This window comes from Leptospira levettii, assembly GCF_002812085.1.
In the GTDB taxonomy this organism is placed as follows: domain Bacteria; phylum Spirochaetota; class Leptospiria; order Leptospirales; family Leptospiraceae; genus Leptospira_A; species Leptospira_A levettii.
Map to the genome: position 1 here is coordinate 865,073 of NZ_NPDM01000001.1, position 230,686 is coordinate 1,095,758.

General features: G+C 37.1%; 228 protein-coding genes, 1 tRNA gene and 1 other RNA gene (2 of these 230 cut by a window edge). 127 read left to right on the plus strand and 103 right to left on the minus strand.

What is annotated here, in order from left to right; all coding sequences use genetic code 11:
• Positions 1-146 carry the start of a phosphoribosylamine--glycine ligase gene (purD, locus tag CH354_RS03945; protein WP_100725471.1) on the minus strand. It extends 1,132 nt beyond the left edge of the window, so only the first 146 of its 1,278 coding nucleotides appear in the window; it begins with the start codon at positions 144-146; its stop codon lies off the left edge, out of view.
• Complete coding sequence (locus CH354_RS03950) at positions 136-2,820, minus strand: valine--tRNA ligase (RefSeq protein WP_100725472.1); 2,685 nt, start codon at positions 2,818-2,820, stop codon at positions 136-138. The genes purD and CH354_RS03950 overlap by 11 nt, the downstream gene beginning before the upstream one ends.
• Positions 2,821-2,938: 118 nt before the next feature.
• Here CH354_RS03950 and CH354_RS18320 point away from each other — a divergent pair, with 118 nt between their 5' ends.
• From CH354_RS18320 to CH354_RS03970, 5 genes are all read left to right on the plus strand, one after another.
• A complete protein-coding gene (locus tag CH354_RS18320) occupies positions 2,939-3,088 on the plus strand; it encodes a hypothetical protein (RefSeq protein WP_012387282.1) in 150 nt (49 codons plus the stop codon).
• A 30-nt stretch (positions 3,089-3,118) separates the two neighbouring features.
• Positions 3,119-3,565 (plus strand): thioredoxin family protein, encoded by a 447-nt coding sequence (locus CH354_RS03955; RefSeq protein WP_100725473.1) that lies wholly within the window; start codon positions 3,119-3,121, stop codon positions 3,563-3,565.
• A gap of 12 nt (positions 3,566-3,577) precedes the next feature.
• Positions 3,578-4,105 (plus strand): hypothetical protein, encoded by a 528-nt coding sequence (locus CH354_RS03960; protein WP_409036386.1) that lies wholly within the window; start codon positions 3,578-3,580, stop codon positions 4,103-4,105.
• Between the two features lie 321 nt (positions 4,106-4,426).
• Complete coding sequence (locus CH354_RS03965; RefSeq protein ID WP_100725475.1) at positions 4,427-5,845, plus strand: flavin-containing monooxygenase; 1,419 nt, start codon at positions 4,427-4,429, stop codon at positions 5,843-5,845.
• A complete protein-coding gene (locus tag CH354_RS03970) occupies positions 5,802-6,587 on the plus strand; it encodes a M23 family metallopeptidase (RefSeq protein WP_100719230.1) in 786 nt (261 codons plus the stop codon). The genes CH354_RS03965 and CH354_RS03970 overlap by 44 nt, the downstream gene beginning before the upstream one ends.
• A gap of 47 nt (positions 6,588-6,634) precedes the next feature.
• Here the strand turns inward: CH354_RS03970 and CH354_RS03975 are convergent, their stop codons facing one another.
• Both CH354_RS03975 and CH354_RS03980 read right to left on the minus strand, forming a co-directional pair.
• Entirely contained in the window at positions 6,635-6,946 is a 312-nt protein-coding gene (locus CH354_RS03975) for a hypothetical protein (RefSeq protein WP_100719250.1), read from the minus strand.
• Between the two features lie 80 nt (positions 6,947-7,026).
• Positions 7,027-8,619 carry a sodium:solute symporter family protein gene (locus tag CH354_RS03980; RefSeq protein ID WP_100725931.1) on the minus strand — a complete coding sequence of 531 codons (1,593 nt, stop codon included), beginning with the start codon at positions 8,617-8,619 and terminating at the stop codon, positions 7,027-7,029.
• A gap of 179 nt (positions 8,620-8,798) precedes the next feature.
• Here CH354_RS03980 and CH354_RS18325 point away from each other — a divergent pair, with 179 nt between their 5' ends.
• The 11 genes from CH354_RS18325 (at position 8,799) to CH354_RS04030 (ending at position 17,598) form a co-directional block, all read left to right on the plus strand.
• Positions 8,799-8,942, plus strand: a complete 144-nt coding sequence (locus CH354_RS18325; RefSeq protein WP_015677411.1) for a hypothetical protein — start codon at positions 8,799-8,801, stop codon at positions 8,940-8,942.
• Positions 8,943-9,060: 118 nt separating this feature from the next.
• Positions 9,061-10,233, plus strand: a complete 1,173-nt coding sequence (locus CH354_RS03985) for an ACP S-malonyltransferase (protein ID WP_100725476.1) — start codon at positions 9,061-9,063, stop codon at positions 10,231-10,233.
• On the plus strand, positions 10,233-11,189 hold the full coding sequence (locus CH354_RS03990) for a helix-turn-helix transcriptional regulator (protein ID WP_100725477.1): 957 nt from the start codon (positions 10,233-10,235) through the stop codon (positions 11,187-11,189). The genes CH354_RS03985 and CH354_RS03990 overlap by 1 nt, the downstream gene beginning before the upstream one ends.
• A 10-nt stretch (positions 11,190-11,199) precedes the next feature.
• Complete coding sequence (locus tag CH354_RS03995) at positions 11,200-12,111, plus strand: 4-(cytidine 5'-diphospho)-2-C-methyl-D-erythritol kinase (protein WP_100725478.1); 912 nt, start codon at positions 11,200-11,202, stop codon at positions 12,109-12,111.
• 4 nt (positions 12,112-12,115) lie between these two features.
• Positions 12,116-12,191, plus strand: a tRNA-Gln gene (locus CH354_RS04000).
• 27 nt (positions 12,192-12,218) lie between these two features.
• Positions 12,219-12,980: a sugar phosphate nucleotidyltransferase gene (locus tag CH354_RS04005; RefSeq protein WP_100725479.1), complete on the plus strand. Its 762-nt coding sequence runs from the start codon at positions 12,219-12,221 to the stop codon at positions 12,978-12,980.
• Positions 12,977-13,918, plus strand: a complete 942-nt coding sequence (locus tag CH354_RS04010; protein WP_100719235.1) for a ribose-phosphate diphosphokinase — start codon at positions 12,977-12,979, stop codon at positions 13,916-13,918. Before CH354_RS04005 ends, CH354_RS04010 begins: the two co-directional genes overlap by 4 nt.
• A 17-nt stretch (positions 13,919-13,935) precedes the next feature.
• Positions 13,936-14,568 carry a 50S ribosomal protein L25/general stress protein Ctc gene (locus CH354_RS04015; protein ID WP_100719236.1) on the plus strand — a complete coding sequence of 211 codons (633 nt, stop codon included), beginning with the start codon at positions 13,936-13,938 and terminating at the stop codon, positions 14,566-14,568.
• A 19-nt stretch (positions 14,569-14,587) separates the two neighbouring features.
• A complete protein-coding gene (gene pth, locus CH354_RS04020; protein ID WP_100719237.1) occupies positions 14,588-15,151 on the plus strand; it encodes an aminoacyl-tRNA hydrolase in 564 nt (187 codons plus the stop codon).
• Between the two features lie 27 nt (positions 15,152-15,178).
• Positions 15,179-17,131 carry an ATP-dependent zinc metalloprotease FtsH gene (gene ftsH, locus CH354_RS04025; protein WP_100719238.1) on the plus strand — a complete coding sequence of 651 codons (1,953 nt, stop codon included), beginning with the start codon at positions 15,179-15,181 and terminating at the stop codon, positions 17,129-17,131.
• Positions 17,131-17,598, plus strand: coding sequence for an EVE domain-containing protein (locus tag CH354_RS04030; protein ID WP_100719239.1), 468 nt, complete (start codon positions 17,131-17,133; stop codon positions 17,596-17,598). The genes ftsH and CH354_RS04030 overlap by 1 nt, the downstream gene beginning before the upstream one ends.
• A 37-nt stretch (positions 17,599-17,635) precedes the next feature.
• Here CH354_RS04030 and CH354_RS04035 read toward each other — a convergent pair whose 3' ends face one another.
• From CH354_RS04035 to CH354_RS04045, 3 genes are read right to left on the minus strand one after another with little or no spacing between them, the layout of a single operon-like run.
• Complete coding sequence (locus CH354_RS04035; protein WP_100719240.1) at positions 17,636-18,484, minus strand: CAP domain-containing protein; 849 nt, start codon at positions 18,482-18,484, stop codon at positions 17,636-17,638.
• A gap of 8 nt (positions 18,485-18,492) precedes the next feature.
• Positions 18,493-19,065, minus strand: coding sequence for a hypothetical protein (locus CH354_RS04040; RefSeq protein ID WP_207762624.1), 573 nt, complete (start codon positions 19,063-19,065; stop codon positions 18,493-18,495).
• Positions 19,066-19,113: 48 nt separating this feature from the next.
• Complete coding sequence (locus tag CH354_RS04045) at positions 19,114-20,499, minus strand: SLC13 family permease (RefSeq protein WP_100725480.1); 1,386 nt, start codon at positions 20,497-20,499, stop codon at positions 19,114-19,116.
• A gap of 108 nt (positions 20,500-20,607) precedes the next feature.
• On the opposite strand from CH354_RS04045, the gene CH354_RS04050 reads away from it, so the two are divergent.
• Entirely contained in the window at positions 20,608-23,028 is a 2,421-nt protein-coding gene (locus CH354_RS04050; protein ID WP_100725481.1) for a 1-acyl-sn-glycerol-3-phosphate acyltransferase, read from the plus strand.
• A 55-nt stretch (positions 23,029-23,083) separates the two neighbouring features.
• On the opposite strand, the gene CH354_RS04055 is transcribed toward CH354_RS04050, so the two are convergent.
• The 4 genes from CH354_RS04055 to CH354_RS04070 are packed head-to-tail and all read right to left on the minus strand — an operon-like array spanning position 23,084 to position 27,083.
• Positions 23,084-23,554 carry a DUF4442 domain-containing protein gene (locus CH354_RS04055; protein WP_409036414.1) on the minus strand — a complete coding sequence of 157 codons (471 nt, stop codon included), beginning with the start codon at positions 23,552-23,554 and terminating at the stop codon, positions 23,084-23,086.
• Between the two features lie 5 nt (positions 23,555-23,559).
• On the minus strand, positions 23,560-24,456 hold the full coding sequence (locus CH354_RS04060) for a DMT family transporter (RefSeq protein ID WP_100725483.1): 897 nt from the start codon (positions 24,454-24,456) through the stop codon (positions 23,560-23,562).
• Entirely contained in the window at positions 24,453-25,361 is a 909-nt protein-coding gene (locus CH354_RS04065) for an AEC family transporter (protein WP_100725484.1), read from the minus strand. Before CH354_RS04065 ends, CH354_RS04060 begins: the two co-directional genes overlap by 4 nt.
• Positions 25,362-25,367: 6 nt before the next feature.
• Positions 25,368-27,083 (minus strand): acyl-CoA dehydrogenase family protein, encoded by a 1,716-nt coding sequence (locus tag CH354_RS04070; RefSeq protein ID WP_100725485.1) that lies wholly within the window; start codon positions 27,081-27,083, stop codon positions 25,368-25,370.
• A gap of 79 nt (positions 27,084-27,162) precedes the next feature.
• Here CH354_RS04070 and CH354_RS04075 point away from each other — a divergent pair, with 79 nt between their 5' ends.
• On the plus strand, positions 27,163-28,038 hold the full coding sequence (locus CH354_RS04075) for a molecular chaperone DnaJ (protein WP_100725486.1): 876 nt from the start codon (positions 27,163-27,165) through the stop codon (positions 28,036-28,038).
• Between the two features lie 29 nt (positions 28,039-28,067).
• On the opposite strand, the gene CH354_RS04080 is transcribed toward CH354_RS04075, so the two are convergent.
• The 4 genes from CH354_RS04080 to CH354_RS04095 are packed head-to-tail and all read right to left on the minus strand — an operon-like array spanning position 28,068 to position 31,171.
• The gene (locus CH354_RS04080) at positions 28,068-28,613 is read right to left on the minus strand and encodes a YceI family protein (protein ID WP_100728777.1); all 546 of its coding nucleotides are present in this window, start codon (positions 28,611-28,613) and stop codon (positions 28,068-28,070) included.
• 22 nt (positions 28,614-28,635) lie between these two features.
• Complete coding sequence (locus CH354_RS04085; RefSeq protein WP_243395952.1) at positions 28,636-29,364, minus strand: hypothetical protein; 729 nt, start codon at positions 29,362-29,364, stop codon at positions 28,636-28,638.
• A gap of 26 nt (positions 29,365-29,390) precedes the next feature.
• Positions 29,391-30,437: a hypothetical protein gene (locus tag CH354_RS04090; protein ID WP_243395953.1), complete on the minus strand. Its 1,047-nt coding sequence runs from the start codon at positions 30,435-30,437 to the stop codon at positions 29,391-29,393.
• On the minus strand, positions 30,434-31,171 hold the full coding sequence (locus tag CH354_RS04095) for a SanA/YdcF family protein (RefSeq protein WP_100725488.1): 738 nt from the start codon (positions 31,169-31,171) through the stop codon (positions 30,434-30,436). Before CH354_RS04095 ends, CH354_RS04090 begins: the two co-directional genes overlap by 4 nt.
• Here CH354_RS04095 and CH354_RS04100 point away from each other — a divergent pair.
• The 7 genes from CH354_RS04100 to CH354_RS04130 all read left to right on the plus strand — a co-directional run bounded on the left by CH354_RS04100 (position 31,170) and on the right by CH354_RS04130 (position 37,687).
• Complete coding sequence (locus CH354_RS04100; protein ID WP_100721671.1) at positions 31,170-32,183, plus strand: M23 family metallopeptidase; 1,014 nt, start codon at positions 31,170-31,172, stop codon at positions 32,181-32,183. The genes CH354_RS04095 and CH354_RS04100 overlap by 2 nt on opposite strands.
• Entirely contained in the window at positions 32,184-34,196 is a 2,013-nt protein-coding gene (gene ligA, locus CH354_RS04105; protein ID WP_100728779.1) for an NAD-dependent DNA ligase LigA, read from the plus strand.
• 91 nt (positions 34,197-34,287) lie between these two features.
• Positions 34,288-35,130, plus strand: a complete 843-nt coding sequence (locus tag CH354_RS04110; RefSeq protein WP_100725491.1) for a cyclic nucleotide-binding domain-containing protein — start codon at positions 34,288-34,290, stop codon at positions 35,128-35,130.
• Between the two features lie 181 nt (positions 35,131-35,311).
• Positions 35,312-35,656, plus strand: coding sequence for an ArsR/SmtB family transcription factor (locus tag CH354_RS04115; RefSeq protein ID WP_100725493.1), 345 nt, complete (start codon positions 35,312-35,314; stop codon positions 35,654-35,656).
• Positions 35,643-36,119 (plus strand): SRPBCC family protein, encoded by a 477-nt coding sequence (locus CH354_RS04120; RefSeq protein WP_100725494.1) that lies wholly within the window; start codon positions 35,643-35,645, stop codon positions 36,117-36,119. The genes CH354_RS04115 and CH354_RS04120 overlap by 14 nt, the downstream gene beginning before the upstream one ends.
• A gap of 66 nt (positions 36,120-36,185) precedes the next feature.
• A complete protein-coding gene (locus tag CH354_RS04125) occupies positions 36,186-36,947 on the plus strand; it encodes a hypothetical protein (RefSeq protein ID WP_100725496.1) in 762 nt (253 codons plus the stop codon).
• A gap of 173 nt (positions 36,948-37,120) precedes the next feature.
• Positions 37,121-37,687, plus strand: a complete 567-nt coding sequence (locus CH354_RS04130; RefSeq protein WP_243395954.1) for a CAP domain-containing protein — start codon at positions 37,121-37,123, stop codon at positions 37,685-37,687.
• Between the two features lie 95 nt (positions 37,688-37,782).
• Here the strand turns inward: CH354_RS04130 and CH354_RS04135 are convergent, their stop codons facing one another.
• Positions 37,783-38,550, minus strand: coding sequence for an SDR family NAD(P)-dependent oxidoreductase (locus CH354_RS04135; protein ID WP_100725499.1), 768 nt, complete (start codon positions 38,548-38,550; stop codon positions 37,783-37,785).
• Positions 38,551-38,813: 263 nt separating this feature from the next.
• On the opposite strand from CH354_RS04135, the gene CH354_RS04140 reads away from it, so the two are divergent.
• Positions 38,814-39,449, plus strand: a complete 636-nt coding sequence (locus tag CH354_RS04140; RefSeq protein ID WP_100766288.1) for a TetR/AcrR family transcriptional regulator — start codon at positions 38,814-38,816, stop codon at positions 39,447-39,449.
• Positions 39,450-39,728: 279 nt separating this feature from the next.
• Here the strand turns inward: CH354_RS04140 and CH354_RS04145 are convergent, their stop codons facing one another.
• The 5 genes from CH354_RS04145 to CH354_RS04165 form a co-directional block, all read right to left on the minus strand.
• Positions 39,729-40,160, minus strand: coding sequence for a hypothetical protein (locus CH354_RS04145; RefSeq protein ID WP_100766289.1), 432 nt, complete (start codon positions 40,158-40,160; stop codon positions 39,729-39,731).
• 70 nt (positions 40,161-40,230) lie between these two features.
• Positions 40,231-40,644 carry a hypothetical protein gene (locus CH354_RS04150; RefSeq protein WP_125172362.1) on the minus strand — a complete coding sequence of 138 codons (414 nt, stop codon included), beginning with the start codon at positions 40,642-40,644 and terminating at the stop codon, positions 40,231-40,233.
• Between the two features lie 42 nt (positions 40,645-40,686).
• Entirely contained in the window at positions 40,687-41,136 is a 450-nt protein-coding gene (locus CH354_RS04155; protein WP_100725503.1) for a GNAT family N-acetyltransferase, read from the minus strand.
• Between the two features lie 97 nt (positions 41,137-41,233).
• Entirely contained in the window at positions 41,234-41,623 is a 390-nt protein-coding gene (locus CH354_RS04160; protein WP_100766291.1) for a DUF1801 domain-containing protein, read from the minus strand.
• A 46-nt stretch (positions 41,624-41,669) separates the two neighbouring features.
• Positions 41,670-42,275 (minus strand): YceI family protein, encoded by a 606-nt coding sequence (locus tag CH354_RS04165; protein ID WP_100766292.1) that lies wholly within the window; start codon positions 42,273-42,275, stop codon positions 41,670-41,672.
• A 77-nt stretch (positions 42,276-42,352) separates the two neighbouring features.
• Here CH354_RS04165 and CH354_RS04170 point away from each other — a divergent pair, with 77 nt between their 5' ends.
• The 4 genes from CH354_RS04170 (at position 42,353) to CH354_RS04185 (ending at position 49,208) form a co-directional block, all read left to right on the plus strand.
• Positions 42,353-44,581: an ABC transporter transmembrane domain-containing protein gene (locus CH354_RS04170; RefSeq protein WP_100766293.1), complete on the plus strand. Its 2,229-nt coding sequence runs from the start codon at positions 42,353-42,355 to the stop codon at positions 44,579-44,581.
• A gap of 18 nt (positions 44,582-44,599) precedes the next feature.
• The gene (locus CH354_RS04175) at positions 44,600-45,937 is read left to right on the plus strand and encodes an HlyD family secretion protein (protein ID WP_207764235.1); all 1,338 of its coding nucleotides are present in this window, start codon (positions 44,600-44,602) and stop codon (positions 45,935-45,937) included.
• Entirely contained in the window at positions 45,934-47,430 is a 1,497-nt protein-coding gene (locus CH354_RS04180; protein ID WP_100725510.1) for a TolC family protein, read from the plus strand. Before CH354_RS04175 ends, CH354_RS04180 begins: the two co-directional genes overlap by 4 nt.
• A gap of 77 nt (positions 47,431-47,507) precedes the next feature.
• Positions 47,508-49,208: a cation:proton antiporter gene (locus CH354_RS04185; protein WP_100720583.1), complete on the plus strand. Its 1,701-nt coding sequence runs from the start codon at positions 47,508-47,510 to the stop codon at positions 49,206-49,208.
• A gap of 33 nt (positions 49,209-49,241) precedes the next feature.
• Here the strand turns inward: CH354_RS04185 and CH354_RS04190 are convergent, their stop codons facing one another.
• From CH354_RS04190 to CH354_RS04225, 8 genes are read right to left on the minus strand one after another with little or no spacing between them, the layout of a single operon-like run.
• Complete coding sequence (locus CH354_RS04190) at positions 49,242-49,910, minus strand: DUF1003 domain-containing protein (protein WP_243395955.1); 669 nt, start codon at positions 49,908-49,910, stop codon at positions 49,242-49,244.
• Between the two features lie 24 nt (positions 49,911-49,934).
• On the minus strand, positions 49,935-50,675 hold the full coding sequence (gene kdsB, locus CH354_RS04195) for a 3-deoxy-manno-octulosonate cytidylyltransferase (protein ID WP_100728663.1): 741 nt from the start codon (positions 50,673-50,675) through the stop codon (positions 49,935-49,937).
• A gap of 4 nt (positions 50,676-50,679) precedes the next feature.
• Positions 50,680-51,207 (minus strand): flagellar basal body-associated FliL family protein, encoded by a 528-nt coding sequence (locus CH354_RS04200; protein WP_002972703.1) that lies wholly within the window; start codon positions 51,205-51,207, stop codon positions 50,680-50,682.
• Between the two features lies 1 nt (position 51,208).
• Positions 51,209-52,042, minus strand: coding sequence for a flagellar motor protein MotB (gene motB / locus CH354_RS04205; protein ID WP_012387231.1), 834 nt, complete (start codon positions 52,040-52,042; stop codon positions 51,209-51,211).
• Between the two features lie 9 nt (positions 52,043-52,051).
• The gene (locus CH354_RS04210; RefSeq protein ID WP_100725513.1) at positions 52,052-52,834 is read right to left on the minus strand and encodes a motility protein A; all 783 of its coding nucleotides are present in this window, start codon (positions 52,832-52,834) and stop codon (positions 52,052-52,054) included.
• Positions 52,835-52,837: 3 nt separating this feature from the next.
• Positions 52,838-53,056, minus strand: a complete 219-nt coding sequence (locus CH354_RS04215) for a flagellar FlbD family protein (protein ID WP_100719985.1) — start codon at positions 53,054-53,056, stop codon at positions 52,838-52,840.
• A 21-nt stretch (positions 53,057-53,077) separates the two neighbouring features.
• On the minus strand, positions 53,078-54,157 hold the full coding sequence (locus CH354_RS04220; protein WP_100719984.1) for a glycosyltransferase: 1,080 nt from the start codon (positions 54,155-54,157) through the stop codon (positions 53,078-53,080).
• Complete coding sequence (locus CH354_RS04225) at positions 54,157-54,951, minus strand: MlaD family protein (protein ID WP_100725935.1); 795 nt, start codon at positions 54,949-54,951, stop codon at positions 54,157-54,159. Before CH354_RS04225 ends, CH354_RS04220 begins: the two co-directional genes overlap by 1 nt.
• 35 nt (positions 54,952-54,986) lie before the next feature.
• Between CH354_RS04225 and CH354_RS04230 the strand changes: the two genes are divergently transcribed.
• From CH354_RS04230 to CH354_RS04245, 4 genes are read left to right on the plus strand one after another with little or no spacing between them, the layout of a single operon-like run.
• On the plus strand, positions 54,987-56,003 hold the full coding sequence (locus CH354_RS04230; protein ID WP_239671429.1) for a zinc-binding dehydrogenase: 1,017 nt from the start codon (positions 54,987-54,989) through the stop codon (positions 56,001-56,003).
• The gene (locus CH354_RS04235) at positions 55,993-56,529 is read left to right on the plus strand and encodes an LEA type 2 family protein (protein WP_100725515.1); all 537 of its coding nucleotides are present in this window, start codon (positions 55,993-55,995) and stop codon (positions 56,527-56,529) included. The genes CH354_RS04230 and CH354_RS04235 overlap by 11 nt, the downstream gene beginning before the upstream one ends.
• Positions 56,526-56,834: an LIC13255 family lipoprotein gene (locus CH354_RS04240; RefSeq protein WP_100725516.1), complete on the plus strand. Its 309-nt coding sequence runs from the start codon at positions 56,526-56,528 to the stop codon at positions 56,832-56,834. Before CH354_RS04235 ends, CH354_RS04240 begins: the two co-directional genes overlap by 4 nt.
• 2 nt (positions 56,835-56,836) lie before the next feature.
• Positions 56,837-57,346, plus strand: coding sequence for a hypothetical protein (locus CH354_RS04245; protein ID WP_100719980.1), 510 nt, complete (start codon positions 56,837-56,839; stop codon positions 57,344-57,346).
• A 7-nt stretch (positions 57,347-57,353) separates the two neighbouring features.
• On the opposite strand, the gene CH354_RS04250 is transcribed toward CH354_RS04245, so the two are convergent.
• Positions 57,354-58,289, minus strand: coding sequence for an acyl-CoA desaturase (locus tag CH354_RS04250; protein ID WP_100719979.1), 936 nt, complete (start codon positions 58,287-58,289; stop codon positions 57,354-57,356).
• Between the two features lie 102 nt (positions 58,290-58,391).
• On the opposite strand from CH354_RS04250, the gene CH354_RS04255 reads away from it, so the two are divergent.
• From CH354_RS04255 to CH354_RS04275, 5 genes are read left to right on the plus strand one after another with little or no spacing between them, the layout of a single operon-like run.
• Positions 58,392-59,606 carry an aspartate kinase gene (locus CH354_RS04255; protein WP_100719978.1) on the plus strand — a complete coding sequence of 405 codons (1,215 nt, stop codon included), beginning with the start codon at positions 58,392-58,394 and terminating at the stop codon, positions 59,604-59,606.
• Between the two features lie 12 nt (positions 59,607-59,618).
• Complete coding sequence (locus tag CH354_RS04260; protein WP_100725517.1) at positions 59,619-60,668, plus strand: putative peptidyl-prolyl cis-trans isomerase; 1,050 nt, start codon at positions 59,619-59,621, stop codon at positions 60,666-60,668.
• Entirely contained in the window at positions 60,668-62,218 is a 1,551-nt protein-coding gene (locus CH354_RS04265; protein ID WP_100766295.1) for a spiro-SPASM protein, read from the plus strand. The genes CH354_RS04260 and CH354_RS04265 overlap by 1 nt, the downstream gene beginning before the upstream one ends.
• A complete protein-coding gene (locus tag CH354_RS04270; protein WP_100766296.1) occupies positions 62,193-63,812 on the plus strand; it encodes a cytidylyltransferase domain-containing protein in 1,620 nt (539 codons plus the stop codon). The genes CH354_RS04265 and CH354_RS04270 overlap by 26 nt, the downstream gene beginning before the upstream one ends.
• Positions 63,813-63,819: 7 nt before the next feature.
• A complete protein-coding gene (locus CH354_RS04275; RefSeq protein ID WP_100725936.1) occupies positions 63,820-64,833 on the plus strand; it encodes a tetratricopeptide repeat protein in 1,014 nt (337 codons plus the stop codon).
• Between the two features lie 2 nt (positions 64,834-64,835).
• On the opposite strand, the gene CH354_RS04280 is transcribed toward CH354_RS04275, so the two are convergent.
• Genes CH354_RS04280 through CH354_RS04290 form a run of 3 tightly spaced genes read right to left on the minus strand, consistent with a single transcriptional unit; the run spans position 64,836 to position 67,206 of the window.
• A complete protein-coding gene (locus CH354_RS04280) occupies positions 64,836-65,507 on the minus strand; it encodes a response regulator transcription factor (RefSeq protein ID WP_100719974.1) in 672 nt (223 codons plus the stop codon).
• An 11-nt stretch (positions 65,508-65,518) separates the two neighbouring features.
• Positions 65,519-66,916, minus strand: a complete 1,398-nt coding sequence (locus tag CH354_RS04285) for an NAD(P)(+) transhydrogenase (Re/Si-specific) subunit beta (RefSeq protein WP_100728664.1) — start codon at positions 66,914-66,916, stop codon at positions 65,519-65,521.
• Positions 66,916-67,206: an NAD(P) transhydrogenase subunit alpha part 2 gene (locus CH354_RS04290; protein ID WP_035983036.1), complete on the minus strand. Its 291-nt coding sequence runs from the start codon at positions 67,204-67,206 to the stop codon at positions 66,916-66,918. Before CH354_RS04290 ends, CH354_RS04285 begins: the two co-directional genes overlap by 1 nt.
• Positions 67,207-67,284: 78 nt before the next feature.
• Here CH354_RS04290 and CH354_RS04295 point away from each other — a divergent pair, with 78 nt between their 5' ends.
• Both CH354_RS04295 and CH354_RS04300 read left to right on the plus strand, forming a co-directional pair.
• Positions 67,285-67,485, plus strand: a complete 201-nt coding sequence (locus CH354_RS04295; RefSeq protein ID WP_100766297.1) for a hypothetical protein — start codon at positions 67,285-67,287, stop codon at positions 67,483-67,485.
• A 144-nt stretch (positions 67,486-67,629) separates the two neighbouring features.
• Positions 67,630-69,333: a hypothetical protein gene (locus CH354_RS04300; protein WP_100766298.1), complete on the plus strand. Its 1,704-nt coding sequence runs from the start codon at positions 67,630-67,632 to the stop codon at positions 69,331-69,333.
• A 110-nt stretch (positions 69,334-69,443) separates the two neighbouring features.
• Here the strand turns inward: CH354_RS04300 and queC are convergent, their stop codons facing one another.
• From queC to purF, 3 genes are read right to left on the minus strand one after another with little or no spacing between them, the layout of a single operon-like run.
• Complete coding sequence (gene queC / locus CH354_RS04305) at positions 69,444-70,196, minus strand: 7-cyano-7-deazaguanine synthase QueC (RefSeq protein WP_100725522.1); 753 nt, start codon at positions 70,194-70,196, stop codon at positions 69,444-69,446.
• On the minus strand, positions 70,197-70,571 hold the full coding sequence (queD, locus tag CH354_RS04310; RefSeq protein WP_012387208.1) for a 6-carboxytetrahydropterin synthase QueD: 375 nt from the start codon (positions 70,569-70,571) through the stop codon (positions 70,197-70,199).
• Positions 70,571-71,998, minus strand: a complete 1,428-nt coding sequence (gene purF, locus CH354_RS04315; protein WP_100719967.1) for an amidophosphoribosyltransferase — start codon at positions 71,996-71,998, stop codon at positions 70,571-70,573. Before purF ends, queD begins: the two co-directional genes overlap by 1 nt.
• A gap of 41 nt (positions 71,999-72,039) precedes the next feature.
• Between purF and CH354_RS04320 the strand changes: the two genes are divergently transcribed.
• From CH354_RS04320 to CH354_RS04350, 7 genes are all read left to right on the plus strand, one after another.
• Positions 72,040-73,260: a ribonuclease D gene (locus CH354_RS04320; RefSeq protein WP_100719966.1), complete on the plus strand. Its 1,221-nt coding sequence runs from the start codon at positions 72,040-72,042 to the stop codon at positions 73,258-73,260.
• Entirely contained in the window at positions 73,260-73,886 is a 627-nt protein-coding gene (locus tag CH354_RS04325; protein ID WP_100719965.1) for an NUDIX hydrolase, read from the plus strand. The genes CH354_RS04320 and CH354_RS04325 overlap by 1 nt, the downstream gene beginning before the upstream one ends.
• Before the next feature lie 194 nt (positions 73,887-74,080).
• The gene (locus CH354_RS04330; RefSeq protein WP_420843819.1) at positions 74,081-75,052 is read left to right on the plus strand and encodes a vWA domain-containing protein; all 972 of its coding nucleotides are present in this window, start codon (positions 74,081-74,083) and stop codon (positions 75,050-75,052) included.
• The gene (locus CH354_RS04335; protein ID WP_100766299.1) at positions 75,052-75,582 is read left to right on the plus strand and encodes a tetratricopeptide repeat protein; all 531 of its coding nucleotides are present in this window, start codon (positions 75,052-75,054) and stop codon (positions 75,580-75,582) included. Before CH354_RS04330 ends, CH354_RS04335 begins: the two co-directional genes overlap by 1 nt.
• Before the next feature lie 78 nt (positions 75,583-75,660).
• Positions 75,661-76,872, plus strand: a complete 1,212-nt coding sequence (locus CH354_RS04340; RefSeq protein WP_100725524.1) for a Crp/Fnr family transcriptional regulator — start codon at positions 75,661-75,663, stop codon at positions 76,870-76,872.
• A 48-nt stretch (positions 76,873-76,920) separates the two neighbouring features.
• Positions 76,921-77,226 carry an STAS domain-containing protein gene (locus CH354_RS04345; protein ID WP_012387201.1) on the plus strand — a complete coding sequence of 102 codons (306 nt, stop codon included), beginning with the start codon at positions 76,921-76,923 and terminating at the stop codon, positions 77,224-77,226.
• Between the two features lie 165 nt (positions 77,227-77,391).
• Positions 77,392-78,732, plus strand: a complete 1,341-nt coding sequence (locus CH354_RS04350; RefSeq protein ID WP_100766300.1) for an adenylate/guanylate cyclase domain-containing protein — start codon at positions 77,392-77,394, stop codon at positions 78,730-78,732.
• Positions 78,733-78,774: 42 nt separating this feature from the next.
• Here the strand turns inward: CH354_RS04350 and gmd are convergent, their stop codons facing one another.
• The 3 genes from gmd to CH354_RS04365 all read right to left on the minus strand — a co-directional run bounded on the left by gmd (position 78,775) and on the right by CH354_RS04365 (position 83,134).
• Positions 78,775-79,791 (minus strand): GDP-mannose 4,6-dehydratase, encoded by a 1,017-nt coding sequence (gene gmd, locus CH354_RS04355; RefSeq protein ID WP_100725525.1) that lies wholly within the window; start codon positions 79,789-79,791, stop codon positions 78,775-78,777.
• A 202-nt stretch (positions 79,792-79,993) separates the two neighbouring features.
• Complete coding sequence (locus CH354_RS04360) at positions 79,994-81,289, minus strand: DUF1501 domain-containing protein (protein WP_100725526.1); 1,296 nt, start codon at positions 81,287-81,289, stop codon at positions 79,994-79,996.
• Positions 81,290-81,298: 9 nt separating this feature from the next.
• Complete coding sequence (locus CH354_RS04365) at positions 81,299-83,134, minus strand: DUF1553 domain-containing protein (protein ID WP_100725527.1); 1,836 nt, start codon at positions 83,132-83,134, stop codon at positions 81,299-81,301.
• 76 nt (positions 83,135-83,210) lie between these two features.
• Here CH354_RS04365 and CH354_RS04370 point away from each other — a divergent pair, with 76 nt between their 5' ends.
• The 3 genes from CH354_RS04370 to CH354_RS04380 are packed head-to-tail and all read left to right on the plus strand — an operon-like array spanning position 83,211 to position 85,827.
• The gene (locus CH354_RS04370) at positions 83,211-84,281 is read left to right on the plus strand and encodes a zinc ribbon domain-containing protein (protein WP_100725528.1); all 1,071 of its coding nucleotides are present in this window, start codon (positions 83,211-83,213) and stop codon (positions 84,279-84,281) included.
• 1 nt (position 84,282) lies between these two features.
• The gene (locus CH354_RS04375) at positions 84,283-84,813 is read left to right on the plus strand and encodes an LIMLP_15305 family protein (RefSeq protein ID WP_100725529.1); all 531 of its coding nucleotides are present in this window, start codon (positions 84,283-84,285) and stop codon (positions 84,811-84,813) included.
• A gap of 15 nt (positions 84,814-84,828) precedes the next feature.
• Positions 84,829-85,827 (plus strand): SPFH domain-containing protein, encoded by a 999-nt coding sequence (locus CH354_RS04380; protein WP_100716247.1) that lies wholly within the window; start codon positions 84,829-84,831, stop codon positions 85,825-85,827.
• Positions 85,828-85,916: 89 nt separating this feature from the next.
• Here CH354_RS04380 and CH354_RS04385 read toward each other — a convergent pair whose 3' ends face one another.
• Positions 85,917-87,668: a patatin-like phospholipase family protein gene (locus CH354_RS04385; protein ID WP_100716246.1), complete on the minus strand. Its 1,752-nt coding sequence runs from the start codon at positions 87,666-87,668 to the stop codon at positions 85,917-85,919.
• 15 nt (positions 87,669-87,683) lie between these two features.
• Positions 87,684-89,015: an MATE family efflux transporter gene (locus CH354_RS04390; protein ID WP_243395957.1), complete on the minus strand. Its 1,332-nt coding sequence runs from the start codon at positions 89,013-89,015 to the stop codon at positions 87,684-87,686.
• A 41-nt stretch (positions 89,016-89,056) separates the two neighbouring features.
• Between CH354_RS04390 and CH354_RS04395 the strand changes: the two genes are divergently transcribed.
• The 9 genes from CH354_RS04395 (at position 89,057) to CH354_RS04435 (ending at position 96,769) form a co-directional block, all read left to right on the plus strand.
• Complete coding sequence (locus CH354_RS04395; protein WP_100725531.1) at positions 89,057-90,367, plus strand: amidohydrolase family protein; 1,311 nt, start codon at positions 89,057-89,059, stop codon at positions 90,365-90,367.
• A gap of 30 nt (positions 90,368-90,397) precedes the next feature.
• Complete coding sequence (locus CH354_RS04400) at positions 90,398-91,084, plus strand: hypothetical protein (RefSeq protein ID WP_100725532.1); 687 nt, start codon at positions 90,398-90,400, stop codon at positions 91,082-91,084.
• Entirely contained in the window at positions 91,081-92,898 is a 1,818-nt protein-coding gene (locus tag CH354_RS04405) for a TrkH family potassium uptake protein (protein ID WP_243395958.1), read from the plus strand. The genes CH354_RS04400 and CH354_RS04405 overlap by 4 nt, the downstream gene beginning before the upstream one ends.
• A gap of 4 nt (positions 92,899-92,902) precedes the next feature.
• Positions 92,903-93,598, plus strand: a complete 696-nt coding sequence (locus CH354_RS04410) for a potassium channel family protein (protein ID WP_100725533.1) — start codon at positions 92,903-92,905, stop codon at positions 93,596-93,598.
• 7 nt (positions 93,599-93,605) lie between these two features.
• The gene (locus CH354_RS04415; RefSeq protein WP_100725534.1) at positions 93,606-94,382 is read left to right on the plus strand and encodes a cobalamin-binding protein; all 777 of its coding nucleotides are present in this window, start codon (positions 93,606-93,608) and stop codon (positions 94,380-94,382) included.
• A gap of 85 nt (positions 94,383-94,467) precedes the next feature.
• Positions 94,468-95,307, plus strand: coding sequence for a MotA/TolQ/ExbB proton channel family protein (locus CH354_RS04420; protein ID WP_100716240.1), 840 nt, complete (start codon positions 94,468-94,470; stop codon positions 95,305-95,307).
• Between the two features lie 20 nt (positions 95,308-95,327).
• Positions 95,328-95,747 (plus strand): ExbD/TolR family protein, encoded by a 420-nt coding sequence (locus CH354_RS04425; protein ID WP_100716239.1) that lies wholly within the window; start codon positions 95,328-95,330, stop codon positions 95,745-95,747.
• A gap of 1 nt (position 95,748) precedes the next feature.
• Positions 95,749-96,171 carry an ExbD/TolR family protein gene (locus CH354_RS04430; RefSeq protein ID WP_100716238.1) on the plus strand — a complete coding sequence of 141 codons (423 nt, stop codon included), beginning with the start codon at positions 95,749-95,751 and terminating at the stop codon, positions 96,169-96,171.
• A 1-nt stretch (position 96,172) separates the two neighbouring features.
• Positions 96,173-96,769, plus strand: a complete 597-nt coding sequence (locus CH354_RS04435; protein ID WP_100716237.1) for an energy transducer TonB — start codon at positions 96,173-96,175, stop codon at positions 96,767-96,769.
• A gap of 128 nt (positions 96,770-96,897) precedes the next feature.
• Here the strand turns inward: CH354_RS04435 and CH354_RS04440 are convergent, their stop codons facing one another.
• The 5 genes from CH354_RS04440 to CH354_RS04460 form a co-directional block, all read right to left on the minus strand.
• On the minus strand, positions 96,898-97,293 hold the full coding sequence (locus CH354_RS04440; RefSeq protein WP_100725535.1) for a type II toxin-antitoxin system death-on-curing family toxin: 396 nt from the start codon (positions 97,291-97,293) through the stop codon (positions 96,898-96,900).
• Positions 97,290-97,529: an AbrB/MazE/SpoVT family DNA-binding domain-containing protein gene (locus CH354_RS04445; RefSeq protein WP_100725536.1), complete on the minus strand. Its 240-nt coding sequence runs from the start codon at positions 97,527-97,529 to the stop codon at positions 97,290-97,292. Before CH354_RS04445 ends, CH354_RS04440 begins: the two co-directional genes overlap by 4 nt.
• Positions 97,530-97,598: 69 nt before the next feature.
• Positions 97,599-98,444: an LBF_0142 family lipoprotein gene (locus CH354_RS04450; protein ID WP_100725940.1), complete on the minus strand. Its 846-nt coding sequence runs from the start codon at positions 98,442-98,444 to the stop codon at positions 97,599-97,601.
• 210 nt (positions 98,445-98,654) lie between these two features.
• On the minus strand, positions 98,655-99,026 hold the full coding sequence (locus tag CH354_RS04455) for a phasin-related domain-containing protein (protein WP_015677288.1): 372 nt from the start codon (positions 99,024-99,026) through the stop codon (positions 98,655-98,657).
• Between the two features lie 156 nt (positions 99,027-99,182).
• Entirely contained in the window at positions 99,183-100,475 is a 1,293-nt protein-coding gene (locus CH354_RS04460) for a malic enzyme-like NAD(P)-binding protein (RefSeq protein ID WP_100716235.1), read from the minus strand.
• A 278-nt stretch (positions 100,476-100,753) separates the two neighbouring features.
• Between CH354_RS04460 and CH354_RS04465 the strand changes: the two genes are divergently transcribed.
• From CH354_RS04465 to CH354_RS04490, 6 genes are all read left to right on the plus strand, one after another.
• Positions 100,754-104,413: a PAS domain-containing protein gene (locus CH354_RS04465; protein ID WP_100766301.1), complete on the plus strand. Its 3,660-nt coding sequence runs from the start codon at positions 100,754-100,756 to the stop codon at positions 104,411-104,413.
• Between the two features lie 82 nt (positions 104,414-104,495).
• Positions 104,496-105,209 (plus strand): MIP/aquaporin family protein, encoded by a 714-nt coding sequence (locus tag CH354_RS04470; protein WP_100725941.1) that lies wholly within the window; start codon positions 104,496-104,498, stop codon positions 105,207-105,209.
• Between the two features lie 210 nt (positions 105,210-105,419).
• Positions 105,420-106,283 (plus strand): DUF2167 domain-containing protein, encoded by an 864-nt coding sequence (locus CH354_RS04475; protein ID WP_100725538.1) that lies wholly within the window; start codon positions 105,420-105,422, stop codon positions 106,281-106,283.
• A 140-nt stretch (positions 106,284-106,423) separates the two neighbouring features.
• The gene (locus CH354_RS04480; RefSeq protein WP_100725539.1) at positions 106,424-106,897 is read left to right on the plus strand and encodes a hypothetical protein; all 474 of its coding nucleotides are present in this window, start codon (positions 106,424-106,426) and stop codon (positions 106,895-106,897) included.
• A gap of 3 nt (positions 106,898-106,900) precedes the next feature.
• On the plus strand, positions 106,901-107,653 hold the full coding sequence (locus CH354_RS04485) for a tetratricopeptide repeat protein (RefSeq protein WP_100725540.1): 753 nt from the start codon (positions 106,901-106,903) through the stop codon (positions 107,651-107,653).
• A 161-nt stretch (positions 107,654-107,814) separates the two neighbouring features.
• Complete coding sequence (locus tag CH354_RS04490) at positions 107,815-109,155, plus strand: PAS domain S-box protein (RefSeq protein WP_100766302.1); 1,341 nt, start codon at positions 107,815-107,817, stop codon at positions 109,153-109,155.
• 4 nt (positions 109,156-109,159) lie between these two features.
• Here the strand turns inward: CH354_RS04490 and CH354_RS04495 are convergent, their stop codons facing one another.
• The 4 genes from CH354_RS04495 to CH354_RS04510 all read right to left on the minus strand — a co-directional run bounded on the left by CH354_RS04495 (position 109,160) and on the right by CH354_RS04510 (position 112,247).
• Entirely contained in the window at positions 109,160-109,600 is a 441-nt protein-coding gene (locus CH354_RS04495; protein WP_243395960.1) for an LA_2478/LA_2722/LA_4182 family protein, read from the minus strand.
• A 102-nt stretch (positions 109,601-109,702) separates the two neighbouring features.
• The gene (locus CH354_RS04500) at positions 109,703-110,440 is read right to left on the minus strand and encodes a flagellar motor protein MotB (protein WP_100725542.1); all 738 of its coding nucleotides are present in this window, start codon (positions 110,438-110,440) and stop codon (positions 109,703-109,705) included.
• Entirely contained in the window at positions 110,437-111,093 is a 657-nt protein-coding gene (locus CH354_RS04505) for an FFLEELY motif protein (protein ID WP_100725543.1), read from the minus strand. Before CH354_RS04505 ends, CH354_RS04500 begins: the two co-directional genes overlap by 4 nt.
• Positions 111,094-111,101: 8 nt before the next feature.
• Complete coding sequence (locus tag CH354_RS04510; protein WP_100716274.1) at positions 111,102-112,247, minus strand: LIC13341 family surface-exposed protein; 1,146 nt, start codon at positions 112,245-112,247, stop codon at positions 111,102-111,104.
• A gap of 97 nt (positions 112,248-112,344) precedes the next feature.
• Here CH354_RS04510 and ssrA point away from each other — a divergent pair.
• Positions 112,345-112,696, plus strand: a transfer-messenger RNA (tmRNA) gene (gene ssrA / locus CH354_RS04515).
• Between the two features lie 453 nt (positions 112,697-113,149).
• Positions 113,150-114,292 carry a hypothetical protein gene (locus tag CH354_RS04520; protein WP_100725943.1) on the plus strand — a complete coding sequence of 381 codons (1,143 nt, stop codon included), beginning with the start codon at positions 113,150-113,152 and terminating at the stop codon, positions 114,290-114,292.
• Between the two features lie 29 nt (positions 114,293-114,321).
• Here the strand turns inward: CH354_RS04520 and CH354_RS04525 are convergent, their stop codons facing one another.
• Positions 114,322-114,990 carry a DUF1554 domain-containing protein gene (locus CH354_RS04525; RefSeq protein ID WP_100725544.1) on the minus strand — a complete coding sequence of 223 codons (669 nt, stop codon included), beginning with the start codon at positions 114,988-114,990 and terminating at the stop codon, positions 114,322-114,324.
• Positions 114,991-115,284: 294 nt separating this feature from the next.
• On the opposite strand from CH354_RS04525, the gene CH354_RS04535 reads away from it, so the two are divergent.
• Complete coding sequence (locus CH354_RS04535) at positions 115,285-115,863, plus strand: hypothetical protein (RefSeq protein WP_125172364.1); 579 nt, start codon at positions 115,285-115,287, stop codon at positions 115,861-115,863.
• Between the two features lie 165 nt (positions 115,864-116,028).
• Here the strand turns inward: CH354_RS04535 and CH354_RS04540 are convergent, their stop codons facing one another.
• The gene (locus CH354_RS04540) at positions 116,029-119,085 is read right to left on the minus strand and encodes a chitobiase/beta-hexosaminidase C-terminal domain-containing protein (RefSeq protein WP_100725547.1); all 3,057 of its coding nucleotides are present in this window, start codon (positions 119,083-119,085) and stop codon (positions 116,029-116,031) included.
• Between the two features lie 215 nt (positions 119,086-119,300).
• Positions 119,301-119,504, minus strand: a complete 204-nt coding sequence (locus CH354_RS04545) for a GyrI-like domain-containing protein (protein ID WP_100725548.1) — start codon at positions 119,502-119,504, stop codon at positions 119,301-119,303.
• Between the two features lie 235 nt (positions 119,505-119,739).
• Here CH354_RS04545 and CH354_RS04550 point away from each other — a divergent pair, with 235 nt between their 5' ends.
• On the plus strand, positions 119,740-120,303 hold the full coding sequence (locus CH354_RS04550) for a dihydrofolate reductase family protein (RefSeq protein WP_100725549.1): 564 nt from the start codon (positions 119,740-119,742) through the stop codon (positions 120,301-120,303).
• A 35-nt stretch (positions 120,304-120,338) separates the two neighbouring features.
• Positions 120,339-120,842: a DUF1579 domain-containing protein gene (locus CH354_RS04555; RefSeq protein ID WP_100725550.1), complete on the plus strand. Its 504-nt coding sequence runs from the start codon at positions 120,339-120,341 to the stop codon at positions 120,840-120,842.
• Between the two features lie 28 nt (positions 120,843-120,870).
• Here CH354_RS04555 and CH354_RS04560 read toward each other — a convergent pair whose 3' ends face one another.
• The gene (locus CH354_RS04560) at positions 120,871-121,896 is read right to left on the minus strand and encodes a ParA family protein (RefSeq protein ID WP_338092375.1); all 1,026 of its coding nucleotides are present in this window, start codon (positions 121,894-121,896) and stop codon (positions 120,871-120,873) included.
• A 560-nt stretch (positions 121,897-122,456) separates the two neighbouring features.
• Between CH354_RS04560 and CH354_RS04565 the strand changes: the two genes are divergently transcribed.
• Both CH354_RS04565 and CH354_RS04570 read left to right on the plus strand, forming a co-directional pair.
• Positions 122,457-123,047: a TetR/AcrR family transcriptional regulator gene (locus CH354_RS04565; protein WP_100716220.1), complete on the plus strand. Its 591-nt coding sequence runs from the start codon at positions 122,457-122,459 to the stop codon at positions 123,045-123,047.
• Between the two features lie 47 nt (positions 123,048-123,094).
• Positions 123,095-123,964 (plus strand): alpha/beta hydrolase, encoded by an 870-nt coding sequence (locus CH354_RS04570; RefSeq protein ID WP_100725552.1) that lies wholly within the window; start codon positions 123,095-123,097, stop codon positions 123,962-123,964.
• A 23-nt stretch (positions 123,965-123,987) separates the two neighbouring features.
• Here the strand turns inward: CH354_RS04570 and CH354_RS04575 are convergent, their stop codons facing one another.
• On the minus strand, positions 123,988-125,553 hold the full coding sequence (locus CH354_RS04575) for a methyl-accepting chemotaxis protein (protein WP_100716218.1): 1,566 nt from the start codon (positions 125,551-125,553) through the stop codon (positions 123,988-123,990).
• 176 nt (positions 125,554-125,729) lie between these two features.
• Between CH354_RS04575 and CH354_RS04580 the strand changes: the two genes are divergently transcribed.
• The 8 genes from CH354_RS04580 to CH354_RS04615 all read left to right on the plus strand — a co-directional run bounded on the left by CH354_RS04580 (position 125,730) and on the right by CH354_RS04615 (position 135,925).
• Entirely contained in the window at positions 125,730-126,146 is a 417-nt protein-coding gene (locus CH354_RS04580; protein ID WP_100725553.1) for a DUF3052 family protein, read from the plus strand.
• Positions 126,147-126,294: 148 nt separating this feature from the next.
• The gene (locus CH354_RS04585) at positions 126,295-128,298 is read left to right on the plus strand and encodes a methyl-accepting chemotaxis protein (RefSeq protein ID WP_100766304.1); all 2,004 of its coding nucleotides are present in this window, start codon (positions 126,295-126,297) and stop codon (positions 128,296-128,298) included.
• Positions 128,299-128,654: 356 nt separating this feature from the next.
• Positions 128,655-130,328, plus strand: coding sequence for a hypothetical protein (locus CH354_RS04590; protein WP_100725554.1), 1,674 nt, complete (start codon positions 128,655-128,657; stop codon positions 130,326-130,328).
• An 11-nt stretch (positions 130,329-130,339) separates the two neighbouring features.
• Complete coding sequence (locus CH354_RS04595; protein ID WP_100716214.1) at positions 130,340-130,819, plus strand: LA_3150 family lipoprotein; 480 nt, start codon at positions 130,340-130,342, stop codon at positions 130,817-130,819.
• 278 nt (positions 130,820-131,097) lie between these two features.
• The gene (locus tag CH354_RS04600; protein ID WP_100725555.1) at positions 131,098-131,991 is read left to right on the plus strand and encodes a bile acid:sodium symporter family protein; all 894 of its coding nucleotides are present in this window, start codon (positions 131,098-131,100) and stop codon (positions 131,989-131,991) included.
• A 1-nt stretch (position 131,992) separates the two neighbouring features.
• The gene (locus tag CH354_RS04605) at positions 131,993-132,958 is read left to right on the plus strand and encodes an NAD-dependent epimerase/dehydratase family protein (protein ID WP_100725556.1); all 966 of its coding nucleotides are present in this window, start codon (positions 131,993-131,995) and stop codon (positions 132,956-132,958) included.
• Positions 132,948-134,729 (plus strand): Vgb family protein, encoded by a 1,782-nt coding sequence (locus CH354_RS04610; RefSeq protein ID WP_100725557.1) that lies wholly within the window; start codon positions 132,948-132,950, stop codon positions 134,727-134,729. The genes CH354_RS04605 and CH354_RS04610 overlap by 11 nt, the downstream gene beginning before the upstream one ends.
• Positions 134,726-135,925, plus strand: a complete 1,200-nt coding sequence (locus CH354_RS04615) for an MFS transporter (protein ID WP_100725558.1) — start codon at positions 134,726-134,728, stop codon at positions 135,923-135,925. The genes CH354_RS04610 and CH354_RS04615 overlap by 4 nt, the downstream gene beginning before the upstream one ends.
• A gap of 1 nt (position 135,926) precedes the next feature.
• Here CH354_RS04615 and CH354_RS04620 read toward each other — a convergent pair whose 3' ends face one another.
• The 11 genes from CH354_RS04620 to CH354_RS04665 form a co-directional block, all read right to left on the minus strand.
• Complete coding sequence (locus tag CH354_RS04620; protein ID WP_100725559.1) at positions 135,927-137,156, minus strand: DUF2804 domain-containing protein; 1,230 nt, start codon at positions 137,154-137,156, stop codon at positions 135,927-135,929.
• A gap of 28 nt (positions 137,157-137,184) precedes the next feature.
• Positions 137,185-137,964 carry a methyl-accepting chemotaxis protein gene (locus CH354_RS18425; protein WP_243395961.1) on the minus strand — a complete coding sequence of 260 codons (780 nt, stop codon included), beginning with the start codon at positions 137,962-137,964 and terminating at the stop codon, positions 137,185-137,187.
• Positions 137,965-138,153: 189 nt separating this feature from the next.
• Positions 138,154-138,747 carry a hypothetical protein gene (locus CH354_RS18430; RefSeq protein WP_243395962.1) on the minus strand — a complete coding sequence of 198 codons (594 nt, stop codon included), beginning with the start codon at positions 138,745-138,747 and terminating at the stop codon, positions 138,154-138,156.
• Positions 138,748-138,749: 2 nt separating this feature from the next.
• Positions 138,750-139,535 (minus strand): enoyl-CoA hydratase/isomerase family protein, encoded by a 786-nt coding sequence (locus tag CH354_RS04630; protein ID WP_100766305.1) that lies wholly within the window; start codon positions 139,533-139,535, stop codon positions 138,750-138,752.
• A gap of 11 nt (positions 139,536-139,546) precedes the next feature.
• Positions 139,547-141,472, minus strand: a complete 1,926-nt coding sequence (locus CH354_RS04635; protein WP_100766306.1) for an AMP-dependent synthetase/ligase — start codon at positions 141,470-141,472, stop codon at positions 139,547-139,549.
• Between the two features lie 8 nt (positions 141,473-141,480).
• Complete coding sequence (locus CH354_RS04640) at positions 141,481-142,311, minus strand: SDR family NAD(P)-dependent oxidoreductase (RefSeq protein ID WP_100766307.1); 831 nt, start codon at positions 142,309-142,311, stop codon at positions 141,481-141,483.
• A gap of 10 nt (positions 142,312-142,321) precedes the next feature.
• The gene (locus CH354_RS04645) at positions 142,322-143,290 is read right to left on the minus strand and encodes an NAD-dependent epimerase/dehydratase family protein (RefSeq protein WP_100766308.1); all 969 of its coding nucleotides are present in this window, start codon (positions 143,288-143,290) and stop codon (positions 142,322-142,324) included.
• A gap of 1 nt (position 143,291) precedes the next feature.
• Complete coding sequence (locus tag CH354_RS04650; protein ID WP_100766309.1) at positions 143,292-144,419, minus strand: acyl-CoA dehydrogenase family protein; 1,128 nt, start codon at positions 144,417-144,419, stop codon at positions 143,292-143,294.
• The gene (locus CH354_RS04655) at positions 144,420-145,298 is read right to left on the minus strand and encodes a bile acid:sodium symporter (protein ID WP_100716202.1); all 879 of its coding nucleotides are present in this window, start codon (positions 145,296-145,298) and stop codon (positions 144,420-144,422) included.
• Positions 145,288-146,841, minus strand: coding sequence for a GMC family oxidoreductase N-terminal domain-containing protein (locus CH354_RS04660; protein WP_100728333.1), 1,554 nt, complete (start codon positions 146,839-146,841; stop codon positions 145,288-145,290). The genes CH354_RS04655 and CH354_RS04660 overlap by 11 nt, the downstream gene beginning before the upstream one ends.
• Entirely contained in the window at positions 146,834-147,400 is a 567-nt protein-coding gene (locus tag CH354_RS04665) for a hypothetical protein (RefSeq protein WP_238760247.1), read from the minus strand. Before CH354_RS04665 ends, CH354_RS04660 begins: the two co-directional genes overlap by 8 nt.
• Positions 147,401-147,569: 169 nt before the next feature.
• Here CH354_RS04665 and CH354_RS04670 point away from each other — a divergent pair, with 169 nt between their 5' ends.
• Complete coding sequence (locus tag CH354_RS04670; protein WP_100716199.1) at positions 147,570-148,148, plus strand: TetR/AcrR family transcriptional regulator; 579 nt, start codon at positions 147,570-147,572, stop codon at positions 148,146-148,148.
• Between the two features lie 20 nt (positions 148,149-148,168).
• On the opposite strand, the gene CH354_RS04675 is transcribed toward CH354_RS04670, so the two are convergent.
• The gene (locus tag CH354_RS04675) at positions 148,169-149,365 is read right to left on the minus strand and encodes an EAL domain-containing protein (RefSeq protein ID WP_238760246.1); all 1,197 of its coding nucleotides are present in this window, start codon (positions 149,363-149,365) and stop codon (positions 148,169-148,171) included.
• 154 nt (positions 149,366-149,519) lie between these two features.
• On the opposite strand from CH354_RS04675, the gene CH354_RS04680 reads away from it, so the two are divergent.
• Genes CH354_RS04680 through CH354_RS04695 form a run of 4 tightly spaced genes read left to right on the plus strand, consistent with a single transcriptional unit; the run spans position 149,520 to position 153,358 of the window.
• Positions 149,520-150,848, plus strand: coding sequence for a hypothetical protein (locus CH354_RS04680; protein ID WP_100725566.1), 1,329 nt, complete (start codon positions 149,520-149,522; stop codon positions 150,846-150,848).
• Positions 150,842-152,017, plus strand: a complete 1,176-nt coding sequence (locus CH354_RS04685) for an ankyrin repeat domain-containing protein (RefSeq protein ID WP_100725567.1) — start codon at positions 150,842-150,844, stop codon at positions 152,015-152,017. Before CH354_RS04680 ends, CH354_RS04685 begins: the two co-directional genes overlap by 7 nt.
• Positions 152,014-152,727, plus strand: coding sequence for an RluA family pseudouridine synthase (locus CH354_RS04690; RefSeq protein ID WP_100716195.1), 714 nt, complete (start codon positions 152,014-152,016; stop codon positions 152,725-152,727). Before CH354_RS04685 ends, CH354_RS04690 begins: the two co-directional genes overlap by 4 nt.
• Positions 152,717-153,358, plus strand: coding sequence for an HAD family hydrolase (locus CH354_RS04695; protein WP_100725568.1), 642 nt, complete (start codon positions 152,717-152,719; stop codon positions 153,356-153,358). Before CH354_RS04690 ends, CH354_RS04695 begins: the two co-directional genes overlap by 11 nt.
• A gap of 2 nt (positions 153,359-153,360) precedes the next feature.
• On the opposite strand, the gene CH354_RS04700 is transcribed toward CH354_RS04695, so the two are convergent.
• On the minus strand, positions 153,361-154,290 hold the full coding sequence (locus CH354_RS04700) for a response regulator (RefSeq protein WP_100725569.1): 930 nt from the start codon (positions 154,288-154,290) through the stop codon (positions 153,361-153,363).
• Positions 154,287-155,903 (minus strand): sensor histidine kinase, encoded by a 1,617-nt coding sequence (locus tag CH354_RS04705; RefSeq protein WP_100725570.1) that lies wholly within the window; start codon positions 155,901-155,903, stop codon positions 154,287-154,289. The genes CH354_RS04700 and CH354_RS04705 overlap by 4 nt, the downstream gene beginning before the upstream one ends.
• A 100-nt stretch (positions 155,904-156,003) precedes the next feature.
• Here CH354_RS04705 and CH354_RS04710 point away from each other — a divergent pair, with 100 nt between their 5' ends.
• On the plus strand, positions 156,004-157,077 hold the full coding sequence (locus CH354_RS04710) for a quinone-dependent dihydroorotate dehydrogenase (protein WP_100716191.1): 1,074 nt from the start codon (positions 156,004-156,006) through the stop codon (positions 157,075-157,077).
• Positions 157,074-158,273, plus strand: coding sequence for a 23S rRNA (uracil(1939)-C(5))-methyltransferase RlmD (rlmD, locus tag CH354_RS04715; RefSeq protein WP_100725571.1), 1,200 nt, complete (start codon positions 157,074-157,076; stop codon positions 158,271-158,273). Before CH354_RS04710 ends, rlmD begins: the two co-directional genes overlap by 4 nt.
• On the opposite strand, the gene CH354_RS04720 is transcribed toward rlmD, so the two are convergent.
• From CH354_RS04720 to CH354_RS04730, 3 genes are read right to left on the minus strand one after another with little or no spacing between them, the layout of a single operon-like run.
• Positions 158,266-159,822: an FAD-dependent oxidoreductase gene (locus CH354_RS04720; protein WP_100725572.1), complete on the minus strand. Its 1,557-nt coding sequence runs from the start codon at positions 159,820-159,822 to the stop codon at positions 158,266-158,268. The genes rlmD and CH354_RS04720 overlap by 8 nt on opposite strands.
• 8 nt (positions 159,823-159,830) lie before the next feature.
• Complete coding sequence (locus CH354_RS04725) at positions 159,831-160,352, minus strand: hypothetical protein (protein WP_100725573.1); 522 nt, start codon at positions 160,350-160,352, stop codon at positions 159,831-159,833.
• Positions 160,336-161,484: a nitrilase-related carbon-nitrogen hydrolase gene (locus tag CH354_RS04730; protein ID WP_100725574.1), complete on the minus strand. Its 1,149-nt coding sequence runs from the start codon at positions 161,482-161,484 to the stop codon at positions 160,336-160,338. Before CH354_RS04730 ends, CH354_RS04725 begins: the two co-directional genes overlap by 17 nt.
• A gap of 81 nt (positions 161,485-161,565) precedes the next feature.
• On the opposite strand from CH354_RS04730, the gene CH354_RS04735 reads away from it, so the two are divergent.
• The 6 genes from CH354_RS04735 to CH354_RS04760 are packed head-to-tail and all read left to right on the plus strand — an operon-like array spanning position 161,566 to position 167,569.
• Positions 161,566-162,774 carry an argininosuccinate synthase gene (locus tag CH354_RS04735; protein WP_100725575.1) on the plus strand — a complete coding sequence of 403 codons (1,209 nt, stop codon included), beginning with the start codon at positions 161,566-161,568 and terminating at the stop codon, positions 162,772-162,774.
• Position 162,775: 1 nt separating this feature from the next.
• Positions 162,776-163,258, plus strand: a complete 483-nt coding sequence (gene coaD, locus CH354_RS04740) for a pantetheine-phosphate adenylyltransferase (protein ID WP_015677103.1) — start codon at positions 162,776-162,778, stop codon at positions 163,256-163,258.
• Positions 163,259-163,276: 18 nt separating this feature from the next.
• Positions 163,277-165,385: a cation:proton antiporter domain-containing protein gene (locus CH354_RS04745; RefSeq protein WP_100725576.1), complete on the plus strand. Its 2,109-nt coding sequence runs from the start codon at positions 163,277-163,279 to the stop codon at positions 165,383-165,385.
• Positions 165,386-165,427: 42 nt separating this feature from the next.
• Positions 165,428-165,841, plus strand: coding sequence for a nucleoside-diphosphate kinase (locus CH354_RS04750; protein ID WP_012387121.1), 414 nt, complete (start codon positions 165,428-165,430; stop codon positions 165,839-165,841).
• Between the two features lie 50 nt (positions 165,842-165,891).
• Positions 165,892-166,815, plus strand: a complete 924-nt coding sequence (locus tag CH354_RS04755; RefSeq protein WP_420843822.1) for a polyprenyl synthetase family protein — start codon at positions 165,892-165,894, stop codon at positions 166,813-166,815.
• Positions 166,796-167,569 (plus strand): TlyA family RNA methyltransferase, encoded by a 774-nt coding sequence (locus CH354_RS04760; RefSeq protein ID WP_100725578.1) that lies wholly within the window; start codon positions 166,796-166,798, stop codon positions 167,567-167,569. The genes CH354_RS04755 and CH354_RS04760 overlap by 20 nt, the downstream gene beginning before the upstream one ends.
• On the opposite strand, the gene CH354_RS04765 is transcribed toward CH354_RS04760, so the two are convergent.
• Complete coding sequence (locus CH354_RS04765; protein ID WP_100716181.1) at positions 167,566-167,931, minus strand: response regulator; 366 nt, start codon at positions 167,929-167,931, stop codon at positions 167,566-167,568. The two genes, CH354_RS04760 and CH354_RS04765, sit on opposite strands and share 4 nt — an antisense overlap.
• A 49-nt stretch (positions 167,932-167,980) precedes the next feature.
• Here CH354_RS04765 and CH354_RS04770 point away from each other — a divergent pair, with 49 nt between their 5' ends.
• On the plus strand, positions 167,981-168,214 hold the full coding sequence (locus CH354_RS04770) for a ferredoxin (RefSeq protein ID WP_100716180.1): 234 nt from the start codon (positions 167,981-167,983) through the stop codon (positions 168,212-168,214).
• On the opposite strand, the gene CH354_RS04775 is transcribed toward CH354_RS04770, so the two are convergent.
• Positions 168,215-169,024: an alpha/beta fold hydrolase gene (locus CH354_RS04775; protein WP_100716179.1), complete on the minus strand. Its 810-nt coding sequence runs from the start codon at positions 169,022-169,024 to the stop codon at positions 168,215-168,217.
• A 61-nt stretch (positions 169,025-169,085) separates the two neighbouring features.
• On the opposite strand from CH354_RS04775, the gene CH354_RS04780 reads away from it, so the two are divergent.
• The 4 genes from CH354_RS04780 to CH354_RS04795 are packed head-to-tail and all read left to right on the plus strand — an operon-like array spanning position 169,086 to position 174,094.
• A complete protein-coding gene (locus CH354_RS04780) occupies positions 169,086-170,879 on the plus strand; it encodes an ATP-binding protein (RefSeq protein WP_100725579.1) in 1,794 nt (597 codons plus the stop codon).
• Positions 170,872-172,383: a hybrid sensor histidine kinase/response regulator gene (locus tag CH354_RS04785; RefSeq protein ID WP_100725944.1), complete on the plus strand. Its 1,512-nt coding sequence runs from the start codon at positions 170,872-170,874 to the stop codon at positions 172,381-172,383. Before CH354_RS04780 ends, CH354_RS04785 begins: the two co-directional genes overlap by 8 nt.
• Before the next feature lie 8 nt (positions 172,384-172,391).
• Positions 172,392-173,375, plus strand: coding sequence for a phosphotransferase (locus tag CH354_RS04790; RefSeq protein WP_100725580.1), 984 nt, complete (start codon positions 172,392-172,394; stop codon positions 173,373-173,375).
• Positions 173,372-174,094: a nucleotidyltransferase family protein gene (locus CH354_RS04795; protein ID WP_100725581.1), complete on the plus strand. Its 723-nt coding sequence runs from the start codon at positions 173,372-173,374 to the stop codon at positions 174,092-174,094. Before CH354_RS04790 ends, CH354_RS04795 begins: the two co-directional genes overlap by 4 nt.
• On the opposite strand, the gene CH354_RS04800 is transcribed toward CH354_RS04795, so the two are convergent.
• On the minus strand, positions 174,071-175,423 hold the full coding sequence (locus CH354_RS04800; protein ID WP_100725945.1) for a glucose-6-phosphate isomerase: 1,353 nt from the start codon (positions 175,421-175,423) through the stop codon (positions 174,071-174,073). The two genes, CH354_RS04795 and CH354_RS04800, sit on opposite strands and share 24 nt — an antisense overlap.
• A 44-nt stretch (positions 175,424-175,467) precedes the next feature.
• Between CH354_RS04800 and galK the strand changes: the two genes are divergently transcribed.
• Positions 175,468-176,637: a galactokinase gene (gene galK / locus CH354_RS04805; RefSeq protein ID WP_100766310.1), complete on the plus strand. Its 1,170-nt coding sequence runs from the start codon at positions 175,468-175,470 to the stop codon at positions 176,635-176,637.
• Positions 176,634-177,026, plus strand: coding sequence for an STAS domain-containing protein (locus CH354_RS04810; RefSeq protein ID WP_100716174.1), 393 nt, complete (start codon positions 176,634-176,636; stop codon positions 177,024-177,026). Before galK ends, CH354_RS04810 begins: the two co-directional genes overlap by 4 nt.
• Here the strand turns inward: CH354_RS04810 and mtnP are convergent.
• On the minus strand, positions 177,023-177,886 hold the full coding sequence (gene mtnP / locus CH354_RS04815; protein WP_100716173.1) for an S-methyl-5'-thioadenosine phosphorylase: 864 nt from the start codon (positions 177,884-177,886) through the stop codon (positions 177,023-177,025). The genes CH354_RS04810 and mtnP overlap by 4 nt on opposite strands.
• Before the next feature lie 92 nt (positions 177,887-177,978).
• Between mtnP and CH354_RS04820 the strand changes: the two genes are divergently transcribed.
• Genes CH354_RS04820 through CH354_RS04830 form a run of 3 tightly spaced genes read left to right on the plus strand, consistent with a single transcriptional unit; the run spans position 177,979 to position 181,500 of the window.
• Positions 177,979-179,412, plus strand: a complete 1,434-nt coding sequence (locus CH354_RS04820; RefSeq protein WP_100766366.1) for a DUF4139 domain-containing protein — start codon at positions 177,979-177,981, stop codon at positions 179,410-179,412.
• Between the two features lie 2 nt (positions 179,413-179,414).
• On the plus strand, positions 179,415-181,001 hold the full coding sequence (locus tag CH354_RS04825; protein WP_100766311.1) for a phytoene desaturase family protein: 1,587 nt from the start codon (positions 179,415-179,417) through the stop codon (positions 180,999-181,001).
• Between the two features lie 37 nt (positions 181,002-181,038).
• Positions 181,039-181,500, plus strand: a complete 462-nt coding sequence (locus CH354_RS04830) for a MarR family winged helix-turn-helix transcriptional regulator (protein WP_100716170.1) — start codon at positions 181,039-181,041, stop codon at positions 181,498-181,500.
• A 1-nt stretch (position 181,501) separates the two neighbouring features.
• Here the strand turns inward: CH354_RS04830 and CH354_RS04835 are convergent, their stop codons facing one another.
• Entirely contained in the window at positions 181,502-182,770 is a 1,269-nt protein-coding gene (locus CH354_RS04835; RefSeq protein WP_100766312.1) for a formylglycine-generating enzyme family protein, read from the minus strand.
• A gap of 94 nt (positions 182,771-182,864) precedes the next feature.
• Here CH354_RS04835 and CH354_RS04840 point away from each other — a divergent pair, with 94 nt between their 5' ends.
• Positions 182,865-183,476 carry a hypothetical protein gene (locus tag CH354_RS04840; RefSeq protein ID WP_100725946.1) on the plus strand — a complete coding sequence of 204 codons (612 nt, stop codon included), beginning with the start codon at positions 182,865-182,867 and terminating at the stop codon, positions 183,474-183,476.
• Positions 183,477-183,479: 3 nt separating this feature from the next.
• On the opposite strand, the gene CH354_RS04845 is transcribed toward CH354_RS04840, so the two are convergent.
• A complete protein-coding gene (locus tag CH354_RS04845) occupies positions 183,480-184,136 on the minus strand; it encodes a hypothetical protein (protein WP_100725585.1) in 657 nt (218 codons plus the stop codon).
• A 144-nt stretch (positions 184,137-184,280) separates the two neighbouring features.
• Here CH354_RS04845 and CH354_RS04850 point away from each other — a divergent pair, with 144 nt between their 5' ends.
• Positions 184,281-185,564 (plus strand): homoserine dehydrogenase, encoded by a 1,284-nt coding sequence (locus CH354_RS04850; RefSeq protein WP_100766313.1) that lies wholly within the window; start codon positions 184,281-184,283, stop codon positions 185,562-185,564.
• A gap of 4 nt (positions 185,565-185,568) precedes the next feature.
• Positions 185,569-185,940: an STAS domain-containing protein gene (locus tag CH354_RS04855; RefSeq protein WP_100716167.1), complete on the plus strand. Its 372-nt coding sequence runs from the start codon at positions 185,569-185,571 to the stop codon at positions 185,938-185,940.
• Here the strand turns inward: CH354_RS04855 and hflX are convergent.
• The gene (hflX, locus tag CH354_RS04860) at positions 185,927-187,483 is read right to left on the minus strand and encodes a GTPase HflX (protein ID WP_100725587.1); all 1,557 of its coding nucleotides are present in this window, start codon (positions 187,481-187,483) and stop codon (positions 185,927-185,929) included. The genes CH354_RS04855 and hflX overlap by 14 nt on opposite strands.
• A 143-nt stretch (positions 187,484-187,626) precedes the next feature.
• Between hflX and CH354_RS04865 the strand changes: the two genes are divergently transcribed.
• Positions 187,627-189,501, plus strand: a complete 1,875-nt coding sequence (locus tag CH354_RS04865; protein WP_100725588.1) for a HEAT repeat domain-containing protein — start codon at positions 187,627-187,629, stop codon at positions 189,499-189,501.
• Here CH354_RS04865 and CH354_RS04870 read toward each other — a convergent pair.
• From CH354_RS04870 to CH354_RS04885, 4 genes are read right to left on the minus strand one after another with little or no spacing between them, the layout of a single operon-like run.
• Complete coding sequence (locus tag CH354_RS04870) at positions 189,488-189,889, minus strand: response regulator (protein WP_100725589.1); 402 nt, start codon at positions 189,887-189,889, stop codon at positions 189,488-189,490. The two genes, CH354_RS04865 and CH354_RS04870, sit on opposite strands and share 14 nt — an antisense overlap.
• Positions 189,886-191,781, minus strand: coding sequence for an ABC transporter ATP-binding protein (locus CH354_RS04875; protein ID WP_100725590.1), 1,896 nt, complete (start codon positions 191,779-191,781; stop codon positions 189,886-189,888). The genes CH354_RS04870 and CH354_RS04875 overlap by 4 nt, the downstream gene beginning before the upstream one ends.
• Positions 191,778-192,347, minus strand: coding sequence for an anthranilate synthase component II (locus CH354_RS04880; protein WP_100716162.1), 570 nt, complete (start codon positions 192,345-192,347; stop codon positions 191,778-191,780). The genes CH354_RS04875 and CH354_RS04880 overlap by 4 nt, the downstream gene beginning before the upstream one ends.
• Positions 192,348-192,403: 56 nt before the next feature.
• A complete protein-coding gene (locus tag CH354_RS04885; RefSeq protein ID WP_100716161.1) occupies positions 192,404-193,570 on the minus strand; it encodes an acyl-CoA dehydrogenase family protein in 1,167 nt (388 codons plus the stop codon).
• 123 nt (positions 193,571-193,693) lie between these two features.
• Between CH354_RS04885 and CH354_RS04890 the strand changes: the two genes are divergently transcribed.
• A complete protein-coding gene (locus CH354_RS04890; RefSeq protein WP_100716160.1) occupies positions 193,694-194,437 on the plus strand; it encodes a YebC/PmpR family DNA-binding transcriptional regulator in 744 nt (247 codons plus the stop codon).
• An 85-nt stretch (positions 194,438-194,522) separates the two neighbouring features.
• On the opposite strand, the gene CH354_RS04895 is transcribed toward CH354_RS04890, so the two are convergent.
• A complete protein-coding gene (locus tag CH354_RS04895) occupies positions 194,523-194,768 on the minus strand; it encodes a GlsB/YeaQ/YmgE family stress response membrane protein (RefSeq protein WP_100716159.1) in 246 nt (81 codons plus the stop codon).
• Between the two features lie 88 nt (positions 194,769-194,856).
• Here CH354_RS04895 and CH354_RS04900 point away from each other — a divergent pair, with 88 nt between their 5' ends.
• The 4 genes from CH354_RS04900 (at position 194,857) to CH354_RS04915 (ending at position 200,089) form a co-directional block, all read left to right on the plus strand.
• Complete coding sequence (locus tag CH354_RS04900) at positions 194,857-196,206, plus strand: EAL domain-containing protein (protein ID WP_100716158.1); 1,350 nt, start codon at positions 194,857-194,859, stop codon at positions 196,204-196,206.
• 7 nt (positions 196,207-196,213) lie between these two features.
• The gene (locus tag CH354_RS04905; protein WP_207762626.1) at positions 196,214-197,212 is read left to right on the plus strand and encodes a response regulator; all 999 of its coding nucleotides are present in this window, start codon (positions 196,214-196,216) and stop codon (positions 197,210-197,212) included.
• Positions 197,213-197,248: 36 nt separating this feature from the next.
• Positions 197,249-198,031 (plus strand): enoyl-CoA hydratase/isomerase family protein, encoded by a 783-nt coding sequence (locus CH354_RS04910; RefSeq protein WP_100716157.1) that lies wholly within the window; start codon positions 197,249-197,251, stop codon positions 198,029-198,031.
• Positions 198,032-198,124: 93 nt separating this feature from the next.
• Positions 198,125-200,089, plus strand: a complete 1,965-nt coding sequence (locus CH354_RS04915; protein WP_100725591.1) for a M23 family metallopeptidase — start codon at positions 198,125-198,127, stop codon at positions 200,087-200,089.
• On the opposite strand, the gene CH354_RS04920 is transcribed toward CH354_RS04915, so the two are convergent.
• Entirely contained in the window at positions 200,076-200,843 is a 768-nt protein-coding gene (locus tag CH354_RS04920; RefSeq protein WP_004786786.1) for a glucose 1-dehydrogenase, read from the minus strand. The two genes, CH354_RS04915 and CH354_RS04920, sit on opposite strands and share 14 nt — an antisense overlap.
• A 108-nt stretch (positions 200,844-200,951) precedes the next feature.
• On the opposite strand from CH354_RS04920, the gene purB reads away from it, so the two are divergent.
• A complete protein-coding gene (gene purB, locus CH354_RS04925) occupies positions 200,952-202,256 on the plus strand; it encodes an adenylosuccinate lyase (protein WP_100716155.1) in 1,305 nt (434 codons plus the stop codon).
• 6 nt (positions 202,257-202,262) lie between these two features.
• Here the strand turns inward: purB and CH354_RS04930 are convergent, their stop codons facing one another.
• The gene (locus CH354_RS04930; protein ID WP_243395963.1) at positions 202,263-202,913 is read right to left on the minus strand and encodes an alpha/beta hydrolase; all 651 of its coding nucleotides are present in this window, start codon (positions 202,911-202,913) and stop codon (positions 202,263-202,265) included.
• A gap of 14 nt (positions 202,914-202,927) precedes the next feature.
• Positions 202,928-203,749, minus strand: coding sequence for a 4,5-DOPA-extradiol-dioxygenase (gene ygiD, locus CH354_RS04935; protein WP_243395964.1), 822 nt, complete (start codon positions 203,747-203,749; stop codon positions 202,928-202,930).
• 177 nt (positions 203,750-203,926) lie between these two features.
• Between ygiD and CH354_RS04940 the strand changes: the two genes are divergently transcribed.
• Positions 203,927-204,388: an ester cyclase gene (locus tag CH354_RS04940; RefSeq protein ID WP_239671111.1), complete on the plus strand. Its 462-nt coding sequence runs from the start codon at positions 203,927-203,929 to the stop codon at positions 204,386-204,388.
• 69 nt (positions 204,389-204,457) lie between these two features.
• Positions 204,458-204,985 (plus strand): VOC family protein, encoded by a 528-nt coding sequence (locus CH354_RS04945; RefSeq protein WP_100725948.1) that lies wholly within the window; start codon positions 204,458-204,460, stop codon positions 204,983-204,985.
• A gap of 123 nt (positions 204,986-205,108) precedes the next feature.
• Here the strand turns inward: CH354_RS04945 and add are convergent, their stop codons facing one another.
• The gene (add, locus tag CH354_RS04950; RefSeq protein WP_100716153.1) at positions 205,109-206,461 is read right to left on the minus strand and encodes an adenosine deaminase; all 1,353 of its coding nucleotides are present in this window, start codon (positions 206,459-206,461) and stop codon (positions 205,109-205,111) included.
• A 156-nt stretch (positions 206,462-206,617) separates the two neighbouring features.
• Between add and CH354_RS04955 the strand changes: the two genes are divergently transcribed.
• Positions 206,618-207,811: a DegT/DnrJ/EryC1/StrS family aminotransferase gene (locus CH354_RS04955; protein ID WP_100725593.1), complete on the plus strand. Its 1,194-nt coding sequence runs from the start codon at positions 206,618-206,620 to the stop codon at positions 207,809-207,811.
• A 3-nt stretch (positions 207,812-207,814) separates the two neighbouring features.
• Here CH354_RS04955 and CH354_RS04960 read toward each other — a convergent pair whose 3' ends face one another.
• The 3 genes from CH354_RS04960 to CH354_RS04970 form a co-directional block, all read right to left on the minus strand.
• Complete coding sequence (locus CH354_RS04960; protein ID WP_243395965.1) at positions 207,815-208,462, minus strand: hypothetical protein; 648 nt, start codon at positions 208,460-208,462, stop codon at positions 207,815-207,817.
• Positions 208,463-208,601: 139 nt separating this feature from the next.
• The gene (locus CH354_RS04965; protein ID WP_100716150.1) at positions 208,602-209,999 is read right to left on the minus strand and encodes an NHL repeat-containing protein; all 1,398 of its coding nucleotides are present in this window, start codon (positions 209,997-209,999) and stop codon (positions 208,602-208,604) included.
• Positions 209,996-210,925, minus strand: a complete 930-nt coding sequence (locus CH354_RS04970) for a site-2 protease family protein (protein ID WP_100725595.1) — start codon at positions 210,923-210,925, stop codon at positions 209,996-209,998. Before CH354_RS04970 ends, CH354_RS04965 begins: the two co-directional genes overlap by 4 nt.
• Before the next feature lie 187 nt (positions 210,926-211,112).
• Between CH354_RS04970 and cysE the strand changes: the two genes are divergently transcribed.
• Positions 211,113-211,829 (plus strand): serine O-acetyltransferase, encoded by a 717-nt coding sequence (cysE, locus tag CH354_RS04975; RefSeq protein ID WP_100725596.1) that lies wholly within the window; start codon positions 211,113-211,115, stop codon positions 211,827-211,829.
• Here cysE and CH354_RS04980 read toward each other — a convergent pair.
• Positions 211,826-212,617, minus strand: coding sequence for an SHOCT domain-containing protein (locus CH354_RS04980; RefSeq protein WP_207762627.1), 792 nt, complete (start codon positions 212,615-212,617; stop codon positions 211,826-211,828). The genes cysE and CH354_RS04980 overlap by 4 nt on opposite strands.
• Between CH354_RS04980 and CH354_RS04985 the strand changes: the two genes are divergently transcribed.
• Both CH354_RS04985 and CH354_RS04990 read left to right on the plus strand, forming a co-directional pair.
• Positions 212,595-213,164, plus strand: a complete 570-nt coding sequence (locus CH354_RS04985; RefSeq protein ID WP_239671108.1) for a TlpA family protein disulfide reductase — start codon at positions 212,595-212,597, stop codon at positions 213,162-213,164. The genes CH354_RS04980 and CH354_RS04985 overlap by 23 nt on opposite strands.
• Positions 213,139-214,362 (plus strand): LIC10025 family lipoprotein, encoded by a 1,224-nt coding sequence (locus CH354_RS04990; RefSeq protein ID WP_100728335.1) that lies wholly within the window; start codon positions 213,139-213,141, stop codon positions 214,360-214,362. Before CH354_RS04985 ends, CH354_RS04990 begins: the two co-directional genes overlap by 26 nt.
• 39 nt (positions 214,363-214,401) lie before the next feature.
• On the opposite strand, the gene CH354_RS04995 is transcribed toward CH354_RS04990, so the two are convergent.
• The 6 genes from CH354_RS04995 to CH354_RS05020 all read right to left on the minus strand — a co-directional run bounded on the left by CH354_RS04995 (position 214,402) and on the right by CH354_RS05020 (position 220,972).
• Positions 214,402-215,010, minus strand: coding sequence for an anthranilate synthase component II (locus tag CH354_RS04995; protein WP_100725950.1), 609 nt, complete (start codon positions 215,008-215,010; stop codon positions 214,402-214,404).
• Between the two features lie 10 nt (positions 215,011-215,020).
• Positions 215,021-216,430 carry an anthranilate synthase component I family protein gene (locus tag CH354_RS05000; RefSeq protein WP_100725598.1) on the minus strand — a complete coding sequence of 470 codons (1,410 nt, stop codon included), beginning with the start codon at positions 216,428-216,430 and terminating at the stop codon, positions 215,021-215,023.
• A gap of 113 nt (positions 216,431-216,543) precedes the next feature.
• Positions 216,544-217,116 (minus strand): superoxide dismutase, encoded by a 573-nt coding sequence (locus CH354_RS05005; RefSeq protein WP_100716145.1) that lies wholly within the window; start codon positions 217,114-217,116, stop codon positions 216,544-216,546.
• A gap of 106 nt (positions 217,117-217,222) precedes the next feature.
• Positions 217,223-218,065 carry an inositol monophosphatase family protein gene (locus tag CH354_RS05010; RefSeq protein WP_100716144.1) on the minus strand — a complete coding sequence of 281 codons (843 nt, stop codon included), beginning with the start codon at positions 218,063-218,065 and terminating at the stop codon, positions 217,223-217,225.
• 9 nt (positions 218,066-218,074) lie between these two features.
• Positions 218,075-218,968, minus strand: coding sequence for an LIC_10030 family protein (locus CH354_RS05015; protein ID WP_100716143.1), 894 nt, complete (start codon positions 218,966-218,968; stop codon positions 218,075-218,077).
• Positions 218,969-218,989: 21 nt separating this feature from the next.
• Positions 218,990-220,972, minus strand: coding sequence for a beta-galactosidase (locus CH354_RS05020; RefSeq protein WP_100716142.1), 1,983 nt, complete (start codon positions 220,970-220,972; stop codon positions 218,990-218,992).
• Between the two features lie 75 nt (positions 220,973-221,047).
• Here CH354_RS05020 and hslO point away from each other — a divergent pair, with 75 nt between their 5' ends.
• The 4 genes from hslO to CH354_RS05040 are packed head-to-tail and all read left to right on the plus strand — an operon-like array spanning position 221,048 to position 225,252.
• A complete protein-coding gene (gene hslO, locus CH354_RS05025; RefSeq protein ID WP_100716141.1) occupies positions 221,048-221,902 on the plus strand; it encodes an Hsp33 family molecular chaperone HslO in 855 nt (284 codons plus the stop codon).
• The gene (tsaE, locus tag CH354_RS05030) at positions 221,899-222,357 is read left to right on the plus strand and encodes a tRNA (adenosine(37)-N6)-threonylcarbamoyltransferase complex ATPase subunit type 1 TsaE (protein ID WP_100716140.1); all 459 of its coding nucleotides are present in this window, start codon (positions 221,899-221,901) and stop codon (positions 222,355-222,357) included. The genes hslO and tsaE overlap by 4 nt, the downstream gene beginning before the upstream one ends.
• Positions 222,354-223,055 (plus strand): tRNA (adenosine(37)-N6)-threonylcarbamoyltransferase complex dimerization subunit type 1 TsaB, encoded by a 702-nt coding sequence (tsaB, locus tag CH354_RS05035; protein ID WP_100725599.1) that lies wholly within the window; start codon positions 222,354-222,356, stop codon positions 223,053-223,055. Before tsaE ends, tsaB begins: the two co-directional genes overlap by 4 nt.
• A 4-nt stretch (positions 223,056-223,059) precedes the next feature.
• Complete coding sequence (locus CH354_RS05040; protein WP_100725600.1) at positions 223,060-225,252, plus strand: ribonuclease R family protein; 2,193 nt, start codon at positions 223,060-223,062, stop codon at positions 225,250-225,252.
• A gap of 19 nt (positions 225,253-225,271) precedes the next feature.
• Here CH354_RS05040 and CH354_RS05045 read toward each other — a convergent pair whose 3' ends face one another.
• A complete protein-coding gene (locus CH354_RS05045; RefSeq protein WP_100725601.1) occupies positions 225,272-226,978 on the minus strand; it encodes an alkaline phosphatase family protein in 1,707 nt (568 codons plus the stop codon).
• Here CH354_RS05045 and CH354_RS05050 point away from each other — a divergent pair.
• Positions 226,935-228,035 (plus strand): CapA family protein, encoded by a 1,101-nt coding sequence (locus CH354_RS05050; protein ID WP_100725602.1) that lies wholly within the window; start codon positions 226,935-226,937, stop codon positions 228,033-228,035. The genes CH354_RS05045 and CH354_RS05050 overlap by 44 nt on opposite strands.
• On the opposite strand, the gene CH354_RS05055 is transcribed toward CH354_RS05050, so the two are convergent.
• Genes CH354_RS05055 through CH354_RS05065 form a run of 3 tightly spaced genes read right to left on the minus strand, consistent with a single transcriptional unit; the run spans position 228,027 to position 229,647 of the window.
• Positions 228,027-228,659, minus strand: coding sequence for an L-threonylcarbamoyladenylate synthase (locus CH354_RS05055; RefSeq protein WP_100716135.1), 633 nt, complete (start codon positions 228,657-228,659; stop codon positions 228,027-228,029). The genes CH354_RS05050 and CH354_RS05055 overlap by 9 nt on opposite strands.
• Positions 228,660-228,670: 11 nt before the next feature.
• Entirely contained in the window at positions 228,671-229,408 is a 738-nt protein-coding gene (locus CH354_RS05060) for an SDR family NAD(P)-dependent oxidoreductase (protein WP_100725603.1), read from the minus strand.
• Entirely contained in the window at positions 229,405-229,647 is a 243-nt protein-coding gene (locus CH354_RS05065) for a hypothetical protein (protein WP_100716133.1), read from the minus strand. Before CH354_RS05065 ends, CH354_RS05060 begins: the two co-directional genes overlap by 4 nt.
• 39 nt (positions 229,648-229,686) lie before the next feature.
• Between CH354_RS05065 and CH354_RS05070 the strand changes: the two genes are divergently transcribed.
• Positions 229,687-230,262: a Maf family protein gene (locus CH354_RS05070; protein ID WP_100725604.1), complete on the plus strand. Its 576-nt coding sequence runs from the start codon at positions 229,687-229,689 to the stop codon at positions 230,260-230,262.
• Here CH354_RS05070 and CH354_RS05075 read toward each other — a convergent pair.
• The gene (locus tag CH354_RS05075; RefSeq protein WP_100725605.1) at positions 230,246-230,476 is read right to left on the minus strand and encodes a hypothetical protein; all 231 of its coding nucleotides are present in this window, start codon (positions 230,474-230,476) and stop codon (positions 230,246-230,248) included. The two genes, CH354_RS05070 and CH354_RS05075, sit on opposite strands and share 17 nt — an antisense overlap.
• Before the next feature lie 51 nt (positions 230,477-230,527).
• Between CH354_RS05075 and holA the strand changes: the two genes are divergently transcribed.
• Positions 230,528-230,686, plus strand: the 5' portion of a protein-coding gene (holA, locus tag CH354_RS05080; RefSeq protein WP_100725606.1) for a DNA polymerase III subunit delta. The gene runs 951 nt beyond the window's last position; only the first 159 of its 1,110 coding nucleotides appear in the window; its start codon is at positions 230,528-230,530; its stop codon lies beyond the right edge, outside the window.

The window sequence follows — 230,686 nt, forward strand, 5'->3', positions numbered from 1 at the left end:
GCTCCTAGTAGGAGCTCCGTTGCAAATCCACCATTCCCGGGAAATACTTTCAAAGATTCCAAAGAATTAGATTTTGAGATCACGTCCGCTAACGCGTGTTCTCTACCACCACTTCCAAGAAGTAAAACTTTATATTTATGTTCCAATTTTTTCTAACGCCCTAATCGTACTTTCTAATTTCTCTTTCCAAGTATTATACTTTTCTCTTTCTTTTTCTACCACATCTGGTTTTGCTTTTTCCAAAAAGGAAGGATTGTTGATTTTATTTTCTAATTTTTCCATTTCTGATTGGATTTGTTTTTTCTCTTTTTCCAATCTTTGTTTTTCCTTTTCAAAATCAAAAATCCCTTCGAGAGGAAGGATGATTTCTCCAATCGAGAAGGCACCTACCGAGTCTGTGTTTTTTAATTCATACGAATCTAAGAATTCCAAACTCTCTGCTTTGGAAAGTTGAAGGATGGATTTACTTTCTCGGTCCATCATTTCTTTTAATTCTTTGTTTGCACATTTGAGGATGACCTTACATTTTTTCTCAGGTTTCACTCCAAGCTCTGCGCGCATGTTTCGAATTTTGGTAATGATCTCACGAACAAGTTCCATCCGAACCACAGCAGGGGAAGTTGCTGATACTCCATAGGCTTTTGGAAATTCTGTTTTTGCAAGTTCCTTTGGCTCTAAGAGCGAATGGATTTCCTCAGTGATGAATGGCATAAACGGATGAAGGAGACCCAGTGATTTTTTTAAAACACTCACAAGTACCTGTCTTGCTTTTTCAGCTGACTCAGGAGTCACATTTCCATACACCCGAGCTTTTGTTAATTCCAAATACCAATCACAAAACGAACCCCATACGAAATCATAAATCGCATTCGCCATTTCAAAGAATAGGTAACCAGAATATGCTTTTTCATACCGCCCAAGCATTGAATCAAACTCATGTAAAATCCAAAGGTCTGTATCTTCCAATGAGTTTAGGTCAAGTTCTTTAGGAGAAAAGTCTTCTGGCAAATTCATAAAGATGAATCGACTCGAATTCCAAATTTTGTTACAGAAAGAACGATAACCATCTAACCTAGATTCGTCGAAAAGAATATCTTTTCCTTCTGGTAACACTGCTGCTAAAAAGAATCGGAAAGAATCCGTTCCGTATTTTGACATCATGTCCAAAGGATCCACTACGTTACCGAGTGACTTACTAAACTTCTTTCCGTCTTTATCACGAACAAGACCATGGATGAGCACCTTATGAAATGGAACATCACCCATAAACTTGAGACCGTTCATAATCATACGTGCGACCCAAAAGAAGATGATATCAAAACCAGTGACGAGAACTGAAGTGGGGTAATGTTGTTTGAGTTCTTCTGTTCTTTCTGGCCAACCAAATACGGAAAATGGCCAAAGCCCAGAAGAGAACCATGTATCTAATACGTCTTCGTCTTGTTTGATGGTATCAGCGGAAACAGAGATTCCTTTTTTCTGGAATAGTGTAATTGCTTCTTCCAAAGATTCAGCTACCACCATATCACCGTTTGGTGCATAGTAAGCAGGAATTCGATGACCCCACCACAATTGTCTTGAGATACACCAATCGCGAATGTTTTCCATCCATTCAAAGTAGGTTTTTTCCCACATCTTTGGTTGGAATTGCACCTTTCCTGATTTTACAACCTCAATTGCTGGTTTTGCTAGGGATTCAATTTTGACAAACCATTGTGTCGATAACAATGGTTCGATGACAGCTCCCCCTCTTTGGTTGTGGCCAACACTGTGGATATGTGTTTCAATTTTTTCAATGTAACCTTTGGATTCTAATTCTTCTACCACACGTTTACGTGCTTCAAAACGATCCAAACCATTGTACTTACCTGTATGTTCATTGAGTGTTCCATCCAGATTCATGATGTTGATTGGAGTGAGTTTTAAACGCTGGCCGGCTTCATAGTCATTAGGGTCATGTGCTGGTGTGATTTTCACAAGACCTGATCCAAACTCTTGGTCTACAAAAGAATCAAAGAGAACAGGAATTTCTTTTTCCGCAATTGGCAAAAAGACAAACTTATCTTTTAAAGCCGAATAACGTTTGTCATCTGGGTGAGCGCAAACCGCAACGTCACCAAACATTGTTTCTGGTCTCGTTGTTGCTACAACAATGTATTCCCCTGCACCTAATGTTTTTGGGTCTTTGGATTTGAATTCTGCTTTGGGATATCTGATATGATAAAGTTTGCCTTGTTTTTCCTTGTATTCGACTTCAATGTCTGAAATGGCAGTTTTGGTAACTGGGCACCAATTGATGATTCGTTCCCCACGGTAAATCAATCCTTCATCAAATAAGGTGCGGAAAACTTTGATAACTGCTTTGGATAATCCTTCATCAAATGTAAATCGTTCTTTGGACCAATCCACAGACTCACCGAGTAACCGTTGTTGTTTGGCAATCATTCCACCGGAATGAGCTTTCCATTCCCAAACTTTTTCTATAAATTCTTCGCGAGTAAAATCAGTTCTGGATTTTCCTTCTTTAGCTAACTCACGTTCTACTACGACTTGGGTGGCAATTCCAGCATGGTCCATACCAGGAACCCAAACCACGTTTTTCCCTTTTTTCCGTTCAATGCGTATGATGATGTCTTGGATGGTATGATTGAGTGCGTGCCCAATGTGCAAATTCCCAGTGACATTTGGTGGTGGGATGACAATGGAAAATGTTTCTTTGCGTGATGTATCAGGAGCAAAGGTTTTTTTTTCTTCCCAGATTTGGTTCCACTTTGGTTCTACAGATTCAGGATCGTAACGGTCAGGTAGATGTGATTTCATAAGGTCGATCGATTTCTTGGACTTTACTATGTTTCGCAGTGAGTATTGGGGTCAAGGATGAAACAAAGTCCTTTAGGTTCGCATTGACAGAAAGCTGGACTAAAAGAATCTGGTCGGCATGAACGCAAAAACAGCAAAAATCCTCGGCAAATATGCAACCTTCAAAGGTGTTTCAGAGAAACAATTGAAACGTGATTGGTTGAGTCTTTCGCACATTGAGAAAGACAAAAAAAGACAAGAAATCTTAAAAGAAATCGCGAAAAAATAATCGAAGCGGAAGGATTCTTCCGCATTTTTTATGGAACACCGATTCCAAACGATTTTCTCATTCCTCTTTTTTAGTACCACACTCCTCCTTCCTACTCACTGCTCGAAACAAAGAGACATAATTCTAACTCAGTATGAATCTTCGTTAGCAAAAGCAAAATCAGAAAATCGGAAACTGATCATCGTTTTTGGTGCGGATTGGTGCCCCGACTGTAGGGCATTAGATGGAATTTTTGCCGACCCAGAAACCAAAACTTTACTCGATTCAGAATTTGTGGTGATGAAGGTTGATGTTGGTCGATTTGATAAAAACCTTAGTCTCAATGAACAACTAGGAAATCCAATTCAAAATGGAATTCCTTCACTTGTTGTTGTCTCACCAAAAGGGGAATTCATTACTTCGACAAAAGGTGGTGAATTCTCTAACGCAAGTAAGATGACAAAAGAACAAGTACTCGCATATTTGTATAAACTTTAAAAAGGTAACACCATGAAACTAAATACTTCAATGTATCTAACACGTTCCCTCTCAATTGGATTCAAACTATTTTTCCTTTTTAGTATTTTGGTTGTTAGTTCTCTTTTTGCCGAGGATCAAGCAACACAAACGTTGAAAGTTGGTGACCCACTCCCTGAAATTCCATATACCAACCAATGGGAAGAACCAAGTCCCATCCCTAAGGAAACCACAAAAGTATTCTTCATTTCGGATATGGATGCGAGTAAAATCATCCATCCAATCGTAGAGAAAGAAAATAAAGGGTATTTGGAATCAAAACAAGCAGTTCTAATTTCCGACATCCATAGAATGCCAAGCCTCATCACAAGATTTGTGGCACTGCCTAAAATGAAATCCTATCCATATACCCTTCGTTTGGTGAGAGAAGAAAAATTAGCAGATCCGTTCCCAAGGACAAAAGGTTCGGTGACAATGATCCAATTGAAAGACGGCAAAATTTTAAAAATTGAAATTACGAATGGGGAAGAAGAAGTAAAAAAGTTTTTAAATGGGAAGTAAATATTAAGATTTCAATAGAAGAATTTTATTCATAAGCGAAATATAACTCCGCTTCCACGATTTGGAGTTTACCAAGGATACCTTTGAAAGAATATTTAAGTGAAAATGTATCCAAGACCAAGGAAAACTCCATTGCACTCGATTCGATACAATCCACCAAAATCACTTTCCATCAAATGAAATTACCTTCCTTCTTCCCAAAAAAAGTTAGATATCATACTTTTTTTCAAAATTGCCCCAAAATCTTCTTGATAACGATGTTCTTGATTCTAACCATTTGTCCCTAAAGTAAATCTGTAACAAGAGTAAGAGAGATCCCTTATGGCACTTCCTAAAGTCTGTGTAATTGGAGCTGGTTCTTCTGGAATCACCGTCATCAAATCCTTAAAAGAACACGGCATTCCGTTTGATTGTTATGAAAAGGGAAGTGATGTAGGTGGCAACTGGCGTTACAAAAATGATAATGGCCTGAGTAATATTTATAAATCCTTACACATCAATACTCATCGGGACAGAATGGAATACCGTGATTTCCCCATGCCAACTAACTACCCTGATTATCCCAATCACGAGCCCATCCAACAATACTTTTTATCCTATGTAGACCACTTTGGGCTTCGTAAACACATCCAATTCAAAAATGGAGTGAAAAAAGCAGAACGAACAGAAGATGGACTTTGGAGGATCACTCCAGAAAAGGGACCCACACAAATCTATGATGTGTTAGTTGTTGCGAATGGCCACCATTGGAGTGAACGTTGGCCCGACCCAGCTTTCCCAGGTAAATTTTCTGGTCAAACCATCCATTCGCATTCTTATGTAGACCCAAAAACACCTGTTAACTGCGAAGGGAAAAACGTTGTGGTACTCGGTATGGGAAACAGTGCCATGGATATCTCTGTGGAATTATCAAGACCAGGTGTTGCCAAAAAAGTATTTTTGTCTGCAAGAAGAGGAGCTTACGTCATCCCCAATTATCTCTTTGGAAAACCATTGGACAAATTAACCGAATACACGCCGCACTGGGTTCCTTTTTTCATCCAACAAACACTCGCTCACCTTCTGATTCGTTTTGGAGTGGGGAAAATGGAAGACTTTGGTTTACCAAAACCAGATCATAAATTTGGGTCTGCTCATCCTACCATTTCCCAAGACTTACTCGTGAGACTCGGCCGCGGTGATATCAAACCGAAACCAGTCATCACCGAACTCCGAGGCAAAAAAATTGCCTTTGCGGATGGAACCGAGGAAGAAGCGGATGTTCTCATTTACTGCACAGGGTATAATATCAAATTTCCTTTTTTTGAAGAAGATTTTCTCTCTGCGCCAAACAATTATATCCCACTTTATTACAAAATGATCAAACCCGGAATTAACAATTTGTTTTTTGTGGGCCTCATGCAACCGTTAGGTGCCATTATGCCACTAGCCGAATGCCAAGGGAAATGGATCTCCCAGTACTTGACTGGAAACTATCTTTTGCCATCTAAAGAAGAAATGGAAAAAAGCATTCTAAAAGATGAGAAGGCGATGAAAAAACGGTATGTGAATAGTACAAGGCATACCATCCAAGTGGATTACGATAGTTTTCTGTACGATATGAAAAAGGAAATGGAACAAGGCAAAAAAAGAGCAGCCAAAGAAGGAAACCATTTGCCAATCGAAGCACGTGCCATGTACCATTCTGAGAAGAGCCATGTTCTTTCTTCCCGCAAACAAAAACAGTTGGTATCCAAGTAAAACAATCCATTTGTCACGTTTGTACGAACACACAATCTGTTTCCTAACACTACTCATGTTAGGTACAGGTTGTGCCTCCAAAGGGTATTCTTACCAAGGAAACCCACTTTTTGGTTGGATGGAAGCTTCTGGGGAAGTGCGAACCACTGACCCATTTCCAATCCTCAAACGGTATCCAACATTCCATGCAATTGATTTTGAATTCCCTGTCGGGGGAAAGTATGCAGATGGGTATTACCTTGCACAAAAGTTTGGTGCCGAAAATGCAAAGTTTGGTGGGAGAAAACATTTAGGTGAGGATTGGAATGCACTCACTGGTGGTGACTCTGATTATGCAGCCCCGGTCTACGCTTTTGGAAATGGGGTCGTTTCCGAAATTGCAGATTATGGTGGTGGTTGGGGAAAGGTGATTCGAATCGTCCACCAGCAGAATTTGCCAAATGGAAAATTCTATTATTTAGAAACAGTCTATGCCCATCTCCACACCATCGATGTGGAACCAGGGCAACTTGTGAAAAAAACAGAATGGATAGGGACCATTGGTGATGCGGGGGGAAGTTATCCTGCCCACCTCCACTTCGAGTTACGATCTAAAATTGGTGCCCCGTTAGGTGGGGGTTATGGACTGAGTACCGATGGATTTTTACCACCAACTCGGTGGCTTATGCAATATGGTCCCAAAGAAAAGTCATTTAGCGAAGAAACCTTCCAGTGGATGGGAGAAAAAAACGGAACCCTTTAATGGTGTCGTTAGAGTTAACGTTTCAAACAAGAAACCGAATTTAAGGTTTAAAAGCTTCTGATAAACTCCAACACTTCGTCTTCTTTTTCAGCATTTGTGTCATAAAAATTACAATGGATTTCGTAAAGGTCTTCCTGATCCACCTTCTCTGACTTTAAGGTTTTCACAAGAAAGTCAATGGATCCTGTCATCGAAATCATTTTTAAAGATATTTTTAAAATCGAAGGCACTTCAATGTCATAAGGATGGAAAAATTTGATTCCCCGGGCACTGATATGTTTTTTCGAATCGTAATCCTTTAAAGATTCCAATTGAACTTCAAAAGTTGAGGGTATTTCGGTATAATGATTTGGTTTCATAGTCTTGGTGTATACTGCAACAAACATAGGAATCAGAATACTCGCATTCAATTACTATTTTATTACGGATGTATAAATCTTTATGCAAAAACGACATTAAACCCAGCAAGTAGGACAAGTAAGATCACACCCCAAGCCAAAATCCGTGGATCCCAAAAGACATTGGTTTTGTCTCTATCGGCATACACTAACCCATGTAAGTCTCGTTTTGGATCCTCATTTTCGATGAGGCTAACAACAACCATCACCAGAAAACAAAACACTCCCGAATAAATAGCACCATAAAAATTAGATACCATTTCTGATTTGTAATATAACATATCGTTAACATAGAAAAAATAATGCAAGAGCCCACTTGCCGTCCCCACTAACATCCCATAAAAGGCACTCCATTTTGAGGCTTTTTTCCAAAACATCCCTAGTAAAAAAATGGAGATGAGAGGAGCATTAAAAAAGGAAAACAACAACTGTATGTAATTCATGATGTTTTCAAATTGCATCGCAATGTAAGAAGTAAATATGGCAAACACAACAGCAACCATTGTACTTTGTTTTCCAATTATTAAATAGGTATTGTCATCCTTATCTTTATTAATATAGGTTTGGTAAATATCATATGTAAAAATGGTATTCATTGCTGTGACAGAACTAGACATGCCAGCCATAAAGGCAGCGAGTAGTGCAGTGGTGCCAAGCCCGAGCATACCCGATGGATAAAAGTTCTTTAATAAAATGAGAAAACTTTTATTGTACTCTCCATTCATCTCAGTGGAGTATTCTGCAAGGGCAATGAGTCCTGGAATGACAGTGAGAAATGGTAAAAACAATTTAAACATCGCACCAATCAGGGGAGTCCTTCTCGCCGCTCGGTAATCTTTTGCAGCCATAGCCCTTTGCACTTCCGCAAACCCACAAGTCCAATAGGAAAAAGATAAAACAAATCCAAGTCCTACCGTGACACTGAGAACATCCCAACCAAGTTCATTTTGTCCGCCAGGCAAACCTACCCACATATGTTTGTGAGACTCTGGGATTTTTTGCATAAGGCCGTCCCAACCACCTAACCTTGTCAATCCGACAATGACCAATGGAAACAGTCCAAGAACCGTAAGAAAAAACTGCATCACTTCTGTATAAATGGAAGAACTGAGTCCACCGAAGTATGTATAAATCAGAACAATGAATGCACTAAATAAAATCGAAAGGTGTGGGTTCCAACCAAACAAGGTTTCAAACACTAGGGATAAGGAATAAAGGTAAATTCCAGAACCTAAAGCAAGGGATAACAATGTGATGAGTGAATTCACAAGATGGGCAGGTCTGTTAAAACGGTATCGTAAGTATTCGGGAACACTGCGTATCTTAGTGGAATAATAAAACGGCATCATAAAGATCCCAAGAAAGATCATTCCAGGAATGGCACCTAAGTAATAAAAATGGAAGGTCAAAAACCCGTATTCTGCCCCACTCGCACTCATTCCTAACAATTCTAAGGCGGATATATTGGCTGAAATGAAGGCAATCCCTGTGATCCAACTAGGGATTTTCCTGCCTGCTAATAAAAAATCCGTAGAATGGTTCATGGATCGTTTCAAAAGCATCCCAATCACCACCATAAAACTTACAAATACAAGGATGATCGTGTAATCGATGGGCTTCAGGGCAACAAACATAGGTTTGAAAGGGAATCCGAGAAAAAGACTTTGTAAAGTGGAAATCCCAAACAGGAGACTTCCTCCCATATTTTACTTAAAAATTTTCACAAGTCGCCGACAAACCTAGTAACATTATCTTTGAAAAAGACTTTCCGAATTATGTCACATTGATAGATTCGGAACCACCAGGAGGATTTATGTTCTACCTTCTCTTAGCCCTTCTCCATGAAGATTATGCTTCTGGGAGAATTGATTTTGCTACCTATTTTGAAAATACGGTTCTCCTTGCCCTCGACCACGAACGCATCAAATCCAATTTAGAACAAAGCAAAGCCGCCTAAATCGAATTCTCCTATCCAAATCCTGGGGCTGTACAACCAGTCCTTCCAGGAATTTTCTCCTTGTTCTGGGAAGTCCTCTCTGTACGGTAACAGAAAAATCATTTCTCAGGAAGATCCAATGACTTCGGCAAAACTCCTTACCGGTACCCTCCAAAATTCGCAAAAATTTTTCCTTCAATTCGGAGGACAGGGTTCCCCTTACCTCAAAGAACTCGTAAAATTGTATGCAGAACCAGAATTAAAAGAATTTTTCGAAACTAGTTTCAAAACTCTTGGTGAAATTGCGGCTCGAGATGGAAAAAACCCTCTCTTAAACGAAGGACTCGATTTTAAATCATGGATTGAAAATCCAGATGGAGCACCAAACGAAGATTATTTGGCACGTGCACCTATTTCTGTTCCTGGGATTTTTATGACCCAAATTGCAAACTATGTTTTGGTTTCTAAACGTGGTTACCCTACAGCTGAACTGATGAAAGCAACGGGTGCTGCAAGTGGACATAGCCAAGGTGTGATTGCATCTGCACTCATTGGTCTTGGGAAAGAAGGGACAGATTTCTTAAAGGCTTACTCTGACTTTTTAAAATTTGTTTTTTATCTTGGATTCAACGGACAAAAAGTTTATCCTAACTTCCAAGTTTCCGAAGACATCGTCAAAGAAAACGAGACAAATGGTGATAAAAACCCAGCTCCAATGGTGGCTGTGATTGGTTATACAAAAGATGAACTCGAAGACCGAGTGAAAAAAACAAACGAATCTCTTGGACTCAAAGGACAAGACACAGTGTTTATCTCTCTTTATAACACTCCTGATTCTATGATCCTTTCTGCACTTCCATCTTCTTTACTTGCCTTCCGTAAACAATGGAAAGCAGAGATGGACGAAAAGAAATTTAAGTTTGTCTACTTAAAAACAACTGCACCTTTCCACTGCCCATTTATGGAATCTTCTCTTGATAAATTCAATGCAGAAGATGCATCAGTGGTTCCTTTCCCATACACTGGAGCGGATTTAAAAGTTCCTGTATACAGTATCTATGATGGTCACAATTTACAAAAAGATGGAAACCTTCGTGATATCCTATTCAAAATGGTACTCATTGAACCACTTTACTGGGATTTGGCGATCGCACCTATCTTTAATGACAGTGCAATTACTACCATCATTGACTTTGGACCAAGTGTTGTGAGCCAAAGACTTACAGGTGGACACCTCAAAGCAAAAAATATCGAAAAACAATCTTTATGTGCTTCTAACGCAAAAGAATTAAAGGTGATTCTCGAAGTTTAATGAACCCTTCTACAGCTCGGGCCGCTTCTAAATTAAACCTAATTCGCCTTCTGGCTTCACACCCAGAAGGATTGTCTTTAGAAGAAATCCAAGGAGTGACAGGACACAAATCCATATCCTCTCTCAAAAAAGATTTGGGAGAGTTGTATATGATTGAGATGTATCCTTATTCGCCAACAGACGCTGTGGATTTAGACTTTGATGGGGATAAGGTAAAAATCAGACTCCCCATTGCCGTTGACTCTGCCCTTCCCCTTTCCCCTAAAGAATGGGCAAACCTTCGCTCTTTACTTGTTTCTGATAAAGGACAAGAAAATCCTTCAACCAAACAATCCATCTTACAAAAAATAGATTCTGTTTTGCCATCGGGAGAATGGTCTCCACATCAAAAAACAAAAGAGATCATCCAAGATGCCATTCGTTCCAAAAAAACCCTAACAATCGTTTATTGGAAACGAATTACCAAAGAAAAAGAAACAAGAACACTTGCTCCTTGGTTATTACTGGAAGAAAATGAATCTTACTTACTCGCTTATGATTTGAAAAAGGAAGGATTTCGTTCCTTCCGATTGGATTATATTTTAGATGTAAATCACACCGATTTAGAATTTCCAAACATACCAGATACTGCTGGTGAGTTTTTAGTAGGTTTCCAACAAAAGTTCCAGAAAGAAGTAAGTGCCGAAACAAATGTAACCCTTTGGGTGACGGACTCTGCTTCGTATCACCTAGGACTCAAACTCCCTTTACAAGAAACAGGAAATACAAAACAAATTGGAAACACAATGTATCGAGAGTTTCAAACTCCGATGCGAGATGAAAATTGGCTCATCCAAACCATCCTTGGGTATGGACCTTCCGTTTTAGTAGCGGAACCAAAAGAAATCAAAGACTCCATCAAACTCCATTTACAATCCATTTCCCTTTCCAAACAAAACGAGTCCGTCTCACACTAGAGGATCTGCTTTGTTAACCACCACCCATGCAAAAATTAACATTGGTTTGGTGATTCCTTACAAAAGGGAAGATGGTCTACACGAAATCAGAAGTGTGTTTGTTCCCATTGACTTGGGTGATCCTATGGACATCCAAATCCAATCCTTACCCAGTGGAAATGAATCCACATTTGAATTCCATTCCGTGAACCATTTACAAGGGTATCGGCATGATTTGTTTGAAGCAGTTTCGGAACGAGGAGACCTTTCTCGGAATATCCTCACAAAATCCTTCGTAAAACTAAAACCGCATTTCAAAACACCTGTCAAAATCACCATCCACTTAGAAAAATTTCTGCCTCCTGAGGGAGGAATTGGTGGTGGGAGTAGCAATGCTGGTGTGTTTTTGCGTGAACTTTTCCCTTTCACAAATTTAAACCCGGTAGAACAGATTAGTTTTGCCAAATCCATTGGGGCGGATGTGCCTTTTTTCCTTCAATCCTCTCCTTGTTTTGTGAGTGGGATTGGGGAGGTCTTAGAACCCATCTCTGTTGCCAAGGGGTATGGCATTTTGGCCATCCCTCCTTTTGGATTATCTACAGGTTCTATGTACGCAGGCCTTCAAAAAAGTTTACAAAAACCCTATGGTTCCGAAGTATGGAAATCTCTGGCAGAGGATTTAATTCGAAGTCTTCACGTCGGGGATTGGGCTTACCTGCAAAACAGGCTAGAGAACGAGTTTGAAAAAATCGCTTTCCAGACCCAACCCTTACTAAAGGAATTGAAATTAGGGTTCTTTGAGTCGGGAGCAGATTTTGCTTCTCTTTCAGGTTCTGGTTCTTGTCTTTATGGCATTTACAAGGCTGAGGAGAAACGAAACGAGGCCCTTCCCAATGTTTCCCATCGATTCCCCGAAATGGAATTTCGAACGTTCTCTTTTTAGAAACTGGCCTGTAGCCAAGCGGTAAGGCAGCGGTTTTTGGTATCGCCATTCCCTAGGTTCGAATCCTAGCAGGCCAGCCAGTTTTAAAAGATCCGATAGAACGAACGATGAACCTACATAATACTGTAACTGCTGTTATTTTGGCGGCGGGGAAAGGAACTCGAATGAAGAGTGAGCTTCCCAAGGTTGCGGTTGTACTGAACGAATCTCCACTTTTACTCCACGTTCTTCGTAATATCGAATCCGCCGGCATCAATCGAAAGGTTGTGGTTGTCGGTTACCGCAAAGACATTGTCACAGACATTGCAAAATCCTTCCCAGGTGTTGAGTTTGCTGAACAAACAGAACAACTCGGCACAGGACATGCAGTGATTTCAGCAGAGAAGTCACTCGCACCATACTCTGGTTATACGATAGTTGCTTGTGGTGATGCACCTCTCATTTCAGCATCCTCGTTTTCGAATCTGATCGAACACCATAAAACAAATGGTTATGTAGCAACAGTATTGTCTGCAAAAATGGAAAACCCAACTGGTTACGGCCGTATCATTCGTTCTGCTGATGATGGAAGTTTACTTCGCATTGTAGAAGAAAAAGATGCAAACCCAGAAGAAAAAGCCGTAAACGAAGTGAATACAGGCACTTATTGTTTTAATACTGAAGATCTTTTTGGTGCACTCAAACAAATTGGAAACAATAACGCACAAAAAGAATATTACCTCACTGATGTGATCAAAATTTTCCGAAACGAAGGGAAAAAGGTTGGAGCACAAACTTTAACCAATGCTTTAGAAAGTCATGGAATCAATTCCCCTGATGATCTGGAACTTGCGAAACAATATATAGATAATGGGTTGGTTGGAGTATGAATCCTAGTGAAGTCGTAGTATTTTCTGGTAATGCAAATAGACCTTTAGCAGAAGAAATCTGCAAAAACTTAGGCATTCCAAATGGTCAAATCTCAGTGAAACGATTTTCTGACGGAGAAAGTTCTGTTAAAATCGAAGAAAACGTACGTGGCCGTGATGTATTTGTGGTTCAATCCATTAGTTACCCAGCAAACGACAGTTTGATGGAACTTTTACTCATCATAGATGCAGCAAGAAGAGCTTCCGCTCGTCGTATTACTGCTGTCATTCCTTATTATGGTTATGGACGCCAAGACAGAAAGGTAGAACCACGGGTTCCGATTTCTGCTCGTATGGTTGCTGATTTAATTGAAACTGTTGGACCTGATCGTGTTCTCACGATGGACCTGCATGCGGACCAAATCCAAGGATTCTTTCGTATTCCGGTAGACCATCTGTATTTTTCACCAGTACTCGCAGAATACATCAACTCACTGGGGATGGATGATTTAGTCATTGTATCTCCCGATTCTGGTGGAGCAGAACGTGCCCGTAATTTTGGTAAAAAAGTAAACGGATCTCTTGCCATCATCGACAAACGTAGACCAAAAGCAAACGAGTCGGTTGTCATGCATGTAATCGGTGACATCAAAGACAAAAACTGTTTGTTACTCGACGACATGATCGATACTGGTGGAACCATTGCGAAAGCGGCAATCGCACTCTATGAAAATGGTGCAAAGTCAGTATTATGTTGTGCATCCCACGGAGTATTGTCTGGTGAAGCACCAACAAAGCTCAATGAGGCCAATTTTAAACAAATTGTTCTCTCCAATTCCATAGCCATTCCCGAGAGCAAAAAAATAAATCACTTGAAAACGCTCTCTATCGCCCCACTCTTTGCAAAAGCCATCGAGCGGATTCATAACGAAGAATCAATCTCTAGTCTGTTTTCATAACTTTAAGGAACATAATCATGGAAAAAATCACTATCAAAGCACAACCAAGAACTTCAACAGGAAAAGGTCCTGCTAGAAGAATGCGTGTGGAAGGTTTAGTACCGGCTAACATCATCGGAAACGGTGAGGCAAAATCGGCAAGTGTTGTCGAAAAAGAAATCCAAAGACTTATCGACTCCGGAATTCGTAAGGCAACTCTCATTGACCTTGAACTCGACGGAAAATCGGAACGAGTATTCGTAAAAGAAATCCAAAGATTTCCTCACACAGGACAAATTCGTCATATTGACTTTTACAAAGTGACTCCAGGTAAAAAAATCCAAACAACTGTAGCGATCAAAACTTCAGGTGTTGCAAAAGGATCAAAAGCTGGTGGTCAGTTCGAACACTTAGTTCACGAAATCAAAGTAAAATCCACTCCAGAAGATTTGACTGACGTGATTACTGTTGATGTAAGTGGTCTTGATGTTGGAATGATGATTAAAGTTTCTGAACTTCCACACCCAAAATCATGGGAAATCTTAGTGAATGGTGATCCGATTGTTGCATCATGTAACAAAACGAAAGCGATCCTAGCAGCAGAACGAGCTGAAAAAGCAGAAGCTGATGCAAAAGGCAAACCAGCAGCTAAAAAAGCGGCTAAGAAGTAAGAACTACTTTTAAGAACCAATGAAGTTAATTGTAGGGCTGGGAAATCCTGGCGATAAGTATAACAACAATCGATCTAACATTGGTTTTAAGATTCTTGATGTCATTGCGAACAACATTGGCATCGAAATCAAAACTAAAAAGAAAAAATCACTCATCGGACGAGGTGACTTTGAAGGGGACGAAGTGGTTTTACTCAAACCACAAACCTTCAGTGAACTCTCTGGTGAGTCTGTCCTCTACATTGCCTCCTTTCTCAAAATCCAAGTCAAAGACATCGTCGTAATCCACGAAGATGTAGGACTGGAACTGGGCCAAATCGTAGTCACAAAAGGTGGCGAAAATGACACAAATCCTGGGGTAAACTCGATTTCTGTCTCATTACGTTCTCCTAACTTCATCCGCATTCGGATCGGCGTTCTTAATTCCAGCTACAATCCGAAAAAAAGAGAAGATTTTTTACGTGAAGATTTTGAGCCTTTAGAGAACCTGAGTTTGATACAGATCATCAATGACGCCGAAGCGGCGATTCGTTCGATTTCCATGGGGGATATCGACGAAGTGATTCAGAAATATCACCTTTGATTGTAGTCTAATCTTCGGAAGTCTTACATGAATAAAAACATCAAAACCGTATTCCTATTTTTACTCGTATTCCTTGTCATTTTGGCAACGGTTTACAAAGGCCAAGACTTTGCCGGTAAACCCGACGAAATCAGTTATTCCGATTTTTTGAATATGGTAGAACCCATTGAAGGGAAAAAACCCATAGGGAAAATCACTTCTAAAGATGGGAAAGACATTTCATCAAAACAACAAATCATCATTGATAAAGAACTCATCGAAGGTTGGTACATTCCTGAAAATAGTAAGGATAATAAACCAAAACCTTTCAAAACCAATGTAGCACAAGTGAACGATGATTTGGTGACAAAACTTCGTAAGTCACGCCTTAGTTTCACAGCAAAGTCAACTGAAGAAAATAAGTTTTGGAGTGTTGTATCAGGCATCATACCTTGGTTATTCGCTCTTGGGATCATTTGGTTCATCATGATGCGCCAACTCCAAGCATCTGGCAACAAAGCATTTACCTTTGGTAAGTCTCGTGCCAAGATGAATGTGGATCCAAAAGTAAAAGTCACATTTAATGATGTGGCTGGTTGTGAAGAAGCAAAAGTAGAACTTCTCGAAATCATTGAATTTTTGAAAGACCCAAAAAAATTCCAAGCCATTGGTGCAAGAATTCCTAAAGGAGTTCTTCTCGTTGGTCCTCCAGGTACAGGAAAAACCTTACTTGCCAAAGCAGTTGCAGGGGAAGCAGGAGTTCCTTTTTTCTCCATCTCTGGATCTGACTTTGTGGAAATGTTTGTGGGTGTGGGTGCCTCTCGTGTGCGTGATCTTTTTGACCAAGGGAAAAAGAATGCACCTTGTATCATCTTTATCGATGAGATTGATGCGGTCGGTCGCCTTCGTGGAGCAGGACTTGGTGGTGGACACGACGAAAGAGAACAGACCCTCAATCAGATGTTAGTTGAGATGGACGGATTTGAAATGAATGAAGGTGTGATTGTCATGGCAGCAACAAACCGTGCTGATGTACTTGACCCAGCTCTTCTTCGTCCAGGTCGTTTTGACAGACAAGTGATCGTTGACCTTCCAGACCTAAAAGGCCGAGAAGAGATTTTAGCGGTTCACGCCAAAAAAGTTCCTTTAGTATCTGATATTTCTTTAAACTCCATTGCTCGCGGAACTCCTGGTTTTACAGGTGCTGATCTTGCGAACCTCATCAACGAAGCAGCCCTCCTTGCGGCACGACGTAATAAAAAACGTGTGACCCAAGAAGAACTGGAAGAAGCTCGTGATAAGGTGATGATGGGACCAGAACGTAAGTCTATGTTCATCTCTGACAAAGAGAAAGAAATGACAGCTTACCATGAAGCGGGTCACGCCCTCCTCGGCACCTTACTACCGTATACCGAACCAGTTCATAAAGTTACCATCATCCCAAGAGGAAGAGCGCTTGGTTTAACACAATCGCTTCCTGTGGAAGATAGACATTCGTATCGTAAAAACTATTGTTTGGATCGAATTGTGATGTCTATGGGTGGATACATTGCCGAAGAACTGATCTTTGGTGACCCATCAAACGGTTCTTCCAATGACATCCAACAAGCAACCAACATTGCTCGACGTATGGTTTGTGAATGGGGTATGTCTGAAAAACTAGGAACCATCCACTATGGATCTGGAGAGTCTTCTCCGTTTATGGGAAGGGACTATGGACATACAAGCAAACCTTACTCAGAAGAATTTGCTGCTATGATTGACCAAGAAGTGAAACGTATCATCCAAACTTGTCTCGACAAAGGTCGTGATTTGGTGAAGAAAAACCAAAAGAAATTGGATGCGATTGCAAAGGCACTTCTCGCAAAAGAGACCATTGATGCACAAGAATTAACAGATATCGTACAACCTTCTTTTGATAAATTCTCTGATTCCAAATCAGGAGTTGGATCCAAAAAAGGAAAAGGATCATCTGCTACAAAACCAGCTTATTCGGCTTAATGAAATATTGGCTCTTTAAAACAGAACCAGATGTTTTTTCCATCGATGACCTAATACGAGAAAAACTCTCGTATTGGGAGGGAGTCAGAAATTACCAAGCACGGAATTACCTTCGCGATGAAGTGAAGTTAGGTGACTTGGTTTTATTTTACCACAGTCGCTTAGAACCACCAGGCGTTGTAGGCATTGCAGAAATCGCAAAAGAAGCAAGTCCTGACCCCTACCAATTTGACCCGAACCACAAATATTTTGATCCCAAACTGAAAGGTACGGAACCAAGGTGGTTTGGTGTCCATCTCAAACCTCATACAAAATTTGATGAACTGATTCCTCTTGACCTTTTGAAAAAAACGAAGGGATTAGAAAAGATGGTAGTGACTCAGAAAGGATCGAGACTCTCGATCCAACCGGTCACCAAAAAAGAATTTGAGATTGTTACAAAGCTAGCAGGCGTTACTGTAAAGTAACCAATTCAGGTTTCCATATAATAACCTGCTATGATATTTACGGTTTTCCTGTGAAAACCTGCACTGCTTTGACTTTATCTACATCAAAGAATTTTTTATCCTTATAAAAGTAAGCCCCTGCTCCCATATAATTAAACTCTGGATTGAGAATGTTCTTTCTGTGCCCTGGAGAATTGAACCATACTTCCACCACAGCTTTTGCTAAACTTAAGTAAGTATGGTTTGGGATAGGTGTTCCTGCCTTTGTGTAGCTGAAAAATGGACCACCATTTTGTGCAGGTGTGAAAACAGGTCGTCCACTTTGGTATTGGATTCCAAATGCATTGATGATATTTTCAGCGGAATAAGTTTCTGAAACACCTACCAAATCCAACCGATCCTTTAGTGTTTCTTTACCATTCACTGTGCTTGTATGTGAATAAAAATCATATGTTACCATGTCCTGTGCATGTCCAAAGGCAGCTTGTTCGCAACGTTCTGAATACTTAAATGGTCGTAATCCCAATTGTTTTCTTTCTTTCGATGTTACATAAAAGATAGCAGCATTTAACAAAGGATAGTCTACTTTTGCAAAATCGATTGTGGCATTTGCAGGGCCATAGGAAGGAAATGTATCCTCATTAAAAGACTCATACTGTTCTACTTTCCATTTGTCTGAATCGGGAAGTTCCCTTCCATCTTCGATACTTTCTAAAAATGCTAAGTTAGGATCTTGTTTTTCAATCACTTGTTCTACTTTTTTAGGTTGTTCCACCACTACAACAGGAGCCTTTTTAACTTCCGGAGTTTTGCACAAAGTGAAAACAAAGAGAACTAAAAAACTAATTCCTAAAAGAGAATGTTTTTTTTGTTTTGGTGTTTGGTGTTTGATTGTGTGTAATTTCATGGCAACTCCTATAAGTAACGGTTATAATCTTGTACGACATTGTGGATGAGATTTTTTTCTTTATTGTATTGGATGGTTTTTGCTTCTTTGATTCCTGTTTCCCAAATAAACATAAATGGAATTCCAAATAATGTAGAATGTTTTTGCCTATATTTTTCTCGGCCAATCAGTTTATCGTTTAAGTAAAAATCTGCATGTAACACACGTTCTTTCGAGTAAATTGAAGGTAATAATCCCGCAGTTCCGATCATAAAGATTGTTGAAATTGAAGAAACCCAGAAATGTTCGTATTCATTCACTTCACTTGTATAAATGTCAATGTGATGGTTTGCTCTCACACCATCAGATAATACCCTTCCAAAATATCCAGTTTCTGAGAGATACTTTGTATACAGTGCTGTGATTTCCCTTTTGTTTTTATTGTTTTCGGGAGTGGAAACTTTGATGGATAAAAGTGGGATTTGTTGTTTAAAATCGGGCCTTGTGACAATGGGCACATCTTCACTCATATAATTATAACAAGATGAGAGAAAAAAAAGGGAACATAAGACAAGAAGTGCGAATTTTCGAAATCGAATCATAATCCGTGAGAAGGCTAACGGATGAGAAACCAAGGAAAAGTCTTTTTTTTAAAACTTAGAAAAATCCACAATGTGTAATTGGTGCAAAAGGAATCCGCCCACAACGGTAAAAAAGACCCATGCTACGATAGAAATGGACCCACCAATTTTTACCATTTCGAAGCTCCGAATGCCACCATAACTGAAAGCTAATGCATTGGGAGGTGTTGAGACAGGCAGTGGCATCGCTAGAGAGGCACCGATGGTTGCGCCAATGGCCGCAGGTAAAATGAGATCTGTAGGAAGACCCATGGAAATGGGTAGGATCAAATTGGCAACACTTGTGTTACTGAGAAAACAAGAGAGAAACAAAGACAAAATCGAAAAAAATAAAAACAATCCTAACTGACTCGAGTCACCTAACATTAACAAGGTAACAAAATGTTTGGCAAGTCCAGTTTCTTCAAATGCTTTCCCAAGGGCAATTCCACCTCCCATTAAGATTAGAACATCCCAGGATAAATTTCGAAATTCCTTTAGATCCAAAAGGGAAAATCCAAAAAAAACAATCACTGGAAATAAGGCGACAGTTCCATTCGAAATTCCGTGCCAATCAGAACTAATCCATCCGAAGATTGTGATGAGAATGATCAATATCGAGATATATTTTCTCTGGGAAGAAACAGATGTGTTCTCCTCTCTTACTTGGATCAACCGAATTGATTGGATGGATTTTTCTTTTTTTAAGTACACAATGTACAAAATTCCAGCAAGAGCCAAAACAGAAAGTATGAAGACCGGAAACGCAAACGCCATCCAATCCAAAAATCCAATCTGAAATCCTTTTTCTTGTAAATAGGCAATTCCAATCACATTGGGAAGGGTACCAACAGGAGTTCCAATCCCTCCTAAATTTGCGGAAAAAGGAACAATAAACAAAATTGATTTTCGTAAAGGGCTAGTATCCTCTAACGATTTCATCATGGAAGAGACAAGTCCTAACATCATGGCAGCTGTTGCCGTATTATTCATGAAGCAGGACAAAAAGGCAGTGGCAAAACCTAATGATAAAACTAATAAAAATGCTGAACCTTTCGTATTTTTGATCACAAATTTGGCAATGTCCACATCAAGACCATAAAAACTAATCGCACTTGAGATCACAAATCCACCTAAGAAAAGTAAGATGGTCTCTGAAAAATAACAAGATAAAAAAGTAATCGTTTTTGGAGCACCTGGACCCCAACCAGGAATTAACCAGACCAACTCTAAAAAAAGAACCAAAAATCCTGTGACATATAATGGGATGAGTTCTGTGACCCAAAGAAAGGATACGACGAGGGCAATCGCTAAATTGATTTCTTGGGCGGGGGTAAGACCAAGCCAAGTTTGGTATAAGCCAAAGATGGCTGGAAAAACGGAAAGAGTCGAAAATAGAAGGCCTGCTCGAATCATTGTGACTTGACGATTTATACTCACCTGATACTTTTTCGATAGACTCAATTCGTTTCAAGCAAACAAATACAATGAGACTTTCCCGAAATTTTTAAATGTTAATTTTTTATGCAAATAACCTATAACGACTTAAAACAAGCAGTTTTGGGTAGTGGCCCAATGGGTATCATTATCGCTTCCCTACTGGCTGAAAAGTATGATTCTATCACTTTATGGATTCCTGACAAAGAATTTGTGGAACTCCTAAAGAAACGCCGCCAAACAGAAATTATGGGAAAGACAATTGAACTTCCCGATCACATTGACATCGTGTCAAGTTTAGATGCATTTGGGCGAGACGATTGGGCATTTCATATAGCAGTTCCTTCCCGGTCATTTTTGGACAGTGTCCACAGCCTCATTGAAGTTTTGGAACCATTTAATAATTATGTATTTTCCTTTTTGACAAAAGGAATTTTAGATTCTAAAAATCGTAAAAAAACTGGATTCATCACCTACTCTCAATATTTACAAAACTACCTAAGCGAAAGGAATTTTAATAATGCTTCTGTGGCTGTCGTTAACGGCCCTTCTCTTTTAGGAGAAATCTTAGAAGAAAAATTCAGTTTTTTCAATATAGGTTCATCTGATAAATACACAGCTGAATACTTATCTGAGGTTTATACATCCCATTTCATCAACACTTCTATCACTGATGATGTGATTGGTATGGAAATTGTGGGTGTTGCTAAAAACCCAATGGCGATTGCCAGTGGGATTGTATCCTTACTGCCTCGTTATGGATCGAATTTACTTGGAGAAATACTTTCTGTAGGTTTCCAAGAAGTGAGAGACCTTGCTATGCGTTATGGTGCAAGACCTGACACTGTGATGGGTAGATCTGGACTCGCAGATTTTATCACAACTGCAACAAGTAACAAAAGTCGAAATAGAGGGTTTGGTCAAAAGATTGTCGGTGAACTTCTGTCAGGTGGAGAAAAATTAAGCATCAAAGATCGAATTGAAATCTTTTTTGCTCCTCGTTCCTTCATTGAGAGAGAATCCACAAAATGGCATGATAACGTAGAAGGAACCTACGCACTCAGCATTCTCATCGAACTTGCCAATGAAATTCGCCTACCCTTTACCCTGCACAGAACTTTATTTGATGTATTAACGCGTAAACAACCACCTGGATCACTTATCGATTTAATCTGTGGTAAAAAAACAGAAGCAAAAAACATTCCACTTGTAGTTCAAAAAAAAGTGGGGCTCAATCTTACTTCTGGAATTGATTTTCATAATCTATTAGTAGATCGAATTATGAAACAAATCAGCAATGTTCCAGGAACCATTAGCAGAGTGAAAAAACAATCTTCTGCAGTCATTGAATCCACACAAAAACGACTCACAAAAGCAAAACGTAAAAAACAAAAATTAGAAGAAGTAAAGTTTGAATCAGAAATCGAAATTTGGCAACGGTTCCAAAATTGCCAGAAAGATGAAGAACTCACATCCATCAAAGAGTTGGTTCGTTTTTATGTAAGCGAAATCGCTGATAATTACAGCCCAACTGTACGTGAATCTGTTTTACGATTTGTTGCACCAATTCGATTGTTTTCTGGTGGTTTTCTCAAAGGTTCAATGATCCCACATATCGGTGGTAAAACGGAAGTTGTAAAAGCTCTCTCTTCCAAATATAATTTGTTATATGCACCAACTCACAGATCTCATTTAGATTCAGTTGAAGTTGCCTATTCGCTTTTTCATTTAGGATTACCTGTTCCTCGTTATGCGGCTGGCATCAATTTAATGTCCAACCCATTTTGGGAATGGATGTTAAAATCGTTGGGTGCATATGCAGTGGATCGAGAACGAACTAGGAATAGTTTGTATCTTGAATGTTTGACATTATATTCACAAGTGATGCTTGAACAAGGGATTCCGTCTCTAGTATATCCTGAAGGAACCAGATCAAGAACAGGTGCAATTGTCCCAGTAAAAACTGGACTCCTAACTACAGCAGTGAATGCATTCAGAAGTTCTGGGACAGAGATTGTGATCGTACCAATTTCTGTCTCATATGAAACTGTTCCTGAAGATAACCAGTTCTGCAATATGCCAGAAGAACTTGGGATGGCAGGATTTTTAGCAAAACGATCCAATGTATACGTTGAATTTTGTGACCCGATCCCGATTTCGGAATATGCTCATACAGAAGATCCTACCATTGAATTAAGTTATCGTATCACAAAGGGTTGGAAACAATACCATAAGATTTTACCAAATCAAATTGTTGCAAAGATCTTAGTGGAGAATGATTATTCGGTAGAAGTTTCTCAGAGTACGATGTTAATTGAAGACTTTATTTCAAGACATGAAGGTAATTATTTGATCCGGGATCCTGAGGAAATTTGGGAGAAAGGTAAAAAGATATTAGAAAAACGTAAAATGATAGAAGAGGCTAACCGTATGGTTCATTCCAAAAATGACGCTCTTTTATTGTATTACGCAAGTATGATTCCAGAAGATGAAGACAAAAAATACTAACCAACTTTAATTTGATAATGTAACTGAATGAAAACTTAAGATCACAGAATCCAAATTATACATTCTGAATCGGAAGTTTTCCTCGTTTCCGAATGTAAATTGTTTTATCTAGTGTAGCAACTATGTGATTCGATTCATCCAATACATTTGTGGTAAAATGAAATTCTCCTTTTCGTTTTGCCTCAATTTCAGTTTTGATCCTTTGGATTTCTTCTTCTGGGATAAAAAATCTGGCTTTTACTTTTCCTTTACCTGGTTTGATAAAGCTCATCGATCCAATTTTATCCCAAACTATATAATCAGGACCTAAAGTTTCCAATAGAATTAACATAAAAAATGGATCACACATTGAGTACAAAGAACCACCAAAATGTACACCAACGTAATTTTGATTGTAAAAACTTAACTTCATTTCCACTTCGAATGAAGTTAAATCCTTTGCTATTTTTTTAATCCGTATCCCCGCACCTATGTAAGGTGGGTAAAAATTATACAACCAAATCTTAAATCTTTTTTTCCAAGAGATTGTTCTCATGAAATGATTGTTTCCTTCTTTTTGTGTTTGGAGTTGATCAGATAAACTGCCAACATTGCCAACGCACCACCAATGATAACAGGGATTTGTACCACTTCATCCAAAATCAAATAACTACTCAAATAAGCAGAAAGAGGAACGATAAAAATGAAACTACTCGCAATTTCGGATCCAAGTCTTGTGGCTGCATAAAAATAAACAGTTGTTCCAAAGGTAGTTGAGATCACAGTCAGATAAAAAATTGCAAACCAAAAGGTATAACCAAAATCCCAGACCTTCCAAAAGTGAGGGTCATTCCAACAGAACAAAAGTTCTAAAATTGATCCAACACCATAGACATAAAAACTATAAGTAATTGGAGACATTGATTTCCCTGTTTTTTGACTATTCAGTGAAAGTATTGCCCAGACAAAGGAACATAACAAAAAGAATAAATTACCAGATAACAAAAGATAATCGATACTGATTTTCCATACTTGTAGAATCACCAGACCACCAATAAATCCAAAAAATAGACCTAATACTTGTCGTTTGCTTATTGATTTTTTTTGAACTAGAAAAACGATAAAAAACGTTACAATTGGATTTAAAGTTGTAACAAGAACACCACCAGCTCCTGGTAATCCATTCTTTAAACCCAAAAAGAAAAATTGATTGTATAACGTATAAATGATTCCTCCGATGAGGACATTCCAATAATCCGTTCCTGATTTTAAACGTATTGGCAATCGCATAACAAACAAAATTGGTATCACAGATAAAAAAGTAGCAAGAAACCTCCAAAACACTAATACTGGGACTGGAACAGAACCTGCAATCATCTTGGCAATAGGCCAAGAGAATCCCCAAGAAACCATCGCAAGAATCAGAAGTAATAAAAATTTAATGTTCAAATGAAGTTTCCTTTAATTAAAAAATTCAAACAATATGTCGTAAGAAAAGACAATGGTATTCCAATTCCTAACATAAGACTCGCTAAATGTGGTGATATGTTTTTTTCAATTGTTATGACAGTTGATGTGACCATTGGTGCCATAGCCGATTCCAATAGTATGGTTTGGAATAATAATTGGTCGTTTTGGATTGGTCTATAAACGTAATATACTAGAATAGGAGCTAAGACCAATTTAAATCCTAATCCGATTAGTAAATACTTTCCATGTCCTGCACTTGTTCGCAGATCTAACATAAATCCTACAGATACCAAAGCAAGAGGTGTCAAAGTATCACCTAGTCGTAGCAATACGATCTTTAATGAATTTGGATACTCAATCTGTCTGGTTAATATTGCAAAAACCAAAGCATAAATAGGAGCAAAACCAAGGACTCGTTTGACCAAGGTTACAATATCCCATTTACCATCCATTGCAATCGAGGCAAGTATGATCCCAGGAAAACTGAGCACCATAAAGGTACCAAGTTGGTCTGCAAGAATTCCATATCCCAACGATTCCTTACCAAGATAAGTTTCTAATAATGGAAATCCTACAAAGGAAGTATTTCCAAGACCTGCTGTTAATACCAAACAAACAGTGGTTGGAAATGTCATAATTTTAAGTTTATACAAAATCAAAAAAAACACCAATGCAAATCCAAATACCAACCAGGGCATTGATGTTGGCATGAGTGCAGAAATATTGATTTTTAATTCATGTACATGGTACAAGACGAGTGAAGGTAAAGAAACAAAAAGGATAAATCCATTCAGAACTTTAGGAGTGTTTTCGGGAAACTGTGGCAGTCTTCGAAAGAGTAATCCAAGACCAAAACAAATTCCCAATAATAAAAAATTCTCCATTTTAGTTTAAAAAGAAAGAAACGTCTCAAGCGCTTTAGGTTCAAAAAACACACCATCTTTTTTCCTTGGTGCTTCCATTCCATCACGAACCATTTCCGCATATCCTTTCGCAAAATATAAATACTTTGTAGGTAATTTTGCCTTAACATCGTGGACAGTTTGTTCTATCAATTCTGCCAAAACAAATACTTGGTACGTTAAATCTGCGATGTATACACGATTCATGTCTTTCCAATCTTTGGACTCTTCTTTCAAACAATGAGTTAACTCTTTACGTTTTTCTTGGAAGATTGTATTGACAGTATTTAATTCTGAAATTTCTCCAACGTGGGCCGTTAATTCATCAAGTAGAGATTGGAATGCAAGATATACTTTTGGTTTTTGTAACGCATGCAAACAATGATCAGTAATGATCAAATGTGTTCCTTCCCAAGTTTCATTGATAATGGAATCATTATGTAATCTTGGTAATGGAGAAAAATCTCCAATAATACCATTTCCACCCAATGTTAATATTGCTTTTTGTGTGATATAACTTGCTTGTGATGATGATTTGTATTTTAGAAGTGGAACTGTGATTTCTGCTGCATCATGAGAAATTTCGGTTAGGTGAACTGAGCGAAAATTTACAAAACTATTTGTCGTTTGTAGAATTTGCATCTCAGCAAGTGTTTTCACAAAGGATGGAAATTCTAAGATTTTTTTCCCATAAGCTGTTCGAAACTTTGCATATTCCGATGCTTCCATTACAGATCGCCTAGCATTTCCACAGGAACCAAGACCAACATGAAGACGGGATGTTTTGATGATATATCGAATTAAATTGACAAGACCATGGCCAGGACGACCAAATTCTTCAGCTTCCACACGATCATAAATGATCTCCACAGTAATTTTTCCACGAGAACCAATGATGTCTTTTTTGCGAAGGATATGATGGCCATTCAGTTCTCCATTCTCTTTGATTCGTGGAACCAAAAACATTCCAACTGTATTCGTTCCTTCGATTTTTGCAGTTGTTACCCACAAATCACCTGGATTGGAACAAAACCATTTTTCTCCCGTTAACTCCCATTTGCCGTTAGGAAGTTTTTTCGCTAACGTCCGGTTGGCAGACACATTACTTCCACCCACTCGTTCAGTCACATATTGACCCGCCATAAAATGAGACTCGCTTCCTTTGCCGGCAACAAGAGGTAAGTATTTTTTCTTTTGTTCTTCTGTTCCTATTTTTTTTAAAGCAAGGATCATTCCATCCGTCATTGCCAACGGACACGCGACTCCACCTTCTCCATTTAAATTCATTAAATACGTTAGCGCATAACGATGAATATGTGTGAATTCGTATTTCCATTCTGGGTGGAAATCTAAATTGACAACACCATGGTCATAGGATATTTTCCGTGCTAATTTTTGTTCCTCAGAGTATTTTACAAAATCAATTCGTTTTCCAGTTCGATCATATTTGATCACTTCCCCATACTTTCCTTCTTTATGGCACTCTTCGGTGAGTTCATCTAATATCCCACCTACCAACTCCCCGTATTTCCGGATGTGATCTACCATCGCTTGTTTGTGAGATGGATCGTATGTTTCAGAATATCTTTCTACCATCCTTTGTAAGGCTGGATCCATATCGTAAAAATTCTTACCACGTAGTCCTTTGTACTCGGAAATATCAAAAGGTTGTAAAGATGGATGTTCAGAAATATGGTGACTCATATCTCCAGTTCAGAAAATGGAATAGGATTCACTAGCAAAAAAGTCACCCCGATATGGAATTGGTTTAAGAGACAAATTTATGGTCCAAAAAACGGAAACAAAAAAGTCCAAACAGATTTTGCACGATGTCATTTTTGAACTGCAAAACGTTTCCGAAGCCATGCAGTGGTTTTTGTCATATGACCGACTTTCCGAACTCTTAGAAATCCGAAAGGAAGAATGCCTACGCAAAGTTTACCAATTTAAAGCAAACAAACCGCAAATGACACTTTCTGGTGGATTCCATGAAGTTGATGGTGACCTACTAGTCGATTTTTTAGCTTGGAATTTAGAATTAGATGAAGTCGCCGAAGAATTTTTAAAGGGTGGTATTTTTTTTAGCGAACGACCGTTATATGAACTCCGAGAATCCTATAAATCTCTCATCCAAAAAACAATCGCTAACCACAAGTTGGACCAAGAACTTTTGCTTCTACTGACTGCTGCAACTATCGATTTTGATGATGCAGTGGATTCTTATCTCATGGATAAGTTTGAGATTGATTTTTTTGTACGTAGGTCTATCCATCAGTTTTTAGAAAAATTTGAAATCCATCCTGAATTTGGTGCCGAAGAATTTTTGTATGAATATTTAAAAAGTCTGATCCCTACAAAAATATTAAATTTTCGTGATATCACTCGAGAATTCCGAGATCGCACCTATTATGAATTATATGGTAGATTTAGAGAAACCAAAAAGAAAAAGAAGAAAAAAGCCGTTCAATCTGTATCTACAGAAGTAAAAGATCTTCTCACTTTTTTTGATTTAGAACCTGGTGCAACGATCGTTGATGTAAAAAAGAAATTCAAAGAATTATTAAAAAAATACCATCCAGATATCAACAAAAAGGGAGAAGAGATGACCAAACGAATTATATTAAAATACAATCGTTTGGTAGAGTTGATAGGAACTTAGTTGGTTCCAATTGAATGTAAAAAACTGTTTTATTTGAATTCGAAATGATATCTCACTTGGATTTCATCTTTTGCTTTCATAAAGAGTAAGGATGGATTTTCCAATTCAAATTCAGAAAATTTTACAACCACAATACCGTCTACTTGGAACTCACCTGATTCCAAAACTTTTACATTTGCATCAGTCGAAAAATCCCTCGTATTTCCATGGATCATCAATTTACCTTTGATGGTATAGTTTTGTTCGTTTGTTTTCGAAGGTAAAATCGATTCTATTTTGACTTGGACAAAAGGTGTATCGGGGTAACCTAAAATTTCTTGCATATGGGAATCACGATTGGAATCACCGGTTGAAATTTTTAAAATTGGAATTTTGATTTCAAACGGACTCTTTAAATTGTATTTTCCATTTGAGCCTTGTAAGTTAGGGTTTCCCATTTGGATTTCATTGCAAACACCTGTTACATTTTTAGTTGTATGTTCGACAAAAAATTCAATTTTCTTTTTTGAAACTTCAATTGCATGCAATTGCATTCCAGACAATAAAATGATGAATGTTATGATTAACTTTTTCATTCTAAAAACCTTTTCCTTCCTTTTAAAACGTAATCACAAGCAGTGCAATTGACATGGCACCAAATCCCGCCCAACCAACTTGTTCCATTTGGTGTGCAGCTCTCGGGCCTTCTTTTTCGATTCTTGCTCCTAGTCCAGGTAAGAGTAACATGGAAGCTAAATGAATCGGAATCATTGCTTTGTGCGCAAAGATTGGACTATAAATTCTTGGCCCATCGGTTTCGTTTTCAACATCCGTGTCAATTTTTGAAGGAGAAAAAAATGCCAACCCTGCCGTAATGGCATACATACTAAACGTTGCCATCGCTAAGTTTTTATGAAGATCACCGGAACGTTTTGCCTCCCATTCTTCATTTGCTTTTAAGGCAAAATACAATCCGGCATTGTTGGTTGGGTCTTTGAGTAAAAAATAATCTGCTGCAATACTATGCCGATTGAGAGGACTCAACGCGACCAAGTACATGGGATCATTTGTTGCGTATTGTGGGTTTGCAAGGAGAAGGCCCTGTGCATATTGGTCTGATTTTCGATACAGAGATTCAGACGCTTTATCACCTTCCAAATTGGTAGCTAACCAAAGGGCTAACGTTGTTAGACCTGCAATTTGGTGCCATTCTAAAAGATTCCTTCTTCGTTTCAGTGACTCTTTTGTGACACTTGGTTTTGGGTCGTTTTGTAAGTATGGTATAGACTGGGCAAATACTGTTGAAGTATAAAACATACAAACCAACATAACAAAGTATACTCTCATGATTTGAATTTTAGAAAACGAACTCTTTATTGTAAATAGGTAATCTTTCCATCCCATTTATAAAATAATGGATATAATTTGCAGATGATGATGGAACCAATTGAGAAAAGAATCGAATTTCTTTTTTCGAAGAAGTTTGCTGTTTGCCAATTTTGAATGGAAAAGAGTAAAAGAATCGGAGTGGATAGGATTGCAAACACTCGCCCAGTATCATAAGTCATCATGGAAAGCAGATAACAAAAAACAAATCCTAAGATAGAGATTGGCATTCGATACATGATATAAACCACGAAGGGCCATAGTCCATGGAATAATCCAACGGTACCAAGTAAAAATTCCGATTGGTTCATGCGGATAAATTCATTACCCCACATTTTTGAAAAAACAGAAACACGTGTTTGGTTCCAACCAATTGGCGTACATTGCAAAATATAAAAAAGGAACAAAACATACATAACAAATGCAAAGACATAAGCACCGAATAAAATCTTGGTTTTATCTTTGTGGTATACCAGATAAAATACATTCACAAGTAATACAAGTGCCAACATTTGAAATAGATGATTGGTCATTCCTAAAAATAGAACGAAAGACAAATATAGGATTTTTAACTTCGGTAAAAATTCTGAATACAAAAGAATCAAATACAAAGTTATCAGTAAAAATGTAATAGGATCAGAAAAACCAATCCAAGTTTGAAAGATTAAATAAAGAGGGGAAGAGGATAGGATGAAACATAAGGAGATAGCCAACAACCAATCCAATCGATGTGCAATAAATCCTACAAAAATGACCCCTGAAAGGATTGTGAACCAATTTAAAATGAAAACAAGATCCTCTGGTTTTGAAATGAGTCCAGAGACCCATAAAATCCAAGGTGTAAAAAATTGATCCCATTGTGTATTTTCTGTCCAAGGATTCAGAATCAATTGATAAATACCAAAGTTAAAAACCTTAGCTGCCATCTTCGCATCAAACAATACAGGTGGTAACTTCAGTAAGATAACGAAAGAAATAATACTCACTAAAAATGTTTTAACGAATGGAAAAGAGAGTTTTAAGTTCAATTTCATTTCGGAATCGAGATTGGTATTGATCCTTTCCAAGTGCTCATCCCACTCCCTTCAATAGGATACGGTTTTCCTAAATACTTGGGAGGTGTGTCCCATTGGATGTCCCACCAAGCAAGCATCCTCGCCGAAAATTCTCGAAACAAATAATAGGTTTCTTTTTTATAGGTTCGTAAATTGCATTCGTAACCGTATAACTCTAGTTCTAACTCTTTTCCAAGATACATCGCTCTCGGTAAAAAAAAGGACTGGCTTACAAAAATAGCTTTAGTAACCAGAAACACTTCTTTTGCTCGGATGAGTGTATCCAATGTCCGAAAACCAGCATGGTCCACAAAAATATCATCGGGTTTCACGTGGTGGGACAACATGTACTCGAGCATTGGTCGAAGTTCGTTATAATCTGTTTTCCCATTATCACCAGAGAGTAAGATTTTTTTGACCTTACCTGCTTTGTAGAGTTCCAATCCGCAAGCCAAACGGTCCATGAGGATAGGAGATGGTGTTTTTCCATACACGGCAGCACCAGGAACAATGGCAACATCTGCCTCAGGGATTTCCGAAGGATGATTGGTGTGAACAGAGTTTTCATATAGAAGCCAAAATCCTAAATTGGATGCCAATGTGACAAAACTAAGAATTCCAAAAATAACCAACAATCGCAGAAACAGGGATTTCCACTTGACCCGTGAAAGGAATCGGAGCGTCTTATTTATGTAGGAATCGCGGTTCGTCATGAAGAAAAAAATTAAAGAGATTACGTCTGTTTTTTCACAAGACAATCCGAAAATCAAGAAACAGATTGATAAGGTGAAAGAAAAAGGTCACCAGCGGATGACCATTCTTGTCATTCCCCATGGCTATGATAGTTCCTTTCACTTCCAGATTTCACACTTTACCATCCTATTTTTTTTAGGCCTCACTTTAGGTCTATTGAGTTTAGCAATTTATGGAATTGTTGGTTCCAATAATACACAAACTCAAATCAACCAACTTTCCAAAATTTATGGAACCTATTTTGATACTTACATCACTCATGCAAATCAATTAGAAGAAATGAAAGAAGAGTATTCCAAACTCAACGAAAACATGTTGGAACTTTTTACTCTGATTGATGGGAATGATGATGAACTTTTAAAAATTCCAGCAGAGGATTGGATTGAATCATCAGCTATTGAATCCTTACAAAAAGAAGAAAAAGAAGACAAACAATTGGATGTAGGTCGTAAGTATCTGAGTGAAATTTACGAATTGCGACAATTAAAACACCGAATGGATAATTACCAACGATTGGTAGAAGCAAATTTTCAATTTTTGTACCAAAGATCTGATATCTTATCTCGTTCTCCATTGTTTAATCCTATGTATTCCTATAATTTAACCTCCCCATTTGGAATGCGTAAATCACCTACTACTGGTTATTGGGAATACCACGACGGTTTGGATATGGCAAATGCTGTTGGAACACCTATCTATGCGTCTGCACCAGGGAGAGTTGTTCGAGTCACTTACTCAAACGTAGGTTACGGACATCATATCATCATCCAACATGATTTCGGCTTTAGTACGTTATACGGACATTGTTCGAGAATTTATGTTCGTTCTGGACAAGAAGTAAAAGCGGGAGAACAAATTGCAGAAGTTGGAGCAACAGGAAATGTCACTGGACCTCACCTTCATTATGAAATCTTTATTTCGGAAGAAGGAAAAACGGATCCAGAACAATACATGCAAGCGGGAGTATACTGATTGCCTAAAAAAACAAAAACCGAAGATCCAAAAAAAAGAATTTTGGAACTTCGTAAAGAAATCAATCGTCACAATGACTTATATTATAAAAACAATGCTCCGATCATTTCTGACAAAGAATTTGATCTTCTTGTTAAAGAACTCCAAAAATTAGAAAAAGAAAATCCCCAATTCGCAGATTCCTCTTCGCCAACATCACAAGTAGGTTCAGACCTTAGCCCTCAATTTAGTAAATTCAAACACAAAGTTCCTGTATTATCTTTAGAAAATACTTATAATGAATCTGAACTTTCCGATTGGCTAGATAAAACCGGTATAGAAGAAAATTATTCCTTAGAATGGAAAATTGATGGCGCCTCCATTTTGTTATACTATGAAAATGGAAAACTGACTCATTGTGTGACAAGAGGAACTGGTGGAATTGGTGATATCGTCACAGAAAATGTGAAAACCATTTCTTCCATTCCACAAAACTTATCTGAACCGATGAACCTCACAGTTCGTGGCGAAATATTTATGACCTTCGCTGATTTTGAAGAATTTAATGAAGAGTATGGTGGAAAATTTGCGAATCCTAGAAATTTAGCCGCAGGTTCTATCAAACAAAAAGATCCACTTGAAGTCGCAAAACGACCGTTACGAATTTTTGTTTATGATGTTTATTTTTCTAGTTCAAGAAAAGGAATCAACTCTCATAAAGATATTTTAAATGTATTAAAAAAAGAAAAATTCCCTCTCGCTCCTGACACAACTATACTTTCAGGAACCAAGTTAATTAAAGAAATTGAATCATTCCGAAAGAAAAAGGACAAAATGCCATTCCCCGTGGATGGACTTGTCATCAAACTCGATTCCTTAAACTTACGGGAAAATCTTGGAGAAACAAGCCATTCTCCACGATGGGCAAGGGCTTTTAAATTTGATGCCCTTCTAAAAGAGACAACGATAGAAGAAATTGATTTTGCGATTGGGCGCACCGGTAAAGTCACACCACGAGCAAGAGTGACTCCCATTTCCCTCGCTGGAACCACTGTTACTTACGCCACCTTACACAACCAAGATTATATTGACCAACTTGGTGCTGGAATTGGAGCAAAAGTACTCATCTCCAAACGAGGAGAAATCATTCCCGCTGTCGAAAAAGTAACTTTTCCCCCAAAGAAAGTTTTTGTTTTACCAGAAGAATGCCCATCGTGTAACACAAAATTAACGAAAGTAGACGATTCTGTTGATTTGTTTTGTACAAATCGTCATTGCCCAGAAAGGAAACTCAACCAACTCATTTTTTTCTGTAGCAAAAAACAAATGAACATCGAAGGTCTTGGTGAAAGGCAAATTCAGATTTTTTTTGAAAAAGGTTGGGTAAAAGACATTCCTGACCTATATACATTAGAAAAATACAAAACATCCATACTAGAGTTAGATGGCTTTGGCGAAAAATCAGTCAAAATCATATTTGATGCCATAAACAAATCCAAGGAAAAGGATTTTCGTTTCACTCTTCCATCCATTGGATTAAATGAAGTTGGCCCGAAGGTAACAGAAATCCTCATCGAAAATGGATATGATTCCTGGGATAAACTGCTCACATTAGCGAAATCAAAATCAGCAACCGAAGAACTTACGGCCATCCATGGAATTGGGCCACGAACCATTGATGCCCTTCTCAACCATTTAAAAGACAAAGAAACATTAAAACTGGTAAACACCCTCATCAAATTTGGCCTTAAATTCCAAGCAGACCAAACCGAAAAAAGCGAATTACAACCGTTTGTTGGCCAAAGTTGGTGTGTCACTGGAAGTTTTGAAAATTTCCAACCTCGTGACCTAGCCATGGATCTCATCACAAAACATGGTGGTAAAAAAGTAACAGGTGTTTCCTCCAAAACAACTCACTTACTTTATGGACCAGGTGCTGGATCCAAACTCGACAAAGCAAAGGAACTTGGTGTGACTTTGGTATCGGAATCAGAGTTCTTAAACCTTTTGAAAAAAGAAGGGATTTCGATATAAGCCATTTATATTATTGGATTGATCTGATTCATTTCATTCCATTAATAGATCCCAACTTCAACGATCCAGATACACGAAAGGATAAAAACAAATGATGTTCTTAGATATTTTACCTAAAGATTCTCTTTTAATTAAATCTTACCATTCAGGTGAATTTGTTTATCAAAAAGGAGAATCTTCATCTGAAGGCATCTGTTTTGTTTTAAATGGAAAGGTGGAAACGGATCATATAGACCAAGAGAATCATATTGTCAAATTAGTGATTAATCAGTTTAAATTCTTTGGATTATCTGCGTTTGTTAGTAATATTAGAATGGATACTGTTAAAGCGATGGAAGACGGAACAAAAGTATTATTCATTTCCGAATCCGATTTTAGTTTTTGTATGAATGCAGATTCTCAATTTATCATTAGAGCAATTCAATACATGATGAATTACATTCAAACAATTAATATTGATACAAATCATGACTTAATGCGTTCCTTCAAGCTCAATACTATTTTAGACCAAGTTGATCAAAATCGTTTGGCTAAAATGAAAGAACAGAATTTACGGATTCATTCTCAAATCTATCATTCTAGATTTCGTTTAGTAAACCCTGGCCAATTTGTTTATTCGGAAGAGAACTTAGTTGATTCTGATTTATACTTAATTCTTGAAGGAGAAGTTGTTCATTATGTTAACGACCCAAAGGATCCAACAAAAGAAATCCCTATCTTACGATTAGAACCAGGATATATATTCGGTTTCATCAAAAAAGATGCAAATAAAGGACATGTCTTAAATGTAAGAGCAGGATCAAATGGAGCATTAACAATTCACCTTGATTCAAACTTACTGAGACAAGTGGCAAAAAATGATGAAATGGTCGCTTACTCTATATTCCAAACCTTATGTTTGCTTATGGCAATGATCGAAAATTTATGCATTTGATAATCTAGAATTTTTACATTCTCATCTAACAAACATAATATATAATTTGGTAAACCCCTTCGGCGTTTGTAAGAGGTAAGTCAATTTACATCCATTCCTCCGCTATTAGAACCAACAAAAAATCCCAATTCATCTCATTAATTTCTTGACATGCAGGTAATTACCTGCATGATGAATTTACGTGCAAAAAGAAGGAAAAGGGACGGACCTTATATTCAAGGCAATGGCAGATCCGAACCGGAGAAAGGTTCTAGACCTTCTGTTCTCTAAAAATGGACAAACTCTGACCCAACTCTGCGAACAACTCGACATGCAAAGGCAATCGGCAACCCAACACATTGAGATTTTGGTCAAGGCAAACCTGGTAACAGTGGTTTGGAAAGGAAGAGAGAAACTTCATTTCCTAAACCCCGTCCCAATTTACGAGGTGTATGCGCGATGGGTGCGCAAATTTGAAGAGAATCGTTTAGGATTTTTACACGAATTAAAAACACAATTGGAAGGAGAGAATCATGGAACCACTTAACTTTGTTTATGTGACTTATATTCTTAGCACACCCGAGAAGGTATGGAATGCAATCGTCGATCCCGAGGTGACAAAAAAATATTGGTCCGATCCTTTGTCCAAAAATCCTGCTCATATTAATGTATCAGAATGGAAAGTTGGTTCTTTTTGGAAACATGTGAGAATGGATGAAAATAAGACCGTTGATCTTGTTGGTAAAGTATTGGAAGTCAATCCTCCAACTAAATTGGTTATTTCTTGGGCAAGACCAGATGAAATGAATGATGAATCCATACATTCACGAGTTACTTTTGAAATTTCCCATTATGCAGATGGTCTTGTCCGATTGGCAGTTAATCATGAAGGTTTAGACTCACAAATGTTTAATGGCATATCAAATGGTTGGCCTAGTGTTCTATCCAATTTAAAAACATACTTGGAATCTGGATTACCTCTCGCAGGTCATATCAATGAGAAAAAATGAAATTATTTTCTGAAAACAATCAGAAGTAAGTTGATCACCTAACTAGAAATGATAGGTTCTATCGATATGAATCAATTCAGATTTCTAAAATTGAATCGACGATACCCTATCATTTTATTATTCTTTTTTAATTGTATGTTATCTAAATACCTAGGAGAGATTCCTCGCCTTGATGAAAAATCCGAATCGCATTCCATTCACATTGTAAAAATCTCTGATCATTTACCATTTAGCCACTACCAAACGGTTGCTGGTGAAGAACGAATGGTTTATACCCAAGAAGATTTAATCAAGGGAATGCAAATCTACAAAGAGAAGTATTCAAATTCAAAACCAAAATGGGAATATGCAAATCTCGAAGAATACCTTTTCGAAAAAAAGAAAATGGATCCTATCAAATTAGATGGGGTCATCCATTTTTTAAAAAAAGAAAAGGATCCATATGTTTTTATCAGTCATCGTAAAATACAATATGATTGGGGAACGGTTGATTGGAAGGACAACAATGAAAACTTGATTCTTACAGACTTTTATGGACAATATTTCGAGGATGATTGGAGTCCTTATGCCTTAGTACTAAATCTAATTCCAAATCAAATTGTTGGTACAGGAATATTTCGTTTTCTAATCAACGAGGAAGTAGTAGAATTTCAAGCAAACGCACGTAAAACGATCTGGCGACTACCAATTCGTTATTGGGCCCATACACATATATTCACCACGCAAAATGGAAAAAACAAATCTCCGATGTTGATCCAAATCAGTGATCCCAATGATCGTACAAAATCACAAAATGGACTGTATTTCATTTATCAAGTGACAAATTGAAGTCATTACATATTGAAATCAATTTCCATTTTCAATTTTTGAATCCATTGTGAGGTGACTTTTAAGTTTCCATTTTTTAAACTACAATCATGAAACAATTTTTATACCTCATCAGATATTTGATTTTGTTTTTTCTTTTCAGCAATTGCATCCAAAATCTAGCGGAATGTCCTGTGGATACTTTAACGTTAAAAACGGAATGCGAAAGCCAAAAAAAGGAAACACAAAATAAACGAACAAACCTGCTAGGAATCGCGAGCCTTGCTTTGAGTTCACAGGGAACATTATCTGGAAAAGCGTTAGAGTTTTACAATATTTTGGAAACCTACAGAAGGAATGGTTCTTATACACTTTCCAATGGAACCACTCGAACGTTTTTAAATGCCTCCCAATGCGCTGGTTCCACATCCCAACACAGGGCATTGAACATTGCCGCACAAAAACACAATGACAACATGGTTCGTTTCAATTTCTTTTCCCATACTGGCCAAGATGGTTCCACTCCAACCACACGAGTGAAAGCAGAAGGTTTGGATATTGGGGCAGGAGAAAATATTGCTGCAGGTGTATCTTCGGCCGAAGGAACATTCGACCAGTGGTGGAATTCCTCTGGCCACCGTGCCAATATGGAGAATTGTAACTACACTCATGTCGGGATCGGCTATACAGCCCGGGAAAGTATCAATGCAAACGCTAGTTATTCGTATTACTGGACCAATGTGTTTGCTACGATCCGTTAGAAGTAAAAAATTCTGCTCATTTCAATCTTTCATATTCTATATAACTAACACCAAGATTAGCAGGCGTTAGTTATACCTAAAAATCTCAGCTATTCCTACCAGGGAACAGCCTCATTGTTCCAAGTCGTAAACGTTCCTGTTGGATCTTCAGGTCCATACATCGCAACCCTCACAACTTCACGAGCACCATCTTCTAGGCTTTCGAAACCTTCGAAGTTGGTCAGTGCTGACTTCGTAAAACCAGGAGATACTAAATTCACTTTAATCTTAGAATCTTTTAATTCTAACATCATCGACAAGGTAATCCCATTCAAGGCAGTTTTAGAAACTGCATAAACAGGATTATAAAACGAACGATAACCTGAGTTAGGGTCTGAGTTTAAGGTGAGAGAACCAAGTGTGCTCGATACATTTACAATACGCGCGTCACTTGATTTACGAAGAAGTGGTAACATGGTTTGGTACACTGCTAATACACCAAAAACATTGGTATCCCAAACCGTACGTATCTCATCAATGGAAGCGATACTTGCTTTTGCAGATTCCATATATTCGACCATGGATAATCCAAGCCTTTGCATTCTCGTATTAGAAATTCCTGCATTATTGACGAGTAAATCAAGCCGTCCCAATTCTTTTTGAATTTTCTCCGCTGCATCTGATATTGATTTACGATCGGTAACATCCAATTGGATGGCCATACTTCCAAAACCAATTTCCTGCGCAGCTTTTTCACCTCGTTTTAAATCACGTGATCCAACGAGCACCAGCATCCCATTTTTAGCCAAATCTTTTGCCACTTGGAAACCGATCCCCTGGTTTGCTCCCGTAACGAGAGCGATTCGTTTATCGTTTTTTTCCATTATTTTAATCCTCTTTTTAAAACTTTTCTGTATTTGCCCTAAAAGGTTGTATCCTTGGGTATATACGGTACCGATTAGTTTCGGAACTAACGAGTACCGTATTCTGACATTGAAAATTTGAGATTTCTCGGTCAAGAAAAAAAGATAGATTCTCTATACAGAAATCATTTGCCAAACTAATCGAATTTCGATTCGTTTTATATGAGTTGCAAATCCTGAGGAAATTCGATTTCTGAGATTTGTACTGGTATAATTGGATTCCAATGGTTAAGAAAAAGAAAGTATCCGATCCAAAAGTTGTCTCACCACCTCCGCCTACCCTTGGCCGGAAAAGAGACCCATCGCTTGATATTTCGATCATGAACGCTGCGCTTGAGATTTTAGCCGAAGAAGGTTTTGATGGAATGACAATGGATCAAATTGCTACCAAGGTGGGAACAGGTAAGGCTGCGTGTTACCGCCGTTGGCCTTCCAAACTCAAACTCGTCAAAGATGCATTGATTTGGATGAATCGAAATCAATTGGAGCTTGAAAAAATCCCTGACACAGGATCTCTCAGAAATGATTTTTTAGCCTTACTAAAACCCCATTCCATGGAAGAAGCCAATGCAAAACTTAGAATCCTTGGTGGTCTCGGTACGTTTTGGTTAGATGAAGAAATCGAAACAAAAGGAATCACTGAAATCTTTGGACCGTGGATGGAAGTGAACCGAACCTTGATGCAACGGGCCATGGAACGTGGTGAAATATCCAAAAAAGCAAACGTAGAACTTGTTTGTAAAGTGATGAATTCTATGGCTACTTACCGAGCTCTCATCGAAAGAAAACCACCCGACAAATCTCTGTTTATTGCCCTCATTGACCAAGTGGTGATGCCAGCCTTAAAATACCCTGGTTAACCCTTTTGGGCGCCTCGATTTGGTTAGTTGGCAATTATTTGTTTCAAAACCGACCGCGCTATTCGCTCCAATCTTTCCAATCCTATAAAATCATCAAATTCAATCGAAGATGGAAAGGATTTCCGCTTCTATCGCTGACGCAAGGGCAAATTTTGTTTTTTCACTTTGTATCATTTTATGGTTCTAGAATGATTTTGGAACCAACGCTTTCTGGTTCAAAACCAAATAGAATCAAACCTATCTGTGACCTCAGAATGTTTTACGGAAACATAGAAAACACTAGATACCTAAAATTGATAATGGGAAGTTTTGTTTTTTTAACCCTTGGATCCATACAATAAAACCTTCTAAAACTTCAATTGCTCCTTTTTTATTTGCTGAAATTTCCTTTATGATCAAATCCTTTTTCACTGCTGAATACAATGTTGGAGTTATGGTATATAAACATTCATTACAAATCTCGATCAACCTTTGTTCCAATAAAGTTTGAAGGATTGGAATTTTTGTTTCCGGGAGTTCATTAAATGCATAATGATCATACCCCTCTAAAATTGATTCGATGACATCTTCAAAAATGGAAAACGTAGTTTCGTCCATAAAAATCGAATTCTCATTCCAACACTTACCATTGTATCTCCCTGGTAAAAATTCAATGTATGCAGTGCCTTCTAATTGTTTTGGATCATTGTAAATATTAAATTCTAATGGCATCGTGAATAGATAAACGAATGATTTAGTTAATGAATGTAAAAAGATTTTAAGTACAAAACATACATTGGTATCAATTAAATTGATAAATCAAATACAAAACCAATGTGATTGGAACAAGGAGAGTCCATTGATTATGATTTGAAATCCATGAACTTTCTTTTACTAACTTAATTGAGTTCAACTTATATAAAGTATAGATGATGCCTTCAGTGGTGAGAAAAATGAATCCAATGATCAGTAAATAGGCGGTAGTATCATCTAAATCTTGGATCCAAACAATTTGTTTAAAGAATTTCAATCCCAAATAAAGGAAAAAACTCATACAATAAGAAAGTAAAACTGCGAAAGTAACAACAGGTTTATTTTCAACCTGCATTCTTTGATCACATTCTTTACATTTGATCGTGAACGGAGGTGGATACGACATCACTCGTATAAAATTAACATTTGTTTGGCAATGAGGGCAAGTATACTTGTAATTCATATTGTTTCTAAGTTCCATTATTCCTTTTTATCTGAAATCGTTTCAATTCAGTGGGTAATAAAAATGTACCACATCTTCTGCACGCCCCCCAGTCGACTTGTAAAAATCCAAGGCGTAGTCATCAGCTAAATCTGCTTGTACAAATACCTCTTCCATTCCTTTCTCTTTGCAATAAGAATTGATGGAAGCGATGAGCGATTTACCAATGCCTTTCCTTTGTAAATGTGTCTGCACCGCTAAATCGTAAATGTAAACAAGTGGTTTTTCCGAGTAGTATTGTCTCAACAGATAAGCTGTGAGTCCTGCAACTACCTTTCCTTCGATCACCGAAACAAATACAAAAAAATCATCACGTTCTAAAAGGGATTGGAGGTAAGCTTGATTCGGCATTTGAAACTCTTTCATTTCAAATACATCTTCAAATACGAGAATGAGTTCGATAAATTCCTTTAACTCATTTGCCGATAGTTTTTTTGTTTCTACAGGTAACATGAACAAATGAATCCTTTTGCATATTTGATTTTAAAAGTTGCATTGAAAACGATTTAATCTATCAGTTTAAAACATTTGATTGGACCATGATACCAATTCATTTGATTCTCTCTAATTTCCCCTTTCGTTTTACAATATTTTTATAATCCCATTGGATTTTTTTAGCTTGGGATAACCAAAGTTTTAGTTCTTTTTTTTTGATTTGTTTTACATCCGTATAGCGAACCTCGGATGCTTTAAAACTCCCTTCTGGTGTGAGGCCTTCTATCTCAAAACTTTGGCCACTCCAAAAAAGAAGTCGGATACATGACTTTAACTTACTATAACCAACGATTGGATTTCCTTCTAAAAACCAAACTGGATGAGCGTGCCAAATTTTTTTCTCAGCTTTTGGAAGGTTTGTGTTGATCACTTCATACAAGAGATTACAAATTTCTTGATCTGTTTGGGATAAAGATTGGTGATAGTTTTGAATTTCTTTGTCCATCTAAAATCTCACCGTCCTTACCCAAACATCAGTTAACAGAACGATATTACTTACAAACCTTCTTCACTGTAGAAACTACTTTCACATCAACTGTTGGCCAAAGTTTACTCACACCATCAGAACCTTTATGTAAATCATTACACTCTGCATTTAATTTTGATAAACCTTGTGTTAGACCGAGTGTTGCCACATCCACTGTTCCCACAACTTCTACTGTTTCATCCTTCCATACAAAGTTTACGGGAACGGATGTTTTGAATTTTCCAAATTGTAAGTGTAATTTTGCAGTGCCAATTTCTCCTGATGTGAGGTCAGAAAAATGACCAGTTAACTTTTGATTTCCTTTTACAGATCCAAAGAAAAACTTTTTGATTTTGGCATCTCGGTCTGGATTAGATGAGTTTACGGACAAACTGTCAATTTGGAATCGAATTTTTTCTGCGACACCAAACTTTGATTTGTCTTTCGTTTTTCCCGTGACTCGAATGTTGTCGAATTTACCTTTAACACCTGTTTTTTCAGTAAACTTGAACGCTGTCCATTCTAAGTTGGTTTTGTTAGGATCATACTCATATTCACAATTTTCTTCTGCAACAATTGGCCCGAAAATGCCGACAATGAATAAAGCTAAAATAGAATAAAAAATTTTCATAGAATCCTCTATTCAAAAATAGAAAATCAAAAACTAAGTTTTGTCAAGAGGAGTCTAAAGCACGAATTGAAATTCACATGTTAAAATTAATAAAATCGTTGCTTCGCCATTTTCGAAGCCAACTCTTCAAAACAAAGGAAATCGAACTTCCCATACGACTTTCGACTGGTGAGTCTCTCGCTCAGTCCATTTTAGATTTTTTATCTGATTCTTTAAGTATCCAATCCGTCCCTAGCCAAATCTTGGAAGGATTCCGATCACTTCGTAGCAAATTCCCACACGAAGCGAAATTGGAATTTCTCGACTATTTAATTGCAGCTTCTCACCAATACCAAATCAAACTCAACTTTGTCCAAAAATCTATTTTAGAGATTCGAAGTTATATCACAAAAGAAGCACCTTTTTTATTTCAAATTAAAAATAAGGAACTTGGTCTTCCTGAATTTTATGCGATTTTGGGATACCATGCATCCTCATACCTCATTCGACCACTACACAATCACATTGGTGAAGAAGAATGGGTTTCAGAAAAAGAGTTTTTAAAACTCTTCGAAATCAAATCAACAAAGGATGTTGTGGATTGGATTGTCGCAGAACCAATATTTCCTTTTTCATCTCAAAAGGAAATTCATTCCACATCGTCTGCAGTCAAAAATGCAATCAAACAAATCTATCACCTCATACGCATTGAGTCAAAAGATGTTTGGATTGTTTTTATATATGGAATTGGAATTGGAATTTTATCTTTAGTAGTTCCAGTTGCTACCTCTTCCTTAGTGAATATTGTTGCCTTCGGGGTTTTGTTACAACCTGTCATCATCCTCACTTTCTTAGTTGTATTCTTTTTGGGTTTTGCAGGGGCAATGCAAACCATTCAGATTTATGTGGTAGAAATTTTACAACGAAGAGTATTTGTTAGAATTGCCACTGAGTTTGCTGTTCGTTTTCCAAGAATCAAACAAGATGCCTTAGACAAACACCATAATCCTGAACTAGTGAATCGATTTTTTGATACAATGACGATTCAAAAATCAATTCATTCATTATTGGTTGATGGATTGGCCGTTGTATTAACAACCGTTATAGGATTCGTACTCATATCATTTTACCATCCTATTTTTATAGTTTTTTCTTTGTTTATATTGGTTGTTGGTGGTTACGTTGTCATCTACCAATTAGGCAAACCTGCTTCCGAAAACTACATTAAAATTTCGAAAGAAAAGTATAAGGTAGCTGCATGGCTCGAGGAAATTTCAAGGCATTCCGCTTTATTTCATTCCACGTTTGGATCTCATTTTGCGATTGAAAGAGCAGATTCTATCATCCGCGATTATCTTTTTGCTCGCAAAAAATACTTTTCTATTTACATCAAACAAATCATTGGACTTGTCGGCATACAAGCGTTAGCAAGTGCGATCGTACTCGGAATTGGTGGGTATTTGGTCATTCATAGACAATTGACAATTGGTCAATTAGTTGCAGCAGAGTTAGTGATTGCAAAAGTTCTTAATGATATATCCAAGTTTGGAAAACAATTGGATAGTTTTTATAGTTTGATAGCAGCAGTAGATAAAATTAATTCCGTTTTTCATTTACCGACATTAACTGCGAAAACAGTTCCATTTGAAATCCCGAAAGGACCAATCCAAGTACAATTATCAGGTGTGGATTATTCTCTGGCCAATGGACATAAAATTTTCAATCAATTCAATTTGAAAGTCCAAGCAGGAAAAACAATTGGTGTCACTTCCAATACACCTTACGATGCTCATATCTTACTTGATTTACTCAGTGGTCTAAGAGAACCAAACTCCGGAATCGTTGAATACAACCACCAAAATATCCATGAAGTTTCCAAAGAACAGATCCAAACGTATACAGTTCTCATCCGAGGGAATGAAATATTTGAAGGAACCATTTTGGAAAATATCCGTGTGGGACGAGAAGAAATTTCTCTCATTACTATACGAGATCTTTTAGAAGATTTAGGTCTCTGGAAAACAATTCAATCATTACCGCAAGGAATCCACACACAACTGTTAACCTTTGGGCATCCATTTGACAATGTCCAATCTGCATTGTTAATCCTAACGAGAGCAATCATTGGCAATCCGAAACTGATCCTGATTGATGGAATTCTTGACCAATTACCACCACCAATGTTAAGTTCTTGTTTGAAAGTTTTGTTCCAAAAAAATCGGGAATGGACAGTATTCATTGTATCCAAATCACCAACCATTCTGGGACAAACAGACCAAATCCTACGCTTGGAAGATGATTCTCATTCCTTAAAGGTTAATTCATAAATCACTATGAAAACGAATATGTCACCCAAATGGAAACTTCGCAAAAACCTACCATCCTATCGTTTGGTACAAACTGCACTTCCGGCACAAAGTTTAGCCTATATCTTAACGGTTATTTTTTTTCTCAGTGTTCTCATCTTACTTTATGTTCCATGGCAACAAACCACTATGGGGTTTGGTAGAGTGGTGGCGTATGCTCCACTGGATCGCCAACAAGTAATTGAATCTCCAATCAGCGGTAGAGTTGTAAAGTGGCATGTCCACGAAGGGACTCGTGTGAAAAAAGGAGATCCTATCATTGATATTTCAGACAATGATCCCAATTTTATCACTAGGATCAGAGAAGAAAGAAATGCACTTTTACAAAGACTCGAAGCGGCTCGTTCTAGAGAAGATAACATCCGTTCTAGGATCTTAAGTTTACGTTCTTCGATGGGAAGTGCAGTGAGTGCGGCAGACTCACGTAGGATGATGGCAAAGGACAGAGTGCGTGCCAGCGAACAAGCCGTAGATGCAGCTAAAGCAGCCTTAAAAACAGCGAATCTCAATTTAGACCGTCAAAAACAATTATGGGAAAAAGGTCTAACCTCCAAACGTACTTTAGAACTAGCAGAACTTGACCATACAAATGCGGAAACTGGCCTCGATCGTGCAAGAGCAGCTTATGATGCTGCTGTCAAAGAAGAACGTGCGTTAAATAGTGATACAGGCAAAGTCCAACAAGATGCAGAAGCTTCCATCAATGATGCCAAAGCATCACTTGCATCTGCACAATCTGAAGTTGCTAGAGTCTTAGAAGACCTCCCTAAATTAGAAGCAAGATTATCAAGGCAAGAAAACCAAGAAGTGTTTGCACCAAGAGATGGAACCATCATGAGAATCCTTGTAAATCCAGACACACAACAAGTGAAAGAAGGTGATGGAGTTGCCATCCTTGTTCCCGATGCGGAAGACAAAGCTGTAGAATTATTTATCTCAGGGAATGATATTCCGTTAGTTGGTGAAGGAAGGAAAGTAAGATTACAATTCCAAGGGTATCCAGTTTTACAAATCAGTGGTTGGCCAGAAACCGCTGTTGGTACTTTTGGTGGAGTGGTTAAACTTGTGGACATCACAGACAATGGTTCTGGAAATTTCCGTGTCCTTGTGGTCCCTGATAGTGAAGATCGCCAGTGGCCATCAAGTCGTTACCTAAGACAAGGGGTAAGAGCAAAAGGATGGATTTTTCTCAATCGAGTTAGCGTTGGTTATGAATTGTGGAGAAGGTTCAATGATTTCCCTCCAAATTTACCAATGGATGATCCTGAAATGAAATCGTTGTTAGATGAGAATGGAGGAGGAGAAAAATCAAAATGAAAACGCTTTTAAATCGATTTTTATTGGCGTTGTTATGCCCATTTGGGATGTTATTTTCTTTTTTATTGGAAGCAGATCCAACAAAAGATCCATTTGAATCCTTACATGGACCAAATATTTATACACAAGATTATATCAACCAACAACCGGGAGTATTAACACTTACTGAACTTTTAAGGTCTGTTGAGAAATCCTACCCCCTTGTACTTGCTGCTGAAAAACTATTAACGGAAACAGAATACAATTATTTAGCAGCCGAAGGTGCTTTTGATTTACAATTCAAAGCGATGGGTACAACCAAACCAATTGGTTATTACACTAATAATGGCGCGGACACTGTGTTCGAAAAACCAACTCCACTTGGTGGGACATCTTTTTTTGCTGGTTACCGCATCGGCCGTGGAAAATTTCCAGTTTATGACGGACGAAGAGAAACAAATGATTATGGAGAAGTAAGAGCAGGTGCTGTTGTTCCACTCATGCGAAACCGTGAGATTGATAAAAACAGAGCTGACCTCAGGAAAGCAGACATTGATCGTAAACTAGCTGAGTTATCTATCCAAAAGTTAAAAATTGAAGTCATTAAAGAAGCTACCAAACGTTATTGGAAATGGGTTGCGAGTGGCCAAGAGTATTTGGTCAACAAAGACTTGTTAGAGATTGCAAAGAACAGACAACAACAAATTAGCCAGAGAATTAAGTTAGGTGATATTCCCAAAATGGAAGGAACAGAAAATGACCGTGCCATTTTACAAAGGGAATCACAATTTGTTTCTGCTGAACGTGAGATGCAAAAAGCAGCAATTGATTTGTCTTTATTCTTACGTGCTGCGGATGGAAATTTGATTTTACCATCCACAGACAGGTTGCCCATAGGATTTCCAAAACCGATTGATTACAAAGGGCTTGAATTAGACAAAAGCATCAAACTCGCATGGAAGTTCCGACCAGAAATCCAAGACTATGAATTCAAACGAGAGAAAGCACGAGTGGACCAGGACATGGGTTATAACTCACTCAAACCACAAGTGGACTTGGTGGTAGCAGGATCACAGGACTTAGGGCCAGGTTCAGTCACAAGGTCTAAACCGGAACTAGAAGCTTCACTCGTGTTGAATGTTCCCATCCAAACAAGAAGGCCACGGGGGATGATTGGAGCAGCAGAAGCAAAAATTGCCCAACTTGACCAAGAATTACAATTTTCAAAAGACAAAATCAAAACCGAAGTCCAAGACGCAATCTCAGAAGTCATTGCTTCAGCCAAACGAGTGAACGTCACACAAAGTGAAGTCGAACTTGCAAGAAAATTGGAAGAGATGGAACGAGAACGTTTTGCCTTGGGAGATTCTACTCTTTTATTTGTGAATATTCGCGAACAGACAAGTGCGGAAGCAGCTGTGCGTGAAATTAAGGCATTGTACGATCATCATGTCGCAGTTGCCAACTTCCAAGCGTCAACAGCAACTTTTTTGCAAAATTCTCCTTCTCCTTAGTCGTATTTCTTTTGTAGAAAAAAAAACGACTTTCACATCTCAAGGAATTCCTAAAATTTTCCCTAAAGAAGGTATCTATGCACGGGGAAGAGTCACTTTTACAAGACATTGGTCTCAGTATTATATTTGCTACAGTTTTAAGTCATATTGCTCGTATTCTCAAACAGCCGTTAATCTTAGGATATATCATCGGTGGTGCTATGCTTGGGAAAGAGATGGGATTTGAACTTGTTACCAACGAAGCAAGTATCGAACTCATTTCCGAAATCGGACTCATCTTACTTCTTTTCATCATTGGTCTTGAGATCAATCTTGCGGAACTCGCCAAAATGGGAAAGGCGATGTTCACACTCGGTATCTTACAATTTACTTTATCTGTTGCTTTTGTGTATTCTGTATTTCCATTTTTCGGGCTTTCCATTGGTTCTGAAAAATTTGACCTTCTATACATTGCAGTTGCCCTCTCCCTTAGTTCCACATTAATCGTTGTTAAATTATTACAAGACAAGGTAGAGATCAACACTCTCTCTGGTAAATTAACCGTTGGGGTTTTGGTTTTCCAAGACATATGGGCCATTTTGTTTATGGGTGTACAACCCAACCTAAACAATCCAGAGATATTAAAAATTCTAACCTCAGTTGGAATTATTGTACTCCTGATTGCTTTTAGCTTTAGTGTTAGCCGTTACGTATTGGCCAAATTATACAAAGCATGTGCTAGTAGCCCTGAACTGATTCTCTTGACCTCCATTATGTGGTGTTTTTTGGTTTGTGGGATCGCTGGAGAAGCGGGTCTTTCCAAAGAGATGGGTGCACTTGTTGCAGGTATGAGTATTGCTGCTTTTCCTTACGGTGCCGATGTTATCTCTAAACTGATTGGTATCCGAGATTTTTTTGTGACCCTCTTTTTTGTGGCACTTGGTCTAAAAGTACCTCTTCCTAGTTTAGAGGTGATTGGGCTCTCTGCTGCGATTATCACTCTTATGTTATTTGTAAGGATGATTACCATTGCCCCTGTTATCATCAAACTCAACAAAGGGGTTCGAAACGGTTTTTTAACTGCACTCAACCTTGCTCAAATTTCCGAATTTTCGCTCGTAATCTTAGCGTTAGGTGCTGGTTTCGAACACATCACTCCGAAATTACAAGCAGTCATTTTAACTTCAACCATCATTGCATCTGTTCTATCTACTTATATCATTATGTTTAACCATAATATTGCCGCAACTTTCGAACGTTTACTCGCTCGAGTGGGAATCTCTGACCAAACCGAAGACGCAAGTAAAGAAGAGAAAGCCGGTCATGGTGGACACGGTGGTCATGGAGACGGAATGGTGCGAGACATCATAGTCCTTGGATACTTTCGGATTGCACGTGCCTTCGTGGAATACTTAGAGGACTTATCACCTTCCCTCATCAAACGGATCATCATCGCAGATTACAATCCAGCTTTCAAAGACGAACTCACAAACAAAGGGTTCCAATGGGCATATGCAGACCTTGCTCATCCCGATTCCTTATCCCATATCGGGCTTCATGATGCTTCGATGGTCATTTGTACCATCTCTGATTCATTTCTCAAAGGAACAAATAACAACCGTTTGCTTTCCACTCTTAGCAAATTAGCACCAAATGCAAAAATCATTTTGACAAGTGATGAACCTGGTGAAGCTAAAAAATTAGTCGCTGATGGTGCACAAAAAGTCATCATCCCAGGTGTGATCACTGGTGAATTTTTATATGAATACATTTCGCGAGGGATGCGAAATAACAACTAAGAGAATTGGATGATAAAATGTTGTTTCAGAACCTTATCTGATTTTACTTCGAATTTCGCTGAGAATTTCGATTTGAATCGCTTGGATTTTCATCATTTTAGACCATTGGTCCAGTAAAAGATGATCCACTTTTTCATGTAAGGTTCTGATTTCAATTTCAGATTTTAGATTAATTTTGTAATCGTTCTCTGAACGAATTCTATCTTTAACTTCTTGTCTGTTTTGACTCATCATAATGATGGGTGCTTGTATGGCTGCAACGCAAGATAATATTAAATTTAAAAGTATAAATGGATATGGGTCAAAGGCATTGAAATAAAGATAAAAACTATTTCCCAAAATCCAAAGGATTAAGACAGAAAAAAAAGCGATAATAAATTTCCAACTTCCGCCAAAGGATGCAACTTTGTCTGAAATTTTTTCACCCAATGTGATTGCTTCCGTTTTTAACGAGGTATCTATAGTCAAAATTTCGTTATCATTAATACTTTTGATAACTTCTCTTTCTAGATTTTCAATATTACCTTTTTCTTCTTCAACCAAATTGGTAATATACTTCATTCGAAATAGATTAAAATCATTTTTACAAATTTTACTTTGTTCATTCCAACCTGGAAAATCAGAATGAATCAATTCTACTATTTCGTGACCAATTCCAATGGCGCTGATCAATTGATTTTCTCGGAATGATTTTTGACACACATAACAAATGTTACTTTCCATCAGCTAAATCAGACCTTTTTCTTGGAACTCTCTAATCACTACTTCCAAGTCAGAAGGAGAATCCACACCCAAATTTGCTTTCTCTGCAAGAAACACCCCAATGGTTCCACCATTTTGTAAGGCTCGGAGTTGTTCCAAGGATTCAAACATTTCCCAATCAGAAGAAGGTAATTGGTTATAGGACATTAGAAAATCACGTTCATAGGCATAGATGCCTAGATGACGATGGTATTTGGCTTCAACTTTAAAGGAAGCAGGGATGGGAGAACGGGAAAAATAATTGGCTCTTGCATTTTTGTCGAAAACCACCTTCACCTTATTAGGGTCTTTAGGATCTTCTGAAGGAGAAAAAGGAACAGCGGCAGTAGTCATTTCCCAATTGCGGTGTTTGGATTTTAAATCCACCACACCATCAATGAGGTCTGTTTCCATCGCAGGTTCATCCCCTTGGATATTTACGATGATTCCATAATTGGGGTATTTAGTTGCGACTTCAATGATACGATCAGTTCCTGTCGGATGGTCTGGGCTTGTGAGAACAGACTCACCTCCAAATCCTATCACAACATCATGGATTCTTTTGTCATCTGTTGCTACCACCAAACGGTGGAAAGACTTTGACTTTGATGCATGGGTATAAGTCCACTGGATCATTGGTTTTGTACCAATGAGGGCCAGTGGTTTGCCAGGAAATCGTGTGCTCGCGTAACGCGCGGGGATCACACCAAGGATTTGGTCGGACATAGTCCTAGTTTACCAAGAACTCGGTAAAGTAAACCTCTTTGATTTTTCCATTCGTCAAAATGTGATTTAAGTGGGCTTTGATTTCCTCACGTAAATCCAATTGATTCGTTATGGATTTTAGATCATCTTTTGTTTTACGAGCAATCACCAAGTTGATGATGTTCTGCATTTGAGCCACACGTGCCGCAAGTTCTGCAGATAGTGCTGGTTGGCCTGATTCAAATCCAAGAGACATTTTCAACTTCACAAAGTGTGACTCTCCAACATCAGAAGTATTCACTCGGAACTCTTCCTGAAATGTGTAAACTTCCAAAGGAGGTGGAGCTTTCACAAGTGAGATATTCTTTTGTTGTTTGAACACACTTGTTGCTGTTTTTTGAGCAACAAACATCGATATTACGGTTACAATGATAATTCCAAAAATGGCCGCGGCGATGTACAATAACCATTTGACAATGGGGGACATCCCAGCAGAGGCGGAACTACCTTCGGCTAACCCACCTTCTTCTTCATCTACTTCACGGTCACCCATGTTAAAATTCTCCTTCTACATTTGTTTCAGTGTTTGGCAAACGAGTGTCAGGTAGTCCGTATTTACTTTCCCCTGGTCCTCGTTTTGTAGACTTCTCAGTTAAAATGATGATATCCACTCTTCTGTTAAAAGCCTTTGCTTCTGGTGTACCTTCATTTTCCAACACAAGAGGTCTGTAGGATCCAAAGCTCACTGCTTGGAACCAACTAGGCTCAATTTCTTCAGCATTGATCATAAAGACAGTAGCGTTCACAGCTCTCGCTCCCGCCAAATCCCAGTTATTGATATATTCTCTTTCTTCACGGCCAGGACGACTTACTGGATTCACAGCATCATCATCACTATGCCCTTCCACACGCACAAATCGTTCGAGTCCTTTGATAAGGCCCGCTGCTTTTCTTAAAGTCTCTCGAATAGCAGGTGTTAGAATCGCTGAACCTGGATAAAAATAATCAGCACCCACGAGAGAAATCACAAGGCCTCTCTCGTTTTCCGAAATCCGCACCTTTCCAGCTTCTACCTCTGGTTTGAATACTTCTTGTGCATCTTTTTTAGATTTGGATAGGTTACGACCAACCACTTGAGAAGGAAGAGACTCAATTTGCATTCCCATCTCTTCCAATGAACCTTTTGATAATGTTTGTCCACCTGTGAAAAATCCTGTGGTGGATTTAAATGCCGAGAGAATGATTTGCATTTCCTTTGCATCCGTTTTCCCTGTTGTATACAAAAGAATAAAGAAACAAAGGAGAAGTGTCACCATGTCCCCGTAAGTTGCCATGAACTCGGGAACTTTTTGGATACACTCAGGGCATTTTTCTTTTTTGGAAGCCATGGCTAAGGATTAATCTCCATCATCTTTTAAGGCAACACGTTCAGCTGGTGTTAAGAAACTCGCAAGTTTCTCTTTTACAATCCTTGGGTTATCACCTGATTGGATTGATAGTGTACCTTCTACCATTACTTGTTTGATCACAAGTTCATCTTCTGATCTACGTGTTAACTTTCTCACGACTGGCGCTGCAAATAAGTTCTGTGCAAGAGATCCGTATAATGTTGTAATAAGAGCTGTCGCCATACCTTGTCCAATGGCACTCGCATCCCCACCACCTAAGTTCTTTAACATCCCCACAAGACCCACAAGGGTCCCAAGCATTCCGAACCCTGGCGCAAAACCAGCGTAAGCATCCCACCAACCACGACCATACGCATGGCGTGATGCAGTGTTTCCAATTTCGGTTTCCATAATGTTTCGGACAAGTTCGGGATCCGTTCCATCCACAACAAGTTGGATTCCTTTCTTTAAAAATTCTTCCGGTAATTCGTTGATATCATCTTCTAAGGCAAGTAAACCTTCGCGACGTGCTTTTTCAGAGAAACTAACGAGTGTCGTGATGAGACCAGGTAAATCTGAAGGTGGATTTTGGAAGGCTTTTTTGGTCACCGCACCCACACCAATGGTGGATGTCCAAGGAAATGAAATGATCGTGGCAGCAGCAGCTCCACCAAATGTAATCATTACCGAGGGAATATCGATAAGGTCTGTTAATGCAAGACCCCCTGAAACCACCCCTAATAACATCAAGGCCGCTCCTAGGGCCAAACCAATGACTGTAGCTATATCCATTTCTTATGTTTCCTCAGGCCTTCTATCACTCACTCGAGGTAAGTTGTGGATTCTTGTTTGGTAAGTGATTACCTTTTCCACAACGTCCGCAACAGACTCCTGTACAATGAATTTCTTTTCATTCACAAGAGTGATGATCGTATCTGGATTGGCTTCAATTGTCTCAATCAAATCTGCATTGAGAACAAATTCAGCCCCTTTGAGTCGGTGTAAAATGACCAAGAGATCCCCCTTCAGAGATTTCTATTTATGTCTATCGACTACCTTTCGAATTTCGCTTACGAATTTTTCTTCCGTGAATCGATTGATGGAATTTTGGAAATCCCATCGTTTGAATTGGATTTTTTCTGCCCGTTTGATGGCGTCGTTTAAGGATTTTACGGTCTGTTCTTCAAAAAAGACACCTGTTTTGCCATCTTTTACCGACTCGAGAGCCCCACCTTTGCCATAGGCGATGACGGGTGTGGCATAGGCTTGGGATTCCACAGGTGTGATCCCAAAGTCTTCCATCCCTGGAAAAATAAACCCTCGTGCCTTTTTGTAAAGTTCAACCACTTCCTGGCGAGGTAACCCTTTTTTCCAAAGGATGTTTTTAGGAAGATTTTTTGTGAGTTTCCCTTCTTCTTGGCCCCCACCCACAAGGATGAGTGGTTTTCCATTTTCTCGGAAAGCTTCAATGGCTAAGTCAATTTTTTTATAAGGAGCAAAGGCCGAAACCATCAGATAATAATCATCTTTAGAATTATCATGCACTCGAAAGTCTTGGGGCAAACATGGAGGATAAATGATTTTATAATCTCGTCGGTAATACTTTTGAATCCTTCTTCCCACAAAATGCGAGTTACATGTAAAATAATCCACACGATTGGCAGAGGCAGCATCCCAAGTTCGTAGGTAATTGGCTATGGATTGTAAGAGGAAAAATTTAAAACCCTTCCTTGCCGGGAAATAATCATAATACATATCCCAAACATAACGCATAGGACTATGAACATAACTCAAATGAAACGTGTCGGGGTGAGGGATGACCCCTTTGGCAACACAGTGAGAAGAACTGATCACAACATCATACCCTTTTAGGTCCAATGTTTCAATCGCAGTTGGAAATAATGGCAAATAGTATCGATAGTACTTTTCTTTGAAAGGTAAATTGTTGGTGAAGGCTGTTGTGATCTTTCGATTTTCAATTCTTGCATTGAGTTTGCCTTTTGAGTAAAAAAGACTAAACAAATCTGCTTCTGGATAGGCCTTTAACATACTGTCGAGGACAACTTCTCCTCCTCGCATTCCAGTGAGCCAGTCATGTATAATTGCAACTTTCATTATTCTTGTGGTCCAATCCTTCTTCCCGTAATTGGCGTTGTACGGCCGTAATACGAAGCTGTTATTAAAAATGGTATCGGCATGGTGTTCTCCAAATTTCGAGAACTCTCCATGTACCTTCTTCCTTCTTTGCCGATGGCTTCTGCGTCTTTAATCGTCGCAAGAAGTTCATCATACATCTCAGTACTCCCAATGATTTTGGGAATTGTACCTTCTGTTTGGTTTAATTTATCGGTGATGGACCGAAAATCCAATGTGATTTGTCTTAGGTCAGAACGATTTTCTTCCATCGTGGCAGAAGTTGCTTTGAAAAAATCATCGAAATACCTGGCAGATGGTAAGTAATCAGGAGATTTTTCCCCTTCACGAAATGTGGGTTTAAAAAAGGCACGTTTCCCATCGGAACTACCTGGGTTGATATTGATGATCCTTCCTGAAAATAATGTCACTGTTTGGAAATCCACTTCATAATTATCCCAAAGGGTAAGTGGGTCCTCGAGTGCAATGTGTAATTCGATCGCATGATCCATGTTATGGTCAAGGAACCGTCTATCAGGAACATCCATGAGTGGCCTTGAGTCAATATGAGCAACATACCCTTTTTGGATCCCGAGAATTCTTACTTCTGTCCCTTCTTTGATCCCATCGATACGTGAATAAAATAACGAAAGTCGGTAAGGGTATTTTTTAGTGGGTCTGTCTGGCTCTATGACAGTCGTAAAAAATGCAAAAACTAAAATCGAAAAAAAAATGATACCAGTGATGGTTTCGTTATTTAATTTTTTTGATTTCACGGGGGACTCAAAGTACTTTCCCTCAAAAGAAAGAGTTGGCAAGCAGATTTTCCGTGAGTGAATGGGATGAGATGAAAGCAGTTACCATCCTCAAATACGATGAAATCGAACCACAATTGGAACTCCGTGAAAAAGAAATTCCAACACCGAAAGAAAACGAAGTCAGGATCAAAATCCACCTTTCTCCCATCAATCCATCGGATTTGATGTTCATTCGTGGTTTGTATGGATTCAAAAAAAAAGCTCCTGTCTCAGCAGGATTTGAAGCCAGTGGAACCGTCGATGCGGTCGGAAGTGCCATCAAAACATTAAAAGTGGGAATGGCAGTATCCTGCGTGGCTCCTCAAAATGATGGATCTTGGGCTGAGTATATGATCACAACGGAAGACAACTGTTTACCGTTAGTGGATGGTGTCACTCTCGATGAAGGATCTAGTTTTTTTGTAAACCCAATGACAGCTTGGGCGATGGTATCGCGATGCCAAAAAGAAGGACACCAAGCAATGATCCAAACTGCTGCTGCAAGTGCCCTTGGTAAAATGGTAGTTCGCCTTTGCAAAGAGAAAGGAATTCCACTCATCAATATTGTGCGAAAAAAAGAACAAGAAGATACCTTAACTGAAATTGGTGCAGAACATATTTTAAATTCCAGTTCACCTAATTACCAAAAAGACTTATTCAAACTTTCTAAAAAACTCAATGCAACGTATGCCATCGATGCAGTCGCTGGGGAAACAGCACAATCCTTAGTAGAATGTATGCCTTATGGTGCAAAAATAGTTTGTTATGGTGCTTTGTCTGAAAAACCTTTTTCGGTGAACTCAGGGATCATCCTTTTCCAAAACAAAAAAATTGAAGGTTTTTGGCTGTCTTCATGGATTTATGAAATTGGTTTGGAAGAGTTTCAAAAACAAGCAAAAGAAGCTCAAAAATACTTAAAGACTGTTTTCCAAACCAAAATCAACAAACGATTTAAGTTTGAAGAATACAAAGAAGGTTTAGAATTTTATAAACAACATATGACCGAAGGGAAGGTAGTGTTTGGTCCGTAACGTTGTAAAACAATTTGGAATCTGTTTTTTTATATCATTGGTATTCATCAATTGTATCAGTGATACCAAAAAAAATTTAGAAAGTCTAAAGGCGTGTAAGTTTGATTTGGTGGACGTTCGTGTCGAATTGAAACCAAATCCTAGTTTTCCTTTGTTACCACTTCTTGATTTGTACCCCCAAGTTTCTGTTACCAATCCAAATCCAACTAAAGTCAACATTTACGAATTTGATTTGGATATCGAACTCGTAACAAACCAAGGCAAAGAATACATTGGAAAACTACAAAACCAAACTCCTGTGGAAGTAGAACCAAATTCGGAAACACTTGTCGTTTTAAAACTTGTTCCCGAACAAAAAGGTTCTCTCCTTCCCAAATTACTTTTGTTAGCAAAACAATTGGGAGAGGCTGCAAAAAAAGGGGAAGAAGCAGAGTTTGAAATTTATGGAACCGTACAAATTGATAGTGTATTTGGAAAATTACCAGTCCCTGTTCGGGAAGTATCTCGGATCAAACTGAAACGATGAACCAAAAACTTCTCTCTATTTTTCTCTTCGCTAACATCACTTGTGTATTCTCTGGTTGTATCCAACATCGAGATGATTTGTTTTATTCTGCGCAAGAAGGGAACCAAAAGATTTTTGAAAAGTATACTTTAAAAAACTCGGCATGTGGTTCGAATAAATTACCTGGTGCACTGGCTTTAGGCAGAGTCAAAATCGACGATGCAAATCTTTGTTTTCGGGCCATCGAACTCACAACTTGCCCTGCTTGGAATACCGAAGGGTACACACCAGATTCTTGTAAGGCGATTGGAACCAGTTTTCGTTAACTATGTGGCGATATTTATTTGATTTATCAACTGCAGAAATGTTTCTTTTCGCGGCACTTGGACTTGCCGGTGTATTTTTATTATTATTTGGTAAACTCAGAAAAAAAGAATCATCCACGAACCTAAAATCTAAATCAAATTCCAATTCTGATGACAATACCAAGAATGTAGATGGTAAATCCAAAAAGGATTCCAAATCACCAAAAGATAACAACTTAAAAGTGATGGAAATTTTTGATTATAATGGAACAAAAATACTCCACCAAGATGGGGCTTACACTGTCAATGACCAAGGTGTTGTTACCAATTATATGAACTGGAATCTCCTGCCATCAAAATACCAAAAGATGGTAAAGGAACTCGATAATCGTTCGTTAGGGGAAAAAGGACAGGATTATTTTTTGGAAATGATCAATGGTTTTTATTATGTATCCCTGCCAGGAGGAAAAAAGAAGAGATACGACTCGATCCAAAGTATCCCGGCAGACATACGCAAACGATTGGGGGTATGACTTTATTTTATGTTGAAAGTACCTCTACTTTCTTTTTGCTTTTGATTTCTTGTTTTTGTTTCCGAACATTTGCCATTTCTTCTTTTTTAAGACGGTCTCTTTGAATGCCTTCTTCAATCACTTTTTTAGGTGGCTTTTTTAAGTCCCAAACAATCCCAAACCAACTTAATACTTTTAGAATGTAATAAGTGATATCAATTTCATACCAATAAAAACCTTGGTTCACCGACGAACAGTAGTAATGGTGGTTGTTGTGCCAACCTTCACCCATTGTGAGTAGTGCTAACCAAACATTGTTTTTACTTGTGTCTCTAGAATCATAACGAACCGACCCATACACATGAGAAAGGGAATTGATAGTCCATGTGGCATGGCCAAGGATAAAAGTGGATACAGCATAACCATACACAAGCCAAGCCCAACCACCAACCGCATACAATAGAATTGCATAGGAAAGAGGAGGGATCCAGTGGTTCCGATCAAGCCAACGTAATTCTGGGTATTTATAAAAATCAGGAATTAATTTCGCTTCATAATCATTATAATCATCTCTTAGAAACCAGAACATATGAGAATACCAAAACCCCTTTCGGCTTGGGGAATGGATGTCTTTTTCCGTATCAGAATATTTATGGTGGTTTCTGTGGTGAGCTGCCCACCATAGAGCACCTTTTTGCATTGCCATGGATCCGATCCAAGCAAGGACAAATTGGAAAACCCGCGAAGTCTTAAATGATGCATGGGAAAAGTAACGATGGTAAGCACCTGTGATTCCAAACATACGAAGGAAATAAGAACCAACCGCAACCCAAACCAGAGTCCAGGAAAAGGGGACGGTAAATACCGTTAAGACAGTCGCTTGGACAAGAAAAAATAAAACGAGGAAAAGTAAAGGTGCCTGTTCTTTGACAACAGGTTCCACCGAAGAAGATGCAGAATTCATTCAATAACCTATACTTATTGGAGTCTTTCCAAAGGGTTTGGTTGCAAAAAAATTCATTCTACTTGATTCCCGATTTGCCTCTCCTACCCTGTCCATAAACCCATGTCATCGAAAATCGTTGTCCAAAAATACGGTGGAACCTCAGTTGGTGACACCACCAAAATACAAAATGTGGCCAAACGCATCAAACGTTACCACGACGAAGGCCAAAAGGTTGCTGTTGTTGTTTCTGCAATGGGACATACTACAGACGAACTGGTAGACCTTGCTGATCAAATTTCGAAAAACCCGCCAAAACGGGAAATGGATATGTTACTTTCTACCGGGGAACAAGTATCCATTGCCTTACTTGCCATTGCTCTCAATGAATTAGGAGTTCCTGCACAATCGTTTACAGGTTCTCAATTAAAAATTTTAACAGATGGAAACTTTTCCAATGGTAAAATTGAAATGATCGATCGCTCCAGAATCGACGAAGCCTTTAACAAAGGAAAGGTGGTAATCGTTGCTGGTTTCCAAGGGATTGATAAAGACGAAAACATTGTCACCTTAGGACGAGGTGGAAGTGATACTTCAGCTGTGGCTCTCGCGGCAGCCCTTGGTGCAGATGAATGTGAAATTTATACTGACGTAGATGGGGTTTATACAGCTGACCCAAGAAAAATCCCAACTGCCAAAATGCACAAACAAATCACTTATGAAGAAATGTTGGAACTAGCAAGTTTAGGAGCTGGTGTCCTACATTCACGAAGTGTTGAATTAGGAATGAACTATAACGTGGTAATCCACGTTCGATCTAGTTTCCATGACAAACCGGGAACGTTAGTAATGAGTGAGGATAAAATTATGGAAAAAATGAAAGTTAGCGGAGTCACTGCAAAAGGGGACCAAGCACGTGTTACCATTGCTGATGTAAAAGACAAACCAGGCATCGCAGCAGACCTTTTCACTCAACTTGCCAACAAAGATGTGATCGTTGATGTGATCGTTCAATCCTCTCCAAGAGACGGAATTAATACAATTTCCTTTACAATTGCAAAAAAAGACATTGTCGCAGCAAAACCAATCATTGAGACCTATGCAAAAGACCATGGAAATGGAAAGGCAGAAATTGACGAAAATATCTCGATTGTTTCTGCTGTTGGAGTTGGAATGAAATCCCACGTTGGAGTGGCTGCAAAAATGTTCCAATCCCTTGCAGAAAAAAACATCAACATCGAAATGATTTCTACATCTGAGATTAAAATCTCTTGTGTCATCAAACAAAACCAAGCGGAAGACGCAGTAAAAGCTTTACACACTACCTTTATTGGGTAGTTTTATGACCGTATGCAAAAAAGAATTCGAATCTCGCGTAACTTCGTTTTAGTTTTTGCAGCGGTTGTTTGTTTTACTCTCGCTGTTCCCACAAAACCTCTCAACTCCTATGAATCACTCAATGCTGTGCTCGCCATTGTGGGTCCAAAATCTATATCGACTTTAGATTACGAAGAAGGTGTAGAACGTTATAAAAACCTTTCTCGATTTTTCCCAAATTACCGCAAAAAAGGTTCTCTCCATTCACAGGTGATCGACTTTCTCATTGATCGGGCAGTTGTTGATATTGTTGCAGAAGAAGAATCAATCCAAGTCAATGAAAAACGGATCGAAGCTGAAATTCAAAAAAGAATGGATGCCCAAGGTATCAGTGACTTAGAGCAGTTTAAAAAATCGGTTCAAAACCAATTTAACTTACCCTATGATATTTGGTTGGATGACCTCCCTTACCAAATCAAAAAAGGACAACTTTTACAAATTAAAGTAAGTCCCCCACTTCCTTCAGAACAAGAAGTACAATCATGGTATAACAAAAACAAGTCGAAGGTTGGAAATGAATTTAAGTTTCGTGAGCTTGTTTTTTCACCAGCCAATGGTTCCATAGAAGAAGAATCTCGTTTGTTTAACGAACTCACTGAAATTCGAAACAAATCGTTAAATGACCCTTCCTTTTTTAAACTTGTGGCATCTGGCCCAAGGAATGAATCTCGTTACCGGTTGAACGGTGGACTTGTCAACTGGGTGCCTACATTTGAATTGTACAAAACCCAACCATCAACTGCTTCTGTGTTAGCACAAGTAGGTGGCCAAGGAAAATTCTCTGAAGTATTCCGTGACGATCGAAAACGATATTGTTTGGTTTATATTGAAGGTATGAGGCCAACTCCTCTCGATGCTGTTAGAAAAGGGATCCAGGGATTTTTATTTCGTGAAAAGGAACAAACTTCTTTTGAAGAATGGGTTGTTGTTACTCGCAAAAATATGGCAATTACAATCTTCGATCCAATTTACATCAAAGAACATAATATAAATAATCCCGAAGAAAAGTATAATTCAGATTAATGATCAATCGCAAAGAATACAATCCTAGTTTTGCTGTTGTTTATTTAGACACCCAAACACTTTCGTTTTTAGAATCTAATTTTGATCTAAAATTATTTGAAACATTTGTTTTCAAACTTCACAAAGTATTTCCAAATTTAAATCTCCACATCAATGTGAATGATTCCGTTAAAACAAATTTATCTAAATCAAAATTCTCGAATTCATTTGTTTTTTATGAACCAAACATAACCGAAATTGAATTCTTCAAACAATTTGGAAATTTATTACCTGAATCAATTTTTAAAGATCCAGAATGGGACGAAGTTTGTTTTTTATATTTTACTGGAATTTCACCCCTACTCAATACATCGTTAACAGAAAAAATTTGGAATCGTCATAAAAACTTTTTTTCTCAGTATTCTTATTCAGAGAATATTCCACCTGGCCTAATTCCAACTGTCATCACAAGAGAATTTTTGAGTTCCTTGCCAGACCATCTAACAACCGATATTCATTCATTTTTTCTAAAGAATATCAATCAATATGATGTAGATATTTTTTTCCAATCTCCTGATTTACGACAATTACGTCTGGATTTTCGTTATCATTCACTAAGATCCAATACTCTTATCAACGGTTTACTTGCTATAGCAGAAGAAATTCCATACGAGGATTTACTCTCCACTTTAAAACAAAATCCTGAATTGTATCGAAGTTCTCCATCTTATATGGAATGGGAAATTTACAAAGGATGTGAACTCTCCTGTGTATTTTGCCCACGCGAATTTATTGATAAATCAAATGATGGAAGTTTTGTTCCACTTGCTACTGTAAAATCATTGGTTTCAAAATTCCAAAAAGAATTAACTTCTCCTATCACCATCAGTTTATCGGGAAATGGAGAACCACTGTTACACCCTGAGTTTACCTCAATTATAAAAGAAATCCTGACTCTTTCCCAACTCAAAGAACTTATCATTGAAACAGCTTTATACAAAAATGTAGACCATTTGGTTTCCCTCATCCAGGAACTGGATCAAACTAATAAAGAAAAACTTTGTATCATCACCAATCTTAGTACTTTAAAAGAAAAAACATACCAAACATTATATGGCAAAAAAGGACTCACTACTGTTTTAGAATCGGTGGATACTCTTTCCAAACTTTTACCTAAAAATTCCTTCTATGTACAAATGATCAAAATGAAAGAAGTAGAAGATGAAATCGATCCTTACTTTACTTCATTTGAAAAAAAGGGAATCAATATCATTCTACAAAAATACAATCGTTTTGCCAATCAACTACCGGAACGAAGAGTAAGTGACCTAACACCAATCCATAGAGACTTTTGTTGGCATTTGACACGTGATTTATATGTAAATGTGACAGGTGATGTTTCAATTTGTAAACAAAACCAACCTAAAATCATTGGAAATCTTTTTACGGAATCCTTATCTGATGTTTGGAAAAAAGGCCAAGAGTCTTTTCGTCATAGTTTTAACGGTGAACATGACAAAATCTCTGCTCCTTGTTTGAATTGTGATGAGTGGTATACATTCAACGCATGATAGTTTTGCCTTCATTCAGGCAAGACTAGGCTCTACTCGATTTCCAAAAAAAATATTAAAATCAATACCTGAGGATTCAGGAATCACATTTTTAGATCATATCCATCGCCGATTATCAACTGTATTTGAACATAACCAAATTATTTTTCTCATCCCAGAGTCAGATGAAGAATCCATTCAATTTCTAAACACTAGAGGATATCTTTATTTCTGTGGATCTGAATTAGATGTCAGAGACCGATTCCGTAAAGCGGCAATCCATTTTGGTGCAAAACATATTTTTCGACTAACGGCCGATAACCCTTTTATAGATATTGATTCAATTCGTTATTTATATGAAGCAATTCTAGAAATCAAGGAAACTTATTATAGTTTGTCAATGAATGGTTTGCCCCTCGGAATGGGAGTGGAATGTTTTTCAACCGCTTCATTGTGTTATGACACAGAAGAAACTCAATTAGAACGACATAAAGAACATGTATCCCTACACATCAAAGAATTCCCTGAAGTTCATAAACAATATCGACTTTCACCACCCCATTTACAACCGCTAGACATATATAGAAAATTTCAAAACGGAGAGTTATCTCATCTCAGAATCACTGTTGATGAGAAAAAAGATTTTGAATTGATTTGCAAAATTTGGAATCAATTGGGAGAAACGAATCCTTTTTTTGGAGCAAAAGAAGTATTAGAGTTATATGATATTAATCCAAATTTTTTTAATTTGAATGCAAACGTAGAACAGGTTGTATTCACACTACCCAAAACGGAAAAAAACAAAAAAAGGATAAATGTTTTGTATGGAAACCCACTTCAATTTGGGTACGGACACTTTGAACGATGTAAATCCTTATCAATTTATTTGCAACTAAATGAATATGATGTTCAACTTAAAGATACATTTTTAGAAGAAGAATCAAACATTCCCCATATTTTTGATACAAGGGAAATCGAATATCCAGTTCAAAATGCTTTTTATATCGATAACTTGAATCATCCACCAAACACTACCAATGCTACTTTTTTTCTACCACATCCTTCAATTCCGAGTTCGAATGAAAATTCACTTTCCTACTATAGTTCACCCTTATCTGAACTCAAATCAACAAATCCAGAATCATCTGGAAAATTATTGGTTTATGCAGGACAATTGGATGAAACCGAATCACAACAGATTGATGAGTTTTTATTACAGTTCCACCAATCCAAAAATCAAGTGAATCCACACTTCCATTCCATCCTACGCATTGGTGGTCAAAAACCAAAGGATTCACACATTGAATACCAACCAAGAATTTCGTATTCTGAATTCCTCAGAGAAATTGATTCTTCCGAATGGGTCTGCACGTATTTTGGTCAAACGATGATCGAAGGAATGGCAAAATCCAAAAAGGTTTCTTTAATTGGAATTTCTGAAATCCATGAAACTCTTGGATTGTTTGCCGAAAAAGAACTAGGAATTCCATATCTTGGTCCGTTATCTAAATTGAATCAAATCAATCATTTTCCTAACAAAACGAACTCAAAGAAAATCAAATTGGTTCGCGATGCTCATACAAAAATTTTAAATTGGTTAAATTCCATTGTTTAAACACGATATGAAAATAAAATATAAGTTCATCTTAACCCTACTCTTTTTTGTAACATTTCAATATAACTTAATTGCTGATGCAGAAGATCAGGAATCGATCGAAATCAATGCAAAAATTGAAATCGAAAAGGTAAGTCGAAATATCATCAATGCATTACGTTATGGTAAATTCGGTTTAGCAGATGCTGAATGGAAAAAAATTCAGTCTGATGTTTACAAATCATTTGCTGAGTATGATTACTTGAATGGAAGTTTGTTATACTCGAGAATGGAATGGCAAGAAGCCAAAGAAAGTTTAAATCGAACTCTAAAAAAAGAACCAAACCATGAAGCAGCTAGTTTCCTACTAGGTATGATTTATGCGCAAGAGGACAGTTGGTCTGAAGCGAAGGAAACTTGGTTAGAAACAAACCAAATTTCTCCCTATAATCCTTTTTATCATTATAACTTAGGATTAGCGTATTACATTTTAAAAGACTATAATAATGCCATTACTTCTTTAAGCAAATCTTTGGAATACAAAGCGAACTATAATGAAGCAAAACTCATTTTAGCAAAAACCTATTTGGAACTCAACCAAGTAGAAAAAGCAAAGTCTGAACTAACCACTATTTTAGAACAAGATCCAAAACATATGTTAGCATCTCATCTAATGGGACGAGTGGTGTATTTACTCGAAAAAGATCCAAAAAAATCTCTTTCCTTTTTAAAAAACCCAAGGGCATTGGGTTGGAGAGAAAAAAAAGTATATGCACGTTGTTTTTTTGAAATGAGAAAATGGAGAGAAGCGGAGAATTTGCTCAGGCCGATCGCATATTCTCCGTTTGCTGATGAATACGACCAAAGTTTTTACTTAAACTTACTTCTCAATTTAGGATTTGATGAAAGGGCCAATGACTTTTTTCATTTCATCCAAAAACAATCTCAAAACGAGTCAAAAATTGCCGAAGCGTACAGAATGTTACTCTCTTCCCGCGAAGGAAAAGATTTACTTTATCATTACTTTAAATTGAGATATTAAGACTACGAAACAACGATATCCGTTTTGGCTTGGGTGTATTTCCACTCCACTGCCACACGAATCAATTTTTCGTTTTCTGTGATGCTTAGTTTGGATTTGATGCGAGAACGTAAGGTTTCAATAGTGGATGGTGCAAGTCCCATATTGGCAGCAATTTCCTTCACAGGCATTCCTTCTCCAATCATAAGAAATACTTCCAACTCTCGATTGGACAATCGATCTATTGGATCTTTTTCGTCTTTTTGAGAAGCACGGTACAAATGTCCAAGTAGTCTTGTCGCTTGTGAAGAACTTACAAAATAATCGCCCTTCAGTACGGTGTGAATCGCTTCTACAATTTGTGTGGTTGTGTCTTCTTTGAACACGTAACCCATTGCGCCTAATTTGAAGGCACGATCCACAAAAGTATCGTCCGTCAACATACTGATGATGATGACGGCAATATTTGGAAAAGTTGTTCTAAGCTTTTTCAGAAGTTGTAAACCGTTTTGGTTTTGTTTGAGTTGGATATCAATCAAAACAAGTGTAGGTTGCATTTGTTCTATATCGTTAAAGGCTTTTTCAATATTATCTGCACTTCCAATACACTCTAAATCATCAGATTTAGCGATTAGATTTTGTAATGCATCCACTACAAGAGGATGGTCATCAACGATATAGACTTGTTTTTTCATAACTTCCGGCTCTAAGATTCTTTTAACGCTGCAATCATCTCTTGCGTAGCTTTTTTACCATCACCAAACAACATCAAACAGTTGTCAGCAATGAAGAGTGGATTGGGAACTCCCGCAAATCCAGCACTCAAACTTCTTTTGATCACAACTACCGTTTTTGCATTTCCAACATCCAAGATCGGCATACCAGCAATTGGTGATTTTGGATCTGTTTTTGCAAGTGGGTTCGTTACGTCATTAGCGCCATTAACGATTACAACATCAACATTTTCGAAAGTACTATTGATCTCGTCCATCTCTTTCAAGCGATCATAAGGAATATCTGCTTCAGCTAGTAATACGTTCATATGACCAGGCATACGACCAGCTACTGGATGGATTGCAAAAGTAACATCGATTCCACGAGCAGTTAAAAGTTGGTATAAATCTCTTACTGTATGTTGTGCTTGTGCCACAGCCATACCATAACCAGGAACGATTACAACACTTCTTGCAACATCAAGTAACATTGCCACTTCTTCTGCACTCGTTGATTTGACTTTACCAGAGTAAAAATCGCCATCATCTTTCATTTCTGTAGCGACAGCCCCGAATCCACCAAAGAGAACATTCGTCAAACTTCGGTTCATTGCTTTACACATGATTTGTGTTAGAATGATTCCAGATGCTCCTACGAGTGATCCTGAAATGATAAGAACATTATTATTGAGTACGAATCCTGTAGCAGATGCCGCGATCCCTGAGTATGAGTTGAGAAGGGAAATCACAACTGGCATATCAGCTCCCCCAATTGGGATCACAAGGAAGATCCCAAGAAGTAAACTCACACCACTTAAGATCCAATAAATAGACTCATCTGTTGGTTCCATACAACCATAGACACCGAGACCAACTGCAGTAAGTCCAACTAAGATTTTAACAAGTTGGTCACCTGGGTAACGAACTGCTTTTTCAGTAATAAAACCTTGTAACTTTCCGAATGCGATAAAACTTCCAGAGAAAGTAATCCCACCCACGATGGCAGAGAAAACAATCGAAACGATTTCCTGGTAATTCACTGCTGTCGCATATTTTGGAATCGACAATTGTAATGCAGCACCAGCTACAAATACAGACGCAATACCACCAAATCCATTCAGAACGGCAACAAGTTGAGGCATCGCTGTCATTTGGATTTTGATTGCGAGAATGATTCCGATCACAGATCCGATGAGAACACCAACAGCGATCCATTCATAAGAAAGTATTTCCCTGTCGAAGAGTGTTGCGACAACTGCGATGAGCATCCCCAGTGCACCGAGTAGATTTCCCCGAGTGGCTGTCTTTGGATGTGCTAATTGTTTGATACCAATGATGAAAAGGATGGAAGCGATCAGGTAGGATAAATTTAAAATGCTAATGAGTTCCATTATTTCGGTGCATCCTTTTTCTTGAACATGCCAAGCATTCTATGTGTAACGAGAAATCCGCCCACTACGTTGATGGTAGCAAAAATAACAGAGAGTAAGCCCAAAATTTTGGTGATATTGCTCTCTTGGATTCCAGCAGCATACAATGCACCGATGAGGGTGATGCCGGAAATGGCGTTCGAACCCGACATAAGTGGGGTGTGGAGGATGGGAGGGATTTTTGTGATGATTTCAAATCCCACGAAGATCGCTAAAACGAAAATCGTGACGGCTGTAACAAATATTTCCATAAACTAGTAGTAGTTATGGAAAAAATGGCCATTTTGGAAACAATATTTTCGGGAATTTTACGTAAGTAGTGTCCTGAAATGACAAAAGAATGGGGATTCCTTGGGCATTCTTACCTAGTTTTCCGCATCAAATCAGGTTTTCCTCGAAGACTTGGACCACTTTCCATTGAAATCCGAACAGCTTGTGCAAACATAATTCGATTCTTTCCGTTTCGTACAAATGATTCTCTTTTTTTAGGATTAAAATATGGAATGGAAAAGGAATCGGAACCTAGTTAGATCATGTAACAAACCATATGTGATTTAAGTTTCAAAGTCAAAACTGAATCTACACATTTTATCAATGGGAATCAATTCCCATCTTCCTATGCGATTTGTTTTGACAAATCTTATGGAAGAGTTACCTTCTTTTTCATTCCCAAAATGAAATCGTTTTTCCTTCTCATTGTCTTTCTTCTCAACTGCCAAATTAGTTGGTATCATACCCGAGTTTCAATCAACCACGGGGATGAAATCCCAATTTCCCAAGCAGGTCCAGTTTTCAATGAAAGCGGAACAACTTGTTTTATCTCAAGTATCCCTTTTGCCATGGAAGGCGAAAATCCAAAGACAACACTTCCAACAAGGCCGATCATCGATCGACAATTCATCGAAAACTTACGCACAAATTTAAATTTGAAAGGGATTCCGACCAAACATATTAAGGAAGTATTTGGTATTCCCAAAAACTGGCCCCATTTCGAATTAATGCAATCTTTCAGAACATCTCCAAACTTTAATCGATTCAAACAAATTGAATCTATGACAATTGATGAATCGGAAAAAACGAAATTACATAAGTTTGCTGAGATTACAGATGAAAATACGTATTTTCTTAAAGTGGATGATGTCACAAGTTTATTTAACGATTATGAAGACTGTTCCTACTATTATCACATCGTTTATCAAAAAAAGGAAAAAGATAATTATAATCTCCTAACATTCTTTTTGACCTTGGGAATCTTACCCACAGTAAATTATGAGAATCACTATTACGCAGTGTATTCAAGAAAACCGTTAGAAAAAAAACTGAATCTTGTAACCTATAAATATGGTTACAGAAGACTCATTAGCCTACTACTGTTACCTACTTTTAATTTTTTTAATGAAGTCAGATTATATAACCAAGACTATCGATTTTTTGATCATTCCAAAGATCAATTTCTAAGTTCCCTAGAAAACAAAAATAGCGAACCACTACCAATCAAATACCTAAATCCTGTTTATGGAGATGTTAAGGATAATCTTTATATCTCTGATTCAGGTTTATTTGATACCAAAATTCCAGTGGATGCTCGGTATGCTGTGATTCGCGATGGAAAAGTAAATGTCAGTTTTTATGATCCGATTCACGGGTTATACAAAATCCAAGCCATCAATGTAAATCAGAAGATCAACTCTGATATCATTACAAATGGAATCGAACCAACCCTTAAAGATTTCATCAAAACAAAGTTAGTTGAAAAAATTCAAAAAAAATTTCCAAAATCAACTATTGTTCACGAATCTTTTACTCCCGAATATCGAGATGGAACTTATACTTTTATTTTGGAAATTAACAAACCTGAAGCAAATTTAGAAACATTTAAAAAAGAATATTTTGTTTTTTCCTGTTTTAAATCGCAAAGTCAGATTTTCATTCTTTCCAAAACTTTTCTAAAAGAATACAACGAACTCATTTCTCCTCAAATGGCCGAAGCAGAAATTATCGATTTTTATTCCAAAGTCAATTTCCGTTCCAAGTACATCGAACCAAAACCATTGGATTTAGAAGTCAGTATGAATGAATCCAAATCCAAGTCGGAGAAGCAAGAGGACGAAGAAGACGACGATGATGACGAAGAAGGGGAAGAGGGAGAAGAAGAAGTCGCAGCTGGGTTTAGTTCAGGTGGTGAAATCGATTTAGGTGGTCTATTTTCGATCTTAAAAGAAAGAACTTACATCCCAAAAGGAAAATTGGATCTCAAACCTGGTCGATTTAAATTCAATTCGGCACGCTTTAATGCACCAAAAGTAACTCGTTCCAAATTCCATTTCAAACCAGGACGAAGTAAAAATTTTTCTAGGCCAGCAAAATGGAGACGATAAGATGATGAATCGATCGTCCATTGTTTGCTCCATTGGTTGTCTTGCGGAATCTCTATACAATAAAAATCATCCAGAATGGATTTGAGAAATTCTGTTTCCAAAAATACCTTTCAATCAACACCTGCTGGATCCCGTAGTCCAAGTTCCAAAAATCCCTTTGCTCTTAAAATGCAAGAATCACATTTCCCACAAGGTTTTCCTAGGACAGGATCATAACATGAATGGGTTAGGTGGAGTGGCGCATTTACGTGCAATCCAAGTTCTATGATTTCTTTTTTGCCCAGATGCAGAAGAGGAGTTTTGATCTGAATCGAATCTCCTAACCCACTGACTCCTTTTTTTGTGCCGAGATTTGCCATCTTTTGAAAAGACTCAATAAACTCAGGCCGACAATCGGGATACCCAGAATAATCCAATGCATTCACTCCAATGTAAATGGAATCATAACCATGACCTTCTGCGAGGGACAAAGCAAATGAAAGGAATAGTATATTACGTCCAGGTACATAAGTATTTGGAATCTCTTTATCATTACCACTAAACAATGATTTGGCGTTTTTTCTCACTTTGATTTTTTTTTCGGTAAGAGAACTTCCTAAAAAAAATCCTGGATCCAATTTTTGGATCACATGTTTGACTCCGAGTTCTTTCGCTATTTTTTTACTTTTGATGAGTTCAATTTTATGTTTTTGGGAATAATCGAACGAAAGTGCGAGAATTGGTAATTTTTTGTTTTTGGGATATCCAAATTCTTTTGCGGCAACATAGAGACAAGTAGTCGAATCTAGTCCACCTGACAAAAGTACTACGGCACCTTTTTTTCCAAATTGGGATTTGTTTGTGGAATCCGAAACGGAAACCATTTATTTTTTTGGTCCTCTATACACACAGGAACTTGTACAAGTTTCGTAAAGAGTGATTTTATCGAGAAGTGGAAGTTTTGGTTTCAATTGGTTCCAAAGCCATACAGCAATGTTTTCGCTTGTTGGATTTTCTAATCCTGGTACATCATTTAATACATAATGATCCAAATGTTCATCTAATATCGGTTTAACGATAGATTTTAATTCACCAAAATCCATAATCCAACCTGTATGTGGATCGATTTCACCCTTTAGATACACAGCAAAACGAAAACTATGTCCATGCATTCGTTTGCATTTGTGTCCTTCTGGGACATTTGGTAAAAAATGGGCAGCTTCAAAACCAAAGGTTTTGGAAAGTTCGATCTCTTCCATCACTCTTCCGTTGCGTATTCCGTAAATAGTGACTTTTGGTTTCCTGCATGGTCTTGGAATTCGACTGGGTAATTGGATGTAAAACACGCATCACAAAATCCACCACCTTTATGTCCTTCCACTGCTTTATGCATTGTATCCAATGTTAAATAAGCAAGTGAATCTACACGAAGGTACTTTTGAATTTCTTCAATTGTATGTGTAGAAGCGATGAGTTCTTTGTGAGTTGGAATATCAATTCCATAATAACATGGGGCAACGGTTGGTGGTGCGGAAACGCGGAAATGGATTTCTTTAGCTCCAGCATTCCGGATCATTTTGATGATCTTTCGGCTAGTGGTTCCTCTCATTACCGAGTCGTCAATGATGACAACACGTTTACCATTCACCACTTCCTTTACCACATTGTATTTAATTTTGGCACCGAAATCGCGGATCTTTTGGTCAGGTTCAATGAAGGTTCGACCAATATAATGCGAACGCACAAGACCACTTTGGTACGGAATTCCTGACTCTTCACTGTATCCAAGAGCTGCAATGTTTGCGGAATCCGGAACAGGGATGATCACATCTGCTTCCACTGGCATAACACGTGCAAGTTGGCGTCCTAAGGATTTTCTCACTTTATAAACAGATTCTTCAAAGATATAAGAATCAGGTCTTGCAAAGTAGATGTATTCAAAAATACAAAGGCTTGGTTTTGCTTTTGGGAATGGATAAAGAGATCGCATTCCCGTATGGTCAATCACAACCATCTCACCAGGTTCCACATCCCTTACATATTCAGTTTCGGTAATGTCGAAAGCGCAGGTTTCAGAAGCAAAAACAATGGCTCCGTCGGATCGTTTCCCCATCACAAGTGGGCGAAATCCATTTGGATCCCGAACAGCAATGAGGTATCTTGGAGTTAACACTAACAAAGAATAGGCCCCTCGCACTTGAGCGAGAGATTCACAAAGAGCTTCGAGAAGGTCTGTTTTATGGCTTTTGGCCATTAAGTGGACAATGACTTCGGAATCGATGGTGGTTTGGAAGATGGAACCATCACGTTCTAACTTATTGCGGATGTCCCAAGAGTTCACAAGGTTTCCATTATGGGCTAGAGCCACAGGTCCCAAGTGAGATTCCACGCGGATGGGCTGGGCATTCCTTAGAAAACTCGCTCCCGTTGTGGAATACCGGTTATGGCCAATGGCCGAATCCCCAATGAGCTCTTTGATCTTCGGCTGGGTGAAGATATTTGCCACGAGGCCCATGTTGGCATACCGGTATAAGTGTGATCCATCGGTTGAGACGATCCCACTGGACTCCTGGCCTCGGTGTTGCATCGAGTACAAACCTAGGTAGGTAAAATTAGCAGCTTCCTTGCTATTGTAGATGCCGAATATGGCACATTCTTCTTTTGGTTTGTCAGATTGGAGAATCATTGTTAGAATGACAATTGCAGTATTTCCAAAATCCCAATTAGATGCAAATCAATTCCAACTATATTCTCGTCGATACAGCAAAAGCTTTAGATTTGGCTCTGATCAATCTAAGACAGTCGAAAATCATGTCGATTGACACAGAGTCCTCGGGTTATTACACATATTACCCCAAAGTTTGTCTCATTCAGATCAATTCCAATGGCAAAAACTACCTAATTGACCCACTTAAGATCACAAATTTGTCAGCTTTAGGTCCTTTGTTTGAAGATCCCAATATTCTGAAAATCTTCCATTCGGCACAAGATGACATCAAAGCCCTCAAACGCGACTTTGGATTCAAATTTGTGAACACAGCAGACACAATGATCAGTTCTCGTTTGTTGTCATTAGAACAAAGTTCGTTATCATTTGTCGTGGAACATTACCACAAAGTGACTCTTTCCAAAGTGGAACAAAAGTCCAATTGGGAAATCCGACCTCTTCAAAAACAACAACTCAAATACGCTGCACTCGACACAGCATATCTTGAATCCATTTGGTTAAAAATGGAAGAGGAACTGAAACGCAGAACTCTATACGAAGAAGCAAAGTCAGAATTTGAATTCATCGCTTCCGAAGATTACGTAGCAAAAGAAGGAGAAGGATTTTCTCTTGGAAAATTTCCAGACATCCTCAATTTCACACCACTCGAACGTAGGAAAATATTAGAACTCCTTCGATACCGAGATGAAAAAGCAAAACGAATCAATAAAGCAAGTTTTCGAGTGTTTAATAATGACCGATTGTCACAAGCGGTTAAGGGACATCCAAACGAAGAAAAATGTGTGGAATGGTTTGGAAAAAAAGATGGAACCGAAATTTTCAAACTTCTGACAGCCGAATACAACGATCCTATTGATACATCTGAACTTTCTAAACGTCATGGCGAAGATTTAAACGAAGACGAAAACCATAAATTCGAAAACGCAAAAAAATGGCGCCTTCGTATTATGCGTGCTAGACGGATGGAACATTCCCTTCTTCCTTCGAATAAACAATTGATTACAATTCTAAAGGCAGCTCCAAAAGATTTAGATGAGTTAAAAGCACTTCATGTGTTTTCCGATTGGAAAGTGCAAAATTATGGACCAAGTTTACTTGCTGCCATCCAAGGACTTCCTTTCGATTCGATGATCAACCGTTTGGTGGCAATTCGTTCCAAAGAAGCATTTGTTGCAAAACGTAGGAAAAAACAAAACCAAAACTCGAAAGACGAGGGTTGATGTTACCCTACGAGTCCTTTGTCGAAAAACTTTCGAGGGACTTTGATTCCATCCCCGAGACATCGGAAACCAAATCCGGTGTCATTTTCCCCTTGTTTGGGACGAACACAACTGCAGAAGGGATTATCCTCACAGAACGTGCCAAACACCTAAAATCTCACCCTGGTCAAATTTCCTTTCCAGGGGGAGTGATGGAAACATCAGACCCTAATTTACTCGTCACGGCACTTCGGGAATGGGAAGAAGAGATGGGTGTCAAACAAACCACCCTTGATGTACTCGGTAAATTGCAAGGACTCCATACTCGCACAGGGTTTCACATCACTCCCTTTTTAGCGAAATACAATGGGGATTTTTTGTTTTCCAAAAACGATGATGAAGTGGAACGAGTGATCCTGCTTCCCTTTTCCGAACTTTGGACAAAACCTTTTTATGCCATTGAAATCCCCAATCGAGAACCAAAACATTTTGCCTATTATTTTGATTTACCTGATGGACTTCTGTGGGGAGCAACCTGTGAAATGATCCTTCGTTTTTTGAAAGACCATTCTTCCTTTGATCGAACACCTAAATTAGTCAAACCCAACCTGGCAAAACCTCCATTTTTAGATCCCAAATCCCTCTAAGGTCATTTCTCGTTTTCGCCGATGTTGTACAGGTGCAAAAACGAATCGGAAAGAATACAAAAAATTTAAAGACTCATCCATTGGGAATTTTGTTTGTATTGTCACTTTTTTTGCTTTTTTCTTATCCACATTCGATTCTTCCTCAAACCTCAACTAACAAACGCTATGTTTTCATTCTAGATGCTAGTGGTTCCATGTCTGAGAAATGGGATGGCAAAACGCGAATGGCCGTTGCCAAAGAAAAACTCATTCAGGTATTGAGTGGACTGCCTAAAGATGCAAGTGTTGGTCTTGTGGCGTATGGAAACAGAATTGCAGGTTGCCAATCCGCAAGATTGTATCACCCGATCCAAAAAGGAGGAGCAAATGTCGTGAGCCAAAAACTCGCCACAATTGTCCCTGCAGGTTCTACTCCTATCGCTCAAACCTTACAAGTAGTAGGCGAATACTTATTAAATGACCAAGTGGAAACTGAAATTATTTTTATCTCTGATGGTGTGGAAAGTTGTGAAGGAGATCCAAAATCTGTTTTGTACAATTGGCGCCAGTCTGGAAAAAAATTTCGCCTCCAGATCCTTGGCATCGACATCGATCCGAAAGGTGAAGAAGACTTAAAACGACTCTCCATTTTGGGAGAAGGAAATTATTTTCCTTTAAAAGGACCAGAGGACTACGACCGTTCTTTCCAAAAGATTTTTTCCCATTTGCAAACACCAGAAACAAATGGAAACTTCACAAACCTTCCGATTACACCTCCTATGGATTCCTCACTCCCAACCAGTGCAAACATTGGTAAAATTCATATCGTCAATATCTTACCGTATGAAGAAGGAACGGAAAATGGGTATATCATAAATTATGAATATTCCGCGTCCCATTATACCGAATACATGATCCAACTTTACCTATACCCAGTAGAAGAAAAACACAGAAGTTTTCCCATCCCTCCCCTTCGGGAAAGGCGAATGGGAGACCTCGTTAGCCAAAAAATTGAATTGAAGTTAGGAAAAGAAGGAAAAGGAAAATTTGTGATTCCCTTACCACCTGGAAAACGAATGAAATCATCCCTCGAACTCTGGGATATGACAGGGGTTCCCAAAATTATTGCCCTTTCTGATGAAAAACACATTCACGATAAATCCAATTTTGACCGAAATGATAGGTAATGAGACAGAATTCTAATATTCGGAAGTGTTTTGTTCTGGGAATTTTATTCCTTTTCTGTTTTGGATTTGGAGTTTTCCATCCCCTTCTCGCTGAACGTTCCACCCAATCTGTTTTTGCCAAAGAAAGGGACAAACAAGCAGACCTTCTCTACCAAAAAGCAAAAGAATTTTTAGAAGACCGTAACCATTACCAATCAGTCGAAACTTGCAAAAGTTTTTTGATTTTGTACCCTGGGCATCCCAAAACGAGAGAGGTTCGAAAAACCTTAAGTGCCAATTACCGAATGACTGGTGACATTTTGGCTCTTGCAGAGAATGAACTCAAAATCTACAAAGAATTTCCCAATACAGAAGAAGGCCTAGAATCTTACTTATTGTCTGGTAAAGCCTATGTGCGTATGGGCAGAGAAGACAAAGCCTATCAGATTTTTCAGGACATTATCAAAAATACGTATTCGAGTAAAATTGCCCAAGAAGCAGAATTAGAACTGACTCAGATGGAAATTTTAGGAGAGAGTAAAAATAAGTAATTTTTACGAAAATATTGCCCTAGGGATCTCCGATAATAAACTAGGCACGTTGAGCAAAAAGGGTCCAGAGATTTAAGAATGTCGTTTTTTCAAATGGTTACTTTCCCAGCGAACTCCTACATCATTGTAGAGGGGAAAAAGGATGCGAACAATTTCTATATCATCCGTGAGGGGAAGGTACGTGTCACTCGCGAGACAGCTGTTGTTGGTGAGGACCCCAATCAGGTTTTAGGACCAGGTGACTTTTTTGGTGTTGTTGCTGCGATGAGCCAACACCCACAGATTGAATCTGCAACTTCCCTTACCAATGTATCTTTAATCTCTGTTAGTTACGACCAGTTTGGAACCCTCATCCAAAAATCAACTGCCGTTGCGATGAATATCATTCGTTTCTTCTCGATGAAGTTACGACAATTTGATACAACCATCACTAGATTATCCTTTCGAAATGCTGTTGAAGAAGATCCAAACGAACTTTTTAAGATTGGAGAATATTATTTCCAACAGCAAAATACATCACACGCTACGTTTGCTTACCAAAGTTATTTAAAACACCTTCCCAATGGTCAATTTGTACCGCAGGCAAAACTGCGATTACAAACCATAAACCAACCTTTCCAATCAGCTCCTATTGATTATACTAAGTTCAATCGTAATTACAAAGACAGCGAAATGATCTTTTGTGAACATGAGCCTGGTAAAGAACTCTTCATCTTACAAAGTGGAAAGGTTAAAATTTCAAAAATCGTAAACCAAAACGAGGTGATGCTCGCGGTTCTCCAAGCGGGAGACATTTTTGGTGAGATGGCAATTTTAGATAATAAACCACGTTCTGCTTCTGCAGTGGCAGCGGGTGATGTGGAACTCCTAGCGATCAACAAAGCCAACTTCGAAGGCATGGTGAAAGCTCAACCACAACTTGCGACCCGACTCATCACACTTTTGTCCGAACGGATTTGGATTGCTTACAAACAATTAGCAAACCTTCTTCTCAAAGACCCACAAGGTCGAATTGTGGACACACTCATGACCCTTGCGGAAAAAAATCGAATCAAAGTAGCGCCCAAACAAGCCTATAATTTTGAGATTGGAACGAAAGACCTTCTGAAGATGGTGGGTCTCACTGATCCAAAAGACGAACTGATCATTTCCGATATCATGAAAAATAATAAATTTATTCGCTTGGACATGGGAAAAATTGTTTGTTCCGACATGGCAGAATTAGAAAAACTCGTCCAATTCTATCATAAAAAGGCTAATATGGAGAATAAGCTCAAGAAGTTGAAATAACTTCTTGCCAAACAATTTCTCCTGACTTATGTTAGAGGCCAAAGAAATATGAGCGATAAGATATTAGTGGAAGAAAAGGGAAACACGATCCGTGTTCGCTTTATGGACCAAATCCTGGACGGAAATGCTCCCGAGTTACGGGAAATTTTAGCAGATATTTTGGAAAAGAATGTCCAAGAAATTTATTTGGATTTGGAAAAGGTTGTCATTGTGAGTTCCCTCGGGATCTCTCGTCTCCTCTCGTTTAAGAACAAAGCAGACGAAAAGAAAATGACTGTCAAAATTGTAAACATCCAAGACAAGTTAAAAGAAACTCTGAAAAAATTGATGTTAGATCAGTTTTTTGGAATTTAATTCAATTCAACGACCCACTCTTTTATAAAACCCCTTTCGGTATTTCAAACACAATAGCATCGTTTGGAATTCCATTGGGGGAATTCGAGTTTTTCCTTTCCACAACCTTACTCACTTCATATTTTGATTTGATTTTCTAACTGCTTGGTTTTTGATTCAACCCCTATGTCCAAACGCGTTCAAAAACTTTTATACCGGATACAACTTGCACACCTTACAAAAGGTTTGAATGATGAAACTGCCCGTGCCTTACGAGTGAATGCGACCTTCCAAGTGGTAATGTTTTTATTACCAACTCTTCTTGTTCCCGTCATCATCTTCACGGAACCAAAAGAGACCCATCTCACATCTTTTATATCCTACTTTTTACTCGTGATTCCTTTAGGTTTTGCTCGATTTTTACTCTATCGCGGAAAGTTTACTCTAAGTGCTGTCATCACTTTACTCACTAGTAATTTTCATATTCTATGTCTTACGTATTTCCAAGCAGATGATCCCGCACCCTTGGGATTTTTACTCTTTTCCATTATACCCTTTATCATGATTCCGAGAAAAAACAGATATATTCGTATTTTCTTTGTTAGCTTGTCTTCATCTTTATTTTTAGGATCAATGTTTTATTATCGAGTAATGGGCGGAGAAGGACTCTATGGTCCACCAAAATGGGTAGTACCAGCTGATTATCTAATGCCTCCACTCGTTATGGTTGTTTTCTTTTTTATACTTTTAATCAATCAATTTGTAAAAGCAGTAAACCAAGCAGAAGACAAACTCATTGCAGAAAATTATAAATCTGAAAGTTTATTGTTAAATATTTTACCTGTGGATGTCGCAAGAGAATTAAAACAGAATGGAGTCAGTAAACCAAAACATTTTAGGTCTGCTACAGTTTGTTTTACTGATTTTGAAGGATTTACTAAAATTGCAGAGACATTATCACCGACAGAACTTGTAGAGGAATTGGATCGGTGTTTTTCCTATTTTGATAGCCTTATGGAACGCCACAATTTGGAAAAACTCAAAACCATAGGTGATAGTTATATGTTTGTTGGTGGAATACCCAAACCAAACAAAACTCATGCTATTGATTGTGTCCTTGCCGCATTGGAAATCCAAGCCTTTATGAACCAAATGAAGGAAATCAAAGAAGGTCAAGGATTCCCGTATTGGCAACTTCGACTGGGAATCCATTCTGGAGAACTCATCGCTGGTGTGATTGGTGATAAAAAATTCGCATACGATGTTTGGAGTGATACTGTCAATACAGCAAGTCGGTGTGAATCTTCTGGAATGACAGGGAAAATCAATATTTCAGCTGAAACATATGCTTTGGTGAAGGATTTTTTCCAGTGTGAATACCGAGGAGAAATCCCTGCCAAACACAAAGGTCAAATCCAAATGTATTTTGTGGAAGGATTACTTCCCGAATTACAAAGGGAAGGACATCCCAAAATTCCAAACCAAGAGTTTATCAATCGATACAAAACTCTCGCAGATAAATCCTAAGACAAAATCATTTCTCTTTGGATTTACCTTTGTGGTGTGAGTTTAGAATCCTTGTGCTTTTAAATCTGCTTCCATCATAATTTTCACAAGTTCTTTGAACTTTACTTTTGGTTCCCAACCTAATTGGCGTTTTGCTTTCTCAGGATTTCCAATGAGTAGTTCTACTTCAGTTGGTCGGTAGTACTTTGGATCAATTTTGACAAGGACTTGGCCAGTTTTTTTGTCCTTTCCAATTTCGTTATCTTCCTTTCCTTCCCAAACCACTTCATAACCAGCAATTTTGTAAGACTCTTCAATGAATTCACGGACTGTGTGAGTTTCATTGGTAGCCACAACATAATCATCTGGTTTCTCTTTTTGTAACATCATCCACATCATCTCAACGTAGTCAGGAGCATAACCCCAGTCACGTTTTGAATCAATGTTACCCATAGTAATAAAAGGAAGTTTGCCTGCTTTGACTGCTGAAACACCAAGAGTGATTTTTCTCGTTACGAAGGTTTCTCCACGTCTTGGAGATTCGTGATTGAATAAAATTCCATTTGATGCATGCAAGTTGTACGCTTCTCTGTAGTTCACAACTGCCCAATATGCATACAATTTTGCGACTGCATAAGGGGATCGTGGATAAAATGGTGTTTTTTCTGTCTGTGGAACTTCTTGCACAAGTCCATACAATTCAGATGTTGATGCTTGGTAGAATCTTGAGTTAATGCCTGTTTGTTTGATTGCATCTAATATTCTCAATGTTCCAACCGCATCCACTTCTGCTGTGTATTCAGGGACTTCGAAAGACACTTGAACATGGGACTGAGCAGCTAAATTGTAAATTTCCGATGGTTGGATTTTTTCAAGAATACGATTGAGATTGGAAGAATCAGTGAGATCCCCATAATGCAAATGGAGTTTTGGGTTTCCATGGAGGTGTTCAATGCGATTCCGATTGAATAAACTCGTTCTGCGGACGATACCATGGACTTCGTATCCTTTTTGTAAGAGGAGTTCTGCTAGGTAGGAACCATCTTGGCCTGTGATTCCTGTGATAAGTGCTTTTTTCATAGATCAGTGAACAGTTTTTCAAAATTCTTTCGAAAGAAAAGGAAAAATGGAGAAAGTCTGGCGAATAATCTCAAATTTCCCACCAAAACAAACCATTCCAAATTCGAGTTCGGGGGATACGAAACCAAACTTCCAATGAATTTGGACTGGGATTGTGTAAAATGGGCAGGTTAGAAACAAAACTGCCCAAAATGGGGACGGTTCAAAACAAGTCTTCGATGATTTTAGCCTTTTTCGTTGTGAGTAAAAAAGGTCGTCCAAAGGAATTGGTAAGTTCTCCCTCTGGATCCACTCCACTTGCTTTGTAAATGGTTGCGATGAGATCTCTTAGATGAACGGCTTCATTTGGTTTTGTTGGTTTGGCACCCAGTTCATCCGTTTCTCCAAAAACAAATCCTTTGTCAATGGGACCACCTCCTAAAAGAGTGGACCACACTTTGGGATGGTGATCACGTCCATCTCTTGATCCAACATCCGGTGTCCTTCCAAACTCACTGGTTAATACGAATAATGTTTGTTTTATGAGGCCAGTTTGGTTTAGGTCTTCGAGAAGAGCAGCAATTCCCATATCGGTTTCTTTCATTATTTTTGTGATTTGAGCTTTGTTACCTGTATGCGTGTCCCAACCTCCAATCGAAATGTGGATGAAGGGAACTTCTTGTTTGGCAAGGCGTTTCGCAAGTAACATTGCCTTTCCTTGCCAGGTAGTTCCGTAACGTGCTTTGGTTTTTTCGTCTTCTAAACTAATTCGAAAACTATCAATGTCTTTTGAATTTCGAAATTCTTCTGCTGCCATTAACATTTTTTTCCAATGTTTTGTTTCCTTCGATGGATACGTTTTAGAAAATTCATCGTTCATAAAGGAAACTAAGTCTTTTCTTCGTAAAAGCCTTTCATCAGAATATTTACCATACGAAGGATTTAAATGTTGGATGGGTTCATCCACATTTCCCACATGATAACCTGAATAATTGATTCCTAAAAATCCAGAATTTCCATTTTTGCCACCTCGACCACCAATCGACACATAACTTGGGAAATACGAAGATTTAAGCTTTGATTTTTTAGCATAGGCAATCACAGATCCAAAATGTGGAATGTCAGGGAAACCCATCGCTTCCGTCATTCGGTATCCTGTTCCAAGTAACATTTGTGCAAATCCATGGTCTCCATCTTCACTCCATGTGGATCTGATGATGCCTATCGAATGGAGTTGTTTTGCAGTGAGAGAAAATGGTTCGAGTAAAGAGAGACCTGAGATAATGGATGGCACTTTGGAAAAAGCACTATTTGGTTTTGGATCCAAGGTATCTACATGGCTCATCCCACCCATCATCTCTATAAAGATCACTGATTTTACCTTTGAAGGAAGAGTTATGGATTCAGGTTCTTTTTCATCTTCATCAGCATGAAGGGAAACAAATGGATTTTGGGATAAAAGAAACGATCCCATTCCAAGACTCAACATTGTTTTTGTTAAAAATTCTTTGCGATCCATTATGGTTCCTTAATTGATATGTTGGAATTCTTGACTATTTAAAAGAGCCCAAAAGAGATCTTGTAACAAATCTTTGTCGAAAACTGTATCTGGTTTCGTTTGGTAGGATTTTATTTTTTCAATTTCCCCTTTTGTAGGGAAACGACCTAACAATCGAAAGTATAAATTTTGAATCACGAGGTTCATCGATTTTGACTGATCAAATTCGGCTTTCACAAGGGATTGGTTATTGCCAAAATCCCAAACTAGTTTTCCAACCACACGACCATTCATTAAGGTTAACATCTGTTCGATCGTAAGTTCAGAAATGTCATCAGATATATCAACTCTTTGTCCAGAACCAAACACGGCAAGGATGGAATGATAGGGAGCTGGCCTTTCAACTTCCACTGCATTTGCAATTTCTTTTGGATTGTCTAAAGGAATCCGAATGGTACCAACACCTGTTAAATCATATGGTTTTTGACCCATGAGATTGGTCAAAAAGGAAAGATTTCGTTCTCTGATATTCCCTACCTTTTGTAAGTCAGAAACTCGGATGAGAGAGTTAAGGAGTTGGTCACTGTCCAATCGTTTTGGAGTAAAAAATTGGATTGGATCATCCTTTCCTGATTGGCTAGTGACACTTCGCATATAGGCATTGGAAGTAACGATGTACAATACCAATTCTTTTAGTTTTAGTTTGTTTGCTAAAAAGTATGCGTCCAAATGGTTTAGAATTTCTTCTCCTTGGACAACTGTATCTTCATTCCAATCATCAAGTGGTGTAAAAAAACTCCATCCCATGAGTTCAGTCCACACCCGGTTAATGATTACCTTGCGGAATCTATCATTCGATTTGTCTGTTAACCATGATGCAAAAACCTTTCTTCGATCTTCACCTGGTTTTAGGATCGCTTCCTTACCATCTAAAAATTTAGGTCTTACTAAATCTCCTCCAGGAGCATCATCAGTATGGGGGAAACGAAGGCCCAACTTAGGTTCGAAATACAAAGTAGCATATTCTAGTTCGTATTTTTTTTGGTAGTCTTTCCTTTGTTCATCGGTCCATTTGTTCCAATTGTCTCGGTTCCATTCATTATTTTTATCTTGGAGGTTTTTTTGTTCCTCCATTGGCAAATGAACTTCTAACTCTCTTGGAACATAACTGACTGTTTTTCCATATCGATTGGCTTCCCAACTACCATCCCGAAAGTATTGCTGGCTAAAAAATGCTGCGAGTGCATAATAATCTCTTCTCGTAAAATCGGAAATATAGGGATGGTCATGGCACCTCGCACATGCCACTCGTTTTGCATAAAATAATCTACCAACATACTCTGCTGTTTGTAACGGGTCTGCTCCATCACGAATGTAAAAGATAGTAGCAGGAGATTCTTTCACTGAACCAGTGGAAAGGAACATTTCTGTTACCAACTGGTCGTATGGTTTATTGGCATGAATGGAATTGGCTAAGTATTGGAAAAACGTTCCGGTTGGGATTTTTCTCCCTTTGGATTTATCACGGAACATGGCCGCAAATTGATTCCCCCAATATTCCGCAAATTCTGGCTGTTTTAAAAAACGAACTGCATATGATTCTAATGTTTCCTCTTTAGAATTTTCTAATTCACTCCATTCCGATACATTGGGAATCACTCCACGTAAATGAAGAGATAATCGACGGAAGATTGTTTTTTTGTCCGCCTTTTCTATATTAGGTGATATTTTGGAATACAGTTGATCTAAAGGATGAACTGCATTCTGTTTTGAACGTGAAAAAACATAACTCAAAGATCCAACTAGGAACAACACGGATAGAATGAGTAGAACGTAATTTCGGATTGGAAGGAATACCATTCTCATATGGCAAAGATTCTATGTTGGATTTTGTGAATTGAAAATATTTTTCTTGCAAAAGTCAATTTTTTCCGGATAAACCTTGGTTGCGATGGCAGAAGAAAAAATCTATGAAATGCTTTGGGACTGTGAATTTTGCGGTTCTAAAAAGTTACTGGGAAAAACACATAGGCACTGTCCTAATTGTGGAGCCACTCAAGACCCAAACCGAAGGTACTTTCCTAAGGAAGAAGACAAAGTTGCCGTCCAAGACCATATCTATTATGGTGCCGATAAAGTTTGTCCGTTTTGCCAAACTGCCAATGGAGCCAAGGCAACCTTTTGTGGGAATTGTGGTGGTTCATTAGATGGAGCTCAAAATGTAAAACTTCGTTCCGAACACGATGGTGTCACAGAAGACTCTGTGCAAAAAGCAAAAGAAGATTTGGCATTCCAAAATTCTGATTGGGTCAAACCACATCCCAAAACACCAAAATGGGTTCTTTGGATGCTTGGTTCTATTTTGTTTGGTGGCATCGGTTTTGTTTGTTTGGGTATTTTATGGACAGAAAAAGTCGAACTCCAAGTCACCCACCATGAGTGGTCCCGCACCATTGCCATAGACCAATTCAAACCTGTATCGGAATCAGCTTGGTGTGATTCGATGCCAATGGGAGCCTATAGTGTTTCCAGAAGTCGACAGATCCGTAGTTATGATAGTATCCCTGATGGTGAAGATTGCCGTACAGTTCGTACGGATAAGGGTGATGGTACATTTTCCGAAAGTGAAAGTTGTACAACTAAGTATCGAAAAGAACCTGTTTATGATTATCATTGTAGTTACCAGATTGATAAATGGGCCTTCGATCGAAATGCAGTGACAAAAGGATTTGGTACAACACAGGAACCATATTGGCCAACACCACAAATCAAAGAATGTGCTAGTACTTCCATCGGTTGTGAACGGCTTGGAAAAAAGGAAGAGAAGTATTTGGTCTATTTTGTCGAATCCAGCGGGGAAACCAAAGGTGAAAAACACGATTGTGAGTATGATATGGCAAAATGGAAATCAGTTCTACCTAAAGCACAATACCAAACAGAAAAAAGTGTCATTTTTAATTATATCACTTGCGACAGCATACAGATGTTAGATGAAAATGGAGCAGAGGAATAAAATGGACCAAACTTGGTTAAAAACGACATTAGAACGGTTTAAGAATGAACAAGATCCGATTCGAAAATTTTTAAAAGAAACAAAACTATTTGAAGAGGCTCTTGCAAACCAAGAGTTTGAAAAAACAGATTTACTGATCCGAAAGGAACTAGCTGGTTTACTCACAACATTCAAAGAAAGTTTTCGTAAACTAGAAGAAGGTTTTGTTCAAAAAGCTCAAATCCAAAACATCGGTAAAACCAATCCCGCAACAACTTTACTTGATCGTATCATCATGAAAGTGACTTCTGCTGGTTATGGTCTGAACGGACTTGGGACAGGAGTGCAAGCAACTTCTGCAGAAATTGAAAAAGTTCTCAATCACGACTTTTCGATGTTGGAAAAAGTTGGAGTTTTACAAAAAGAAATTTTAGAAACGTTACCAACCTCATTTGCCACTAATCCAGAAGCAGCGATTGAATCGATAAACAAACTCTTACTCGATTTTGAATCACAATTCGAAGCAAGAAACTCAATCTTTTTAAAATCATAAAATAAGGAACAAAACATGGCACTAATAGACAGAATTAAATTTGAAGGAAATCCAAGTGAAATCGTTTGGAAATACCCATCTGATGAAATCAGTACGGCTGGACAACTTGTAGTCGATGAAAACCTAGAAGCAATTTTTTTCAAAGAAGGAAAGGCTTTAGATACATTTGGACCAGGAACTCATACCTTAAAAACAGGGAATATTCCCATTTTGGAAGCTCTCGTCAATCTTCCGTTTGGTGGCAAAACACCCTTTACAGCAGAAGTATATTATGTAAACAAATCCATCATGGCCTTAAAGTGGGGAACCACCACACCAATTCCACTTGAAGATCCAAAATATAAAATTGTTCTCAATATACGGGCGTTTGGTGACTATAAATTCCGTATCAAAGATTCAAGGTCATTTTTGCTGAATGTGGTGAAAGGTGGAAATCGAACAACCAATGAAGCCATTGATGAATTTTTAAAACCAAATATCGTACGTGGGATTGGTGATTTTATCTCTGAAGTTATTTTGAATAATAATACCTCTGTTGTGGAAATCAACAAATACCGTGATGAAAGTTCGACTGCTGGCCGAGTGAAACTGGCACCCGAATTTGAAAAGTATGGGATTGATCTTACAGAATTTAATGTATCTTCGGTAAACTTTGACCAAAATGATCCTAACTACCAACGAATCCAAAAAATCATCACTGATAAATTTGAAATTGATATGTTAGGTGATAAGTACCAACAGAAAAAAATGTTCGATATTGGACAAGCTGCTGCAGAAAACGAGGGCCAAGGTGGTGGTGCCATGGGTGCAGGAATGGGCATGGGAATGGGAATGAACATGGGCCAAATGATGGGCAATATGATGAACCAAGGTGGACAAAACCAAGCCGGTGGTGCACAAGCTGCCAATGACCCTGCGGCAAGGATAGCCAAACTCAAAGGATTACTTGACCAAGGTCTTATCAGTGCCGAAGAATTTGAGGCAAAGAAAAAGGAGATTCTTTCGTCCTTGTAATTCTAAAAAATTCCTAACATTCGAGTTTCCAATCCTACCAAACTTTCCGCAAGAATTCTGTTAGGTGGGATTGGAAATTAACTCCAAACTTACGAAAACAATTGTTTGATTTCTGCTAAGTTTGCCTCAGCTTCTCTTTCCCCTTTGTCGATGATCTCTTGGTAACGAGCAAAATCAAATAACTGAAATTCTTCTAAATGGAAATGAACAAATAAATCCATCTTGGGACGTTTGAGTCGAGTGATCTCTCTTCCCTCTAATGTGATGGTCCTTGTCATAATCTGTAAAATGGGTGGGTATTTTAAAGTATCCCAAATGTAACGGAAAAAACCTTTTTCAGTGGTATTACGGTCTTCAAACAGTTTCACAGGGACAATTTCCTGTAATGGAGAGACGTTAATTCCCATGACAACATCAGCACCTTTGGAACGTATGAGATTTTCAGGGACATTATTGATCATTCCTCCATCGACTAACAACTTTTCGCCGAGTCGGTAAGGAGGGAATGCTCCTGGTAAACTCATAGCACTTGTAAGAGCTTCTGTAATTGGACCTTGGTCAAAGATATGTTCTTTTCCTGTTTGTAAATCGACTGCAGAAGTTGCAAACGGAAGTGGAAGTTCTTCTATCCTTTGGTCTCCAAAACCTTTTTTTAGCATTCGTTTCATACGTTTGCCTTTAAAAAAAGCAACAACTGGAAGTGTAGGATCAAATGCACTTTCAAGACCACCAAAGAAATTTTTTATCATCTCTTCGATTTCTTCAGGGCTATTTTTTCTTGCATACAATGCAGCAATCACAGCTCCCATGGAAGCACCCGACACAAAATCAAAATGGATACCTTCTCTATGTAATACTTTAAGAAGTCCCACGTGTGCAAGAGCTCTCGCACCTCCACCACCTAACGAAAGTCCTCTAGTTTTTGATACTAAATAACGCGCGAGTGTATCTTTTTGGTAAAATGTTTTGAGACTTTGGTCTTGTGGTAGGTAACTTTTACGTACTCCACTTTCCATCATACGAATGGCACGACCTTCAAAATTACGAATCCTACTTTTCCAAAATTGAATGATCTCTTCTTTTTCTTTGTAAAACTTTTCGGGTTCATCTTCCCAAAAAACTAAAAAGTCTGACTGAACCACTAAGTAGTGTAAGTCGACTCTTGAAGTGGATTCGTCAAAGTAGATATGAAGAAGTGGTGTTTTATTTCTTAAATTGGTGAGGTATTCAGAAATTTGAGTGGGGTCCATCCCCTTAAAAGTTGAAATCGGAATAGCAGAAGAAAGTTTTTTAGTCACTTCTCCGTACTCATCCAAAAAGGATTTTACCTTTTCACCAAAATGGTATTCTGGTTCTAAAGGAATATGAACACATAACCTTCGTAAGCCTGTAAATTTATCTTTGGAATTAGATCGGTCTAAATTTTCGCGCATCCTTGTTCCCATCATTTGGATGATGTTTTGGGCAAAGATTTTTTCCTGAGAAGCTAATTGGAGAAACAATTTACCATTTAACACGTACACAAGTGTATCAATAACAGCAATGGCGGAAGTAGAATGATTGGAGCTAGAGATAAGTGAGTTTTCAGCTAAGACTTGGCCTGAACCTACATACACATGTGACTGGCCACCAACATTTTCTAAAAGAATTTCACCATACCTTACGATGTAAATGGATTCCGAAGACTCTCCCTTGTAGTAGAGAGCTTCATGACTTCGGATGAGTTTTTCTTGGACATTGTTGGCAAGCCTTGTCAAAACAGATGTGGGAAGTTTTTTGAAAAGCTCCACAGACTTTAAAAATTTCTGTATCGCTTGACGCTCTAATTCTGTTCGTTTCATTCTTCCCTCACCTTATTAAATTCGTATACTTACCCACTCCTTTCTACGAAATTTTCCGACAAAAAGCACTGCCATGAGTAAAATCCAAATAAAAAACGCAGACCAGATCCCAATTGTTCCCCATGCTAGGACAATCCCGAATAAATAAGCGAGTGGCAACATGATGAGAAAGGAAACGATCAAATACACATACATCACATAGTACATCATCCCAGCACTCCTAAGTGCCGACCCGACGACCATATGATACGCATCACCGACTTGGATGAGAGCCACAATGCACAATGCAGGGTAAGCTTCTTTCATAACTGCAGGAACATCGGTAAACAAACTGATGAGCCAAGGCCCAGCTAAGATAAAAAAGAGACCCATACTTCCCATCACGATTGCAGAGAAAGTAGCTGAACGCATGGTACCTTCGTAAGCCAAACGAACTTTCCCTTGGCCCATGGCTTGGCCAAGAATTGTAGTCGCTGCAATTCCAAATGAAAAACCTGGCATAAAAGACAAACTAAGACAGGTTAACACAACACTCGCCGAAGCTAGTGTTGTTGTGCTGATCATTCCAGCGATTTTATAAAAACCAGAGAATGCAAAGTTAACGAGTGTTCCTTCCAATGCTGGTGCAAAACCAACCACACAAAGTTCTTTTAAAATTTCGTAACTTGGTGAAAATATTTGATAACGAAAGAACTTGATTACGTCCTTTCGAAAGAAATAAAAAATAACGACGAGAAGAGCCGGCACAGAACTCAAACTAGATGCAATCGCCGCTCCTTTGACTCCCATTGCAGGGAATCCCCAGTTTCCAAAGATGAGTAACCAGTTAAAAAAAATATTCGTAACAGCTGCTACGATTGAGGATATCATCCCAACTTGTACGATTCCAATTCCGTCAAAAAATCCGCGTAAAGCGAATCCAACAAAAAATAATACAGTTCCGAGAAATCGATAGGATAAATAAACACCAGCAACTTCAATCACTTCAGGATCGTCTCCAATCCAAGCCATTAAATTAGGCGCATAGATGTAACCGAAATATGATAATAACGAACCTAAAACCAATGATAAGTAAACTGAATTGACTAGGGTAATTCCAACCCCTCTTTCATTTTTCTCGCCAAATCTTCGTGCTACGATGATCTGAACAGCCATGGAACCACCCATGAGAAAAGCAAAGATGGAAAAGTACACCATACCACCAAATCCAACCGAAGCAAGAGGCACTTCCCCTAACTTACCTACCATAGCAGTATCCGCTACCATAATGGCTGTATAACTGATCATTCCAAAAAAAACAGGGATTGCTAAACTTAGAATTTTCTGATTGAGTCTAGTTGGCTTCAAGATGCGTCTAATTTTGTGAAGCATAGTTTTGTCATTTTTATATGTATATCGATCTACACAACCACCTTTATGGATGTTTACCCCCTGAAACATTGTTTCGAATTGGAAAAAATAATCCAAACCCAAGATGGCATCTATACCTAGAGTCATACGAAAAAGCTTATGGAATTAAAATTCGTCCCTCTACATTCTTTGATGATTATTCGGACATAAAAGAATTTTCAAAACTATACCATTTTAAAGAAAAAGCCCCATTTTTGCATTTCCAAGCAAAGTTTAATCTGATCATCGCCTTAGTAAAGTTTGATGAAAGGGAAATTACAGAAGTCTCTCATGATGTAGTATACTCAAATAGTTTAGAAGACGTAAGTTATGCTGAATATCGATTGATGTTTGGAAAAGAAGAACCAAAAGAAAGTTTTTATACCAAACTAATGGCTTCACTTGAAGGACTGAAAAAAGGAGAAGAGTCAGCAAAAAAAGCAGGAAAACCAATCCAAGCAAAACTTGTGATGTCATTACACCGAGACTTAAATTTTGAACGGCACTATGATTGGATGAAAAACTGGATGGAAAAAGAATCTCTCGTTCGGGATGGACTTGTGGGGATTGACTTCTGTCATATTGAAGAAGGTTTTCCACCTAAAGATAAACGATCTTTTTTTCATTCGGTAAACAAAGACAACAAAGCAGAACCAAAAACTGCGTTGTCCATCCTCTACCACGTAGGCGAAAGTTTTCGAGACAAAACTCCTTTCTCTGCCGTACGTTGGATCATCGAATCGGCTGAAAATGGCGCACATCGACTTGGACATGCTCTTGCACTTGGTATTGATTCTGATTATTTTTTAGGAGAGGAACGCACAGAACTTGTTTCAGAAGCAAAAGACCAAATAGAATACGAACTGATGTATTATGACGAAATTACCACCTATGGTCCGTTTTATGCCAAAGAAGAACTAGAACTAAAACGAAAAGAAATCAAAACTAAACCTGATACAGAAATACTGACCATTCCTTTTGATGAAACACAGTCCCAATACCTTCACACCTTCCAAAACTATGCGATGTCAAAAATAGCAAAAACAAATGTTGTGATCGAATGTTGCCCTTCTTCAAATTTATACATAGGTATGTTAGAATCCCATATCGATCATCCAATCACGCGGTTCTTACAAAACGATGTCAAAATCACCATTGGATCAGATGATCCCGGATTATTTGGTACAACGATGGAAGAGGAATACCAACATGCGCATACGGCAGGAGTCTCAGAAAAGGACTTGGAGTTGATACGTTCTGTCTCATTGGATTACCGTTCCACCAAACTTTCTGGGCGTGATTTGGATTGACCCTCACAACGATCAAGTAAACTGGAATGTATGCGGATTTTTTCCCGATTTTTTGTGCCAATGATTGTCTTTACTTTGGTGTTTGGTCCCGTTTATGGACAAACCAAAGAAGGATTTTATGACACAAACAATTATGATTTAAGAAACATCCCTAATTCCGATCCCGAATCAAATGTTCTAAAGGATGTCACCCTTCCTCCCAAATTTGAAACACCAGTCCTTGCAACTCCAAAAAACGTAAAAACACAATACAGTGGTATTGAATCCATACCAGGTGCCGGTGCTCTTATGAACTCTCGAACCACTGGCAATTCCAGCCAGAATGCATCCAATCCATATAGCTTGACCAATGCTCAAAATTCTCCCATTAACCCCCTTACTGGTGAAATCAATGAGCAAGCCTTACAAAACCAATTGCAGAAAAGTAGAACCAAACAAGAGTTAAAGAAAAAACAAAAAGAAGAATTTGATGAAGATGCAGTTTATGAAGAAACCAAATTCCGAAGAGGTTACATCATCTTCTTTTTAACTTTACCTTTTGCACTTGGCGTATCGGCCGCTGTTGCAGGGGCATTTGCTGTGGAAAAAACGTTAGCTGGCAGTATCATCATGATTGGTGGATCCACGGGCCTTTCTGGTGCCAATGTATATGTTGACCAAAAAAGACTCGAAGAACATCGCGAAAAGAAAAAACAATTAGCAGACGTTAAACCTTGAACTCCAAACGTATTTTTGTTTTTTTACACCACCTAATCCAATACTTACAAGTCCAGAGATATGAAATTCGTAAATTTTACATGGAACACCTACGGCCCATAGGCAGAGTGTTTTACATATTTTTTGGATTTTTATCTGTAACGATTTTAATTTTAGATTTTGGTTTTTATTACCCTGAAGATTGGAAATTTTATGTAACTATCTCAATTCGAACTTTAGTTAGTTTTTTTATCTGTTATGAAACTCTGCACTTAACGTTTACAAATAAAAAATGGAAGGAATATTTAAACTTACATAAGATTGAACTGATCATCTTGCTGATGTTAGGATTGGAAATGATATATGAAGAAAATATCATTCAAATCTTAAAGTCCTATCACATTTCTGGTAACGACACTACACTGATTTTTTTATCAGCAAATCAGTTTTTATTTTTATTCTCCAATTTAGCTCACTTCTTTCGATTATCCAAAAAAAGAGATTCTAAAAAACTTAACCCATCCATAGTCTTTGTCACTTCTTTTGCATTCATCATTTTTGTTGGAGTCTGTTTTTTACATTTTCCTAAATCAACTCTCGAACACGTAAATACAATCGATATTATTTTTACTACGATTAGCGCTACTTGTGTTACAGGTTTATCGACGGTGGATATTAGTAGTCAATTCACACTCACTGGTCAACTTGTGATTTTACTTTTGATTCAAGTAGGTGGACTCGGTCTTATGACTCTTACTAGTTTCTTTTCCATCTTTCTGACTGGAAAAGGTTCGGTAAGTGACACACTCATGATCAAAGATCTTCTTTCTGAAGAAACAATGGGTCGTGCTAAAGAAATTTTAAAACAAATTACATTACAAACTTTAGCCATCGAACTGATTGGAGCTGTATTTTTATTTTATAGTTTTCCAAAAAATTTTCCCCTTCCTTTACCTGAAAAAATTTATTATTCAGTGTTTCATTCAATTTCTGCATTTTGTAATGCTGGTTTTAGTTTAATGCCAAATGGATTGGCAACTGATGCCTTTAAAGAATCCGAAGGATTTTTATCCATCATTATGTTACTCATTGTCTTTGGTGGTCTGGGATTTCCTGTTATCTACCAGTTACGTACAAAATTATTAAATCCGTTTGATCCAAAGTTTCGTTGGTCAATTACATCTAAACTTGTTTTTTTCGTAACGGGTTTTTTACTATTATTCGGAACGGTAAGTTGTTATTTTCTGGAAAGTCATTTATCACTAAAAGATCTACCGATTGAAAAACAGATATTTCATTCCTTATTTTATTCAGTGACTACAAGAACAGCTGGTTTTAATACTTTTGATTTATCATTGATGGGATATCCAATGACATTCATTTCATTTTTTTTGATGTGGGTTGGTGCATCGCCAGTTTCAACTGGTGGAGGGATCAAAACAACTACACTTGCAATCTCTTTTATGAATATTAGCAATCAAATTCGAGGAAAAGAAAAAATGGAAATTGGATACCGAACGATTGCTAATTCAACAATTGCAAGGGCAAGTGCAACGATTGTATTATCTCTATTTGTGATTTTTATTGCGATCTTTTGTCTATTGCTAACAGAAAATGCTCATTTTATCGACTTATGTTATGAAGTAGTGTCGGCATTTGGAACTGTTGGTTTAACAAGAGGTCTGACTCCTCATTTATCTGATTTTGGAAAAATCTTAATTTGTATTGTGATGTTTGTTGGAAGAGTAGGAATATTAACTCTACTCATTGCCGTATCTAAGAAAGTAGATCATATTTCTTACGAATATCCAAAAGAATATGTAGTGGTTGGTTGATACTATGCAAAGAAAAAAAATTGCAGTTATTGGAATTGGAAGTTTTGGAAAACTTTTCGTTCGTTACCTTTTTGAAGATGGACACGAAGTCATTGCAATTGATAAAGATCCAGTTGTCATAGATTCGATAAAGGATTTTGTAACAGTAGCGGTTACACTTGATGCAACAGATGAACATGCTCTCCGTTCACAAGGAATTGGTGATGTAGATTATGCAGTGATTGCATTAGCTGACGATTTTGAAACATCCATCATCTGTGCTGATAGTTTAAAAAAATCTGGAGTGAGTTTAATTTATGCCAGATACCAAACAGAACTTCAAAAAAAGGTATTAGAACTTTTAGGGATACGCGATTTATTCAATCCTGAAGAAAGAGCAGCTAAAAGTATGGCAGAAACTTTTTCTTTTGCAGGAATGCGATCGAGTTTTTTGTTGTCTGATGAATATAGTGTAGTCGAAGTTACCGTTCCCAAACGATACATCAACAAAACAATTGCTGAAGCAGACTTAAGACACAAATACAATATCAATGTGATTACAATCAAACGACCAACTACAAATAAAGATTCAAAACGCACATCTGATTCAAAAGTAGAGAAAATATTAGGGATTCCTCATGGGAATACTGTTCTTCGCGAAGATGACATTGTTGTTTTATTTGGATCCCAAACAGATCTGACAAAATTTTTAGAAACCTAAAAATCATATGGGTCCAGAAAGAATCATTTGTTTAACAGAAGAACCAACTGAGATGATCTATCTGTTAGGTGAAGAAAAAAGAATTGTAGGAATCTCTGTTTATACGGAAAGGCCTGTCCAGGCCAAAGAAGAAAAAACAAAAGTTTCTGCCTTTATCAGTGGTAACCTTAAAAAAATACTCTCTCTTGAACCAGATTTGGTCATCGGATTTTCAGACATCCAAGGACAACTCGCAAAAGACCTCATCGAACGTGGGTTAAATGTTCTTATCTTCAACCAACGTTCTATAAGCGAAATCATCTCCAATATGCAAATCATTGGTAATCTTGTAGGACAATCAGACAAAGCCAAATCCATCACAGATGATTGGCAGAAACAGATCCAAACCTGGCAAAAGGAAAATGAATCCATTCCTAAAAAACCCACTGTATTTTTCCAAGAATGGGACGAACCTATGATCACAGGAATCCAATGGGTAAGCGAAGCCATTACACTTGCTGGTGGGATTGATAGTTTCTCCCACCTAAAAGATCGTAAACTTGCCAAAGACAGAATCATCACGGCCGAGGATGTAAGAGACGCCAACCCCGATATCTATGTTGGCTCTTGGTGTGGGAAGGCGATGGACTGGGATTGGGTGAAAAACAAACCCGAATGGCAATCCACAGGTTTCATCCAAAACAACCGAATTTATGAGATGGACCCAAGCATTATATTACAACCAGGCCCTGCTTTGTTTTTAGAAGGCATACCAAAACTCAGAGAACTATTTTCAAAAGCTTAATTACCCTCTTTGTCATCCATCTGTCATCTAAATGTAACAGAGATATTCTAGATTTGAAACATATCAATCAGATATGGAGACATTCATGAACGTTTCATGTAACCTGGCAAAGAAAAATATCACTTTGTCCTTTGTGATCGCACTTATCACAATTTTTACAATTGTTGGAAAAATCGAAGCACAAGCGAATCCTACAACACCTAGCACAGAAACTACGCAAACAACGGAAGCACCACAGGAAACTCCTGCACCAGTAGCCCAAGCACCAGAACAAACTCCTACGCAAGATTCAGAAATCGGACTCGTAAAATTATTTGTAACTGGTGGATGGTCTATGTGGCCACTCCTACTTTCTTCAATCGTAGGTTTTGGAGTGATCCTAGAAAGGATGTACTTTTTCTTCACTGCAAAACTAATTAGAAAAGGATACAACCAAGACTTACAAGATGCCATTGATGCTTCTGGTATGAATGGAGTAGATGAATTCTTAAAAGCAAATGAAGGTCAAAAAATCACTGACGTATTAAAAAATGGTATGGAAGTTTCTCAAAACGATCCTGAAATTTTTGCTGCTGGTATTGAAAGAGAAGCAGGTGAAGTGATGACACTTTTAGAAAAAGGTCTTACAGTTCTTTCTGCAGTATCAACCATTGCACCACTTGTTGGATTCCTTGGAACTGTATCTGGTATGATCAATGCCTTCGATGCAATTGCAAATGCAGACCAAGTAAACGCAAAAGTAGTTGCTGGTGGTATCAAAGAAGCCCTCATTACAACTGCTGCTGGTCTTATTGTTGCGATTCCTGCAATGACATTTTACCAATACTTACAAGGTCGAGTTGCCTTCTTTACTTCTGAAGTAGAAGAAGCGGCAAACAAAATCTATAAAGAATACTTAAAACTCAAAGCCGGAAAAAAAGCGTAACGCTCGGTAAGTAACTAACCATGATTAAGTTAAAGAAAAAACAAGAACTAGAGGAAATTTCGGCAGCATCCATGTCGGATATTGCCTTTCTACTCTTGGTATTTTTTATGGTAACAGCTGTATTCTTTGTAAAGGAAGGTTTGAATATATCACTTCCACGCAAACAATCCGAACCTCAGCCTTTTTTACGCAAGAACGTATATGAAATTTTGGTCACACAAGACAGATACAAAATGCGTAACCCTGCTTTCGGAACCAAAGAATATGCTAGTTTAAAAGAGTTTCGTGATGACCTTAACCAAATGGAAATCCCTGACCTCAAAAACAAATTAGCACTCATTGTTACAACCGGTGATACCAAATATGCAAAGATGTTGGATGCTTTATCAGCAGTGCAACTTCGCGGATTTGAAAAAATCTCAGTGAGAAAGAAGAAATAATATGTTACGAAGAAAGAGAGTCGCACCTTCAGTTCCAGTAAGTTCGATGGCAGACATTGCCTTCTTACTTCTCGTGTTCTTTATGGTAACCTCCGTATTGGATTCCGATCCTGACCTTCCCATCAATTTACCAGATGTTCCTGGCGGAGAGCAGTTAAACAAAAAGATTGCGAATCTTTACCTAACTGCAGATGAAACAAGAACTGTTTATTTCAATTCAGTGAAGATGGAATTAAACGAAGCAATGAGTGAAATCAGAGCTAAGATTGCCACTACTCCTGACCTAAAAGTTTTGATCCATGCAGACCAAGACTTAACCTATGAAGAACTAGACAATGTTTTTGAAACTCTCCGAGAGATTGGTGCCCTAAAGGTTTCTCTTGTTACCAAGACCACCCAAGGTGGCGGATTAAAAGGTAAGTAACGTGAGCGGAACTGTTGTTACACATAAAAGATCCAAACGAGAAAGAATCCATAGATTCATTGATCGTTATCGTATTGAAACGGGTCTTGTTATATCCGCCGTTATACAGGCGTTAATCATTCTTTTTTGGTTCACTCCTCATTTGGAAACAGATAGTTTGGATGATCTTGTGGAAGAAGTTGCCTTCATTGACAACGTCCAAATCCAAGAACCAACAACCGATTCCAAACCAACTGACGGTGACTTTGATCTAACTGACAAAGAAAAAGAAGAAAAAAAGGAAGACCCACGCATTGCTGGAGCATCTGATCCAATCGTATCTGGTGCTACCTCACCTGTTGATTTATCACCGAATGTTCGTCCAGAATACACATCCGATGCAAAAGCTTTAGGTGTGACGGGAACCATGACTTTAGAAGTCATTATCTCCAATACAGGGGAAGTGCTTCGAGTTAGATCCGTTGGTAAACAGTTAGGTGGTGGTCTTGAAGAAGAAGCGATCAAAGTTTATCGAAGAAAACGTTTTTCCCCATCCATATTAGAAGGAAAACCAATTACTGTAAAAGTATTGGTTCCAATCCGATTTACATTGAATTAAATCATTGGGGGCGAATCCACCACTGTTGCAGTGGTGGACCGGGCTCTACGCTTCAATCTGCAAGGAATGCAGGATTTCCGCTACGATCCCTTTCGCAAGGAAACCTTTCATCAATCGATTACTTACCGTTAGTTTCTAACTTTCGATACTTGTTTCAACCACTTGGCCAACTGATCTTCTTTCATCGAACCATCGGCTACTTTTAAAATCGTGATCACAACGTCTTCTTCCGAAGTCTCAATCAAATAACCATTCATAGCAAGGAATACATACATCAAAAGAAACGATGTCCTTTTGTTTCCATCCATAAAGGGATGATTTTTAGCGATGCCAATTCCAAGGGATGCAGTGAGTTCAAAAATTGAAGTTTTTGGATTGTAATGCCAATGGTTCTTTGGTCGATCCAAAGCCGATTCTAGTAATCCTATATCGCGAATGCCTAATGCACCACCGTGTTGTTTGATTTGGTCTATATGGATTGCTTCAGCGATGTTTCGGTTTAACCACTTCGGTTCCCCTTTCATTTCGCCAATTCTTTCAAGGCATTCCTATATTTTTTAGAAGCGTCTTGGTATAGTTCCATGGCAGATGCAAACTCAGGATCATAGGGAGACAAAAGGATCCCATTTTCTGTTTCCACAAGAAAGACAGTGTCTCCCTCATGGAGATTGTATTTTTCCAAAATGACTTTTGGGATGGTTGCGCCAGACGAATTCCCAATGGCACGAATCGTCGTTTTTTTGACAGCGGAACTTTCCATAGTTATAACATAAGTAATAACAGAAAAGGATTCAATCGAATTTTCCAGAACCTACAATATTAATAGAGATTATTTCCCTGGCTCCGGTAATTCTAAAACCTTATCCACTTCTTCCATAGGTTTCACTGGAATTTCGATTTTTTCGATTCGGATTTCATGGACAAAATCAGGATCTTCAAAACGGTCTAAGATGGAAATCCTTCTTGGGTATTGTTGGTTGTTCCATGGTTCATAGAATCCATATTTTAAAACACCTTGGTAAAAACCGAATAATTCTCGGTAGGTAAATTCCATCCATTCCAAAGCACCACTTTTTTTCTCAAAGTATCCAACATACTGATCCGTATCTGGGTTTGCATTCATCTGCACTGACGTAAAATAAACAACTTCGTAACTTTGATTTAACTTCTCTTTTGTGCCAGCATATTGGATGATAGAGTAATCTTTTAATCGCCATGGCAAAGTGAGATATAGACGTAATGATTCCAAATATATTCTGACCTCAGTATCATCACTGTACACCTTACCCGTATCAGCTGCAATTTGGTACGTGGATTTTTTTTCTAAACCATAAATAAGGCCTTTTTTTTCTCCGCCAAGGAACTCAACCTGCATGGCATCTGCTTCAAAATCGAGATACACTCGCATCCTCAATTCAGGTTCTTTGATGGGAGTAAAAAATCGAACAAAGTTAGAGTGCCATACATCCTTGATGATAAATTGAACTTGTTTGTATTGTTTCCAATCACCAGGGGTTAATTCTTTGATGGGCGGGTTTGTAACAACTGCTAGGCCTTTCTTTTTTAGATCTAAATCCACTTTGTCATATGACAAATGAGGTGGTCTTAAGTCGGCTGTGCCACAAGAAACAAATAAAAGAAGAGAAAATAGAAAGATTACAATAGAACGAAACATAAGGGTAACTTGCATCATAAATGGAAAGATGTCAATAGGGAAAGTGAAAGGAAGTAAACCCTCTGACAAAGGTTCATTTACATTTCATTTGCATCTTAGTTTGTTAGACTTGATTCGGGTGAATAGTTGGAAGTGATATGAGAAAGAATGAGATAAAAAAAGAAAGAAGAGAAAGGGCCGGAGATCCGACCCTCTCTTTATAAAGGATGATTATGCTTTTGCAGCACCTGTTTTTTTGATTGATTCTGCTACTTCATTGATTTTCGCTTTTACAGATTCAATTTTTCCTTCAGGCATTTTTGCTTTGATTTCTTCAGCAATTTTGTTATAGTTTTCTACGATTTTAGAACGAGTTTCGTCGTAGTTTTTTCCAGCAACACTAGAGAATTCTTTAATGTCTGTTAGGATTTTGTCCACAGATTGGCGGATCTTAACTGATTCTTCAGTATTGTCCAAAGCACCTTTAGAAACTAACTCGTTGTAAGTAGATTCCAATTGTGTTTTTGCTTTTTCTAAACCTTCTTTTCCAGATTGAAAAAGACCGATTCCAGCGTTAAGAATGTCCATGATTTGTTTTTCCATAATTTAGCTCCTGGTTTTCACCTATTTGTGCAATGCACAATACAGTTATGTGCGTTGCACAAAATTAAACAAGTACTTTTTCTAGGTTAGATCGTTTTTTTTGAAATTTTTTTCGGATCTCTACGGAGATACTATGGGATCAGACTTAAAGAGGGTTTAGATTTCTAAAGCACTGATGGGTTCTTTTTGTTGGGCCATGATCGATTCCAAAAACTTCACATAGGCTTCGCGACCAGGGTATTCCACTTGGTTGACACCGGTTTTGACAGCAGCTTCCGCCACAGCAGGTGCAACATGGTATAACACGCGTTCGTCGAGTGGTTTTGGAATGATGTAATCTTCCCCAAATCGAATTTCGACTTCGTTATATGCTTCACATACTTCGACAGGAACTGGTATTTTTGTGAGTTCGCTGAGAGCATACGCAGCTGCAAGTTTCATTTCCATGTTTACCACTTTTGCACGGACATCAAGTGCCCCACGAAAGATAAAAGGAAATCCGAGTACGTTATTCACTTGGTTAGGATAATCACTTCGACCTGTTGCCATAATGAGATCTGGTCTTGCACGTTTTGCATCTGGGTAAGGAATTTCAGGGTCTGGATTGGCAAGAGCAAACATCACAGGTTTCTCAGCCATTGTTTTCACCATTGCTTCCGTCACAACGTTTGCAACTGATACTCCAATGAATAGATCGGTTCCAGGAAAAATATCTTCTAGTGTTTCGGCTTCTGTGTTACGAACAAAAGGAAGTTTGGATGCATGTAAATTAGTTCGTTTGTGATTGATTACACCACGAGAATCCAACATAAAAATGGATTCGTGTCTCACTCCAATATGAGTTAACATCTCGGCAATGGAGATAGCAGCAGCTCCTGCCCCATTGATGACAACTTTTAAGTTTTCTGCTTTTTTTCCAGTGATCACAAGTGAATTGAGAAGTGCAGCAGTGGATATAATTGCAGTTCCATGTTGGTCATCATGGAACACTGGGATTTTCATACTCTCATCCAAAGTTTTTTCAATGTGAAAACATTCCGGAGCACGGATGTCTTCTAAATTGATTCCACCAAACGTTGGTTCGAGGGCTTTTACAATGGTAATGAATTTTTCAGGATCTGTTTCGTTGATTTCAATATCAAACACATCGATGCCTGCAAATTTTTTAAATAAGACTGCTTTTCCTTCCATCACTGGTTTCCCAGCGGAAGCTCCAATATTGCCAAGACCCAAAATGGCAGTTCCATTGGTGATGATCCCCACTAAATTTCCACGGTTGGTATATTCATAAACGAGATCTGGTTGTTTTTCAATTTCAAGGCAAGGGTATGCGACACCTGGTGAGTAGGCTAATGACAAGTCATAACTGTTCTCCGTTGGTTTTGTCGGAACTACTTTGGTTTTTCCTTTCGGAAACCTAGAGTGATACTCAAGCGCGTGATTTTTCATGGTCTATTTTCCCATGATTTATGATTCGATGGAAAATCCTAGAATAAATTGGGGCTATTGCCTTCCAAAAAGCCAAAGATTCTTATGTCACTCAAGATTTTTTTGAAGAAAACAGGTCAAATCGAATTGAATTACCAAAATGGATCAACAATGATCTTGGATCCAAAACCAGATCGGTCTCTCCATCGCCAAAATGAACCACAATAAAACAAAAATTTTTTAAATATTTGTCGTCTGATCAACCTGTTATCTATAAAAATTGTCTGTTTAAAAATCAAATGAGAATCAAAAAATTAATCGATCAGCTGATTCCAAATCGTCTTTCAAAAATAACCTATATACTCTTAATCTTTTTCAATCTAATCGCATTCATTTTTTCATATCGACTAGGATTACAAAATCTAAAACAACAAATCCAGAATCATCGTGAGTCAATGGAAATCACTATCGAAGACAACCTTCGTGAATCTCAATTATCTTTAAAAAGGATGGGAAACCGATGGAATCAGAACAATGGAACAAAGGAGAAAATCTGGAGATCTGATGCGAGAGCCTATTCAAATGATTTATTAGGAATTGTAGGAGTGGGTTATGCCGATTCGAGTACAAAAATTAAATGGATTGAACCAATAGAAAAAAATTCAAATGCCGTTGGGTTTCAACTAAATAGTGAAGAACGCAGACGTCTTGCAGCAACCAAAGCACTAAATCAAAAAAATCTCATGATGACTTTACCTATCAATTTAAAACAAGGAGGTAGAGGGTATTTAATTTTATATCCAGTATTTAAGAATGAAATACACGACGGATTTGTTTACTTAGTAGGTAGATACAAAGATTATTTTCCAGAATTGGTTCGAGATCAAAATTTCTTTTACCAAATTTATTCTGGCAATGAAATTGTTTTTTCCAATATAGAAACAAATTTGGAAAATTTTGAGAACGTTTATTCAATTTCTGATAAATCAATAAATTATAGCATCGATTGGAAACTCAAAACTGTTGCATCTTTAAACTATTATAAGCAAACGATAAATCTTTTCACATTTTGGACTCTTTTTGTTTCATTACTTCTTACTATAGTAATTATTTTTATATTATACCTGTATAATAAATCTCAAAGTTTATCAGCACAATTAACCTCTCAAAATGTTTGGAAAAATGCAATATTAAATAATACTGATTTAGTAGTCATTTCAACGGACAAAAATGGTTATGTAGTTTCCATCAATACAGCTGGACAAACAATGTTAGGTTATGAGGAGAAAGAATTAGTTGGAATTAAAAATCCCATCTTGTGGCATGATGAACAGGAAGTTCTAAATTTTTCGAATGAATTATTCAAAGAATTCGGAATTAAATTAGTTCCAGGTTTTGAGGTAATAGTAGCAAAATCAAAAATTGGTCAGACTGAAAAAAATATTTGGACTATTATCTCAAAATCTGGAATTAGAAAACAAGCTTTTGTATCGATTTATCCTCTAATTGGTAAGAACTACGAAATTGAAGGATATGTAGAAATCATAGAAAAAATATCCGATCATTTAGAATTTGAAGAACTAATCGCAACAAAAGAAATATTAATCAATTCCATGTTAGAAAATACTTTCGATGGATTTTGGGATTGGAATTTAAAAATAGATTATCAATACATGTCTCCAAAATTTTGGGAGATGTTAGGATACAATCCTTTGGAAAAACCACATCATCCAAGTGAATGGCAAAAAGTAATTTCACCAGAAGGTCTCAAATTAACACTCGAAAATTTAGAAAAACATATTAATTCAAAAGGAACATTTCCTTTTAGCCAAGAAGTTAAATTTATTCACAAAGACGGTCATGATGTTTGGGTTTTATCTAAAGGAAAAGTCGTTGATTGGGATGAAGATGGTTCACCAATAAGAGCGATCGGAACAAATACTGATATTACTGAAATCAAAAAGAAAAATGAAATTATTGAAAAAACACAAAAAGATCTAATTGAAAGAGATCGAAAAATTTTAGAGCTAAAAAATAGATCAGAAGACTGGTTTAGAATTATAGCCAACTCATTACCCCAATTAATATGGACCTGTGAGCCAGAGGGACCTTGCGATTATTTAAGTGAGCAGTGGATTGAGTATACAGGAATTCCAGAAAATGAACAACTCGGATTCGAATGGCTGAAACAAATTCATCATGATGACCAACCAAGGGTTATTGATGAATGGCAAAAAAATATAAATAATGAAAAAGTTTTTTCAATTCGTTTTAGAATTAGAAGGTACGATGGAATTTACAATTGGTTTGATACAAAAGCGATCCCTATCAAAGATTCAAATCAAAAGATCATTAGATGGTTGGGATCCAATACAAACGTTCAAGAGTTGTATACGATACAAGAAAAACTAGAAGACACCAAAGCAAGATTAGAATTAGCTTTAGAAGGTGCTAATATAGGTATATGGGAATGGGATATAAGACAAAATAAACTTGTTTGGGATGATCAAATGTTTATTATCTATGGTCAAAAGAAAGAGAATTTTACAAATGTATACGACGCATGGTCGAAAGGCCTACATCCCGATGATCTTGCATCAGCTACCGATGACATAAATCATTCACTCTCAACACTTCAACCATTCCAATCTCAATTTAGGGTGGTCAAAGAAAATGGTGACATTGCCTATGTGCTAGCAAGAGCAAAACTACTCCAAGATAGTGAAGGGAATGCCTCGAAAATGATTGGTTTTAATTTAGATATCACAAAATTAAAATTAAATGAAATAGAATTAGAGAAAGCTAAATCTGAAGCTTTACAATCTTCTATGGCAAAGGCTCAATTTTTGGCAAATATGAGCCACGAAATTAGAACTCCAATAAACGGTATTTTAGGAATTTCTCAATTATTAAAGGACACAAACTTAGACAATCTCCAAAAAGAATATCTTGAACATATTAGCCAATCTGGAACTATTTTATTATCTTTAATCAATGACATTCTAGACCTTTCAAAAATTGAATCCGGGAAAATTGATATAGAATCAATTGATTTTAATTTAGAACAAACAATTGATTTCGTTTTAAGTACATTGAAATATTCGGCTGAAAACAAAGGTCTACATCTGAGTAATGAATATGATTCGAATTCGCCACGTTGGTATAAAGGAGATCCATCACGAATTAAACAAGTACTATTAAACTTTGTTAATAATGCAATAAAATTCACACACGAAGGATCAATACGCGTAAAAACAAATATCACAGCCGCTGCAAACCAAACTCATAAAATTCGAATTGAAGTCATCGACACTGGAATTGGAATTTCGGATGAAAATATTCCTAAATTATTTCATAAATTCACACAATCTGATTCATCTACACATAGGAAATTTGGAGGAACTGGACTTGGTTTATCTATTTCAAAATTATTGATCGAAAGAATGGGAGGAATCATAGGCTTAGAAAGCACGTTAGGTGAAGGTTCGACATTTTGGTTCGAATTAACGTTACCGTTAGGTGTCGAAAATTTAAATTATCAAGAAGATATTTTTAAAATTGAAGAAAGTGAAATCAAACCTAACGTTAAGATTTTAGTAGCGGAAGACAATATCATAAATCAAAAAGTAACGATTGCTTTATTGAAAAAGCTGGGTTATGAAAGTCAAGTGGTAGCAAATGGCTTTGAAGTATTATCAATTTTAAATACAATTCATTTCGATTTGATCTTGATGGATTGTCAAATGCCAGAGATGGATGGATTTGAAGCAACTGAAAGAATTCGAAATTCAAATTCTTCAATCAGTAACATAACGATTATCGCAATGACAGCAAATGCGATGGAAGGTGATCGAGAAAAATGTATCGCGATAGGTATGAATGATTATCTCACAAAACCCGTTTCATTAAAAGATTTAAGTATAACTTTAAAGAAATGGCTTTCCACTAAAGTGAAATAACATTCTTAATTTTAACCAAAATTCTTACTTGCATTATTGAAAGTTGCTCTCTAATTTTTTATTTTTAAAAACGGAGGGTATTTTGGAACTAGTTGGCGAATTTTTGGGAACGGCTGTTTTGATTTTATTAGGGGATGGCGTTGTCGCTGGTGTTTTATTAGAAAAATCCAAAGCTAAAGATGGTGGTTGGATCACCATCACCACCGCATGGGCATTGGCAGTTTGTTTTGGAGTCCTTGTGGCAAAAACGTTCGGGAGTCCAGGAGCCCATTTAAATCCTGCGGTGACACTCTCTGTTTGCATCCAATCAGGTGATTTTTCGATCTTTTTACCATACAGCTTAGCCCAAGTGGCGGGAGCTTCCCTTGGTGCCTTATTGGTGTATTTGCACTACCTTCCCCATTGGAAAGAAACAAAAGACCCAGGGAAAATTTTGGCCGTCTTTTCGACAGAACCTGCCATCAAACACACTCTTTCCAATGTGATCAGTGAAGGGTTTGGAACCTTCCTTCTCATCCTCGGAATCCATGCTATTTTTTCTCCTGCAAACGGTGGAGCAGGTGGAATCGCAGGCACTGGTTTTGTAGCACTCCTTGTTTGGGCAATTGGACTTTCCATGGGAGGAACCACTGGGTATGCGATCAATCCCGCGCGAGACTTAGGACCAAGGATTATACATTCCATTGTTCCGATTCCCAATAAAGGAAATTCTGGTTGGAAATATGCATGGCTTCCCGTAGTGATTCCGTTAGTGGGTGCGGGATTGGCAGCTGTAGTGATTCGGTGGACAACTTAAATTCAAATAGTAAAATCTAAGAAGCATTTTGAATTTTTCTTATTAATTTAATAGGTGTTAATCCAAAATGTAACACCTAAACAAAAAGATGATTACCCTCCATTTTGTTAGTTGCTTTTTCCTACAAACAAACGTTAGAATGACCTAGTTTGGCAATACGTTTTGTTCCTAGTTTTACTATGCCAAAAGCAATTCACTTGGAGATAAAATATGAGACATTTGACTACAATTCTATTCGGATTGTTCCTTTTCACATCCACCCTTTTTGGCGAAGATGATATTCTTAAAAAAGTAAACGATCTCAAATACCAAACTGGTTCTGTCACCATTGGCGACAAATTGGCAACAATCAAAGTACCTAAAGGTTTTAAATTCCTAGATGCCAAACAAAGTCAATTTGTTCTACATGAAGTTTGGGGCAATCCTTTGAACGAAGGGATCCTTGGGATGTTGTTTAAGTCAGACCAAACTCCCATCAGCGACAACTTTACGTATGCTCTTACCTATTCTTTTTCTGAAGATGGTTATGTCAGTGATTCTGATGCCAACGAAATCAATTATGATGATCTTTTAAAATCGATGAAAGAAGATATTTCAGAAGGAAATGAAGATCGCAAAAAAGAAGGATACCCAACAATGGAACTTGTAGGTTGGGCCAATAAACCATATTACGATTCTAGTGCTAAAAAACTCCATTGGGCAAAAGAACTCCAATTTGAAGGGGATAGTATCAATACTCTCAATTATAATATTCGAATTTTAGGCCGAAAAGGAATTTTGGAATTAAATGCAATTTCCGACATTGAAAAACTGAAACTTGTCCAATCCGATATCCCTGCCATCCTTGCATCTACTGAGTTTAATGACGGAGAAAAGTATTCTGATTATTCTCCCGGTGTTGATAAAATGGCAGCCTATGGAATTGGTGGTCTGATTGCGGGCAAAGTTTTGGCAAAAGCTGGATTTTTTGCTTTGTTAGTGAAATTTTGGAAGATCATTGCGATTGGTGCTGTAGCTGCTCTTGGTTTCCTCAAGAAACTTTTTACAAAAAAAGCAGATAATAGCTCCGTATAAGAGGCATTACACTCTGTAACCAATTTTTATATCAATCAAAAAGTGTTCTTAATCTGGTATGGGCAAAACCAAACCAGATTTTCATTCTATAATTCAAAAAAACAAACTTAAATGAAAGTAAACATTCATCAGTAGACACTATGCACGAAGACAAAGATAAAAAAGAATTTATATTAAAATTTTTAGAACATATCAACTTGGGAAACAAAAATGAAATAATCGATTTTAATTCCAAAACATCTCACATTCACCTTGCCATTTGGATTTTCCTTTTTATATCCACTGTATCAATGATCTTTTTTCCAAAACAATTCCCGATTCAGAACTTTTTAGAGAATTCTAAATGTTTAAAAGATTGTCTTATTGATTATGAACTTGTGAAAACAATTATGATTTTCATTTCTTTTGCTTTTATCATCAGAATCTATACCATCTGGATAGAACGAAACGAATTAATCGAGAGCTTATCAGGTTTTAGAATTCTTTTAGACTACATGCGAGTTGACGAATTGGCATTAATCAAAAATCTCAAACTCATTTTTCCAAATTTAGAAGAATTTGAAATTGTAGATTTTACAAAAGCAGTCTTTGTCAGCAAATTATGGAGTAAATGATCAATGGGAAAAATTATTTTAATCACCACCTCCATATTTTGTCTAAATGTACAATTATTATCCGAAGAAACAAAACCAAGTTTGGATTGTACAAAGACAGTTCGTCCAAGTTTTCCTGCAAAAATTGTCCGTATGAACCATTTAAATTCTACTCAGAAAGTGGGAGATCGTTTGGAAGCGGGACAAATTGCCGGAACAATGAGTGCCCTTCCAGAAGTTGTTTCTCCATTGTTTGAATCACAATACAGAAAAGCAGAACAACTATATGCTGAAAAAAAATTCGATGAAGTGATTACGATATTAGAACCAACTGTAAAAGTCGAAAAACGAAATCCATTTTTATGGAATTTATACGCAAGAGCTTTGTATGCTGCGAAACGAAAAAAGGAAAGTTTTTTAGCATACCAAACTCTACTATCCATTAATGATGCAGATGAAACTTACAATGAAGATGGTTCACCTAATCTTGTGATCATTGACGTATGGTTTTTGGAAGCATATTGGAAAGTAAGTTCGATATACCTCGACCAAGGTGAATATGCAAAATCTATTTTCTATAACCGGAAAATGTTAGATATAGTTACTTTTGCGAATAAACAATATGATCCCAATAACATGATCTATAATGTAACCGCATTGAGTTATCTAGCGGAAGCTTATTATTTCTTAAATTTAAAAGAACCCAACAATTACTATGCTTGTGAAACTTTAAAGTTAGATCCAAATAATCAGTATGTGTTACAATTTTTATTATGAGACAGTAATTTTTAATTTAGAAAAAAATCATTCATTTGAGCCTATCTGATAAGTAGAATTACGCATATTTCATAACAAATTCTTGCACTATGTTAAAATTGAAATCTTGACTTTGTTGAAATTAAAATGAGTTTATCCTCAACTGAGGATAAACAACAAATTTGATCGAACAATATTTTAGAGCAATTCTAGATAATAGCCCTGAAAACATAGTTCTACTAGGGAAAAATCATGAAGTTCTTGCTTTTAACCAAACGATACAGAATGTCCTCTACGAATACCATAATGTACAATTACAAGTTGGAGATTTATACTATCCTAAATTTGTAATCGAAGAAAATCGAGATTTATATCTTGAAGCGTTTCAATCCGCTATCAACGGGAAACCATTTACCACACAAAATTATACTTCAAATGAAAAGGATTCTTTATGGTTTGAATACAAAATGCAACCAGTATATATAGAAAACAATTTATTGGGTGTTACGCTTACAGCAAAAAATATAACGGCAGAAAAGGAAGCAGAACTTAAAATTATAGATCTTTCAGAAAAACTAAAAGCAATATTGGACAATACTAATGAATCAATTACATTACTTGATTTAAATTATAAGATATTAGCCATCAATGAAATCGGTGCAAAAACTCTAACAAAGAATACAAATTCAAACACTTATATAGGAAACGATTTTCGAGAATACATACCTGATAAAGGAAATTTATTTTATCAATACTATCAAAAAGCAACTAGAGGGGAAAAAAACTCGATCGAAATACCTTATCAAAACTTTAAAGGAGAAAGCATAATCTACCAAACAACTTTCAATCCAGTTTATGATAGAAACCAAATTCAGATAGGAGTTTCTATTTTCGCTAAAGATATCACTGAAAAGAAAAGATTAGAAGGATCATTATTAGAAAGTGAAGAAAAATTTCGAAAATTTACCGAACTTGCACCGGTTGGAATTATCATAACTGATGATAATTTAAACATTTCTTATGCAAATACGTATGTGAAAAAACTATTAGGTTATACAATGGATGAACTAATGGTTTTGAATATTGCCAATATAATTCAAAATATCGTAATAAAAAACAATGAATATATTGAAGTTGATGATCTTGATTTTAGAATAAACGATATTATTTTTGATCAAGAAAATTTTGTGGCAATTCGAAAAGACAAACAAGTTAATAACATAATTTTAAGTTCAAATATCATTATTAATCAAAATAAAGGAGGTTACATCTTTATCTTTCAAGATGTTACAGGGATCAAAAGCAAGAATGCAACCATTGAAGAACAAAATAAGAAACTTAGGGATATTGCATGGTACCAATCACATGTGATAAGATCACCGTTAACTAGAATTATGGGATTAATTGCATTATTAGAAGAAACCAAGCTCAGTAAGGAAGAGATCGATTATTGTTATCAATCGATCTTAGACAGTGCTCATGAACTTGATGATGTCATCCACAAAATAGTAAAGAAAATTTAATAAATTATCGATTTTGAATTTGTTGGAATGTAACACAAGCATTGATGGAATCCATTTTTCCAGATTGTAACTCTGAACAAGTCATGGTCATTACCAATTTGTGACATTCTTGGAAAGAAGATTGAATTAACTTAGGATCGTTACCTATCAATTTATATGCGTTACTTTCACGGAATCGTTTTTGGCAGTTTGATTCTTCCAATCGACCTTCCGTAAATTTTTTTAAATTTTCAGGAATTGATTTCCATTCCGTATCAGCGCACTCGCGAAATTTTTTACACAAGTCAGATGTCAAACTCAAAGATTCGTTTTGCCATTCGATATAATTGATACCTTTTTCTTTTTTACAAGATACAATGAGTAACAATAATATAAAAAACAAATATAAACTTGCACCTTGTTTCAAACTGATTCGGTGTTCTGTGGCGAAAAGGATTGGTTTCATTATGTTATGCCTATAAAAATTATGATTCTACTATGATTGTAACTGCTATGCTATCGTTTCATTCTTTCTCAAATTGAAAAGAAAATTTGTCAGTATTTTCTATCATTTTGTATTCTCGGCAGTTTCTTTTTTTCGAATTAAAATTTCGATCCGTTCTTCATTCGCTTTTTTTTCAGGTGTATCCGAAGATTTAGATTTTTGAAACATCGCATAACCTTGTACAGATACTTGTTCTTTGGGAATTCCGTATTCATTTACCAATTTTTCCGCGAGTAAGGATGCACGATTGGAATGATAATCCCAAGAGTTTTGAAATTTGGACTTATCAATTTGAGATTCGTAAGGAATATGAACTCTCACCACAATATCGATATCCATGCCTTTGGATAAAACAGCTAATTGTTCAAAGGCAAATTTGAGATCAGGATCTGACTTTAGTACATCATCAGAAGCGAGATCGGAACCGGCAAAAGTTAATTTAAGCTCTTCTGTTTCAGCAAGGCCCAGTTTTAATTTTGCCTTTTCTTTCAGAGTTTTGAGTGCAAAACCAATTCTTTCCCATAGTCGAAATACTTCCGATTTTGGAACCATCGTATCATCTTCTAAAATACCTGAACCACCATCAAGAAGTGCACCAACGGAACTAACGTTCAATCCAAACCCTCGTTTGATGTCTTTTGCAACTTCGTTTAATCGTTTGGAATCAACTTTACTCACTGCATAAAGAATGATGAACAATCCCAATAGAAGTGTAATCATATCGGCATACGTTAACAACCATCGATCATGTGCTTCTATATGTTCTTCTTCTTTGGAAACAAAACGTGACCGTCTTCTCATAATTCCTCTTTAAGTGATGGGAAGGCTTTGTATAAAAAGTCCCACTCTTTCTCTTGGACTAATGCATAAAATTCATCGAATAACGCTTGATTGACGGGCAAAGTTGCATAATATCCTTGTTCTACTTTTTTAAAAAGTGGGTATACACCTAGTAGTTTTGACATCATTGCAGCGGGTTTAATGATATAAGCACTAACTGGTTTATGTGCAAGTTCATAGAATTTTTTTAAATTGAACAGTACCACTTCTAATTGTTTTTTGCGAAGATCTCGTTTGTCCAATTCACAAAACAATTGAAAGTACTCGTCTTGGCTAATTTCATTACCATATACCCAGCCCTTTGTTAATAAAAGTTTTGCCATTTGGATATCCAATTCATCAGTAATTGAATTTAATTCCATCAATCGTTCGATACTTTCACGAGTACCTTCCTTTAACATGTTTTTCACTTTGTCATAAGTTTGGAATGCTAGGCTTTCCCATTCTTCCTTACCATCCAAATTATAAACTGTTTCAAAGAAAAACTTTGCCATGGCTATTGTTTCTGATCTGTGAAAAAAATCAGTATAAAACAAATGAAATCTTTCCACTTGGACTCGAACAATTTCTCGCCTCGCTATTAAGATTTCCTCTGTAATTTTGATTGATTTCATCTCAAAAATTATTTTGTCATCCCATTCAAAATGTAAGATGGGAAACCTTGTTGGTCTCTTTCATACGGTGCGATTGAATATTGATTGGGAATCGAAATGATCTCTTGGTAAAATTTATAAGTGGATCGAAATAAAATGCGAGGAACATCGGTAGAACTTGGCGTATAGTAAAACTTAACACCATAACGAAAGTTATTTGCCCATCCTTCCTTTGTAACTTCTAATAATGGATATTCTGCTGGGATTTTTTTATTTTGCACAACATTATATACGATATCTCCCTTTTTATACAAACGAACACCTTGGGTTTCATTTGCTAATCGAAGAGATCCAGAATCGGGAAAGGAAAGGGAGAGATATGTTAAACTCACATAATTCCCCCTGTTCTTAAGTTGTAAAGTCACAAGAGATTCTTTTCCTATTTCAAACTTTGGTTCTACTTCGAGGGAAACAAAGGAAGGAACAGGTTGCATCGGCAGGTTTGCAATCATTTCCCAACCATTAAACACAAACTCTTGTGAATAGTTGGGATTTGTTGGAAAGATACGAAATGATTTGTCCTTGGCGCTATATTCAAATTCTACTCGTTTACTACGTTTTAATTCTTCGTGTTCTTTAAGTTGGTAACCATCCCAAATTTTTTTGCCCTTTCGGTATCCCATCGGAACAGAAAATAAACCTAACGGTGGTTCCTCGGACAATACTTCGATGAATACAGAGTTAAAATTATCTCCAGGAAGTTCTGCAACGACAATTCGTCTCAAACAATCACCAGCAAACGTTGGTTTTTCTTTTCCTGAAATGGATCCAGCGATCCACTTATTTTGTTTGCCATCATAATACATGGGTCCCAAATCTTTGAGAAAAAATTCCAACTTCCATAAAAAGGTCCAACTGGATCCCTCTTTGCGAAACGCAGATAATACTTCACTTTGTCCCGACTGAAACAAAACAAGAGTTTCCATTTCAGGTGTTTCATCCAAATTAATTTGTTTTTGTCCCAAGATACGGATGGGATCACCGTCTTCCTTTCCATACACAGAAAGGCGAATTTCCTTCTCAGAAGGGTGTTCTTTTGGGGAACAATTGGGAAAAAACAGGAGGGAGATGAGTGCGAATGAAAAAAAGAAAGGTGTATACAGGGAAAAATTCATAAGGATACAAACATTCCAGCACACTAAAACCCCAACACAACCTTTTTTGCTTTTCGTGACAATCCAAACGATTATCATCGTCTAAGTATTAAGAATTGGGGACGACATTGGTTTCGACTGTTGTTGGCTTGGATTCAGTGGCACGTAGGGGTGAGGGACCTCTTAAAAACCTTCAAAACAATAACTGCAAATAACGAATTTGCTCTAGCAGCTTAATTTTAAGCTCTACGGTTTCGGTGGCTGTTTCCTTGGGTGGCCTAGAAACCGACACCTCTCTAAGGACCTTTCGGATTTGTCGCCCGCTTCGAACCGGATTGAACTCTAAGTAGGATAGGAATGAGTCCCCCGTTTGTAGGGTAAGTCTTTCCGAAATTCATTTGCAAACTAAACGTGTAGAAGCTGCATTTGAGGACGATAGGACCCGGGTTCGACTCCCGGCGTCTCCAGAATCTATTTTAATCATCTAAAATCATTTCTCATATAACAAAAAATTTACGATGGGAGTCGAACGACCGCGAGAGTTAGAAACAGTAGCGACCCATAGGGAGCGTGAAGCTGTTTCTGTCGAAGGCAGGATGCCTGAGACCTCGAGCGGGACGGGCTGGAACGTGTTCGACCTGGATGGGAGAACCGTGGAAGCCGACTCCCGGCGTCTCCAGAGTTCGGATATTCATTGCTCGCGTTCGTCTGGCCATCCATGGCCAGAACTCCCGCCCGCACCCATCCATGGGTGCTTTTCGCAATAAACACCCTCACAATGGGAATCACGCTAACGTAAATAGATGTTTGGTTGGTATAGGAATGTAAGGTTTCTGATCAAAATGGGTTATAACCTAACGTGAAAATATGCTGGTTATTTATTGATTGGTTTGAAACATGCGTTAGTGGAAACTTTTTTTAAATTGATTATCATTTCATTCTTCATAATTTCGATTCCAATACAATCCCAAGAAACAAACCAAAAACTTCCGGCAAAAAATTTAAATTCGAAACTTTCCAATGACGGAGTCCAAGAATTAAAAATAAAGTTTCAGAATGACCAGACAATCATTCCCCTTACACCTAAAAAACCTTATGAACCACCAAAGGAATTTTTGTTAAAAAAGGAAAATGGATCACGTTTCCTTACCTTTTATCCTGGCGTACAAGCAAATTTAACAGATCTTACCATCCAATCCGATACAGGTGGAAATGCAGTCATGAAAGATGACCAACGTATGGACCAAAATCTAACCTTTCTTTACGACTTAAAATCTCCTGAATGGCAAATAGGCGAAAATTGGGGATTATTCATACTAAATCGTAACGTAAATTTTAGACAAACAAAACAAAAAATTACGGATGTCGTTGCAACTAACAGTTCATCAAGTGAAGATTCAAATTCTTCAAAGGACTCATCTCCAATCAAACAATATACCAATAAGGATTTAGGAACAGAAACTTATGGTAGTTACCACATGTTACTTCCTGCAATCTATTATGGAAAAAAAGGAAACGACCACTTTCGGTTAGGTGCTGGTTTTGGTTATTCAAAAGTCAACATCCAAGGTACTGCTGATTTTAATGATGGAAATGGTTATTTTAACAATTTCCTGGTATTTAGTTCAGGTCGAAATTTAGATGAAAAAATTGATAATATGGGGAGGTATTCATTGCTCAATAATGGAAACATTGATGCAGACCCTTACCGTGTTTACCTTTTGTCGAATTTATCATCTGGCAATAACTTAGAGGCACTTGGTCTTTATACTCTTTTAAAAGGTGATGTGAATCCTAAATCAATCGATCCATTGCTAGCTTTGTTTTATTCTCAACTCACAGGAAACCAACTAAGTCCCCTTGAATTGTATGCTCTATTGACGTTAGGGATTGGACGTGTGAACTCCTCCTCCAATTATGCAAAAAGTTATTATGTATTTTGGGAAATACCGATCGGTGTGATCAATTGGAGATTAGGAATTGGTGGTCCATTTTATAATCAAAATGGTTATAAAATTTCACTCACTACTATTGAAATGTCTTTTTATACACCCATTGAATTCTAATATTCACCTAATCATGGTTGGCTCTTCTTCTACTGTTCCACACAAAGCATCGGAAAAGAATTACTACATCCTGTTATAGATCCAGTATTCAAACTGGAACTATTTGTGGATGCACCATTCACAGCATTACTAGTCCAACGAGTGCAATGATCACCACTTAATCGAGTGAGCCAACCACTTGTATCTAGTCCTGTAAAAACAGTACCAAGTGTAGGATTCGCTGCGTCATTTGTTTGGGTTGTAAAAATTCCCACACTATTCGTTGTCGCAATTATCACAGTATCTACAGCTCGCTTGTACGTAGTATTTGGTTTTAAAATCCAATCTTTATGTTCAGAATTTCCACCTGTGGTACAATTTGAAGTTGTACAAGCAATCCGATTTATATCATCCACAAGGAAAGCCTTATAGACCGCACCTACTGGTTCCGATGGCTTATTAGAATCAGCCATACATTTTGCATCTGCACCCGAGATACCACCTCGATTGCCATCATAGGTTACACTTGTGGAAAAAAATCTACACGTTGTACAAACGGGAATTCGAATCGAAATGCGGCAAGCAGACAATTGTCCCGTAAGGCATAGTAAGCTTTCATTTTCCTTAAAAGAACTGGATTGGATGTCACTCGGATTGTTGAGTGTTGTTTGTGTGCATTGGAACATTAGGAAAAACAGAAGCAAAAACAGATACTGCATACTTTGATTATAAACTCATATGAATTCGAAGCAACTCAGAAAACATATCTTACAAAATCATTTTGGTTCCAAACAAAAATTGGAATCAAACAAAACTCCGAAACAATCGAAAAAGAAAATCAACAATTGTTTAGAATTATCCAACGATCACTGTTCATAATTTATCTATTGTTATATGCTATTCGAAAACGTTTCATTACTTCAATCAAATGTTGACCGAACCAAATCAAACTAAATTACAATCGATTCAGATCTCCACAAAACTACTCTTGACAATTTCTCAGAAGATATCGATTGATTGGGAACGGAACCTATATGCCTTTTGATCTCATCATCCAATGCCCTTGGTGCAAATCACAATACACAGACAAAAGTTTGAGTAACTGTAAAAACTGCGGTGGGACACTTGCCTATTCTTACAACTCAGACGAACTGGGAGCGGAACCTCCCAAAACACCAAGGACCCTTCCGAGTCAATTTGTAAGAAGGATCAAATACACAGGGAATGTGATGACCCTCATTGGAATTTTTTTTACGATCCCATTTTGTTGGACAATTCTCTTACCTATCATTGGAATCTTTTGTTGGCGAAAGGGCTTACAAACTGCAAAAGAAGAATTAGTACCATTGGAACTTGGTAGAGCAACAGTAGGTGAAATCACAGAAATACGAAAAGATTACACTCAGTCACTAAATGGAAAATCACCCACTGTTGTGGAATTTTTATTCGAAGCCAACGGTCAAAAACATGTTGGAACCGTTGGAAATATTTATGAATCCGTTCATCTAACAAAAAAAATCGGAGATAAACTTTGGGTTGTTTATATGCCAGATGAACCAAACAAAAGTAGCGTTTGGCCACCATTGGTTTGAACAATTTAACGAACGGTCGCAGATGCTTAGATTTGAGGTATTTTGTTTCAAATACAAATAGATTAGGAATCTACATTAGGTAATTCAAAACAAACAACAGCACCTTATAAAATTATAATGCTATTGTTTGCAATGATTGAAATTCTTAAATTGAAAATCGATTTGTTACGGATACGGATTTGTTACAGTAATCAAACCAAGTTTGTCTAAAGTAAATTCAAGTTCTGGATAATAATTTCCCATTAAATTTCTATTGGAACCACTTCCATTTATATCGCAATAAGTATAATTTAACCCTCCATCAATAGAAAATCTTGCTACATAAGATCTGGTTCGAAGACCTCGATACACATTCAATTTTGCCATATACTCAGCGTTATTGGCTTCCATACTCCATTCGGTCTTATTATATTTGGCAGGTGTAAAGTACCAAAATGGATTTGTGCGAGGATCTGTTCCTGTTGGACCCATGCCAATTTCGCCAGATACAGCTGGATTTTCCACTGTACTACTTGTGAGTCCCGGATAATAAACACGCGCATAAATCATCTCGGTATCTCCAGGCACAGGCATTGTAATGGAAGTTGGATATTGAATGTTGCAGTATGGAATTTCTCCATTCGCTTCCCCTGCTCCGTTTTTTACAGCTGCCATTTTAAATTTACTATAATATCGGAAAGAATGAAAAGGTAAATTTTCTGTAACAAATAAATCCATCAAATATCCATTACCAACATTGATCGGTGTAAAATTGCATGCGTATTTACGATTGTATTCGTTCCAATCTTCGGCCTTAGCACATGTAATCGGAATATTACCATTAGGTGTTTCAAAATGAAATTGTGCCTGTTCACTAAACCAACCCATCAGAAAGAGTTTGTATTGTGTAGATATACCAATCACATCTGGAGAGATTACACCATGAAGCCAAATCGTATAAATTTTGTAATCAACTCGAGTTCCTGTTGGGCTGATCACAGTTAGTTCGCCTGAAAGCATTCTACCTTCCGATAAATTTACTCTAATCATCTCATCTGCAGGATTGAATGGAACAAGTTGAGGAAGTGCAGCTGTATATACAACTGCAGTAGTATTTTCAGTCGTGTAGGTCGGTATAAGGAAAGGGTTCTTAACAGTATTTGGAATATTTAATGTAATTGATTTTTCTGTTTCATCAATAACACCTTTTGTTCCAGATTCTGGAACTTCAAACGAAGTAAACTTGGGTATTAATTCCCCTATTGTAAAATTTCTGACGAGTTCATTAGAAACATTTCCTGCATGGTCTTTTGCCAAAAAACGATATTCCAACACAGTATTGTTAGGTGTTATGATCGAACCAGTATACAATTGTCCATTTTGAATGGCACCTGAGGAATCAAAAGAAGGGGAAGATCCATTGACTGTATAAATGATCTCGTGGCAACCTGAAGATACATCATCACAATTGATGGTGAGTGTCTGTGGTGCAGAATACGTTCCATTCGCAACAGAAGAAGTGAGCACTGGACTTGAAAAATCGACAATATAGGAAACAGAAGATGACCCATTTGTTCCGATTAAATTTGCCACACAAACCAAAACTGTTTTATTCCCTTCCACACCAAGGGAAGCTACTGGAATTTCAGATGTAACCGTTTCATTGGCTGCCACTGTTCCCGAAACATTCGTTCCTACGAGAGGAGTTCCCGCTGTACAAGAAGTGCCTTGTTTCAAGAGGTAGTTTCCTACTTTATCTGACTTCCAACTGATTGTCGCTGTTTGTCCAGATTTTAAATAAGTAGAAGGAAGAACACTATTGATGGTGATTGTTGGAATTACAGTATCCACTGTATATGTTTCACTATAGACAACCGACTGGTTCCCTGCTTGGTCACAAGTTCTTACTTTCAATGTGGTAGTTGTTTGGTTTGGAGTTGGGATTGAAGTTGTATACACATTTCCAGCATTTACCGAACAGTTTGCACCAAAGGATGGAGTAGTACCATTCGTTGTATAAATAACTTTCGAGCAACCAGCACCACCTACATCGGAACAATTCAAAACGACTGATTGAACAGTACCATAGTTTCCACCAGAAGGGAAAATTGTAACACCAGGGACTGTGTCATCTCGGTTGATAGTTGCAACACCAAAACCTGTCACGCCACTGCTTGTCACACAAATGCGAAGTGCATTGGAACCCAAATTTAAGGATGATGCAAGAATCGAACCTGAGGTTTGGTTTACATTAGCTGTCACACTCCCTGAATATAAAACAGTTCCCGAATTACAATCTGCTGCATTTTTACGAATGGAATATGTCCCTGTTTTCGAAGATTTCCATTGGATCTCAGTCGATAGTATGGAACCGGAAAGTGTACTTACGTTTTGTGCTGAAATTGAATTTACTGTAATGACTGGTCCAAGTGAAGGAACCATAGGATCTTCAAAGTTAGGTGCTCCATCTCCGTCAAAATCTGCAGTAGGATAAGCAGCTGTGATCGGATCAGTTCCCAAAACTGTTACTATCTGATTGATAAAAGGTCCAAGAATACCCGCGTTCGCTTGGTAATACTCGCTAACACTTGCGTATCCGTAGTCAGCATAATTTGCCAATTCCTCTATCACCTTATCAGCAACGTTCGAAACTGGATTCGGATTGGTTATGATTCCACTCGAAACTAACCAAATTTGAATGTTCAATCCAACGCCAAACGAAAAATGAACAACTTCCACCTTAATCGTATTAGATGAATAATCCACAGATACTTTTTTCATTTTCTCAAGAGTGGAATCATCTTTTATGTAATACATACCAACACTACGTTCTTCGATACCAGCTTCTGGCAATCGTCCTTGTTCGTAGTTAATCGTTAGATAAGTGGGCTTTAAGAACTTTAACCCTTCAGGCTCAAATTTAAAAACAGGACTTGTTGCTCCATACTCGGAAGGAATGGAACCATTAGGGTTAACATTCCGAGAAATAGTGATGACCTTTGTTTCTGAAAGTGCACCAGCCGGAATTTCAAATGAGAAACTACCATCACTCGCTTGTAATGTACCACCACTCGGACCAACTTCCGCAGATACGCTTCGAGAAGTTTCGGGATTGGAACTAAAGAGACCTAAAAAGGATGTTAGAAAAGATGGTTTGTTTTGCTTCTCTTGAGGGAGTAAAAGTCCAATACAACGAAACGAGGAGATCCCTAATAATAGAACAATCAGTATTTTTGAATTCATTTTTCATTCCCTTTTCAAATGTGCACAAAGATTTGCGCAGGTACTCAAAATGGTAAGAATTCTATTTCTTGTCAAATATTTTGTTAGGTGGTTTTATATTCCCCAAAAATACAAGATTGCTAAAATATTAAAATTAGCCCATATTATTTCTGAGGTTCACCAAACGCTCCGTTGCCTACCAATTGTTAAAGTTTGAGAGAAAGCCCGACCTATACTTAACGCGAAACTATCGGAATATAAACCAGTTCTTCAGATTCTGGATCATCGTTTTTATATTTCTCTCCCATCACTTCAAAATGAGGACGATTGTCTAATTGGAAGTTTGAATTTGGTAACCAATCCATAAAAATCGAATGGAAAAAGGGCCCTGCGTCACTTGGCAATCCCTTATACAAAAATTCAGCATACAAACCACTCACAAGTGTAAATCCTTCTGTTTCAAAATCGAATCAATTAACATCGATTTGATCCTAAAACAAAATATCCAGAAATATGATATGTTTCGCTTTGTTTGTAAATGAATTCCCTACACATTGCAAACTTCTTGACTTCAATGAATCAAACAGATATACCTCTTGGAATGAAAGTTCATACCATACGTTTTGTAACATTCAAAATTCAGCCCATTCCAAATCATTTCAAAAGAAGGTCTTTATGAGAAAATTAATCATGTGGAATTTAATAAGCTTAGATGGATACTTCGAAGGTGAAAAAAAATGGGACCTAAGTTTCCATGGACTTGTTTGGGGCAAAGAATTAGAAGATCTTAGTCTTACCCAATTACGATCAGCCGATTATCTTGTGTTTGGTGCTACTACTTACCAAGGGATGGCCGAATATTGGACGAATGCCCCAGAGGATGAAGGGGATGTTGCCAAATTCATGAACAGTCTCCCTAAACTTGTTTGTTCTACTACACTCCAATCCGCAAACTGGAAAAATACTACAATTACCAAAGATGCTGTAAAAGAAGTCACAAAATTGAAAAACGAAGGTTCAGGGAATATGTTTGTCTTTGGAAGTGGAAACTTATCGGCATCTTTGATGAAAGCAAATTTATTCGACGAATACAGGATCTGCATCACACCTATATTTTTAGGAAAGGGAAATAAACTATTCCAGGAAGGAATTCCAAACATTCCCTTAAAACGAATGGAAACAAATTCACTTTCGTCTGGTGCAGTGATCCTTCGTTATACGCCTAAGACAAATCAGTAATTGAAAAGATAAAATACCAGAAGGGAAAGTTCATTATGACAACTAACAAATTCGATACCTCATTACAAGAGGGAGCACACAAACTATTAAAACAACTCCTAGGGCAGTGGCAAGGCTCCACAAAAACTTGGTTTGAAAAAGATGTGTTAGCTGATGAATCGGCAGCAGAAACAACCATCTCAAGTCTATTAGGTGGTCGATTCATTTGCCTGGATACCAAAAGTAGTTTAGAAGGTAAACCATTCGAAGGAAAAATGATCGTCGGCTATGATATCCCATACCAAAGGTATACGAGTTCTTGGATTGATAGTTTTCATATGGGAACACAAATCATGTTGTCGAGTGGACCGCAAAAAGGAAATGGATTCGTTATGACTGGATCTTATGGAAACCCAGAATATGGAGAAGATCTTTGGGGTTGGAGGACAGAATTTCATATCCTGAGCGAATCAGAATTTTCTCTCACAACCTATAATATCAGCCCAAAGGGAGAAGAAGCAAAAGCTACGGAAACATTTTTTAAAAAAGTAGGTTCATGAATCATAAGATTGGATTTAACTTTTTGGTTTATATTCCAAAAAGTTTTTCTATCACATCTTCATATTCTTTGAAAGCTTTTGAGTTTTTATTTTTTAAAGTATAAGGAGATGGACCATTTTGATCAATGTGAAGAAAAAGCGACGTTGCAATTTCGTGATGGTGTTTGATTTCAATTGCTTCATCAAATAGTTTTAAGTACCACTTGTCTTTTGTTAATCTTCTAATTTCATCACGCCTTACATCATCAAAATGTTTTTTACTAGTTTGATCCGTATATGCATTATTGAATAGAATGGGCAAAACTTCTGGTCCATTTCCATTTCTTTCATACCATACTTCTGGAATAAATTTCTCTATTACTTGTACTGCATTGTGGATTGCTTGCGCTGCTTGGTAATTCACAGGTATTAATACTGCATCCGAAACAGAAACGCCCATTTTACTAAAAAAACTCCAGTTTGTAGGACAATCGATCAAGATATAATCAAATTTACCTCTGCTACTAAACATCTCCAATAACTTTCTAAATTGCTTAATCATAGAAAGGCTTATTGATTTTGTAGCATATGTAGAACTATCAAATCGTTCATCACCTTTGATGATGTGTAAATTTTTTTTGATTGGAATTGTTTTAATTCCCTCTTTGATTTCTTTTCCAAGTAAAATATCAAAAATACTCGTGGATGAATCCATCTTTTTATGGTCAATCTTAAAGGAATCGGTTAGGTCTCTTTGTTGAGGGTCTAAATCAATGAGTAAAACATTTTTTCCTTTTTCTGCTAGTACTCCAGCAAAGTTACCTGTTGTGACTGTTTTACCAACTCCACCTTTATTATTATAAATTGCGATAATAGCAGAATTAAAACTTTCTTCATATTGAAATGGTTTTTTTAAGTATTTTTTTAAGGTGGTGATCGATTTATCAGTATTTGTTTCTAAGTTTAAAATTTTAGTTAAAGGAAAAATTATATTTTCTTTCCTTTTGAAAATCTGTGCGTTTTTTCCATTGATCAATAATCCAAAAGGTACTCGATTCAATTCTTTTGAACGCATATATTCAAATAATTGAAATTTAGTATCTAAGTAAGGTTTTCCGTTGGGATCAGATAAATTGACTGAGTTCGATTTAGTTTCAATCACTAGATATGGTTTTTGATCTACATAACAAACAAAGTCTGCTTCACCACAATTTTTCAACGATACTTTATCTCGAAAGTTTTCATTGTTAAAACCGAACAATTGAATGAGTGGTAAAACTAACCGAGTTTCTACTTCTGATTCTCTTCCATTCTGTTTGAGGGATTTTATAATATTTGAAAATTCTTGATTCTTTTTTTGTGATGCCATGGGATGGTGTTATAAGATACTAACTGTCATTATTCTAAGATTCCAAAGGAAATGGCAAAACATATTTCTACCCATTTTCTACACCAAAATCACTTGATAAACCGAATCTATGCGCCAGGGACTGTAGCGGACATACTTTCGGGAAACGAAAGATGGAAGCGTAAGGCCCGGTCATTTTTCAATTGGATCTGAAATTCCATCATTTTGAGGCGCCCCAACCTTAAAAAAAGACTTTACAGATCTAAACGAACGATCGTACTAATATTATGAGCAAGGGCGAAGAGACAAAATCATTGATTTTAGACCGAGCTGTGCAAATTGCGAGTGTGCATGGTTTGGAAGGGCTTACCATTGGAACACTTGCAGAAGAATTGGGAATGTCCAAAAGTGGTCTCTTTGCTAAATTTTCTTCGAAAGAAAATCTCCAAATCGATGTTTTACGAAAAGGAAGCGAACTGTTTCGACGTTATGTGTTATACCCCGCCTTAAAATCCAAACCGGGAATTACAAGATTACGGAATGCGTTTGTAAATTGGCTTGATTGGTCCAATCGTTCTGAATTGCCAGGTGGGTGTTTGTTCCTTGCATCCAGTTCCGAGTTTGATGACAGACCAGGGATTGTGCGAGATCATTTACGAAAAATCCAACTCTCATGGCATTCCTCTTTAAAACAATTTATAGAAGAAGCCAAAGAAAAAGGAGAGTTAGATTCAAAAACAAATGTGGAACAGTTGGTTCAAGAAATTTGGGGACTTGTGTTATCGTTTCATTTTTACAATCGTTTATTAGAAGATAAATCTTCAGAAAAACGCACCAAACAATGTTTTAACGAATTAATCAAACGGCATATGAAATAATTGAATACGAATTTGGATGTGAAAACAAAGGAATTTAGGAGATGTTTATGAATATAATTAGCACGATCGTTCGTTCTTTAAATGGAGAATACCCAATCTCCATGGAAAAAAAATGGGAGTTTGCAAAAAAGAATCCCAATTGGATAGGATTTGTCACTGTTCAAAAGTTTTTGAAAACACAGAAACAAAGTCCTTCCAGAAAGGAAATGGATGTATTAGAAAAAGCAACCAAATCATTGTTACAAGTAAAAGAACATAAAATTCAATATTATACTTGGAATGCGGATGGACATACAAAAGAAACTGTTTTACTGATCCACGGATGGAATGGTCATACTGGAAACTTTTCAAGGTTCATCCCTTCTCTCATCGAAGAAGGATACAAAGTTGTAGGAATTGATTTACCTGGTCATGGATTTTCATCGGGCCGGTATTCTAATATTGTTTTATCAGCAAAAATTGTTAAGGAACTTACAAACAATATTGGAGATCCAAATTTTATCATCACACATTCTTTTGGTGGAGCAGTTGCAACAGTAGCACAAGAGTTAGGTGTGAGTGCAACTAAATTGGTTTATATTGCACCACCATCCAAATTGGAATTATTGATCCAAGACTTTAGTCGGCATTTTGAATTAACTGAATCAGAAGAAAACAATATGCGTTATATACTCGAGAAAAAAGTAAATCGTACCATGGCAAGTATTGATTTGGAAACTTCTGGCCCGAACTTTGAAAATCAGCTATTAGTGATCCATGACCAGGATGATGTTGAAATTCCTTACAGTATGGGCGAAGTCGTAGCAAAGTCATGGAAACAAGGAAAACTCATCACGACAAATGGTTTAGGTCATAAAATGATTTTACGAGCCGACTCAGTGAAGGATGAGATTCTTCATTTTTTATCTCAAAACTAACATTTAAAACGTTTGGGATCTTTTTATTGATTTCCCATAGAAGCCAAGGTATTGGCTTCTTCTTTGATCATTTGAATATGTTCTTCTAAGTCTTTTGAAGCACGACTAATTTCATTTACTTCCATCTCCAATTGGATGATCCCTTTGGAGGCCTCTTTTTGACCTAACAATTGTTCTTTGGTGGAACCAGCAATCTGATTTGATAGTTCTCTGATTTGAGATAATTCCGATAAAATCGATGATAAAGTGTTTCTTTGTTCGATATAGAGTTGGTTCATATTTTGGATTTGCACTAACGTTTGGTTTAGACGATCAATTTGAGACTTTGCAAGTTCTCCTGTATTTTTTGATGCATTCCTTGCATTGGTGATAATCTCTTTTGAACTTTTAACAACACTTGAAATTCGTTTTACGTTATTCTTAGTAAATTCAGCGAGTTTACTCACTTCATTTGCAACCACAGCAAATCCTTTACCAACATCTCCAGCACGAGCAGCTTCAATTGAAGCATTTAACGCGAGTAAGTTTGTCTTTTCCCCAATTTCCGCCACAATATTATTAATTTCGTTCACTTGGTCAAATGATGCTTGGATGGATTCCAAATGAGAAGCAGTTTGGTCTGCCACTTCAGTGACGGACATACTTTCTTTTTTATTGATTTCTGCTATTTCCACGAGTTGTTCGCTTTGGATTAAAATTTGGTCCACAGTTTCTTTTAATTCAACAGTATCAGCAACCATACTTTGTACTTTATTATTTTGTTCTTCAATGGAAACTCCATTGGATTCAAAGGAACTTGAAAGTTCAGAAATTACAGCCGTTATCTCTTCCAAAGAAGCAGCTTGTGATTCCAATTTGACAGATGTATCAGACACAAATTTACTAAAATTATTGATAGAAGATTCTAATTTGAGAGCTGCATTTGCAGAAACTTTACTTCGTTCTTTTGTTTGGTTCAGGAGCACTTCTGCTTCATCCGCTTTGATATCTGCCAATGAACTAATTTTTGTCAGAAGTTGGACTAATAAACTGACAATGTATCCTGCTATCATGATGAAAATTGGTTTCATCACTTCTCCTGCGAGTCCAACATAACCAATTTCTTGTGATTGTTTTGGATCCACTGAAAGTTGGATACCGCCTACATTCACAGCAACAACCAGAGCAATCGCTGATAAAACAGAACCCAAAAGTGAGTTCATTAAAACAAATTTACGATCCCCTAAGAATCCAGAATAAATAGCATTAAAGAAAAAAATAAAATAGACAACCGCATTCGAAAGAGCTGCTTCTGCTTCTTCTAAACTTAACGAACAATCTAAAATGATTGTTAACGATAAAACTAAAGTGTCCATTAGGATGAGGATTTTATGAAACCAAGTAGGTGGGTTTGTTTTTTTTTCTAATACATAAGCAAGTGCACAATAAAATCCCATTGTGCAAGTTCCAATCATATGGATGAGAAACATCTTCGGTTGGAATTCATCTTTGGCCCCTATCATGGCCAGTAGGAAAAGTAAAACTAATCCAAAACGAATTCGATTGATGATGATTTTTCCCTGTTTCCAAAGATCTGCGATTGATAACACTCTATACCCTCAAAATACAAACTTACCTATCCTTTTGGGAATTTAGGCAATAACTTGGTGATCGACAATAGTCTACTAAAAAAAAGGAATGAATCTTACTGTCGAGTTTGAATTTTTAACTTACGAATTGGTTTTTTTGTCCGCATGGGACCAATCTCCCATGGGAAAGGATTGTGATGGTGGCAAATCAAGCAGGTTATTCTGGAAAGTCGGTCATTGAGAAATTGGGGATCAAGGACAATATGTCCCTTTACTTTCAAAATCTTCCCAAAGAAATCAATTTGGTAGATTGGGGGAATATGCCTCCAGTCAAAATTACCAAATCTCTCGAGAAGGAACTCGACTTCATCCATTGTTTTTTTACTTCTCTTATCGAATACCAAACCTCACTCCCAAATCTCCAATCCCATTTGAAATCCAACGGTATGATATGGGTTTCATGGCCTAAAAAAACTTCCAAAATAACCTCTGATTTAGATGAAAACAAAATCCGGAATTTTGCATTAGGTTTGGGACTTGTGGACATCAAAGTCTGCGCCATTGATACAACATGGTCGGGACTCAAGTTGGTGATCCGGAAATCAAACCGTTAAGTAATCATTAATTTTATAATCGATTTGCCTAATAAGCTGAAATTCCAAATTGAACATTGTTGATTTACAATAGGTGAGTTGACAAATCCTCAATTTCGTATATTTCATATGTCTCACTTTCTAATAATAATTCCATGGATTGGTTAAAATGAAGATTCAAAATTTGAAAACGATCATTATTGCATTTAGTACTTTCATCATTCTGATTTTAACGATTGGTATCTCTTCATTTTCATACTTCATTGGAAAAGAATTTATCGTAAATGCTTATATCGGAGAAATGAAAAACGTTGCAAAACTTTCGAGTAAACAAATTAAAAATTTCTTCGATGAACAATTCATTTTAGCAGAACTAATTTCAAGTAACCCTGATTTTTCGGACCATTGTATCAAACAAGATCGTAATTACCTTGATCTTATTATGATGAATATAAGTAAAAAATATGGTTTTTATGAAAATGTTTTCCTTTCGTCTGCCGAAGAGAATCCAATTGTTTTTTCCGATGCATCAGGCAAAGCAATCGGATTCCGTTGGGGAAAAACCGGATTTGATGATAATATTAAAGCTGCCTTAGGTGGGAAAAAATTATTAAGTAAGGTGAACCGTTCACCTGTTACACAAGAACCTGTTGCTGTTTTAACCGTGCCAGTTTTTCAAGGTAACAAAGTAATTGCAATCTTAGGATTTGCTATTTCACTCAATCATCTTACTGACGAAGTAATGAATGAAGTAAAAATTGGTAGTGATGGGTTTATCGCAATCACTGACAATGAAGGCCAAGTCATTGGTCACCCGGATAAATCTTTAATTCTAAATTTAAATCTAAAAGAATTAGAATGGGGAAATAAATTACTTAAACTCAAATCAAACGAACATATGGAATATTTTTTTGGTAAAGAAAAAATTGCAACTGTTATGGATGTTGAAGGATACAATATCAAATTATCAGCGATTGCAACAAAAAGTGAAATTTTATCAATCGTTCATGAAATGTTATTTAAAATTTGCATTTTTGCTTTCTTTATATTAACTATCTCCGTTTTTTCATTTTACAGATTAGTTAAGAATAGACTACAACCAATTTCTAACTTACGGGATATTTTTAAAAAAATGACAACTGGCAATTTGAGTCAGTCGTTAGAGATCATCTATGAAGATGAAATTGGTGAACTAAGCAAAGACACAAATTATTTCTTAAATCATCTTAAAAAAATAATTTCCGAGATTCAATTTATATCACAAGAGCTTGCTTCAAGTGCAGCCCAGCTTTCTTCGAGTTCTGATAGTTTTTCTGGAGGTGCACAAGCAACTGCAGCATCAGCAGAACAAATGTCAGCTACTGTTGAAGAAATGTCAGCAAGTATGGAAAATATTACGGGATCAATCGATATTCAACACCATAACATTTCACAATTCCAAATTAAAATTCAGGATCTTGCAAATAGTGTTAAAAGAGTCGGTGATGAAATTAATTTGACCTTGAGTAGAATGAAATCGATTTCAATCCAAGCAGCGGAAGGTGAGCGGTCGTTAACTGGAATGAATAGTATGATTGATAATATTCTGAAATCCTCAGACGAAATGAAGGAAATTATTGCGATCATAAATGAAATTTCTGACCAAACTCAGCTATTGGCTTTGAACGCTGCGATTGAAGCAGCTCGAGCCGGGGATGCTGGTAGAGGATTCGCCGTCGTTGCTGAAGAAATATCTAAACTTTCAATTCGTACAGCTTCATCAATCAAATCAATCTCTGAAATGATTGGTAAAAATGCTCAAGAATTAAATGGAGGTGCCAAGAGTATACAGACTTCCACAACACTACTTCAGGATATTATCCGAAACATTAATGGAGTTTCCGAGGCTATGGACTCACTCTACAGCAATATGAGCTCTCAAGCAGAAATCAACCAAGCCGTACTCGAAAATTCGACCATTGTGAAGGGAGAGTCGGACCAAATCAAAATCGCTGCCAATGAACAGCGGGGTGCGGTTAGAGAAATTTCGACTGTCATCACTCAAATTAACGAACATACGATAAATACTGCTGCCGGAGCAGAACAGATGTCATCCTCAGCGAAAAACCTTTCGACAACGGCTGATAAATTAAAGGATATTTGCGATCAGTTTCAAGTGACTGAATCGGAATGAATTGAATCCAGAATTTTGCCTTTGGTTTTGGACTTATGGATAGCAAAGTCTCTGCCAACGATCCGATTTGGTTGGGTCTCAAGCTGGTGATCCGAAAATCAAACCGCTAAATCCAGAAAGTTTTTGAATTTGGAATCGTTATAAGTTTGTCACAAAACACTCCTCCAATTGTGACAAACTACCGTTTTCGAAAAAAAATGTTCACCAAACGGGCAGTTTTGCCCCCTGTAACCAATTTGTAATATTCTTGTCATCCAATCATAACATGGATTCAATATGTTTGTAACCAGACTGAAACATTGTAATGGAGGTATCCTCTATTGAAATGAATCCAAATCAGTACAGACAAACATCGAATGAACACCATCACAAAAGTAGCATTGGGACTCTTACTATTTGTTAGCACACTTTCTGCCGAACCAGAAGTGACCCGTACAAACGAGCCAAATCCCGCAGAAAACCAATCGAAAAAACCACAAACAAAAGTTTACCAAGAACTCTACGAAGATACCGAAACTGGTCAAATTTATTCAAAACCAGGACCCAATCGTGTGAAGGTGGAGTATAACCGCCCCCTTTCCAACGGAAATGCCACGACCCTACCTGATGCATTTGCACACAGACCTGATGATACGGCAAAAGAGAAATTAACAATCTATGGACGTATCCAATTCAGAGGAGTGTCCGGCTCGGAAGATTCTCTCTACAGCAATGGCCATAGAGATTTTAATAATGTGGATTGGAACTTCAGACGTTTACGGTTAGGTGCTCAATACGAAAACGATTGGTGGGGAACTAATATCCAACTCCGATTGGAGAACATGTTGAATCGACCTGATATTGTCCAAACAACAAGTACATTAAATTATTTAGATGCAAATGGTAGACCAGCAACAACGAGTTATGTATCCAACACAAGATTAAAAGACAACCGTGGATACATTCACGAAGCATTTGGTTATGCAAAAATACCTTATGCTGGATTACGTTTTGTCTTTGGACAATTGCCAACTCAATTCAGCCGTGAATACTTACAATCCTCAGCTAACTTCGTAACATTAGAACGAAGTATGATCGTAAATGCCATTCCACAATTTGATCATGGTGTTATGATCCAAGCAACTCCACTGAAAGAATTAGATCACAAATGGGAACGATACTTACAAGTTTCCTTGATGGTAAGTAATGGAAAAGGTGGTGGTGGTGATTATGGTACTGGTAGAAGACAGGACTTAACAACCGCAAATCGTTATGGAGCAATTAACACATCTCCTATGTATTATGCACGAGCACAAGTGAATGTGTTTGGTGGATTAAAACGAGAATCTGACGGAAAAATGGTGAATTGGCAAGAAGGAGAAGAAATTTTCCAACGTGAGATAAAGTGGTCTTTGGGTGCAGGGTATCTACAAACCCAAAACTTAATTACGCCAGCACTTTACGTTCCTGAATACACTCCTGGTACTACAAGTGGAATTCAATTATTAACTTCGCAAGGATCGAATCCAGATCGAGGGAGTTTAGATGCAAATGGAAATCCAAACTTTTTAGTCCAGAATTCCGTTCCTACACTAGCTCGACCAAAAATGGGTTTAGTGGGACACACTTACGATACAACGTTTACCTACAAAGGTATTTATTTATCTGGTGCTTATACAAAGTTTGGTGGAGCTGCATCAAATGATTTATATGGATACCATGGAACGATTGGTTATAACATTCCATTTTTGGATCGTTATTATATCATGCCATTGTTAAAATATGAATACATCCAAGGAGACTTCAATCGAAATGGAAAGGTAGATCCTACTGATTCTTTAAGAGTGTATTGGGCAGGTTTAAACTTGTTTGGTGATAAACACCACTTCAAAGCACAACTCTATTATCAAATTTTAGGAAATCAATTTGATGTTAATCCTAACACAGGAAACTCAATGCCAATTGACGATAGACGTGTTTATTTACAATTCCAAGCAAACTTTTGGACGGGAGTTGTTTCTCCAGAAGCTTACAGTTATAGGCCAAACTAGAAGGAATATTTATGAAAATTAAATTAACATTCATGACCAGAATCATTTTAACACTTTCACTTTCTGTATTCCTTTTTAATTGCCAATCGAAGGAACAAGACAGAGAAGGAATCTCATCTCTTATCATCAACAATATCCTCAATGGCGGAGTTGATAGAAACAAGTCTCTTGTAATTATGGAAGTTGCCGATTTAGGTGGTTCTTACACAGGAAATTGTTTTGATACTTTCCAACTCAATGGTGGAAATATTGGACCTACATCTTATTTCAACACTCCACCTGGTGGTGCTGGGGGATTATTGAATACGAACATTAAAAAATACAATGTATCCACATCAAGTTGTACAGATTTAGGATTTGCAAGTGGAACTAATTTTGGTTCTACATCGCAAAGACCTAACCCAAATGATGGTTTCACATTTAGAATGTATACTTGTGATCCGAATAACAATCCTTGTTCGAGATCTGCAATTTCTGCATCTGGATTCTAATCAAGCCTGATGCATTCGTTTTACAGATAATTTTTCAGTTACACAAAAGGATAAATCCACTATCCTTTTGTGTCTTTTGTCATGATCCCTCTTATTTTAATCCATTCACTTCTAAAAATGTAATGTAGTGTTCAGAAATAACTTTGGTTTCTGGCTCTAAGATGACAAAAAAAGATAGAATCTCTTCTTTCTGATTTAGAATATTACTCCGATGAACATCCGTTCATAACTCAATTGCTTTATGTTTGGTTATGAAGGTTCGCTAGGAAGATTCAAATATGAATTATAATAATGATTACCAAATTGTTTTGGGTCTGGTTTTGGCTCTGATGATCTTTGGAGTTGCCTTAGAACTTCGATTCATTGCTTTTAAAGCTGTTTTACAGAGACCTGTGGCTGCTCTTGCTGGTCTCATCGGCCAAGTGGTTTTTTTACCTTGGGTTACTTTGTTAATCACGTTAGTTTTGGACCTTCCTGCTGGAATTGAATTGGGGATGTTATTAGTTGCCGCAAGTCCCGGCGGAAACCTATCCAATATCATCACTCATCTTGGTAAAGGAAATACAGCACTTTCTGTGAGCATGACAGCTGTTTCTAGTTTATTTGCTATCATAACATTACCACTTAACTTTACTTTAACGGCAAATTTGAATCCTGTAACGTATGCTATGATTTCTGGTTCAGGAGATCTTAGGATTGATAGTTTGATGATCGTCAAAGGATTAATTGTATTATTACTCATTCCATTATTACTGGGAATGTTCCTAGGTAATTTTGTCACTAGTTTTGCTCATAAAATCACACCCTTTTTTAAACGTATTTCATCATTTGCATTTTTAATCTTTTTAGTCGTTGCTGTTGGTGGGAATTGGAAAATCTTTTTAGATAATCTTGGTTTTGTTTTTGTGATTGTTGTTTTTCATAATTTCATTGCTCTAGTCATCGGTAATTTAATAGCGAGAGTATTTTTACAAAACGAAGCAAATAAACGTGCTATTACCATTGAAGTAGGTATGCAAAACTCAGGACTTGCCTTGGGGCTCATACTCACACAATTCCAAGCGGAACCTAACATGGCGCTGGTGGCAGCTTTTTGGGGAATATGGCATATTATTTCTGGTTTGATTTTGGTGGCTTATTGGAAAAGCCGACCACCTGTAGAAGGAAATTAAATTGAAAGTTTTAGTCACTGGTGGTGCGGGTTATATTGGATCCACTCTCATCCAACATTTGTTAAATACCTATCCAAATTGGCAAATTTTGGCTACCGATATCAAACCAATGTCTAATTCCCCTGTTTCTACCCAATTTGAATTTCAAATATTGGATATCAGTGATCGAAATTCTGTTGTAGATTTGATCCAAGACTGGAAACCCAATTCGATAGTCCATCTTGCATCAATTCTCAATCCTCCGCCAGGTATGAGTGAGGAAACACAGTGGAAAATTGATGTACAAGGCACCAAAAATGTGTTAGATGGAGCAGCATATGCTAGAACGGAACAAGTGATCATCACAAGTTCAGGTGCAGCATACGGTTATCATAAAGAAAATAAAGAATGGATTGAAGAAACAGACCCCATAAGAGGTCATTCAGCGTTTGTATATTCCAAACACAAACGCGAAGTGGAAGAATTATTAACAGAATACAGATCCATATTCCCACAACTCAAACAATTGATCTTAAGACCAGGAACTATCCTTGGAAAAACAGTGAATAATCTAATTACCGATATGTTCCAAAAACCTTTTGTGATGGGTATCTTAGGCCACAAAAGTCCATTTGTTTTTATTTGGGATGAGGATGTGATTCAGATCATCACTAAAGGAATCGCCGAAAAAAAAGAAGGTAAGTTTAATTTAGCTGGAGATGGTGCTCTCAGTTTAAAGGTGATCAGCAAAATGATTCGAAAACCGTATGTTCCAATACCTGCCTTTTTGTTACAGTCTTTGTTATGGGTACTTAGGAAACTTCGGCTCACACAATATGGTCCCGATCAAATCGATTTTTTACGGTATAGACCTGTTTTATCAAACAAACAATTAAAAACGGTATTTGGTTATATTCCCAAGTACAATTCAAAAGAGACATTCATTATGTATTTAAAAGCCAAAGGAGTTCCATACGATGAAATTTAAATTATTTGTTTTTGGATTTATATTCACCTACTCTTCGTTATTTGCAATCCAGTTGGATATCAAAGATACTAGTGGAAAAAATTTAGATCTTGTAATGGTTACGATTAAAGCTGAAAAACCACAAGTGCCTCCACGTGATGATCATGGGTATCCACCTGAAAGACTCGAATTTTTTATTACACCTGAAGTGACAATGTTTACAAATCCCAACGGTAAGGTAAGTATCTCATTTCCTTATGCACCTAAAGTAAACATTCGATTGCGTAAAATTGGGTATAAGGATGTTAATTTACGATCTTATTCCAATCAAAGTTCTGTATCGTTTCGAATGGAAAAACAGACAGATTTAAATTTACTAGTAGGGCAATACCCTTCAAATAGTTGGGTTGCAGCACTTAACTTTGGTGAAGACAAAGATTTAAGAAAAACATATTTAGAACAATGTGGTTTCTGTCACCAACAAGGAAGTTTTTTCATGAGAAGAGCATTCTCTGAAGGTGATTGGGAAGAAATCATCAATCGAATGATGGGTTATGGCGCAAGACCACATGGGAAAGCTAAGAAAAAACTTCCTAGTTTACTTTCAAATGCATATGTTGATTTACTCAAACACCCCGAACGAGTGTCACCTGGTCGTCCATGGGGAAAAGAGTTATACGGAGCTGTCATCAGAGAATGGCCTATGGGAGATAGTTTCTCTCAAATGCATGATCTATTATACCATAAAAAAACTGGTCTAGTGTACGTAGGTGACAATATCCAAGATCGTCTTTGGGAAATTGATCCTAACACTGGTAAAACGGTAGTATATAAAGTTCCTAAACAACCAGATGATGAGTTGGGTGGTCTATTACCAGGAAGGTTACGATCATTCCAAAAACATGAAACCTATGTTGGTTTACATTCCCTTGCGGAATCTCCAGTTGACGGAAATATTTTTATCACTCCATCTTTGCAAAAACGTATCACAGAGTTTGATCCAAAAACCAAACAGTTCAAAGACCATATGTTTCAAAATGGACTATATCCGCATACCATTCGTATTGACGATGAAGACCGAGTTTGGTTTACATTAGCGCTTTCAAACCAGGTTGGAATGTTTAATCGAAAGGATCTTTCTTTCCATTACTTCGATTTACCTGCAAGAACCAAAAAAGAAAGTTTTAGTTTATGGATCAGTGGTTTCATTGTAAAACTTATGAATTGGGGTTTTCCAATGCATTTGTTACCAGTTGATGAACGTGTGAGTGGTATGCCATTGCCATATGGGATTGATGTTGCACCTAATGGAACGGTTTGGTTTACAAGACTACATGCAGACACAATTGGTAAAATCAATCCAAAGGATTTTTCCTTTCAGGTGATTGAAACACCTTTCCAAGGTCCACGTAGGCTTCGAGTGGATCGAGACAATCATGTATGGATTTCAGTTTTTCCGGAAGGCTCAATTGCTAAATACACTCCAGAAGATGGAAAGTTCAAACTATACCCACTTCCTACAGCGGTGGATGGAGTTGAGACACCTTATTCTCTGAATGTGGATAGAAAACGTAATCTTGTTTGGGTCACAGGCACTTCATCAGATAATTTAATGGTAATGGATATCAAAACAGAAATATGGAAAGTATATCCCATGAGTCGTAAAGTTACATTCACACGTGATATTGAATTTTCGCCAGATGGTAAAGCATATTCATCAAACGGTGCATTCCCAAGTTGGCAAATTGAAGATGGACAACCAACTCTGATGGAAGTTACACAAGCAAAATGAGTTCTTCTAATACTTATAACCAAGGTCAATTGATTCGATTTTTGTTAGCTTCCTTCTTAGGATTTTTAGCAGGTCACCTAACGAACTATAGTGTCATTTTATATGCACAAGATGTATGGAACCAAGATGCATTGGCAGGCATTGGATTTGGACTATGTTTTGGAGTTCCTTTGGTACTAGGATGGTTTGCAGGAGCTTGGTGTGATTCTCACTCACCACAAATTTTAGCACAAATTGCCCATGGATCATTTTTAATTGCATTGGGCCTATTAAACCTTTCATCACAATTTTTTGGCATCACTTCTGTTTCTTTATTTTTACTAGCAGCTTTTTTTGTTGGAGTGGGTTGGTCTATCCTTGCTCCCGCTAGGATGTCTTTACTCGGCAGATTAGCAGGAAAAAAACAAAAAAAAATGGCAGTGATTTTTAATGTTTTGGTAATGTTAGGTTTTGGTTCTGCCCCACCAATTTTGGCTTTTTGCAGGAGTATAGGTTCTTGGCAAATGGTTCACATTACTGGTGTTAGTCTATTTTTAATTGCAATGTCTTTACTCATCGGAATTAAAACGGAAGGACAGGGAAAAACTTCTTCTGCTTGGGATCGGATCCTACGAGGGGTATCTTATGCAAAAAACCATTCATTACTTAGACAAACACTTTTATTTTCAGTCGTGATTTATTGTTCCATGGGTCCAGTCCAGGTGATGATGCCTAGATATGCAAAAGGTGTATTACTATTAGGAGAAATGGAACGTGGATTTTTTTTAGGAGCCCTTGCCTTAGCTTTACTTTTGGGAGGAGGTACGTCTTTAAAACTGGCAAAACCGTTTGGTTATGGAAAATTGATCCTCACCTCTGGATTGTTATGTGGACTTGGTCTTTTAGGTATCGGACTCAGTTCACAATTATGGCTTTCAATTTGTTTGTTACTGGTGAGTGGATTTGGTGCTGGAGCTAGTATCAGTTTACTTGTTGCCATCCTTCAATCAGAAGTGAGTCAGGAATACAGAGGAAGGTTAATGAGTCTGTATACAATTACAAGCCAAGTGGTGCCGGCATTTGCAGGATTTTTATCGGGTATCATTCTTGTAAAAGTTTCCATTCCAACAGCGGTTGTATCTGCAGGAATTATATTAACCCTGATTGTGATTTTTAGCACAATCAGGTTAAAGACACTTCGAAACTATACGCTTTGATTTACCATTGTTGGTACATTTGTTCGGCAAAACCAAACAAGTTTTTAACTTCTAGTTTTGTTCCGTTATCTAAGACCACATAACCATTATAAACACCGAAGGCTTTATTCAAATAGGCTTCGGTTTTTAATAATTCAAAAATTTCAGACAATGAAAAATTTTGGATTAGTTGTTTTAAGAAACCTATCATACCCATAAGATCTATATCAGAATACAATAGATAAACTGGAGTAAAGTTTAACTCCAATCTACCTTGGTTACTCACAAATTTCCAAGGTTTTTTGTAATTTGTAACATCATACTTCCAAACTACTTTATCAAGTTTATGTACTTTCCCTTTGTAAACGATACCGTTTTCTGTAGCGTTTTTTGGATCACCAAAACCATAACCTAAGTTTAGACTAAGAAGTTCTCCACCAACCATTCCTGCACCTGCAGCCCAAAGCCATTTATTTTTCTCAGGCCAAGTTCCCCTTCCCCAATCTAAGACTGCGTAACTATCTTCTTTAAAATCATAAATAGATTGTTTGTATACGATTGTTCCTTTACAGATCAAACTTGGCATTTTGTATTCATAAAAGAAATCTGACTTAGAAAATGGAGTGATGATGGCAAGTGCTTCATTCGATTTTTCGGTGAATTCAAAATTACCTTGGATGGTTTCATTGGAGGAATCACCTTGGATTGAATAAGTGATAGTTCTTTTGCCTTTTTGTTTTTGAATACGAATGAATTGGTTTCCTTTCGTAAATTCAATTGGATCCGTTGTATTGGTTGGGAAAAGAATGGCACCTGGTCTTACGAGTTCTGTTTTAGAAAATATAGTTTTACCTGATTTAAATTCTAATAACTCGATGCTACCCATCGCTAAATTTCCAATATCAGTTACGGTGATTGCACCTCCGAAATTTTCATTATAGAATGTGTAATGTTCCCATCGTTTATAACGTTTCGGTTCTGCTTTGATGTATGACTCGTTAATCTGAAAGTGTGGAAATCTTGACCAACCTGAAACATTCAGAGTCCCATCTTCTTTTAGAAGTGTAACAGATGAAGTAAACTCTAGTTGTTTTGTTTCAGATGCATCTGGTTCGGGAATCACTTGAATGATTTTTCCATGTTCATCAACAACCTGGTCTGGTGATAATTTAGCTTTTGAACATTGAAAGATTGAAATTGTCAAAAGGAAAACTCCTATCTTTAGAAGAATTTGAAATCGTTTTTCTAACATGAATATCTCCAAAAATACAAGCTTATGATTATGATTCGCTTAACGTCAATAATTCTAAAGATTGAGATCTGATTTGTTCCACATGTTGTTCTAAACTTCTGGATGCATTTGAAATTTGATTCACTTCGTTCTCTAATGCCATAATACCTTTATTGACTTCTGTTTGACCAGAAATTTGTTCTTTCGTGCTAAACGAAATTTGAGAAGAAAGATCATTGATTTCCGTTAGTTGGTTAATCGTATCAAAAATAATTGATTTTTGTTTTTCAAATAATCGATGCATATGACTCACCTTTTCAGTTGTCATTTCTAGTTTTTTAATTTGATTGGTTGTCAAATTTCCAGTTTGGATGGAAACCTCTGCTGCTTCATAAATAAATTTTCTAGAATGACTGACAACATCAGAAATCATTTTTGCGTTTTTTGCTGTAAAATCAGCAAGTTTACTGACCTCACTAGCTACCACTGCAAATCCCCTACCAACTTCACCAGCACGTGCAGCTTCAATTGAGGCATTTAATGCAAGTAAGTTGGTCTTTTCTCCAATTTCAGCAACGATTTGATTGATTTCATCAACCTTGTCAAAGGAAGTTTTGATTGAATCTAAATATTCACTTGTTTTCTTTGAGACACCAGCAATTTCCGTTGTATCTTTTTTGTTTTCATTTGCAATCGTAATCAACTCTTGGTTGATCATACTAATGGTTTCAACCATTTGGTTTAAATCATTTGATCCAGCAAACAAATCAGTGATTTTTCCATTTTGGTCATCAATAATTTTTGCATTTGATTCAAATGATGAAAACAATTCTGTATTAATCGCTGTTACTTGCTCTAGAGACGCAGCTTGAGATTCTAATCTTTCCGCAGTATGCGAAATATAATTGGCACAACTTTGAATCGAATTTTCTAAATTTTTTGCTGCATCTTGTATGATTTTTTTTTGTTTTAAACTTTGGTTTAATAAATATTCAGATTCTTTGGCTTTTTCTATACCTTAGTCACTGATCAAAATTAATAAAGCAATAAGTCGAGACAACAAGATCCCACTTACCATCACAAAGATCCCTTTAACAATTTCCGCGGATGTTCCTACATATCCTGTCTGAATGTATAAATTTGGATCTTCTGAAGGAATGAGTCCACCAAAATGAACCGATATAAAATAAGATAATATGACACCAAATCCTGCCAAAAACCCATTAAAAAGAACGAATTTTGGATTCCCTAAAAACCCAGAATAAATTAAGTAAAAAAATACAACAAGGAGTACAGCAGTGTTGCTCAATGCAGACTTTGCTTCCATTGGTCCCATCGAACAATCAATTGATGTATTAATTAAATGGATCCCTATATCAAGTATGATTAATAACTTATGAAACCATTCTGGAGGATTTCCATTCCTTAACCAAATATGGCAAATACTTGCATAGATACCCATGATAAGGGTACCAGAGAGATGGATATAAAACATAGCCTCGGGCATACTATTTTTTGTACCCATAAGTGCGGCAAAAAATACAAAGAATAATACAATCCGAATTCGATTAACAGTGATTTTACCATTTTGCCAAAGTGATTCGATACTCATATTTACTTACCAGTATACTTTGGTTTTCTTTGGTTGGCAAAACTATCCAATGCTTCTGCCAAGTCGGAAGTACCTATCAAAGTAGATTGTAATTCAATTTCTAATTCTAAACTTTCTTCAAGTGACATTTTATCTCCACGTTTGATGATTTGTTTAGTGATAGAGATTGTTTTGGGAGGTAATTGTAAAAATTTTCTGGCAAACTGTTTTGCCGACTCATCTAATTCGTCAGGAGAAACTATTTTATTAATTAAGTTGTATTGGAGGGCTTTTTCAGGATTGAATTTATCACCTAACATGATGAGTTCATTAGTTGGGCCAATGCCTGCATTTCTTGTAACTCGATTGGTTCCCATGAGTACAGTTAATCCGAGTTTGACTAATGGAATCGAAAAAACTGTTTTTTCACTTACGATTCTAAAGTCACAACATTGAGTTAACATAAAACCACCACCCATACAAAATCCTTGGACTTTTGCAATCGTAGGTTTTGAGATTGATTCAAAAGCAGTGAAACATGACTGCATCTCGCGCATGTTTGTTTTGAATTCATCTTTTGAAATTTGATTCACCTTCTTTAGAATATCAAATTGGACTCCAGATGAAAAATGTTTACCATTGCCTTGCAAAATAATCGCCCAAACATCTGTATTTGAATCTAACTCTTGGCTAATTGTTTTTAGCTCAAAGAGTGTATCCATATCCATTATATTTAGATCATTTGTATGTAGTGTTAGTGTTGCTATCCTATCTTCAATATCCAATCTCCATGATTGATAACTTTTCATATAAAATCCTTTTACTTACGATACATTGATTCAATTTCTTCATGGTATTTTTCTTGGACACGGTTCCTTTTTACTTTTTGTGTTTGTGTAAGCTCATCATGAACTGCAAAAGGATTTTGAAGTATGTAAACATTTGATATTCTTTCAAATGATTTAAATCCATTTTTATCTGAAATAAAATGTTTTACTTCATCTCGAATCAATTTCTGAATCACATCTGATTCATTAAAGATAACTTTTTTTAAATCTAACTTGATTGAATGTTCTTGTAGATAGTTTTCAATTTTTTCTAAATTTAACAAAACCAAAGCCGTAAGAGTTTTTTTATCCTGACCAACAACAACAGCTTGGTCAATATAATCACTTTGTTTCAAACAAATCTCGATAGGTTCAGGTTCAACGTTTTCACCTCCAGAAAGAACAATAGTGTCTTTTGCTCTTCCCGCAAACTTCAAATTCCCTTGAGCAGTCCATACCAAAAGATCACCCGAATTCAACCACCGATCTTCTGTTAATACAGCTTTTGTCTTTTCTTCTTCTAAATAATAACCTTTCATATTGTGACGACCATGATGATGGGCCACACCCTTAACGCCAGGTTTTGTAACTTCATTTCCAAATTCATCAATCAGTTTAATGGTTACACCATGTATTGGTTTCCCAACATTTCCTACTGAAAAATCGTTAAAATGTCTTATTGTAGAAACTCCAGAGTTTTCAGTCATTCCATAGACTTCTAAAATTGGCATACCGATTGCGTACATAAATCGATCAACTTCTGCTTGTAAGGCACCTGCTCCAGCAAATGCATATCGCAATTTCCCTCCTAACACAGATAATATTTTTGATAACACAAGTTTTGAGATTGGTAAGATAGGAAGGTATATTAGTAGTTGAATTAAATTGATGAATTGAATTAAAATTTGTTTTGTCGTTTTGGGAGAATTAAATCTCGGAATACGATCAAATGCTTTGTCATAAGTAATCGAAAAATTTACAGAATTCCAAACAAGTAACTTTAAAAAGTATTTTTTGACAGCATGACTTTTTTGAATCGTATCTTTAATTTTATCATAAAAACTTTCCCATACCCTTGGAACGGTAAATAGAATTGTAGGTCTTGCTTTTGCTAGATCTTTACCAAGTTCTTGTACACTTGTGAAGGCGATTCTAATACCAGAATAAAAACAAATAGTTTCAAAAATTCTTTCACCACTATGCCATGGAGGTAAAAAACCCAACGTCACATCACCTTCACCTACCTTTACTCCTGTTTTTCTAAATTCAGCAACAAGAGCTTGGATTTCAAAAAGTATACTTCCATGTGTTAACATGACACCTTTTGGTTTACCAGTGGTTCCAGAAGTATAGATGATGGTAGCTAAATCATCCTCTTGGATTTCTTCCCCAATTTCGTGATATGTTTTATCTTCTATATTTGTTGCAAACGATCTCAAATCATTAAAATTAATAATTGGACAATTGATGGATATAGCATCGGCTTTTGCATCACCAAACAAAATGATGGTTTGTAGATTTAATTTTTGTAACTCAGGTAAAAATTTTTTAAGTGCTTTTTCATTTTCAACAAAAACGATCTTACATTTTGCATGAGACAGAATGTAACTTATATCATCTGATGTTGCATCAGTACCACGAGGAACATCAACACACCCGATGGTAGTGATTGCCATACTCACCTGTAACCATTGGTGTCCAACATCCGCAATAATTCCAATCCGATCCCCTGCATTTGTATCCAAGTGAATTAATGCCTTGGAGATGAATTCAGAATTTCCAACAAATTCTGTGTAGGAAATGTTTTGGTATTCTTTCTTTTGATTTTTATAACTTTGAGCAGGAAGGTTTCCATACAGTCGCCTTCCCTCTTGGAGTAAATGATACAAAGTCAATTGTTTCAGATTCGGAACTTTCATTCTATGTCCTATACATTGATATTCATATGATCGAGTAAAATTTTATCCTTCAATTTTTGAGGTAAAAAACGATTTAATCCCAAAAAGAATGTACTCATAAAATCCACTTGATTGAATAATTTTGGTTTTTTTGCTGTAATGACCTTTACAATTCTTTCAGCTGCTTGTTTTGGATTCGTTGCTTTTTTAATCAGCTCATTGTCTCGATTGATAAAGCGAACACATCTGTCATAATAGGGAGAATTTGTTTCTGGTAACTGTTGAGCTTTTGCAGCAAAATTTGTGGAAACTTGTGCAGGTTGGATCATTGCAACCTGAATTCCAAAAGTTTTTACTTCATATCGCATAGATGAAACCATACCTTCAATCGCAAACTTAGTAGCAGAATAAATGGATTCAAAAGGAAATGGAACTTGTCCAACAAGAGAAGACATCACAACTATTTTTCCACTTTTTGCCTTACGCATGGAAGGAACAAATGCTTGTAAAAGTCTAGCACAACCAATCACATTGATATCAAAACATTGTAATGCTTTGACCAAATTTAGTTCTTCAAATGGACCAAAAAAACCAATCCCAACATTTGAAACAACTGTATCAACTGCACCAAACTTTTTGAGTACGGCATCTCTGAATTTTAAAATTTTATCTGAATCAGTGATGCTTAATGATTCAAGATGGTGTTTTGCATTTAATTTATTAAGTTCATCAGATAAACTGTCTAAATATTTTTTTTCAATATCGAAGCCACAAATTGTATAACCTTGTGCTGCCAACATCAAAGAAACTTCTCTACCCATACCTTGTGCAATTCCACTAATAACTACTACTTTACTCATTTTAATCCTCTTAAATTAATTTCATCGATTCCATTGAAGAAACAAAGTTTGGATACCGCAATTGGTATCCAGTTGATTTCAACTTTTGATTATCCATATAATAGTCGTTATACAGATATTTGATTGCTTCATACTCTAAATCAGGAATTTTACCTTGTAACTTTGCAAATGGAGATTCTATTCTTGCAATCACCTTAAGTAATGATAATGGAATATGAAGTTTATTGATCTTGGATCCAAACATCTTTGACGCTAAGTCCAATGCTTCTTCCAAACTTGGATTACTATCATCAGAGATATTGTAAATATTTCCAAAAAACTGTTCTTGTTCGGAAAGGAAAATAGCAGACCCGGCAACATCTTCTACTCTAACATTTGCGAGTTTCATTTTTCCGTCACCAGGTATGCCTGCAATTTTACCTGGTCTTGAAAAAACTTTACCAGCTCCATCATTACATCCAGGGCCATATACAGTGCAAGGCCTAAGGATGATTGTCCTTAGTCCTTTTTTTATTTTTTCTGATACGATTTGTTCACCGGCATGTTTACTTCTTCCATAAGCATCTTTTGGATTACAATCATCAGTTTCTTTAAAAGGATTACCTTGGTAAGTTCCATAGACACTGGAAGAACTAAAGTGGATGTATGCTTTTACACTATTTTGTAATGCAATTTTTGTAAGTTTATCAACTGCATCAACATTGATAGGTTTCAGTTTTTCATAACTAGTGGTTAGATTACAAATTCCTGTAACATGAAAGATACGATCAACACCATTGACTAAAGAACTTAACTCCTTCTCATCCCGAATATCTGATCTTACATATTCAATATTCGGTTTTTGAAATAGTTTTATCTTATCATCACGAATATCTGTGACACGGATTTTAAGATTTGAATCCTTTGATAATTCCTTCAAAAGTTCAAATCCAATAAAACCATTGGCACCTGTGATTAATGTGATTCCGGTGTATTTCATATTAATAGTGGTATGATGGCCTTAGAATCTCTCTGGCAACATTATTCAACATTACTTCAGAACTTCCACCACCCGCTAACAATGATTTTACTTCGCGAACATATCGATCATATGGACGATTCCTATAACATGCATGGGATCCTGTTAATGTAAAAGCTTTATTAACAACTTCATCAGCAACGACTCCTGCTAGGTATTTTGCAATTGAAGTTTCTAAGTTATGATTAACCTTTTGGTCATGTAACCAAGCAGCTTGGTTTCTTGCCAGTTTTGCAGCTTCTAATTCAGAAGTCAGTTTTGCGATAATCCATTGTATTCCTTGAAAATCGGAAACACGACTCTCTCCAACCTTTCTAGATTTAGTAAACGAGACTGCATGTTCTAAACAACCACGTGCAATCCCAATCAATTGCGATGCAACTCCCAATCGACTCAATTTAAAAATTGCCATAAAGGTTTCGATCCCTCTACCTTCTCTTCCTAAAACCGAATCAGCCGGTATACGACAATCTTCAAAATGGACATCATACATAGGAGCCGATCTTAAACCAATAGGATCTTGTTTTTCGTATCGAATACCTTTTGAGTCTCGGTCCACTAAAAACTCAGTTAATCCTTTATCAGTTTTTGCCAAGACCATCATCAATTGAGCTTCTTTTCCTAAATTGATATGAACTTTAAGACCATTTAACACCCATTCGTTTCCGTATTTAACTGCAGTTGTTTGGATATTTTGAAACGAAGATCCAGCATCTGGTTCTGAAATCGCTTGGGCCGCCATTATTTTACCTTTAGCAAGCTCCGGTAACCATTTGCTTTTTTGTTCTTCAGTACCTACAGCTAATAATCCTTGTTGTGCTTGGATTAAATTTTGAGGTCCATAGATTAATTCTTTTGCAGTCTCTTCCATGATGATGGTGTATTCCATTGCACCTTTACCTAAACCACCGTACTGTTCAGGAACAATGACTCCTGTCCAACCTCTATCACCTAGCGCGTGCAATACATCCCACGAAAACTCGCTATCTCTTTCTTCCACATCTCGATTAGGGTCACTACCTGCAATTTTTGAATACGCTGCGACCGCTTCTCTAAGAGCATTTTGTTCTTCTGTAAAATAGAAATTCATTCAAACTGATCCTTTTAATTCTTGTTTTGATTTTAAATAAAAATAGTAAGTTGCAGTTGCCGATGTAATGGGAACAAAGAGGGCATACAGTAAGGGCATCCACAATATTTCATTCACATTTGATCCTGAAAAACTGAGTAAAATTACCGCTATCGTCAAAGGTCCATTTTGAATCCCAGTTTCCAAGGAGACAGTTCTTGCTTGTTTTTCCGAAAGATTTAATATTTTGCTAAATAGATAACCAAAACTATATCCAAGCACTGTAATCAATATAGCAGCCAAATACATTTGCCATGTTGTGACTTGTAAAATGTTTAAGTTCTTAGGAACCATAACACCTAACAAAAATAAGATCATCAAGACTCCTAAAAAACTGCCAATTTTCTCAATTTTCAAAGCAAGTTTCGTATTATATGATCTTATTTTGATTCCAATTAGTACGGGAATGATGAGTAATAAAATCGAACCGATGATACTTTTGTATGGAATTTGAATCTCATCAGTTACCAATCCAGAACAATAGAGCCAAAACAAAAATGGCATCATCACAATGGCAAGAATCGTTGAGGCAAATGTCATACTGATACTTAAGGCGACATCACCTTTCGCATAATAGGTGAGTAAATTGGAAGTAGTTCCTCCTGGAGTACAACCAACTAAAATCAATCCAATTGAGAATAACGGAGATAAGTTTAAACCTTTTGCCAACCCAAATGCTATGAGAGGCATAAATCCAAACTGTGACAACATTCCAACAAGTAATGGTTTTTTAGAATGGATCGCTTTTTTAAAGTTTTCTAATGTTAAAGTACTACCCATAGCTACCATGAGGAAAAAAATCATAGCTGCGAATAATAATTCTTCTGTCTTAGTTAACATTCGATTGGTATTCCTTCGAAAGATTCGATGCCAACTTACTTGCAATGGCATAAATTGTATAACTTGGATTCACACCCAAACTTGTTGGGAAAATAGATCCATCGATAACAGATAAATTTTGAATATGATGGAATTTTCCATTCGTATCCACTACAGAAGATTCCATCGAATTTCCCATAGCATTTCCACCTAACGGATGTGTGGAATTAACTACTGTGTTTGGAGATTGGATCACCATTTTTTCGATGCCTTTTTTGGCCTCTGCCCAAGTTTTGAATGGATTCACTACATTATTGGCTGGAACAACAGTTTTAGCACCTGCTGCAAATTGGCATTCAGCCATAGACAGATAAGACCTTCGAATTCCATCGACTATAAAATCATTCAGTGGATAATCGAGGATTGGATAACCCACTTCATTCAATTGAACAGTTCCACCAAGACTATCTTCATGAAAACCATCACGAATTTGAGAAACTAGTACATGTAAGTTGGGATAACTTTTTACATAAGAATCAAATTCCTCACCAACCAATTTTCTTAAATTCATTAATACAATTGGTTGTGCACCAACTGCTTCTATATTATAACCTGCTCTCCCTTTTACCCCATCTTTCCATAAAAATTCATCGGATGCAACGGATTGAGGAGCACCAAAAAATCCATACACAGGAGTTGGCATTTCCGCAACAGAGTAGTTGTGTAGTTGTACAAAAGTCCTTTTACCAATCAATCCATAAGGATCAGGTAAATTCGAACGTAATAACAAAGCAGGTGAATTGATGGCACCAGCACTTGTGATAAAATGTTTTGCAAACAATCGAATTTTAGGTAGTGTCTCACCAGTTTGGACACTTGGTTTACAATACAAATGATCAATTTTATTTTCTTTCCAATTGTACTTAACCGCATTGGCACGAAATAAGAGTGTTGTTTTTTGTTTTAATGCAGATGGAATTGTAGTTACCAATTGACTTTGTTTTGCATCAACTGGGCAACCCAAACCACAATAACCTAACATATTACAGTTTTTTACATTTCGTGGAATTGAGTTATATCTCCATCCCAGTTTTTTAGCTCCTACACTTAAGAGGTTATTATTTTGGTTATGAGCTTCCCAAGGTTGGATCGAAAATCGTTTTGATGCAATATCAAACCAAGGTTCCATCTCTTCGTTTGAAAAACCTTTAATTCCTAATTCAGTCTCCCAATAGGAAAGTGTTTCCTTAGGTGTACGAATACACGTTGTCCAATTCACAACAGTTGATCCACCAACCGTTCTTCCTTGTACAACCGTAAAAGCTTTATCCTTTGTTGGTCGCGTTGCACCTTCGAAATATAATCGATTGAATGTGGATAGTTCTTTTAAATCAAAGTCCTTACTACGTTCATAGTTTCCTTCTTCCACAATGATGACGGAATATCCAGCTTTCGATAAAATCTCTGCACTTGTTCCACCACCAGCACCGGAGCCGACGATGACAAAATCCGCTTCGAGATCTAAGTCTTTTTGTAAATAAGAAGCATCTATTAGTTTATCCATGACGTAATCCTAATGCATGTTTTGGACCTGGATAACCGACGTGTTTCCAAGAAACACTGGCTTCAAAGTATCCGATAGTGACCATTGATTGTAATAAAAAGAAAATTGATCGAAGTAAACCTATGGAAGAGGTTTTCCACTGATTTAATGTTTTGATAACAGTATCTCTGTTGCTAAGTTTCCAATTGGAACTTGAACCAAACAAATACCATCTAACAGCACTTATGTTTAAAAATTGAATTGCTTCTAAAATTTCAGCTTGTGTGTGAGAAGGTAAGCTGTATAAGTATGAATCGATATTTAATACAACTTCATTCAGTACGTTTTCTTTTTCCTTCTCCTCTTTTGGTAAAAACGTAAACAATAGAGCATCCGCCAAATAATAGAATAAATTCTGCCCTCGATTGTCCAAAAATTGACAATCCAACTCTCGATCACGTGTTGTGACATCATCCTTTGCCTGACAACCACTGGTGCTCAGATACAAAAAAACAGCTCCCATCAACGAAGTTTTGACAAGAGTACGTCTCGAAATCAGCTTTTGATTCAAAATTGCCATTCTTAATCCGTATTTCCACTCACAAATTAATGAATGAATATTCATTCCTTTTTTTACTTTACAAGTACTTTTTTAAAAAAAGAATGAAAAGAAATGGATTCGAGGTATCTATGACCCCTATCCAAAAAAGAACATCCCATACGGAAATGGGTTTGGATAGGTATACCATTTGAGCGAAAAGGCTTCTAAATTGAACAAAAGTGAAGAGATTTTATCTGCGGCATTAGAATTGTTTACGGCGAAAGGGTTTGATGGAACGGCAGTTCCCCTAATTGCAGAACGAGCCAATGTAGCAGCAGGTACGATTTACCGTTATTTTGCCAGTAAGGAAGAACTTGTGAACTCACTCTTTCAAAAATGGCAGGAAAGTCTTTATTCAAAAATCAAAGATAATTTTCCTCACGATGCAGAACCAAAAGAACAATTCCATCAAATTTGGAAATCCATGGCCGAATTCCAAAGAGAAAACCCTGTGGCTTTTGATTTTTTAGAAATGCAATACAATCTTCCCTATTTAGACAAAAAGAGTTTCGCAAAACGTGCGTTACTTCTGAAATTTCTTACTAGATTTGCTCATGACAACCGAGATATCCTTATCAAATTTCCACCTGATGCACTCATTGCGATTGTATGGGGGGCATTCGTTGGACTCGTAAAAGGTTCTCGGAATGGAAAAATAAAATTGGATGATCAATTCTTAAAAGAAACAGAAGATTTACTATGGAATGCGATTAAACTTCCAACGTAAATATTTTGAATCTTAACAAATTATTTCCCATCTTCCAAAACTAAATCCACAAAAAAGGAATATCCCATTTCATTTACATGGGAAAATACGATCACTTTCTTTTTTAATGTTTTGTCCCAATATGGGTCACTGACTTGCCAATTTCCGTTATCACGAAACACTTGTTTAACGTGTTTATAAAAAAATGGCATATATGACCAGTTTTTTTGCAAAAATGCCATATTCTCAATAAAACCGGAATCATTTGTCCTTTCGTAATAAGGTGAAACTTGGGTTCCTTGCCAATCTGTAACATACACTCTTTGGATCATTGGGTCCAATTTGAAAAAACTTTGTGGGTCAATGATCACTCGATTCCCTAATGTAATTGTTTTTAATGGAAGTGACATCAACTTGGATTTGATTTGTTTTTCGAATTCAATTTCTTTTGCAACTTCTATCCGTTTTGATTCATGGTACAAATGTAAATGGGGAACAACAACATCCCTTATGGTTTGTTTGTCTTCTTTGTATTCTAAGGGTCTTCCTAAAAAATAACCTTGTAAAAATGTGGCGCCAGAACTCACGGCTTGGTACAATTCTTCTTCTGATTCAATACCTTCAAATAATAACTGAGATCCAATGCTGAGTGAAATTTGTTTCAAGTATTCTAAGATTGACTGGTATTCTCTTTGTTCAATGGACTTCTTTAAGAGGTTTAAATCGATTTTAATAATATCTGGTTTTATTGCACCTAACCTTTCTAAGTTGGATGATTCTGATCCCACATCATCCAAAGCAATACCAAAACCTTGTTCTCGAAGTAGATCCACACCAGCTGCAAGAACATCGGTCCCAAAACTCCCAGATTTTTCTGTGATCTCCACAACAATCCGATTTAATGGGATTCCAGATTCCTTTACAATTTCAGCAATGGGAAGTGAGTTCCCTTTACTCTCTTCATATTCCAATATCACCTGATCTGGAGACATGTTCACAAAAAGTAGGTCATTACTATTTTTGATTTTGTCCAAAGAAAGACCGAGTAACTTACGATCAATCACAGTCATCATCAGTGGAGTTACATGTGGATCCATAAATTCAGGTACCACAACAAGTGAACCCTTTTCATCTCGGACTCGGCCCAAAGATTCATAACCGATGACTGTCTGTTCTTCCACTGAGAAGATGGGTTGGAGTAATGGGACATATTGTTTTTCTTTCGTACTTGCCATCATGTTCATCAATTTCTCCCCTTTCCCATTTCTGTTTTAACGGAAATATATTCAATAAATTAAACAATTTTCGGCCGAATCTTGTTCCTTTTCCAGACAAACTCCTGGTTTCAGAGATGTCTTGACCGAGGTTTCACTCTCCGTTAGACTCTCGCGAATGCGATACACAAACCTAGTCCTCACCTTTGTTTTCATCTCATTGGCAACGAACGCACAGTCAGTTGTCAAATTCCCATTCATCTCGAACCAAGGTGCAAACGTGATGAACTCTGGCAGTTCCTGGCAAATCCAGAGTCGAATCACACCATCAATTGATGGACAGACAATTTATAACATCCGTTACCATGTTGATGGTAAATCTGCAATCATTGGAACAACGGATTTTTATCTATATCGCATCAGTTTGTTAGATGGAAGTATGATTTGGAAAACAGAAGCCAAGATGATGTACCAAAAGGAGTTTGATGGTCCAAAAATTTTTGATGTATCTCCGGATGGAAAATCATTCTTAAGTTTTGGACAAACTGATCCTAATCTGCAAACCTCCGAACGTTATTTACTCATTCGATCTACAGAGAACGGAGGTATCACGAAAGTATTTAAACCAGAGTTTTCTCTATTTCATTCCATCACAGCAGATATTGACTATCGATATCCAGGAGATGAAGTCAGGTTAAGTCGTGAAGAATCTGGTCTAGCACCTAACTGGATTTTAACGATTGACAGTGCAAAGTTCATAGACCAAGGAAAACGAATTTTGGCTTCATACAAACATAATATGGATGGACCTCATTTTTATGACCGTAGGTTAATTGTATATGATACGAATACCGGAAGGAAGTTAAATGATTTTCAATTAACTGCTGATCCAAATTCCGCTGACTGGTCTCAACCAGCAGGATTTGAAATTGCACACTACCAGTTCCCTTACCAATACTTAGAAAAACGAAACACTATTTTGTATGGCAATGCCCACGGAAGAATTCATGAATTAAATGATACTACTATGAACCAAAATAGTAAGATAAGTCTTGTCGAAGAAAAACCGGCAGGCCCCATCATTTACATTCCTCAAAGTGATTCAGAAGACATACAAGTGAAAGATAGACAAACCATTCGTTCCATTGCAATCACACCAGATGGAAATACACTATATTGTTCAGGAGGCGTTGAATCAGGTTATATCCAATTGTATGCATTTAACCTAACCACAAAAAAAGAAATCTTTAGGTCTTCTTTATTTGATGTTGGAGAAATTTTAGCTCCTTCTTCTCAAATCTTAGTCCTTGGTAGTTTTACTCCTTCAGGTAAATTTTACATCGTGGATACAAAAAAAGGAGAAATTCTTTTTGCTTCAGATGATGATGAAAATTACATCCATCCCAATTTATTCATCACACACCCTAAACAAAAAGAAATTTTAGCACTATCTACAGGCAATCAAATTGTTTTCCTACGCCCACAAGGAGGGACTACTCCATGGTAATCCAAAGAACTCAAATTCATTGTTTCATAGTATTTTTTCTCTATGTAATACTATCACTTAACATACTTTACGCGAATGATCTTAATATTTCCTCCATGAGGGATCCAAAAACCATCAAAGAGAAAGTTAACAAAGGATTTGATGTCAATACTAAACGTAATGAAGATGGATATACCTTACTGCACTATGCAGCAGAATTGGGAAACATTGATCTGGCAAAATTTTTAATTTCGAAAGGTGCCGGTCTCAATGTTCCCATGAAAGATGGAACGACTCCGCTTGCCACAGCCATTGGATTTAGTAAAAATGAGATGATAAAATTACTTTTGGAAGAAGGAGTAGATCCAAATTATGTGTTAGGTGAAAGAAACTATAACAGAACACACTTTCATTATTACATCACAAAAATTAGAAAATTTGATCCGAATCTTTTTTCTCTTTTCCTTTCAAAGGGTGCAAATATAGAATCAAAAGATTCGTTTACTGAAACGCCACTCATCACTCTTGCTTCCTCTGAATTTCAATTTTTGGAACATAGCAAAGCATTATTAGATGCTCGAGCCAATCCCAATGCCCAAACAAAATTTGGAATTACACCTCTTATGGGTGCAGTATTCAGTCGTAACTTCCCACTTGTACAAATCTTAATTCGCCAAGGATCAAACATCGAACTCGAAAACACAGATGGCAATACTGTACTTCTGGCGATGATCAATATGGGAAACTATCATCCTGATAAACCAAAGTTATTCCAAATTCTTTTAGATGCGAATGCAAATGTGAACCATACAAATGCAGAAGGAAATTCAGCCCTCCATTTGAGTGTGATAGGTGATTCTCTTGAAATCCTTTCCATCTTAACCAAACAAAATATCGATTCCAGTATTCGTAATTCGAAAGGAATAACAGCATTAGAACAAGCAATTACCAATGAAAATTGGCCAGCTACCAAACTCCTTCTGGCAATCGAAACCGATATCAATGGATGGGACAAATATGGGGCTACGAAATTGCACAGTGCTATTTTAAATGAAAAATATGAATTGATCCAACTCCTACTCGACGCAGGTGCCGATCCGCAAAAAAAAGATAAATGGGGGAAAACTGCGATTGAATTTGCCGAAAGACAAAACAATCCCAAGGTTTTAAAACTCCTCAAAAAAGAATGAAACAAAAAACAAACACTCGGTTTTTACCAAAAGGCTTAACCATCTTATATGAAGACCGAGATATCCTCGTCGTTGATAAACCTGCGGGACTACTCACAATTGCAACTGATTCTGAAAAATCCAAAACTGCTTACGCTTCCCTAATGGATTATGTAAAAAAAGGAAGTGATCGTTCCAAAAATCGAATTTTTATCGTTCATCGATTGGATCGAGATACTTCTGGTGTTTTGGTATTCGCGAAAACAGAAGTCGCCAAACAAACATTACAAGAAAATTGGGACAACACCAAAAAAGTTTATATCGCAGTTACACATGGTATCTGGAAACTCAAACAAAGTTCCATCCAATCTTATTTAACAGAGTCCAAGGCACACCGCGTTTATTCAGTTGATGATCCCAAACTAGGAAAGTTTTCCGAAACAAAATACAAAGTTTTAAAAGAATCCAATTTGTATTCCCTTCTTGAAATTGATCTCATCACTGGTCGAAAAAATCAAATTCGCGTTCATTTTGCAGAAAAAGGGCATCCTATTGTTGGAGATACAAAATATGGTAACGAATCAAAATCCTTTCCAAGAATGGCACTCCATTCGTTTTCCATCACCTTGACTCATCCTTTTCAAAAAAAACCATTAACATTTATAACCAATATTCCCAATTTTATCACAGGACTTGTGGGTGGTTACGAAAGGAAACAAGATGAAACATAAAGGATTTATTTTTGATATGGATGGAGTGGTTGTAGACAATCACAAATTTCACTTCAAAGCATGGATGGAATTTTCCAAAAAATATAAATTTCCCCTCGATTCCAAAATCTATCGAGATACTTATAATGGAAAAACAAATGCTGATTTATTCAGAATGATTTTTGGAGAGATTTCTTTAGAGGAAATCCAAAACTATGGTGCGGAAAAAGAAAACTTATACCAAACCTTATACAAACAAGAAATGAAACCTCATCTTGGAATCATTGAATTTTTTCAGTATTTGAAATCCAAACAAATGAAGTTAGCACTTGGAACTTCCGCACCAACTATGAATGTCAATTTTACATTGGATAACCTTAACTTACGATCTTACTTTGATGTGATCATTGATGGTTCCATGGTGACACAGGGCAAACCACATCCTGAAGTGTATGAACTTTGTGCGAAAGGATTGGACTTGAGTCCAAAGGATTGTATCGTGTTTGAAGATTCGATTGCTGGATTACAATCTGGAAAGGCAGCAGGTTGTTCCATTTTAGGTGTAGCCACTTCCCATACAGTAGAAGAACTAAAACCTCATGTAGAACAAATCATTTCTGATTTTACTGATCCACTAGTGTTTACATTATAAATTTATTCCTGAAAGTCAGTGAGTAAATTACTAGTTTTGTTGGTTAAATCAATGCGTATAATGGCCGTTCTACCTTCATCAATGTAGGTAAGATCATCAAAGGATAATTTTTTTGCCATAAAGATCCCACGACCGTGCGTTTTGAATGCATTTTTAGTCATCGCTTCAATCGACAAATATCGTTTCCAATCAAATCCATTTCCTTGGTCACTGATACGAATTTCAATACGTTCTGAATTTCTTTCAAAGGTTACCTTTACAAATTTATCTTTGTACTCAGGTGTGTCTAATCGTCGAAAAATTTCTTCCATCAATTTATCATTATCATGAAGTTCCGATTTTTCCTGGTATGAAATTCCTAAATTTCCATGTTCAATCGCATTGTTTAGAATTTCCATGATACCAGTTAACACTCGTTCAGGATCAGGACAAGCATTGGCAAGTAAAGGAGCGAGTTCATGTGATTCACGGATAGAGCGAATCCGAAATTCACCAGTGATCATATGACGAAGGGCACCCATTCCTTTGTGAAGGTCTTCTTTTGCCCTTTGTAATTTGATAAAATGTTCAACTGCGGTTTGCACAATTCTAACAAGAAGTGCACGTGAATATGGCTTTGTTAAATAATAAAAAGCACCTGCATCAAGCCCTTCTGTCATATCAGTGATGGAACTCATAGCAGTTTGGAAAATGACAGGGATATCTCGGTATTTTTCTGATCGTTTAATTTTTTTTAGTAGTTCGATCCCGTCCATCTTTGGCATCAATCGATCTAAAATTATGGCATGAAAAACCATCGAACCAGAGCTTAAAATTTGGAATGCCTCTTCTCCGTCTTTTGCTTTGACAACAGTGAATCCTTTATCTGACAAAGACTCGTCAATGATCATCAAATTGATCATCTCATCATCAACAGCGAGTAAATTGATCATCGAATTCCTTCACGGGAACTTGGTATTAACATTGTAAAAACTGCTCCCTTATCTTCATGATTTTCAGCATATAACAATCCATTGTGATCATTTACAATTTCTCTTGAGATCGACAACCCGAGCCCAGTTCCTTTTGTTCCAGCTTTTACTTGTTTGGATTGGATGAACTTTTCAAAAATTTTATCAAGGTCTTCGGAAGGAATTCCTGGACCGTAATCTCTGATTTGGATGCCAATTCCTTTCACATACGACTGAGATTTTCTTGGAATAAATTCTCTTTTTATCAAACTAATCTCAATATTAGTGTCATTTGGAATGAATTTTAATGCATTGGAGATGATATTTCTGATCACTTGTTGGATCCGCTCATAATCAAAATCAGCTTCCCAACGTTCCTCATTATTTAGTAAAACAACTGTGATCCCTCTTTTTTCCAAAATAGCACGCATTTCGTTGATCACAAATTTGGTAGTTTCTTTTAAACAATTACGTTCGAAAAGATATCGCATTTTACCTGATTCTAATTTGGCAATATCCAATAAATTTTCGAGAAGAGCGAGTAACCGTTTCCCAGAGGAATCGATGATGTGAAAGTATTCCTTTATTTTTTCAGGAGGAACAGTGGCTGATTTTTCTGCACCGAGTTCCGCATAACTTAAAATTGCATGAATAGGAGTTTTTAACTCATGCGAAATATTGGCAAGAAAGAGTGACTTCATATAGGAAGCTTCTTCTGCAATATTTTTGGACATTTTTAAGTCCATAGTTTGTCTTTCGACTAATTCTTCTAAATGATTTCTGTACTGGTATAATTCTTCTTCCTGGAGTTTTCTTTGGCTGATGTCCCTTAGAATTCCCGTAAACATTTTTCCAGATTTTGTTTTAAATTCTCCTACCGAAAGTTCACATGGAAAAATTTCACCTGACTTTCGTTGTGCGAACACCTCTCGGCCTACACCTATGATATGAGTTTCCCCAGTTTCTTTATACCGCTTCAGATAATCATCATGTTTGACTTTGTATTCTGGAGGAATGATGATTGTAACATTTTTTCCAATCACCTCCTCTTGTTTATAACCAAATGTGTTCTCCGCTGTTTTATTAAAAAACTGAATGATTCCTTCATCATTGATGATCACAATGGAATCAGCCGCATTCTGTGCCATGGAAAGAAATCTTGATTCACTTTCTAAAAAAGCATTTTCTAATCGTTTACGTTCCGTAATGTCACGATGGTTGGACATGATATAACCATCATATAAAACCACAAACCTTACTTCCACATGACGAATATTAGGTTCTTCGCCATAAGAATATTCTTTCCAAAATACTAAACTTTTTTTGTCAGATAAGTAAGCGAGAGCTTCTGATGTAATTTCACGTAAATAAGGAGGAAGACCAACACTGATATGTTGTCCTAAAAGAGAATCTGGTTTGTCCCCTATGTTGACAAACCTTGAAGTTTTATAATCAACGATGATGCCATCACGATTGATTTTAAGCCAGAAGTCTGGGTTCGATCTGAGTAAATTTTCTAATTCCCGGAGTACTTCTTCCTGAGGAAAGGCAGATGGATTTTGCCAAATACGTGATATAGGGGAATTAGATGGCATCAAGTACTGTCCTTGGAAGGAATATAGGAAACATTGCTATTTTCGGAAAGAAATTGTAAGAAATCGCGGGGAAAAAAGAATCAACGTAAGGATTTTTCCCTTGTTTTACCACCACCTGATCAAACCCATTCTCTTCCATTTAGACCCTGAATCAGCGCACCATCTAGTCGCTACTTTTCTTTCTTTATCCAAAAAAATCCCGTTTTTCCATAAAACTCTAAGCCTTCTTTTCCAATACAACTCCAAACGTTTGGAACAAACCATCCAAGGGATCCGTTTTCCAAATCCAGTTGGTCTTGCAGCGGGATTTGATAAAACAACAGAACTTTTCCCAACCATGATCCACATGGGATTTGGATTTATAGAAGTGGGAACCATCACTGCAAAAGCACAACCAGGTAATGAACAACCAAGATTATTCCGTTTCCCGAACGTAAAAGCTCTTGTAAACAGAATGGGTTTTAACAACCCAGGGGCTGACAATGCGGAGATCCAATTAAAAAAACAATCCAAAATGGGAGTAAGAGGGATCAACGCTGGAAAATCGAAAGTCACTGCTTTAGAAGATGCTGTCAGTGATTATGTTTACACTTTTAAAAAATTACTACCTTACGGAGATTATGCGGTAATCAACATCAGTTCACCAAATACTCCAGGATTACGTAGCCTACAATCCAAACAAAGTTTAATAGATCTAATTGTTGGGATCCAAAAAGAATTTTCAAATTCATTCCCTATTCCATTGTATTTAAAATTTGCTCCAGATCTCTCCGAAGAAGAACTTATCGAAAATCTCAATGTTTGTTTGGAATACAAAATAAGTGGTGTAATCCTTACCAATACCACTCTCGATAAACAGAGTTTAGGTGAAGCAAATCCTCCCGAAGGTGGTTTATCAGGTGGCCCCTTATTCCAAAAATCACTTCGATTTGTTTCTCTTGCGTACCAAACTCTAAAAGGGAAAATTCCCATCATCGGTGTGGGAGGGATTGATTCAGGAGAAAAAGCCTTACAGATGATAGAAGCAGGTGCCAATCTCATCCAAATTTATACTGGTTATATATACGAAGGTCCTTTTTTACCGTATCAAATTTGTGCCTATTTGGATAAGGTAGTGAAAGAACGTGGATACAATTCCATTGACCAACTGGTTGGTTCAGGAAAACCAAAATGAACACAACAAAATCTAACAATCCCATCTGTACTCATTTCGGAACCTGTGGTGGATGTAATTTCCTCGACATCGACTACACAAAAGAACTTCGAAAAAAAGAACAAAACATCAAAGAACTCTTTAAAGCATACCGCCATGTGGAATTCAAAACCATAGTTCCAAGTCCTTCACCAGAATACTACCGCCACAAAATCCAGTTGCCATTTGGCCGACGTAATGTCGGAAACAAAACATTGCTCACACTCGGACTTTTCAACCGGGAAGCAACATTTGTTCTAGACCAAACAGAATGCCAAATCCAAGACCCTGGTTTAACAGAAGTGGCACTCGCCGTCAAACAATGGGCTAGGCGAGAAGGATTATTACCATACAATGAAAAATCCAAACGAGGTATGATGAAGTACCTTGTTGCAAGGAAGTCTTTTTCCACTGGGGAAATCATTCTAGGCATTGTTACTGCCAAGGAAGACTTACCTCACGCTAAGGATGCATCAAAAAGACTTCACACTGCTATCCAAAATCGAATTGGAAAATCGGGTAAATTTGGAAAACTAGTGGGTATCATTCATAATATCAATACCAAACACACAACGATGGCACTTGGTCGCGAGGAACATCTGTTATGGGGTAGACCTTATATTCACGAACATTTTGGAAAACACAAATTCCGTGTAGGTCTTTCAACCTTTTTACAAGTAAATCCAATCCAAACTCCGAGTTTATACAATTTAGTATTGGATGAAATTGAAAAAGACTCACGTGTCATTGATGCTTATTCGGGGATAGGAACCATTTCCTTTTGGATTGCAGGCCAATGTAAAGAAGTTCTTGGCATAGAAGAAAATCCAAATTCACATCGAACTGCTTTGGAATCGGTGAAGTTCAACAAAGTGCATAATGTTAGGTTTCGTAAAGGGAGAGTGGCAGAAGTATTACCTTCCCTATATGGAAAAAACTATGATACCATTGTAATCGATCCACCGAGAACTGGCCTTGGTCCAGAAGTCGCAGAGACCATTCTCGGTATGGGATTTAATAAAATTGTCTATGTATCCTGTGATCCCATGAGCCTCAGAGAAGATACAAACCTATTAGCGAGACAATATTTTTTAAACTCCTTACAACCGGTGGATATGTTCCCAAGGACAGATCATGTAGAAACAGTTGCAGTTTTTCGAAATAAAAATCTCAAATAACTTCCGTTATGAACTCTGACGCTTTTTTACTAAACGCCATAATGGTAAAACTTGGATCCACACTGACTCCTGTTGGAAATACAGAAGAGTCAGCTACAAACAAATTCTGAAATCCATGTACTTGGTGTTTGGAATTGACCACGGAATTTTCAATCGACTTTCCCATCCGACAACCCCCAGCAGGGTGAGGAGCCGCCATTGGAAACTCTGCTGGCCTCCAAGCCAAGGCATCAATTTCTTCTTTTTTAGGTAACTTTGTGTATTTCCTTAATTTCATTCCAGCAAGGAAGACCTCTTTGGCACCTGCTTCAAAATTCAATTTCATCTGTTTATATGTTAAGTCGCTAAATATCTGTTTGGTGATTTTTCCAAATGGATAGTTTACTTTAGTTTTTCCAAAAAAATCCACGTCTATGGATCCAAGTTCCCCATCCACATCATCAATCCATCCTATGGTTCCACCCAAATACTCTAGTTGTTTCATATAACGGAAGTGGTCTTTACCAAAACTTGGTAGTAATGCGGCAAGGGTACCTGGTTGTAATTGGTTTGGCATGAGCATATACCCACCTTCCTTGTAAGAGCCGTTTTGGAATTTTGCCAAACGAAAACCTTCCACTCCATAAGCAGCAGGGATATTCCGCCATTGGACAATTGGTTCTTCATAAAGTGCATTCACCATCGGAGAAGGGTTGATGGCCAAAAATTTTCCAAGGGCAGGAAGTCTTTTTTTGAGACCATTCTTCAGTAAAAATTTGCTACTTCCAAAACCGCCAGCCGATAAACAAACAGCTTTTGCTTGGAACCGGAGTTTGGTTTGGGTTTGCCTCAAAGTACGTCTATCGATCACCACAGCAACAAGACCCTTCACTTGGTTTCCCACAATGTCCAATCGTTCAGCACGTAAATCAGTATACACATCGGTTCCAAGTCGAACTGCACTGGGAATATGAGTGATGAGTTGGGATTGTTTTGCTCCGAACATACAACCTTGCATACAATGGCCAGATTTTTGGCAATTTTTCCTCGCTTGTGGGACATGATGCCCCTCCCAACCTAATCGTTGTGATGCGTTTCGGAACAATCGATTCATGGGATTAAAATATTCTTCTGTTGCTGGTGTAACATGTAAGTCAGATTCTAAGTCCAACCAATATGGATTTAGGTCTTCGGGGAGGTGGTATTCAATTCCATATTTACGATTCCATAAAAGAAGGCGATCTTCGGGGGTACGGTAACTATCTGCCCAATAATGTACGGAAGCTCCACCTAAATTATTACCATATACCAAATTGATCCCACCATCACTTGTGGTGTGAAAATTCCTTTCTGCAGAAACTTTTCCTGCCATATTCAATTCATGATTATCAAAGGTTCCCGTATGATAATTTCCACCTTGTTCGAGAAGGGCCACTTTGATCCCTCGTTTCGAAAGTTCGTAGGCCATTGTAGCACCACCACAACCTGAACCAATCACTACCACATCCACCTGGATGACTTCCCCTGGTTGGTAACTTTTATAATCTCGATACATCCCTGATTTTTTCATTTTTTACCTTAGTTTCCTTTGAGTAAATTTTGGTAATGAAGTCTTGCCTCACTCCATTTCTCAGGTGGATTCGCAAACGGACCTGGGTAAGAGATCAATTCCCAAGTAGACTTATGACCATAGTACACGAGACAAACTAAAAGTTTTAAATTCCCAACAACTGCACGAACTGTATCCGAATCTGTCTCTGCCCAAATTTCCAATAACCGAATTCGTTCTTCTGGTTCCAAGTTCGAAAAACAACGAAATCTTCCGTAAAAAAAAGGAAGGTATTCCAAGACTAAAACTGCAGAGTGAAAGTCTTCTTGGATTTCATCGGAAACAAAATACAACTCTTCATCTAATCTTCGCATAACACTTGCTTCTTCTAAATTCGGCATTCCAGTTTCGCCAATTGGTAAAACAACCTCGGCAAAACTTGTGACAGTTTTGGTTTCAGATTCGCTAAAATAAAATATTTTGATTCTGGATTTGATACCTGCACAAAACAAAAGCAATGTGAGAAATGTTTTTCTAGAGATAGAATACATACAGCCTACCTTGGTTTTTTTCTTCTTTGACCAAATTGTTCACTGGTTTTCCCATCTTTTGGAAAAATGCATCACCACCAGCGGTCATATCCCAAATTTCACCTCGAAAGAATACATTGATTCCAAGTTTTACATTGGGAACTTTTAGCCGACCTAACATTGCATATTTTTTCCATGCAGTTTTTTCTGTGATGGAACCTATATCTTTTGTTATTACATCTTTTGGATTCGCATAACCATTGTATCCATTCCATTTTGTCTGCCATGCATCCCTTGGAGCAACAAACGAAGGAACTACTAAAATATCTGCTTCTGAGTTTTCTAATTCTTTATACACTTCGGGAAACCAAGAATCAGCACAAATCATCGTATATAATTTTCCAATAGGAGTTCGGTATGTTGGATTTTGATCCAATGTTCCTTCGGCTAAAAATTGTTTTTCTTCTTCGATGGGAAAGAGTTTACGCACAATTTGTTCATCCACTCTTCCGTCAGGGTGAAAATAAAAACTCACATTCTCCAAAGGACCATCGGTAGGAGTGATTTTTCCTTCTACTACTTTAGGATGAGGTAATACAATGGAACCTGCAACAATCCCCACTCGGTATTCCAATGCCAAACGTGAAAAAATCCTTTGGTAACGATCGGCCATTTGCCATGCTTTCATCCGAAAGAGAGTTTCCTTTAAGTGGTCATTCGAAAAAGAATTGCTAAAGAGATAATGCCATAAGAAGGAACCAAGATTTTGTTTCACTAACTCTTCCATCGCATCAGCAATGGTAACCTTACCAAAAATGGATTTGTCTTCTGCTGTGACAACGAGCCAAGTACCGAGGTATTCTGGTAATACGAAAATAGATCTGTCCACATAGATGGTTTCGTTTTCTTTTGCTTTTTGAAAGTATTCCTTCAAACTCGAATAAAAACTCTCTTCCGTAGCATAACTGTATTTGTTTAAGTAAGGTTCCAAACCAATGACAGTTCCACGTTTGCCTTTGCCTTCTATTTGCATGAAAATTTTTGGTTTGGGAAGGGCATCGGAAAGAACACTCGGTTCCACTTGCTGTTTTTTACATTGGATGTTGGAAAATCCAATGGACAGAAAAAGAGTCAAAGAGACAAAAAAACGCATCCACCAAATCTACACTAGTATTTCGATTCAGACAATATTTAATTGTGTTCTTGGTTTTTTCTTTTATTTTGACCTTATTCTATGAAAGAGAAACCTGCTCCCAAAAAAATCGTTCTCGCTTACTCAGGTGGACTCGACACCTCAGTCATCCTTGCTTGGTTGAAAGATACCTATGGTTGTGAAGTCATCGCCTTTTGTGCCGATGTTGGCCAAAAGGAAGAACTCACTGGCCTTGAAGAAAAAGGTAAAAACACCGGAGCATCCAAGGTATACATCCAAGACTTAAGATTGGAATTTGCACGTGACTTTATTTTCCCAGCCATTCGTGGGAATGCCATTTATGAAATGCGATACTTACTTGGAACTTCTCTCGCACGTCCTCTCATCGCAAATGCAATGGCAGAAGTTGCTAAAAAAGAAGGAGCTGATGCTTTTTCACACGGTGCAACTGGAAAAGGGAATGACCAAGTACGTTTTGAACTTACATTCAAAGCTCTTTCGCCTAACTTACAAATCATTGCTCCTTGGAGAACATGGAATTTTGGTGGCCGAGCAGACCTGATTGAATATGCAAAGAAAAAAGGGATTCCTGTTCCTGTAACAGCCGCTAAACCATACAGTATGGATAGAAATCTTATGCACCTTTCCTTTGAAGGTGGGATTTTAGAAGATCCATTCAATGAACCAAAAGAAGATATGTTTATCCTGACTGTTTCGCCAGAAAAAGCTCCGGACAAACCAACGTATTTGGAATTGGATTTTGAAAATGGAGATTGTGTTGCGATCGATGGAAAAAAAATGAATCCTCTCGAAGTGATGGAAACCTTAAACGAATTAGGTGGAAAAAATGGAGTGGGTCGTGTGGACATTGTCGAAAACAGACTCGTTGGAATCAAATCTCGAGGAGTATATGAAACACCAGGTGGTACCATCCTCCACATTGCTCACCGTGATTTAGAATCCATCACACTAGACCGAGACACACAACATAAAAAAGACGAACTTTCCCAAGAATTTGCTAGATACATTTACAATGGTCAATGGTATTCTAACCAGATGAATGCTCTCCGTGCCTATATGGATTATACACAAAAGTATGTGAATGGAACTGTTCGAATCAAATTGTACAAAGGAAATTGTACAGTTGTCGGAAGAAAATCCAACAAATCCTTGTACAACGCTGGCCTTTCTACGTTTGAAAAGGAAGAACTCTACAACCAATATGATGCAGAAGGATTCATCAATTTGTATGGCTTACCAATGAAAGAATGGGCAAGGGTGAACCACTAAGATGAAAAATATCGCCGTATACCCCGGTTCGTTTGATCCATTTACCAATGGACATTTAGACATTATACGGCGTGCTCATCCTCTTTTTGAAGAGATCATCATCGCTGTTGCCATCAATTCTAAAAAAACATCTTTATTCTCACCAGAAGAACGAGTAGAGATGATTGGAAAGGTTTTCCATGGTTGGGACAAAATCAAAATTGATTCCTTTGAAGGACTCACTGTAGATTATTGTAAGGAAAAAAATTCTAGGGTCATCCTACGTGGCCTTCGAGCTGTCACAGATTTTGATTATGAATATGCAATTTCACTCATGAATAAAAAATTAGCCCCAGAAATTGAAACTTATTTCCTAATGGCTGACAATGAGTACTCTTTTGTGTCGTCTACAATCGTCAAAGAAGTAGCAAGACACGGCAGAGCAGTATCGAACCAAGTTCCTGATGTTGTTGGCGAAGCACTTGTGAAAAAATTCTCCGTTTGATCGGAACCTTGAGGGTCTATGAAAACTCGTTCTTCTGTTTTTTACGGTTTCACTTTACTTCTGTTCGGATCCTTAGGATATTATTTACTCCAAGCTGGGAGTGTTTTAGAAACTGCAAAAAATCTTACTGTCACTGCGAGTGAACATTTAGACACTGAAAATTTCTTCAATCGTTTCCACCATCCATTAGCCTTACTCTTCATTCAAATCATTGTGGTTTGTGGAAGTGCTCGTTTTGTTGGTTACCTATTCACGAGAAAACTGAAACAACCATCTGTCATGGGTGAAATCGTAGCTGGGATTTTACTTGGTCCATCCCTACTTGGTTATTATTTCCCTGAAACGATGGGATTTTTATTCCCACCTGCAAGCCTACCAACACTCGGCACCTTAAGCCAAATTGGCCTCGTTTTGTTTATGTTCATCATAGGAATGGAACTAGACCTTTCTGTTCTTAAAAACAAAGCCCACTCGGCGATTATCATCAGTCATGCGAGTATTATTTTTCCCTTCTTTTTGGGGATGATTTTAGCTTATTATTTTTATACGGATTATGCTCCCAAAAACGTAGGATTTTTATCCTTTTCACTCTTTATGGGGATCGCAATGAGTATCACTGCTTTCCCTGTCCTTGCACGAATCTTACAGGAACGAAATCTCACACGTACACCACTCGGTGCCATGGTGTTAACTTGTGCAGCAGCCGATGATATTACCGCTTGGATATTACTTGCGATCATTGTGACAATCTCCAAAGCAGGAAACTTAAACACTGCCTTATTTACGATAGGATTGTCTTTTGCTTATATCTTAACCATGATTTATTTAGTGGCACCATTTCTCAAACGATTGGGTTCCATTTATATTTCACGCGAAAACCTAACAAGAACTGCAGTTGCTCTCATATTAATGATTTTATTTTTATCCTCTCTCACGACAGAAGTGATTGGGATCCATGCTCTTTTTGGTGCTTTCCTTGCGGGTGTCATCATGCCTGCAGAAGGAAACTTAAAAAAACTCATCGCTGAAAAAATAGAAGATATTGCCGTTATTTTATTCCTCCCTATTTTCTTTGTGATCACAGGTCTTCGTACTGAAGTCACTCTTTTGAATGGGTCTCACCTATGGCTTGTGTTTGGACTTGTTCTACTTGTTGCTGTAGTGGGTAAGTTTTTAGGAAGTGCCTTTGCTGCTAGAGTAGCAGGATCCAATTGGGAAGACTCTTTATCCATTGGTGCTCTTATGAACACACGTGGCCTTATGGAACTGGTTGTCCTGAACATTGGTTATGATTTAGGAATCCTCAGCCCTGAAATATTTGCTGTGTTTGTTCTAATGGCACTTGTCACAACTCTTTCCACGGGACCACTGCTTGACGGAATCCAAAAGTTTTTCGCAAGGACTGCAAACACATCCTCTCCAGAGAAACCATCAGATAGTAAACTCAGAGTCCTTGTTGCTTTTGCCCAAGAAAAAATGGGAAAAAGTTTAGTTCGATTTGCCTTCTCATTATCGGGAAACCAAAAGAGAAATTTAGAACTCATCGCTTTGCACATTTCACCTAACGACTCCCTTTCGAATGAAGAAATCAGGAAGTATCGAGATGCCAGTTTTGAAGCGATTCGCCAAACAGGTTCTAGTTTAGGCATCCAAGTCCAAACCGAATATCGAATTACTGATAATGTCACATATGAAATCGTAAACTTTGCCAAAATCAAACACTCGGACATCCTTCTTATCGGAGCGGCAAAACCATTGTTCTCGCGTAGTTATACGGGTGGAAAAATCAAAGGCATTCTGAACTACTGCCCCGCAACAGTTGGGGTTCTCATAGACAATGGCCTAGAAACCATTGAACGTGTGGCCATCCTTTACAAAGGGGACAAAGACCCCATCTTAGGTTTTGCTCAAAAACTCACTTCCTTAAAAGGGATGAAATCAAACAAAATCAAAGTGGATAATCTGATCCAACCGGAAACAGATTTGAACCCTTATCCAATTGCGATCAACCAAATCACAGGCTATTCACTGATCCTCATCGATTTGAATGTTTGGGAAGAGTTAGGTTTTGAAAAAATGGACCTCCTCCCTACTTCTTTTCTTTTGGTACGTTTTTTAACCACCTAAAGATTCGATTGCTTTTTTCGGTTTCTCCAAGCAACTGGAGATATGGAAAGAACTTTTATCATGCTTAAACCCGATGCAGTGAAAAACAAACACATCGGTGACATCCTTCAAAGAATCGAGAAAGAAGGATTTAAAATCCTAGGAATGAAATTCCTAAAACTCAGCCTTGAAGACGCAAAACAATTTTACGCAGTTCATGCAGCTCGTCCTTTTTACAATGACCTTTGCACTTACATGGCATCTGGTCCTATCGTGGCATGTGCCCTTGAGCGTGACAATGCTGTGGCTCACTGGAGAGACGTAATCGGTGCGACTGACCCTAAAGAAGCAAAAGCAGGAACAATCCGCGCACTTTTTGCTGAAAGCAAAGAAGCTAACGCAGTTCATGGTTCTGACTCTGTAGCAAACGCATTACAAGAAATTGCGTTTTTCTTCAAAGGTTACGAACTTAACTAAGTTGTTTATCAATACAAGGATCGGTTCTAATTCGGAACCGGTTCCAGTCCATCGTGCCAATTACCTTCACCGAAATCTTACAATACTCAAAACAAATTTTTGATTCATTTTTTGAATCCTATACCCCTTCTTTATTTTCACCAAAAACTCGCATAACAGAAGCTTGTTTGTATAGCCTAAGGGCTGGTGGAAAAAGAGTGAGACCAATTTTTGTTTTAAATTCTTTTTTTGAACCTAACAAATTATCTCAAAACATCCAAACTAAAGACCATTCTGTTTTACTTGCTTCGCTCGCAGTTGAATGCATTCATACCTATTCTCTCATCCACGACGACTTACCTGCAATGGATGATGATGACACCCGCCGCGGGAAACCAACTTGCCACAAACAATTTGATGAGGCAACAGCCATCTTAGCCGGTGATACTCTCAACTCCCTTAGTTTTTATCTATTGTCTATGATGAATACCGAAGATCCATTTCTCATCCGTGATTCCATTCAAATCCTTCACAATGGTGCCGGTATGAAGGGGATGATCCAAGGACAGATGGAAGACATCGAAGAAGAAAAAAATCCAAGTAACACCGACCGAGAATCAAAACTTCACTCTATCCATGAAAAAAAAACAGGAGCACTAATCGAATCATCCTTTTTATTAGGGAATCGATTACGACCTGATTGGAAAGAAAGAGAATCCGTAATTTCAAGTTATGCGAAAGAAATTGGACTTTTATTCCAAATCACAGATGATATCCTCGATGTAGAAGGAAATTTAGAAGAACTTGGCAAAACCCCAGGTAAGGATGCAAAAGCAGGGAAATTGACGTATCCAAGTCTGTATGGAATGGAAAAAACAAAATCTCTCAGATCCGAGTCTGTAAAAAAAGCCATCTCACTTGCCTCTGAACTTTCTTCTATGAATCATGAATTCTTTTTAGGATTACCTAAATACATTGCAGAAAGAAAAAATTAGACTCGATACATTTCTCGTAAGGGAAGGGTTTGTTACCGATTTAAAATTAGCCCAATCTTTAATTCTATCTGGTTCTGTTCTCGTAAATGATACTGTCATTTCAAAAGTGGGGACTCTCATTTCATTGAAAGACAAGGTGAGAACCAAAGAAAAGATCAAATCCTATGTTTCGAGAGGTGCCTATAAATTGTTAGGTGCATTTGAACATTGGAAAGACATTCGAATCAATGGAAATACATGTCTTGATTTGGGAGCCTCCACAGGTGGATTTTGCCAAGTGTTACTGGAAAAAGGTGCTTCCAAACTATTTGCAGTTGATGTCGGATATGGCCAATTGGCTCAAAAGATTGCGAATGATCCAAGAGTAACTGTGTTCGACCGTACCCACTTAAAAGAATTACCACTATTACCTTTAGAACCTCTCACAAATGAAACATGGATCACAATGGATCTTAGTTTTATTTCATTGGTACCTGTATTTTCATTTTTGCATTCATTGTTTGTGAAATACCCAGAGACTCACTGGAAAGGAATTACACTTTTTAAACCTCAGTTTGAAGTACATCCCTCTAAATTAGAGAAAGGTGTTTTGATTGATTCGCAATTGATTGGTTATGCGATCAGAAATGTTTGGCACAAAATCAAACAAGCTGATCCAAAAATTAGATTTGTTGGTCTTATGGAATCTCCCATCCAGGGGGCCGACGGGAATCGAGAATTTTTAATACGTTGGGAAAGGAAAATTGAGAACTAAACCATAAAACCAGTAACGGCTTCCTTTAATTGGTCCGTTGAAAATGGTTTCATGAGATAGGCATAAGACGGATTTTGATTGATTCGTTGTTTTGAAGTCTCGTCCAAAAATCCGGTCAAAAACAATACAGGAACTGAGAATTGGTCACGTAAAGATTCGGCCGTTTCGATACCATCGAGTGATCCTTCTAAATTGATGTCCATAAGGATTAGGTCTGGCACCTTTTCTGAGACAATTTGAAAGGCCTCATCCCCAGAAGGTACAACAGCAATCACATGAAAACCAAATGATTCGATTTTCTGTTTGATATTGAGTCCGAGGAATGGTTCATCCTCGACGATGAGGATGTTCTTTTTCGTCATATATGCTTTATTTTATAGGGGGGGGTCTGTTAAAAAGTAAAAATACTGTATGGCAGATAAAAGTATCAAACAACCCGAGAATGTACCAGGAAAATACTATGTCGACCAGACTTGTGTTCCCTGCAATGATTGTGTCAAAGAAGCTCCAAACCTTTTAGAATACAATGCGGACGAAACGCACATTTTCTTTAAAAAACAACCATCTACTCCAACTGAGGAAAAACAGGCAAAGGCAGCCATGGCAATGTGTCCAGTCGATGCGATTGGGGATGATGGAGAGTAATTAAGAATTATAGAATTCTCTAATATTCTTTGCTACAACATCAGGTTTTTCTAAATGAATGGCATGTCTTATTTTTGGAATCCAGACCAATTTACTTTTTTTGATAAATGATTTCATTTGTTTCATCATAAAAGGTGGTGTGATTTCATCTTCAGCACCTGCCAATATCAAAGTTGGAATTTTAATTTCCTTCATTTTAGAACCGAAAAAAATCTCATCTTCTCTTCTAAGAGTATTTTCTTGTAAATATTCATTTGGTTTATCATTCCAAATCGTAACAAGTGTATGACGAAATAAATAACCTGGTTCAGGAAACTCTTCGCCGTATAAATAACGTAACAACGATACCACTTGTCTTTCCGTTTTTGGAAATAGAATCTTTCGCATTTTTTCGCGCTCCGGATGGGCAATTCCACCTGGTGCGAGTAAAATCAATTTATCTACAAGGTGATTTCTGTCATGAAGGACTAAGTGTTGAGAAATAAGTCCACCCATCGAGTGTCCAACTAAACAAATTTGACTCAAATTGAGTTTTTCTAAACACTCAAGAAGTAAATCTGCCCATACATCGATTTGATAGAGGTATTTTACGAGTGGAAGTTTACTTTTTCCATAGCCAGGTAAATCAAAAACATACAATGGGTATCCATCATTTAACAATTCTTTTACGACTCTTCGGAATCCAAAACTTTCATCTAGTAATCCATGAAAAAAAACGATAGGTTTTTGGTTTCCTTTCCCAAACTTCCAATAAAAAATTTTGTGGCCTCCCAAGTTGACATAAGAGGGAATTCCACCCATATTTTTCATTGATTTACGTCTCTGGGACTGATAATTTCGATATAGGCTTCGGTAAAAAATTTTAAACATAATGTTAGAAACAAAAATTCACAAGTTATCGGAGTTACTTTCCCATTCCTCGATTCCCTATCTTTTCGTCGATCTTAAATCCCAAAATGTATTGTATTGTCATGATCAAATTAAAAATCTTTTGGGTTTGAATTTTACCCTTCCATGCCCGATGGATTTAATCTTTGAAGATTCAAACAAAGTATCTAGTTTATTGAAACAAAGACCTAATCAGAAAGAAAATTACCAAATCCAGTGTAAAAAAGTAAATTTAGAAACTTTGACAGTATCTGTTCAGTTTTCATCGACTGATGATGTTTTGAATGGTTTCGATGAAATTTATATTCTCTACATACAATGGAAACAAATAACAGAGACTGTTCACCTGCCACAAAATGAGGGATTAGAAATTCCATTCTTAATCACTGATTCATTCGGAAAAGTACAGTTTGCCAATACACGATTTTTAGATTTTTTTTCCATTACCTTGGAACAGATCCAAAAAAAATCAATCTTCGATCTACTCACTTTACCTAAACCCATTAAATCTGATTTATTAAAATCAAATATAAAACATGATATAGATATTCATTCAGGACTAGGTGAAAAACAAAAGTTTCAATTGCAAAGTTTTGTTACACCAAATTACTCAAATGGTATCAATAATATTACTATACTTTTATTAGATTTATCTACCTTACAAAATGCAGAAAATACAATCAGGTACGGAGAAGAGAAATTAAAAACCTTTTTTGCAACTATCAACAATGGATTTGTAATCGTTAACCAAGAAGCAATTATCATTGAAGTAGCTCCTATTTTTAAGTTTTTATTATTTCAACTATTGGCATTTGAAGTAGGAGAGAATATTTTTCAATATTTCGATGTAAGTGAAAAGAATAGACTGATTGAAGTTTTAAATTTATCGATAACTTCACAAACTACACAAAGAGCCGAATTTGATTATTCGTTATTAGGTGAGGATCGAACGTTCGAAATAAAGTTTATTCCTGTTAGAAAACTGAATCCTAATGATAAAAAGGTAATGTTAGTATTTTCTGATATCACCGAGGCAAAACGATTAGATAGACAATTAATTGAATCAATGAAATTTGCAAGTATTGGGGAGATTGCGGCAGGACTTGCGCATGAAATTAATAATCCCCTCCAAAGTGCATTACTCTATCTTGAAGATTTAATTACCGTCGATGAAACGGATCCAAATGAAAGAAAAAATATCCTTCAGAAAATTGAAGCAGCAAATTTAAGAATCCGTGACTTGGTAAAGGCTTTACTTGATTTGGGCCGAATGGAAAGCCCAAATCGTGATTTTGTTTCTCCTTATTACATACTAGTCAGAACAAGTGAACTTGTCGAGGTGAGTTGTCGTAAAAAGAATATACAATTCACAAGGCATGCTGGCCCCAATTTACCTGGAATTTTTGTACGTTGGCAGGAAATCGAACAAGTGTTGATCAATTGTGTGGTAAACTCAATTAATGCTTTGTCAGAAATGGAAATTCCCAGAGAGAATCCTCGAATTGAGTTGGGAATTGATTTTCTTAGGAGTCAAAAGAAAGACTGGGTCGTATTTTCTGTGGAAGACAACGGACCAGGAATCGATGACGATACATTGGAAAAAGTTTTTTTACCCTTGTTCACAACAAGGCGAAACAAACAAGGAACAGGATTGGGTTTATCAATTTCCAAAAAAATCATCGCCGAACACGGTGGTGAGATTTATATCAAAACAAAGAATGGTGTAGGAACAAAGGTCGAAATCTTTTTGCCTGCTCATGCGGATGAAAATGGATAAAATATTAATTATCGATGATGAAGAAGACATTCGTATCGCATTAAAACGTGTTTTATCACGTGAGGGGTATCAAATTGAACTTTCTGAATCTGCATCTGATGCAGTAAAACGAATCGAATCAGGAGAATTATTTTCATTAGTGATTTCAGATATTTTGATGTCAGGAATGTCTGGTATTGATTTCACAAAATTTATAGCTGAAAAAAACATAAATTTACCTGTCATATTAATCACTGGAAATCCAAATTTATCATCAGCAGAAGCTGCCATTCGTTATCATGCTTATGAATATATATCAAAGCCGGTTGATAGAACCCAGTTACTTTCAGTCGTAAAACGAGCATTAGAGGTAAAAAACCAAAAGGATTCAGATTTAGAAAAATTGATGTTGTCCGAAAAATTAGAAAAAGCACTTCGGACACAGAATTTAGATCTTAACCGTCAAAATGCGGCTATTTTGAATGCAACATCGGATGCAGTTATTACTATCAATCACAAACTAATCATTGTATCAGCAAACAAATCAAGTTTTGATATGTTTCGATTTAATTCTCCACTAGATTTAATCGGACAAAATGTACGTATTTTATTTACTGAAAATAAAATGCAAAAGTATATGAGTCAAGTTTCCAATGTACTAAGCCAAGAACCAAATAAATCAACTTTGCAACTCTCTGACGTAACACTACAACGATCAGATTCTTCCACCTTTCTTGCTGATATTGCAATTTGTTCTTATAGTTTAGATGGTGACTCATTTTATACTGGTGTTATCCGAGATGTAACACAAAAAAAATTGATGGTGGAACAATTAATTCACTCTGAAAGAAGAGCATTTTTATCTGTAGTTGCTGCAAGTATTGGCCACGAAATCAATAATTCATTAACAGCCATCCAAGGATTTGTCGAAATGGCTTCACGTGAAAATGCAGACCTAATGTTAAAAGATCGTGCACTTAAAGTGACTCTTAACCAAACAGAAAAATTAAGAGCATTAACTTCGAATCTTTTGCAATTGGGAAAATCAGTAAAATCGAATACAGAAAAAACTGAAGTCTTAAATTTAAACTCAGAAATATCGTCAGTCTTACAAGTGTTTAAAGAAACTGCAAAACTCAAATATTGTCAAATCAAACGCGAAGATTCTACGGAACGAATACCAATTCGTATGAATTCTGATCAATTTGCATTATTACTATCAAATATTTTATTAAATGCGGCTGATGCAACAAACAACATAGGTACAATCGAAATCAAAGCGTATATCCAAAGCAAAAGAGGCCATCTAATTGTTACAGACGATGGTGAAGGCATGTCCCAGGAAACGTTGGATAAAATTTATGAACCTTATTTTACCACAAAAGAGTTGGGTAAAGGTACTGGGTTAGGAATGTTTGTGGTAAAACAAATTGTAGAGAATTTTGAAATCGAATTACAAATTGACTCTACACCAGGGAAAGGTTCCAAATTTCATTTTATTTTTCCTGAGGTTTCCGAATCCTAGTTCGTAACGTGCATACTGGAATCAATGAAACTCATTTAGATTTTATCCATTCTCGTTATGGAAAAAATTGTAACATCACTCCTTTACAAGAAGAAGCATCCAGCCGGCGATACTTTCATATTTCGACATCTAAGGATAAGGAAGAAGTTGTCTGTATTGATGAAACAGTAAACGAAGACTTTATTGTTTTAAGTCAATTTTTGTCTGAGAATGGCATTCATGTTCCAAAAATCTTTGAATCGAATAAAAACTTAGGCATTATTTGTATGTCTTTCGAAGGAAAATTGGACTATAGTTCCTATCATTTAACTGAATACCAAAATCACTTTACGAATCTAATTGAATTAATTTTAAAATTACAATCACTCGATCCACCTGGATTCGTAAAAACCAGAAAGTTCGATACTGAGAAACTTAGTTTTGAAACTAATCTAACAATTGAAAAGTTTAATGCTTTTAAAGAAATTTATAAAATCAAAACTTCATTCTCAAATGAAGCTCTGGCTTTTATTGAAGAGACAGTTGGGTATTTAAATCAATACCCCATCAATGTTTTTACGCACCGAGATTTTCATTGTCGAAATCTTTTAAGATCACCGAATTCAGACTATGTACTGATTGATTACCAAGACGCACGAATGGGTGTACCACAGTATGATTTAGCATCAATTTTGTATGATGCTTATTATCCACTTCCAAGAGAATTTAGGATGAAGATGCTCAAATACTTTGAAGAAAGAAATATAGACCAATCAAAAAAATTCAAAGATACATTTTATCTGCAAGCTCTACAAAGATCATTTAAAGCACTTGGTACATATTTTCGAATGGTAACCGATCACAAAAAGGACAAATTCAAACCATCGATCGTTTCCTGTTTAAACCAATTGGAAGAAATCATCCAGTTAGGAATGTTTCCGGATTCACTTTTTATTTTTGTGAGGAGTTTAAGAGAGGAGTTGATTTTACATAAGGATTTTAAGAAATTATGAATGCGTTTGTACTTGCAGCTGGTTTTGGCAAACGAATGGGTTCCCTCACTCAAAACACTCCGAAACCACTTTTACAAATCCAATCGATCACTTTACTTGATTATGCACTCTACTTATTACATATTTGGAAAATCCAAAAAGTCTGGATCAATGCACACTACTTAGGAGAACAAATTCTCAATCATGTAAAAAACTTCACAGGTTTTCCAATAGAGGTTTCTATTGAGAAAGATAAAATCTTAGGAACTGCTGGAGGAATTCGTACTGCATTACCAGAAAATCCGGATTCAGAACCAATTTTACTCATTAATCCTGATACTTTATTTTTCCCCAATTCAGAATTTACACCAAAACATAGTTTGGCGAAAGGAATTAAAATTCATTTATATTTATTACCGATTCCAGAGGGCGAAAATTATACAAAAATTTCAATTAGAAAAGATGGTACCTTGGAATTTGGCAAAGGTGAGTTCTATTATATAGGACTTTCTGTGATTGATCCTTCCTGTTTATCCAACTTGGAAAAAAATCATTTTTATGATTTGTCCGATACATTCCGAGAATGTGCAATTAAAGGTGAGATCACCGGAGAAATATTCCCCGGTGAAGTTTTAGATTTGGGAACGAAGGAATTATGGGAATCGTATCTAAACAAAGATGTATTCGGTTCCAACTTAACTAAGATAAAATCATTCTTAAGTCGGTCCAATATGACTTAGAATTTCTTCTTTTCGTTTTTCATACCCCTTTTTTCCGAGTAGAGCAAACATATTGTTTTTATAATCTTCAACACCAGGTTGATCGAATGGATTTACACCTAACATATAACCAGAAATAGCACATGCAAATTCATAAAAATACATAAGTTCACCCAAAACTTCTTCGTTAATAGTGGGTAAAATGATTTCAATACAAGGCACTCCTCCATCTTTATGTGCAATCAGAGTTCCTAAGATTGCACTTTGATTCACTTCAGAAAGTTTTTTCCCAGCTAAATAATTTAAACCATCATTATCATCTGTTTTTTCGGTGAGATAAACATCTTGTTTTGGAGTTTCAATCTTTATGACAGTTTCCATTAATTTTCTTTCACCATCTTGAATGTATTGTCCCATAGAATGCAAATCAGTTGTGAATTGGACGGAAGCTGGAAAAATACCTTTTGCATTTTTTCCTTCGCTTTCGCCAAACAACTGTTTCCACCATTCCGCCAAATAATTCAATGTTGGTTGATAAGATACAAAAATCTCTGTTGTTTTTCCTAAACCATATAATCCATTTCGCATCGCAGCATATAAGCTAGCTAAGTTACCTTCTTTAGAAGTTGTAGATTTTAGATTCGATTGCATTTGTTTGGCACCATCAATTAGTTTGTTGATGCTAAATCCAGCAGCTGCAATTGGAAGTAATCCAACAGGTGTAAAAACAGAATACCTACCTCCTACATCATCAGGTATGATAAATGTCGGAAATCCATATTCATCAGCTAAGTGTTTGAGAGCACCCTTAGATTTGTCGGTAGTTGCAAACACTCGATTTTTAATGTTTTCTTTTCCATATTTTCTCTCTAACAAAGAAAGTAACAAACGGAAGGCGATAGCTGGTTCAGTTGTTGTTCCAGATTTAGAAATCACGTTTACGGAAAACTCTTTATTCTCTAAAAATGCAAGGAGACGGAAATGGTAATCTGCATCTAAATGATGCCCGGCGTATAAAATTTTGACCGTTTTCTTTTGTGTTTCAGGATGACTAAACTCAGGAGTGAGTGCTTCGATGACCGCTCTTGCACCCAAATAACTACCACCAATACCTACAACGACTAAGTATTGCGAATGAGATTGGATGGTTTCAGCAGCTTTTCGAATTGTCTGTAAGTCTTCTGAATTCATTTGGCTAGGCAAAGTTACCCATCCTAAGAATTCTTTCCCTAATCCAGTTCGATTTAAAAGGGTCTGACGAGCTGTTTCTGCCCTTTCTAATTCTGTTTCCAGATGATTTTGCGGGAGGAAGGGTTTCACAAAACGATCAGAAATTTTTAGATTCGACATGGCACCAGTCCTAAAATAAAGTATAGCATCGAAAGGAAGATGAAGTGGATTCATTGAGAAGTAAAGAAAATTTGAATCAATTTGAACGTATATTTGGAAAAACAAATACAAATCCGCGTTTGTTTGAAGCGCCCGCAAGGATCAATATCATTGGTGAACATGTAGATTATTTAGGTGGAATCGTTCTACCAGCAGCGATCAATTTTTCAGTCCAAGTATTTTTACGGCCAAATCAATCTAATCTCTATCGATTTCATTCTATAACATTTAACGAAACCATCTCCATCAAAAAACCTTTTTTATCTAATCAAAATGCACCTTGGACTGATTATATTACAGGAGTGATTGTTGAGTTGGAAGCCGAGGGACATTCCATTCCAGGTTTTGATTTATTAGTGGATGGAAATATTCCCCAAGGTTCTGGCCTTTCATCTTCCGCTGCTTTAGAAGTGGTAACAGGTTTTGCCATCTCAGAATGTTTTGGACTGGGTATCAAAAGAGAAAAAATAGCAGTCATCGGGCAAAAAGCCGAAAATAATTTTGTTGGTACCAAGTGTGGGATTATGGACCAATTCATCATCGCAGTTGGAAAACAAAATGATTGTATTTCATTAAACACTGATACTCTAAATTATTCTTATCATCATTTTGAATTAGGCGATCATGAATTTTATCTCATCAATTCCAATGTAAAACATAACTTAAAAGACAGTGCATACAATCGGAGACGGTTAGAATGTGAATCGGCTTTGCAAAAAATTCATTCAAAGTTCCCAAATTTTAAACAATTGTATGATGTTACCTTAACAGATTCGGAACTAAAAAATTGTAACCTCACTCCAGATGAACTCAAACGAACAAGTCATGTAATTTCCGAAAGAGAAAGAACAAATCAAGTAATCCAAGGATTGGAATCGAACCAATTTTCAAAGGTGGGAGCTGCCTTGTATGAAGCACACGACTCCTTATCTAAAAACTTTGAAGTCTCTTGTGAAGAAACAGACTTCATTGTATCGCAACTTAAAGATTTAGGAGTCATGGGTGCAAGGATGATTGGAGGAGGATTTGGCGGATGCGTACTCGTACTAGACAAAAAGGAAAGATTTGCCAAAATAAACGAAGAAATGAAAAAAAGTTATCAACAAAAATTTAACCTTGCGTTAGACTTCTACAAGTTTCAAATCTCGGATGGAGTGAAGGAAATTTCCAAATGATTGATAATTGGGATGATTATACCGTAGAAAGTGGTGATTTCAAAATGGAAGTCCTGCAACAAAGATTTGTCCCACTCCCGGAATCTGCCGTTTATTTTGAGTTATCGGGAGAAATAAATTTATACAATTCCCAAGTCATGAAAGAAAATCTAGAGATTCTCATATCAAAAGGAATCAATCATATCTTTTTAAATTTTGAACAAGTCAGTTATATTGATAGTTCTGGATTAGGCGTTTGTTTAGGAATCCACTCAAGACTCGTAAAACAAAAGGGATACATTCGCATCGTATCACCGTCTGAAAAGGTTCGTTATGTTTTAGAACTTACGAAATTAAAAAGCCTGCTCCAAATTTTTCCTACATTGGAGCAAGCTGTTGCACAAGTTTAGAAGTAACTTGGAAATAAAAATTTTAATTTTTTAATCTGCTCTGGATTTCGTTTTTCTGGAGCAGTCACTAAAGAAAACTTTGTACTTCCCACCAAACTAGTATCATCCGACTTTCCTAAATGATCGATCAAAGTGGATAATAATTTTTTTGCAGTGTCAGCATTGGCACTTAAGTTCGCTAGAACCATTTCCAATGTTACATGCGCTTCATCTTCTTTCCAACAATCATAATCAGTAGACATACAAACCATTTGATAAAGGATTTCTGCTTCTCTTGCTAATTTTGCCTCAGGTAATACTGTCATGTTGATGATGTCGGCACCCCAAGATCGATACATATGAGATTCTGCCCGAGTGGAAAACAATGGTCCTTCCATACAGATTAAAGTTTTGTTTGTATGTATTGGAAGATTAATTTGTTTTGCTGCATCTTCTACTTTTTTTGCAAGTCCAGGCGAAAAAGGATCTGCAAAAGGAGCGTGTGCAACCATACCATTTTCAAAAAATGTTGCATGCCTTGCTTTTGTTCTGTCAATGATTTGAGATGGAATCACAAAATCTCTAGGAGCAATTTCTTGTCTCAAACTTCCTACAGAACTAAATGCAATAATTTCTTCGACACCTAACTGTTTTAATGCGGCAATATTAGCGCGTGCCGGAACTTCACTTGGATTTAAAAAATGACCTTTGCCATGTCTTGGTAAAAAAGCAATTTCCTTTCCTTTAAAACGACCTATTGTAATTGTATCTGAAGGTTTTCCCCACGGTGTATCAGGATGAATTTCCTTAAGAATTTCCATTCCATCGATTGAATAGAGTCCTGTTCCACCAATTACCCCGATTTTTACTACATTTGTCATATGAATCCTCTTAAAGTGCAGTTTTCCCCTAACGATTTTAGTTGCATTCGTTTTTTAAGTTTTCAGACTGTAGAATGCTCATGGGAGAGTTCATGAAATCCAAAATAGTAACCATCACAAGTCTTACATTTCTATTATTTACCACTACCACCATCACTTCTGACAGTGCTTTTGATTTATCAACTGAATCAGATCGTAAGTCAGTGAGTGTTACCATTTATAATGGTGGGATTGGACTAGTAAGAGAAACAAGAGTTCTCAATCTTTCAAAAGGTATCAAAACATTACGATTCGAAGATGTGCCTTCACAAATCATTCCACAAACTGTGAGAGTGAAAGGGGAAGACCCAAAAAAATTAACTGTCTTTGAACAAAACTATGAATATGATTTAATTTCCCCAGAACGGCTCATGGACAAATACATTGGAAAAGAGGTAACTCTTTACCAAGATGGAAAAGAAAAAACTACCTCCGTGAAAGCCAAACTCATTGCCAATAATGGAAATCCTGTCTACCAAATTGGGAATGAAGTCTCTTTAGGTTACAATGGACGTGTCACAGTACCAACGATTCCAGAAAATTTATTCGCTAAACCAACGTTAGTTTGGAAATTGAAGAATGAAACCGAGAAAGAACAATCAGTAGAAGTTTCCTATCAAACCAATGGGCTTGGTTGGTCTGCCGATTATATTCTTGTTTTAGACAAAGAAGAAAACGAATGCGGACTTAATTCTTGGGTCACGCTGAATAATAATTCAGGTGCTGAATTTAAAAATGCAGTACTTCAGTTAGTTGCAGGCAAAGTAAATTTGCTTTCCAATAGACCAGCCTACACACCTCAACCTCGTTATGTAAAAAAAACGATGGCGAAAGAATATGATGAAATGGCTGATTCTGCTCCTGAATTTAACCAAGAAAATCTTTCCGAATACTACCTCTACACTTTAGACCAACCTACAACTATAGGATACAACCAAACCAAACAGGTACAACTTTTCCAATCGGAAGGAATTGAAATTAAAAAGTATTTTGTTTTCGAAAACCTTCCTATGTATGAAGGAAATGAAAAAAATTTCAATAATGCCACGATTAAGTACATTTTCAAAAATGCAAAAAAGAATAACTTAGGAAGACCACTGCCTCAAGGAACCATTCGTGTTTTTAAAGCTGATTCCAAAGGTAGACAACAATTACTTGGTGAAGATACAATTGACCATACACCTGAAAACGAAGATGTAAAAATCAAAACTGGCCAAGCATTTGATGTCGTTGCCAATGGAAAACGTCTTTCTTATGAAGTGTTCAAACTTTCTAGAGGGGATAAATCTTCTTATTCCGTTGAAATTCGAAATCGAAAAAAAGAAGCGATTGAGATTCGATTTTATGCAAGTTTATGGGGAGACTGGACCATAACAAAATCTTCTCACAAGTTCATCAAGGAATCCTCAACAAAAACCTATGCTGATGTTCCACTCAAAGCAGGTGAAACAGTGACTTTGGATTACACAGTTGAGACAAAATACTAATCATGGAAACTAAATACGATGTCATTATCATTGGATCTGGAATCGGCGGGTTAACCGCTGCTTCCATACTATCACAGGTCGCAAACAAAAAAGTTTTAGTTCTCGAACGTCATTTTAAGTTAGGTGGTTTTACACACACATTCAAACGTTTAGGAAAGTTTGAATGGGATGTGGGAATCCATTACATTGGTGATTTGGCTGAAGGTTCTATGTTAAGAACACTTTTTGACTCAGTCACAAAACGTGGAGTCCAATGGAAAAAAATGGAAGAACCTTTTGAGGTCTTTGATTACCCAGGCTTCAGTTTTCCCGTGTATGGGGAAAAAGAACGATTTCGAAGTGATCTTAAATCCAAATTCCCCAAAGAAGAAAAGGCTATCGACCAATACTTCAAGGATGTTGAAACGTTCACTCAATGGTTTGGTAGGCATTTCACTCTCAAAGCATTGCCAGCTTTTTTTGAAAAAGCAGCAAAGTTACTGGGCTTAGACCATATCAAAACTCCTTACATCACAACGAAAGAATACATGGACTCTCATTTCCAAGATGAGAACCTGAGAGCCTTACTTTGTTCTCAGTGGGGTGATTATGGTCTTCCCCCCAAAGATTCTTCTTTTGCCATCCATTCTATGATTGTGGCACATTACTTTAACGGAGGTTATTTTCCGATTGGTGGATCTTCAAAAATTGTAGATTCAATTGAACCCATTGTCGAAAAAAACGGTGGTGCGATGAAAATCCTCCACACTGTAAAGGAAATCATTTTGGACGGAGACAAAGCGATTGGAGTGAAGGTGGATGTACAAAAAGGTAAAACCATCACCGAACATAGTTTTTTTGCTGATGAAATCATTTCTGATGCAGGTGCTTACACCACTTATAAAAAACTTTTGCCGAAACAATATTCACAGGCGTTTGTATCTCCATTAGAATCTTTAAGTACCCAAGGTACCACATCCATTACGCTCTATATTGGTTTTAAGGAATCTCCGACAAAACTCGGATTTCATGGAGAGAACCATTGGATCTTTCCAAATGTAGATCATGACGAAAGTTATGCGAAACGAAATGATTTAATCCATGGAAAACCACCAATGATGTATTTGTCGTTTCCTTCGTTAAAAAATCCAGAAGCAGAAGGTCATACAGCCGAAGCGATTAGTTTTGCTGATTATACAAATTTCGCAAAATGGAAGGAGGAACCTTGGAAAAAACGAGGCGAGGATTACAATGAATTAAAAGCTACCATCACAGAGGGAATGTTGGCGTTTTTGGAAGAAAGGTTTCCTGGTTTTCGGGACATGATCGAGTTCACGGAGTTGTCCACTCCCATTACTACTGAATACTTTACGGGTCACAAAGAAGGTTCCATTTATGGACTTTCCTGTACACCAGAACGCTTTCGCCAAGAATGGTTAGGAGTAAGGACAACTGTCAAAAATCTTTACCTAACAGGTGCAGATGCTTGTTCGCCAGGAGTGGCGGGCGCCCTCATGGGTGGTGTAGCAGCTTCATCTGTGGTGCTTGGTCTATCTGGCACTCTTAGGCTAATGAAGGAACTTTTCCAAAAGAGCCAAGAAACCGATTGACAATTGGTTTAAGGTTTGATAGTTTGATATTAAATCAATGGGAACAAAATTCAAAGGCTCTAAAAAGGAAGTACAAGCACTCGATGCGTTTATCAAGTTAAAACGTGCATCCGAGTCCTTGTCTTCTAGACTCATATCTGAATTCACCAAATGGAATATATCAGAAAGCCAATTTGGAGTTTTAGAGACTTTGTACCATTTGGGTCCCCTCTGCCAAAAAGACTTGGGAGATAAAATCCTCAAAAGTACGGGTAACATCACTCTTGTGATCGATAACTTAGAAAAACGAAATTTGGTAGAACGAGTCCGCGGAGTAGAGGACAGAAGGTTTATTTCTGTCCACTTAACTGGTGAAGGAAAAAAACTAATCGAACAAATTTTCCCTGACCACGTAAAACGAATCACTACCGAATTTGCCGTGCTTTCTCCTGAAGAACAAGATGTCCTTGGAAAAATCTGTAAAAAACTCGGTAAAAAAAACGAGACGTGTCCAAAATAGTTTAGTCTCGATAATCCATCACCAATCGAAATCCAGCTCGCCTATCTTCGCTTAGGTTAGGTATGCCTCCATAGGATCTCGCACTTGCCGTCGCATTTTTAGCAGAATCTGAGTAAGATCCACCTCTTACAACTTTGTAGATTTTACCAAACGAAAAGTTTTTAATATGATGACCTGGGTACAGTTGGTAATCGCTGGATGTCCACTCAGCCGCATTCCCACACATTCCAAGTGCCCCATAAGGACTTGCTCCTTCAGTAGAAAGTTCGTAAACAGATTGTGTTTTACCTATTTTTGATTCTCTCGTATTACAATACAAAGTATCATATTCATCACCAAATGGATATTTGGTGGCAGTGATTTGGTAACCCACGGTTTCATCTCGGTTTGTGTATTCTACAACCCCTGGTCCGCGGGCTGCTTTTTCCCATTCCCATTCAGTTGGAATTCGTTTTCCTGCCCATGCAGCATACCTTTCCACTTCACGGTAGGTGAGATGAACCACAGGATGATCCCCCTCTCCCTCCGGATACCTACCAGAAATCCAGTGAGGAGGTGATTTGGTATTTGTTTGTTTTAAAAAGAAATCGTATTCGGCATTAGTGACTTCATATTTATCAATATAAAAAGAGGGAATCTCTTTCAAACTAGAAGCCTTTGGTTCTAAAAAATAGGGGTTAAAACTATCAGCAGATGGGTCTGTCCCTTGACCGTATAAGAACAATCCTCTGGAAACCAAAACCATTTCCTTTCGGTCTTTTGGATGAAAAACAGTTTTTCGAGGTGAGGTATACCTTCCTTTAAAAAAGGCATCTGGTTCTGTAAAAAAATCTTCTTCCACATAACTTGCGATATAAGCATCGGTTGTGATCTCTTTCATTTTGGAACTAAGATCAGGTTTATAATCACCAACTAACACGACTTCGATAAATTGATTGTTTTTACTAATATTTTTTTCTTCCCAAATCGTATCTCTTACAATGAGCAATCCTTGTTCGATTTGTGTGAGTTTTTGGTAGACTGGAAATTCTTTTGTTTCCGCAAAAAGGGCTTTTAATTCCGATACTGAATACTTTGAAATCTTTTGGTTTCGATAAATACGGACTTTGATCCAAAGTCTATTTTTATAAACTCCGGTCACTTCACCTTTCCAAAGTTGGACTTTCTTTTTTGTCGTTGCGAAGGGTGATTCTTCCGACATTTCCTCTTCCGAAACAAGGGGTGTGAAGAAAAACCCCAATACGAATAGAATCATTAGTAATTTTTTCATACTGTCTTTTATCATCATCGGCCGATTTCGCCGAAACCTTTTGATTGAAATTTCTTGTGCATGTATACAATCAGTGGGAAAAGGAAATGCAAAATTGATCGAGTTTCAATACAAACGGGAAAAAGAAAACATCCTCATTTCCTTAAAAACTGACTCCACACAAATTGGAACCTTTCACAGGATTGCTACGATCATTTATGCTTTAAAAATGGACATCATTTCTGGTGAACTTAGCACAGTCATTGAACAAGGAAATGAATATACGATCGATTCGTTTATTTTGCAAGCAGATGGTGGCGATACAACAAAAGTGGCATTCCAATTAGGAATGATGATGGATTCTGTTTTCTCCAAAAATGCAAAATTTGAAGAGATTCTCGAAAAATTACAGATCCAAGAACCAGCGGTGGCAACTTTTTTTAAAGAAACTCCTGAGTTTATCTTCAGTGATCTTCCAGATAAAAACCAAACATGTTTGTATTTAGAAAGTAGTGCGGGAAGAGGTTTGTTGTATTATGTATCCCGAATTCTGATGCAAAATCAAATCAACATCTTGAGTGCTACAATTGAAACCGATATGGAAACAGGAAGAGCGAAGGATAGTTTTTATTTAACAGATGGTTCGGGGCAGATGTTCGCTTCTTCTGATTTAGCTTTAAAAATCAGAAGAGAAATCCTTGCCCCGATCCAATCAAACTCTCGTTAGAGATTAGTTTTTACAAAGAACCTTAAGAGAAGTAGCCTTGTCTACTTTTGGCGCTTTTCCATTGGAAAAACGGAATGCCAAACCAGACTTTTTATCCACTTCAGTTTTTGTCCAAAATTTATCTTCACTTGTTTTGATCTCATTTGGTGCAGTTGCAGCAAATTTCACCAAATCTTCTTTGGAAGGAACCACTCCGCCTACTGATTTACAATACGCAGCAGCTTCTGTGAATTTTTTAGAAGCAATTTTATCCACGAGAAAACCAGAGGAAACCACTTCTTTCGGAGCCTCTTCTACTTTTTTCTCAGGTGCATCGGCCACAGGTTTTGTTTGTGCGTCAGCAGGTGCTTTTGGTGCTTCTGCTTGTGTTGTTGCAGTAGGTGCCTTTGGTTTTAGGTATTTTACATAACCTAAGTATCCGATTGCGAGGATTCCCGCTAACACTAAAAATAGATACACTCCATTTCCAGATTCTTTCGTTCCATGAGAACTTTCTGAATGGGAAACAGGAGATTGAAGGGAAGCTTGTGCTGATTCGTCATTTCCGAAAAGCGAAGCGCTTTCATTTCTTGTAGATTGTTTCTTAACCGTATTTGTTTTCTTGGCCGCTTTTTTAACAGCCTTCTTCTTAGCGGCAGATGATGATTTTTTCGTTGCCATAATGATAATCCTTATTGCCGAGACAATTCTAATTATAGTTATCTCATAAAATCAGAAAAAGCTGAAGAACTTCTTCTCAATTTTGTTTTTTTTTAAAATTTTTTTAAGTGTGTTTCCGTTTCTCCTAAGAAATCGTGATCCTAGATGAAAGAAGTTCGCATTGGTCTATTGGGTGCCGGAGTTGTCGGCACGAGTCTACTCCAACTCTTGGACAAAAACCGAGAAAAAATCCAACGTCATTATGGAATCAACTTACAACTAACAATCATTGCTACCCGTAACCCGACTAAACTCAAAGGTAAAACGAACATCCCCGTCACAGATGACGTACTTTCGGTTACAAAACGTTCGGATATTGATATGATTGTTGAATTGATAGGCGGTACTGACACAGCATACCAAGCTGTTCGTTCTGCCCTCGAAAATGGAAAAACAGTTATTACCGCAAACAAAGCCCTCTTATCTGAAAAAGGACGCGAACTTTACCCGATTGCTGAAAAAACCAGTGTCGAATTAGGTTATGAAGCTGCTGTTGCAGGATCCATTCCCATCATTCGTACATTACGAGATGGACTTGCTTCCTGTGAATTTGAAGTGATCTGTGGGATTCTCAATGGAACTACCAACTTTATTTTAACCAAAATGGAACAAGAGTCTTGGGATTATGCCACAGCTCTCAAAAAAGCACAAGAACTTGGATTTGCAGAAGCAGATCCAACCTTTGATGTGGAAGGGATTGATGCTGGTCATAAAATCAGTCTCCTCGCAAGCCTAGCATTCAGAGAGTATGTTTCCTTCCAAACTGTATCCGTGAAAGGGATTTCTGAATTACAATCTATGGACATCCAAGCAGCACTTTCCCTTGGTTATCGAATCAAACTACTCGGAATCTCTAAACGAAGTTTGGCGGGAATCTTAACGAAGGTCCACCCTACTCTCGTACCACTCGACCATCCACTCGCTAATGTCATGAACGAATCCAATGCAGTTTTTTATAAAACAAAAGAAGCGGAATCTGGAATGATGACAGGTAAAGGTGCAGGGGGAATGCCAACAGCGAGTGCTGTTCTCTCTGATATCATTTATTATGCTTCTCGTTTGGGCAGTAAGGACATCGCAAAAGAAAACAACCTTTTCCCTGAAGGGAAACGATTTCCAGAACCTGAGAATTTGGTTCGATACTACTTACGATTCTCTACAGTGGACAAACCAGGTGTACTTGCTGAAATTTCCCAAATTTTAGGTCGTCATAATATTTCAATTGCATCCGTCCAACAGAAGGAATCCTCCTCGGAACCTGTATCAGTGATTGTTGTCACCCATGCAGCAACGGAAGGTGAATTTCAGAAATCGTTAATGGAAATTGATATGATGAAAGACATCATCAAACAAAAAACAGTTGCGATACGGTTATTGGAGAACCTCTAAATCCATGGCAAAGTTTACCTTCCCTTCCCTCCTCATTGAAACGGAATCCATCCAAATCAAAGGGGAAGTCGTGCAGGTGGTATCCTTTGTGGGTCAAATTACGAATACCAATGCTTATGAGATCAACCGAAGTATATCTTCTGTTTTTGAAGATGGCATTTACCAAATTATTTTGGATCTAAGTCAATTGGAATATATCAATAGCATTGGTGTAGCAACACTCATCAGCATCATTAAAACTGTAGAAACACAAAATGGAAAAATTAGAATTGGGGGCTTAAATCACTTTTTAGAAAACGTGATCCAACTGATGGATTTACCCAAAAAAGTGCAAATTTATCATACAAAAAAAGAAGCCATTCTCAACTGGATGTAACTTCCAACTGTTTTTGTTCCTTCTTTTTCCAAATCTCATATTCAATCAAATCAAGGAGTTTAGAAAGCCCTTCTCGCGTTATGGCAGAAACTAACAAGGAACCATTTTTCTGTAAGTTGCCATAGGTCTCTTCATCCAATCCATCCGCTTTATTAAAAACAACCATTCGAGGAATTTCATTTAATTGTAAAGAATTGAGGATCGTATCAACTGCATCCATCTGTTCGGAGTAATTTGGATTGGTCACATCCACCACATGTAATAATAAATCTGCATCACCTAATTCCTCTAGCGTAGCTTTAAAGGCTTGGGATAAATCAGGAGGAAGATCATGGATAAATCCTACTGTATCGGATATGATGATTTCTCGTTCTTCAGGAAAACGAATACGCCTTGTGGTCGGGTCTAAGGTGGCAAATAATTTGTCTTCTGCAATCACTGTTGAATTCGTAAGAGCGTTGAGAAGAGTTGATTTCCCTGCATTGGTGTAACCAACAATCCCTACGATTGGTATTTCATTGCGGGAACGTGACTTACGATTGAGTTCTCTTCTTCGTTTGAGGTCTTTTAGTTCATTTTCCAATCGATTGATTTTTTCTTCCACTCGTCTGTTTCCAATCTCGAGTTTGGTTTCCCCAGGTCCTCTACCACCAATACCACCCGTTAGGCGACTCATATTATCATCCAATTCGGAGAGTCGATTTTTCAGATACTTAAGTTGGGCAAGTTCCACTTGTAACTTTCCATCGCGGGACTTTGCATTTTTGGAAAAAATATCTAAGATGAGTTGGGTTCGATCAATGATTTTTAAATCACTGGCATCGGATATTTTTTTAGCCTGTGAAGGTGTAAGTTCCAAATCAAAAATCAAATGTTCTATGTCTTTGTGAACCGAAGTTAAAATGATCTCTTGGAGTTTTCCTTTTCCCACAACGGTTCTGGGATCGGGATCTCTTTTTTGCATATACGTATCCACAACGTGAATCCCTGCAGTACGACAAAGTTCTTTTAATTCAGCCATGGAATGTTCAGGAGAACGTTTCATTTTTCTGACGTCATAAACTCCCACGAGGAAAGCGCGGTTTTCTTTTTGTGATTCCTTCAGGTTGGATGTTTTTTTTGTGAATTCAGATTCGAGTGCTTCTACTTCGTCTGAATAACCGTACTTAATTTGTCCTGGGTATTGTTTCGGAGAAAGGATCCAAGGTTCTTTGGCATCCGGGTCTGGGTTAATAAAGGCAGAAAAAAAGAATTTGGGAATTCCATCTTTGTCTACACATGCCGCTGTGATGGAATCAAAACGGTTGAGAACAAGGTCCATTAAGTCTTCTTGGTTTAACGGCTGTTCTTTGAGATGAGTATGGAATAAACGAAGGCCACGTAAACGGGAATGAGCGACTCGGTAACGGTCTAAATGGGGAATTTCGATGGAGTGGTCATTGCCCACAATGAGATGGGTGACATAACCCGTCCTCTCAATGAGAAGGCCAACTTGCCTTCCGATTTCGACAGAAATCTCACCAACGAGCCTTGCGAGCTCCATTGAGATGATAGAATCCTCCCGAAGTCGCCTTTCGGAGAGAGATTTTAACTTTTTTAGCTGGTTTGGCTTAAGACCAGCGAGGTTGCCGCTAATTTTACTTATAGTACGTATCCGATATTCAAAGTATGGAAGTAGGCTATCATATGTTTCAAAAGGGTCAAGACATAATTTGGAAAGGCAGTTTGTGGGTGGTCTTACTCTTTTTCTTCAGTTGTTCGACTTCAAAACCCTTCCAATTAACAGATGTTTCTCCAAAGTATCGCGAATACCAAGGGAGTGATTTAGATCCACATAAGACAAAAGATGTTGTCATTCCTGTTACAAATAATCGAAAATATGATTCTTTTATTGAAGAAGCACATCGAACTATCGCATTATTAGAGTTTGGTGAAAATATTGCCTTACGTGCTGATAGCAAAAAAACTGTAGGTGAAGCAGTTGATAAAGAAATGCAGGCTGCTGCCTATTTGGAAGAAGATTTACCGAATGTGATTACAAGGTTACCTGAACTCATCCAAACAAACCAATCCCTTATCGATAGTACTCCAAATGATTTTGATGGACCAACAATTGGACGAGTTTCTCGAGAATTAGGAGTGATATTGGAGTCTTTACAACAATATAGTCCGAAAGCAATTGGGATTCAAAATGCAATCCGTAATCTAAGATCAGATTCCAATAATTATAACCAAGGAAGAGATATTGCTGAACCTGAAACGAAAACGGGAACAGAAGATCCTATTCTTATTAATAATGACACTCAAACTTCCAAAAAACCGGAAAAGGTAACTGTTAAAAAGGAAGATACTTCCAATAAAATTTCCATCAAACGATTGAATCGCAAATCCAAAGTTACTGGGAAGGCGACGGAACAGATCAATGAATTGGTTAAGAAGGAAGAGGATGAAGTCCTTTCTGATGAAGAGAAAAAAGACAAAGAATATACAGAACAAATTCGAAATGGACTTGTTCAGGTATTTCGATGGGAATACTATCGTAAGCCGAAAAATCTTGAAAAAATTCTCGCAACCCATCCCATACCAAGAGTACGATCTGCGGCTGCCCTTGCCCTAGGCCGATTGAAGTCTGGTCGTGTTACTTTACAATCTGCGATTGATAAAGATGGTTACCAAGTTCGCCCTGCAGCTTACAAAGCTCTTTCTGACATTGGAGATAAACGTTCCTTATCCTATTTTATTGCAGGAACAAAAGCTGAAGACCCTGAAGTTATAGCCGTCAGTTTTGAAGGACTTGGAAAAACCAAAGATCCTGCTGGCCGTGAATTAATTTTAACTCAAGGGATTGCATCTGAATATGTGGTAATTGTTTCCGGCGCTTTACGTGGCCTCGCCTATCATAAATTAGATGCTGATGTTGAAATCTTTGCTAAATTTTTAAAATCACCAGAACAAGAAATCAAAGAGGTCGCAATCGAAGCACTTGCCATTCATGGCAGTCGCGAGAGTTTACGAATCTTAGAAAAAGTTGCCACAGAAGAACCTACGTTAACCTTGATGGCGATCGATGAAATTAGCAAAAATCCTTCTCTTTCCGCGACATTTGCTCTGATTCGATTAAATGAATCTTTAACTGATGAAAAATTTACAAAACGGATTGGTGAAGCTCTCCTTCGAAGAAAAGCTTTTGGAAAGTATGCGATCATTCTTGTAGAAGATGATTATTTAAGATCGGAACCAAACGAAAGGTCAATTCCATTATCTTATATTAAAAATAAGGAAATTGGTCTTATCGTCTCAGAAACTAAAAAAGAATTCGCTGTTCGGATTGGTGAAGACATAGTCACAGATAAATACATCCAAATGAAAATGGAATCTACTTTACCTGGAGCAAGGAGTGCTTTTGTCACTGGCTGGGTGTTTTATCCAAAAATCGACATCATAGAAGTGAAACAATTACGCAGTGATGGAAATTCTGGGAAGTATTCTCAGTTAAAAAAAGGAAAACACAAAAACTTGTTTAATCCAATTGAGGAAATTAAAGTTCCTAGAAAGGAGTAGTTTTATCTTTTGAGAGAATGGTGGGAACCCATTCCACCGTTCCTTGTTTGAGTGGAACCTTTGGAATCATCCAATGTAATCCACAAAACCAAGATAAAAAATAAGAAGAAAACGGCATCACTCCCCAGACGTCAAATCCCGTGGATGCGATTACCATCACTCCTTTGTATCCTGATTTGTAAATTTTACGCATCATCCACAATCCAGAAGTTTGAGTTTCCATTGTAACATCGGAGATGATCATATCGTAATCATTGGACTTCGTAAATAATTCCAAACCTTGTTTTGCATCAACTGCTCTGTCGGAAGTTATTTTTTTACCATCCAAATATAATTTAAGATTGTTCGCATAGCGGTCATTATCATCAACAATCAGAACTTTTTTCATATTTGGATCTCCGCATCCGCAAATTGACTATCATATAGTTTTTTATAAATACCATTTTGTTCGAGTAAAGAATCGTGATCACCTTGTTCCTTGATCTCACCTTCTTCGATGACAACTATGTTTTTGATTCGCCTTACGGTCGATAATCGATGTGCAATTATAAAAGTTGTACGATTTTGAAAAAGTCTTTCGAGGGCTCGGCTCACCAAACGTTCAGATTCAGCATCAAGAGCACTAGTCGCCTCGTCTAAAATCATAATCTCGGCATTTCGTAATAATGCCCGAGCAATGACTAAACGTTGCCTTTGCCCACCACTTAAATCCAATCCACGTACACCAATCACGGTATCATATCCGTTTTCCATTTTAGTAATAAAATCATGTGCATTCGCTAATCGAGCAGCCCTCACGACTTCCTTTCTTGTAGCAGCTCCGGTTCCATATGCGATGTTTTCAGCAATGGTTCCGTGGAAGAGGAAAATTTCTTGGGTTACAATTCCAATTTTTTTACGTAATGATTTGAGAGAGTATTGTTTGATATCAATCCCATCAATTTTGATCTGTCCTGCTGTTGGATCAAAAAAACGTGGGATTAAATCCATCATTGTAGATTTACCAGAACCACTTGTTCCTACAAAAGCATAGGTTTCGCCAAGTTTGATATCCAAGTTGATTCCTTTGAGGACTTCTTGGTTGGTTCCAGGATATGAAAAATGAATATTTTCGAATTTGATTCCGTCAGTTATTTTTTCGAGAACTGTTTCATCACCATGTTCGATCACTTCTGGATCACGATCAATGATTTCAAAAATTCGTTTCCCAGCAGAATTAGCTTGGGTGATTTTTCCTACCATTTGCGAAAGTTGAGTGAGTGGCCTCATTAAAAACAATAAAGTTAAAAGAAATGCCATAAACTCACCTTGTGTGAATTTGCCTGAATAGATAAATTTTGCACCTAACGCAAAGTATCCTAGAACCACAATCGAAGAAGTGAGTTCAACAAGGCTAGGTGCCATTTGTAAGTAAAATTGGCCTTTGAATGTCCTTCTATACACTTTATAATTGATATTATCAAATTTTTTAAGGTCTTGTTTTTCTTGTCGAAAAGTGCGAATCACTTTGATGCCTGAAATAAATTCTTGAATATGCCCATTAAGATCTGCAATTTTCTCTTGGAATCTAGCAGTGGATGATGAAATTTTTCTAGTGAACAAAGTAACGGGCAAAATCACAACAGGAACTGTCAAACAAGCGAGAATCAAAAGATCAGAATTCAAATATATAAGAATGATTAAGTGTGTTAAGACATAAAAGAAATTGATTACCGCATCACGTAAGTTACTCGAAATGACTGCAGCTACAATTTCTGCATCATTGATTACACGGCTCATAATAAGCCCCGTTTTCTCTTTGTAAAAATAAGTGAGAGGTAACTTTTGAACCTTTTGAAATAACTCTTGGCGTATATCTCGAACCGCTTTATAACCAGCTGTCGCAATACAATAAACAGATAATAGATAGGTACCCAATTTCAAAAGATACAGTGGAAAAACTGCAATACAAACTGCCCAAACTACTTCCTTGGGTTCCATGTTTTCTGTATAAGCATTGATTTGGAGTTTGGCAGATATGAGCAAACGTTTGATTCGTTCCAAACCGTCTAAACTATCCTCACCAAGTAAAACTTCCTGAACTAATATGGTTTTTTCGGGTAAGGTTAAATCCAAATGAAAACGATTGTTTTTGTCACTACCGAGTGAATCAAAAAGAGGAATGAGTGCAGTTAACGAAATGCCATTGAGTACGGCAGTTAAAAGAGCAAAGACAAGTCCCAAAACAAATCTTTGTTTATAATGAACGCTATAACTCAATAATCTAAAAAAATATTTCATGAATGAACTTCCTCATAGAAGTTACGAAGAACGGTTTCCCCATATTCAGTGAGGATGGATTCAGGATGGAACTGAACCCCGAAGACCTTTTTCCATTTTCTGTGACGAATCCCCATGATCACACCATCTTTCGATTCTGCTGTCACTTCCAATTCATTTGGAAATTCCAGTTTTGATACAGCCCAAGAATGGTAACGGTTAGCCAAAAACTGATTAGGTATGTTTTTAAAAATACCTTCACCAGAGTGTTCGATGGGAGAAGGTCTTCCATGGTAAATTTCTTTGGTTTGTTCTAATTTTGCCCCAAAGGTTTCCGCAATTGATTGGTGACCGAGACAAATTCCAAGAACAGGAACTTTCGGATACAAAGTAACAAAATGTGACATGAGTTTCCCAGAAGTTTTAGGTAAACCAGGTCCTGGAGAAAGAACAACTGCTTGGAATTTTTGAAACATATCCAATGGCAAATCTTCATCGTTTCGCATTACAGTTGTTGGTGCGATTTTAGTTAAATATTGGAATAATATGTAAGTGAAGGAGTCGTAGTTATCGATGAGTAAAAACATAATAGGATAGGAACAGTGGAACAATTTTAAAATTCCACTGGTCCCAATTCCAACTTTTAAGCGTTTGGAGTTTCGATCCCAACTCCATCGTTGAGGAATTTCGAAATAATCACTCTTTGGATTTGTGAAGTTCCCTCGTAGATTTGGAAAATTTTAGCATCACGCATCAATTTTTCAACTGGGTATTCTTCGTTGAATCCGTATCCACCAAAAATTTGAACCGCATCAGTTGTGACACGCATTGCCATGTCTGCACAAAAAACTTTTGCAATCGATGCTTGGTATGTGTTTCTAAATTTGTTATCAATTAGCCAAGCAGATTGCCAACATAACAAACGACCTGCTTCAATGTCACGAGCCATTTCTGCGATCATAAAACTAACACCTTGGTTTACGGAAATTGGTTTCCCAAACGCATTACGAGTGTTTGCATAACGAATGGAATGGTCAAGAGCTGCACGTGCAACACCAACAGCACCAATCGCTACTGCTGGGCGAGTTTGGTCAAATGCACCCATTGCAATTTTGAATCCTTCCCCTTCTTTACCGATCATATTTTCTTTCGGAACTTTCACATCCTCGAAAGTAACACCACGAGTGTCGGAACAACGTTGTCCCATATTCTTTTCTTTTTTACCAACGATGATTCCAGGAGTTTTTGCATCTACGATGAAGCCTGTCATCCCTTTGTGCCCAGCGTTTGGATCTGTTTTTGCTAGAACAAAAAACCAATCTGCATGTCCTGCATTGGTGATCCACATTTTAGATCCGTTGATGATGTATTCATCTCCGACTCGTTTTGCAGTGGTACGAATTCCTGCAACATCAGATCCTGCTCCTGGTTCTGTTACAGCATAAGCAGCGAGTGTAAAATTTTCAGTCATTGGTTGGATGAATTTTTTCATCACATAGTCATCTGCACCTAACAATACAGGAGCGAGTGCTAAGTTGTTTGCAAGGATCGCTGTTGCCATCCCAGAACATCCATAAAATAATTCTTCTGAGGCGATGAGTTCATCCAATACACCAAGTCCTGCTCCACCATATTCTGCAGGGATGTGCATATTCATAAGACCCACATCAAATGCTTTTTTCAAAATCTCTTTTGGATACTCACCTGTGTGGTCATGGTGTTCCGCTTTGGGAATCATTTCATTTTTTGCGAAATCTTTGGCTAATTCGCGGAGGGCTTTTTGTTCATCGGTGATTGAAAAGTCGATCATGGGTTGCCTTATAGATGTTTTTTTACAGTACTTTGGAATTTTCTCTATGAGTCAAGAAACTAGGGCGACTTAAATCTGTTGAAAAATCTTTTGAATCCAAAATTCTAGCCATGGGAGACAACAATGTCAGGACACTCGAAATGGGCGACGATTCGGAGAAAAAAGGGAGCCATTGATGCCAAAAGAGGCGCCATCTTTACTAGGATAGCCAAAGAAATTTCTGTGGCAGCGAAAGAAGGTGGTGGTGACCAAGAAGGGAACCCAAGATTACGCTTAGCTGTCACGAAAGCAAAAGCCGCCAATATGCCTAAAGACAATATCGAACGTGCCATCAAAAAGGGTACGGGAGGTCTCGAAGGCATGGTATATGAAGAGTGTCTCTATGAATGTTATGCACCTGGTGGTGTCGCCATCATGGTTGACGTGCTTACCGATAAAAAGTCTCGTACAACTCCCGAAATCAAAAGTATTTTAACCAAACTTGGTGGGTCCCTTGCCAATGCTGGCGCTGTTTCCCGTTTGTTTGAGCGAAAAGGCCAACTCACTCTCAAAGCTGACCAAATTTCAGAAGAAGCTCTGTTTGATTTAGCACTGGGTGCTGGGGCAGAAGACATCCAAGTCAATGATGGAATGTATGTGGTTCTCACAACGCCAACGGATTATGAAGCGGTTCAGTCTGCCCTTTCCTCCAAGGGACTCAACATGGAAGAGTCGGAAATCAAATACATTCCCATGACAACTGTCGAAGTGAACGACAAAGAAATGGCAGAAAAAATCATGAAACTCATTGAAAACCTAGAAGCAAATGACGATGTGCAAGGTGTGAGTTCCAACTTTGAGTTAGGCGAAGGAGTCGAACTCGACTAAGCAAAAAAAAGAAGTAGAAGAGGGGACTTATGTCTCCCTCTTATTTTGCAAATACAGGTGGATTTGAAACAAAAACCGATGAGGCCTATTTTCGTTTGATCATCCCAGCGATGATAATCAATAAAATGGCACCGACCACGGCAACGATGAGTTCTGCTATCATTCCATAAGAACGAAATCCAAGAAGACCAAACACAATCCCACCTAAAAAGGAACCCACCACACCAATCACTAAATTGGCAATGATTCCAAAACCCTTTCCACGTAAGATTCGACCCGCAAGCCATCCAGCCGCAAGACCAATGAGTAAAAACCAAATAAAACTAAACATAAGTGACTATCCTTGTTGCCTTTTCTATTGAATTCTCATAAAATTACAAGACGTCGTGAAAGAATCAAATCATATACGAAGGTAACATTTGAAAAATCAACTTTTAACTGGTCCTTATTATTTTGGAATGAAAGACTTGGAAGTTTTTAAAAAACATTTCATCCAAGAAAATAAAGGGAAACCACTCTTTCTCATTCGGTTTGAAAATATAACAGGCATTGAACTTACAGAATTTTTAGATTTATTACGTACTGAATTTTATTCCTGCTTGGACTTAGAAGATATTTGTTTCGGATTCCATTACTTTGAAAAACAAAATATACTACTCATGGGAATTTCACCATTATTTGAATGGGACATTGAAAAGTTTCCCAATATCGAAAACTCTGTTGGAAAATTCCAACAACAATGTTTACAAAACAAAATAGTATCATTTCATTTTGGAGTTTCAAGAACCCAATCCAACTTTATTTCCGATAACGAAGAAATCTTTGCCGAACTATTTAAATCATCTGAAAAAAATCTCAATGATAATCTAGTCCGTTGGAGTTGGACATACTACAACAAAGCAAATACATATATATCTGGATCTGTTCATGAAGCAATGATCCAACCGACAGTGATTTTTAATCCCAAAGATAAAACCTATTCTGTTAAAGGAGGGGAAGTTTTTTTGGGTGGTGGTGCTTATATTGGTTATAAAGATTTAATCAACGATATTCCCTCCGACCAAGACATCAACCGGATTGAACTTTTAATTTTAGAAAAACTAATCATTGCTTGTGAAGGGGCACCAGGTCTATTAAAATTTAATATCTCACCTCAATCATTAATTGATACATTTTCACAAAACGAACGTGTTGACCGACTCAAAAAATTAATTTTAAGTAAAGACCTTTTTCCAGAAAACATTCGATTCGAACTCGTAGAAAAACCATACGACGAATCAAAATACCAATTAAAAGATGTCTGCCATGCGTTTTATTCGCATGGAATGAGTTTTGCTGCTGATGACTTTGGAGTAAAAAGTCAGTCTCATCAAATAGTATTAGATTTGGGAATTATGATCAAAGAATTCAAATTGGACCCAATTAGTTTTAAATTTAAAATTGAAGAAGACCAAATTAAATTTTTAGACAACTTAGCTTTTATCGATTATTGTAAACGATTAGCTGATAACCGAGAAGCTGTCATCACTGCAGAAGCGGTAGAAGATTTTGATACATTAAATTTTCTTATGGAACACCAAATTTACCAATTCCAAGCAAATATTCTATTTGGTAAAATGACAGTTTCTGATTACAAACGAGATTTTGATTTACTCCATTCCATACACGAAGATGTTGTGAAAGAAGTATTGACAGACAAAATTTTATCGGAAAAACAAAAGAAAGTTGGTAACTTGTTTTTAGTCGCATCCGAAGAAGGACTCATCTAAAGTTTTTATGCATTTTATCATGGCAATTGAAAACGATCCAAATTCTTCTCAAGATTTGGAAAACATCTTCCTTGGATTGAGACAAAGAGTTGTCATTACAAAGTTTTCCCAAACTGTCCAAGAGTATGTAAAATCTTCCAATCCAGACATCATTCTAATGGGTTTAACTTTCAAAGATAAAAAAGAATTAGAATTCATCTTAGAATTACGACGTGATGTGATTACACACAACATTCCAATATTGGCAATGATTCCAAAAGAAGATTCAAACTTCATTGCAAATCATAAAAAACTTGGATTTACAGACTATATCGTAAAACCGTTAGCCAAACAATCTTTACTGGATAGAATCCATTCTCATATTGAAGAATATAAGTTTAGTGAATCTTCAAAAACACGTGATAATGTTTCCTTTGTAGTTGTTGACCGTGGGCAAGATCGTGTTTTATTCCAATGCCGTGCGAATCTAAAACGATATGTTTTTCCTGAATTTAAAAAAATATTCACACTTAATTTTTTAAAATCCATTCACACGGAAAGAATTTGTTTTGATGTTCGTGTCGTGCCAGATCTTGGAAAAGAAGAAGTAGAAGTTTTTGAACGTGTGATTAAAATTTTCCAGAACCATGATAAGGTTATATTCATTGCAGGCCGACATATGGGAGCCTTCATTGAACATTCGACAGACGATGAAAAAATGTTAGTTTTTATGGCTCCAAACGAATTCGATGAATACGTAAAAATGGAAGAATTAAAAAAGGAGGAACTTCGTAAAAAAGAGAAAAAGGAAAAATTTGCAAAAGACTCAAATAAAGAGCCAAGTCAAAACAATCCAGTTCCTCCAACTAATTTAGGTGATGTGAAAATTGAAATCAACACCAATCCAGAAACAAATTCAACAACAATTGTGAACGCAACAAATCCTACAGATAATCTTCAATCTCCAAAAGAAAAAGAAACTTCGGAACCTAGTCCAGGATCCGAACAAGCGGAAAATTCAAAATAGAACATTCAATAACAATCGTAATTTAAGAAGAGACACATGAACTACAAACGAGAAGTAATCGATCTACCAAATGGCAAAGGAGAAATCATTCGTTTTCAAATGAATGAACAAAACTCTTTAACTGGTCAAAACATGCGTGATCTTGGTGAGATTTTAAAAGAAATCAAGGCAGATCCAACCAAAAGAGGTGTGATTTTAGGAACAGACAATCCAAAGTTTTTTTGTAATGGATTAGATGCAGAAAATCTGCTCTCAACACCTAGGAACAAACTGATTGATGAAGTTGGTGGCATAGTCATTCTATTTGGTGAGATGGTTCAATTTGACAAACCTCTCATTACGGAAGTAACAGGTTATGCTATGGGTGGTGGTGCAGTCATCACAGTTGCATCAGACTTCAAATACATGTTAGATGGTAAATGCCGAATTGGATTTACCGAAGTCAATGTAGGCCTACCCCTTCCAGCTAGTTTTATTGATAGAATCAAGATGTGTGTGGAACCAAGGTATTGGGCAGAAGTTTGTTTAGAAGGCACTATCTACAAAGCACCTGAAGCTAAAAAAATTGGATTGATTGATGAGATTGCTTCTACTCCAGAAGAAGTAAGAAAACTTTCACTTAAAAAATTAGAGTCACTAGCAAAAGTACCTTCGTCTGCTTACCGTGCGACAAAAAACACTCTAAACGCCGCTCTCCTTCGAAATTTGGAACAGTATAAAATTGATACGACCAAATCTTTTGAACAACCTGGTGTTGTCGAAAATCTATTAGAAGCAATGACAGCATTAAAGGAAAAAAGAAGACCCGTTTTCCAATAGAGTAAATGGAAGGAAATAGAGGGAAGAATTCTACTTCCCTTTATTTCTTATAAGTGTTTTCACCATAGATGCCGAAAATTATAGTGAAATCAGATGTTGCGTTTTTTCGTATTTGTCCTCACAACTAGTTTTTTACCAATCTTAGCAATATCGTCTTCTGATTTCCCACCGGGATTTGTTTTAAAAAACCCTTACATATGGCCAGTGAAAGGTTATGATTCCATTACTGGTGCCTTTGGTGAGTTTCGAACGGGCCATTTCCATATGGGACAGGATTTCTCTACCGGAGGTAGGATTGGTGTTCCCATCCTTGCAGTGGCAAAAGGAAAAGTCACTCGCGTACAAAGAAGATGGACTAGCATTGGTTATGCGCTATTTCTACAACATGACGATGGAATGACCTCTCGTTATGGACACCTTCACAAATTTGCACCGAAAGTTGTAAAACAAATCTTAAAATCCAAACAATCAAAACGTTTCAAAGATAGAACTGATTTTGACATAGCTCTTCCAGAACCAGTTGAAGTAGATGCTGGAGAAATAATTGCATTTTCAGGTGATACAGGAGTTGGTCCTCCTCACTTACACTTCGAATTATTTAAAGACAATGTGTATTACAACCCAATGCACTTTGGACTTGGTTACAATGCAGCAGAACCAATCGTATTTAATACCCTAAGGATCACTCCGCAAACTCCACGAACTTTCATTAACGGAAGGAATGAAACGATTGAAATTCCCTTTTACGAAACCAGCGGAAACCGCTTTGAATTATCTGAATCCCCAACACTTTTTATCCAAGGCAAAGTAGGGATTCAAATTGCTATCCATCAAAAATCCAATAACAATCGACTTGGAATTTTCACCTTAGATATGTTAATTGGTGATAATGTTTTACAAGGTTTCCAATTATCCAAAATTTTAAAAGAACATACTAGAAAAAATGTTTTACTCTATGATAGCTCTGTCAGTAAACCAAATGGAAATCCATTTTCCTATTATTTACATACCAGAGATGGAAATGATTTATTAGGAATGCGCAGTAATGGTCGTGAACAAGGAATCCTTGATAGCGAACAAATGAAAATGGGAGAACCAAAGGAAGTTACCATTCGCGCTACTGGCATGGGTGGACAAATGTCTCTTGCTTCCTTTTATGTTTTGAAAGATCAAGGGGATTACAGCCACATCGTCACTAAAGAATGGAAATACAATGTTTATTATGATCGTTACACGACATTTAAATCTAAAGATACAAAAGTTGAATTGTTTTTTCCAGTAAACGCTGTATATTCCAAAGCATTTTTTGAAATAGAAGCCCAAGAACAAATCAAAATCAACACACAAGGCCTTAACCAACTTTCCAGTGTTTATAAAATAGGTCCTGACTTTAAAGATTTTAATTTGGGATATGATCTTTATGTAAAGGTTCCAAAAACAAAGGATATTAACTCGGCAGATTTATATGAAGTGTTAGCTGATGGAAATGTAAAAAAAATAAATGGATCTTCCTTTAGTTCTTGGGGCCAATTTTTTAAAGTGAGACTCAGAAAAACGGGTCTTTTTGTTGTTCTTTCAGACCAAACTCCACCAAACATCTATTTGCATGAATTGATGAACAAAACTGTTTATCCAAGAGAAGACTTTGCCTTGTACTTAAAAGCTGTGGATGTTGGATCAGGAATTATGCCTGATGGATTCGATATCACCGTGGATGGAATCCCTGGAAAGGCAGAATTTTTTCCAAAAGATGGAAGACTTGAAATTTTTGAACCAGAAAGTTTATACGAACCTGGGAAACATACTGTCCTTGCGAGTGTGCGAGATTTTGCAGGGAATTGGAGTTCGACTGTTCGGTATGATTACGAAATCCAAACACCTCCGGTAGTGGAAGAAAAGAAAAAACCGATTACAGAACCTATATCTGTTGAAACTGCAAAAGAGAAAAAATCGACAAAAGATACCAAAACAAAACAATCTTCGCCTAAGGTGCAAAAGGTGGTAAAACCAATCACAATCGCACCAAAGGCAAAGGATAAAAAATCTACATCCCGATAGCAGCACCACCGTCAACGCGGAGGTAAGTTCCAGTGATGTAAGATGCATCATTACTTAAGAAAAACTTCACAGCAGATGCGATCTCTTCCTGTTTTCCAGGACGTTTTAGTGGGATCACAGCTGGATCAGTTAACTTTTCTTGTACTTCTTTGGAAAGTGTTCCGGTCATTTCTGTTTGCACATAACCTGGGCATACAGCATTTACAAGTACGTTTCTTCCAGAAAATTCTCGTGCAGAAACTTTTGTAAGTGCAATCACACCTGCTTTAGAAGTGGAGTAGTTTGCTTGGCCTGGTTGGCCAGTGAGTCCTGATACAGAAGAAATATTAACGATTCTTCCAGAATCTGACTTGAGGATGAGTTTACTTGCTGACTTAGTCATAAGAAAAACACCCTTACAGTTTACATCCATTACAAAGTCATACTCTTGTTCTGACATACGAATGAGTAAGTTGTCTTTTAATACTCCAGCATTGTTAACAAGGAAATCGAGTTTTCCAAATGCTTCTTTTGTTTTGCTAATAGCAGCATCACAATCTTCTGGTTTTGTTACGTTACAAGCAACACCGATTGCTTTCACACCAAATTTTGCTTCTACTTCTCTTGCAGCTTCTTCAATTTTTTCCTGATTCAAATCAACAAGCACCAAACTTGCACCATGCGATGCGATTCGGTTTGCGATTGCTCTACCCAAACCAATGGGAGAGGCAGCTCCCGTTACCAGTGCTACTTTTCCTTCGAATTCTTTGGACATATGCCCCCCTAGGATTTATTACTAGATTCTAAACATGAAACTCGAACATCGTTCGGCAATCGTAAAATTCCCAGTTGAAACGGAAGTTTACACTGAAAGACTGCCCTTATGATCGATCGTTATAGCCATCCTGAAATTTCCGCCATTTGGGAATTAGAGAACAAATTTAAAATTTGGACAGATATTGAAATTTATGCCTGCGAAGCGCGTGCGAACCGGGGAGAAGTCCCAAAAGAAGACCTCGAAACCATCAAACAAAAAGCAAAATTCAATGTAGATGAAATTCTAGAGATTGAATCCAAAGTACACCATGATGTGATCGCCTACTTAACCAATTTAAACTCTTATATAGGACCAGCAGGTCGTCATGTTCACTTTGGACTGACATCGAGTGATGTTGGTGACACTGCACTCTGTGTTCAAATGGTGCAAGCGATGGATCTTCTCATCCAACGCACTGAAACATTATTAGAGACTACAAAACAAAAAGCAAAAGAGTACAAAGACCTTCCTTGTATCGGACGTTCCCATGGAATTCATGCAGAACCAATGACCCTTGGTCTTAAGTTTGCACTCTTTTACGCAGAGATGACACGTAACTTAGAACGAATGAAAGATGCCCGCGAACAAGTTGCTGTTGGTAAACTTTCTGGAGCAGTGGGAACTTATTCCAATATTGATTTAGAAATTGAAGAGTATGTATTAAATAAATTGGGACTTAAAGTAGATCCAATTGCCACTCAAGTGATCTCACGTGACCGACATGCATTTTATATGTCTGTGCTTGGTGTGGTTGCTGCCAGTTTGGATCGTATGGCAACTGAGATCCGACTCTTACAAAAAACAGAAGGGCGTGAAGTCGAAGAACCATTTGCAAAGGGTCAAAAAGGATCCTCAGCTATGCCACACAAACGTAACCCTGTGGTTTGCGAAAGAATTTCAGGGATCTCTCGTGTTATTCGTTCGAACGTAAACGTTGGATTACAAAACGTTGGACTTTGGCATGAAAGGGATATATCACATTCTTCTGCAGAACGTATAGTTCTTCCTGATTCAACGATTGCACTCGATTACATTTTAGAAAAAATGAACTTTGTCTTAAAAGGATTACATGTATACCCTGATGCCACAGAACGTACGTTAAATGTGACAAGAGGACTTATCTTTTCTCAAAAAGTATTGTTGTGGCTCATCGAAAAAGGTGGAATCACTCGTGAAGATGCCTATCTTATCGTTCAGGAAAATGCGATGGCGGTTTGGGCTGACCAATCTAAAAATCTTCGTGACCTATTGAAACAAGATCCAAGGTGTTCTAAAATTCTGAAAGACTCCGACTTGGATGAAATTTTCCAAATCAAACCGTATTTAGAACGAATTCCGCTCATCTTCAAACGATTGGGAATTACAGACTAAATTCGTTTACAACTCAACTGCCAACCATCCAACCAAATCTTTTAATATTTCTTGGCTGATGGTATGGCCTTCTGGGTACTCCTTATACTTAGGACTCCTTCCCAACAATTCCAAACTTTCTTTTGAATTCCTTGCAGAAGCAACAGATATCACATTATCATTGGTTCCATGGGCAATATAAATCTTTTGCGGATCGACTTCATCATTTGCACTTAATTTCTGTTTTGTTTCCTCTAAGAGTCTTCCACTAAGTGCAATGATTCCTTTAAATTGTTTTGGGTGCTCTAATCCAACTGAATAGGACATCACGGCACCCTGGCTAAAACCACCAATCCAAACATTATTTGTATCAAATTGAAACTGACCCTTTGCAAAATCTAAAAATTCTAATATTTTTTGATGGCTTACTTCTTGTTGTCCAATATCAATTTTTGGACTCCCACCTTGGAAAGAAATTTCATACCAGCCAAACCTGTTCCTGCCTAAAACAAGAGGCCCTCTGAGTGAGATAATCAGTAGTGATTCTGGTAAATCATCTACTAACGAAAACAAATCATTTTCATTGCTACCAACTCCGTGTAACAACAAAAGTAGTGGAGGATTGGTTGTGGTAACTTTTGGATTGCGAACTAAATACTCGAGTGGAGGTTTTATCATATTCAGTCTTCCCTTTAATTGAAGAGCGGATTAGAATCCAATCGAACAGAAGTCATGGTCAATGCTCCAGCCACTGGTTTGTCATTAAAAAAGGAAATTTGGTCCGATGGAAATTGAGTTCCGATTGTATACAATAATGGAAGGTAATGTTCTGTCGTAGGAATTGCCCATTCAAATTCTTTTCCTTTATTTCGAATTGAAAATAAAGATCGGGTATCACCTGATAGAATCCAATCTTTAACTTTTTGATTCACCGAAAGTGCCCAATCAAAACCATAACTCTCTGTCAATCTGTCCCATGCCACCATACGGAGGTTATGCACAATATTCCCACTAGCAACGATGAGTACACCTTGTTCTCGCAATGGAGAAAGTTCCTTGGCGATTTCAAAGTGTTTTTCAGGTGGAAGTTTGTAATCCATACTCAATTGTACGATGGGAACATTTGCTTTCGGATACATATGTTTTAGTACACTCCATGTCCCGTGATCTAAACCCCAATCATAATCCAATTGGACAGATTGAGATTTGACTAGGGATTGGATTTCTTTGGCCAAACTAGGACTCCCAGGAGCAGGGTATTGTACTTCAAATAACGCCTTTGGAAAACCACCAAAGTCATGTATGGTGGGAGGATTCTCCATCGCAGTAACAAAGGTTCCATCAGTTAACCAATGGGCAGAAATCACAAGTATCGCTTTGGGTTCTGGAAAGGTTTTCGAAACGTTCCGAAGACCTTCGACAAATTCGTTTTCCTCGATTGCATTCATAGGACTTCCATGTCCTAAAAATAAGGACGGAATGATCTCACTCTTTTGTATCTTGTCTGTACCCATGAAAATCTCCCTCAGTTCCATTGAGAAAACTGTTGTTTTGTTTGGAAATCTGGTCTTAATTATTAGTTTGATATTAAACTATTTATTGTCAACCTAATTAAATCTCAGAAAACCAATTTTTCTCAATGACTCTCGTTTTCTGATATCCAAATCTGCATCCTAGTTAGGAATTTTGAAATGGTGGTTAGGTTACAATCTGTTCACCTAAGAATGATTTTACGGATGATTAAAAAAATGGATCACAAACAACAGATCACTTCCATCTTAATTGAACTATTTACCAATCCGAAAACAACTAAGATTCCTGATTATTTCTCTTCTAATTATATAGCAAACACATCACAAAAAACATATCATGGACTTAAGATTGTAAGCAAATGGATAAAGAACTTAAATCAATTTTTGACTGATTTAAAAATTGAAAAAATAGAATTTGTCCATGAATCGAAAGATACGGTTGTTTGGATCCGAACGATCAAAGGCAAAATAAAACCGACTCCGCTTCAGAACTTAAAAGAAGGCAAAGTGATCAAATGGGAAGAAATGATTGTTTCCAAATTTAAGGGATCAAAAATCGAAGAAGAATGGATTTCCAGTGAGTTTCTGGGAGTTTTATTTTCTAAAACTAAAAAATCATGATCACCATTTGATGATTTGATCCAACAAAACAACAAAGAGAAGGAAGATGAAAACAAAAAGGTAAAGACAATGGCAACAGCAAAGAAAAAAATCTCCAAACCAACCAAATCCCTAGCTAAAAAAACAAAAACTCCGAAAGTACAAGTAAAAGTATCACAAGAAAAAACAAATCCCATCACTCCTTTTTTGATGTTCAATGCAAACTTAGAAGAGGTTACTAAATTTTATACAGGCATTTTCAAACAATCCAAAGTGATCTCTGTAAATCCAATGCAAGCGGAGTTCATTTTAAACGGACAAAAATTTTCAGCTTACAATGGTGGACCTGAATTTAAATTCTCTTGGGGTGTATCCTTTATGATCCATGTTGATACACAAAAAGAAGTCGATCATTATTGGAATGAACTTTCAAAAGGTGGAAAAGAACTTATGTGTGGATGGGTCGAAGACAAATTTGGAATGGTTTGGCAAATCACACCAAACATATTATTAGAATTAGTTTCTCACAAGGATCCAATCAAACGAGAAAAAGCAACACAGGCAATGTTAAAGATGAGAAAAATTGACATTGCAACGTTAAAAGAATCAATCAAATAAATGATTTAAAATCACTACATAAAATTTAATTTTTCTATAGTGATTTAAATTTCGATCGGTGTATAGAGGGACATTTCAAAACTTGTAAGGTCAGTTACAATTCTTCAATTCCAAACCTCGTGTTTAAACTGAGATCGTTTGTTTTTCTGAAATTAGATTGTATTTTACTTTAATTTGATTGATTTTCTCTTCCATTGATTTCCACAAAGTTTCCTTCTCTGGATGGAAAGTACATAGAACACCTTGTCTCACCAAATCAATGATTTCATCAATGGAGAAATCTAAAAAGCGATACAACTTAAAAAATTCATACGTTAAATTGACATTAAAAATATCTGGATCGTCTGTGTTGATACAAAGCATCAAACCTTGGTCATAATAATAACGCACTGGGTGATTCTGTTCTTTTCTTACATACTTGCCAGTAAAAACATTTGATGTGACACAGATTTCGATTGGAATTTTGTTCTCTTTCATGTAACGAACAAGTTCGGGATCTTGGATGGCTGATGTTCCATGCCCAATACGTTCCGCCTTACATAGATTCACTGCATCCCAGATTGCCCAAGGACCGTCATCTTCTCCTGAGTGAGCAACACATCGTAAACCAGACTCACGTGCAATTTTAAACACATCAGCATAATCTTTAGCAGGACCCATGAGTTCAGCCCCACCAAGACCTATTCCTATCACTTCTTTGTGTTTTAAACCTAACACTCGTTTAAGGTTGTTCATTGCATTTTCAGGTCCAAATGATCTAGAAACATCAACGAGTAATCGTATGGAGATTCCATCTTTCACTTCAATTTGGCGAATGCGATTGACCATCACTTCTACCATTTCATCAAAATCCAATCCGTTTTGAATGAACTTAGATGGCGCAAAGAATGCTTCACAATAGACAATGTTATTTGAACGAAGGTAGTCTGCTAAACTATCAATGAAGTATCCTAAATCGGATGCCTCTTTGACAGATCCTTGGACAAAAAAGAAAACTTGGATGAAACCATTGAGGTCTTTGAAATTGTATTTATCTTCAAATTCTTGGTCAGTGACTTCGATTCCATTTTTTTTGTATAAGAATTTAAGTGTTTCCTTATTTACACATGCTTCTAAGTGCAAGTGGACTTCTGTTTTTGGAATTTCTCGAATGAAATTGATGACATCCTGCTCGTTAGGATGAGAAACAGAAAGGTCACCAGCAAGGAGTGATTTCCTTTCCTTTAGAAGAGTTGTTTGTTCGGAAACCTCCATCCCTTCTTTTGGAAGAAGCCAAAGAGGTGGGTGTAGGACAGGTAATTCCATTAGAGACACTCTTTCGTTTAAGAGAGTGTTAATTTGTTTATCAAAAGTAAGTTGGATGGTTGGCGAATACGGCCTGTCAGCTGGTAATCGACTTTTTAAGCGGTTTAATTCCGCTATATCACGGTCAATGACAGCAATGCGGCTCAGGATTTCAGAAAAAGGAACTTCCATGTTCCAGGAAAGAATGCTGAATTTGATGAGTGCCTACAAGTAGATTTTTAAACCTTGGGTGAAAATCCCTATTTAGGTTTGAAAAATCCCGTCGATAGGAAGTTTGGGAGCGGAAAAGACTGGAAATTTTTTCCGAATTATGTCGTATAAATGAATATGCTCACATCTCGCAAAACCTTCCTACCGTTTGCACTTCCTTCCATTTCAGAAGATGCAATTGAAGAAGTGGCTCAGGTACTCCGATCTGGATGGGTTACCTCGGGACCAAAAGTAAAACAATTCGAGATGGAGTTTGGCGATTTTGTTGGAAGCAAAGAAACAATCGCTGTCAATTCGGCAACAGCAGGGTTACATTTAGCACTCGAGGCGATTGGACTCACAACGAATGATGCTGCTATCACAAGTTCTGTTACCTTTACTGCCACCGCCGAGGTCATCTGTTACTTTGGAGCAGAACCCATTCTTACTGATATCGATCCCGTTCACAACATAATGACTCCTGAAACCTTAGAAACTACAATCAACTCTAAGTGCAAATGGAACGGTAAAGAACTTACGAGTAACAAAACAGGCAAACGAATTAAAGCCATCTTACCTGTACACTTAGCTGGTTATACATGTGATATGGAAGCCATTCTAGCCATTGCAAAAAAATATAATCTCTATGTGATTGAAGATGCAGCCCATGCATTCCCTGCAGTGCATAAGAACAAAATGATTGGAACCTGGGGTGATTTTACTGTTTTTAGTTTTTATGCTACAAAGGGCATTACCACTGGTGAAGGTGGAATGATCACCACTCATCATAAAGAGTTTGCTGACCGGATACGCAGGATGCGTCTGCACGGGATCAACCGTGATGCATTCAATCGACCTGGATGGTACTATGAAGTTGTTGATGCTGGGTATAAATATAATATGACCGATATTGCCGCTGCCCTTGGTGTCGTTCAACTTAAGGAATCACATGGATTCTGGGAACGAAGGACTGAAATTGCAAAACACTATAATGTTGAATTTTCTGGATTAAAGGGAGTGAAACTTCCAAAAGAAGATGAAAACGGGATTCATAGTTGGCATCTCTACCGTATCGAAATTGATCCGAAATTGGCAAAAATTGGCCGAGATACACTGGTTGAGGAATTGAAAGAAAGAAATATTGGTACTAGTTTACATTTTATTCCTATCTTTGAGCATCCTTATTATAAGAAAACGTTTGGATTCCAAAGAAAAGAATATCCTAATGCTTGTCAGATGTATGATAAATCTGTTTCATTACCATTATTTGCTGGAATGACAAAAACAGATGAAAAAGACGTAATTGATGCTGTAAAAGAATTATTATCCTAGATCCTAATTTTTGGTTGGATTGTCTTTCAAACTTGTCCGGAGTTCATAAAACTCTGGATCATACAGTTTGATTAGATCAACTAAACCCAATATAAATTCTGTGTCAGTTCCATCCGCCTTTCTTCGAATCCAAAATCCTACAAGTTCTTTCACAATTTGAGAATCCATATTCTCATCACCAGAAAAGATAGAAAACTGTGCCGCTTCTTCAGGATCCTCGTTATCAGTATAAGCAGGATACAAAAAAAGGATAAAACGATCTAAATAATAAGGATCTAACCTCGATTCTTCAACTAACATTAAATAACGATCTGCTTCTTTTCTGAAAAATTTTGGATTCGAATCTAATTTTTGGTAAACAATAAAAAATTCACGTGCCGTTTGTTTGAACCAACTTTCATATATTGGTTTTGTTAATTGTAAAAACTTAGGTTGGGTTTTTGCAGGTAAAAACAAATTCCTAATTTTTCTAGGAAATTCAGGATTATAATGCCCAAACTGATACTGATCATTTAATTCCAAATAATACTTGGAATGAGGACCTTCTAAAAAAATTTGAATTCCTAAATATTCAGAAAGTTTTTTTAGGCCAATGACCGTTTGTAGTTTGCAGAAAATTTTATGATAGGATATTTCTTTTTCACAATACAATCCAATCTTTGGAAATTGGATCCAAGTTGTTTCAATCAGTTCTTTAAATTTTTTCTCTTGAGAAGAGTCTACCTCCTTTAGAAATAAAGGGATAGACGTTTGGAGAACCGAACATGAGAAAAAGAAAACTAAACCAAGTTTACTTAATTTTATAAGTAATTTCTGCAGGTAAATTCTCCCATTCCGAATTTGTATCTTTACGAAAGTATACTGGAGATATCGAATTTTTCAGATTCAAACTTTGGTATAAAATCAAATCTGTCTCCTTTTTCTCAAAGTATCGTTTGTCTGTATTACTACCTAAACCTAAATCAGCGATTGGTATCCATCCATAACCTAATAAAAATACTGACAATGAATCTTGAATGGATTTTGGTTTTCCTTTATCGAAGCGAATCATACGAAATGATTGAACAGGTATACCACTTTCTTTCATTTTCTCTTTGAAATCACTAATGCTAACACTGATTTGCCTAGTTTGGTAAATTAAATCCAAATAATCTCTTGGAAGCAATTTAATATCTTCCTGTGGTTTTTCGTAAAAAGGTGTTACATCCCCTGGATATGTTGCCTCTTTATCTAAATAATCATCAGTTACATAGTATTTGATAAATTGATTTTTAGAAGAAAATTTATATTTTACGATCTGCTCACCAGGTAAATCTTCAATAGACAATTTCTTCAAATGAACTCTGTTTCTTTGAATGAAGGATGGCGCATAAGAAGAGTCAGTAAACTTAACACCTCTTATCCTTTGTTGTTCATTAGAAGGAGGATGTAAAATTGCAATTTGGGCTTTTGATAACGAAACTGAATCAAGTTTAAACTTTAAAGTTACTTCTAGATTAAATTCTTCTTCTCCAGATGCAATGAAACGTTCAGTTTCAATGAAGGGAATGTTTTTAATCTCTTTATTTTCACGGTCCACAACCCAGAGTTTTGATCCACTGAGTAAAACACCTCTCACAGATCGTAAATTGGTTTTAATGGAACCTGTAATTTTTCCGGTTTTGGTATCATATCTGTAAATGCTATTATCAGCGGAATCAGAGATCCATAATGAATCTCTACCGTAACAAATATCTCTCGGTCGAGTACGATCAGTAAAAAATCCGCCAATTAATAGAGATGTGGACTGGTCATAAATTTGAACCTTACCGGAATCTAAATCCAAAATATAATAATAGTTCCCCACACTTGCAATTCCTGCTACGTTTGCTAATGGAATTGAAATTTTATCAGTGATCCCACCAGAGTTTGGATCTAATTTTAAAATCTGTTTTGGAGCTACGACTAATATTTTTCCTTCTCTAGAATCAAAACTAATCCCTCGTAAATTCGCCAAACCTAAATTATATATTTCTTGTTCACCAATTTCATTGATCTTAATGATTGCTCGTCGATTTGTATCTATATACCAAAAATTTACACCATCCCAAGCTAAACCATACGCTTTATCAGAAAGTTTGTATTCTTTGCTTTCTTGTGCGAATAATGGTAATGTAAAAATGAATAATAAAATCCAAATACGTTTCAATCGCTTATACCTACTGTCTTAACTATCAGACGAAATAGATCATCGAGTAAAGTAGGATTATCATATTCAGAACCGATTATGATTGGTTTTGGGACGAAAATAATTAGGAAAGATACTAATATCAAAATACCAAACAGGAATCGAGTTTTACCAATTCCATACATTGCATCTTTGATGAAAGGATGTTCAACCTTTAACACATAATAAATCAAAAATCCCCAAACTAACCAGGTGAAATGGACCAAAGCAAAAATCAAAAAAAATCCAAATAGTATATGAATCCATTTTCGATAAGATTCACCAAACATCGAATAAATGACATGTCCACCATCCAACTGTCCAAAAGGAAGCAAATTAATGGCAGTAACTAGCAGTCCTACCCATCCAGCTTTCGCCAAAGGATGAGCTTGGATATCCATGGTTGTAAAATCAATTGGTCCAAGGATCCATTGAGTGGAAAAATATGTGAATGTACTGTCTCCAAAAAACAAAAAACCTGATCTGTCAATATTAGAAGGTATCTCCACAACCTTTGATAAAGAAATACCAATGATCCACGCAACTAACGAAAGAATCAAACTAACTGCTGGTCCTCCTACTCCAATATCAAACAATACTTTTTTATTTGGGATTTGATCATTGATTTTGATCACAGCACCCATGGTTCCAATGGGACCAAATGGAAGTGGGATAAAATAAGGTAAACTTGCTCTGACTCCATAATACCTTGCAGGTAAATAATGGCCCATTTCATGAGCTAATAGTATGAACAATAAAGACACTGAGTACGGCCAATTTTCAAAAAAATAGAGTTTATAATTCTCTAATGTTTGTGGGATCCCTGGATTCAAAAAAATATCAGAATAAGTAAGTGAGAGAAATGTAAGGAAAAATAATAGAATGTGAGTTGTTTTATTGGATTCCAAGGCCGAATCACCTAAAAATAAATTTATGATTCATTCGATCGAAATTTCTCAAAGAATCAATTAGATTCCGACAAAAAAAAGTGAGAAACAGAATTAGAATCACGTTGGAAGTATCAGAAAAATATTGTTCCACTTTCTTTTAGGAAACTTAGAACTGTCTAAGGATTAGTCTTTCTCCAACAAATCGATGTTTGAAAATATAAAAATCATTAAAAAATTTGACCCGGCGGCAAAATCGTATCTAGAAATCATACTCTGTTACCCGGGTTTGCATGCACTTTGGTTACATAAGTTAGCACATCTTCTATACCGTATGAGACTTCCTATCATACCTAGGCTCTTCAATTATTTAAGTCGTTTTCTCACTGGAATTGACATCCATCCAGGAGCAAAAATTGCACCAGGAGTTTTTATCGACCATGGTGCAGGTGTAGTCATTGGAGAAACTGCCGTCATTGGATCTGGGTCCCTCATTTTCCAAGGTGTGACCTTAGGAGGGACTGGTAAGGAAACTGGCAAACGCCATCCAACAATAGGGAAAAATGTAGTGATAGGAGCTGGAGCCAAAATTCTCGGTAACATCACTGTAGAAGACCATGTTCGAGTCGGTGCTGGTTCTGTGGTGATGCGAAATGTCCCTGCGGGGTGTACAGTCGTTGGTATCCCAGGTAAAGTTGTAAAGGCTGGCGATGGCACTTCTGATAGCATGGAACAAATGTTAGAACACAACCAAATGCCAGACCCTATTGCAAAAGTTTTTTCTGTATTACTTGAGAAAGTGGAAACTCAACAACAATTGATAAACAAACTTTACGAAAAACAACAATTATTAGAGAAGTCCAACTCAAATCCCCCAGAAGATGATTTGTTTTTGCAAGAATTCATTCATGGAGATGGAATCTAAAATTCTTTTAGTAATTCATTTTTTTTCTTTTGGTACTCGTCATCCGTTATCAATTTATTTTTCCTCATCTCTTCTAAGGTTTTTAATTTTTCGGGAACAGATTTCCAATTTTCTTGTGGAATTGGAGTTACATCCTCTTCTTTCGGATAACGATAAATAGGTGGATTTGGTAAAATTTCTAAATTTTTATATACAATAACATTTCCATAAATTTGATTTTTCATTTGCGATTGTTCGCGGTATAAACTTACGGAATCTTTATTTTTAAGCCACAATTCTGGTTTATAAATTGGTTTGATTGGTCGGGGTTGGAATATCACCCAATCTTCAAACGAATATTGAGTTGGGAAAGTGATATTGGTATTAATCTCCTGAAACAAAATCACGATTCCATTTTCTGTGCCCATAATGTAAAAACTGGTTTTTAATATTTTTACGTTGGGAGACAAAAGATCATCAATTTTGAAAATGCATAAGTATACTTTCTTCTGGTCTTGTTCGGTTATTTTTTGTACAAATCGTTCTAATTCTGATACATAAGATTCAGGCACTAAGTGGTCCCAGTCTTCGTAAGCCAAAACCCCTCGTTTGAAATGAATTGATGACAAAATTTTAGGTAGTTCTTTTAAATGAGAACTACTAAGTTTTAATTGGCTCAATTGAGTTGGAAATAATTCCTTCCAATCCTCTTCCTCAACTTCAAAGAAGGCAATTGATGCCGAAGAATCAATTAATTTGATTTTTTGTTGGAATTGGGAACAAGTTATGTTCAATATTAGCAAAAACAAAACAAAAGTTAATTTTGAACTTGCCGTTAATAGATTTATGAACGATATTTTGAAAGTGCAAAAAAATTTGATCCTTCTATTTTTGCTCTTGTTCTCTCTTCCAATCATTGCTGATTCCATACCACAATTTCAAATGAAGGATCAATATGGGCAATCGTATTCTGACACATCCGTCAAAGGAAAACCGATTGTTCTGATGGGATGTTTTTTGCGCGATGTGGAAGTATGTAGAAAACAAGGACGTAAACTCTACTGGAAAATGCAAAATTTATTATGGAAAGACAGTAACAAAGTCAATTTTTTGCTTTATTTGGACCTAAAAGAATCAAACAAAATTGTAGAAGACTACATAGAAGAGTCTAAACACAAACAATATGAAAATATTCTGTTAGATAGGAAAGGACAACTGACAAATGGTTTGTCAAAGGGTGAAGTTTACATTCGAATCTATAACAAATCAGGAAAACTCATCTCTTCCTCATACCAATCTCAAATTGAGGAAACACTGATCCAGGAAGTTTATGAAATTCTTAAAAAAGAAATTTAATCTCCCATTCATTTTTACGATTGTGTTCATTTGTTTAAATTCTCAAAATTGCCTTCATAAAAATCTCGACCAATACCAATTTTGGACTGGTTATGATCATTTACAAAAATCGATCAAATCCACTGCTAAAAATGAAATTCTTTTTGCTGCACTCGCTGGATCTTTATCCGACGACAATGAATCCCAACTGTTAAAAAATTCCGATGGATTTCCGATGGTTACTCTTTCAGGAAAAAAAGACCAAAATCAAAATTGGAATCTTAGATGGTATGAATTTGATTCTAAAAATTATGATTATTATGCCAATGTTACGTTCACACCAAAATCTTGGGATGAAAAGGAAATTTACGCTGTTGAGCGAAAAATCATTCATAAACTAAATGGATACCAACCAAGAGACTTTTTCAAGTGGCTGAATGAATTTGCTTTATTAGTAAATGATCATAATGCTTACCAAGAATTAAAATCGAATTCTAAAAATCTACAATTCCTTTGTAGTGTTATGTATTGCCATACCACCGAAACTGCGGAATGGCAAACTTTAGAATTTACTATCAATGAAACTACCAAATCTAAATTCCCAGGTTTTTACCAACGAACAGGAAGTAGATTAGAAAAAACAAAATTTAATATTATGATTTGGGATAAAGGAAATCCAACCCATCGACTCAAAATTACTAACCAAGGAAAAACTTTAATATTCCATTTCCCAGTGAATCCACCTAAAGACTATTTTCTGACACCACAAGAAATTCATTTTTTAGGTGATATTGAAATTCGTTCCTTTGGTATCACATTAAAAATTGATAATTTAGAATACAGACTCAAAACCATTTTTGAAAAGAACATTGATACCCTGCATGGAAATTTTTTGAGAATTGGTAAAAAGGAAATTAATGGTAACTTTTTTTATGTAATCCCTCAAGGATTCGTTAACTTTTTTATCCCAGGAAATATGGATGAATACTTTGATGAATTCTTTACATTACTAATACAAGGCACCCAAGGCAAAGGTGGATCACAACTCCATGCCAAGTTTGAAAAAACTAAACAAGGCCAAATAAATACAATTAACACTTATAATGAAATTAAACGTAAAAAGTTTTCTTTGTTTGGAAATGATGATTCACAAAAAGCAAGTAATGACTTTGATTTTTTTGCTTCCTGGGAAGAAGCAATGTTAGGAGATCTCAAATAGACGAAACTGAATTTTGACATTCAAGTTTCGTTTTTTAGTTTATTTGCCGTTAATAAAATTTCGAAGTAATTCTTTTCCTTCTTCAGACCCAAAAGATTCAGGATGGAATTGTACCCCTTCTATCTTAAAGGTTTTGTGGCGTAATCCCATAATTTCTCCTTTACCTTCACCTGAAGAAACACGAGCTGTCACTTCCAAATCTTTGGGTAAGGAAGATTCCTTAGCCACTAATGAGTGATAACGCATAATTTCGATATTCTGAGTAAGACCTGAAAAAACACCCTTACCATTGTGTTCTATGGGTGAAAGTTTTCCATGCATTGCAACATTTGCACGAACCACTTCTCCACCAAATACAGTAGCCATTCCTTGCATTCCCAAACAGATTCCGAGTATAGGAGTTGTTTTTCCTAATTCTTTTAAGAGTTCAGCACTCACTCCAAAATAAGCAGGATCCGCAGGATGGCCTGGGCCAGGAGAAATGATAATTTTATCGTAATTTGCTTCTTTGATTTCAGAGAATGATTTTTCATCATTACGAACCACATCCAATTGAAATGGAGTTTCTCTTTCTTCTAAAATTTCACCAATGATTTGGTATAAATTATACGTAAAGGAATCGTAATTGTCTAAGATAAGAACTTTCATTTTTGTTTCCCTACCCATTTCCTTTTGTTTCAGAAGGGATTGTATCTTTGTGTAATTCTAATGCCTTACGAACAGATGCCATTTTATTCATGATTTCTTGGTATTCATCTTCTGGATTGGAATCGTAAACAATGCCACCAGAAGCACGCACAAACCCTTTTCCATTATGAACAAAAAAACTTCTGATTGGAATGGCAAATGTACAATCACCGTTAAACCCAAAACTTCCCACTGCTCCACCATAAGGTCCACGCGGTGATTTTTCGATTCGTTCAATGATTTTCATGGATTCTATTTTGGGAGCACCTGATAAGGTCCCAGCTGGAAACGATGATGCAAGACCAGAGAACATATCTTCTTTTGAAGATAAAATACCTACCACTTCACTTGAAATATGTTGTACATGAGAGAAACGTTTGATATCAAATCTTCTCCTTACCTTTACTGTTCCAAATTTTGCAACACGACCAATATCATTTCGATGGAGATCGATCAACATATTATGTTCTGCGATTTCTTTTGGATCCATTAAAAGTTTTCGTGCAAGGATTGTATCTTCCTTTGCATCCTTTCCACGTTTAGTGGTGCCAGCAAGAGGGAAAGATTCCATCTCCCCTTGTCTCAATCGAAATAATAATTCTGGACTTGCACCAAGAATCACTCGTTTACCAAATTTCACATAATACATATGAGGTGAAGGATTGATCTCGCGAAGGGTTTCGTAAATGGCCAGAGGATTACCTTCTACTGAATATGTTTCTTCAAAACCAATTTGGCATTGGAATGTATTCCCTGCTTTCACTTCCTCTAACGCTTCTTCTACCATTTGTTTGTGTACATCTTTGGAAAGACCATCATTTAAAATTGTAACTTTTGCATTCGGTTTTTTGGTACTTGGTTTTTCTAATGAACCAAGGATTGACTTAACAAGGTCAATGCGATTGTTCCCGTTATCAAAATAGATGAGTTCACCTGTAAATTTATCATATATTAGACCATCTAGATACATCCCAAATATCATGGCAGGAAAATCAGGATGTGGCTTTAAGTGTAACTTGGGTTCAAAAAACTGCATACTTTGGTAACCCAAGTATCCAACTAGTCCCCCAGCATAACTGATGCTTAGTGAATTATAATCTGTAATGTTTCGGAGCGCAAAATAAGGATTCTCAACTTGATATGCTTTCCCATCAATTTCGAGGACACCAGGTTCACCTTTGATCAAATGAGAAGGGTCAAATCCAATGACGGAATACCTTGAGTCGTATTGGTTATCGCCAGCCGATTCCAAAAGAAAACAATTTTCATATTTCTCTTCAATCTCTCGAAAGAGTTCCCAAAACTCGATCCCTTCTGATAAACTTAAAGAAGTGTAATTGGGTTTTTTGGGGATGGAGATTTTAGGAAGTGATTGGCTCATAGTGTACTCAATGTTTGTTACCAAGATTCATTTTGAATCAATTTTAGAAATAAAAAAGGCAGGTGCCGGATTCCGGAACCTGCCTTTTCTGACATTGGATGAGAATCCTGAAATTATAGATTTTTGTTTGCGAAATCCCAATTCACTAAATTCCAGAATGCTTCTACATATTTTGGTCGAGCATTTCGGAAATCAATGTAGTATGCATGTTCCCAAACATCGATAGTAAGTAGTGCTTGGAGACCATCTTTTAATGGGCTACCAGCATTGCTTGTATTCACGATTTCGAGACCATCGCCTTTTTTCACAAGCCATGTCCAACCTGATCCAAAATTTGTCACTGCTGACTGTGTGAACTTTTCCTTGAATGCATCAAAAGATCCAAAGGATTTTGTAATGAGGTCTGCCACTGCCCCTTTTGGAGCTCCTCCACCACTTGGAGACAAGGAATGCCAGTAAAAAGTGTGGTTCCAAACTTGTGCAGCATTGTTAAAAATACCACCTGTGGATTTTTTCACGATGTCTTCTAAACTTGCACTTTCAAATTCAGTCCCTTTGATGAGATTGTTTAAGTTGGTAATGTAAGTTTGGTGGTGTTTTCCATAATGAAACTCTAAAGTTTCTGCAGAAATATGGGGAGCGAGTGCATCCTTTGCATAAGGAAGTTCTGGGAGTTTATGTTCCATGGTGGTCTCCTGATGGATCTAAGTGTATTTGTATTTTGTCTCTAGTCTCATTCACAAAAGCAAATCGTAAACTAAAAAAGTAGAATGATTCTAATCATTCTCTCTATCAATTTCGACTGACGGTAGAACGAACTGTCTTCAATAAATTTAAAATTTCTGAGTGTAATACCCCGTTGGATGCTACTAACTCAGGAAGTCCTGTATAGTAATGAACTCCATTTAAGTCAGTTAATTTCCCACCTGCTTCTGATAAAATGACGGAGATGGCAGAAACGTCCCAATGTTTCACCGTTTTTTCCCAAATGGCATCCATAACACCTTCTGCAATGAAACATACATCCAAAACAAAGGAACCGGTCCGGCGAAAGGACCGAGCATAGGTCAAAAACCCAGACAAATCTGCCATAATCTCTTGGATCATATGGGCTCTTTTGGTAGGAAGGTTGGGAGAAAAAATAGCACGATTGAGTTCCGAAACACGAGATGTGACAATTGGTTCACCATTTTTAAAAGCACCTTCTCCCATCACAGCTGAATAGACAGATTCTTGGGGAGGGACAATCACCACTCCACCGACGGGCGTGTCACGATGTTCCAAACCAAAAGAAATAGCATAAAGAGGAAGGCCTCTCACAAAATTCATGGAACCATCGACAGGATCTAAAACCCACTTAAACTCACCGCCATCAATTGGTGGTTTGTCTTCACAAACAATTCCATCTTTTGGAAAGGATTTTTGCAAAAAACGAATTAGAATATCACCTAACTTTCCATCTGCGGCATCAATTCTTTCTTTTTCCTCTGCATCCGTATCTGATCTAATAGCAGAAACTTCTCTTTGGATTTTTTTTGCTTCATGGATGATTCCCATGGCATTGGCTTTAACATACTCGATGCGTTTGATTGTCTCATCGACAGGGAAATTGATCGTTGGTGAAGAGATACCCATAGTAATTACTTATCCATTATCGGCTAATTTTTGATTCACTTTCCATAAAATATTCCCAGACTTAGAAACGGTTCTTTCAACTTCGAAGGAAGAAAGATATTCATGAAAAGATTTTAATGTTTCTTCTGGAATGGTTTGGTTTGTATTTTCTAAGATTTGATAAAATTTCTTAAATTGGTAAATTGTTTTTGGAAGACTTGGATTTAGAAAACGTAATGAAAGAGAAAGGTAATCAATACCAATAGGGCTATAAATCCTCCCTAATTTCCAAATGTCTGTTGTGATACCTAACTCTTCTCTGATTTTTGATTCGGTATCAGAAAAATCGATCTCATCAAAAATTTCAGAAAATTTTCGGATTGGTTTGTTTTCATCCCTTTCCGATTCAACACGAAACTCTCCTCCCTGGAATCGTTTCGCCTCAAAATCAAGAACGTTTTCTCCCTCTTCCTTGAGTGTTTTAATCGGTATCACCTTTACCTGAAAATACAATCGATCTGTTACAATCGTGGGAGTCATATTTTGAGATCCAGCTCGTTTGATTTCTTCTGATTTGGCTCCACCCAGATACAACATATCAACAGAAAATACATATAAAAACTGGTAAGAACCAAACATCATTGGTCTAACAAAAAACAATTTACCTGTTTCACGTTTTGGTCTTGGTTCAGGTAATAAACTTGTTCCTTCGACTGCTTCTGGTAAAAATTTAATAACAGTTTGAACAAAATCTTTTATATCACCAAACTCTGGTTCAGTGATTGATGTACCATGGATTGTAAAACGATCAGAAAATTGAATGTATGGTGAATGTAAATTATCAACAAATACATCCCCGGTTTTATTTTTTCCTGAAACATCTCCCAACATTCGATTGATGGATCTATAATCTTGTACTTTCATTTTTTGTTTTCAAATAAGATTCTATTTTTCAATTTTTTTGATTTTATATCCAAATGGTTTTAAGATTGATAAACCAGCCAATTTATACTGATTGGAATGGTTCATTGTGATTTCATAATTAAATCGTTTTCCCTCTCGGGTATGCCTTTCAATAGTCGATCCAAGTAAACTAAATCGAACTCCTGCTTCTTTTAAAATCCGACGATAGAGTAGGACAAAACTTTCAGGAGTTAAGGAAGTTCCTACATAATAGACCTTTCCTTTTCCGTATTGATTCACTGTGATCGCTGGTTTTCCTGAATAGAATTTCTTTTTATCACGATAACGCGCTAAAACTTTTGCCGTTTTGGGTTCTAAGATCTCACAAAATTTGTTTCCCTTTAAAGGCCAAAATCCCATTCGTATTCCTACTTTTGCTGTAGCAGGGGCTTCAAATTGAAACACTTCCACACCAGCCATCTCACCAAACACACCAGGAACAGGTTCTTCTACCATCCAGTGGTCTTTGTCCTTAATTCCCGATCGATACCCTAAAACCAACGTTCCACCTTGATTCACATAAGACTTTAATTTCTCAACAATCTTAGGGTCGAACATTGTATAAAGAGGAAGTGTGAGGACTTTGTAATTTGACCAATCCATATCAGCATGAATAGGTAATGAATGTGCATTTACATTTAATACATTCGTTCCAGCAAACCATGTGGCAAGTTCAATATCATATCCCACTTGCGCAAAAGGAACTGGCGCAAAACGCAGGCCATCACTTAAAGGTTGGTGTTTATAATTTCTAGAATTTTCAATATCGTGTAGGATCGCAACCGTTGCTGGATAAGGTGAATCAGCTACATCTTCTGCAAATTCTTTGATATCTTCTATGGTTTGTTTGAGTTCATAGTATTTTGAAGTTTTCCTTTTACCATGATCTAAAATTCCATAACATAATTGTTCTTGCCCAAAACGTGCAGTGCGGTAACGAAAAAAATAAATCTGATTGGCACCATTGACAATTGCCTGGGTTAACCAAAGACCAATTTGTCCAGGTGGTGGTAGATAACCTAATGTATCATGGCCCTGAACACCAGAGAATTGTTCCATCACTGTATAAGCTTTGTTTTTAAGTCCTCGCGAATATTGTTGGGTGGCTGTTACTAATGGGTGAGGGTATGGTTCTTGTTGGTTCCCCCAAACTGGATAATTATCCCAGGACACATAGTCTAGTTTTTTGAACATTTCGTACATGTCAGTTACTGGTAAAAAAGGTGATGGGTATAAATTGGTAGTGAGTGGTTTTCCTTTGCTGTACTTTTTAAGGATCTCTGCTTGGAAATGGATATAGGATACCAATTCATCCGATTGGAAACGGTAATAATCTTGGATCATCGCAGGATTAAAATTACTCGCTACATGTGCTCCAGGGAGGGGGATTTGGTTCCAATCTGAGTAAATCACTCCCCAGAAAATATTCCCCCAACGTTTGTTAAGCGAGTCCAGAGTTTTATATTTTTGTTTTAACCAAATTCTGAAATTTTTTTCTGCAAGTTTGGAATAGTCAACATCTGATCCTTCGTGGCCAGGTTCATTATCAATTTGCCAGCCGACCACTGCAGGATGGTTTCCAAAATGTTTGGCCATTGCTGTGACAATTCGTTCTGTCGCTTTTTTATAAGCAGGAGATGAAAAACAAGCTTGGCGTCTTGTTCCAATCCCACGGATGATTCCATCTTTTGAAACTTGGGCAATTTCTGGAAATTTTTGGTATAACCACGGAGGAAATGTTGCCGTAGGTGTGCCCAATATAGCAGTCATTCCATGACTTTGTACTCTTTCTAAAACTGCATCAAACAAGGAAAAATCAAATTTCCCTTCTTTGGGTTCCATGATTCCCCAAGCAAATTCTGCAAGGCGAACCGAAGAAAGACCCATTTCTTTCATGATTTTAAGGTCTTCATCCCAGTCCTTAGGGTTCCATTGTTCTGGGTAATAACAGGCTCCAAAGATCATATTTTTCCTTTTTGCGATTGCAGAATCTATCTTGTGACACAGACTGAATCAGAAAACACCCCTTTCAATCAAATAATGTCTGACCAAGTTATTTTAGGAATCTCCAATACTCATCATTACCGATTTACCATTGTAAATCTAACCGAAACTGCTAAGGAACCTATGTTCCTACATTCTCTTAACAAAGAAATGTCTGTTTTTTTATCCAAAACCATGATGGGAGCCCTATTCCTCGCAGAAATGACGAAGAACCAACAGAAAGTCAGTATTCAATGGAAAGATGAATCCAATAAACAAGCATTAGCTTATAGCGATCGATATGGAAAAATGAAATCTGTAGCTTATTCGACAACCCATGAGGAAGGGGATATTCGAAATGAATTTATCTTAGGCCAGGGGATCATGAAAGTAATCCGTTGGGATTATGAATCGGATACATACCAGTCTTATACAAATCTAATTGAGGATACATTCGAAGCAAATTTTATCAAATACCTCACGGAGTCAGAACAAATCCGAGCCATTGTGGGAATGGATGTGGTTCCATTTGATTTTCCTGGGAATGATTTTTCTTCAAAAGGTATTTTCTTTGAGGCCTTACCAGATGCCACAGAAGAAAGTTTTGTTTTTTTACGAAACAAAATTGATTCACTCATCACAAAGGAAGCGTTTTGGAATCTTGGAATTGATTCAATGTTGGAAACCTTGGAAAAAGAAATTGGTTCCTCATTGGAAGTTCTCAGTAAAGAAGCACCTGAATTTTTATGTGACTGTTCAAGGCATAAAGTTGCTGATATCATCGCCTCTCTAGGGGAACAAGAAGCAAATTCTATCATCGATGAGATGGGAAAAATCGAAATTACATGCGAATTTTGTCGAACAGCCTATCAATTTGATTCCTTCGATGTGGAGAAATTTTTTAAACAATGAAAGCGAATTTTCTCTCATTGAGGGAAACTGAGTTACAACCTGTTTTTTCTACTTTGGACACCATCATCGATTCTTTTCTGATCCAAGGAAAAAAACCAATCTTACTATTTTCGGGCGAAATGGGTGCGGGAAAAACGACTTTCATTCGAGAATGGTTTTCGCGTTATGGGACAAATAGTTCAATCAATTCTCCTACATTTTCCCTCTATAATGTTTATGATTCGCATAAGATGCGTTTGGTACATTTTGATTTATACAGGATCCATTCTATCGACGAATTAGAGAATTTAGGATTTGAAGAAATTTGGGGAAAAGAAGATTTAACAGCCATTGAATGGTGGCAGAAGGCCGAACCCATACTCCCAAAGGAAAATCGAATTTATATTACCATTACATCTGAAAACTTTGAGAATCGTACTTACTCCATTGAATGGTCGGTTGAGGATGTTACATGAATCTATTGTATTTTGATACAACACAAGATTGGATTCATGTTTCAGTTGGATCTATAGATGATTTTTCCAAAATTAAAATCGATGCACAAATCATTGAATCTTCACCAAAAGAGGCTTCCTATCGTTTGGTAGAAATGATCCAAAAGGTACTGATTCTATCCGAAATCAAAAAACCTGATATCATTTTTGTTCCCAATGGTCCCGGATCCTTTACTGGAATACGCATTACGGTTACAACAGCAAGAGATTTAGCGCAATTATGGGAAATTCCTGTGATGGGATTTGATACAGCTCATTTATATCTAATTGGAATAGCAGGAAACAATACTCAAATTGAAATTCAGGAACCAATTCAAAACCCAGACCAAAAATCACTCATTTGTTTAGATGGAAAACAAGGGAAATATTATACAAAGTATTTTGATGGGAATAATCATACTGAAACAAAAGACCAAAGTCCTGAGGAAATTAATTTTTGGTTAGAAAGTGAGGAAATAACGCCTAACAAATGGTACTATACGGGAATATTGCCTAGTTTTTATCCAAAAGATGCTATAAAAATTGAAGCGACAAATCTGAATTTATCGTCTATACTGCAGTATAGTTTCGAACAAATGAAACAATCCAAACTAAACGATTATACTTATTTAACACTCTTTCCCAATTACATCCGTGGGACGTATGTAGATCAAAAATGAATTTATGGATACCTATAAAATACAAAGAAAAATCATCGAATACCTAGACCAAAAAGCTGGTAAAGATATCACAAGACAAGAGATCAAAAAAAGATTCACTGAATCGAGTGAATTCAAACGACCCGACCCAAGTTCAAAAAAAGTAAAATCTTTTAAACGTAAAGAAAAAGTTCCAAGAAAAGAAATCGAATTTCTCATCGACCAACTTTGTAACCTTCTAGAGGAAGAGGGTTTACTCATCCCAAATAAAAAGTATTTCACTGTTGCAAATCCCTTTCGACTCACAGGTCGAATTTCAATTTCAAGACGGGGTGATGGTTTTATTTCCTTACCCTCCAAAAATGAAATTTTTGTCCCTGGGCCACTCACAAACACAGCGATCACGGGTGACAAAGTAGAAGTAATCCCTCTCGGAGTTGGTAAAAAAGATCGTTTAGAAGCAGAAGTAACCAAAGTTCTAAAAAGAGGCCGTATCCTCTATAGAATGAAGGTAAAAGAAAAAACAAACAAATTTGTGTTTGGAAATTTCTTGGATATGTTAGGTGAAGGTAAAGAGGGAGTCCTTCATGTTAAATCCATTTTGAAAGACAGTTTTGATGCAATCAATATCAATGATGTATTGATTGTGAAGTTAAAGGAAGGTGCGGAGCCTCAAGATAATCTTTATGATGTAAGTTTTATACGGTTTGAATCTGATACAAAGGAAGATTCCGACTTACAAAGGATCTTAATGAAATATAATTATGATCCAGTTCATCCAGATTTTATTCCTTTGGATTTTCCTGAAGAAGTATCAGAAAAAACAGTCTCCGATTGGAATAGTCGAACTGACCTTCGTGATTTATATGCTGTCACTATAGATGGAATCACAGCAAAGGATTTTGATGATGCTATCAGTTTTGTCGATGAAGGAAATAGATTACGAGTTTGGATCCATATTGCCGATGTTTCCTATTATGTGGAAAAAGGTTCCGCTTTAGATAAGGAAGCATATGAGAGAGCCACCTCGGTTTATTTAGCTAACCGAGTGGTTCCAATGTTACCACCAATACTATCAGAAGATCTTTGTAGTCTCGTTGCTAATACCAATCGTTTGGCGTTCACGGTCGAGATGGAAGCAAGTAAAACTGGTGAAATTTATAACGCAAAATTTTATAAGTCGATCATCAAAGTAAAACAACGTTACACCTATGAGATGGCGGAAGAGGAAATCAAAGCCCAAGATCCAAATAATTGGATGTACCAAGTTTCCCTATTCACTGATGCACTCCGTAAACAACGGATGAAAACTGGAAGAATTGATCTTAATCTTCGAGAAACAACTATCACTTGGAATGAAAGAAAAGAACCTATTGGAATTGAGAATAGAGAACGACTCACAAGTCATATTCTTATCGAAGAACTCATGTTATCCGCAAACTTAAAAGTGGATGAATTTTTAAGAAAAAAGAAAATACCAACTCTACATCGTATCCATGAACCAATGGATGAAGAAAAGTTAGAAACTTTGAATCATTTTCTCCAACTCAATGGTTACAATGTACAAATCCATGATACAAGTTATGCTGAAATCATGAAGGCAGTGAAAGAAATCCAAGATAATTCAGTTGGAAAAATATTCAATTACCTACTCCTTCGAAGTTTTATGCAGGCGTATTATGGTGCAGACCCACTTGGACATTGGGGGTTAGGTTTTAAAGACTACTGCCATTTCACATCTCCGATCAGACGATATCCTGATTTAATTGTTCATCGAGTTTTACATGCAACATTACTCGAAGGTGATAAAGAATATACTGATAATGAAATTGCTGTTATGGGTCTACACTGTTCTGAGGAAGAGAGACGAGCTGCCGATGCAGAACGAGACATTGTAAAAATCAAATCATTTCGGTATTTGGAATCAACTGGGATTAAGGAATTTAAGGGTTTTATTGTTGGAATAAGACCTTCTCAAATTTTTGTAGAACTTGATATTTCAAATCTTGAAGGAGTTCTCGATAAATCGGAATTTACTGACGAGTTTGAAGTAGTCATCAAAAATGATTTTTCCTTCTATTCTAAAAAGTATTCAAAAATCTTTTTTATCGGGGATCCTGTAACAGTCAGTTTGGATCGAATTGATTTTGAAGAAATTAAAGTATTTTTAAAACTTAAAGATTTCAAAAAAGATGAACCATCTGTAAAGAAAAAATAATCATGATACCGAATGGAGCCTAAAAGGAAACATTCGGTATTTCATTTCGTTTCCAAATTTTCCTAAAGAATTTCCTGTCCTTCACCCTGATTGATAAAATTTTATCAATGATCATATCTTCCGTAATATTGTATTGTTTCATTAGATTTTGATTCAAAGATAATTGCGAATGCGTGACCCAATTAACAAGCGAAACTTTATTCCTTTCTGTTTCAGGAAGAAGTTCATTCACTTTAGCAAAGAATGTTTCATGGGTTAAAAAAAGTCCATTGGATATCTCTGGCATAGGCGCTGCACCGTGGTCAGCAGTAATTAACAATACAAACTTATCACCATAATGTTTTTGCAAAAATTCAAATATGGTTTTAATTTCCTCATCCGTTGCTTTTAAAACCTGTTTAGCTTCTTGAGTTTCCCACCCATACAAATGTCCCACAGCATCCGTTGCTTTTAATGTTAAATATGCTAAATCCGTAATTCCATCAGTGTGTTTGTTTGGTATTAAAATCGTTTCCTCAATTGTATCTCGAAATAGAGCACCATCCATTTTTACTTGGAATTCAGATGCCTGGAAGTGGTGAATTTTAGAAAGTAATTCAATTGGGTTTTTTGCTTCAAAATGGGTATTGATAGTCGATTTATTTGCTAAATAAAAAGAATATAAATTATATTTTTGAGATGCCACAGGAAGTTGGAATGCGTTGGAATGAGTTGACCAAGCCAATTTTATCGCATCTTGCCAATATACATAATCAGCATCTGGAGTGTTCGTTTGTTTCGAACTTTCAATTTGTTTGTATTCTTTTCCATGCCCAGCCATTCCCACAGCAGCTCGATTCGCATAACATTGGCTAATGATAACTGGAAGATTATTTTGAGACAAATCCCACTCATCTGAAAAACTTGCAGATTGTAATTCACTTAAATCAAAGTTTTGATTCATACCTTGGTAAACTGGTCGATGATTTACTTTACCTTCAACATAAGTATAGATTTCATTTGAGAAAATTTTAGCATCCTTTGGAAATGATCCTGTACCAATAGCCATATGTCCGACAGCCGTATGGGATTCTAAATGAATGACTTTTCCCTTTTTGAAGTAAGTTGAATTAGAACTCAATGATTCTAAAAATGGATACGCACCATTGTGTGCTTTATAAAGTTGTCTACCACCTTGATCTACAACTATTGTAACAATGATTTCTGGTTTTTCATCTGTATGTTTGAAAATCTTATTGAGTGCATGTAATGGTATCTGATTGATAAATTGATAGTTTAAAATTTTGGCATATATGGATGGAATGTGTTGTTGGAAAATTTCATCTGAATACACACCATTTTCAAACCATTTTGGTCCATAAATCCAAATTGGTATTTCAGTATCATATGCGTATTGTGTATAATGAGAAGTGTAATTCACTTCCTTCGAAAAATGTTCATCTTCGGTTTCAAGATTCCAATCAGAATTAAGTTGTTCCCAGGATAGATCATGTTCTACTAAGATATTTTTGATTTCTTCTTTTGAATAATGTGAAAGAGTGATTGCATCCCTTGCTTCCCTATCAAATATATTAAACGGATAAGGTGCAAGAATCAGATCTGTATCTGGTTGCATGGAAACAAAAGCTGCTCGTTTATAGTCCTGTTCCCATTTGCAACTTGTTAGTATAAAATAAATTCCAATGGCAAATAAGATAAAAATTTTTTCTTTCACACTTTTATTCACAGTTTCTTTCCTTTCTTGCTACACTTTTCCAGATTTTACACCCATTCGGCAAGTTAGAATTAAATTTGTTGGTGATCTAATGTGCCATTCGTCTCAAATTACATCGTATCTTGATCTTAAAACAAAAACCTACGATTCCTTTAAAAGTTTCGAATATGTTGCAGAATCTTTACAAAACGCAAATCTTACATTAGGAAATCTAGAAACTACCATTACTGAAAAATCAAATGAGTATTCAGGTTATCCTAGATTTGGAAGTCCTATTGGATATTTGAATGGTTTAGAAAAAGCTGGTTTTGATATTTTATCAACTGCAAACAACCACTCAGCAGATAAAGGTTCTTACGGAATCGACACCACCATCCAAAAAGTAACTGAATTTAATATGATTCCTATCGGTTCTTATGTTTCTCTTGAAGATTTCCAAAAACGAAAAGATTTAATCCAAGATGTAAATGGAATAAAAATTGCAATCTACAATTATACATATTCTACAAATGGTATTCCTGTCCGTGATGGACGTATCGTTAGAATACTAAATGAAGATCAAATTCGTAATGATGTAAAATTCGCAAAGGAACAAGGAGTTCATTTTATTATCTTATGGTATCATTATGGCAACGAATATGACGAAAATCCTAACAATTCTCAACTTAAATGGGTTAATATAGGTATTGATGCTGGCGCTGATATTATCATTGGTGGACATCCACATGTTGTACAAAAAATAGATTTTTATCAAGATTCAAATACGAATGAAGATAAACTGATTGCCTATTCTTTAGGAAATTTTATTTCAGCACAAAACAGACAATATACGGATGGTGGAATTATCCTCTCTTTCACATTGGAAATTGGAGATCAAAAATTAAAAAGAATACTCAATGTTGAAAGTGAACCTGTTTGGGTTAATCCACGTGACTATCGAATCATCCCGATAAAAAAATACAGAAATTCTGAACTTCCATCAAAATTACCAAAACATCTCGAGAAAAGAATGTATGATTTTGAATCACATATTCGGAAAATTCCTGGATTAGGAATCACTTCATTCTAAATTTTGAATTTCGTTTTCTATTTGTTCGTATCCCTTACCAGCCCGAATTAACTCGATTGAATCATCATTAATTTGGATCATAGTGGATAATTCTGTTTTTACAATTCCTCCATCTACAATTCCTTCTACTAGGTTGCCATAAATTGTATCTAAATCATCGATATCAATTATGAATTCATCATTACTAAATGCTGAAGTGGAAGTAAGTGGTGACTCATGGATCTTTAATAACTCTTGTAAATAAATATGGTCTGGAATTCGAATCCCAATTTGTTTATCTTTGTGATGGGCAATGGAAGGTTTTGGTAAGTTTTTATTGGCCTTTAATACAAATGTAAATGGCCCAGGAGTTACACGTTTCATAAATCGATATGCAGAGTTTGGTAAATATTCGATAAAATGAGACGCCATTGAAATATCTTTGCATAATAGGGAAAGGGGTTTGTCCTTCGGTAATTTTTTGATCGAATAGATTTTTTCAACTGCTGTTTTAGAATGTGCATCTGCAATGATCGCATATACAGTATCTGTTGGAAAAATATATATTGCTCCATCCTTCAACCTTTCTGAAATTTGTTTCAGTTTTCGAACTTCAGGATTATCAGGATGGAGATAAATGATCATGATTAATTCTGCTATTGTGCAGTTAATCCCCCATCAAGCACGATACATTGACCTGTCATATAGGATGAAGAGTCAGAAGCTAAATAAATAGCCGCTCCCAAAATATCTTCTGGTTTCCCAAGTCTACCCATTGGTATACCAGCTAATACCTGTTTCATGACAAATTCTTTATCCTTAATCATATCTGTCATATCAGTATCGATGAGTCCAGGGCAAATCACATTCACTCTGTATCCATTATTACACCACTCAATTGCAAGAGCTTTTGACAATGTGATAACTGCTCCTTTTGTTCCTGAATAAACTGAAGCTAGTTTACTCCCTACCATTCCCAGAACAGAGGCAACATTGATGATATTTCCACCTTCTTTTTTATGATGTTTATAGTATGCTTGGCAATTTCTGAAAACACCAACGTAGTTAGTTTGGACTATGTTTTGTAGTTCCTCTTCTTTAAATCCGGATGCAGGTGTATTTGTTGCGATTCCTGCATTATTGATTAAGGTATCTAATCGACCATGTTTGGCTTTTATTTGCCCAATGACATCATAGGCAGATCCTTCGCTTCTCACATCTAAGACAACACCATGGATCCCTTCCTTTTCCATCCAATGGATTGATTCAGGTTTGGAACCAGCACCATAAACGATGGCGCCAGCATCACGAAACCCAAGTGCTAACGATTTACCGATACCTCGACTTGCACCTGTAATTAATATTGTTTTGCCTTTTACATCAAATAAACTCATTTTACCTCATGGTTGGATGGATAACAATCGCTTGCTTGTGGCTTTGTATCTTCCAATAATTTTTTGTAGTCTAGAGTATTATCATCTTTTACTAAATCCCTTCGGATATAATGGGTTCCCTTTTCATAATAATCAGCGATGGGATTACAATCTTGAATGTCTTCTGAATAACCCCGCTTACAACTAATCACTAAAACGAATGCCCCTATCAGAAGTGTAAAAAATCTTGGACTCACCATGGACTCAGTAAACAGTATCCCTTAAGGAATAGCAAGAAATTGTTTATTTTAAAATCAGCATCCCCCAGAAGAAAACAAATCCTGTCTGATTTGGGTTTTTTATTCCTAATCCAACCCGAACACATAGACGAATCTCAATATGAAAACGAAGGACCACTTCAATATTTAGAACGAATGGTTCACTCAAAATTGGGAACCCAATTTGAACCAAACAATCTTTATTTGGCATGTGATACAATTGTTGTCTATGAAAATGAGATTCTTCATAAACCCGAGGATGAACTCGATGCGTTTCGAATTCTCAAAATCCTATCTGGAAAAGAACACTCTGTTTTTTCAGGTGCCGTGCTTCAGCATGGTTCCCGTTCTGATTTTTTTTTCGAAGAGACATTCATCCAATTTAAGGATTGGAAGGAAACGGAAATTGAAACCTATATTAAAGAGTACAAACCGTTTGATAAGGCTGGGTCTTATGGAATTCAGGATAAAAATGGACCCGTAAAAATGTGGAAAGGGTCTTATCTCAACGTTTTAGGATTTCCATTCCGCAGTTTTTTGGCTCACCACGGACTTTGGATCCATTCGTGGGAAGATGGGTTTAAGCGTAAAGGTTGACTAAATTTCCAGGTTTGTAACTGGCTTTTGCCTCTGGAGTGGATTGGATTTCCTGAGCTTGGTTTTTGGTTTCTGAACTTGGGAATTTTGGTTGGTAGGAGCGAGATTGGATCGCTTCCACTTGTTCCACTGCCTGCGTATTGTAGGTAGGAGAAACATACATATACGGTTCTCCTAATCCTGAAACTCTTGCCACATTACTTGAGATTTCCATAGTATGATTATCGCCTCAGTCCTGTTGTTAGATTAGACCAGATTCAAGAAAATGGAAACAAAAAAATCCCAAGCAAGAGAATATAACTCCCTTTTCCAATTATTTAAGACACCCGGAGCTCAAATTCCTCAATTTTTTGCGTATGCAGGCGAGGATTCATACGAGTTCGAACTGATCGTAGAACACTATAGGGAAACCTTACAAAAAACT

Bases quoted from the DNA above. Each gene is read 5' to 3' on its own strand.
- CH354_RS03950 (WP_100725472.1), bottom strand. From the start codon at position 2,820: ATGAAATCACATCTACCTGACCGTTACGATCCTGAATCTGTAGAACCA.
- CH354_RS18320 (WP_012387282.1), top strand. From the start codon at position 2,939: ATGAACGCAAAAACAGCAAAAATCCTCGGCAAATATGCAACCTTCAAA.
- CH354_RS03955 (WP_100725473.1), top strand. From the start codon at position 3,119: ATGGAACACCGATTCCAAACGATTTTCTCATTCCTCTTTTTTAGTACC.
- CH354_RS03960 (WP_409036386.1), top strand. From the start codon at position 3,578: ATGAAACTAAATACTTCAATGTATCTAACACGTTCCCTCTCAATTGGA.
- CH354_RS03965 (WP_100725475.1), top strand. From the start codon at position 4,427: ATGGCACTTCCTAAAGTCTGTGTAATTGGAGCTGGTTCTTCTGGAATC.
- CH354_RS03970 (WP_100719230.1), top strand. From the start codon at position 5,802: ATGTTCTTTCTTCCCGCAAACAAAAACAGTTGGTATCCAAGTAAAACA.
- CH354_RS03975 (WP_100719250.1), bottom strand. From the start codon at position 6,946: ATGAAACCAAATCATTATACCGAAATACCCTCAACTTTTGAAGTTCAA.
- CH354_RS03980 (WP_100725931.1), bottom strand. From the start codon at position 8,619: ATGTTTGTTGCCCTGAAGCCCATCGATTACACGATCATCCTTGTATTT.
- CH354_RS18325 (WP_015677411.1), top strand. From the start codon at position 8,799: ATGTTCTACCTTCTCTTAGCCCTTCTCCATGAAGATTATGCTTCTGGG.
- CH354_RS03985 (WP_100725476.1), top strand. From the start codon at position 9,061: ATGACTTCGGCAAAACTCCTTACCGGTACCCTCCAAAATTCGCAAAAA.
- CH354_RS03990 (WP_100725477.1), top strand. From the start codon at position 10,233: ATGAACCCTTCTACAGCTCGGGCCGCTTCTAAATTAAACCTAATTCGC.
- CH354_RS04005 (WP_100725479.1), top strand. From the start codon at position 12,219: ATGAACCTACATAATACTGTAACTGCTGTTATTTTGGCGGCGGGGAAA.
- CH354_RS04010 (WP_100719235.1), top strand. From the start codon at position 12,977: ATGAATCCTAGTGAAGTCGTAGTATTTTCTGGTAATGCAAATAGACCT.
- CH354_RS04015 (WP_100719236.1), top strand. From the start codon at position 13,936: ATGGAAAAAATCACTATCAAAGCACAACCAAGAACTTCAACAGGAAAA.
- pth (WP_100719237.1), top strand. From the start codon at position 14,588: ATGAAGTTAATTGTAGGGCTGGGAAATCCTGGCGATAAGTATAACAAC.
- ftsH (WP_100719238.1), top strand. From the start codon at position 15,179: ATGAATAAAAACATCAAAACCGTATTCCTATTTTTACTCGTATTCCTT.
- CH354_RS04030 (WP_100719239.1), top strand. From the start codon at position 17,131: ATGAAATATTGGCTCTTTAAAACAGAACCAGATGTTTTTTCCATCGAT.
- CH354_RS04035 (WP_100719240.1), bottom strand. From the start codon at position 18,484: ATGAAATTACACACAATCAAACACCAAACACCAAAACAAAAAAAACAT.
- CH354_RS04040 (WP_207762624.1), bottom strand. From the start codon at position 19,065: ATGATTCGATTTCGAAAATTCGCACTTCTTGTCTTATGTTCCCTTTTT.
- CH354_RS04045 (WP_100725480.1), bottom strand. From the start codon at position 20,499: ATGATTCGAGCAGGCCTTCTATTTTCGACTCTTTCCGTTTTTCCAGCC.
- CH354_RS04050 (WP_100725481.1), top strand. From the start codon at position 20,608: ATGCAAATAACCTATAACGACTTAAAACAAGCAGTTTTGGGTAGTGGC.
- CH354_RS04065 (WP_100725484.1), bottom strand. From the start codon at position 25,361: ATGGAGAATTTTTTATTATTGGGAATTTGTTTTGGTCTTGGATTACTC.
- CH354_RS04070 (WP_100725485.1), bottom strand. From the start codon at position 27,083: ATGAGTCACCATATTTCTGAACATCCATCTTTACAACCTTTTGATATT.
- CH354_RS04075 (WP_100725486.1), top strand. From the start codon at position 27,163: ATGGTCCAAAAAACGGAAACAAAAAAGTCCAAACAGATTTTGCACGAT.
- CH354_RS04080 (WP_100728777.1), bottom strand. From the start codon at position 28,613: ATGAAAAAGTTAATCATAACATTCATCATTTTATTGTCTGGAATGCAA.
- CH354_RS04085 (WP_243395952.1), bottom strand. From the start codon at position 29,364: ATGAGAGTATACTTTGTTATGTTGGTTTGTATGTTTTATACTTCAACA.
- CH354_RS04090 (WP_243395953.1), bottom strand. From the start codon at position 30,437: ATGAAATTGAACTTAAAACTCTCTTTTCCATTCGTTAAAACATTTTTA.
- CH354_RS04100 (WP_100721671.1), top strand. From the start codon at position 31,170: ATGAAGAAAAAAATTAAAGAGATTACGTCTGTTTTTTCACAAGACAAT.
- CH354_RS04095 (WP_100725488.1), bottom strand. From the start codon at position 31,171: ATGACGAACCGCGATTCCTACATAAATAAGACGCTCCGATTCCTTTCA.
- CH354_RS04110 (WP_100725491.1), top strand. From the start codon at position 34,288: ATGATGTTCTTAGATATTTTACCTAAAGATTCTCTTTTAATTAAATCT.
- CH354_RS04120 (WP_100725494.1), top strand. From the start codon at position 35,643: ATGGAACCACTTAACTTTGTTTATGTGACTTATATTCTTAGCACACCC.
- CH354_RS04125 (WP_100725496.1), top strand. From the start codon at position 36,186: ATGAATCAATTCAGATTTCTAAAATTGAATCGACGATACCCTATCATT.
- CH354_RS04135 (WP_100725499.1), bottom strand. From the start codon at position 38,550: ATGGAAAAAAACGATAAACGAATCGCTCTCGTTACGGGAGCAAACCAG.
- CH354_RS04140 (WP_100766288.1), top strand. From the start codon at position 38,814: ATGGTTAAGAAAAAGAAAGTATCCGATCCAAAAGTTGTCTCACCACCT.
- CH354_RS04145 (WP_100766289.1), bottom strand. From the start codon at position 40,160: ATGCCATTAGAATTTAATATTTACAATGATCCAAAACAATTAGAAGGC.
- CH354_RS04150 (WP_125172362.1), bottom strand. From the start codon at position 40,644: ATGAATTACAAGTATACTTGCCCTCATTGCCAAACAAATGTTAATTTT.
- CH354_RS04155 (WP_100725503.1), bottom strand. From the start codon at position 41,136: ATGTTACCTGTAGAAACAAAAAAACTATCGGCAAATGAGTTAAAGGAA.
- CH354_RS04160 (WP_100766291.1), bottom strand. From the start codon at position 41,623: ATGGACAAAGAAATTCAAAACTATCACCAATCTTTATCCCAAACAGAT.
- CH354_RS04165 (WP_100766292.1), bottom strand. From the start codon at position 42,275: ATGAAAATTTTTTATTCTATTTTAGCTTTATTCATTGTCGGCATTTTC.
- CH354_RS04170 (WP_100766293.1), top strand. From the start codon at position 42,353: ATGTTAAAATTAATAAAATCGTTGCTTCGCCATTTTCGAAGCCAACTC.
- CH354_RS04175 (WP_207764235.1), top strand. From the start codon at position 44,600: ATGTCACCCAAATGGAAACTTCGCAAAAACCTACCATCCTATCGTTTG.
- CH354_RS04180 (WP_100725510.1), top strand. From the start codon at position 45,934: ATGAAAACGCTTTTAAATCGATTTTTATTGGCGTTGTTATGCCCATTT.
- CH354_RS04185 (WP_100720583.1), top strand. From the start codon at position 47,508: ATGCACGGGGAAGAGTCACTTTTACAAGACATTGGTCTCAGTATTATA.
- kdsB (WP_100728663.1), bottom strand. From the start codon at position 50,675: ATGTCCGACCAAATCCTTGGTGTGATCCCCGCGCGTTACGCGAGCACA.
- CH354_RS04200 (WP_002972703.1), bottom strand. From the start codon at position 51,207: ATGGGTGACCGTGAAGTAGATGAAGAAGAAGGTGGGTTAGCCGAAGGT.
- motB (WP_012387231.1), bottom strand. From the start codon at position 52,042: ATGGCTTCCAAAAAAGAAAAATGCCCTGAGTGTATCCAAAAAGTTCCC.
- CH354_RS04210 (WP_100725513.1), bottom strand. From the start codon at position 52,834: ATGGATATAGCTACAGTCATTGGTTTGGCCCTAGGAGCGGCCTTGATG.
- CH354_RS04220 (WP_100719984.1), bottom strand. From the start codon at position 54,157: ATGAAAGTTGCAATTATACATGACTGGCTCACTGGAATGCGAGGAGGA.
- CH354_RS04240 (WP_100725516.1), top strand. From the start codon at position 56,526: ATGAACCAAAAACTTCTCTCTATTTTTCTCTTCGCTAACATCACTTGT.
- CH354_RS04245 (WP_100719980.1), top strand. From the start codon at position 56,837: ATGTGGCGATATTTATTTGATTTATCAACTGCAGAAATGTTTCTTTTC.
- CH354_RS04250 (WP_100719979.1), bottom strand. From the start codon at position 58,289: ATGAATTCTGCATCTTCTTCGGTGGAACCTGTTGTCAAAGAACAGGCA.
- CH354_RS04255 (WP_100719978.1), top strand. From the start codon at position 58,392: ATGTCATCGAAAATCGTTGTCCAAAAATACGGTGGAACCTCAGTTGGT.
- CH354_RS04260 (WP_100725517.1), top strand. From the start codon at position 59,619: ATGCAAAAAAGAATTCGAATCTCGCGTAACTTCGTTTTAGTTTTTGCA.
- CH354_RS04265 (WP_100766295.1), top strand. From the start codon at position 60,668: ATGATCAATCGCAAAGAATACAATCCTAGTTTTGCTGTTGTTTATTTA.
- CH354_RS04270 (WP_100766296.1), top strand. From the start codon at position 62,193: ATGAGTGGTATACATTCAACGCATGATAGTTTTGCCTTCATTCAGGCA.
- CH354_RS04275 (WP_100725936.1), top strand. From the start codon at position 63,820: ATGAAAATAAAATATAAGTTCATCTTAACCCTACTCTTTTTTGTAACA.
- CH354_RS04280 (WP_100719974.1), bottom strand. From the start codon at position 65,507: ATGAAAAAACAAGTCTATATCGTTGATGACCATCCTCTTGTAGTGGAT.
- CH354_RS04285 (WP_100728664.1), bottom strand. From the start codon at position 66,916: ATGGAACTCATTAGCATTTTAAATTTATCCTACCTGATCGCTTCCATC.
- CH354_RS04290 (WP_035983036.1), bottom strand. From the start codon at position 67,206: ATGGAAATATTTGTTACAGCCGTCACGATTTTCGTTTTAGCGATCTTC.
- CH354_RS04295 (WP_100766297.1), top strand. From the start codon at position 67,285: ATGACAAAAGAATGGGGATTCCTTGGGCATTCTTACCTAGTTTTCCGC.
- CH354_RS04300 (WP_100766298.1), top strand. From the start codon at position 67,630: ATGAAATCGTTTTTCCTTCTCATTGTCTTTCTTCTCAACTGCCAAATT.
- queC (WP_100725522.1), bottom strand. From the start codon at position 70,196: ATGGTTTCCGTTTCGGATTCCACAAACAAATCCCAATTTGGAAAAAAA.
- queD (WP_012387208.1), bottom strand. From the start codon at position 70,571: ATGGAAGAGATCGAACTTTCCAAAACCTTTGGTTTTGAAGCTGCCCAT.
- purF (WP_100719967.1), bottom strand. From the start codon at position 71,998: ATGATTCTCCAATCTGACAAACCAAAAGAAGAATGTGCCATATTCGGC.
- CH354_RS04320 (WP_100719966.1), top strand. From the start codon at position 72,040: ATGCAAATCAATTCCAACTATATTCTCGTCGATACAGCAAAAGCTTTA.
- CH354_RS04325 (WP_100719965.1), top strand. From the start codon at position 73,260: ATGTTACCCTACGAGTCCTTTGTCGAAAAACTTTCGAGGGACTTTGAT.
- CH354_RS04330 (WP_420843819.1), top strand. From the start codon at position 74,081: ATGTCTGAGAAATGGGATGGCAAAACGCGAATGGCCGTTGCCAAAGAA.
- CH354_RS04335 (WP_100766299.1), top strand. From the start codon at position 75,052: ATGAGACAGAATTCTAATATTCGGAAGTGTTTTGTTCTGGGAATTTTA.
- CH354_RS04340 (WP_100725524.1), top strand. From the start codon at position 75,661: ATGTCGTTTTTTCAAATGGTTACTTTCCCAGCGAACTCCTACATCATT.
- CH354_RS04345 (WP_012387201.1), top strand. From the start codon at position 76,921: ATGAGCGATAAGATATTAGTGGAAGAAAAGGGAAACACGATCCGTGTT.
- CH354_RS04350 (WP_100766300.1), top strand. From the start codon at position 77,392: ATGTCCAAACGCGTTCAAAAACTTTTATACCGGATACAACTTGCACAC.
- gmd (WP_100725525.1), bottom strand. From the start codon at position 79,791: ATGAAAAAAGCACTTATCACAGGAATCACAGGCCAAGATGGTTCCTAC.
- CH354_RS04360 (WP_100725526.1), bottom strand. From the start codon at position 81,289: ATGGATCGCAAAGAATTTTTAACAAAAACAATGTTGAGTCTTGGAATG.
- CH354_RS04365 (WP_100725527.1), bottom strand. From the start codon at position 83,134: ATGAGAATGGTATTCCTTCCAATCCGAAATTACGTTCTACTCATTCTA.
- CH354_RS04375 (WP_100725529.1), top strand. From the start codon at position 84,283: ATGGACCAAACTTGGTTAAAAACGACATTAGAACGGTTTAAGAATGAA.
- CH354_RS04380 (WP_100716247.1), top strand. From the start codon at position 84,829: ATGGCACTAATAGACAGAATTAAATTTGAAGGAAATCCAAGTGAAATC.
- CH354_RS04385 (WP_100716246.1), bottom strand. From the start codon at position 87,668: ATGAAACGAACAGAATTAGAGCGTCAAGCGATACAGAAATTTTTAAAG.
- CH354_RS04395 (WP_100725531.1), top strand. From the start codon at position 89,057: ATGTATATCGATCTACACAACCACCTTTATGGATGTTTACCCCCTGAA.
- CH354_RS04400 (WP_100725532.1), top strand. From the start codon at position 90,398: ATGCGGATTTTTTCCCGATTTTTTGTGCCAATGATTGTCTTTACTTTG.
- CH354_RS04410 (WP_100725533.1), top strand. From the start codon at position 92,903: ATGCAAAGAAAAAAAATTGCAGTTATTGGAATTGGAAGTTTTGGAAAA.
- CH354_RS04415 (WP_100725534.1), top strand. From the start codon at position 93,606: ATGGGTCCAGAAAGAATCATTTGTTTAACAGAAGAACCAACTGAGATG.
- CH354_RS04420 (WP_100716240.1), top strand. From the start codon at position 94,468: ATGAACGTTTCATGTAACCTGGCAAAGAAAAATATCACTTTGTCCTTT.
- CH354_RS04425 (WP_100716239.1), top strand. From the start codon at position 95,328: ATGATTAAGTTAAAGAAAAAACAAGAACTAGAGGAAATTTCGGCAGCA.
- CH354_RS04430 (WP_100716238.1), top strand. From the start codon at position 95,749: ATGTTACGAAGAAAGAGAGTCGCACCTTCAGTTCCAGTAAGTTCGATG.
- CH354_RS04440 (WP_100725535.1), bottom strand. From the start codon at position 97,293: ATGAAAGGGGAACCGAAGTGGTTAAACCGAAACATCGCTGAAGCAATC.
- CH354_RS04445 (WP_100725536.1), bottom strand. From the start codon at position 97,529: ATGGAAAGTTCCGCTGTCAAAAAAACGACGATTCGTGCCATTGGGAAT.
- CH354_RS04450 (WP_100725940.1), bottom strand. From the start codon at position 98,444: ATGTTTCGTTCTATTGTAATCTTTCTATTTTCTCTTCTTTTATTTGTT.
- CH354_RS04455 (WP_015677288.1), bottom strand. From the start codon at position 99,026: ATGGAAAAACAAATCATGGACATTCTTAACGCTGGAATCGGTCTTTTT.
- CH354_RS04460 (WP_100716235.1), bottom strand. From the start codon at position 100,475: ATGAAAAATCACGCGCTTGAGTATCACTCTAGGTTTCCGAAAGGAAAA.
- CH354_RS04465 (WP_100766301.1), top strand. From the start codon at position 100,754: ATGAGAATCAAAAAATTAATCGATCAGCTGATTCCAAATCGTCTTTCA.
- CH354_RS04475 (WP_100725538.1), top strand. From the start codon at position 105,420: ATGAGACATTTGACTACAATTCTATTCGGATTGTTCCTTTTCACATCC.
- CH354_RS04480 (WP_100725539.1), top strand. From the start codon at position 106,424: ATGCACGAAGACAAAGATAAAAAAGAATTTATATTAAAATTTTTAGAA.
- CH354_RS04485 (WP_100725540.1), top strand. From the start codon at position 106,901: ATGGGAAAAATTATTTTAATCACCACCTCCATATTTTGTCTAAATGTA.
- CH354_RS04495 (WP_243395960.1), bottom strand. From the start codon at position 109,600: ATGAAACCAATCCTTTTCGCCACAGAACACCGAATCAGTTTGAAACAA.
- CH354_RS04500 (WP_100725542.1), bottom strand. From the start codon at position 110,440: ATGAGAAGACGGTCACGTTTTGTTTCCAAAGAAGAAGAACATATAGAA.
- CH354_RS04505 (WP_100725543.1), bottom strand. From the start codon at position 111,093: ATGAAATCAATCAAAATTACAGAGGAAATCTTAATAGCGAGGCGAGAA.
- CH354_RS04510 (WP_100716274.1), bottom strand. From the start codon at position 112,247: ATGAATTTTTCCCTGTATACACCTTTCTTTTTTTCATTCGCACTCATC.
- CH354_RS04525 (WP_100725544.1), bottom strand. From the start codon at position 114,990: ATGCAGTATCTGTTTTTGCTTCTGTTTTTCCTAATGTTCCAATGCACA.
- CH354_RS04540 (WP_100725547.1), bottom strand. From the start codon at position 119,085: ATGAATTCAAAAATACTGATTGTTCTATTATTAGGGATCTCCTCGTTT.
- CH354_RS04550 (WP_100725549.1), top strand. From the start codon at position 119,740: ATGAGAAAATTAATCATGTGGAATTTAATAAGCTTAGATGGATACTTC.
- CH354_RS04555 (WP_100725550.1), top strand. From the start codon at position 120,339: ATGACAACTAACAAATTCGATACCTCATTACAAGAGGGAGCACACAAA.
- CH354_RS04560 (WP_338092375.1), bottom strand. From the start codon at position 121,896: ATGCGTTCAAAAGAATTGAATCGAGTACCTTTTGGATTATTGATCAAT.
- CH354_RS04565 (WP_100716220.1), top strand. From the start codon at position 122,457: ATGAGCAAGGGCGAAGAGACAAAATCATTGATTTTAGACCGAGCTGTG.
- CH354_RS04570 (WP_100725552.1), top strand. From the start codon at position 123,095: ATGAATATAATTAGCACGATCGTTCGTTCTTTAAATGGAGAATACCCA.
- CH354_RS04580 (WP_100725553.1), top strand. From the start codon at position 125,730: ATGGTGGCAAATCAAGCAGGTTATTCTGGAAAGTCGGTCATTGAGAAA.
- CH354_RS04585 (WP_100766304.1), top strand. From the start codon at position 126,295: ATGAAGATTCAAAATTTGAAAACGATCATTATTGCATTTAGTACTTTC.
- CH354_RS04590 (WP_100725554.1), top strand. From the start codon at position 128,655: ATGAACACCATCACAAAAGTAGCATTGGGACTCTTACTATTTGTTAGC.
- CH354_RS04595 (WP_100716214.1), top strand. From the start codon at position 130,340: ATGAAAATTAAATTAACATTCATGACCAGAATCATTTTAACACTTTCA.
- CH354_RS04600 (WP_100725555.1), top strand. From the start codon at position 131,098: ATGAATTATAATAATGATTACCAAATTGTTTTGGGTCTGGTTTTGGCT.
- CH354_RS04610 (WP_100725557.1), top strand. From the start codon at position 132,948: ATGAAATTTAAATTATTTGTTTTTGGATTTATATTCACCTACTCTTCG.
- CH354_RS04615 (WP_100725558.1), top strand. From the start codon at position 134,726: ATGAGTTCTTCTAATACTTATAACCAAGGTCAATTGATTCGATTTTTG.
- CH354_RS04620 (WP_100725559.1), bottom strand. From the start codon at position 137,156: ATGTTAGAAAAACGATTTCAAATTCTTCTAAAGATAGGAGTTTTCCTT.
- CH354_RS18430 (WP_243395962.1), bottom strand. From the start codon at position 138,747: ATGAGTATCGAATCACTTTGGCAAAATGGTAAAATCACTGTTAATCGA.
- CH354_RS04630 (WP_100766305.1), bottom strand. From the start codon at position 139,535: ATGAAAAGTTATCAATCATGGAGATTGGATATTGAAGATAGGATAGCA.
- CH354_RS04635 (WP_100766306.1), bottom strand. From the start codon at position 141,472: ATGAAAGTTCCGAATCTGAAACAATTGACTTTGTATCATTTACTCCAA.
- CH354_RS04640 (WP_100766307.1), bottom strand. From the start codon at position 142,311: ATGAGTAAAGTAGTAGTTATTAGTGGAATTGCACAAGGTATGGGTAGA.
- CH354_RS04645 (WP_100766308.1), bottom strand. From the start codon at position 143,290: ATGAAATACACCGGAATCACATTAATCACAGGTGCCAATGGTTTTATT.
- CH354_RS04650 (WP_100766309.1), bottom strand. From the start codon at position 144,419: ATGAATTTCTATTTTACAGAAGAACAAAATGCTCTTAGAGAAGCGGTC.
- CH354_RS04655 (WP_100716202.1), bottom strand. From the start codon at position 145,298: ATGTTAACTAAGACAGAAGAATTATTATTCGCAGCTATGATTTTTTTC.
- CH354_RS04660 (WP_100728333.1), bottom strand. From the start codon at position 146,841: ATGGATAAACTAATAGATGCTTCTTATTTACAAAAAGACTTAGATCTC.
- CH354_RS04665 (WP_238760247.1), bottom strand. From the start codon at position 147,400: ATGGCAATTTTGAATCAAAAGCTGATTTCGAGACGTACTCTTGTCAAA.
- CH354_RS04675 (WP_238760246.1), bottom strand. From the start codon at position 149,365: ATGATGGCAAGTACGAAAGAAAAACAATATGTCCCATTACTCCAACCC.
- CH354_RS04680 (WP_100725566.1), top strand. From the start codon at position 149,520: ATGCGATACACAAACCTAGTCCTCACCTTTGTTTTCATCTCATTGGCA.
- CH354_RS04685 (WP_100725567.1), top strand. From the start codon at position 150,842: ATGGTAATCCAAAGAACTCAAATTCATTGTTTCATAGTATTTTTTCTC.
- CH354_RS04690 (WP_100716195.1), top strand. From the start codon at position 152,014: ATGAAACAAAAAACAAACACTCGGTTTTTACCAAAAGGCTTAACCATC.
- CH354_RS04695 (WP_100725568.1), top strand. From the start codon at position 152,717: ATGAAACATAAAGGATTTATTTTTGATATGGATGGAGTGGTTGTAGAC.
- CH354_RS04700 (WP_100725569.1), bottom strand. From the start codon at position 154,290: ATGATCAATTTACTCGCTGTTGATGATGAGATGATCAATTTGATGATC.
- CH354_RS04705 (WP_100725570.1), bottom strand. From the start codon at position 155,903: ATGCCATCTAATTCCCCTATATCACGTATTTGGCAAAATCCATCTGCC.
- rlmD (WP_100725571.1), top strand. From the start codon at position 157,074: ATGAACACAACAAAATCTAACAATCCCATCTGTACTCATTTCGGAACC.
- CH354_RS04720 (WP_100725572.1), bottom strand. From the start codon at position 159,822: ATGAAAAAATCAGGGATGTATCGAGATTATAAAAGTTACCAACCAGGG.
- CH354_RS04725 (WP_100725573.1), bottom strand. From the start codon at position 160,352: ATGTATTCTATCTCTAGAAAAACATTTCTCACATTGCTTTTGTTTTGT.
- CH354_RS04730 (WP_100725574.1), bottom strand. From the start codon at position 161,484: ATGCGTTTTTTTGTCTCTTTGACTCTTTTTCTGTCCATTGGATTTTCC.
- CH354_RS04735 (WP_100725575.1), top strand. From the start codon at position 161,566: ATGAAAGAGAAACCTGCTCCCAAAAAAATCGTTCTCGCTTACTCAGGT.
- coaD (WP_015677103.1), top strand. From the start codon at position 162,776: ATGAAAAATATCGCCGTATACCCCGGTTCGTTTGATCCATTTACCAAT.
- CH354_RS04745 (WP_100725576.1), top strand. From the start codon at position 163,277: ATGAAAACTCGTTCTTCTGTTTTTTACGGTTTCACTTTACTTCTGTTC.
- CH354_RS04750 (WP_012387121.1), top strand. From the start codon at position 165,428: ATGGAAAGAACTTTTATCATGCTTAAACCCGATGCAGTGAAAAACAAA.
- CH354_RS04765 (WP_100716181.1), bottom strand. From the start codon at position 167,931: ATGACGAAAAAGAACATCCTCATCGTCGAGGATGAACCATTCCTCGGA.
- CH354_RS04770 (WP_100716180.1), top strand. From the start codon at position 167,981: ATGGCAGATAAAAGTATCAAACAACCCGAGAATGTACCAGGAAAATAC.
- CH354_RS04775 (WP_100716179.1), bottom strand. From the start codon at position 169,024: ATGAAAAATATGGGTGGAATTCCCTCTTATGTCAACTTGGGAGGCCAC.
- CH354_RS04780 (WP_100725579.1), top strand. From the start codon at position 169,086: ATGTTAGAAACAAAAATTCACAAGTTATCGGAGTTACTTTCCCATTCC.
- CH354_RS04785 (WP_100725944.1), top strand. From the start codon at position 170,872: ATGGATAAAATATTAATTATCGATGATGAAGAAGACATTCGTATCGCA.
- CH354_RS04795 (WP_100725581.1), top strand. From the start codon at position 173,372: ATGAATGCGTTTGTACTTGCAGCTGGTTTTGGCAAACGAATGGGTTCC.
- CH354_RS04800 (WP_100725945.1), bottom strand. From the start codon at position 175,423: ATGTCGAATCTAAAAATTTCTGATCGTTTTGTGAAACCCTTCCTCCCG.
- CH354_RS04810 (WP_100716174.1), top strand. From the start codon at position 176,634: ATGATTGATAATTGGGATGATTATACCGTAGAAAGTGGTGATTTCAAA.
- mtnP (WP_100716173.1), bottom strand. From the start codon at position 177,886: ATGACAAATGTAGTAAAAATCGGGGTAATTGGTGGAACAGGACTCTAT.
- CH354_RS04820 (WP_100766366.1), top strand. From the start codon at position 177,979: ATGAAATCCAAAATAGTAACCATCACAAGTCTTACATTTCTATTATTT.
- CH354_RS04825 (WP_100766311.1), top strand. From the start codon at position 179,415: ATGGAAACTAAATACGATGTCATTATCATTGGATCTGGAATCGGCGGG.
- CH354_RS04830 (WP_100716170.1), top strand. From the start codon at position 181,039: ATGGGAACAAAATTCAAAGGCTCTAAAAAGGAAGTACAAGCACTCGAT.
- CH354_RS04835 (WP_100766312.1), bottom strand. From the start codon at position 182,770: ATGAAAAAATTACTAATGATTCTATTCGTATTGGGGTTTTTCTTCACA.
- CH354_RS04845 (WP_100725585.1), bottom strand. From the start codon at position 184,136: ATGGCAACGAAAAAATCATCATCTGCCGCTAAGAAGAAGGCTGTTAAA.
- CH354_RS04850 (WP_100766313.1), top strand. From the start codon at position 184,281: ATGAAAGAAGTTCGCATTGGTCTATTGGGTGCCGGAGTTGTCGGCACG.
- CH354_RS04855 (WP_100716167.1), top strand. From the start codon at position 185,569: ATGGCAAAGTTTACCTTCCCTTCCCTCCTCATTGAAACGGAATCCATC.
- hflX (WP_100725587.1), bottom strand. From the start codon at position 187,483: ATGGAGCTCGCAAGGCTCGTTGGTGAGATTTCTGTCGAAATCGGAAGG.
- CH354_RS04865 (WP_100725588.1), top strand. From the start codon at position 187,627: ATGTTTCAAAAGGGTCAAGACATAATTTGGAAAGGCAGTTTGTGGGTG.
- CH354_RS04870 (WP_100725589.1), bottom strand. From the start codon at position 189,889: ATGAAAAAAGTTCTGATTGTTGATGATAATGACCGCTATGCGAACAAT.
- CH354_RS04875 (WP_100725590.1), bottom strand. From the start codon at position 191,781: ATGAAATATTTTTTTAGATTATTGAGTTATAGCGTTCATTATAAACAA.
- CH354_RS04880 (WP_100716162.1), bottom strand. From the start codon at position 192,347: ATGTTTTTACTCATCGATAACTACGACTCCTTCACTTACATATTATTC.
- CH354_RS04885 (WP_100716161.1), bottom strand. From the start codon at position 193,570: ATGATCGACTTTTCAATCACCGATGAACAAAAAGCCCTCCGCGAATTA.
- CH354_RS04890 (WP_100716160.1), top strand. From the start codon at position 193,694: ATGTCAGGACACTCGAAATGGGCGACGATTCGGAGAAAAAAGGGAGCC.
- CH354_RS04895 (WP_100716159.1), bottom strand. From the start codon at position 194,768: ATGTTTAGTTTTATTTGGTTTTTACTCATTGGTCTTGCGGCTGGATGG.
- CH354_RS04905 (WP_207762626.1), top strand. From the start codon at position 196,214: ATGCATTTTATCATGGCAATTGAAAACGATCCAAATTCTTCTCAAGAT.
- CH354_RS04910 (WP_100716157.1), top strand. From the start codon at position 197,249: ATGAACTACAAACGAGAAGTAATCGATCTACCAAATGGCAAAGGAGAA.
- CH354_RS04915 (WP_100725591.1), top strand. From the start codon at position 198,125: ATGTTGCGTTTTTTCGTATTTGTCCTCACAACTAGTTTTTTACCAATC.
- CH354_RS04920 (WP_004786786.1), bottom strand. From the start codon at position 200,843: ATGTCCAAAGAATTCGAAGGAAAAGTAGCACTGGTAACGGGAGCTGCC.
- purB (WP_100716155.1), top strand. From the start codon at position 200,952: ATGATCGATCGTTATAGCCATCCTGAAATTTCCGCCATTTGGGAATTA.
- CH354_RS04930 (WP_243395963.1), bottom strand. From the start codon at position 202,913: ATGATAAAACCTCCACTCGAGTATTTAGTTCGCAATCCAAAAGTTACC.
- ygiD (WP_243395964.1), bottom strand. From the start codon at position 203,749: ATGGGTACAGACAAGATACAAAAGAGTGAGATCATTCCGTCCTTATTT.
- CH354_RS04940 (WP_239671111.1), top strand. From the start codon at position 203,927: ATGGTGGTTAGGTTACAATCTGTTCACCTAAGAATGATTTTACGGATG.
- CH354_RS04945 (WP_100725948.1), top strand. From the start codon at position 204,458: ATGGCAACAGCAAAGAAAAAAATCTCCAAACCAACCAAATCCCTAGCT.
- add (WP_100716153.1), bottom strand. From the start codon at position 206,461: ATGGAAGTTCCTTTTTCTGAAATCCTGAGCCGCATTGCTGTCATTGAC.
- CH354_RS04955 (WP_100725593.1), top strand. From the start codon at position 206,618: ATGCTCACATCTCGCAAAACCTTCCTACCGTTTGCACTTCCTTCCATT.
- cysE (WP_100725596.1), top strand. From the start codon at position 211,113: ATGTTTGAAAATATAAAAATCATTAAAAAATTTGACCCGGCGGCAAAA.
- CH354_RS04985 (WP_239671108.1), top strand. From the start codon at position 212,595: ATGTTCAATATTAGCAAAAACAAAACAAAAGTTAATTTTGAACTTGCC.
- CH354_RS04990 (WP_100728335.1), top strand. From the start codon at position 213,139: ATGAAATTCTTAAAAAAGAAATTTAATCTCCCATTCATTTTTACGATT.
- CH354_RS04995 (WP_100725950.1), bottom strand. From the start codon at position 215,010: ATGAAAGTTCTTATCTTAGACAATTACGATTCCTTTACGTATAATTTA.
- CH354_RS05000 (WP_100725598.1), bottom strand. From the start codon at position 216,430: ATGAGCCAATCACTTCCTAAAATCTCCATCCCCAAAAAACCCAATTAC.
- CH354_RS05005 (WP_100716145.1), bottom strand. From the start codon at position 217,116: ATGGAACATAAACTCCCAGAACTTCCTTATGCAAAGGATGCACTCGCT.
- CH354_RS05010 (WP_100716144.1), bottom strand. From the start codon at position 218,065: ATGGGTATCTCTTCACCAACGATCAATTTCCCTGTCGATGAGACAATC.
- CH354_RS05015 (WP_100716143.1), bottom strand. From the start codon at position 218,968: ATGAAAGTACAAGATTATAGATCCATCAATCGAATGTTGGGAGATGTT.
- CH354_RS05020 (WP_100716142.1), bottom strand. From the start codon at position 220,972: ATGATCTTTGGAGCCTGTTATTACCCAGAACAATGGAACCCTAAGGAC.
- hslO (WP_100716141.1), top strand. From the start codon at position 221,048: ATGTCTGACCAAGTTATTTTAGGAATCTCCAATACTCATCATTACCGA.
- tsaE (WP_100716140.1), top strand. From the start codon at position 221,899: ATGAAAGCGAATTTTCTCTCATTGAGGGAAACTGAGTTACAACCTGTT.
- tsaB (WP_100725599.1), top strand. From the start codon at position 222,354: ATGAATCTATTGTATTTTGATACAACACAAGATTGGATTCATGTTTCA.
- CH354_RS05040 (WP_100725600.1), top strand. From the start codon at position 223,060: ATGGATACCTATAAAATACAAAGAAAAATCATCGAATACCTAGACCAA.
- CH354_RS05050 (WP_100725602.1), top strand. From the start codon at position 226,935: ATGGCAAATAAGATAAAAATTTTTTCTTTCACACTTTTATTCACAGTT.
- CH354_RS05055 (WP_100716135.1), bottom strand. From the start codon at position 228,659: ATGATCATTTATCTCCATCCTGATAATCCTGAAGTTCGAAAACTGAAA.
- CH354_RS05060 (WP_100725603.1), bottom strand. From the start codon at position 229,408: ATGAGTTTATTTGATGTAAAAGGCAAAACAATATTAATTACAGGTGCA.
- CH354_RS05065 (WP_100716133.1), bottom strand. From the start codon at position 229,647: ATGGTGAGTCCAAGATTTTTTACACTTCTGATAGGGGCATTCGTTTTA.
- CH354_RS05075 (WP_100725605.1), bottom strand. From the start codon at position 230,476: ATGGAAATCTCAAGTAATGTGGCAAGAGTTTCAGGATTAGGAGAACCG.